The organism is Streptomyces cadmiisoli, from assembly GCF_003261055.1.
GTDB lineage: Bacteria > Actinomycetota > Actinomycetes > Streptomycetales > Streptomycetaceae > Streptomyces > Streptomyces cadmiisoli.
Genome location: NZ_CP030073.1, coordinates 2,412,130 through 2,642,815 on the forward strand (window position 1 = coordinate 2,412,130; position 230,686 = coordinate 2,642,815).

188 protein-coding genes and 8 pseudogenes (2 of these 196 running past the window's edge) are annotated in these 230,686 nt (G+C 72.4%); 97 read left to right on the forward strand and 99 right to left on the reverse strand.

Annotated elements, in window-relative coordinates; translation table 11 throughout:
• The 3 genes from uraD to DN051_RS10085 form a co-directional block, all read right to left on the reverse strand.
• Positions 1-404, reverse strand: the 5' portion of a protein-coding gene (gene uraD, locus DN051_RS10075) for a 2-oxo-4-hydroxy-4-carboxy-5-ureidoimidazoline decarboxylase (protein ID WP_053759263.1). It extends 106 nt beyond the left edge of the window; 404 of the gene's 510 nt are visible here — the first part of the coding sequence; it begins with the start codon at positions 402-404; its stop codon lies off the left edge, out of view.
• Positions 405-593: 189 nt separating this feature from the next.
• Positions 594-905: a helix-turn-helix domain-containing protein gene (locus DN051_RS10080; RefSeq protein WP_053759306.1), complete on the reverse strand. Its 312-nt coding sequence runs from the start codon at positions 903-905 to the stop codon at positions 594-596.
• A 47-nt stretch (positions 906-952) separates the two neighbouring features.
• Positions 953-1,204, reverse strand: coding sequence for a YkoF family thiamine-binding protein (locus DN051_RS10085; protein ID WP_053759262.1), 252 nt, complete (start codon positions 1,202-1,204; stop codon positions 953-955).
• Positions 1,205-1,341: 137 nt separating this feature from the next.
• Between DN051_RS10085 and DN051_RS10090 the strand changes: the two genes are divergently transcribed.
• From DN051_RS10090 to DN051_RS10100, 3 genes are all read left to right on the forward strand, one after another.
• Positions 1,342-2,199, forward strand: coding sequence for a TIM barrel protein (locus DN051_RS10090; RefSeq protein WP_053759261.1), 858 nt, complete (start codon positions 1,342-1,344; stop codon positions 2,197-2,199).
• A gap of 34 nt (positions 2,200-2,233) precedes the next feature.
• Entirely contained in the window at positions 2,234-3,145 is a 912-nt protein-coding gene (locus tag DN051_RS10095; RefSeq protein WP_053759260.1) for a 2-hydroxy-3-oxopropionate reductase, read from the forward strand.
• 618 nt (positions 3,146-3,763) lie between these two features.
• Positions 3,764-3,997, forward strand: coding sequence for a hypothetical protein (locus tag DN051_RS10100; RefSeq protein WP_053759259.1), 234 nt, complete (start codon positions 3,764-3,766; stop codon positions 3,995-3,997).
• Between the two features lie 294 nt (positions 3,998-4,291).
• Here DN051_RS10100 and gcl read toward each other — a convergent pair whose 3' ends face one another.
• Positions 4,292-6,076, reverse strand: coding sequence for a glyoxylate carboligase (gene gcl / locus DN051_RS10105; RefSeq protein WP_112438547.1), 1,785 nt, complete (start codon positions 6,074-6,076; stop codon positions 4,292-4,294).
• Positions 6,077-6,275: 199 nt separating this feature from the next.
• Here gcl and DN051_RS10110 point away from each other — a divergent pair, with 199 nt between their 5' ends.
• Complete coding sequence (locus tag DN051_RS10110) at positions 6,276-6,917, forward strand: hypothetical protein (RefSeq protein ID WP_112442194.1); 642 nt, start codon at positions 6,276-6,278, stop codon at positions 6,915-6,917.
• A gap of 224 nt (positions 6,918-7,141) precedes the next feature.
• Here the strand turns inward: DN051_RS10110 and DN051_RS10115 are convergent, their stop codons facing one another.
• Positions 7,142-8,683, reverse strand: a complete 1,542-nt coding sequence (locus DN051_RS10115) for an AMP-binding protein (protein WP_112438548.1) — start codon at positions 8,681-8,683, stop codon at positions 7,142-7,144.
• A gap of 397 nt (positions 8,684-9,080) precedes the next feature.
• Here DN051_RS10115 and DN051_RS10120 point away from each other — a divergent pair, with 397 nt between their 5' ends.
• Together DN051_RS10120 and DN051_RS10125 are read left to right on the forward strand one after the other, a co-directional pair.
• Positions 9,081-11,900 carry an ATP-binding protein gene (locus tag DN051_RS10120; RefSeq protein WP_053759256.1) on the forward strand — a complete coding sequence of 940 codons (2,820 nt, stop codon included), beginning with the start codon at positions 9,081-9,083 and terminating at the stop codon, positions 11,898-11,900.
• A gap of 314 nt (positions 11,901-12,214) precedes the next feature.
• Positions 12,215-12,436, forward strand: a pseudogene (locus DN051_RS10125) (trypsin-like serine protease); the annotation flags it as partial.
• 140 nt (positions 12,437-12,576) lie between these two features.
• Here the strand turns inward: DN051_RS10125 and DN051_RS10130 are convergent.
• The gene (locus tag DN051_RS10130) at positions 12,577-13,686 is read right to left on the reverse strand and encodes a winged helix DNA-binding domain-containing protein (protein WP_112438549.1); all 1,110 of its coding nucleotides are present in this window, start codon (positions 13,684-13,686) and stop codon (positions 12,577-12,579) included.
• Between the two features lie 144 nt (positions 13,687-13,830).
• Here DN051_RS10130 and DN051_RS10135 point away from each other — a divergent pair, with 144 nt between their 5' ends.
• Positions 13,831-14,985 (forward strand): magnesium and cobalt transport protein CorA, encoded by a 1,155-nt coding sequence (locus DN051_RS10135; protein WP_053759254.1) that lies wholly within the window; start codon positions 13,831-13,833, stop codon positions 14,983-14,985.
• Positions 14,986-15,147: 162 nt separating this feature from the next.
• Entirely contained in the window at positions 15,148-18,951 is a 3,804-nt protein-coding gene (locus DN051_RS10140; RefSeq protein ID WP_162624901.1) for a S8 family serine peptidase, read from the forward strand.
• A gap of 133 nt (positions 18,952-19,084) precedes the next feature.
• Here DN051_RS10140 and DN051_RS10145 read toward each other — a convergent pair whose 3' ends face one another.
• The 3 genes from DN051_RS10145 to DN051_RS10155 all read right to left on the reverse strand — a co-directional run bounded on the left by DN051_RS10145 (position 19,085) and on the right by DN051_RS10155 (position 21,991).
• Complete coding sequence (locus tag DN051_RS10145; RefSeq protein ID WP_053759252.1) at positions 19,085-19,750, reverse strand: SDR family NAD(P)-dependent oxidoreductase; 666 nt, start codon at positions 19,748-19,750, stop codon at positions 19,085-19,087.
• Positions 19,751-19,817: 67 nt separating this feature from the next.
• Entirely contained in the window at positions 19,818-20,852 is a 1,035-nt protein-coding gene (locus tag DN051_RS10150) for a zinc-dependent alcohol dehydrogenase family protein (protein ID WP_112438551.1), read from the reverse strand.
• 137 nt (positions 20,853-20,989) lie between these two features.
• Positions 20,990-21,991, reverse strand: a complete 1,002-nt coding sequence (locus tag DN051_RS10155; protein ID WP_112442198.1) for a glycosyltransferase family 2 protein — start codon at positions 21,989-21,991, stop codon at positions 20,990-20,992.
• A 124-nt stretch (positions 21,992-22,115) separates the two neighbouring features.
• Here DN051_RS10155 and DN051_RS10160 point away from each other — a divergent pair, with 124 nt between their 5' ends.
• Positions 22,116-22,685, forward strand: coding sequence for a TetR/AcrR family transcriptional regulator (locus DN051_RS10160; RefSeq protein WP_112442200.1), 570 nt, complete (start codon positions 22,116-22,118; stop codon positions 22,683-22,685).
• Between the two features lie 474 nt (positions 22,686-23,159).
• Positions 23,160-23,600 carry an SRPBCC family protein gene (locus DN051_RS10170; protein ID WP_053759249.1) on the forward strand — a complete coding sequence of 147 codons (441 nt, stop codon included), beginning with the start codon at positions 23,160-23,162 and terminating at the stop codon, positions 23,598-23,600.
• Positions 23,601-23,675: 75 nt separating this feature from the next.
• On the opposite strand, the gene DN051_RS10175 is transcribed toward DN051_RS10170, so the two are convergent.
• The 5 genes from DN051_RS10175 to DN051_RS10195 form a co-directional block, all read right to left on the reverse strand.
• Positions 23,676-24,827, reverse strand: coding sequence for an XdhC family protein (locus DN051_RS10175; RefSeq protein WP_053759248.1), 1,152 nt, complete (start codon positions 24,825-24,827; stop codon positions 23,676-23,678).
• 47 nt (positions 24,828-24,874) lie between these two features.
• Positions 24,875-26,332: an NCS2 family permease gene (locus DN051_RS10180; RefSeq protein ID WP_053759247.1), complete on the reverse strand. Its 1,458-nt coding sequence runs from the start codon at positions 26,330-26,332 to the stop codon at positions 24,875-24,877.
• 223 nt (positions 26,333-26,555) lie between these two features.
• On the reverse strand, positions 26,556-28,976 hold the full coding sequence (locus DN051_RS10185) for a xanthine dehydrogenase family protein molybdopterin-binding subunit (RefSeq protein WP_112438553.1): 2,421 nt from the start codon (positions 28,974-28,976) through the stop codon (positions 26,556-26,558).
• A gap of 2 nt (positions 28,977-28,978) precedes the next feature.
• A complete protein-coding gene (locus tag DN051_RS10190) occupies positions 28,979-29,560 on the reverse strand; it encodes a (2Fe-2S)-binding protein (RefSeq protein ID WP_053759245.1) in 582 nt (193 codons plus the stop codon).
• Positions 29,560-30,450, reverse strand: coding sequence for an FAD binding domain-containing protein (locus DN051_RS10195; RefSeq protein ID WP_053759244.1), 891 nt, complete (start codon positions 30,448-30,450; stop codon positions 29,560-29,562). The genes DN051_RS10190 and DN051_RS10195 overlap by 1 nt, the downstream gene beginning before the upstream one ends.
• Before the next feature lie 363 nt (positions 30,451-30,813).
• Between DN051_RS10195 and DN051_RS10200 the strand changes: the two genes are divergently transcribed.
• Both DN051_RS10200 and DN051_RS10205 read left to right on the forward strand, forming a co-directional pair.
• Positions 30,814-32,487, forward strand: coding sequence for a PucR family transcriptional regulator (locus tag DN051_RS10200; protein WP_053759243.1), 1,674 nt, complete (start codon positions 30,814-30,816; stop codon positions 32,485-32,487).
• A 128-nt stretch (positions 32,488-32,615) separates the two neighbouring features.
• Complete coding sequence (locus DN051_RS10205; RefSeq protein ID WP_112442202.1) at positions 32,616-33,389, forward strand: hypothetical protein; 774 nt, start codon at positions 32,616-32,618, stop codon at positions 33,387-33,389.
• A 49-nt stretch (positions 33,390-33,438) separates the two neighbouring features.
• Here the strand turns inward: DN051_RS10205 and DN051_RS10210 are convergent, their stop codons facing one another.
• Positions 33,439-34,269, reverse strand: a complete 831-nt coding sequence (locus DN051_RS10210; protein ID WP_112438554.1) for a GntR family transcriptional regulator — start codon at positions 34,267-34,269, stop codon at positions 33,439-33,441.
• A gap of 155 nt (positions 34,270-34,424) precedes the next feature.
• Between DN051_RS10210 and DN051_RS10215 the strand changes: the two genes are divergently transcribed.
• Positions 34,425-35,273 carry a (2Fe-2S)-binding protein gene (locus DN051_RS10215; protein WP_053759241.1) on the forward strand — a complete coding sequence of 283 codons (849 nt, stop codon included), beginning with the start codon at positions 34,425-34,427 and terminating at the stop codon, positions 35,271-35,273.
• Positions 35,274-35,553: 280 nt separating this feature from the next.
• Positions 35,554-36,603, forward strand: coding sequence for a DUF2637 domain-containing protein (locus tag DN051_RS10220; RefSeq protein WP_112438555.1), 1,050 nt, complete (start codon positions 35,554-35,556; stop codon positions 36,601-36,603).
• Between the two features lie 76 nt (positions 36,604-36,679).
• On the opposite strand, the gene DN051_RS10225 is transcribed toward DN051_RS10220, so the two are convergent.
• Positions 36,680-37,159, reverse strand: coding sequence for an ATP-binding protein (locus DN051_RS10225; RefSeq protein WP_112438556.1), 480 nt, complete (start codon positions 37,157-37,159; stop codon positions 36,680-36,682).
• Between the two features lie 261 nt (positions 37,160-37,420).
• A complete protein-coding gene (locus tag DN051_RS10230; protein ID WP_112438557.1) occupies positions 37,421-38,041 on the reverse strand; it encodes a hypothetical protein in 621 nt (206 codons plus the stop codon).
• 242 nt (positions 38,042-38,283) lie between these two features.
• On the opposite strand from DN051_RS10230, the gene DN051_RS10235 reads away from it, so the two are divergent.
• Complete coding sequence (locus DN051_RS10235) at positions 38,284-39,729, forward strand: transcriptional regulator (protein ID WP_112438558.1); 1,446 nt, start codon at positions 38,284-38,286, stop codon at positions 39,727-39,729.
• A 21-nt stretch (positions 39,730-39,750) separates the two neighbouring features.
• On the opposite strand, the gene DN051_RS10240 is transcribed toward DN051_RS10235, so the two are convergent.
• Both DN051_RS10240 and DN051_RS10245 read right to left on the reverse strand, forming a co-directional pair.
• On the reverse strand, positions 39,751-41,493 hold the full coding sequence (locus DN051_RS10240; RefSeq protein WP_053759236.1) for a pyruvate dehydrogenase: 1,743 nt from the start codon (positions 41,491-41,493) through the stop codon (positions 39,751-39,753).
• A gap of 54 nt (positions 41,494-41,547) precedes the next feature.
• Positions 41,548-43,065, reverse strand: a complete 1,518-nt coding sequence (locus tag DN051_RS10245) for a protein phosphatase 2C domain-containing protein (RefSeq protein WP_053759235.1) — start codon at positions 43,063-43,065, stop codon at positions 41,548-41,550.
• A 396-nt stretch (positions 43,066-43,461) separates the two neighbouring features.
• Between DN051_RS10245 and DN051_RS10250 the strand changes: the two genes are divergently transcribed.
• Positions 43,462-43,944: a DUF456 domain-containing protein gene (locus DN051_RS10250; protein WP_053759234.1), complete on the forward strand. Its 483-nt coding sequence runs from the start codon at positions 43,462-43,464 to the stop codon at positions 43,942-43,944.
• A 58-nt stretch (positions 43,945-44,002) separates the two neighbouring features.
• Here the strand turns inward: DN051_RS10250 and DN051_RS10255 are convergent, their stop codons facing one another.
• From DN051_RS10255 to DN051_RS10275, 5 genes are all read right to left on the reverse strand, one after another.
• The gene (locus DN051_RS10255; RefSeq protein WP_053759233.1) at positions 44,003-44,512 is read right to left on the reverse strand and encodes a methylated-DNA--[protein]-cysteine S-methyltransferase; all 510 of its coding nucleotides are present in this window, start codon (positions 44,510-44,512) and stop codon (positions 44,003-44,005) included.
• Positions 44,509-45,903: a DNA-3-methyladenine glycosylase 2 family protein gene (locus tag DN051_RS10260; protein ID WP_107093933.1), complete on the reverse strand. Its 1,395-nt coding sequence runs from the start codon at positions 45,901-45,903 to the stop codon at positions 44,509-44,511. Before DN051_RS10260 ends, DN051_RS10255 begins: the two co-directional genes overlap by 4 nt.
• 62 nt (positions 45,904-45,965) lie before the next feature.
• Complete coding sequence (rsgA, locus tag DN051_RS10265; RefSeq protein WP_112438559.1) at positions 45,966-47,054, reverse strand: ribosome small subunit-dependent GTPase A; 1,089 nt, start codon at positions 47,052-47,054, stop codon at positions 45,966-45,968.
• Positions 47,055-47,304: 250 nt separating this feature from the next.
• Positions 47,305-47,553 carry a cellulose binding domain-containing protein gene (locus DN051_RS10270; protein ID WP_053759230.1) on the reverse strand — a complete coding sequence of 83 codons (249 nt, stop codon included), beginning with the start codon at positions 47,551-47,553 and terminating at the stop codon, positions 47,305-47,307.
• Positions 47,554-47,765: 212 nt separating this feature from the next.
• A complete protein-coding gene (locus tag DN051_RS10275; RefSeq protein WP_053759229.1) occupies positions 47,766-49,085 on the reverse strand; it encodes a radical SAM protein in 1,320 nt (439 codons plus the stop codon).
• Positions 49,086-49,296: 211 nt separating this feature from the next.
• Between DN051_RS10275 and DN051_RS10280 the strand changes: the two genes are divergently transcribed.
• From DN051_RS10280 to DN051_RS10290, 3 genes are all read left to right on the forward strand, one after another.
• Positions 49,297-50,541: a D-arabinono-1,4-lactone oxidase gene (locus tag DN051_RS10280; protein WP_053759228.1), complete on the forward strand. Its 1,245-nt coding sequence runs from the start codon at positions 49,297-49,299 to the stop codon at positions 50,539-50,541.
• 234 nt (positions 50,542-50,775) lie between these two features.
• Positions 50,776-52,026 carry an ROK family transcriptional regulator gene (locus DN051_RS10285; protein ID WP_112438560.1) on the forward strand — a complete coding sequence of 417 codons (1,251 nt, stop codon included), beginning with the start codon at positions 50,776-50,778 and terminating at the stop codon, positions 52,024-52,026.
• Between the two features lie 484 nt (positions 52,027-52,510).
• Complete coding sequence (locus tag DN051_RS10290) at positions 52,511-55,375, forward strand: glycoside hydrolase family 2 TIM barrel-domain containing protein (RefSeq protein ID WP_112438561.1); 2,865 nt, start codon at positions 52,511-52,513, stop codon at positions 55,373-55,375.
• 70 nt (positions 55,376-55,445) lie between these two features.
• Here DN051_RS10290 and DN051_RS10295 read toward each other — a convergent pair whose 3' ends face one another.
• Together DN051_RS10295 and DN051_RS10300 are read right to left on the reverse strand one after the other, a co-directional pair.
• A complete protein-coding gene (locus tag DN051_RS10295; RefSeq protein WP_053759225.1) occupies positions 55,446-55,958 on the reverse strand; it encodes a hypothetical protein in 513 nt (170 codons plus the stop codon).
• Positions 55,955-57,649: a PHP domain-containing protein gene (locus DN051_RS10300; protein ID WP_112438562.1), complete on the reverse strand. Its 1,695-nt coding sequence runs from the start codon at positions 57,647-57,649 to the stop codon at positions 55,955-55,957. Before DN051_RS10300 ends, DN051_RS10295 begins: the two co-directional genes overlap by 4 nt.
• Before the next feature lie 408 nt (positions 57,650-58,057).
• On the opposite strand from DN051_RS10300, the gene DN051_RS10305 reads away from it, so the two are divergent.
• Entirely contained in the window at positions 58,058-59,452 is a 1,395-nt protein-coding gene (locus DN051_RS10305) for a prenyltransferase/squalene oxidase repeat-containing protein (protein ID WP_112438563.1), read from the forward strand.
• Positions 59,453-59,470: 18 nt separating this feature from the next.
• Complete coding sequence (locus tag DN051_RS10310) at positions 59,471-60,199, forward strand: hypothetical protein (RefSeq protein ID WP_053759222.1); 729 nt, start codon at positions 59,471-59,473, stop codon at positions 60,197-60,199.
• On the opposite strand, the gene DN051_RS10315 is transcribed toward DN051_RS10310, so the two are convergent.
• Together DN051_RS10315 and DN051_RS10320 are read right to left on the reverse strand one after the other, a co-directional pair.
• Positions 60,186-60,611, reverse strand: coding sequence for an NUDIX hydrolase (locus DN051_RS10315; RefSeq protein ID WP_053759221.1), 426 nt, complete (start codon positions 60,609-60,611; stop codon positions 60,186-60,188). The two genes, DN051_RS10310 and DN051_RS10315, sit on opposite strands and share 14 nt — an antisense overlap.
• A 284-nt stretch (positions 60,612-60,895) precedes the next feature.
• Positions 60,896-62,629, reverse strand: a complete 1,734-nt coding sequence (locus tag DN051_RS10320) for a DUF2264 domain-containing protein (RefSeq protein WP_112438564.1) — start codon at positions 62,627-62,629, stop codon at positions 60,896-60,898.
• A 152-nt stretch (positions 62,630-62,781) separates the two neighbouring features.
• Between DN051_RS10320 and mmuM the strand changes: the two genes are divergently transcribed.
• Positions 62,782-63,723: a homocysteine S-methyltransferase gene (gene mmuM, locus DN051_RS10325; protein ID WP_112438565.1), complete on the forward strand. Its 942-nt coding sequence runs from the start codon at positions 62,782-62,784 to the stop codon at positions 63,721-63,723.
• A 168-nt stretch (positions 63,724-63,891) separates the two neighbouring features.
• On the opposite strand, the gene DN051_RS10330 is transcribed toward mmuM, so the two are convergent.
• From DN051_RS10330 to DN051_RS45010, 4 genes are all read right to left on the reverse strand, one after another.
• A complete protein-coding gene (locus tag DN051_RS10330) occupies positions 63,892-65,484 on the reverse strand; it encodes a carboxylesterase/lipase family protein (RefSeq protein WP_199314914.1) in 1,593 nt (530 codons plus the stop codon).
• Positions 65,485-65,715: 231 nt separating this feature from the next.
• The gene (locus DN051_RS10335; protein WP_112438566.1) at positions 65,716-67,353 is read right to left on the reverse strand and encodes a serine/threonine-protein kinase; all 1,638 of its coding nucleotides are present in this window, start codon (positions 67,351-67,353) and stop codon (positions 65,716-65,718) included.
• Between the two features lie 177 nt (positions 67,354-67,530).
• Positions 67,531-68,196 carry a ThuA domain-containing protein gene (locus DN051_RS10340; protein ID WP_112438567.1) on the reverse strand — a complete coding sequence of 222 codons (666 nt, stop codon included), beginning with the start codon at positions 68,194-68,196 and terminating at the stop codon, positions 67,531-67,533.
• Positions 68,197-68,216: 20 nt separating this feature from the next.
• Positions 68,217-68,381, reverse strand: coding sequence for a hypothetical protein (locus tag DN051_RS45010; protein ID WP_162624902.1), 165 nt, complete (start codon positions 68,379-68,381; stop codon positions 68,217-68,219).
• Between DN051_RS45010 and DN051_RS10345 the strand changes: the two genes are divergently transcribed.
• A complete protein-coding gene (locus tag DN051_RS10345; RefSeq protein WP_053759216.1) occupies positions 68,374-69,006 on the forward strand; it encodes a VOC family protein in 633 nt (210 codons plus the stop codon). The genes DN051_RS45010 and DN051_RS10345 overlap by 8 nt on opposite strands.
• Positions 69,007-69,102: 96 nt before the next feature.
• Positions 69,103-69,507: a VOC family protein gene (locus DN051_RS10350; RefSeq protein ID WP_053759215.1), complete on the forward strand. Its 405-nt coding sequence runs from the start codon at positions 69,103-69,105 to the stop codon at positions 69,505-69,507.
• Here DN051_RS10350 and DN051_RS10355 read toward each other — a convergent pair.
• Positions 69,493-70,173: a helix-turn-helix transcriptional regulator gene (locus tag DN051_RS10355; RefSeq protein ID WP_112438568.1), complete on the reverse strand. Its 681-nt coding sequence runs from the start codon at positions 70,171-70,173 to the stop codon at positions 69,493-69,495. The genes DN051_RS10350 and DN051_RS10355 overlap by 15 nt on opposite strands.
• Positions 70,174-70,236: 63 nt before the next feature.
• Entirely contained in the window at positions 70,237-71,241 is a 1,005-nt protein-coding gene (locus DN051_RS10360; RefSeq protein ID WP_053759213.1) for an AraC family transcriptional regulator, read from the reverse strand.
• A gap of 81 nt (positions 71,242-71,322) precedes the next feature.
• On the opposite strand from DN051_RS10360, the gene DN051_RS10365 reads away from it, so the two are divergent.
• A complete protein-coding gene (locus DN051_RS10365; protein WP_053759212.1) occupies positions 71,323-72,153 on the forward strand; it encodes an NAD(P)H-binding protein in 831 nt (276 codons plus the stop codon).
• A gap of 150 nt (positions 72,154-72,303) precedes the next feature.
• Here DN051_RS10365 and DN051_RS10370 read toward each other — a convergent pair whose 3' ends face one another.
• Complete coding sequence (locus DN051_RS10370) at positions 72,304-73,449, reverse strand: YihY/virulence factor BrkB family protein (protein ID WP_053759211.1); 1,146 nt, start codon at positions 73,447-73,449, stop codon at positions 72,304-72,306.
• Between the two features lie 109 nt (positions 73,450-73,558).
• On the opposite strand from DN051_RS10370, the gene DN051_RS10375 reads away from it, so the two are divergent.
• The 15 genes from DN051_RS10375 (at position 73,559) to DN051_RS10440 (ending at position 88,188) form a co-directional block, all read left to right on the forward strand.
• Positions 73,559-75,208: an acyl-CoA dehydrogenase family protein gene (locus DN051_RS10375; RefSeq protein WP_053759210.1), complete on the forward strand. Its 1,650-nt coding sequence runs from the start codon at positions 73,559-73,561 to the stop codon at positions 75,206-75,208.
• Between the two features lie 327 nt (positions 75,209-75,535).
• The gene (locus DN051_RS10380) at positions 75,536-76,819 is read left to right on the forward strand and encodes a GAF domain-containing protein (RefSeq protein WP_199314915.1); all 1,284 of its coding nucleotides are present in this window, start codon (positions 75,536-75,538) and stop codon (positions 76,817-76,819) included.
• Between the two features lie 165 nt (positions 76,820-76,984).
• Positions 76,985-78,208, forward strand: a complete 1,224-nt coding sequence (locus DN051_RS10385; RefSeq protein WP_112438569.1) for a hypothetical protein — start codon at positions 76,985-76,987, stop codon at positions 78,206-78,208.
• A gap of 17 nt (positions 78,209-78,225) precedes the next feature.
• Positions 78,226-78,798, forward strand: coding sequence for a GNAT family N-acetyltransferase (locus DN051_RS10390; RefSeq protein WP_053759207.1), 573 nt, complete (start codon positions 78,226-78,228; stop codon positions 78,796-78,798).
• 127 nt (positions 78,799-78,925) lie between these two features.
• A complete protein-coding gene (locus tag DN051_RS47545) occupies positions 78,926-79,009 on the forward strand; it encodes a putative leader peptide (RefSeq protein WP_309486338.1) in 84 nt (27 codons plus the stop codon).
• A 127-nt stretch (positions 79,010-79,136) separates the two neighbouring features.
• Entirely contained in the window at positions 79,137-80,834 is a 1,698-nt protein-coding gene (locus DN051_RS10395; RefSeq protein ID WP_053759206.1) for a nitrite/sulfite reductase, read from the forward strand.
• On the forward strand, positions 80,831-81,010 hold the full coding sequence (locus DN051_RS10400) for a hypothetical protein (RefSeq protein ID WP_053759205.1): 180 nt from the start codon (positions 80,831-80,833) through the stop codon (positions 81,008-81,010). Before DN051_RS10395 ends, DN051_RS10400 begins: the two co-directional genes overlap by 4 nt.
• Complete coding sequence (locus DN051_RS10405; protein WP_053759204.1) at positions 81,007-81,714, forward strand: phosphoadenylyl-sulfate reductase; 708 nt, start codon at positions 81,007-81,009, stop codon at positions 81,712-81,714. Before DN051_RS10400 ends, DN051_RS10405 begins: the two co-directional genes overlap by 4 nt.
• A 3-nt stretch (positions 81,715-81,717) precedes the next feature.
• On the forward strand, positions 81,718-82,296 hold the full coding sequence (gene cysC, locus DN051_RS10410) for an adenylyl-sulfate kinase (protein WP_053759203.1): 579 nt from the start codon (positions 81,718-81,720) through the stop codon (positions 82,294-82,296).
• Complete coding sequence (gene cysD / locus DN051_RS10415) at positions 82,293-83,231, forward strand: sulfate adenylyltransferase subunit CysD (RefSeq protein ID WP_112438570.1); 939 nt, start codon at positions 82,293-82,295, stop codon at positions 83,229-83,231. The genes cysC and cysD overlap by 4 nt, the downstream gene beginning before the upstream one ends.
• A gap of 2 nt (positions 83,232-83,233) precedes the next feature.
• Positions 83,234-84,568 carry a sulfate adenylyltransferase subunit 1 gene (locus DN051_RS10420; RefSeq protein ID WP_112438571.1) on the forward strand — a complete coding sequence of 445 codons (1,335 nt, stop codon included), beginning with the start codon at positions 83,234-83,236 and terminating at the stop codon, positions 84,566-84,568.
• Positions 84,569-84,622: 54 nt separating this feature from the next.
• Positions 84,623-85,753, forward strand: coding sequence for an aliphatic sulfonate ABC transporter substrate-binding protein (locus tag DN051_RS10425; RefSeq protein ID WP_112438572.1), 1,131 nt, complete (start codon positions 84,623-84,625; stop codon positions 85,751-85,753).
• A gap of 19 nt (positions 85,754-85,772) precedes the next feature.
• Entirely contained in the window at positions 85,773-86,561 is a 789-nt protein-coding gene (locus DN051_RS10430; RefSeq protein ID WP_112438573.1) for an ABC transporter ATP-binding protein, read from the forward strand.
• Positions 86,548-87,441 carry an ABC transporter permease gene (locus tag DN051_RS10435; RefSeq protein WP_112438574.1) on the forward strand — a complete coding sequence of 298 codons (894 nt, stop codon included), beginning with the start codon at positions 86,548-86,550 and terminating at the stop codon, positions 87,439-87,441. The genes DN051_RS10430 and DN051_RS10435 overlap by 14 nt, the downstream gene beginning before the upstream one ends.
• 9 nt (positions 87,442-87,450) lie before the next feature.
• Positions 87,451-88,188: a sirohydrochlorin chelatase gene (locus tag DN051_RS10440; RefSeq protein ID WP_112442205.1), complete on the forward strand. Its 738-nt coding sequence runs from the start codon at positions 87,451-87,453 to the stop codon at positions 88,186-88,188.
• A 79-nt stretch (positions 88,189-88,267) separates the two neighbouring features.
• On the opposite strand, the gene DN051_RS10445 is transcribed toward DN051_RS10440, so the two are convergent.
• Positions 88,268-88,762, reverse strand: a complete 495-nt coding sequence (locus tag DN051_RS10445; protein ID WP_246041087.1) for a DUF1697 domain-containing protein — start codon at positions 88,760-88,762, stop codon at positions 88,268-88,270.
• A 434-nt stretch (positions 88,763-89,196) separates the two neighbouring features.
• On the opposite strand from DN051_RS10445, the gene DN051_RS10455 reads away from it, so the two are divergent.
• Complete coding sequence (locus DN051_RS10455; protein ID WP_053758336.1) at positions 89,197-91,446, forward strand: MMPL family transporter; 2,250 nt, start codon at positions 89,197-89,199, stop codon at positions 91,444-91,446.
• 61 nt (positions 91,447-91,507) lie between these two features.
• On the opposite strand, the pseudogene mgt reads toward DN051_RS10455, so the two are convergent.
• From mgt to DN051_RS10475, 4 genes and pseudogenes are all read right to left on the reverse strand, one after another.
• Positions 91,508-92,738, reverse strand: a pseudogene (mgt, locus tag DN051_RS10460) (macrolide-inactivating glycosyltransferase).
• Positions 92,739-92,792: 54 nt separating this feature from the next.
• Positions 92,793-94,076, reverse strand: coding sequence for an ABC transporter substrate-binding protein (locus tag DN051_RS10465; protein WP_053758337.1), 1,284 nt, complete (start codon positions 94,074-94,076; stop codon positions 92,793-92,795).
• Entirely contained in the window at positions 94,076-94,909 is an 834-nt protein-coding gene (locus DN051_RS10470) for a carbohydrate ABC transporter permease (protein WP_112438575.1), read from the reverse strand. Before DN051_RS10470 ends, DN051_RS10465 begins: the two co-directional genes overlap by 1 nt.
• On the reverse strand, positions 94,906-95,823 hold the full coding sequence (locus tag DN051_RS10475; protein WP_053758502.1) for a carbohydrate ABC transporter permease: 918 nt from the start codon (positions 95,821-95,823) through the stop codon (positions 94,906-94,908). Before DN051_RS10475 ends, DN051_RS10470 begins: the two co-directional genes overlap by 4 nt.
• Before the next feature lie 217 nt (positions 95,824-96,040).
• Here DN051_RS10475 and DN051_RS10480 point away from each other — a divergent pair, with 217 nt between their 5' ends.
• A complete protein-coding gene (locus DN051_RS10480; protein WP_053758339.1) occupies positions 96,041-96,904 on the forward strand; it encodes a phosphotransferase enzyme family protein in 864 nt (287 codons plus the stop codon).
• Positions 96,905-96,963: 59 nt separating this feature from the next.
• Here the strand turns inward: DN051_RS10480 and DN051_RS10485 are convergent, their stop codons facing one another.
• The 4 genes from DN051_RS10485 to DN051_RS10500 form a co-directional block, all read right to left on the reverse strand.
• Positions 96,964-97,686, reverse strand: coding sequence for a 3'-5' exonuclease (locus DN051_RS10485; protein WP_053758340.1), 723 nt, complete (start codon positions 97,684-97,686; stop codon positions 96,964-96,966).
• A gap of 147 nt (positions 97,687-97,833) precedes the next feature.
• The gene (locus tag DN051_RS10490; RefSeq protein WP_199314985.1) at positions 97,834-99,102 is read right to left on the reverse strand and encodes an SAV2148 family HEPN domain-containing protein; all 1,269 of its coding nucleotides are present in this window, start codon (positions 99,100-99,102) and stop codon (positions 97,834-97,836) included.
• Positions 99,103-99,183: 81 nt separating this feature from the next.
• Complete coding sequence (locus DN051_RS10495) at positions 99,184-100,494, reverse strand: copper amine oxidase (protein ID WP_053758342.1); 1,311 nt, start codon at positions 100,492-100,494, stop codon at positions 99,184-99,186.
• An 82-nt stretch (positions 100,495-100,576) separates the two neighbouring features.
• A complete protein-coding gene (locus DN051_RS10500) occupies positions 100,577-101,398 on the reverse strand; it encodes a Tat pathway signal sequence domain protein (protein WP_112438576.1) in 822 nt (273 codons plus the stop codon).
• 184 nt (positions 101,399-101,582) lie between these two features.
• On the opposite strand from DN051_RS10500, the gene glgX reads away from it, so the two are divergent.
• The 3 genes from glgX (at position 101,583) to DN051_RS10515 (ending at position 107,821) form a co-directional block, all read left to right on the forward strand.
• Entirely contained in the window at positions 101,583-103,700 is a 2,118-nt protein-coding gene (gene glgX / locus DN051_RS10505; RefSeq protein WP_112442211.1) for a glycogen debranching protein GlgX, read from the forward strand.
• A gap of 349 nt (positions 103,701-104,049) precedes the next feature.
• Positions 104,050-106,401, forward strand: coding sequence for a malto-oligosyltrehalose synthase (gene treY / locus DN051_RS10510; protein ID WP_112438577.1), 2,352 nt, complete (start codon positions 104,050-104,052; stop codon positions 106,399-106,401).
• Positions 106,402-106,570: 169 nt separating this feature from the next.
• Positions 106,571-107,821 carry a M14 family zinc carboxypeptidase gene (locus tag DN051_RS10515; RefSeq protein ID WP_053758345.1) on the forward strand — a complete coding sequence of 417 codons (1,251 nt, stop codon included), beginning with the start codon at positions 106,571-106,573 and terminating at the stop codon, positions 107,819-107,821.
• A gap of 101 nt (positions 107,822-107,922) precedes the next feature.
• Here the strand turns inward: DN051_RS10515 and DN051_RS10520 are convergent, their stop codons facing one another.
• Complete coding sequence (locus tag DN051_RS10520; RefSeq protein ID WP_112438578.1) at positions 107,923-109,323, reverse strand: M14 family zinc carboxypeptidase; 1,401 nt, start codon at positions 109,321-109,323, stop codon at positions 107,923-107,925.
• An 80-nt stretch (positions 109,324-109,403) separates the two neighbouring features.
• Positions 109,404-109,955, reverse strand: a complete 552-nt coding sequence (locus DN051_RS10525) for an FHA domain-containing protein (protein ID WP_053758347.1) — start codon at positions 109,953-109,955, stop codon at positions 109,404-109,406.
• 174 nt (positions 109,956-110,129) lie between these two features.
• Here DN051_RS10525 and treZ point away from each other — a divergent pair, with 174 nt between their 5' ends.
• A complete protein-coding gene (treZ, locus tag DN051_RS10530; RefSeq protein WP_112438579.1) occupies positions 110,130-111,875 on the forward strand; it encodes a malto-oligosyltrehalose trehalohydrolase in 1,746 nt (581 codons plus the stop codon).
• A gap of 27 nt (positions 111,876-111,902) precedes the next feature.
• Here the strand turns inward: treZ and DN051_RS10535 are convergent, their stop codons facing one another.
• From DN051_RS10535 to DN051_RS10545, 3 genes are all read right to left on the reverse strand, one after another.
• Complete coding sequence (locus tag DN051_RS10535) at positions 111,903-112,874, reverse strand: aminoglycoside phosphotransferase family protein (protein WP_053758349.1); 972 nt, start codon at positions 112,872-112,874, stop codon at positions 111,903-111,905.
• Positions 112,875-112,922: 48 nt separating this feature from the next.
• Positions 112,923-114,050, reverse strand: a complete 1,128-nt coding sequence (locus DN051_RS10540) for an aminopeptidase P family protein (protein WP_112438580.1) — start codon at positions 114,048-114,050, stop codon at positions 112,923-112,925.
• Positions 114,051-114,327: 277 nt separating this feature from the next.
• Positions 114,328-114,948, reverse strand: coding sequence for a PDZ domain-containing protein (locus DN051_RS10545; protein WP_112438581.1), 621 nt, complete (start codon positions 114,946-114,948; stop codon positions 114,328-114,330).
• Between the two features lie 271 nt (positions 114,949-115,219).
• Here DN051_RS10545 and DN051_RS10550 point away from each other — a divergent pair, with 271 nt between their 5' ends.
• Positions 115,220-116,749: a hypothetical protein gene (locus tag DN051_RS10550; protein ID WP_112438582.1), complete on the forward strand. Its 1,530-nt coding sequence runs from the start codon at positions 115,220-115,222 to the stop codon at positions 116,747-116,749.
• Here DN051_RS10550 and cyc2 read toward each other — a convergent pair.
• The 4 genes from cyc2 to DN051_RS10570 form a co-directional block, all read right to left on the reverse strand.
• A complete protein-coding gene (cyc2, locus tag DN051_RS10555) occupies positions 116,742-118,907 on the reverse strand; it encodes a germacradienol/geosmin synthase Cyc2 (RefSeq protein WP_112438583.1) in 2,166 nt (721 codons plus the stop codon). The genes DN051_RS10550 and cyc2 overlap by 8 nt on opposite strands.
• 189 nt (positions 118,908-119,096) lie before the next feature.
• Complete coding sequence (locus tag DN051_RS10560; protein ID WP_112438584.1) at positions 119,097-120,269, reverse strand: damage-control phosphatase ARMT1 family protein; 1,173 nt, start codon at positions 120,267-120,269, stop codon at positions 119,097-119,099.
• 22 nt (positions 120,270-120,291) lie between these two features.
• Positions 120,292-120,939 carry a ScbR family autoregulator-binding transcription factor gene (locus DN051_RS10565; protein ID WP_112438585.1) on the reverse strand — a complete coding sequence of 216 codons (648 nt, stop codon included), beginning with the start codon at positions 120,937-120,939 and terminating at the stop codon, positions 120,292-120,294.
• A gap of 63 nt (positions 120,940-121,002) precedes the next feature.
• Positions 121,003-121,905, reverse strand: a complete 903-nt coding sequence (locus tag DN051_RS10570; protein ID WP_053758356.1) for a ScbA/BarX family gamma-butyrolactone biosynthesis protein — start codon at positions 121,903-121,905, stop codon at positions 121,003-121,005.
• Positions 121,906-122,093: 188 nt separating this feature from the next.
• On the opposite strand from DN051_RS10570, the gene DN051_RS10575 reads away from it, so the two are divergent.
• Together DN051_RS10575 and DN051_RS10580 are read left to right on the forward strand one after the other, a co-directional pair.
• Positions 122,094-122,768, forward strand: a complete 675-nt coding sequence (locus DN051_RS10575; protein WP_053758357.1) for a ScbR family autoregulator-binding transcription factor — start codon at positions 122,094-122,096, stop codon at positions 122,766-122,768.
• The gene (locus DN051_RS10580; RefSeq protein WP_112438586.1) at positions 122,765-123,619 is read left to right on the forward strand and encodes an NAD(P)H-binding protein; all 855 of its coding nucleotides are present in this window, start codon (positions 122,765-122,767) and stop codon (positions 123,617-123,619) included. Before DN051_RS10575 ends, DN051_RS10580 begins: the two co-directional genes overlap by 4 nt.
• Before the next feature lie 64 nt (positions 123,620-123,683).
• Here the strand turns inward: DN051_RS10580 and DN051_RS10585 are convergent, their stop codons facing one another.
• Together DN051_RS10585 and DN051_RS10590 are read right to left on the reverse strand one after the other, a co-directional pair.
• Entirely contained in the window at positions 123,684-125,480 is a 1,797-nt protein-coding gene (locus tag DN051_RS10585) for a S8 family peptidase (protein WP_112438587.1), read from the reverse strand.
• A gap of 366 nt (positions 125,481-125,846) precedes the next feature.
• Complete coding sequence (locus DN051_RS10590; protein WP_112438588.1) at positions 125,847-126,809, reverse strand: ABC transporter substrate-binding protein; 963 nt, start codon at positions 126,807-126,809, stop codon at positions 125,847-125,849.
• A 418-nt stretch (positions 126,810-127,227) separates the two neighbouring features.
• Between DN051_RS10590 and DN051_RS10595 the strand changes: the two genes are divergently transcribed.
• Genes DN051_RS10595 through DN051_RS10610 form a run of 4 tightly spaced genes read left to right on the forward strand, consistent with a single transcriptional unit; the run spans position 127,228 to position 131,389 of the window.
• Complete coding sequence (locus DN051_RS10595; RefSeq protein WP_246040990.1) at positions 127,228-129,855, forward strand: ATP-binding protein; 2,628 nt, start codon at positions 127,228-127,230, stop codon at positions 129,853-129,855.
• A complete protein-coding gene (locus DN051_RS10600) occupies positions 129,852-130,328 on the forward strand; it encodes a roadblock/LC7 domain-containing protein (protein ID WP_053758361.1) in 477 nt (158 codons plus the stop codon). The genes DN051_RS10595 and DN051_RS10600 overlap by 4 nt, the downstream gene beginning before the upstream one ends.
• Positions 130,329-130,362: 34 nt before the next feature.
• Positions 130,363-130,803, forward strand: coding sequence for a DUF742 domain-containing protein (locus tag DN051_RS10605; RefSeq protein WP_053758362.1), 441 nt, complete (start codon positions 130,363-130,365; stop codon positions 130,801-130,803).
• A complete protein-coding gene (locus DN051_RS10610) occupies positions 130,790-131,389 on the forward strand; it encodes a GTP-binding protein (protein ID WP_112438590.1) in 600 nt (199 codons plus the stop codon). Before DN051_RS10605 ends, DN051_RS10610 begins: the two co-directional genes overlap by 14 nt.
• 51 nt (positions 131,390-131,440) lie before the next feature.
• On the opposite strand, the gene DN051_RS10615 is transcribed toward DN051_RS10610, so the two are convergent.
• The 6 genes from DN051_RS10615 to DN051_RS10640 form a co-directional block, all read right to left on the reverse strand.
• Complete coding sequence (locus tag DN051_RS10615; protein WP_053758364.1) at positions 131,441-132,109, reverse strand: ABC transporter permease; 669 nt, start codon at positions 132,107-132,109, stop codon at positions 131,441-131,443.
• The gene (locus DN051_RS10620; RefSeq protein ID WP_053758365.1) at positions 132,106-132,828 is read right to left on the reverse strand and encodes an ABC transporter permease; all 723 of its coding nucleotides are present in this window, start codon (positions 132,826-132,828) and stop codon (positions 132,106-132,108) included. The genes DN051_RS10615 and DN051_RS10620 overlap by 4 nt, the downstream gene beginning before the upstream one ends.
• Complete coding sequence (locus DN051_RS10625; RefSeq protein ID WP_112442213.1) at positions 132,825-133,964, reverse strand: ABC transporter ATP-binding protein; 1,140 nt, start codon at positions 133,962-133,964, stop codon at positions 132,825-132,827. Before DN051_RS10625 ends, DN051_RS10620 begins: the two co-directional genes overlap by 4 nt.
• Positions 133,965-134,315: 351 nt before the next feature.
• Complete coding sequence (locus tag DN051_RS10630; RefSeq protein ID WP_112438591.1) at positions 134,316-135,038, reverse strand: FAD:protein FMN transferase; 723 nt, start codon at positions 135,036-135,038, stop codon at positions 134,316-134,318.
• A 1-nt stretch (position 135,039) separates the two neighbouring features.
• Positions 135,040-135,465 carry an FMN-binding protein gene (locus tag DN051_RS10635; RefSeq protein ID WP_112438592.1) on the reverse strand — a complete coding sequence of 142 codons (426 nt, stop codon included), beginning with the start codon at positions 135,463-135,465 and terminating at the stop codon, positions 135,040-135,042.
• Between the two features lie 19 nt (positions 135,466-135,484).
• On the reverse strand, positions 135,485-136,822 hold the full coding sequence (locus tag DN051_RS10640; protein ID WP_053758369.1) for a ferredoxin reductase family protein: 1,338 nt from the start codon (positions 136,820-136,822) through the stop codon (positions 135,485-135,487).
• 153 nt (positions 136,823-136,975) lie between these two features.
• Between DN051_RS10640 and DN051_RS10645 the strand changes: the two genes are divergently transcribed.
• Together DN051_RS10645 and DN051_RS10650 are read left to right on the forward strand one after the other, a co-directional pair.
• The gene (locus tag DN051_RS10645; protein WP_199314916.1) at positions 136,976-137,665 is read left to right on the forward strand and encodes a response regulator transcription factor; all 690 of its coding nucleotides are present in this window, start codon (positions 136,976-136,978) and stop codon (positions 137,663-137,665) included.
• Complete coding sequence (locus DN051_RS10650) at positions 137,662-139,122, forward strand: sensor histidine kinase (RefSeq protein ID WP_112438593.1); 1,461 nt, start codon at positions 137,662-137,664, stop codon at positions 139,120-139,122. The genes DN051_RS10645 and DN051_RS10650 overlap by 4 nt, the downstream gene beginning before the upstream one ends.
• A gap of 100 nt (positions 139,123-139,222) precedes the next feature.
• On the opposite strand, the pseudogene DN051_RS10655 reads toward DN051_RS10650, so the two are convergent.
• A pseudogene (locus DN051_RS10655) lies at positions 139,223-139,870 on the reverse strand (PP2C family protein-serine/threonine phosphatase); the annotation flags it as partial.
• A gap of 298 nt (positions 139,871-140,168) precedes the next feature.
• Between DN051_RS10655 and DN051_RS10660 the strand changes: the two are divergent.
• Positions 140,169-141,035 carry an undecaprenyl-diphosphate phosphatase gene (locus DN051_RS10660; protein WP_053758373.1) on the forward strand — a complete coding sequence of 289 codons (867 nt, stop codon included), beginning with the start codon at positions 140,169-140,171 and terminating at the stop codon, positions 141,033-141,035.
• Positions 141,036-141,076: 41 nt separating this feature from the next.
• Here the strand turns inward: DN051_RS10660 and msrB are convergent, their stop codons facing one another.
• The 4 genes from msrB to DN051_RS10685 form a co-directional block, all read right to left on the reverse strand.
• Complete coding sequence (gene msrB, locus DN051_RS10665) at positions 141,077-141,484, reverse strand: peptide-methionine (R)-S-oxide reductase MsrB (RefSeq protein ID WP_053758504.1); 408 nt, start codon at positions 141,482-141,484, stop codon at positions 141,077-141,079.
• A 13-nt stretch (positions 141,485-141,497) separates the two neighbouring features.
• Positions 141,498-142,886, reverse strand: coding sequence for a UDP-N-acetylmuramate--L-alanine ligase (gene murC / locus DN051_RS10670; protein ID WP_112438594.1), 1,389 nt, complete (start codon positions 142,884-142,886; stop codon positions 141,498-141,500).
• A gap of 383 nt (positions 142,887-143,269) precedes the next feature.
• Positions 143,270-143,725 (reverse strand): indole-3-glycerol-phosphate synthase, encoded by a 456-nt coding sequence (locus DN051_RS10680; RefSeq protein ID WP_053758375.1) that lies wholly within the window; start codon positions 143,723-143,725, stop codon positions 143,270-143,272.
• 172 nt (positions 143,726-143,897) lie between these two features.
• Complete coding sequence (locus DN051_RS10685) at positions 143,898-144,665, reverse strand: pyrimidine reductase family protein (RefSeq protein WP_112438596.1); 768 nt, start codon at positions 144,663-144,665, stop codon at positions 143,898-143,900.
• Positions 144,666-144,986: 321 nt separating this feature from the next.
• Here DN051_RS10685 and zapE point away from each other — a divergent pair, with 321 nt between their 5' ends.
• From zapE to DN051_RS10740, 11 genes are all read left to right on the forward strand, one after another.
• Positions 144,987-146,090 carry a cell division protein ZapE gene (gene zapE / locus DN051_RS10690; protein ID WP_053758377.1) on the forward strand — a complete coding sequence of 368 codons (1,104 nt, stop codon included), beginning with the start codon at positions 144,987-144,989 and terminating at the stop codon, positions 146,088-146,090.
• 656 nt (positions 146,091-146,746) lie between these two features.
• Entirely contained in the window at positions 146,747-147,328 is a 582-nt protein-coding gene (locus DN051_RS10695) for a carbonic anhydrase (RefSeq protein WP_053758378.1), read from the forward strand.
• A gap of 8 nt (positions 147,329-147,336) precedes the next feature.
• Positions 147,337-148,791, forward strand: coding sequence for a SulP family inorganic anion transporter (locus DN051_RS10700; RefSeq protein WP_420709154.1), 1,455 nt, complete (start codon positions 147,337-147,339; stop codon positions 148,789-148,791).
• A gap of 114 nt (positions 148,792-148,905) precedes the next feature.
• Positions 148,906-149,727, forward strand: a complete 822-nt coding sequence (locus DN051_RS10705) for a slipin family protein (protein ID WP_053758380.1) — start codon at positions 148,906-148,908, stop codon at positions 149,725-149,727.
• A 48-nt stretch (positions 149,728-149,775) separates the two neighbouring features.
• A complete protein-coding gene (locus tag DN051_RS10710) occupies positions 149,776-151,152 on the forward strand; it encodes an alkaline phosphatase PhoX (protein ID WP_112438597.1) in 1,377 nt (458 codons plus the stop codon).
• 200 nt (positions 151,153-151,352) lie between these two features.
• Positions 151,353-152,192 carry a polysaccharide deacetylase family protein gene (locus DN051_RS10715; RefSeq protein ID WP_112438598.1) on the forward strand — a complete coding sequence of 280 codons (840 nt, stop codon included), beginning with the start codon at positions 151,353-151,355 and terminating at the stop codon, positions 152,190-152,192.
• Positions 152,193-152,210: 18 nt separating this feature from the next.
• Positions 152,211-152,423, forward strand: coding sequence for a hypothetical protein (locus DN051_RS10720; protein WP_053758383.1), 213 nt, complete (start codon positions 152,211-152,213; stop codon positions 152,421-152,423).
• A 52-nt stretch (positions 152,424-152,475) separates the two neighbouring features.
• Positions 152,476-153,192: an aminoacyl-tRNA hydrolase gene (locus tag DN051_RS10725; protein WP_053758505.1), complete on the forward strand. Its 717-nt coding sequence runs from the start codon at positions 152,476-152,478 to the stop codon at positions 153,190-153,192.
• Positions 153,193-153,435: 243 nt separating this feature from the next.
• Positions 153,436-154,734, forward strand: coding sequence for an MbnB/TglH/ChrH family RiPP precursor modification enzyme (locus DN051_RS10730; RefSeq protein WP_112438599.1), 1,299 nt, complete (start codon positions 153,436-153,438; stop codon positions 154,732-154,734).
• A 96-nt stretch (positions 154,735-154,830) separates the two neighbouring features.
• Positions 154,831-155,607: a TIGR04222 domain-containing membrane protein gene (locus DN051_RS10735; protein ID WP_053758384.1), complete on the forward strand. Its 777-nt coding sequence runs from the start codon at positions 154,831-154,833 to the stop codon at positions 155,605-155,607.
• A 132-nt stretch (positions 155,608-155,739) separates the two neighbouring features.
• The gene (locus DN051_RS10740) at positions 155,740-157,377 is read left to right on the forward strand and encodes an alpha/beta hydrolase (protein ID WP_053758385.1); all 1,638 of its coding nucleotides are present in this window, start codon (positions 155,740-155,742) and stop codon (positions 157,375-157,377) included.
• Positions 157,378-157,476: 99 nt separating this feature from the next.
• Here the strand turns inward: DN051_RS10740 and hemQ are convergent, their stop codons facing one another.
• Both hemQ and hemG read right to left on the reverse strand, forming a co-directional pair.
• A complete protein-coding gene (gene hemQ / locus DN051_RS10745) occupies positions 157,477-158,208 on the reverse strand; it encodes a hydrogen peroxide-dependent heme synthase (protein WP_053758386.1) in 732 nt (243 codons plus the stop codon).
• 4 nt (positions 158,209-158,212) lie between these two features.
• The gene (hemG, locus tag DN051_RS10750; protein WP_112438600.1) at positions 158,213-159,667 is read right to left on the reverse strand and encodes a protoporphyrinogen oxidase; all 1,455 of its coding nucleotides are present in this window, start codon (positions 159,665-159,667) and stop codon (positions 158,213-158,215) included.
• Between the two features lie 160 nt (positions 159,668-159,827).
• Between hemG and DN051_RS10755 the strand changes: the two genes are divergently transcribed.
• Positions 159,828-160,823, forward strand: a complete 996-nt coding sequence (locus DN051_RS10755) for a DUF4349 domain-containing protein (RefSeq protein ID WP_053758388.1) — start codon at positions 159,828-159,830, stop codon at positions 160,821-160,823.
• Between the two features lie 28 nt (positions 160,824-160,851).
• Positions 160,852-162,255, forward strand: a complete 1,404-nt coding sequence (locus tag DN051_RS10760; protein ID WP_162624903.1) for an FAD-dependent oxidoreductase — start codon at positions 160,852-160,854, stop codon at positions 162,253-162,255.
• 83 nt (positions 162,256-162,338) lie between these two features.
• Here the strand turns inward: DN051_RS10760 and DN051_RS10765 are convergent, their stop codons facing one another.
• Positions 162,339-162,671 (reverse strand): hypothetical protein, encoded by a 333-nt coding sequence (locus DN051_RS10765; protein ID WP_053758389.1) that lies wholly within the window; start codon positions 162,669-162,671, stop codon positions 162,339-162,341.
• 123 nt (positions 162,672-162,794) lie between these two features.
• Here DN051_RS10765 and DN051_RS10770 point away from each other — a divergent pair, with 123 nt between their 5' ends.
• The gene (locus DN051_RS10770) at positions 162,795-163,619 is read left to right on the forward strand and encodes a rhomboid family intramembrane serine protease (RefSeq protein WP_053758390.1); all 825 of its coding nucleotides are present in this window, start codon (positions 162,795-162,797) and stop codon (positions 163,617-163,619) included.
• A gap of 1 nt (position 163,620) precedes the next feature.
• Here DN051_RS10770 and hemE read toward each other — a convergent pair whose 3' ends face one another.
• A complete protein-coding gene (gene hemE, locus DN051_RS10775) occupies positions 163,621-164,688 on the reverse strand; it encodes a uroporphyrinogen decarboxylase (RefSeq protein ID WP_053758391.1) in 1,068 nt (355 codons plus the stop codon).
• 184 nt (positions 164,689-164,872) lie between these two features.
• On the opposite strand from hemE, the gene DN051_RS10780 reads away from it, so the two are divergent.
• The 5 genes from DN051_RS10780 (at position 164,873) to DN051_RS10800 (ending at position 172,057) form a co-directional block, all read left to right on the forward strand.
• The gene (locus DN051_RS10780) at positions 164,873-165,541 is read left to right on the forward strand and encodes a DUF3000 domain-containing protein (RefSeq protein WP_079000744.1); all 669 of its coding nucleotides are present in this window, start codon (positions 164,873-164,875) and stop codon (positions 165,539-165,541) included.
• Between the two features lie 510 nt (positions 165,542-166,051).
• Positions 166,052-166,714: a helix-turn-helix transcriptional regulator gene (locus DN051_RS10785; RefSeq protein WP_053758393.1), complete on the forward strand. Its 663-nt coding sequence runs from the start codon at positions 166,052-166,054 to the stop codon at positions 166,712-166,714.
• A 211-nt stretch (positions 166,715-166,925) separates the two neighbouring features.
• Positions 166,926-168,239, forward strand: a complete 1,314-nt coding sequence (locus DN051_RS10790) for a ribonuclease D (RefSeq protein WP_079000746.1) — start codon at positions 166,926-166,928, stop codon at positions 168,237-168,239.
• 474 nt (positions 168,240-168,713) lie between these two features.
• Positions 168,714-169,931 (forward strand): thiolase family protein, encoded by a 1,218-nt coding sequence (locus DN051_RS10795; RefSeq protein ID WP_112438601.1) that lies wholly within the window; start codon positions 168,714-168,716, stop codon positions 169,929-169,931.
• Positions 169,928-172,057, forward strand: coding sequence for a 3-hydroxyacyl-CoA dehydrogenase NAD-binding domain-containing protein (locus DN051_RS10800; RefSeq protein WP_053758396.1), 2,130 nt, complete (start codon positions 169,928-169,930; stop codon positions 172,055-172,057). The genes DN051_RS10795 and DN051_RS10800 overlap by 4 nt, the downstream gene beginning before the upstream one ends.
• A 120-nt stretch (positions 172,058-172,177) precedes the next feature.
• On the opposite strand, the gene DN051_RS10805 is transcribed toward DN051_RS10800, so the two are convergent.
• Positions 172,178-173,194, reverse strand: a complete 1,017-nt coding sequence (locus tag DN051_RS10805) for a DUF8189 domain-containing protein (RefSeq protein WP_053758397.1) — start codon at positions 173,192-173,194, stop codon at positions 172,178-172,180.
• Positions 173,195-173,453: 259 nt separating this feature from the next.
• On the opposite strand from DN051_RS10805, the gene DN051_RS10810 reads away from it, so the two are divergent.
• Both DN051_RS10810 and DN051_RS10815 read left to right on the forward strand, forming a co-directional pair.
• Positions 173,454-174,833 carry a cellulose binding domain-containing protein gene (locus tag DN051_RS10810; protein WP_246040993.1) on the forward strand — a complete coding sequence of 460 codons (1,380 nt, stop codon included), beginning with the start codon at positions 173,454-173,456 and terminating at the stop codon, positions 174,831-174,833.
• Entirely contained in the window at positions 174,830-176,308 is a 1,479-nt protein-coding gene (locus DN051_RS10815) for a polysaccharide deacetylase family protein (protein ID WP_234388746.1), read from the forward strand. The genes DN051_RS10810 and DN051_RS10815 overlap by 4 nt, the downstream gene beginning before the upstream one ends.
• 69 nt (positions 176,309-176,377) lie before the next feature.
• Here the strand turns inward: DN051_RS10815 and DN051_RS10820 are convergent, their stop codons facing one another.
• Positions 176,378-178,138 (reverse strand): glycosyltransferase, encoded by a 1,761-nt coding sequence (locus DN051_RS10820; RefSeq protein ID WP_112438602.1) that lies wholly within the window; start codon positions 178,136-178,138, stop codon positions 176,378-176,380.
• Positions 178,135-179,406 carry a nucleotide sugar dehydrogenase gene (locus tag DN051_RS10825; RefSeq protein ID WP_053758400.1) on the reverse strand — a complete coding sequence of 424 codons (1,272 nt, stop codon included), beginning with the start codon at positions 179,404-179,406 and terminating at the stop codon, positions 178,135-178,137. The genes DN051_RS10820 and DN051_RS10825 overlap by 4 nt, the downstream gene beginning before the upstream one ends.
• 239 nt (positions 179,407-179,645) lie before the next feature.
• On the opposite strand from DN051_RS10825, the gene DN051_RS10830 reads away from it, so the two are divergent.
• Both DN051_RS10830 and DN051_RS10835 read left to right on the forward strand, forming a co-directional pair.
• A complete protein-coding gene (locus tag DN051_RS10830; RefSeq protein ID WP_112438603.1) occupies positions 179,646-180,758 on the forward strand; it encodes an LCP family protein in 1,113 nt (370 codons plus the stop codon).
• A 30-nt stretch (positions 180,759-180,788) separates the two neighbouring features.
• Positions 180,789-181,148 (forward strand): NYN domain-containing protein, encoded by a 360-nt coding sequence (locus DN051_RS10835; protein ID WP_053758402.1) that lies wholly within the window; start codon positions 180,789-180,791, stop codon positions 181,146-181,148.
• A 285-nt stretch (positions 181,149-181,433) separates the two neighbouring features.
• Here the strand turns inward: DN051_RS10835 and DN051_RS10840 are convergent, their stop codons facing one another.
• The 9 genes from DN051_RS10840 to ngcE form a co-directional block, all read right to left on the reverse strand.
• Positions 181,434-182,957: an amino acid permease gene (locus DN051_RS10840; RefSeq protein WP_053758403.1), complete on the reverse strand. Its 1,524-nt coding sequence runs from the start codon at positions 182,955-182,957 to the stop codon at positions 181,434-181,436.
• Between the two features lie 287 nt (positions 182,958-183,244).
• Positions 183,245-185,164: a 1-deoxy-D-xylulose-5-phosphate synthase gene (gene dxs, locus DN051_RS10845; RefSeq protein ID WP_112438604.1), complete on the reverse strand. Its 1,920-nt coding sequence runs from the start codon at positions 185,162-185,164 to the stop codon at positions 183,245-183,247.
• Between the two features lie 190 nt (positions 185,165-185,354).
• Positions 185,355-186,647, reverse strand: coding sequence for a sugar ABC transporter permease (locus DN051_RS10850; RefSeq protein WP_053758405.1), 1,293 nt, complete (start codon positions 186,645-186,647; stop codon positions 185,355-185,357).
• Entirely contained in the window at positions 186,644-187,435 is a 792-nt protein-coding gene (locus DN051_RS10855) for an ATP-binding cassette domain-containing protein (protein ID WP_053758406.1), read from the reverse strand. Before DN051_RS10855 ends, DN051_RS10850 begins: the two co-directional genes overlap by 4 nt.
• Positions 187,436-187,640: 205 nt before the next feature.
• Positions 187,641-188,744: a sugar ABC transporter substrate-binding protein gene (locus tag DN051_RS10860; protein WP_053758407.1), complete on the reverse strand. Its 1,104-nt coding sequence runs from the start codon at positions 188,742-188,744 to the stop codon at positions 187,641-187,643.
• Between the two features lie 132 nt (positions 188,745-188,876).
• On the reverse strand, positions 188,877-190,088 hold the full coding sequence (locus DN051_RS10865; RefSeq protein WP_053758408.1) for an ROK family transcriptional regulator: 1,212 nt from the start codon (positions 190,086-190,088) through the stop codon (positions 188,877-188,879).
• A 183-nt stretch (positions 190,089-190,271) separates the two neighbouring features.
• Entirely contained in the window at positions 190,272-191,195 is a 924-nt protein-coding gene (locus DN051_RS10870) for a carbohydrate ABC transporter permease (protein WP_053758409.1), read from the reverse strand.
• A gap of 15 nt (positions 191,196-191,210) precedes the next feature.
• The gene (locus DN051_RS10875; RefSeq protein ID WP_053758410.1) at positions 191,211-192,140 is read right to left on the reverse strand and encodes a carbohydrate ABC transporter permease; all 930 of its coding nucleotides are present in this window, start codon (positions 192,138-192,140) and stop codon (positions 191,211-191,213) included.
• Positions 192,141-192,270: 130 nt separating this feature from the next.
• The gene (gene ngcE, locus DN051_RS10880) at positions 192,271-193,725 is read right to left on the reverse strand and encodes an N-acetylglucosamine/diacetylchitobiose ABC transporter substrate-binding protein (protein ID WP_053758411.1); all 1,455 of its coding nucleotides are present in this window, start codon (positions 193,723-193,725) and stop codon (positions 192,271-192,273) included.
• A gap of 350 nt (positions 193,726-194,075) precedes the next feature.
• Between ngcE and DN051_RS10885 the strand changes: the two genes are divergently transcribed.
• A complete protein-coding gene (locus tag DN051_RS10885) occupies positions 194,076-197,879 on the forward strand; it encodes a GH92 family glycosyl hydrolase (RefSeq protein ID WP_112438605.1) in 3,804 nt (1,267 codons plus the stop codon).
• Positions 197,880-197,951: 72 nt separating this feature from the next.
• Here DN051_RS10885 and acnA read toward each other — a convergent pair whose 3' ends face one another.
• Positions 197,952-200,669 carry an aconitate hydratase AcnA gene (acnA, locus tag DN051_RS10890; protein WP_053758509.1) on the reverse strand — a complete coding sequence of 906 codons (2,718 nt, stop codon included), beginning with the start codon at positions 200,667-200,669 and terminating at the stop codon, positions 197,952-197,954.
• 359 nt (positions 200,670-201,028) lie between these two features.
• On the opposite strand from acnA, the gene DN051_RS10900 reads away from it, so the two are divergent.
• Together DN051_RS10900 and DN051_RS10905 are read left to right on the forward strand one after the other, a co-directional pair.
• The gene (locus DN051_RS10900) at positions 201,029-201,226 is read left to right on the forward strand and encodes a DUF4236 domain-containing protein (protein WP_079000751.1); all 198 of its coding nucleotides are present in this window, start codon (positions 201,029-201,031) and stop codon (positions 201,224-201,226) included.
• Positions 201,227-201,290: 64 nt separating this feature from the next.
• Complete coding sequence (locus tag DN051_RS10905; protein ID WP_053758414.1) at positions 201,291-202,820, forward strand: helix-turn-helix domain-containing protein; 1,530 nt, start codon at positions 201,291-201,293, stop codon at positions 202,818-202,820.
• A gap of 33 nt (positions 202,821-202,853) precedes the next feature.
• Here DN051_RS10905 and DN051_RS46465 read toward each other — a convergent pair.
• The 7 genes and pseudogenes from DN051_RS46465 to DN051_RS10935 all read right to left on the reverse strand — a co-directional run.
• Positions 202,854-203,696, reverse strand: a pseudogene (locus DN051_RS46465) (LLM class flavin-dependent oxidoreductase); the annotation flags it as partial.
• 29 nt (positions 203,697-203,725) lie between these two features.
• Positions 203,726-204,712 carry a glutathione S-transferase C-terminal domain-containing protein gene (locus tag DN051_RS10915; RefSeq protein ID WP_079000760.1) on the reverse strand — a complete coding sequence of 329 codons (987 nt, stop codon included), beginning with the start codon at positions 204,710-204,712 and terminating at the stop codon, positions 203,726-203,728.
• Between the two features lie 167 nt (positions 204,713-204,879).
• Positions 204,880-205,005, reverse strand: a complete 126-nt coding sequence (locus DN051_RS47260) for a putative leader peptide (protein ID WP_267890869.1) — start codon at positions 205,003-205,005, stop codon at positions 204,880-204,882.
• A gap of 80 nt (positions 205,006-205,085) precedes the next feature.
• Positions 205,086-206,240: an LLM class flavin-dependent oxidoreductase gene (locus tag DN051_RS10920; protein WP_053758494.1), complete on the reverse strand. Its 1,155-nt coding sequence runs from the start codon at positions 206,238-206,240 to the stop codon at positions 205,086-205,088.
• Positions 206,241-206,287: 47 nt separating this feature from the next.
• On the reverse strand, positions 206,288-206,845 hold the full coding sequence (gene ssuE / locus DN051_RS10925; RefSeq protein WP_053758495.1) for an NADPH-dependent FMN reductase: 558 nt from the start codon (positions 206,843-206,845) through the stop codon (positions 206,288-206,290).
• Between the two features lie 86 nt (positions 206,846-206,931).
• A pseudogene (locus tag DN051_RS10930) lies at positions 206,932-207,237 on the reverse strand (ABC transporter substrate-binding protein); the annotation flags it as partial.
• Positions 207,238-207,329: 92 nt separating this feature from the next.
• Positions 207,330-207,776: pseudogene (locus DN051_RS10935) on the reverse strand (LLM class flavin-dependent oxidoreductase); the annotation flags it as partial.
• A gap of 839 nt (positions 207,777-208,615) precedes the next feature.
• On the opposite strand from DN051_RS10935, the gene DN051_RS10940 reads away from it, so the two are divergent.
• From DN051_RS10940 to DN051_RS10980, 10 genes are all read left to right on the forward strand, one after another.
• Entirely contained in the window at positions 208,616-209,182 is a 567-nt protein-coding gene (locus DN051_RS10940) for a winged helix-turn-helix domain-containing protein (RefSeq protein WP_053758497.1), read from the forward strand.
• 12 nt (positions 209,183-209,194) lie between these two features.
• On the forward strand, positions 209,195-210,433 hold the full coding sequence (locus DN051_RS10945; RefSeq protein ID WP_112438606.1) for an acyl-CoA dehydrogenase family protein: 1,239 nt from the start codon (positions 209,195-209,197) through the stop codon (positions 210,431-210,433).
• Between the two features lie 55 nt (positions 210,434-210,488).
• Positions 210,489-210,947: an RrF2 family transcriptional regulator gene (locus DN051_RS10950; RefSeq protein ID WP_053758499.1), complete on the forward strand. Its 459-nt coding sequence runs from the start codon at positions 210,489-210,491 to the stop codon at positions 210,945-210,947.
• A 136-nt stretch (positions 210,948-211,083) separates the two neighbouring features.
• Entirely contained in the window at positions 211,084-211,185 is a 102-nt protein-coding gene (locus DN051_RS47790; RefSeq protein ID WP_420709158.1) for a putative leader peptide, read from the forward strand.
• A gap of 225 nt (positions 211,186-211,410) precedes the next feature.
• Positions 211,411-212,517: an aliphatic sulfonate ABC transporter substrate-binding protein gene (locus DN051_RS10955; protein WP_246040994.1), complete on the forward strand. Its 1,107-nt coding sequence runs from the start codon at positions 211,411-211,413 to the stop codon at positions 212,515-212,517.
• A gap of 39 nt (positions 212,518-212,556) precedes the next feature.
• A complete protein-coding gene (locus DN051_RS10960) occupies positions 212,557-213,354 on the forward strand; it encodes an ABC transporter ATP-binding protein (RefSeq protein ID WP_112438607.1) in 798 nt (265 codons plus the stop codon).
• The gene (locus DN051_RS10965; RefSeq protein WP_112438608.1) at positions 213,341-214,267 is read left to right on the forward strand and encodes an ABC transporter permease; all 927 of its coding nucleotides are present in this window, start codon (positions 213,341-213,343) and stop codon (positions 214,265-214,267) included. The genes DN051_RS10960 and DN051_RS10965 overlap by 14 nt, the downstream gene beginning before the upstream one ends.
• 50 nt (positions 214,268-214,317) lie before the next feature.
• On the forward strand, positions 214,318-214,851 hold the full coding sequence (locus DN051_RS10970; protein WP_112438609.1) for a hypothetical protein: 534 nt from the start codon (positions 214,318-214,320) through the stop codon (positions 214,849-214,851).
• Positions 214,852-214,987: 136 nt separating this feature from the next.
• A complete protein-coding gene (locus tag DN051_RS10975) occupies positions 214,988-215,635 on the forward strand; it encodes a thioredoxin-like domain-containing protein (RefSeq protein WP_053760822.1) in 648 nt (215 codons plus the stop codon).
• Between the two features lie 221 nt (positions 215,636-215,856).
• Positions 215,857-217,317: an aldehyde dehydrogenase family protein gene (locus DN051_RS10980; protein ID WP_053760821.1), complete on the forward strand. Its 1,461-nt coding sequence runs from the start codon at positions 215,857-215,859 to the stop codon at positions 217,315-217,317.
• Positions 217,318-217,328: 11 nt separating this feature from the next.
• Here DN051_RS10980 and DN051_RS10985 read toward each other — a convergent pair whose 3' ends face one another.
• Positions 217,329-217,757, reverse strand: coding sequence for a DUF6299 family protein (locus DN051_RS10985; protein WP_053760820.1), 429 nt, complete (start codon positions 217,755-217,757; stop codon positions 217,329-217,331).
• A 221-nt stretch (positions 217,758-217,978) separates the two neighbouring features.
• Here DN051_RS10985 and DN051_RS10990 point away from each other — a divergent pair.
• Positions 217,979-218,140: pseudogene (locus DN051_RS10990) on the forward strand (DUF5999 family protein); the annotation flags it as partial.
• On the opposite strand, the gene DN051_RS10995 reads toward DN051_RS10990, so the two are convergent.
• A complete protein-coding gene (locus tag DN051_RS10995) occupies positions 218,140-218,538 on the reverse strand; it encodes a RidA family protein (protein ID WP_053760819.1) in 399 nt (132 codons plus the stop codon). The pseudogene DN051_RS10990 and the gene DN051_RS10995 overlap by 1 nt on opposite strands.
• Positions 218,535-219,743: an acyl-CoA dehydrogenase family protein gene (locus tag DN051_RS11000; RefSeq protein WP_112438610.1), complete on the reverse strand. Its 1,209-nt coding sequence runs from the start codon at positions 219,741-219,743 to the stop codon at positions 218,535-218,537. The genes DN051_RS10995 and DN051_RS11000 overlap by 4 nt, the downstream gene beginning before the upstream one ends.
• Positions 219,744-219,867: 124 nt before the next feature.
• Between DN051_RS11000 and DN051_RS11005 the strand changes: the two genes are divergently transcribed.
• Together DN051_RS11005 and DN051_RS11010 are read left to right on the forward strand one after the other, a co-directional pair.
• On the forward strand, positions 219,868-221,469 hold the full coding sequence (locus DN051_RS11005) for an AMP-binding protein (RefSeq protein ID WP_281289059.1): 1,602 nt from the start codon (positions 219,868-219,870) through the stop codon (positions 221,467-221,469).
• Positions 221,470-221,484: 15 nt separating this feature from the next.
• Complete coding sequence (locus tag DN051_RS11010; protein WP_053760817.1) at positions 221,485-222,297, forward strand: PaaX family transcriptional regulator; 813 nt, start codon at positions 221,485-221,487, stop codon at positions 222,295-222,297.
• Between the two features lie 72 nt (positions 222,298-222,369).
• Here DN051_RS11010 and DN051_RS11015 read toward each other — a convergent pair whose 3' ends face one another.
• Positions 222,370-224,685 (reverse strand): bifunctional salicylyl-CoA 5-hydroxylase/oxidoreductase, encoded by a 2,316-nt coding sequence (locus tag DN051_RS11015; RefSeq protein WP_112442218.1) that lies wholly within the window; start codon positions 224,683-224,685, stop codon positions 222,370-222,372.
• 2 nt (positions 224,686-224,687) lie between these two features.
• Positions 224,688-225,515 (reverse strand): enoyl-CoA hydratase family protein, encoded by an 828-nt coding sequence (locus DN051_RS11020; RefSeq protein WP_053760816.1) that lies wholly within the window; start codon positions 225,513-225,515, stop codon positions 224,688-224,690.
• A gap of 330 nt (positions 225,516-225,845) precedes the next feature.
• On the opposite strand from DN051_RS11020, the gene DN051_RS11025 reads away from it, so the two are divergent.
• Positions 225,846-226,298 carry an ATP-binding protein gene (locus DN051_RS11025; RefSeq protein ID WP_053760815.1) on the forward strand — a complete coding sequence of 151 codons (453 nt, stop codon included), beginning with the start codon at positions 225,846-225,848 and terminating at the stop codon, positions 226,296-226,298.
• On the opposite strand, the pseudogene DN051_RS11030 reads toward DN051_RS11025, so the two are convergent.
• The 3 genes and pseudogenes from DN051_RS11030 to DN051_RS11040 form a co-directional block, all read right to left on the reverse strand.
• Positions 226,252-226,767: pseudogene (locus DN051_RS11030) on the reverse strand (APC family permease); the annotation flags it as partial. The gene DN051_RS11025 and the pseudogene DN051_RS11030 sit on opposite strands and share 47 nt — an antisense overlap.
• Positions 226,768-226,919: 152 nt before the next feature.
• Positions 226,920-227,927 (reverse strand): ornithine carbamoyltransferase, encoded by a 1,008-nt coding sequence (gene argF, locus DN051_RS11035; RefSeq protein WP_053760814.1) that lies wholly within the window; start codon positions 227,925-227,927, stop codon positions 226,920-226,922.
• 80 nt (positions 227,928-228,007) lie between these two features.
• On the reverse strand, positions 228,008-229,231 hold the full coding sequence (locus DN051_RS11040) for an arginine deiminase (protein WP_053760813.1): 1,224 nt from the start codon (positions 229,229-229,231) through the stop codon (positions 228,008-228,010).
• A gap of 224 nt (positions 229,232-229,455) precedes the next feature.
• On the opposite strand from DN051_RS11040, the gene DN051_RS11045 reads away from it, so the two are divergent.
• A complete protein-coding gene (locus DN051_RS11045) occupies positions 229,456-230,322 on the forward strand; it encodes a cation:proton antiporter (RefSeq protein ID WP_112438612.1) in 867 nt (288 codons plus the stop codon).
• Between the two features lie 17 nt (positions 230,323-230,339).
• Here the strand turns inward: DN051_RS11045 and DN051_RS11050 are convergent, their stop codons facing one another.
• Positions 230,340-230,686, reverse strand: partial view of a polynucleotide kinase-phosphatase gene (locus DN051_RS11050; RefSeq protein ID WP_053760812.1) — the 3' end only. The gene runs 2,197 nt beyond the window's last position; only the last 347 of its 2,544 coding nucleotides appear in the window; the start codon falls outside the window, past its right edge; it ends in the stop codon at positions 230,340-230,342.

Below are 230,686 nucleotides of genomic sequence, written 5' to 3' on the forward strand. Positions count from 1 at the left end.
ACCGCGTCGCGCATCTGCTCCGCGGTCCTGCCGGTCGCGCAGATCAGGAAGACATGGCCGAACCTCTCCTGGTAGGCCAGGTTCAGTTCGAGCATCTGCGCCCTGAGTTCCCCGGAGGCGCCGGCCATGCCGCGCTGTTCGCGGGCCGAGGTCGGGTCGCCCGGCGCGGGCCGGCCGATCGGCGGGTGTCCGGCCATCGCCTCCTCCAGGTCCGCGGCGGTCAGGGCCGCCATGGCGGCGTCGCTGGCCGCGCCGAGGTCCTCGGGGGTGGCGTAGGGGCGGGCGGCGAGCAGTCGCTCGGCCCACGCGGTGGAGGCGCACGCCTCCAGCAGCGCGGCGAGGGCCGCGTGCTCGTCCAGTTCGTTGAACCGGGCCAGACCCGGCGGCGTGGAAGTGGGCGTCACGGGAGCCTCCGTGGCCTTGTCGGCCTTCGTGCTGTACGGGCTGCGGACAGCTAACGCCCTTCGGCGACAGCGCGTCAACACTTTGTTGAAAATTCCGGGTGCCAAAAACCGCCGCTCCCCCGTGGGGCGGCGGCGGTCGGCGGGCGGGGGCGGCGACCGCTCCCGGCCCCCGTGTCGCGCGGGAGGCGGTCAGACCCCCTTCTCGCGGTTCAGGTAGTTGTAGACGGTGAACCGGCTGACACCCAGTGCGCCCGCCACGGTCTCCACACCGTGCCGCACGGAGAAGGCGCCGCGCGCTTCCAGTATGCGCACGACCTCCTGTTTGGCCTTGCGGTCCAGCTCGGCCAGCGGCTTGCCGCGTTTGCGCTCCATGGCGGCGAGGATGTGATCGAGGGAGTCGGCCAGTTGCGGCAGGCGCACGGCCACGACGTCGGCGCCCTCCCAGGCGAGCACCACGTCGTCGGGGCCGGCCTCGTCCGGCGCGACCAGCTGCCCGCCCATGGCGTCGACCAGTGGCTTCACGGCCGCGATGAAGGGCTGCTCCTCGCTCACCGCTCACCGTCCGCGATCACATTGACCTGGAGCGAGACCCGGGTGGCACCGGCCTGAAGGGTCCTGCGCAGCAGGGCGTCCACCGCGCTCAGCACCGCGTCGGCGCCGCCTTCCGCGGTGTTGCCGAACGGCCCGACGTCCACCGCGTCCAACTCGGCGCCCTCGACGACCTCGCGGGCCACCACCGCGTGCGCGGGTGCCTCGTCCAGGTCGAAGGGCTCGGTCGTGAACTCCACTCTCAATCGCACGCGCTCAACCTAACGCGCGGTGCCGTTTTCCGCCGACCCCTCTTGACAAGCCCGGACACCCGACGGCAATCTTCCAATAAGCAGAAACTAACTTCCACAATACGGAATCCCGACCGCGGAAGGGAGCGCCGTCACCCATGCCAGGTTCTGAATGGGGCACAGCCGCAGAGCAGCGCTTCAACGTCAACCTGTCGATCCTCTTCACGGAACTCCCGTTGCTGGAGCGCCCCGCGGCCGCCGCCGCGGCGGGCTTCACCGCGGTCGAGCTGTGGTGGCCCTGGATCGACTCGCCCACCCCCGAGCACTCCGAGCTCGACGCCCTGCGGAAGGCGGTCCAGGACGCGGGCGTCCGGCTCACCGGCCTGAACTTCTACGCGGGCCACCTGCCCGGACCGGACCGCGGCGCCCTGTCGGTCCCCGGCGAGGAGTCGGAGCGGTTCCGCGCCAACATCGACGTGGCGGCCGACTTCGCCCGGTCGCTGGACTGCACGGCGCTCAACGCCCTCTACGGCAACCGGATCGACGGCGTCGACCCCGCGCGCCAGGACGCCCTCGCGCTGGAGAACCTGGTCCTCGCGGCCCGGGCCGCCGACCGGATCGGCGCGATCCTGCTGATCGAGGCGCTGAACCAGCCGGAGTCGCCGCACTACCCGCTGGTGTCGGCGCCCGCCGCGGTCCGTGTCGTCGACCAGGTCAACGAGGCGTCCGGGCTCGGCAACGCCCGCTTCCTGATGGACCTCTACCACCTGTCCATGAACGGCGAGGACCTGCCGCAGGTGATCGCCGAGTACGCCGACCGGACCGGTCATGTGCAGATCGCCGACAACCCGGGCCGCGGCGCGCCCGGCACGGGCTCGCTCCCGCTCGAGGACCTGCTCGGCCGGCTCCGCAAGCACGGCTACGACGGCTGGGTCGGCCTGGAGTACAAGCCCGGCGACCGCCCGAGCGCCGAGGCGTTCGACTGGCTGCCGGCCGAGGCCCGCGCCGCGCGCTGACGACCCCCGAGCACCGTTTCAGAGAGGTACCCCCATGAGTCTCACGGATTCGCCCCGCCCGCACCGTCCGGCGATCGCCTGGATCGGCCTCGGCATCATGGGCTCCCCCATGTCCGAGAACCTGATCAAGGCGGGTTACGACGTCACCGGCTTCACCCTGGAGCGGGAGAAGCTGGACCGGCTGACCGCCGCCGGCGGCACCGCCGCCGCCGGTGTCGCCGACGCGGTGCGGGACGCCGACGTGATCATCACGATGGTCCCGGCGTCACCGCAGGTCGAGGCCGTCGCCTACGGCCCGGACGGCATCCTGGAGAACGCCCGCTCCGGCGCGCTGCTGATCGACATGTCCTCGATCACCCCGCAGACCTCGGTCGACCTGGCCGCGGCGGCGCGGGACAAGGGCATCCGGGTGCTCGACGCCCCCGTGTCCGGCGGTGAGGCCGGTGCCGTCGAGGCGGTGCTGTCGATCATGGTCGGTGGTGAGCGGGCCGACTTCGACACCGCGAAGCCGATCTTCGAGGCACTGGGCCGCACCATCGTGCTGTGCGGACCGCACGGCTCCGGCCAGACCGTGAAGGCCGCCAACCAGCTGATCGTCGCCGTGAACATCCAGGCCTGCGCCGAGGCCGTGGTCTTCCTGGAGAAGTCCGGCGTGGACCTGGCGGCGGCACTGGAGGTCCTGAACGGCGGCCTGGCCGGCTCGACCGTGCTGACCCGCAAGAAGGACAACTTCCTCAACCGCGACTTCAGGCCCGGCTTCCGGATCGATCTGCACCACAAGGACATGGGGATCGTGACGGACGCGGCCCGCAACGTCGGCGCCGCCCTGCCGGTCGGCGCGACCGTGGCCCAACTGGTGGCGGCCCTGCGCGCCCAGGGCGACGGCGGCCTGGACCACTCGGCCCTGCTGCGCGCCGTGGAACGGCTGTCCGGCGCCGAGGTCTGACCGGCCGAAGACCGCCGACGCCCCTCGGACGACCGCCGAAGCCCCCTCCGAAGACTGCTGAAGACCCCTCCGAAGACCTCCGGGCGGCGTCGCCGCCGACACCTGTCCTGTCGCGCCCAGGCGCCGGCGCCGCCCGGAACCCACCCCGCCCGCTCCTCTCCCAGGACCAGCACCTGCCGGAGAAGCCGGCGCGCTTCGACCGCGAGCGCGTCCCGGAGCGGGCGGACTGAACCACACAGCTGCGTCCGGCATCTGACGGAAGGTCGGAAGCTGGACGCGCGGCCCGCCCGGACCGGGCGACCCGGATGAGGGGTGGCCGCCGGGTCCGGCGGGCGGGGCGAGGACCGCGGCGGCGTGCGAGCCAGTGCGGTGGTGAAGGCCCCGAGGCCTCCTTCTCGACCTGAGGGAAGGAGCGCCCCGGCGCCGTCGCACCGCCGCGGTCCCAGCCGTACCGACCCCGTCCGGCGGCGCGAACGTCCTGTCGCGCCCAGCCTCGCGCCGCCGGACGGCCACACCTCCCCGCCGGTCCAGGAGCGCCGGGTACGGACGGTCCCGTACCCGGCGCTCCTCCGCGTGCTCCGGCGTGCGCCCGCACCGCCGCCGCAGGACCCTGAAGGCATGGCACCAACACAGCAGCCGCATGTCGTCGTGCACCCCCCGGCCCTGGACGGCTCACGGCGGGTCACCGCCGGTGACGAGGCCCTCGGGATCGCCTCCCACCTGGACGACGTCGTGGAGATCCTGCGTCTGGCCGACCTGGACCAGATCGAAGTGGAGGAGAGCGATCTCATCGACTGGCAGGGCGGCGGTCCGGACGACTGGCCCGGCCTGTCGGAGCACCACACGGAATGACCACAAACCGCACGGAACGACCGCGTGGAACGACCACACGGAACGACCGCGCGAGTGGACTCGCGTACGGCACCGGTCGTACGCCGGGTACGGAACCCTCAAATGAACCTCTGAACACACCCCGGGAGGCTTCGGCCCGCCCGTGAGGCGGGCAGATACCCGACACGCGGGACCCGCCGGCACGGGGGCGGCGGGCCCCGCGACGGAAGCGGGAACCGGGAGCGGCAAGAGACCACGAAGAAGCGGGGCGGCCCACCTTCCGGATGGGCCGCCCCGCCGTGCCGTGCCGCGGGATCAGACCTTCAGCGTCCTGATCGAGGTCGGCGCGTGGCCGGGCTCGGTCGCGATCTCCTCGAACTCCACCACGTTGCCGATGTCGTTGGTGGGGGACATGGAGATGTTGGTGACGCGCTCCAGGATCGCCTCGACGACGACCGGCACCCGGTACTCGGCGGCGAGTTTCCTGGCCTCCTCGAAGGCCGCGCCCAGCTCGTTCGGGTCGGTCACCCGGATCGCCTTGCAGCCGAGCCCCTCGGCGACCTTCACATGGTCGACGCCGTAGGCGCCCAGCTCGGGCGAGTTGACGTTCTCGAACTCCAGATTCACCTGGAAGTCGATGTCGAACGCGCGCTGCGCCTGGCGGATCAGACCGAGGTAGGCGTTGTTGACCAGGACGTGGACGTACGGGATCTTGTGCTGCGCGCCGACCGCCAGCTCCTCGATCATGAACTGGAAGTCGTAGTCGCCGGAGAGGGCGACGACGGGCGCCTCCGGGTCGGCCTTGGCGACGCCGAGCGCGGCCGGGACGGTCCAGCCGAGCGGTCCCGCCTGGCCGCAGTTGATCCAGTGGCGCGGCCGGTGGACGTGCAGCATCTGTGCGCCCGCGATCTGGGACAGTCCGATGGTGGAGACGTAGCGGGTCTCGGGCCCGAAGGCCTTGTTCATCTCCTCGTAGACCCGCTGCGGCTTGATCGGGATGTCGTCGAAGTGCGTACGGCGCTGGAGGGTCGCCCTCTTCTCCTGCGCGGCGGCGGCCCAGTCGGAGCGGTCGGGCAGCCGGCCGGCCTCCTTCAGCTCCCGTGCCACCTCGACGAACAGGCGCAGGGCGGCATTCGCGTCGGAGGCGATGCCGTAGTCCGGGGCGAAGATCCTGCCGATCTGGGTCGGTTCGACGTCCACGTGCACGAACGTCCGCCCGGCCGTGTAGACGTCGAGCCTGCCGGTGTGGCGGTTGGCCCAGCGGTTGCCGATGCCCAGGACGAAGTCGGATTCCAGGAAGGTCGCGTTGCCGTAGCGGTGCGAGGTCTGGAGGCCGACCATGCCGGCGTTCAGGTCGTGGTCGTCGGGCAGCACGCCCCAGCCCATCAGCGTCGGTACGACCGGCGTGCCGGTCAGCTCGGCGAACTCGACCAGCAGTCCGGCGGCGTCGGCGTTGATGATTCCGCCGCCGGCCACGATCAGCGGCCGCTCGGCGGCGTTCAGCATGCCGAGCGCCTTCTCGATCTGGGCGCGGGTCGCGGCGGGCTTGTGGACGGGCAGCGGCTCGTACGTCTCCGGGTCGAACTCGATCTCGGTGAGCTGGACGTCGATCGGCAGGTCGATCAGGACCGGTCCGGGGCGGCCGGAGCGCATCAGGTGGAAGGCCTGCTGGAAGACGCCGGGGACCTGCGCCGCCTCCAGGACGGTGACCGCCATCTTGGTGACCGGCCTGGCGATGGAGGCGATGTCGACGGCCTGGAAGTCCTCCTTGTGGATCACCGCGGTCGGGGCCTGGCCGGTGATGCACAGGATCGGGATCGAGTCACCGGTCGCCGAGTACAGGCCCGTGATCATGTCGGTGCCGGCCGGTCCGGAGGTGCCGATGCACACACCGATGTTGCCGGCGTGGGTGCGCGTGTAGCCCTCGGCCATGTGCGAGGCGCCCTCGACATGGCGGGCGAGGGTGTGGGCGATGCCGCCGGAGGCCTTGAGCGCCGCGTAGAACGGGTTGATCGCCGCGCCCGGCACACCGAACGCGTCGGTGACTCCCTCGCACTTGAGGATCTCGACTGCCGCGCGGGCAGCGGTCATACGAGCCATTGAGTACTCCTGCTTCGGCTGTCGGATTCGCACTCCCGTCGCGCCCCGCGGTGAGCAGTCTTCCGTATAGCGGAAGGTAACTTCTACCATCTGGAAGCAATGTAGGGGGAGCCATGAATGCCGTCAAGAGACGGACAGACCGGGGCCGGCAGGAGGACGATGGGGTGCGCTGCCCTGCTGCGACGCCTTGGAGTGGGCCATGCCCGAGAGCGTGCCGGTGCGCTGCCCGGCCTGTCGGCGTGAGCACGTCTACGCCGCGCCGTCCTACCCGTGCGCCTGCGGCGCCCCCGTCAGCCCGGCGCTGGACCGCCTCACCGCGCCGACCGTGATCACGCACCGCGTCTGGGACGAGGAGTGGATCGTCGTCCGGTGCGCGGCCTGCGGCCGGGGCAACCAGTGGCCCCGGCCCGAACTGGGCTGCCCCTGCGGGACGGCGCTGCGGATCCCGGTGGCCGCGCCCGGCGCGCAGCGACGCCCCGTCGCCCTGCGCACCGCCCTCGACGCCGTCACCGCCGCCGCGCTCCATCTGCACCGGCTCGGCCACCGCGACATCCGCCGCGCGGACCAGCGCCCGCCGTCCGGGATCGGGCTGGCGGCGCGCGGGCTGGTCGCCCAGGTCGACCCGTCGGTGCGCCCGGCCACACTCCGGGACGTGGAGTGCCTGTGGCTGACCGCCATGACGGAGTCCGCGGACTGCGTGTACTTCTCACTCGCCGGCTATGCCGAGGACGCCCGCGCACGCGCCGACGCCCTCGGCATAGCACTGTTCGTACTGGGCCCGTCGGGACCTCCGTCCCCGGCCAACGGCGCGGCGGACGCGCTCGACACGGGGGTGTCCTGACCGCATCCCGGCGCGGCGGGGCCCCGCCGCGCCGGGATGCGGGACGCGTGGGGCAGTGAGGAGTCGCGTGGAGTCGCCGGGGCCCTGAGGGTCCTGATGGTCCCGGGGATCCTGCGGGTCCCCGGGTTCCGGACGGTCCTGAGGTCCGGTGGGTCATGGAGCCCCGCGGGTCACGGGAACCCGGGGGTCATGAGGCCCGGGGTCACGGGGCCCGGGGGCCGGTGTCAGTTCACGCCCCGCTCCACGCCGGTCCAGTACGGCTCACGGAGCCGGAACTTCTGGATCTTGCCCGTGGCGGTGCGGGGAATCGTGTCCCGGAACTCCACACTCGTGGGTGCCTTGAACCGGGCCATCCGCTCCTTGCAATGGGCGATGATCTCGGCCTCGTCGGCGGTGGCGCCCTCGGCGAGCACCACCAGCGCCTTGATCGTCTCGCCCCACTTCTCGTCCGGCACCCCGATGACGGCGACCTCGGCGACCGCCGGGTGACTGAAGATCGTGTCCTCCACCTCGATCGACGACACGTTCTCCCCGCCGGTGATGATCACGTCCTTCTTGCGGTCGGAGATCGTCAGATGGCCGTCGGCCGGATCGATCGTGCCGCCGTCGCCCGTGCGGAACCAGTCGCCGTCCAGGGCGGCCGTCGTCTCCTCGGGCTTGTCCCAGTACCCGTGGAGCACGGTGTTCGAGCGCGCCAGCACCTCGCCCGAGCCGGACACCCGCAGTTTCACACCGAGCGCCGGGGCCCCCGCGCGGGACAGCCGGCGGGCCCGCTCCTCGGCGGGCAGTTCGTCGTCCTCGGGCCGCAGGCGGTTGAAGGTGAGCAGCGGCGAGGTCTCGGTCAGACCGTAGATCTGGGTGAACTCCCAGCCCAGTTCGTCACCCATGCGCTGGATCGTCCTGCTCGGCGGCGGGGCACCCGCGCACACCACGCGCACCCGGTCCCGGCCGGGGATCTCGCCCTGCCAGTCGGCCGCCGCGTCGAGCACCGCGTTCCACACGGCGGGCGCGCCGCACATCAGCGTGACCCCGTGCCGGTCCACCCGGCGCAGGATCTCCGCGCCGTCCACCTTGCGCAGCACCACCTGCCGCACACCGAGGCCGGCCATGACGTAGGGCATGCCCCAGCCGTTGCAGTGGAACATCGGCAGGGTGTGCAGATAGACGTCGCGCTCCCAGACCCTGGTGTGCAGTCCGAAGGTCAGGCCGTTCACCCAGAGGTTGCGGTGCGTCAGCTGCACACCCTTGGGCCGGGCCGTGGTGCCCGAGGTGTAGTTGATCGTCGCGGTGGCGTCCTCGTCCGGGTCCGCCCACGGGCGCGGCTCGACGCCGAACCGCATCAGTCCGGTCTCGGTGTGCTCGCCCAGCACGAAGCGGTGGGACGTCTTCACCCCGGCGAGCGCCTCGTCCAGCTCCGGGTCGACCAGCAGGACCGACGCTCCGCTCTGCCGTACGACATAGTCGACCTCGTCCGGTTTCAGCCGGAAGTTGACGGGCACGCAGATCCGTCCGCTCATCGGCACCGCGAACAGCAGCTCCAGCATGCGGGCGGAGTTGTGGCTGACCACCGCCACCCGCTCCCCCGGACCGACGCCGAGGGCGTCGAGGCCGGCCTGCCAGGCCCGGACCCGGTCGGCGAAACCGCCGTAGGTCGACGTCGGCACCGGCGGCGCGGGCTGGTCGGGCTCGTCGACCACGCCTGTGACGTCGCGGAAGCTGAGTTCCGCCCGGTCGAGGAAGTCCGTGACGACCATCGGCACACGCATCTGCTCTCTCCTCACCTCGGAGCGCACCGCTGACAGGACGGCCGCGGCCGGGCTGCGAACCGTTCCCGGCCCGGCGTCCCCGGCCCCGCGCGCATCGTGAAATCCGTGTCGCAGGTCTCACTACCCCCGAACCGGGCACACGCCGCACATCAGGCCACCGGCACACCGGCACACCACCCGCCCGGCAGCCCAACCCCACCAGGACTGGCGCAAACCCGACCCCCGTGCCACCGTACGGAGCCCGCGGCGGCGATCGTCGGGCCCGGAGTGATTCATTTCAGGCACGCCTGAATTTGCCCATGCACACGTGCTGTTATTTCCCTCACCATCTCGTCACTCCGAATTTCAATGAGTTGTTGCCTAGAATTTGACCCGGACACGACTCGCGGAGGGAGCGGTGACCGTGCAACGGGACTTCAAGGAGCCTGCCCGATGCCGCCCCGACCTGGTCATCGGACGGGAAGAACTGTTCTCGACGGCACGTGACCAGCTCGGCCGCGGGGGCAGTGTGCTGCTCCACGGACCCGCCGGAATAGGGAAGTCGACGGTCCTGCGGGCATTGGCCGCGGATTACGCCGCGGCGGCGCGCACCGTGTTGCGCTGCTCCGCCACCGAGTCGGAATCGCATCTGCCCTTCCTCGCCCTGGCCGACCTCCTCGGCCTGGTGCTGGACGACGTGTCCGACAGACTGCCCCCCGCCCAGCGCACCGCACTGGAGTCGGCGCTCACCGGCCGCGGCGAGTCCACCCTCCAGCGGGACGGGCTCGCGCTGCGTCTGGCGGTGCTGTCCGCGCTGCGCGCGCTGGCCGCCGACGGCCCCGTCCTGCTGGTCGCCGACGACGTGCAGTGGCTGGATCCGGCCAGTGCGGAACTGCTCGGCTTCGCCGCCCGCCGACTCGGCGACACCCCGGTCCGGATGCTCTGCGCGGTCCGGACCGAGGGCCAGGAGTACGACCGCCATCTGCGCGCGGCCCCGCCGGACACCCTCGCCCTCCACCTCGGCCCGCTCTCCCGCGCCCAGGTCTCCGCACTGCTCGATCACCGCGGCTACACCGGTCTGCCGCGCTCCACGGTCCGCGACATCCACCGCACCAGCGGCGGCAACCCGCTGTTCGCGCTGGAACTGGGCCGCGCGCTCGCCGAGAACCCCACCCCGCCCCGGCCCGGCGAGCCGCTGCCCGTGCCCACCTCGCTGCGGGCGCTCGTCCTGAGCCGGCTGGAGATGCTCTCCGACGACGCCCGGCGCACCCTGCTCGTGGCCAGCGCGGGCGCCCGTCCCAACCTGGCCCTGCTGCTGGCGGCCGGCCGGGAGAACGCCGAGGCCGACACCGCCCGCGCGGCCGAACTCGGGCTGCTGGCCACGGAGACGGAGGGGCCCGCCGTACGGTTCGCGCATCCGCTGATCTCGGCCGCGCTGTACGCCGAGGCGCCCGCGCACGAGCGGCGCGCCGCGCACGCCGCGCTGTCCACGGCCGCCTCCGACCCGATCGAGCGGGCGCGTCATCTGGCGCTGGCGACCACCGGCACCGACCCGGGCGTGGCGGCCCGGCTGGCCGGGGCCGCGGCGCTGGCCCGGGACCGCGGGGCCCCTTCGGTCGCGGCCTCCCTCGGTCTGCTCGCGGCCCGGCGCACCCCGGCCGACAGCGTTCCCGGCCCCGACGAGCGCCGGCTCCAGGCCGCGGAGGACTCGATCACCGCCGGCGAGGTGGACCTCGCCCGGGACATCGCGCGCGAGGTGCTGACCCGCACCACCGTGCCCGCGAACCGGGTGCGCGCCTGGATGGTGGTGATCGAGTCGGCGGGCCAGGCCCTCGGGGAGGTCGACGCCGTCTTCCCGCAGGCGCTGGCCGACGCGGGCGACGACGCGGGGCTGCTCGCCCTGGTGCACTACCAGTTGGCGTGGCGGGCGCTGGTCGTCGAGGGCGACTTCGCCGAGGGCCGCGAGGAGGCCGCGCACGCGGCGGACCTGGCCGCCCGGTCGGGCGCCCGGCGCACCGAACTCCTCGCGCTCGCCTTCCAGGCCCAGGCCGAGACCCTGATGGGTCACCCGGAGGCCCCCGCCACCATCAAACGCGCGCTGAAGGAGCCGCAGGACCCGCAGGTGGCGTGCCATCACAACGGCGCGGGTTCGACCCGGTTCCGCTGGCTGCTGATGAGCGACGAACTGCCCGAGGCCCGCCGTACCGTCACCTCGCTGCTGCGCGAGGTGCGGCGGCGCGGCATGGTCGAGAGCGAGGTGCACTTCCTGCGGATGCTCGCCGAGACCGAACTGCGGTCGGGGCACTGCGGCCGGGCCCTCGACCTGGCCCGCGAGAGCCTGCGGCTGGCCCGGGACTCCGGGATCGGCGAGGTGGCCTCCGCGGTGTTCGCCTCGCTCGCGGAGGCGTCGGGCGGCAGCGTGGACCACGCACTGGCACTGGCCCGCGAAGCGGTGGAGCACGCGGAGGAGGACGGCGACCAGATCTACGTCTCCCGCGCCCTGGCCACCCTCGGGTACGTCCAGTGGGTGGCCGGCGACGCCCACGGGGCGGTGCGGTCGCTGCGCCGGGTGCGGGACCTGGAGCAGGCGCTCGGCGTGACCGATCCGGCGCGCGGCCGCTGGCACGGCGACCTGGCCGAGGCACTGGTGCGCATCGGCGAGCCGGCCGAGGCGCAGGACGTGATCGACGAGACACGCGAGCAGGCGCTGCGGCTGGGCCGGGAGAGCGTGCTGGCCGTGCTCGACCGGGCCGAGGCGCTGGTGCGGGCGGCACGCGGTGAACACGAGGCGGCGCTGGTGCAGTTGACGTCCGTTCAGGACCGGCTCGCCAAGCTGGGCTGCGGGCTGGAGGAGGCGCGGGCCGCCTTCGAGGCGGCCCGGCTGCGCACCCGGCTGCCGGGGCCGACGTCGTTCGACGAGGCGGCGCGGCTGTTCCGGCGGTGCCGTGCGCTGCCCTGGCTGCGGCAGGTGGAGGCGGCGGCCGCCGCCGGCGCGCCCGAGCGGCCGGCCGTCGCGGCGGCCGCGCCCGCCCCGCTCGACGCGCTGGAGGGGCTGGCCGCGATGGAGCGCCAGGTCGCCGCGCTCGTCATGGAGGGCGCGACCAACCGGGAGATAGCCGGGCGTCTGTTCATCAGCGTCAAGACGGTCGAGGCCACGCTCACCAGGGTCTACCGCAAGCTGGGGATCCGATCCCGGGTCGACATCGTCAGACTGGCAGCGGGCCGCCACGCCCAGTGAGGACAGCGGTCGGCGACGGGGGGTCAGTGCCGCGTGCAGCGGCCGGGGGTCAGGGGGCGGCCCGACGTCGGAGCGGCGCACCGAGGGTTTTCCCTGCCCCAACTCCCTTAGGGGGTTCCCTCATTGGGAGGCGTGCGTTCCGGGTTCTACGTTGAGTGCGTGCCGCTCGCCGGGCACACGGGGTCTGGGCCAGACCTTCGTGCTCGACCCCCCACACCCGCGCGACCCCCCACCGGCCACAGTCCGAGGAGACCTGTGTTCGCCCTCACCCGTCCCAGACAGCCCGCCGTCGTCACGGCGCCGGCTCCCGTGGTTCCCACGGCTCCGCGTTCGTCGCGAGCGGCATCGTGTGCGCCGGACACACCTCCGGCGGCGTGGACACCTGCCAGGACGACAGCGACCGCCCGCCGCTCACAGGGGGCGTCCTGGCAGGGATCACTTCCTGGAGCCGGAGCCGCGCGGCGCCCGGCCACCCGGGCTTCCACACGCGGCTGACCACCGTCTCCGGTCCGGTCACCGCGCACGTCGGATCCTGACCGGGCGAAGGATTCCTGAGTAACCCTCAGGTGAATGACCGGGGGGCGTTGCGGGCCTCCACGAGCGGCCCGCAGCGCCCCCTATCCATGTTCGCCGTCCATGTCCGCCGTCCGTGCCCGCGCGACGACGGCCGGTCCGTTCAGGCGATGACGGTCCCGAAGCGGATGTCGTACGACGACTCCCCGTACAGCACCCGGAGCATTCGCGCGCCCTCCTCCGCCACCTCCCCGCCCTGAGCCGCGGTGAGCTTGCCGAAGGGTTCGATGACGAGGGCGTCGCCGATCAGCCGCCACACCCCGGCCAGGAAGCCGTCGACGAGGAGCGGGCAGTAGAACGTGTTCGCCTGCCAGGTGCGGCCCTTGTTCGCGGGCGGCACCACCCGGGTGCGGTCGGCGTGGGAGAGCAGCAGATTGTCGAACTCGGGCAGGAAGCGCGGCGGGGCCGGGGTGTCGGGATCGGGGCGGGGCGCCTCGGGCAGGTCGAAGAGTTCGGTTCCCCGCTCGTCGCGGAAGGTGACCAGACGGGGGCGGAGCCGCTCGAAGACGGGGCGCATCCGGGTCAGTCCGCACCAGGTCTGCATGTCCTTCACCGAGGCCGGGCCGAAGGCGGCGAGGTAGCGCAGCACGGCGCAGTCCGGGGCGGCGGCGGGTTCGGCCGCGCGGCCGAGCCAGTGCTCGGCGGTGGTGAGGGCGACCCGGGCGCCACGGCCCCACAGTCCGCGGGGGGTGACCTGGACGAGGGGAAGGGTGCAGCGGGCGGCGACGGCCAGGGCCTGGGGGTCGGCCTCCGGCCACTCGGCACTCAGGGCCTCGCGCAGGTGCCGCATCGTGCGCGGCTCGGTCTCGACCAGTTCGCGGGCGAGCGCGGCGAGGCGTTCCGGGTCGACCCCGACGAGCCCGTGGCGGAAGAGGTTCAGTTCCCGGGTGCGGGCGGGCTGCACCAGCGGCCGCAGGGTGAGGGCGTCGTCCGCGGTGTGCAGGTGGATGGTCGAGCGCAGGGTGACGATGCGAACGGTCTCGCGGCGCTCCAGCAGCCCGGACAGCGCTTCGGGGGTGAAGCCGTCGAGGCGGGCGGCGAGGGCGTGGTACGGGGGTTTGACCTCCTGGCCCTGGAGACCGACGAGGTGCTCCACCGCCGCCGCGGGCGGCATCGGGGAGCGGCGCAGCAGCAACTGCCGTTCGAGGGTCGCGCGGTTGAGGGCGCGGGTGCCGAGCACGGGCGCCGTCGCGGCGGGCTTCGTCCTGGTCATGGGCGCACGCTAACGCCGACTGCGGACAGCGGCTGTCCGCGTCTGCCATGGATTTCCCGGCGTCCGCCCCCTGTCGATGCCGTTTGCCCCGTATATCCTGCTGGCCGATCACCCAGCGCAGGCCCGACCCGGGAGGCAGCCTCGATGTCCGAGCGACGCGCCCGAACCGCCGCGAAGAACGCCGGGAGGTCCGGCTGGCGCCGTGCCCTCCCCCCGTCCCAGCCGCGGCGGGGCCAGGACCCCGTGCCGGACGAGCCTCCCCCGCCGCCCGCGGAGATCGACAGCGTCGTGCAGGCCGCCCTGTACCGCGACGGGGTCCGCGTCTCCTCCCCCGCCACGCTCGCCGACACCTACCGCGAGCTGCGCGAGCAGCCGTCGGGCATGGCGTGGATCGGCCTGGCCCGCCCGACCGAGGCCGAACTGCTCTCCCTGGCCGGGGAGTTCGGCCTGCATCCGCTGGCCGTCGAGGACGCGATGGAGGCCCATCAGCGACCGAAGCTGGAACGGTACGGCGACACCCTGTTCGTGGTGCTGCGGGCGGCCCGCTATCTCGACGCGCAGGAGGAGGTCGAGTTCGGCGAGCTGCACGTCTTCGTGGGCCCCGACTTCCTGATCACCGTCCGGCACGGCGCGGCCCCGGACCTGTCGGCGGTGCGCCGCCGTATGGAGGGGACGCCCGAGCTGCTGAAGCTGGGTCCGGAGGCGGTGTTGTACGCCGTCCTGGACGCGGTGGTCGACGATTACGTGCCGGTGGTCACCGGCGTCCAGAACGACATCGACGAGATCGAGACCGAGGTCTTCCGCGGCGACCCCGCGGTCTCCCGCCGTATCTACGAACTCTCCCGCGAGGTGGTCGAGTTCCAGCGCGCGACCCGTCCACTGGTCGGCATGCTGCACGGCCTGATGGCGGGCTTCGCCAAGTACGGCACGGACGAGGAGCTCCAGCGCTATCTGCGCGACGTCGCCGACCACGTCACGCACACCAGTGAACGCGTCGACGGCTTCCGCCAGGCCCTGACCGACATCCTGACCGTGAACGCGACCCTCGTCACGCAGCAGCAGAACGCGGAGATGCGGGCGCTGGCCGAGGCCGGGTTCGAGCAGAACGAGGAGATCAAGAAGATCTCGTCGTGGGCGGCGATCCTGTTCGCCCCGACACTCGTCGGGACGATCTACGGGATGAACTTCGATCACATGCCGGAGCTACACTGGGTGTTGGGCTATCCCTTCGCCATCGTCCTGATGGCAGTGGTGTGCACCGGTCTGTACCTCGTCTTCAAGCGACGGGACTGGCTGTAGCGCCGGCCGGAGCCCGCTCGGCGGCGTCGCCGCCGGAGCCCTCTCCCGCGGAACTCACAGGGCAAAACACCACGTCGGAGGCCTGACGTAAAGGCGACTTGGCGCGGGCTGGCCACGTGAGACTGCTGACGAACGCGCCCGTAGCGACCACTCTGTTCGCTCATGAGATCAACGAACAACCGGTGGCGGCGGGGAATCCGTGCCCCGCACCGCCGCACGGTGGCCATCGCCGCCCTCACCGCGGTACTCGCGGGCATGGCCGCACCCGGTAACGCCCAGGAGCCCGCGAAGGACGGTGGGACGGAGGCGGTGCGCGCGTCCGTCCGGACCGTCACTCTGATCACCGGAGACCGTGTCACGGTCACCCGCTACCCGGATGGCCGCCAGGTGGCCGAGGTGCGTCCGGCACATGGACAGGCGGACGGCGGGTTCAGCACCCGCGAGGTCGACGGCCGGGTGCACGTCACCCCGCTCAGGGCCGTCCCCTTCATCGCCTCCGGGCAGTTGGACCGTGCGCTGTTCGACGTCACGGGCCTGATCGAGCAGGGCTACGACGACGCGCGAGCCGAGCAGCTGCCGCTGCTGCTGCGTTACGGCAGCGACGACGCGGCGGGCGGCGCGGCCCGCAAGGCGGCGCCGGCCGGTGTCGAGCACCGCCGGGTCCTCGACAGCGTCGACAGCGTGGCGCTCGACGCTGCCAAGGACCGGCTCGACGACTTCTGGGCCCAGCTGAGCGGTGAGGCGGGCGGCAAGGCCGCCGCGCGGACCGCGAAGTCCGCGCCGCGGCTCGCGGGCGGCGTGGAGAAGATCTGGCTCGACCAGAAGGTGAAGGCCTCGCTCGACCGCAGCGTGGCCCAGATCGGCGCCCCCGAGGTCTGGAAGACGGGCGTGACCGGCAAGGGCGTCAAGGTCGCGGTGCTGGACACCGGCGTGGACGCCGCTCACCCCGATCTCGCGGACCGCCTCGGCGAGATACGCAACTTCAGCTCCAGCGACGACGCCGGCGACCGCGTCGGCCACGGCACGCACGTGGCGGCGACGATCGCCGGGTCGGGCGCCGCGGCGAACGGCACCCGCAAGGGCGTCGCGCCCGACGCCGAGCTGATGATCGGCAAGGTGCTCGGCGACAACGGCTCCGGTTCGTACTCCGAGGTCCTGGCCGGCATGGAGTGGGCGGCCCGCTCGGGCGCCCAGGTCGTCAACATGAGCCTCGGCGGGCCCGCGTCCGAGGACGACCCGCTGGTCACGGCGGTCGAGGAGCTGACGGACGAGACCGGCGCCCTGTTCGTCGTCGCGGCCGGCAACGAGGGGCCGTTCCCGAACTCGGTCGGCTCGCCGGGCACGGCCCCGAGCGCGCTGACGGTGGGCGCCGTCGACCGGGACGACGCGCTCGCCCCGTTCTCCAGCCGAGGCCCCGTCGGTCTGGACGAGACGCTCAAGCCGGATCTGACGGCGCCCGGCGTCGGCATCGTCGCCGCCCGGGCGGCCGGCACCCACATGGGCACCCCCGAGAACGAGTACTACACCGCCGCGTCGGGCACGTCGATGGCGACGCCGCACGTCGCGGGCGCGGCGGCGCTGCTCAAGCAGCGGCACCCGGACTGGACTCCCGAGACCGTCAAGAACGCGCTGGTCGGCTCGGCCGAGACGATCGCGGGTCAGGGCCCGGACGAACAGGGCGGCGGCCGGCTGGACGTGGCCGGCGCCGTCGACCGCAGTGTCGTCGCCACCGCCACGCTGAACTTCGGTGCCCAGGAGCCCGACAGCACCGACACGACGCGGAAGGTGACGTACACGAACACCTCCTCGCGGCCGGTCCGGCTGGCGCTGTCGCTCGAGATGAGGAACGCCCAGGGCGCCCCCGCTCCGGCCGACGCGGTCACGCCCGGCTCGTCGTCGGTGACCGTCGCCGCCGGTGAGACGGTGGAGGTGCCCCTGCGGGCGCGTCCGGCCGATCTGGCGCCGGGCCGGTACTCCGGCCATCTGACGGCGACTCCGGACGACGGCACGGCCGCCGTGCACACGACCGTCGGCCTGACGGCCCGCGGCACGCTGCACACGATGACGCTGCGTTTCGTCGACCGTGAGGGCGGCCCCGCGGCGGCCCAGGTGTTCGAGGTGTACGGCTCCGACCGGCGCTACGACGTGTTCGGCGAGCTTCCCCCCGGGATCGGCGAGCTGGAGCTGACGCTCCCCGAGGACACCTACTTCGTCAAGGCGCTCGTGCCGGGCTCGGACGACAAGGGCGTGCACGCCACGCAGGTGCTGCGGCCCGAGCTCGAGCTCGGGGCCGACACCGTGGTCGTCCTCGACGCCCGCAAGGGCGCGCCCGTCGAGGTCCGCACGCCCAAGCCGTCCGAGCAGCACGGCCAGCTCGACTTCGGCGCCTACCGGGCCGTCGGCGACCGGCAGATCTCCAGCACGACGCTCGAGTACAACTCGGTGCGCACTCTCTACGCCACCCCGACCGCCCCGGTCGCGAAGGGCGACTTCGAGTTCTACTCGCGGTGGAGCATGGGCGCCCCGCGGCTGCGCGCCCGGGTCGCGGCGGCGAAGGCTCCGGCGCTGAACCCCGTGCTGATGACGGGCTCCCGGCTCGTGGACGGCACGCGCGAACTGCCGCTGGCCTTCGTCGAGCCGGAGTCGCTGGACGGGAAGGATCTGCGCGGCAAGGCGGTGCTGATGCGCGAATCCGGGAACGTCTACGAGATGGTGACGGCCGTGGCGAAGACCGGGGCCGCGGCGCTGATGATCGTCGACGCCTCCGGGCGCCCGGTGTGGAGCCCGTGGGACCCGACCGGCGAGCGTGACCCGCTGATCACCATGAACGTGCGGCAGAGCGAGGGCGAGGCACTGATCGCCTGGCTGAAGAAGCACCGCGGGACCGAGCTGGAACTGTCGGGCACCTCGCACAGCCCCTACCTGTACGACCTGATGTTCACCGAGAAGAAGTCCGTGCCGAACCGGCTGTCCTACACGGTGAAGGCGTCCGAGACCGCGACGGTCGAGGCCCGCTACCACCGTCCCGGGACCACGGACTGGACCACGACGCAGCGGTTCTCCTGGCGGCCGTGGCAGGAGACGTCGTTCTCCTCGGACTACCCGTCGTACGTGAAGCTGCCGTCGACCCGGGTGGAGACGGTCACCGCGGACGACACGCTGTGGGAGGAGCGGATGAGCCACATGCCGCCCGCCTTCGGCCCCGTCCAGGCCGCGCCGTCCGACCACCGGGGCATGCGGAGCGGCCTCCACCGCTACTCCCCCGGCCAGCGGGTGCAGGACAACTGGTACGGGTCGGTGGTCCGCCCGACGGCGCCGGCCGGGGACCCCGCGTTCCGCTCGGTGCGCACGGGTGACACCTTCGCGCTGCGGCTGGCGGAGATCAGCGACAGCGAGCACCACGGCTACTCCGGTGACGACCCGACCGACCAGGTGCGCACCCGGCTGTACCGGGACGGAACGGAGATCGCGGACCGCCGTGACCCGTCGGGCAGCTTCCCCGTGGAGCCGGGCGGCGGCTTCTACCGGCTGCTGCTGGAGACGTCCCGCAACTCGCCGGAGTGGACCTGGTCGACGAGCACCGAGTCGTCCTGGTCGTTCCGGTCCGCGGCTCCGGCGGCGGGCAAGGAGGAACTGCTGCCGCTGATGCTGCTCGACTACGACGTGCCGGTGGACCTCCGCAACGAGGTGGACGGCTCGTCGTCGGTGAAGCTGCGGGTGACGGCCCGTCACCAGGACGGCTGGACGGGCGCGCGCGTCGAGGGCATGCGCGTCAAGGTGTCGACGGACGACGGCGGGCGCTGGACGTCGGTGCCCGTCTCGGCCCGCGGCAAGGGCGCGTTCGACGTACGGCTGGACCGTTCCCTGATGCGTCACGCGGACGCCGTGTCGCTGCGCGTCGAGGCCTGGGACGGCTCGGGCAACAAGGTCGAGCAGAAGGTGCTGCGCGCGTTCGGCGTGCGGTAGCCGCCGGGACCCCGGGCGGGGTGGTGAGGTGATCGCCCCCGCCCGGGGGACGGAACGGCGTCGCGCATGAGGGTGCGGCCGGCGGGATTCCGCCGGCCGCACCGTCGTGTGCGCCGTCCGCCCGCGCGGCGGTTCAGGCGTCGAGGTCGTCCGCGTAGTGCCGGAAGCCGTGCCGGTCCCGGTGCATGGTCCACAGAGTGTCCGCCAGGACGGCCGGGTCCTTGCGGTGGTGGCCGGCGACGATCGCGCCGGGGACGACGAGTTGGGCGACGTGGATGCCGTCGTCGGCGAGCCGGTCGTGCAGCAGCCGGGCGTAGGCGCCCTGGGCGGCGAAGGCGACCGACGTGCCCGCGCGGTCGCGGTGCGGCACCACGGCGGTGCCGCCGTTGACGAACAGGATGGTGCCGCGGCCCAGCTCGCGCATGTCGGGCAGCACCTGCTGCACGGCGACGACCGGTCCGTACACCGAGAACTCGACGGGGCCGGTGAGGTCGGCGGCGCGGGTCTCCAGCACCGGCCGCATGTAGTCCGGGTGCGGGACCGGGCTGTACTGGAGGATCTCGATCGGGCCGAGGGCGTCGCGCGCGGCGTTCAGGGCGGCCCTCAGCGCGTCCGGGTCGCGTACGTCGGCGATGAAGGCGCGTGCCGTGATCCCTTCGCCCGCGAGGTCCGCGGCCAGGGCGTCCAGGCGGGCCCGGTCGCGGGCGACGAGCGCGACGTCGTGGCCCTCGCGGCCGAAGCGGCGGGCGACCGCGGCACCGAGGCCCGGTCCTGCTCCGATGACGGCGATCGTGGTCATGGGGTGGTCCCGGGGTTCGAGGTGTCGGTCACGGAACGGCCGCGCGGCCGGCGGCCGGTGGGCGCGGTCACGGCGCGATGAGGACCTTCAGCGACTCGCGGTCGGCCATGGCGCGGTATCCGTCCGGCACCTCGTCCACGCCCATGGTGCGGTCGAAGACGCGGCCCGGGTCGATCCGGCCCTCCAGTACGTCGGGCAGCAGTTCCTCGATGTAGGCGCGGGCCGGGGCGACGCCGCCGGTGAGGGTGATGTTCCGCATGAACTCGTCGAAGCCCATGGGTGCGTCGTCGTACTGGGGCGCGCCGACGCGGCTCACCGAGCCGCCCGCGCGGATCACGCCCAGGGCCGTCCGCAGGGCGGGCAGGGTGCCGACGCACTCCAGGACGGCGTGGGTGCCGTCGCCGCCGGTCAGTTCGCGGACGCGGGCGACGCCCTCCTCACCGCGCTCGGGGACGACGTCGGTGGCGCCGAAGTCCCGTCCGAGGTCGGTGCGTTCGCGGTGCCGTCCCATGAGAATGATCCGCTCGGCGCCCTGCCGCCTCGCGGCGAGCACCGCCGACAGGCCGACCGCGCCGTCGCCCACCACCGTGACGGTCGTCCGGGGGCCGACCCCGGCGGTGACCGCGGCGTGGTGACCCGTGCAGAACACGTCGGACAGGGTCAGCAGCGACGGCAGCAGCGCCGAGTCCTCGGCCACCGGCAGCTTGACCAGCGTGCCCTGCGCCTGCGGGACGCGCACCGCCTCGCCCTGGCCGCCGTCGACGCCGTCGCGCCCCCACGGGCCACCGTGCCGGCAGGAGGTCTGCAGGCCCGCGCGGCAGAAGTCGCAGGTGTTGTCCGACCAGACGAACGGCGCGAGGACCAGGTCCCCGCGCGCGAGGCCGGACACGTCGGGGCCGGTGTCCTCGACGACCCCGAGGAACTCGTGCCCCATCCGCACGCCGTGCTCCGCGGCCGGCATGGAACCGTAGGGCCACAGGTCGCTGCCGCAGATGCAGGAGCGCACCACCCGCACGACGGCGTCGGTGGGCTGCTGGATCCCCGGGTCGGGGACGTCCTCGACCCGGACGTCCCCGGCCGCGTACATGAGTGCTGCGCGCATCGAACATCTCCCGGTCGGTGATCAGTGCTCTCGGCACACGGGGCCGACCTACTCACCGTGCGCCGACACCTGGGGCGGCGCCACCTGGGCCGGACGGTCCGGCCGGGCCTCACCGGCGCCGGCGGCCCCGAGCGGGGTCAGGGCGCCACGTCCTGCCAGGCGGGCGCCCCGCGGTGGCGCCACAGTCCGGCGAGCCAGTACCAGGTGGCGGTGGGCGGGATGAGCGCGCTGCTCACGGTCAGGGTGAGCACCTCGTCCCGGGTGCGCGGTCCCGGTGCGATGCGCGCCCAGGCGAACTCGGCGGTGCCCGCGGCCCAGCCGAGCGCGGCGAGGGCGGCGGCCCGGCGGCGGCCGGCCGCGGCCAGGACGCACGCGGCGGCGCCGGTCGCCGACACGGCCAGGTGCGCGCGGATCCGGCCCCGGCGCGCCACCGCCTTGTGCCACCAGCCGGCACCGTGCAGCCGCAGCATGAGGGCGTCGTCGGCGTGGCCGCACTGGGCGCGCACGGACGCCCAGCGGTCGGCGGGACGCACCGTCAGCCGCGAGGTACGCCGGCCCTGCCGGATGCGCCAGCCGGCGCCGAGGAGGCGCAGCGCCAGGTCGGTGTCCTCCCGCTGGGCGTGCCGCAGCCGTTCGTCGAAGCCGCGGAGCTGCTTGAGGGCGTCCGTGCGATAGGCCATGTCCGCGGTGATCCAGCGGGCGCGGGCACGGGCCACCGCGTCCCGCTCGGCGTCGGTGGGGCGGCGCCTTCCGGGCAGGGGTACGGCGATCACGCCCTGGACGCCCGCCGTGTCCGGCGCGGCCGCCTCCAGGTCCCGCGTGAGCTGCTCGCACCAGTACGGGCCGGCCTGCACGTCGTCGGCGAGGAAGACCACCCAGGCGGAGGCCACCGCGCGCAGGCCCAGGTTCCGGGCGGCGGCGGGGCCGCGGCCTCCGCCGTACAGCACGGTGGTGCGGGAGCGCAGGTCGCCGAGGACGTCGAGCGGATGCGCCGACGCATCGGGATCGGGGGCGGGACGGTCGTCGACGAGGACGATCTCCCGGGGCTTGGTGCCCCTCGCCGCGGCGAGCGCCGCGAGGGCGTCGGCGAGGGTGTCACCGGCGAGGGTCGGGATCACCACGGCGTAAGCGGTGGTCATGCGTCGCCGGGTGCCCGGCGGCACCGGCACCGAAACACCCCGCCACCCGAGTCCTCGAAGTCATTTGCCTAAACTGATTAGGAGGCAAAGCGCATCATCGACCCAGCCGAGCGAAGGGATGGCCATGGCACGCGCGGGACTGACCCCGGAGAAACTGACCCTGGCCGGTGCGGAACTGGCCGACGAGGTCGGCTTCGACCAGGTCACCGTCACGGCGCTCGCCAGGCGCTTCGACGTCAAGGTCGCGAGCCTGTACTCGCATCTGAAGAACTCCCAGGAGCTGAAGACCAGGATCGCCCTGCTCGCCCTGGAGGAGCTCGCCGACCGGGCGGCCGAGGCGCTGGCCGGACGGTCCGGCAAGGAGGCCCTGACCGCCTTCGCCGACGTCTACCGGGACTACGCCCACCGCCACCCCGGCCGCTACGCCGCCGCCCGGCTCCGCCTCGACCCGCAGACCGCGGCGGCCGGCGCCGGGGTGCGGCACGCGCAGATGACCCGGGCGATCCTGCGCGGCTACGACCTCGCGGAACCGGAGCAGACCCACGCGGTCCGGCTGCTCGGCAGCGTCTTCCACGGCTACGTCAGCCTGGAGCTGTCGGGAGGGTTCAGCCACAGCGCCCCGGACTCGCAGGAGTCGTGGGTGCGCGCGCTGGACGCGCTGGACGCGCTGCTGCGCAACTGGCCCGCGCCCTGAGCGGGCGAGCGACGACGCGAACCGGCGCACCGTCGACGGACCGGCGCCACGCACGCCGACGACACCTGGCTCGGCACGCCCGTCGGACCGGACCTCCCGCGCGGTGCGCTCGGCCCGGAGCGCGGCGAGCACGGGGTGCCGTCGCAGCGGCTGTCCGCCCGTGCCCGGCCCCGGCGCGCGGATCCGCGGCTCGCCGTGGTGGAGGGCCCGGCCCGCCGGTGTGCGGACCGTCCGTGGCGTGCGGCCGGTTCCCTGGTCGCCCGTCAGGTGGACCGGTGGGGGAAGGGCGTTGACGGTCCCTCGCGCGGGATGCCGTCCGCGTCTCCCGGGCCGCGCCGCTTCGGCGACGGGACGACCGGCTCGCCCCGGTCACGGGGGATGACGTGCCGGAGCGGCGGAAGCACCGGGCTCCGGGCGGGCGTGGTGCCCGGCTCGCCGGAGATCTTCACGGGCCGGGCTGCCTAGGATCCTCCCGTGGCCACCTTCCTGCTCGAACGCACCGTGCCCCTGCCCCTGCCCGAGGCATGGCGGCGGCTCACCGACTGGCCCCGCCACGGCGAGGTGGTCCCGCTCACCCGCGTCACCGTCACCACTCCCCCGCCGACCCGCGAGGGCACGAGGTTCGTGGCCCGCTCCGGGGTGGGCCCGCTCGCCTTCGACGACCCGATGGAGGTCACCGTCTGGCAGCCGCCGACCGAGGACACCCCGGGCCGGTGCCGGCTGGACAAGCGCGGCCGGATCGTGCGGGGCTGGGCGGAGATCGAGGTGCGCCCGGGCCCCGGGGGCCGCACCCGGGTGCTGTGGCGCGAGGAACTACGCGTCGGCCTCCTGCCCGGCCCGTTCGACCGGGCCCTGGAGCGCGGGTCCGTCGTGGTCTTCGGCCGCGCCGCCAACCGCCTGCTCCGGCGCCCCTGAGCCGCGGCGACGGCCCGGCGGCCCGGAGCAGAGCCGGGCAGGGAACAGCGGCGACCGGGCGCCGTGCCGGCGAGGTCAGGCCACCGACCCGATCCGCCCCGACGGCGCCGCGCTCACATCGTGGTGGATCGGCGTGTGCGCCCCGGTCAGCGGCAGACCGCCGCCCCCGCGCCGCTGGGCGACGATCTCCGAGGCGATCGACAGCGCCGTCTCCTCCGGAGTCCGGGCGCCCAGGTCGAGCCCGATGGGTGACCGCAGCCGCGCCAGTTCCGGTTCGCTGACGCCGGCCTCCCGCAGCCGCTGGTTGCGGTCGAGGTGGGTGCGCCGGGAGCCCATGGCGCCGACGTACGCCACCGGCAGCCGCAGCGCGAGTGCGAGCAGGGGTACGTCGAACTTGGCGTCGTGGGTGAGGACGCACAGCACCGTGCGCGCGTCGACCTCGGTGCGCGCCAGGTACTCGTGGGGCCACTCGACGACGATGTCGTCGGCCTCGGGGAACCGGGCCCGCGTCGCGAAGACGGGGCGGGCGTCGCACACGGTGACACGGTGGCCGAGGAACTTGCCGACCCGCACCAGCGCCGAGGCGAAGTCGATCGCACCGAAGACGATCATGCGGGGGGCCGGGACGGACGACTCGACCAGGACGGTCAGCGGCGCTCCGCAGCAAGAGCCCTGCTCCCCGATCTCCAGGGTGCCGGTGCGGCCGGCGTCCAGGAAGGCGCTCGCCTCGGCCGCGACCGTGCGGTCCAGTCCGGGGTGGGCGCCGAAGCCGCCCTCGCACGAGCCGTCGGGGCGGACCAGCAGCGCACGGCCCGTCGGTCCGGCCGGGCCGGAGACGATCCGCGCCACCGCCGCCGCCCCTCCTCGGGCGGCGACGGCCAGCGCGGACGCGAGCACGGGCCGGACCGGATCGCCGGCCCGTACCGGCGTGACCAGGATGTCGATGACGCCGCCGCAGGTCAGTCCCACGGCGAAGGCGTCCTCGTCGCTGTAGCCGAAGCGCTCCAGGACCGGTTCGCCGTCCAGCAGGGCCTGCCGGCACAGTTCGTAGACGGCGCCCTCCACACAGCCCCCGGAGACCGACCCGATCGCCGTTCCGTGGGTGTCCACCGCGAGTGCGGCGCCGGGCCGGCGCGGGGCGCTGCCGCCGACGGCGACCACGGTGGCCACGGCGAAGTCGCGTCCCTGCTCGACCCACCGGTGCAGTTCGTCGGCGATGTCCAGCATCTGTCGTCTCCTTGACGGGATGGTGCGGAGGGCTCCGAGAGGCGCGGCTAGCGCACGCCCAGCCAGCTTTCGATCGGGTTGAGGGCGAAGTACACAACGAAGATCACCGTCAGCGCCCACATGAAGGCGCCGATCTCCCGCACCTTGCCCCGGGCGGTCTTGATGGCGACGTAGGCGATGACGCCGGCGGCGACGCCCGCCGTGATGGAGTACGTGAACGGCATGATGACGACCGTGAGGAACACCGGGATCGCGGTGGCCCGGTCGGACCAGTCCACGTGCCGGGCGTTCATCATCATCATGGCGCCGATCACCACCAGCGCGGCGGCGGCGACCTCGCCCGGCACGATCGCCGTGAGCGGGGTGAAGAACAGACAGGCCGCGAAGAACAGTCCGGTGACGACCGAGGACAGGCCGGTCCGGGCGCCCTCGCCCACGCCGGTGGCCGACTCCACGAACACCGTCTGGCCCGAGGCGCCCGAGACCCCGCCGATCGCGCCGCCCGCGCCGTCGATGAACAGCGCCTTCGACAGACCGGGCATCCGGCCCCGCGCGTCCGCCAGCTCGGCCTCGGTGCCGACCCCGATGATCGTGGCCATGGCGTCGAAGAACCCCGCCAGCACCAGCGTGAACACGATCATGCCGACGGTCATCGCGCCGACGTCGCCCCAGCCGCCGAACTCGACCTGGCCGAAGACCGAGAAGTCCGGCATCGACACGGCGCCGCCGTGCAGTTCGGGGGCGCCGCTCGCCCACTGACCGGGGTCGATGACGTCCAGCGCGTTCAGGAGGACGGCCGGCAGGGTGCCGCCGACGATGCCGAGGAGGATCGCGCCGGGGATGCCGCGCGCCTGGAGCATGAAGATCGCCAGGAGGGTCGCGGCGAACAGCAGCACGGGCCAGCCGGCGAGTTCACCGGCCGGGCCGAGGGTGACCGGGGTGGACTTCCCCTGGTGCACGAAACCGGCCTTGTGGAAGCCGATCAGGGCGACGAACAGGCCGATGCCCATCGTGATCGCGTGCTTCAGCGGCAACGGGATCGCGTTCATGATCATCTCGCGTAGGCCGGTGACGACCAGCAGCATGATGATCACGCCGTACATCACGCACATGCCCATCGCCTGCGCCCAGGTCATCTCGGGCGCGACCTGGGAGGCGAGCACTCCGGAGACGGAGAGGCCGGCGGCGAGGGCGAGCGGCACCTTGCCGACGAAACCCATCAGCAGCGTGCTGAGGGCGGCCGCGAACGCGGTCGCGGTGATCAGTGCCTTCTGGCCGAGGGTGTTCCCCGCCGCGTCCTCACCGGACAGGATCAGGGGGTTGAGGAGGAGGATGTACGCCATCGCCATGAAGGTGGTGACGCCGCCGCGCACCTCGCGCGCGACCGTGGATCCCCGGCCGGATATGTGAAAGTACCGGTCGAGCCAGGACCGTCCGGCCGGGACGCGGGATTTGTCACCCGCGTCGTCCGCGACGGTCCTCGGCTCCAGAGACTGCTGGGTCATGTGGGCCTACTCCCAAGGTTCACAGGGGCACCCGCGTCGACCGCTACGGCGGTCACGGGATTTGGGAAGGTGCTTCGGCCGCACGACCCGGGGGACGGCCCGAGACGAACGAACAGGGTCTACCGCTGGTTCTTGCTGGTCCCAAGTTCCGCGAGCGGTACGGACCTCGAGTACTCCGGGCGGCGCGGCGGAGTGTGTGACGTTCCCTGCGCCGCCCGGAGGGCTACCGGGTGCCGGTCAGGTGCTCGGGGCGTACCGGCGTCCTGTCCAGCTCCAGACCCGTGGCGTCGCGGATCGCCGCGAGGACCGCCGGGGTCGAGGACAGGGTGGGGGCCTCACCGATGCCGCGCAGTCCGTACGGCGCGTGGTCGTCGGCGAGTTCGAGGACGTCGACCGGGATGGTCGGCGTGTCGAGGATGGTCGGGATCAGGTAGTCGGTGAAAGAGGGGTTCTTCACCTTCGCGGTCCTCGGGTCGACGACGATCTCCTCCATCACCGCGACACCGAGGCCCTGGACGGTGCCGCCCTGGATCTGCCCGACGACGGACAGCGGGTTCAGCGCCTTGCCGACGTCCTGAGCGCAGGCCAGCTCGACGACCTTGACCAGGCCGAGCTCGGTGTCCACCTCGACGACGGCACGGTGCGCGGCGAAGGAGTACTGGACGTGGCCGTTGCCCTGGCCGGTGCGCAGGTCGAAGGCCTCGGTCGGCCGGTGCCGCCACTCCGCCTCGACCTCCACGGCCTCCTCGCCAAGGACGTCCACCAGGCCGGCGAGCACCTCGCCGCCGTCGGTGACCACCTTGCCGCCCTCCAGCAGCAGCTCCGCGGTGGCCCACGCCGGGTGGTACGAGCCGAACCTGCGGCGCCCGAGCTCCAGCACCTTCTCGCGGACGAGTTCGCAGGCGTTCTTCACGGCGCCGCCGGTGACGTACGTCTGCCGCGAGGCGGACGTGGAACCGGCGCTGCCCACCTGGGTGTCCGCCGGACGGATCGTCACCTGCGCGACGCCCAGCTCGGTGCGGGCGATCTGGGCGTGCACGGTGACACCGCCCTGGCCGACCTCCGCCATGGCGGTGTGCACGACGGCGACGGGCTCCCCGCCCACGACTTCCATACGGACCTTGGCGGTGGAGTAGTCGTCGAAGCCCTCGGAGAAGCCGACGTTCTTGATGCCGACGGCGTAGCCGACCCCGCGCACGACGCCCTCGCCGTGCGTGGTGTTGGACAGGCCGCCCGGCAGCTGCCGTACGTCGGCGCCCTCGCTGCTCTCCCACTGGCGCTCCGGCGGCATCGGCATCGCCTTGACGCGGCGCAGGAGTTCGGCGACCGGCGCCGGGGAGTCCACCGTCTGCCCGGTGGGCATGACGGTGCCCTGCTCCATCGCGTTGCGCTGCCGGAACTCCACCGGGTCCAGGCCGAGCCGCTCGGCCAGCTTGTCCATCTGCGCCTCGTAGGCGAAGCACGCCTGGACCGCGCCGAAGCCGCGCATCGCGCCGCAGGGCGGGTTGTTGGTGTAGAGGGCCACGGCCTCGATGTCCACGTCGTCGACCACGTACGGTCCGACGGACAGGGAGGAGGCGTTGCCGACGACCGCCGGGGAGGCCGAGGCGTAGGCGCCGCCGTCCAGGACGATCCGGCACTTCACATGGGTGAGCTTGCCGTCCTTCGTGGCGCCGTGCTCGTACCGGAGCTTCGCCGGGTGGCGGTGGACGTGCCCGAAGAAGGACTCGAAGCGGTTGTAGACGATCTTCACGGGCTTGCCGGTGCGCAGCGCCAGCAGACAGGCGTGGATCTGCATCGACAGGTCCTCGCGCCCGCCGAACGCGCCGCCGACGCCGGCCAGCGTCATCCGCACCTTGTCCTCGGGCAGGCCGAGCACGGGCGCGATCTGGCGGAGGTCGGAGTGCAGCCACTGGGTGGCGATGTAGAGGTGGACGCCGCCGTCCTCGTCGGGGACCGCGAGACCGGACTCGGGGCCGAGGAAGGCCTGGTCCTGCATGCCGAAGGTGTACTCGCCCCCGACGATGACGTCCGCGCGCCGGCGGGCCGCCTCGACGTCGCCGCGGACGATCGGCTGGCGGTGGACGATGTTCGGGTGCGGCACGTGGCCGATGTGGTGGTCCTCGCGGTTGTCGTGGACGAGGATCGCGTCGGGCGCGGTCGCGGACGCCTCGTCGGTGACGACCGGCAGTTCGCGGTAGTCCACCTTGATCTTGGCGGCGGCGCGGCGGGCCGTCTCCGGGTGGTCGGCGGCGACGATCGCGACCGGCTCGCCGTGGTGGCGCACCTTGCCGTGCGCCAGGACCGGGGTGTCCTGGATCTCCAGGCCGTAGTTCTTCACCTCGGTCGGCAGGTCGTCGTAGGTCATCACGGCGTACACGCCGGGCGTGGCGAGTGCCTCGCTCGTGTCGATCGACACGATCTCGGCGTGCGCGACGGTGGAGCGCAGGATCTGGCCCCAGAGCATGTCTTCGTGCCACATGTCCGACGAGTAGGCGAACTCGCCGGTGACCTTGAGCGTGCCGTCCGGCCGGAGCGTGGACTCGCCGATGCCGCCCCTGGTCGGGGAGCCCTGGACGATCTTCGTGGGGGCGCCGACGGGGACGCCCGCCGCGCGGGCGGAGCCGTACGTGGGAGAGGGCATCGTCAGACCGCCTCCTGCTGCCGGGCGGCCGCCAGCCGGACCGCGTCCATGATCTTCTCGTAGCCGGTGCAGCGGCACAGGTTGCCCGACAGGGCCTCGCGGATGTCCGCGTCGGAGGGGTTCGGGTTGCGCTCCAGCATCTCGTCGGCGGCGACCAGCAGACCCGGGGTGCAGAAGCCGCACTGGACGGCCCCGGCGTCGATGAACGCCTCCTGGATCGGGGAGAGCGGGGTGCCCGCACCGGTCTGCGAGTCCGCGGGCCGGGCCGCCCAGTGCCTGGCCTCGTCCAGGGAGGTGCCGCAGGCGCCGGCCTCGCAGCCGCCGGCCTCGCGCCGCTCGGCGAACTCCGCCAGTCCCTCCACGGTGACGACCTCGCGGCCCTCGGCCTGACCCGCGGCGACCAGGCACGAGCAGACCGGCACACCGTCCAGCCGGACCGTGCACGAGCCGCACTCGCCCTGCTCACAGGCGTTCTTGGATCCCGGCAGACCGAGCCGTTCGCGCAGTACGTAGAGCAGGGACTCGCCCTCCCACACGTCGTCGGCCTCCTGCGGACGTCCGTTGACCGTGAAATTGACGCGCATCACGCGACTCCCTCCGTGCGGGCGGCGGTGCCGCGGTACGACTCCCAGGTCCAGGTGAGCGTCCGGCGGGCCATGACGCCGACCGCGTGGCGGCGGTAGCTCGCGGTGCCCCGGACGTCGTCGATCGGGTTGCAGGCGGCGGAGCACAGATCCGCGAACTGCCGGGCGACCGACGGAGTGATGATCTTTCCGTTGTCCCAGAAGCCGCCCTCCTCGAGCGCGGCGTTCAGGAACTCCTCGGCGGTTTTCGCCCGGACGGGGGTGGGGGCGGCCGAACCGATGCCGGTGCGCACGGTCCGGGTCTGCGGGTGCAGTGCGAGCCCGAAGGCGCACACGGCGATCACCATCGCGTTGCGGGTGCCCACCTTGGAGTACTGCTGGGGCCCGTCGGCCTTCTTCACACGGACGGCGCGGATCAGCTCGTCGGGCGCGAGCGCGTTGCGCTTCACCCCGGTGTAGAACTCGTCGATCGGGATCAGGCGGGAGCCGCGGACCGACTCCGCCTCGACCTCGGCACCCGCGGCGAGGAGCGCGGGGTGGGCGTCGCCGGCCGGGGAGGCGGTGCCGAGGTTGCCGCCGACGCCGCCGCGGTTGCGGATCTGCGGGGAGGCGACCGTGTGCGAGGCGAGGGCGAGGCCCGGCAGTTCGGAACGCAGGTTCTCCATGATCGCCGAGTACGGGACGGAGGCACCCAGCCGGACGGAGTCCGCGCCGACCTCCCACTCGGTCAGCTCGCCGATGCGGTTGAGATCCATGAGGTACTCGGGCCGGCGGTGGTCGAAGTTGATCTCGACCATCACATCGGTGCCACCCGCAATCGGCACAGCGGCGGGGTGCTCGGCCTTCGCGGCGAGCGCCTCCTCCCAGCTGGCGGGGCGAAGGAAGTCCATGACCGGCTCTCTTCTTCGTCTCGTGAGGTGCAGATTGAGCCAATCCGTGTGCGGCGGGCCCGGCTCGTTCATGTGCTGTTAACGCGGAGTGAGGCCAGTACACAGGGCTGTACTCCGGTGGGGTCAGTCACCGAAACCATGAAGGAGTTGGCTGGCCAGGGCGGTCATCTTGTAGATTCGTATGAACGGAGGTCATCAGTAACCTCCTGGTTTTCCTCTGGAAACGTGAAGCACAGCCGCGTGACCTGGGACACAGCGCGGGAGACGGCGAGCACCCCTCATCCGCCCGACGAGCGGACCCTTCATCATGGGCCCGTCAAGATCCATCGTATTTTTCGAGACAAAGAAACGGCGGCGACGAGAATGCGGCTGCGCGCACTGCTGGACACCGACGCGCTGGGCCTCAGGTTGCTCGGCGGCGAGGACGAGCTGGACCGCGCGGTGCGGGGCGTGATGACCACCGACCTGCGCGACCCCAGCCGGTACCTCTCCGGTGGTGAGCTGGTGCTGACCGGCCTGGCCTGGCGCCGGGACGCCGCCGACGCCGAGCCCTTCGTACGGATCCTCGTGCAGGCCGGTGTGGCCGCCCTCGCGGCCGGCGAGGCCGAACTCGGGGACGTCCCGGACGACCTGGTGCTGGCCTGCGCCCGGCACCGGCTCCCGCTGTTCGCCGTACACGAGTCGGTGGCCTTCGCCACCATCACCGAGCATGTGGTGCGCCAGGTCTCCGGCGAGCGCGCCGGGGACCTCGCGGCCGTGGTGGACCGCCACCGCCGGATGATGACCTCGGGCCCGGCGGGCGGCGGCCCGGAGGTGGTCCTGGACCTGCTCGGCTCGGACCTCGACCTGCGCGCCTGGGTGCTGTCGCCGACCGGGCGGCTGATCGCCGGCCCGAAGGTCGCCGGGACCGCGCTGCCGGCGGAGAGCTGCGCTCAGCTCGCGGCCGAGCACCTGGCGGCCTCGCGCGGCGGCCGCCGCGGCCCCCACCGGGTGATCCTCGGCAGCACGACGTACTCGCTGTTCCCCGTCCGCAGCAGCGGCCGCTCCCCGCAGGCGGCGCGGGACGTGCGCGAGACGGTGCTGTCGGACTGGCTGCTGGCCGTGGAGGCGGACGCCGGCGACTGGGCGGAGGAGCGGCTCGACCTGCTGCACGGTGTGACCCAGCTGATCTCGGTCGAACGGGACCGCCGGGACGCGGCCCGCACGGTGCGGCGCCGGCTCGCCCAGGAGGTCCTGGAGCTGGTGCAGACGGGCGCCGCGCCCGCCGAGATCGCGGCCCGCCTGCGGGTGGCCGCCCCGGTGCTGCTGCCCGGCCTCGGCGCGGCCCCGCACTGGCAGGTCGTCGTCGCCCGGGTCGACTGGCAGGGCGACGAGATCGAGTCCGGACCGGTGGCCCAGTCGCTCCTGGAGGAGATCCTCGTCGACCCGCTGTCGACCGGACCGGAGCCGTCGGACCGCATCGCCGTGGCCCACACCGGCGACGAGGCGATCGCGCTGGTCCCCCTCCCGGCCGTGTCCGCGGAGCACGACGGTTCCGAGACCGGGGTCCTCGCCGACGCGCTGCTGGCGTCGGTCCGCGAGCCGCTGTCGGCGGGCCTGGACGACGACGGCCGGGTCACGCTCGGCGTCAGCGCGGCCGTCCACTCGGCCGAGGGCCTGCGCGGAGCGCTGGAGGAGGCCCGGCACGCCCGCCGGGTCGCGGCCGCCCGCACCGGCCGGGTCTGCGCGGCGGGTCACCAGGAGCTGGCCTCGCACGTCCTGCTGCTGCCGTTCGTGCCCGACGACGTGCGCCGCGCCTTCACCGCCCGCCTCCTGGACCCCCTGCGCGAGTACGACCGCCGCCACCGCGCCGAACTCATCCCGACGCTGGAGGCGTTCCTGGAGTGCGACGGCTCCTGGACCCGCTGCGCGTCCCGGTTGCACCTGCACGTCAACACACTGCGCTACCGGGTCGGGCGGATCGAGCAGTTGACGAGCCGGGACCTGTCGCGCCTCGAGGACAAGCTGGATTTCTTCCTGGCACTGCGCATGAGCTGAAACCCGAAGGACCCAGGAGTCCCACGACTTTGTGAAATCCTTCACCCACCCCCTTGGCCGGGCGGCTGAGTAGGTGCTGGAATGCGGCCACCACTCAACAGCTCAATGGCGTGCTCGGGGAGGGCAACGTGGCGCATACCGCCATGTCTGGTACCGGAACGACTTCCGACGACGATCCTCTCCAGACCGCGGTATGGCGGCTGCGGTCGCGGGCCTGCTGGGCCGACGCGGCGGCGCTGCTGCCGGCGGCCGGCGCGGCCGCCGCGCTGCAACGGGCGTCGCTGCTGGTCGAACGGTGCCTCTACACCGAGCAGGGGTGGGAGGAGGCCGAGGACGCCCTGCGCACCGCGGAGGCGCAGACCCGGACCGACGAGGACCGCGGCGCGGCCGCTTGTGAACGCGGGCAACTTGCCTACGCGGCCACGCTGCACGGGGTGCGGGACCGGGCCGACGAGGCGCGGGCCGCGCTGGGGCGGGCGGCGGCGCTGATCCCGCCGGGCGCCGCGGGCCGGGCCGTACTGGACTTCCGGCGCGGGCTGCTGGCGGAGAACCTGGCGCACTCGCCGCAGGCCGCCCGGGCGGCGTACCGGCGTGCGCACGCGGGGGCGGCGGCGCACTCCGACGCGCTGCTGCTGTCCTTCACCTGGCGCCATCTCGCCGGACTGGCCCTGCGCGACGGGGACTTGGCCGAGGCACGGCACGGGTTCGCCGAGTCCCTGCGGATCCGCGAGGAGTTGGGCTACCTCGTCGGCACGGCGCCGGCGCTGGTGTCCCTGGCCGACGCGGAGACCGAGCCGGAGGCGTCCCGGCTGCGGGAGGAGGCCCGCCGGCTGTTCCGGCTGCTCGGGGGCGTACCGACGTGGCTGGAGCCCCGGTTGGCCCCGCCGGCGGCCACGGCGTAGCCCGGACGCGCCACGGGGCGGGGTGGGCGCGGCGGCTCCGCCGCCGCGGTCATCCCGTCCCCGCGAAGTGCTCCCCCACCAGCGTCCGCACCTCGTCGACGTCCCGGGCGATCAGCGCGTCCAGCAGCGCCGCGTGCTGTGCCGCGTCGGCGACCAGCTCCGAGCGGCCGAGCCCGGTCGCGCCGCCCCTCATCGGCCACTGGGTGCGGCGGTAGAGGTCGTCGGCGATACGGACCAACTGCTCGTTCCCGGCCGGCACGAGCAGGGCGCGGTGGAAGGCCCGGTCGGACTCCGCGTACGTCACCCGGCAGCCGGACGAGGCCGCGCGCACCGTCGCCTCGGCCAGCGGACGCAGCTGCGCCCAGCGGTCCGCGGGCACGGTGCGGACCAGCCGCAGGATGACGGGGATCTCGATCAGCGCCCGGACCTCGGCCAGTTCGGCCAGTTCCCGGGCGCCGCGCTCGACCACCCTGAAGCCCCGGTTGGGCACGACCTCGACGGCGCCCTCCAGGGCGAGCTGCTGCATCGCCTCCCGGACGGGTGTCGCGGAGACCCCGAACCGCTCGCCGAGCGCCGGTGCCGAGTACACCTCGCCGGGCCGCAGGTCCCCCGCGACCAGCGCCTTGCGCAGCGCGTCGAGGATCTGCCCGCGCACGGAGGCCCGCTGGACCACCGGCCTGGCCGGCTCGACACGCGGTCGCGGTACGGGCGGCTCGCTGTGAGTGTGCTCACCGCGCACCGCCCCGGGCACGTGGGCCCGCTCCCGGTCCGTCTCCACGGGCGGGGCCGGCCTGCGCGCGGGCCGCGGCGCGGGACCGGCCGCGCCGACCGGACCGTTCGGGAGCCCTGTACCGGCGGAGCCCTGCGCGCCCTGCTTCACGGGTCCTCCTCCGGACGTGTCAGTACTTAGGGGTCATTACGACGGCTTGTTACTCCTGCGTCAAGCACCTTAGGCGCAGAAGCCCCCACTTCAAATCCCGCGACGATTGAGTAAGGTAAGGCTTACCTCTAACACTTGCGGATCGGTGGTCCCGTATGCCTGTGCCCCGTTCGGCCGTCGCGGACGCGTACGCACGCCTGGCCGAGGTCCTCCCGGATCTCGGCGTCATGGAGCTGAACGCCGGGGAACCCGGCCCGAGCGGCGGCGGCTGGGTGTCCGCGGCCGCGCTCGCGGCCGCCGGCCCCGGCCTCGACGCCTTCCTGGCCTGGGACGACGAGCAGGTGCGCCGCGACTACGGAATGCCGGCCCGCCCGGACGTCGTCGCGAGCTTCGGCCTGCACCGGTACGCCTGGCCCGCCTGCCTGCTGATCACCGTGCCGTGGTTCCTGCACCGCCGTGTCCCCCGCCTCCCCGTGACGGACGTCTCGTACGACCGCACGGCCCCCGGCTTCGCCATGGGCCGCCTCGCCGTGCGTCCGGGCGCCTTCGCCTGCCTGCCCGGCGACCCGGCCGCCGAGCTGCCCGGCGCCGTCGTGGTCCCCGACGAGGAGGCGCTGCGGGAGCAGGTGCGGGCCGCCGTCGCCGAGCACCTCGAACCGGTCCTGACCGGTTTCGGCCCGCGCATGCGGCGCCGCGGTCGCGCCCTGTGGGGCACCGCGACCGACGAGATCGTGGAGAGCCTGTGGTACGTCGCCCACCTCCTCGACGAGCAGGACCGGGCGATGCGGGAGCTGGAGCTGCTGCTGCCCGGCGCCACCCGGCCGTACGTCGGTTCGGCCGCCTTCCGCGAGCTGACCGGACCGAACGGCGAGTCACTGCCCACCCGGGACCGGGCGAGCTGCTGCATGTTCTACACCCTGCGCCCCGAGGACACCTGCGTGACCTGCCCGCGCACCTGCGACGCGGAACGGATCGTCAAACTCACGGCGGTGGCGGCCGGTTGAGTCGGCGTCCAGTAAGATCGTCGGCGTACGAGTCACCCGCGCGGGCACAGGTGTTTCACAACTTCCTCACGCTTCGCGGGAACTTTCCGAGGAACCACCCGTACGGGTAGTGTTACTCGAACTCAACTCCCGCCCCTCACGCGGCAGTTCGAGCAGATCGCTGCCCCGGGCATTCCCTTGCACCTCCTTGGCGGCCTCTTGCACCGAAACCCCCTGAGGGCCGACGGGTTTGGGCCACCATGGCGGGCGTTACGCCCTATCCCAATGCAAGGGACCCCAGATGAGATTGACCGACATATCGCTGAACTGGCTGCTACCCGGCGCCGTACTGCTCCTGGGCATGCTGGTCGCGGTGGCGGTGCTCCGGCGCGGCAAGGGTGTCGCGGCGAAGGACACGAGCGCGGACGACTCGTGGGAGCGTGCCGAGGAGCGCCGCAGGCGCAAGGAGGCCGTCTACGGCACGGCCTCCTACGTCCTGCTGTTCTGCTGTGCCGCCGTCGCGGCGGCCCTGTCCTTCCACGGTCTCGTCGGCTTCGGCCGGCAGAACCTCGGACTGTCCGGCGGCTGGGAGTATCTGGTTCCGTTCGGCCTCGACGGCGCGGCGATGTTCTGTTCGGTGCTCGCGGTGCGCGAGGCCAGTCACGGTGACGCGGCGCTCGGCTCGCGGATACTCGTGTGGACGTTCGCGGGTGCCGCGGCCTGGTTCAACTGGGTGCACGCGCCTCGGGGCCTCGATCACGCGGGGGCGCCGCACTTCTTCGCCGGTATGTCGCTGTCGGCCGCGGTCCTGTTCGACCGGGCGCTGAAGCAGACCCGCCGGGCCGCCCTGCGGGAGCAGGGTCTGGTCCCGCGTCCGCTGCCGCAGATCCGGGTGGTCCGCTGGCTGCGGGCGCCCCGTGAGACCTACAAGGCCTGGTCGCTGATGCTGCTGGAGAACGTGCGGACCCTCGACGAAGCGGTCGAGGAGGTGCGCGAGGACAAGCGCCAGAAGGACGAGTCCCGGATGCGTCAGCGGGAGAAGCAGCGGCTGGAGCGGGCGCAGCTCAAGGCGATCAGCCGCGGTCACGGCCGGGGGTTCCCCGGACGCGGCGGCGGACGCCGCGCGGAACTGCCCACCGTGGAGCAGGGCTCCGAGCGGATCACCGCGGAGCCTGCCATATCGGCGCCGGAACCACTGCCCGTCCGCCAGCGCCCCTCGCTCGAACCGGTGCGCAGCAGCAGCGCTGAGCCGTTCACCGTCGACCTCACGGCCGAGGACGACACCATGGCGCTGCCCCGCCTCGACTCCCTGGAGCGCAAGCTCAAGGACCTGGAGCAGCAGTTCGGTTAGGACCGGTCCGGTCGTCTCGGGACGGGGGCGCGGCGCGCGACAGCGGCCGCGCCCCCGTCCCGTTCGTCGTGCCGCGTCAGGCGGCGTCCGCGTCCAGTTCGAACCAGACCGACTTGCCGACCGCGTGCGGCCGCACCCCCCAGGCGTCGGCGAGGGACTCGACCAGCACCAGCCCCCTGCCGTGCGTCCCGTCGTCGGCCTTCGGCGCGCGCACCCGGGGCCTGCGGGCCACGAAGTCCCGCACCTCCACCCGCAGTCCGCGCGGTCCCACGGCCGCCGTGAGCACCGCCTCGTCGTCCGTGTGCACGATCGCGTTGGTCACCAGTTCGCTGGTGAGCAGTTCCGCGATCTCCGACCGGCCCGGCTCCCCCCAGTGCCGCAGCAGTTCGCGCAGTTCCTTGCGGGCCTGCGGGACCGCCCGCAGGTCCGCCCGGCCCAGTGTGCGTCTGAGCTGCGGCACCGGCGCGGCCCGCGCGCCGTCGGCCCCTTCCTCCACCGTCCCCGCCGGGGAAGCCCCCGCCGTCGTGGAAGCGCCCCCGCTCGCCTGCCTGTTCATGTCCCCCGCCCGCGTGCCGATGTCGGTTCCCCTCCTGGTCGAACACGTTCACGGGGATCCATGCCCCATCGGCACCGGGCCAGTCATGTGGAATTGTCAACGACCGTGTGTTCGGCCACGGACGCGGCCCGCGCGGGCTCGTCACCAGCCACGGCCCGCCCTGCCCGCCTCGGGCAGACTGGCTGAAACCTGACCTGGCGGCGGTCGCCCTCCCGACCCCCGTGGCGAGAGGGCGACCGCCGGATGCCCACCGGCCCGCGGTCAGTACAGCTTGTTGACCGCGGTGGTGGTGGTCTTCTTGAAGGCCCGCACCGGTGCGTCGCCGAAGTCCCCCATCTGCGACCAGTCGACGACGGTCACGGTCCGGCCGTCGCGGCCCACCGACATCAGCCGCACGTCCTGGGCGCCCCACGCGGTCTCGGTGTGCAGCCCGTGGACGCGGGCGCCCTCCTCGACCGGGATCGTGCCGTAGCCGCGGTAGTACGCCTCGACCTCGGGGTTGCCCTGCTCGGCGCGGGCCGCGCAGGACCGGATCTCCTTGTTCATCCGTCCGGCCAGCGCCTTGGCCTTGCCTGCGCTGCCCGTCACGATGGTGAGCTGACGGGCGGTGGTGTCGAGGTCGGTGTAGAAGTCGCGGTAGCGCGAGTCGTAGCCCGGGAACACGTCGTCCAGACAGAACCGGAGCTCGATCGGGACGCCGTCGGTGACCTTGCCGGCGGTCCAGGACGACGAGGGGTGCGGCGGAAGTTGGGAGGCCGAGAGGAACGCGGGCCCGCGGTGCTTGGGCGCGGCGCTGCCGGCCGGTGCCGCGAGTACGGTGGCGGTGGTGAGCGCGGCGGCCGCGAGTGCGGTGAGCGCGCCGGCTCGGATGCGGTTGGGCATGGGTTCCCCCGTGACTGAGTGCGTGCGAGTGTCGGTGCCGTACGACGCCGGGTGGCCGGCCCGGAACCGGTCGATGCGGTACCAAGAGCATCAGCGGTCACGGTGGCCGAACGCAACGACCGGCGCCCGATCCGCGACGGTGGAACCATCCCAGGCCCTGTGACGTGCAGGTACATGGGGTGCCTGGGATGCCTTCCCGGGACGGAACGAGCGCTTCGAGGGCGGAAGTTCGGGGGTAGGGCGTGGCACAGGACGACGTGGCGGAGTTCGCGGCACTGCTGCGGCGGTTGAAGGCGCGCACGGACCGCAGTTACGGCTCGCTGGCCCGTCGGCTCGCCATGAACACCTCCACGCTGCACCGGTACTGCGCCGGTGACGCCGTACCGCAGGACTTCGCCCCCGTCGAGCGGTTCGCCGCGCTCTGCGAGGCCACCCCGCAGGAGCGTCTGGAGCTGCACCGCCGCTGGATCCTGGCGGTGGCGGCCCGGCAGCGGCCGAGGACGGCGCCCGCCGCGACGACGGAGCCGGAGTCCGCGCCCGCCGGACCCGCGGACCGCGCCGCGGAACCCGAACCGGCACCACGGCCCGCATCCGGCCCCGGCCCCCATGTCACCTCGGCCGCGGCGCCCGAGCCCGCACCCGTCCCGGCACCGGATCCCGCACGCGAGCCCCTTCTCGATTCCATGACGCCCCCGGCATCGGCCCAGGCATCCGAACCCGCCCCGGAGTACGCCGACTTCCCCGGCGCCCGGCCCTGGTACCGCCGTCGGCGCGCCACCGTCACCGCCGCCGTCGCCTGTGTCCTGCTCGCCACGCTGGGCGGGCTGAGCGCCCTGCCGACCGACCGCCGGCCCGTCACGGGCGGCCCGGCCTCCGCCCCCGGTTCGCACCCCGCGACGGCACCCGCGTCACCCGGCGCGTCCGCGTCGGCCACGTCGTCCGCCTCCTCCGGCGCGTCCCCCTCCCCCGGCCCGTCGCGCACCGACGGTCCGGCCGCCACGGGCGCCGAGGGCAGCCCGACCGCGCACGGCCCCGGCGGCACCGCGGGCCCGAAGCCGGCCGCGCCGTCGGGCGTCCCCCTCACCTGGACCGCCGACTCCCAGGTCTGGGCGCAGGGCTGCGGTCACGACTACGTCATCGACAAGTCCCCGGGCCAGGTCCCGCCGCCCCCGGCCCCGCAGGACGCCGGGACGTGGGCGGCGACGCAGGGCGCCGTGCACGGGCGGGAGACGAGCATCCGCATCTCGGTGCAGGGCCGGACGTCGACCGCCGTCGTCCTGGAGGCGCTGCGGGTCCGCGTCGTCGGCCGCGCCGAACCGGTCCCCGGCACGGCCTACGCCATGGACCAGGGCTGCGGCGGATCGCTCTCCCCCCGCCACTTCGCCGTGGACCTGGACGTCGACCGGCCGATCGCCCGCTCCGTCGCGGGCAACGACGCGGGCACGCCGATCCCGGCGGTGCGGATGCCCTACCGGGTGTCGGCCGAGGACCCGGAGGTCCTGCTGGTGACCGCGCGCACCGAGACCTGCGGCTGCGCCTGGTACCTCGAACTGGACTGGTCGTCGCAGGGCCGCACCGGGACCGTGCGCATCGACGACCGCGGCCGGCCGTTCCGCACGAGCGCCATCGAGGACCTGCCGCGGTACATGTACGACACCCTGAACCGTCGGTGGACGCCCTACCGCTGAGCAGTACCGGTCGGCCCGGCGCTACGGCCGCGGCACGTTGCGCAGGTTGGAGCGGGCCATCTGGAGCATCCGGCCGACTCCGCCGTCCAGCACGATCTTCGAGGCGGACAGGGCGAAGCCGGTGACCATCTCGGCGCTGATCTTCGGCGGGATGGACAGGGCGTTGGGGTCGGTGACGATGTCGACGAGGGCGGGGCCCTTGTGCTTGAAGGCGTCCCGCAGGGCCCCGGCGAGGTGCCGGGGCTTCTCGACGCGCACGCCGAAGGCGCCGCAGGCGCGGGCCACCTCGGCGAAGTCCGGGTTGCTGTTGGTGGTGCCGTACGAGGGCAGACCGGCGACCAGCATCTCCAGTTCGACCATGCTGAGGGCGGAGTTGTCGAACAGGACGACCTTCACGGGCAGGTCGTGCTGCACGAGGGTGAGGAAGTCGCCCATCAGCATGGTGAATCCGCCGTCGCCGGACATCGACACCACCTGCCGGCCGCGGTCGGTGAACTGCGCGCCGATCGCCATCGGCAGCGCGTTCGCCATCGAGCCGTGCGAGAAGGAGCCGATGACGCGGCGGCGGCCGTTGGGCGAGATGTAGCGGGCCGCCCAGACGTTGCACATGCCGGTGTCGACCGTGAAGACCGCGTCCTCGTCGGCGACCTCGTCCAGCACGGAGGCCACGTACTCGGGGTGGATCGGGACGTGTTTGTCGACCTTCCTCGTGTACGCCTTGACGACGCCCTCCAGCGCGTCCGCGTGCTTCTTGAGCATCTTGTCGAGGAAGCGCCGGTCGTCCTTGGTCCGCACCCTCGGGGTGAGACAGCGCAGCGTCTCGCGCACGTCGCCCCACACCGCGAGGTCCAGCTTGGAGCGGCGGCCGAGGTTCTCCGGGCGGACGTCGACCTGGGCGATCATCACGTCGTCGGGCAGGAAGGCGGTGTAGGGGAAGTCGGTGCCGAGCAGGATCAGCAGGTCGCACTCGTGGGTGGCCTCGTAGGCGGCGCCGTAGCCGAGCAGACCGCTCATGCCGACGTCGTAGGGGTTGTCGTACTGGATCCACTCCTTGCCGCGCAGGGCGTGCCCGACCGGTGACTTGATCTTCCCGGCGAACTCCATGACCTCGGCGTGGGCGCCCGCGGTGCCGCTGCCGCAGAACAGCGTCACCCTGTCCGCCCGGTCGATCATCTCGACCAGCCGGTCGATCTCGGCGTCCCCGGGACGGACCGTGGGGCGTGAGGTGACCAGGGCGGTCTCCACCGCCTTCTCCGGGGCGGGCCGGTCGGCGACGTCACCGGGCAGCGCGACCACGCTGACGCCGCTCCGGCCGACGGCGTGCTGGATGGCGGTCTGGAGCAGCCGCGGCATCTGCTTCGGACTGGAGATCAGCTCGCTGTAGTGGCTGCACTCCTGGAACAGCCGGTCGGGGTGGGTCTCCTGGAAGTAGCCGAGGCCGATCTCGCCGGACGGGATGTGTGAGGCCAGGGCCAGTACGGGCGCCATGGAACGGTGGGCGTCGTACAGACCGTTGATGAGGTGGAGGTTGCCGGGGCCGCAGGAACCGGCGCAGGCCGCCAGCTTCCCGGTGATCTGCGCCTCCGCGCCGGCCGCGAAGGCGGCGGTCTCCTCGTGGCGGACCTGGATCCAGTCGATGGCCGAGTTGCGGCGGATCGCGTCGACGACCGGGTTGAGGCTGTCACCGACGACGCCGTACAGGCGTTTGACTCCGGCGCGGGCGAGGATGTCGACGAACTGTTCGGCGACGTTCTGCTTGGCCATGGATCCATGCACCCCTTAGGTCTCCTTGGGTTCATCAATCCACAGGTACCGCGCTCACGCCTCCCAAACAGCGGCCGCCGTACGGTCGTCGGCGTAGCCCTTCACCCGGACCTGGGTGTCGGCGAGGAAGGCCGCGAGGCCCGGCGGTTGCCCGGGGGACCATCGCTGCGCGAGGTGGGCGGGCAGGTCCGGTTCGCCACGCAGCGGGTCGGCCAGTCCGCCGGTGCACATCAGGAGCGTGTCGCCCGGTCGGGCTACGGAGGCACGGAAACGGAAGGGGTCCCTCGGCGGTTCGGGGGGCGGGTCGTAGGGGGTCGGCGGTGTCGTGATGCCGAGGTCCATGGTGAGCCGGTCGCCCTCGGGGGTCTCGGCCGGCGGGGACCCGAAGCCGACGACGGGCTCGCCGGCCGCGTCGGTGACCCGGGGTTCGATGTCGTACCAGAGGCCGTCGCGCAGCCGGAACAGCCCGCCCGCGCCGACGCCGAAGAACACGCGCGTGCGGCATTCGGGGTCGGCGGGCAGCAGCAGGCAGCGCAGGGTGGCGGAGTACTCGTCGGGCCGGAGGCCCTGTTCTGCGGCGCTGGCGCGGAGTCTGCCGAGGCTGCGGTCGGTCAGCCGGTGCAGGCCGGACTTCAGGTCGCCGCGCCGGGCGGCCCGCAGGTCCTGGGTGAGCCGCACATGGCTGCCGCCGACCGCCCGGCCGATCCACCCGCACACCTCGGCGGCCGCGCGGTGGGCCCCGGCGGTGGCGCGGGCGCCGGTCGCCATGGCCACCAGCACGAGCGCGTCGTCGCCGCTGCCGAAGCGGGCGGTGAGCAGCGCGTCGCGCCGTGGTTCGCCCCGGTAGCGGGCGGAGTCCCCGCGCACCGAGGCCGCGCGCAGGGTGCACGCGCCGTAGCGCGCGCCGTCCAGCACGGTGTCGGCGACCAGGGCGCCGAGGTCGTCGGGGTCGGCGGGCGGGAGCGCGGTGGGCTCCGCTTCGTAGGTGGGCGGTCCGGAGCCGATGTGACGTGGTGTCGTGGGGGCGAACTCGGCGGGCGGTCGCGGGAGCGCGTCCTGCGGGGCCGGTTCGGCCGGTGCCCCGGTGTCCGCGAAGGGGGGCTGCGCCGGGGCCGCGTGCCCGGTCGTCGAGGCGGTGGCGCCGTGCGGCGGGGGCGGGGGCGGGAAGGTGTCGGGCGCCCGAGGTGTGGCGGGCGGCGGTTCCCAGGGCGCACGCCGGGGAGCGGACGCCGGGTCGTGCGGGCCGGCGGCGGCGCGCGGGGGATCCTTCGGCGGGGCCGGAGCGACGGACGGCTGTGCCGGTTCGCCGCGCGGTGCGGGCACGGGCGTCCGGCCTGCCGGCGTCCCGTGCCCGGTGGGCACCGCCGGGGCGTCGTCGCCGGGTACGGAGGCGCCGGGGCCCGGCCCGCGGGTCCGGTCGTCCGTGCTGTCGCCCACCGCTCCGTTGGCGGAGGCGAAGCGGTCGTCCACCGAGTCCGGCGTGCGCGTGGGGCCGGTGTCCTCGGTGGAGCCGTCGTACAACTGCCCCCACCAGTCGTCGGGACCGGTGGGCCTTCCCCCCTGCTGGCTCATGCCCCCAATTGTCCACCGCACGGCGCGGTTGGAAACGGGGCATCGGGAAAATGGCGTCCCGACGCCCTGCCGCGTACGGCGTGTCGGGTCGCGGCGTCGAACTGACACGCGAAAAGGCCGCCGAGCGACTCCACCCCCCACGGGAGAGCCGCCCGGCGACGCAAGAACCCGGCCCCCGTCGAGGCCGGACGCCCCAGCTTGGCAGAGTTACGGGCGGTACGACGATGATGTGCCGCGGCGCTTTTGCGCCGTGGCCGGTTTCCGCCACGGCGCGCCGGGCCGTCCGGGTTGCGGTGCGGCCGGGCCGCGTGCGTGCGGGGCCGGACGACGCGGGTCCGGCGGCGGACGGCTCATCCGTGACCTGCGAGTTCCGGCGTGCTCCGGCACCCTGGGCAGATGGGAGTCTGGGAGCTCCTGCTGGCCGGACTGGTCCTCCTGCTCGGCCTGTGCGGAGTGCTGGTACCCGGCGTGCCGGGGTCGTGGCTCGTGTGGGCCGCCGTTCTGTGGTGGGCGTTGCAGGATCCGCGTCCGGCCACGTGGTACCTGTGCGTGGGTGCCACCGTCGCGCTGTTCCTGTCGCAGGTGGTGCGCTGGGCGCTGCCGCCCCGCCGGCTGCGGCAGAGCGGGGCCACCCCCCGGATGGCGGTGTACGCCGGAACCGGCGCGGTCCTCGGCTTCGTCCTGGTCCCGGTGATCGGCGCGATCCCGGGGTTCATGGGCGGCATCTACCTGTCCGAACGGCTGCGCCTCGGCCGTTCGGGCGAGGCCCGGGCCGCGCTGCGCACGGCGATGCGCTCGGGCGGCTCCAGTGTGCTGGCGGAGCTGTTCACCTGCCTGCTGATCACGGGGGCCTGGCTGGTGGTGGTCGTCCGTGGCTGACCCGTCCGGGCCGACGCGGGCCGGCCACGACGGACGGGCCGGCCCACGACCGCGCGGACTATCGGGCGGCGGGCGCGGGGAGCGGCACGCCCTCCAGCGTGAGCAGCCGCACCTTGCGGTCCAGGCCGCCCGCGTAGCCGGTCAGTGAGCCGTCGGCGCCGATCACCCGGTGGCAGGGGCGGACGATGAGCAGGGGGTTGGCGCCGATCGCGCCGCCGACGGCGCGCACGGCGGCTCGCGGAGCGCCGATCCGGGCCGCGATCTCGCCGTAGGTGGTGGTCGCGCCGTACGGCAGCGCGTCGACGGCGCTCCACACCCGCCGGCGGAACGGGGTGCCGTCGGTGCGCGTCGGCAGGGAGAACGTCTCCAGGTCGCCGGCGAAGTACGCGGCGAGTTGGCCGGCGGCCTCCCGGAACAGGCCGGGGTCGTGCCGCCAGTCGTCCCGGACGCTGCGGCCGCCCTTCTGGCCCGGCACGGACAGGGAGGTCAGCGTGCCGTCCGGGTCGGCGGTCAGCAGCAGTTCGCCGAGCGGGCCGTCGACGGCGGTCCAGTGCGTGGGGGTACTCATCGGTTCTCCAACTCCCCTGCGGCGCGCAGGTGTTGTACGGCGTACGAGCGCCAGGGGCGCCAGCTGTCGGGGACGTCGACGCCGGGCGGCGCCACGTCGGGGTCGCCGAGGGCGCGGGTGCGCACGGCGGCGACGATGGCGGCGTCGAGGCCGGGCAGTGCGAGCAGGGCCGCCTCCGCGTCGTCCCGGTCGGCGCCGGGGTCCAGCCGCACGTCGCCGTCGGCGAGGGCGGCGGCGAGCGCGCCCAGGGTGCCGTCGGGCTCGGCCTGCGCGAGGACGGCCGGTTCGGGGAACAGGTGGGTGAGGCCGCCGCACGGGGCGTCCAGGGCCTTGCCGTACCGGCGGACGAGGTCCTGGGCCGACGCCCGTCCGACCAGTTCGCGCACCGCCAGCTCCTCCGGATCGGCGGCGCCCGGCGAGCGCAGTCCGGGGCGCGCGGCGACCAGGGGGGCGAGGTCCGGGTCGGCGCCGAGCCGCTCGTCCACGGCGTACGGATCGGCGTCGAGGTCGAACAGCCGCCGCAGCCGCTGCACGGCGGTGGTGAGGTCGCGCGGGTCGGTCAGATGCAGCCGCGCGTCGAGCCAGCCGCCCGCGCGCGCCGCGCGCCCCGGGCCGCCCGGCCGCTCGTCGACGGCGGCGATGCCGGTACCGAAGGGGAGGCGGAGGGTACGGCGATAGGTGCGGTCGCCGGGTGGGCCGCTCATCTCCTCGATGCCGGGCACCGCCTGGTGCGCCAGCAGGTCGAAGACGGCGCCCGCGTCATACGGGCCGCGGTGCGCGAGCCGCAGCGGAACGCCGGCGCTCGGCGTGTCCGCCCGCCGCGCCGCTCGGTCGGCGGGGGCCGCCGCGCGCAGTTCGGTCGGCGTCGAGGCGTACACGGCGCGGACGGTGTCGTTGAACTGCCGCACGCTGGCGAACCCGGACGCGAACGCGATCTGTGTGATCGGCAGCCCCGTGGTCTGCAGCAGGATCCGCGCGGTGTGCGCCCGCTGCGCCCGGGCCAGCGCGACCGGTCCGGCGCCGAGCTCGGTGGTGAGCTGGCGCTGCACCTGCCGGGCGCTGTAGCCGAGCCGCGTGGCGAGCCCGGCCACGCCTTCCCGGTCGACCACGCCGTCACCGATCAGCCGCATGGCCCGCCCCACGACGTCGGCCCTCACGTTCCACTCGGCCGACCCCGGCACGGCGTCCGGCCGGCACCGCCGGCAGGCCCGGAAACCCGAGCCCTGCGCGGCGGCGGCCGTGGCGAAGAACCGTACGTTGTGCCGTCTGGGCGTCACGGCGGGGCAGCTCGGCCGGCAGTAGATGCCGGTCGTCTCGACGGCGAAGAAGAACTCACCGTCGAACCGGCCGTCCCTGCTGCGCACGGCCTCGTATCTGCTGTCCTCGTCCATCACGGTGTCCAGTCTCCGCCGTGGCAGGGGGGTGGGCCAGCGGAAATCGGACGTGACGTCGGCTACCTCGTGCGCCCCCTCTTCGCCTCCATCGCCGCCCTGCCCTCGGCGTTCTTGCGCTTCCAGTCCCTGCGGATCTCGGCACGCAGCCGCGCGTCCGTCTTGGCCACGATCCGCTGGTTCTCCCGCAGCAGCTTGCGGTAGCTCTCCAGCCGGCGCACGGGCAGCTCCCCGCTGTCGACGGCGGCGAGCACCGCGCAGCCGGGCTCGGCCTCGTGGGCGCAGTCGTGGAAGCGGCAGCGCCCGGCCAGTTCCTCGATCTCGGAGAACACCTGGCCGACCCCGGTCCCGGCGTCCCACAGGCCCACGCCCCTGAGTCCCGGTGTGTCGATCAGCACACCGCCGGTCGGCAGCAGGAGCAGGTTGCGGGTGGTGGTGGTGTGCCGGCCCTTGCCGTCGACGTCGCGGGCGGCCTGCACGTCCATCACGTCCTCGCCGAGCAGCGCGTTGGCCAGTGTGGACTTGCCTGTGCCGGACTGTCCGAGCAGCACGGACGTGCCGCCGAGGAGCGCCGGCAGGACGTCGAGCCCGTCCCCGTCGAGGGCGCTGACCGACAGCACCGGTACTCCGGGAGCCGCGGTCTCGACGTCCTGGACGAGGTGCGCGAGCGTCGCCGCGTCGGGCACGAGGTCCGCCTTGGTCAGCACGACCACCGGCTGGGCACCGGACTCCCAGGCGAGGGCGAGGAACCGTTCGACCCGGGCGAGGTCGAGTTCCACGGCGAGCGACACGGCGATGATCGCGTGGTCGACGTTGGCCGCGAGGATCTGCCCCTCGGACCGCTTGGAGGAGGTGGAGCGCACGAAGGCGGTACGGCGCGGCAGATACGTCCGTACGTAGCGCGGGTTGCCCCGCGGTTCGACGGCGACCCAGTCGCCGGTGCAGACGACCCGCAGGGGGTCGTTCGGGGTGACGAAGGCGGTGTCGGCCCGCAGCACGCCTTCGGGGGTGACCACGTCGCACTGGCCGCGGTCCACCCGGAGCACGCGTCCGGGCAGCAGCCCCTCCGCATCGTGGGGTGCGAACAGGTCCGCCCAGTCGTCGTCCCAGCCGTAGGGGGAGAGCGACGCGGAAGCGGTGATGGAAGTCAAGGGTGACCCTTCACAAGGGTGGCCCCGGCGGGCGCGCCGGTACGGGCGCGCGAAAGCTGTCGGGTGTCAGCCGGTGGCCACGGAGGTGGATGAGATGGACTTCTGGATGCGGGCAGCGCCCATCGCAGTGACAGCCATCGTTCAACACCTCCTCGACACACGGATCGACAGCACGGCCGGGGTCCGATACCGCGGCCTGTTGCGGGGTAACTCTAACCGGCCCCCGAGGCGGCCCGTCAATCGGTTTTCCTCAGGCTCCGGTGCAGTCCCGGCCGTTCAGTGTGAAGCCGTGGGGCGGTGAGTTCTTGCCGCGCCAGGACGACAGGAAGCCGAAGGAGAGGCTGCCGTCGGCCGGCACCGTCCGGTTGTGGTCGGCCGCGGTGGCGACGACGCGGGCGCCGTGCCGGCTGAGGCGGGCGTCCCACATCCGGCCGATCCGCCGGCCGTCCCGGCAGGACCAGCCGACGCGCCAGTCGTCGAGGGCGTGCTCGGTGGTCACCGTGACGGTGCCCTGGAAACCGTCGGGCCACCGGCCGAGGAGGTCGTAGCGGACTCGGCAGGCGGCCGGTGCGGCATCGGCGCGGCCGGCGCCCGCGTGTCCGTGCGCGGGTCGGCAGGGCCCAGAACGCCGCGCGGCCCCCGACCGCCGGCGCTCCGGTCGCCTTGGGCGAACGGGCGCCGGCCGTCGAGGGCCGCGCCATGTGGTGCGGACTACACCTGCGCCGGCTCCGCGGCGGGGAGGCTGTCCATGAAGGAGCTGACCGAGAAGACGGCGCGGCCGGGGCCGGGCGGGCCGTAGCCGGGGGGCGAGGAGAGGCCGAACTCGTCCATGGTGGCGCGGTAGGCCTCCAGCAGACGGATGTGGTACTCCAGCGGCGCACCCTGCGGGTTGGCCTTGCCGAGCGGGGTGGTCGGCTCGGGACACCAGGTGGTGAAGCGCGGCGTGATGCCCTGCGACATGAAGAAGCGCAGGCCCTCGGTGGTGGACGCGATCGCCTCGTCGACGGTGGTGAAGCCGAACGGCTCGGCCATCTCGACACCCGCGACGAAGTTGGGGATCACGTTGCGCGCGCCGAACACGTCGGCCGAGTCGAGGATGCGCCGGTGCCATTCGTCACGGCCGACGTAGCGCTCCTTGCCCGGGCAGTACAGCTCGAAGAGGCGGCGGTCCCACACCTCGTAGTTGGGGTGGTAGATCTGCACGCCGTAGTCCTTGAACCGCTGCACGTCGTCCTTGGGCAGCGCCTGGGCGACGACCTTGCCGATCCAGCGGCCGGGGAAGCGCTCCTCGATGGCCTTGGCGTAGTGCCCGTAGAAGTCGGCCTCGTCGCGGCCGGCGACCGTCTTGGTGATCGCGCCGCCGGTCAGCGTGTACGCCGTGGACGCCTTCGCGGTGTCGTACCGGTCGATGATCTCCAGGGCTTCCAGGACCTCCTCGACGTCCTTCACCCCGGTGTACGGCCGCCCCGCCGCCTTGTGCTGGCGCCAGTTGTGGTTGATGTCACAGTACTGGCACTCCTCCTTGGCGCCGAAGTACTGGCAGACCCGGAAGACGGTCAGATAGATCAGGTAGCCCCACTGGATGGTCGGGGCGACCTCCATGACGGACTTCCCGTTGGACAGCTTGTGCTTGTAGTACTCCGGCATCGGCGGCACGCCCACGTCGGCGATGCGCGCGCCGTCGAGGTACAGGCCGAGCAGCCCCTCCTCGTCGGCGGCCACGCGGTACGGCGAGGACGGGTTCACCCGCACCGAGACGACGGTGCGGCGCAGGTCGTAGGGGCCGCCGGTGAGGATGATCTCCTCCGGCGGACGGCGCAGCGCGGCCTCGCCCAGCTCCGGCAGGGTGCCGTGGTCGAAGGAGAAGATGAAGTAGGACTTCGGCTTCACCTCCCCGCTCTCGTTGTCGCTGAGGGCGGACGGGTCGAAGGCCACACCTCCGCGGAGCAGGTCCTCCTTGAACACGGCCTCCCGCGGCACGTGCGGGAAGCGCTCCATCAGATCCTCGACGAGCGCGGTGCGGCTGCCCATCCCATGTCTCCTCCCTGGCGCGACGTTCGACTCCTCACGGTATGCCCCCCGCCTCCCGGCGTGTGCAGCCGGGTCCGGTCGGGCGCGGTGTTTCTCCCCCGCGGGCCGCTCCACGCCGGACCCGCGGCGCGCCGACCCCCTGGCGGCGGAGCGGGTCGCGCAGTGATTTGCTGTCCCCGACGCACTCGACGAACAGGGGAGGGGCAGCCGCATGACCGGGACCGTGAAGAACTGGGCGGGCAACATCACGTACTCCGCGAAGGAGGTGCACCGCCCCCGCTCGCTCGACGAGCTGGCCTCGATCGTCGCGGGCAGCGCGCGGGTGCGGGTGCTCGGCAGCGGGCACTCCTTCAACGAGATCGCCGACCCGGGCCCCGGCGGGACACTGGTGTCCCTGGCGGACCTCCCGCCCGCCGTCGAGGTGGACGCGGCGGCCCGCACGGTCCGGGTCTTTGGCGGCGTCCGGTACGCCGAACTGGCCCGCCGGGTGCACGAGCGCGGACTCGCCCTGCCGAACATGGCGTCGCTGCCGCACATCTCGGTGGCCGGCTCGGTGGCCACCGGCACCCACGGCTCGGGGGTCGGCAACGGCCCGCTCGCCGCGGCCGTGCGCGAGGTGGAACTGCTCACCGCGGACGGTACGGCGGTCGTGATCGGCCGGGACGAGGAGCGGTTCGGCGGTGCCGTCACCTCGCTCGGCGCCCTCGGGGTCGTGACCGCCCTCACCCTGGACCTGGAGCCGGCGTTCGACGTCGAGCAGTACGTGTTCACCGAACTCCCCCTGGCCGGGCTGGACTTCGAGGCGGTGATGGGGGCGGCGTACAGCGTCAGCCTCTTCACCGACTGGCGGGAACCGGGCTTCCGGCAGGTGTGGGTCAAGCGGCGCACCGACCGGGCGCTGCCCGGCTTCCCGTGGGCCGAGCCCGCGACACGGGCGCTGCATCCGGTGCCGGGGATGCCCGCGGGCAACTGCACCGAGCAGTTCGGTGTGCCGGGGCCCTGGCACGAGCGGCTGCCGCACTTCCGGGCGGAGTTCACACCGAGCAGCGGCGCGGAGTTGCAGTCCGAGTACCTCATGCCGCGCTCGTCCGCGCCGGCCGCCCTGGCGGCGCTGGACGCGATCCGCGCCGACGTGGCGCCGGTGCTCCAGACGTGCGAGGTGCGGACGGTGGCCGCCGATGCGCAGTGGCTGAGCCCGTCCTACGGGCGGGACACCGTGGCCGTGCACTTCACCTGGGTCGAGGACACGGCGGCGGTGCTGCCGGTGGTGCGGCGGGTGGAGGAGGCGCTGGACGGGTTCGGGGCGCGGCCGCACTGGGGCAAGGTGTTCACGGTGCCCGCGTCCGTGCTGCGCGAGCGCTACCCGCGCCTCGCGGACTTCCGGGCGCTGGCCGGGGAACTGGATCCGGCGGGCAAGTTCCGCAACGCCTTCGTGGACGGCGTCCTCGACGCCTGACCGGCCTGGCCCCTCCCACGGGAGGGACTTCCTTCACCCCCTTTCTTAACTCCTTGTCGGAAGGGCGCGCAGACCATAGCCTTGCGCAGCCGCAGCCGCAGCCGTGAGCGCGGGCGCGGGCGTGAGCGCGGGCGCGGGCGTGAGCGCGGGCGCGGGCGGCGCCGAGGTCGTCCCGGCGGACCGGACCGGCCGGCCGGCCGTTACCGACCGATCGAGAGGGATGAGGCGACACGGGTGAAGCGCACGTCACGTGACATCCGCACGGCGAACCGCTACGAGGTGCTGCGCCAGATCATCGCCGCGTCCCCCACCTCCCGGCAGGAGCTGGCCGCCGCCACCGGGCTGAGCCTCGCGACCGTCGCCACCCTCGTCGGTGAACTGCTCGGCCTCGGGATGATCACCGAGGTCGGGTTCGAGGACTCCGCGGGGGGCCGGCCGCGCGGGCTCGTGGCCGTCAACCCTTCGGGCGGCGCGCTGATCGGTGTCGATATCGCGGAGACGTACGTCCACGTCGAGCTGTTCGACCTCGCGCTGAACGCCGTCGCGCGCGCCGAGGAGGACATGCGTCCCGGGGAGAGCCGCCCGGAGCAGGTGGTCGGGCATGTCGCCGCCGCCGTCGGCGCGGTGATCGCGCAGGCCGGGATCGAGGAGGCCCGGGTCCTCGGCGTCGGTGTGAGCGTGCCGGGGCAGGTGGACCGCGACAACGGTGTCGCGGAGTACGCGCCCAACTTCGACTGGCGCGACGTACCGCTGCTCGACCTGCTCGCCGAGCACCTCGCCCACCCCCTCTACCTGGACAATCCACTGCGCGCGTGCGCGGTGGCCGAGCTGTGGTTCGGGGCGGCCCGGGGACGCGGCGACGCCGTCGTGGTCAACCTGGGGACGGGTGTGGGCGCCGGGCTGGTGCTCGGCGGCGGACTGCACCGCGGTGTCAGCAACAGCGCCGGCGAGTGGGGGCACACCACCCTCGTACTGGACGGCCGGCTGTGCCACTGCGGCAACCGCGGCTGTGTGGAGACGTACGTCGGCGCGCCCGGCATCATGCGGCGTCTGCGGGAGCTGAGCCCCGGCAGCGCCCTGCTGCACCCCGGCGACCAGACCGCGACCGTCGGCGCCCTGGCCCGCGCGGTCGCCGCGCACGACCCGGTCGCCGTCGAGGTGGTCCGGGACACCGCCCGCTATCTCGCGGCCGGCATCGCCGACCTGATCAATCTGCTCAACCCCGAGGTGATCGTGCTCAGCAGCTGGGTCGCGGCCACCCTCGGCGAGCCGCTGCTGGCCGAGGTGCGCGAGGCCGTGGCCCGGCACGCGCTGCGCCGGCCGCTGGCCGCCACCGAGATCGTCCTCTCCCCGATCGCCGGGGACCCGGTCTCCCTCGGCGCGGCGACGTTCGCGCTGGAGGGCGCGCTCGGGTCGCCGCGGCGCGGGGCGGGGTCCGCTCGACGCCCGGTCCCCGCCGGAAGCCGTGGCGCCGCGCCGTCCTGACGGCCCCCACGTTCAGGTTCTCGAACATCGCGCAACGACCCGAGCCGACTTTGTAAGACCCCTTGCCGAAGTCTTGGCCGAAGGCCTAGCGTCCCGTCCGACCCCGTGAGCCCGGCCGAGCCGCGCGCCGCGCCGTCCCGCGACGTGTCACCCGGCGCGGAGGCGTCCGCGTCACCGCCGCACCAGAGACAGGGACTTCGACATGTCGGCTTCGAGGGACGGCACCGGGGGCCGCCGCTCCGTGGCGGGCCGCCGTGCGCCGTGCCGCCGGCGGGCGCACGGCCCGCGGCGGTCACCCTCGTGCCCGGCTTCGCGCCCGTGAGGTCACTCGGACGGGTGGCCGCCTTGCGCGGACCGGTCACTGCGGAGCCGGTCGGCGGTTTCACCCGCTCCCCGTTCCGGCAGTACTTCTTCGCGCATCGTCGTGCCCGGCCCGCCGGCCGCGCTCTCCTCGTACACGACCAAGGGCCCAGCTAGGAGACCGATGTCCTTCCGCACCACCACCGCCGTCGACTACGTCGAGGACGTGGCGCCCGGCCGCGGGGCCCTGCCCCCGCGGGCCTGGTACGCGTCCTCCGACGCGATCTCCCACTCCCTCAACGGCACCTGGCGCTTCCGTCTCTCCCCGACCGCCGACGCCGAGGACGACTCCTTCGCCGAGCCCGGCCACGAGGCCGCGGGCTGGGCCGAGGTCACCGTTCCCGGCCACTGGGTCCTCCAGGGCCACGGCTCACCCGCCTACACCAACCACCTCTACCCCTTCCCGGTGGACCCGCCGCATGTCCCCACCGGCAATCCCACCGGCGACCACCTGCGGCACTTCGACCTCCCGGCCGGCTGGCCGGCCGGCGGCGAGGCCGTCGTGCGGTTCGACGGCGTCGAGTCCTGCGCCCGGGTCTGGCTGAACGGCACCGAGCTGGGCGAGTTCAAGGGTTCCCGCCTGCCGCACGAGTTCGCCGTCGGGCACCTGCTGAAACCGGCCGGCAACGTGCTCGCGGTCCGGGTCCACCAGTGGTCGTCGGGCTCCTACCTGGAGGACCAGGACCAGTGGTGGCTGCCGGGCATCTTCCGCGATGTCACCCTGCTGCACCGCCCGGCGGACAGCGTGCGCGACTTCTTCGTGCACGCGTCCTACGACCACGTCTCGGGCGAGGGCACCCTGCGCGTCGACTCCGACGTCGCCGGCCGGGTGACCGTGCCCGAGCTGGACATCGACGTCGCCACCGGTGAGCCGGTGACGGTCGCCGTGGAGCCGTGGACGGCGGAGACGCCGCGGCTGTACGACGGGGTCCTGGCCACCGGCGGCGAGCGGGTGCCGCTGCGCGTCGGGTTCCGGACCGTCGCCCTGGAGGACGGTCTGATCAAGGTCAACGGGACGCCGGTCCTGTTCCGGGGCGTCAACCGGCACGAGTGGCACCCGGAGCGGGGCCGCGCACTCGACCCGGAGACGATGCGCGAGGACGTGCTGCTGATGAAGCGGCACAACCTCAACGCCGTCCGCACCTCGCACTACCCGCCGCACCCCGCCTTCCTCGACCTGTGCGACGAGTACGGCCTGTGGGTCGTCGACGAGTGCGACCTGGAGACCCACGGCTTCGTGGAGCAGGGCTGGCGCGACAACCCCGTCGACGACGACCGCTGGACCCCGGCCCTGCTCGACCGTGCCGCCCGCATGGTCGAACGCGACAAGAACCACCCCAGCGTGATCATCTGGTCCCTCGGGAACGAGGCCGGCACCGGACGCGGTCTGACCGCCATGGCCGAGTGGATCCACGGCCGCGACGGCGCACGGCTCGTGCACTACGAGGGCGACATCGGCTGCCGCGACACCGACGTGTACTCGCGCATGTACGCCTTCCACGACGAGGTGGAGCGGATCGGCCGCGGTCTCGACGGGGGCACGCGCAAGCGCCGTGAACTGCCGTTCATCCTGTGCGAGTACGGCCACGCCATGGGCAACGGCCCCGGCGGTCTCGCCGACTACCAGCGACTCTTCGAGGCCCACGACCGCCTCCAGGGCGGCTTCGTCTGGGAGTGGATCGACCACGGCATCAAGCACCCGCGGCTGGGCTTCGCCTACGGCGGCGACTTCGGTGAGGAACTGCACGACGGCAACTTCGTCTGCGACGGGCTCGTCTTCCCGGACCGCAGGCCGTCGCCGGGCCTGATCGAGTACAAGAAGGTCGTCGAACCGGTCCGGATCGAGGGCGACGGCCCGGCCGGCACCGTACGCGTCACGAACGCCCACGACTTCGCCGACCTGTCCACGCTCGCCTTCGAGTGGTCGTACCAGGTGGACGGGGAGACCGTCGGCACGGGCCCGCTGTCGGTACCGCCGCTCATGCCCGGGGAGTCGGCCGACGTGAAGCTGCCCGAGCCGCCCGAGGACCGGCGGGGCCGCGGGGAAACCCGGTGGACGGTGCGGGCGGTGCTCGCGCGGGACACCGGGTGGGCCGAACGCGGTCACGAGGTGGCGTGGGCACAACTGCCCGTCACCGAACGGGTGCTGCCGACGCCGGGCGCCGCGCTGCGTCCGACGGTGGACGCGGGACTCGTCCGGCTCGGCCCCGCCGCGTTCGACGCGCGCACCGGGGCCCTGCGGTCCATCGGCGGCATCGACGTCACCGCCCCGCGGCTGGACGTCTGGCGCGCGCCCACCGACAACGACAACGGCGCGCCGTGGCAGTCCGACGTGCGCTACGGCCTGCTCTGGCGCAAGCTCGGCCTGCACCGGACGCAGCACCGGCTGGACGGCGTGGAGGCGGGCGACGAGGCGCTGACGGTACGGACCCGGGTGGCGCCGGCCGCCTCGGACCTGGCGCTGCGGACGGTGTACCGCTGGACGGCCGACGGAACCCGGGTGCGGCTGACCGTCTCGGTGACCCCGGAGGGCGACTGGAAGGTCCCGCTGCCCAGGCTGGGGATCAGGTTCGGGCTGCCGTCCGCCGACCGGGTGACGTGGTTCGGCGGCGGTCCCGGGGAGGCCTACCCCGACACCGGGTCGGCCTCGCGAGTGGGGCGCTGGCACTCCCGTGTCGACGACCTCCAGACACCGTACGTCCGCCCGCAGGAGAACGGTGCCCGCGCCGACGTCCGCTGGGCGGAACTCGGCGGTCTGCGCGTCGAGGGCGACCCGGAGTTCTGGTTCACCGCCCGGCGCTGGACGTCCGAGCAGCTGGACGCCGCGGACCACCTCACCGACCTGATTCCGGGCGGGACGGTGTGGGTCAACCTGGACCACGGGCAGATGGGCATCGGGTCCCAGTCCTGCGGCCCCGGTGTGCTCCCCCGGTACCGACTGCGCGCACGGCCCGCCACGTTCTCCTTCGTCTTCTCGGAGACCGGCTGAGCCACGGTGCCGGGTCGGGGGCGGGCACGCCCCGGACCCGGCACGCTCCAGGCCTGATCGGCCGTCGTGGTCAGTGGTCGGCGCAGCAGGGGGTGGGGTCCGGGACCTCGAACGGGCACAGGGTGCCGCCCACCGCGGGCATGACGGCGAGGACCAGCTCGCCGTCCTGCCACTGCGGCCGTACGTGGTCCCGGGTCAGCACCGCCGTGCCCGGGGCGGGCGGCTCCCCGGCGCCGAGCACCGTCACCCGGTCGATGGCGCTGCGGGACAGCAGTTCCGCGACCGTCAGGGTGCCGGTGAGCGCGTCGGAACCGGGGTAGAGCACCGCCCGGCCGGCGTCGTCCGGGACGCCGGCCGCCACCTCGTACCCCTGGGCCGCAAGCCACGCGCGCGCCGCGCCGTGCACCGCCGGCGAGTCGACCGCGACGGACAGCACCACCCGCGGCCGGTCGTCCCGCACCAGGTGGGTGCAGCCGAACGCGCCCTCGGGCAGCGCGAGTTCGGCTGCCAGCCTCAGCAGCAGGTGGTCGGCCGCGCGCAGGTCCCGCAGACCGGGGTCGACGGTGAGGGTGTGCGGGGTCACGAGGGCAGGACCCACACCGGGTTGGAGTAGAACCACAGGTCGCGCCACGGGTCGGCGTCGCCGACGACGTCCAGGACCGGGCCCGCCGGGTCCACGGCCGCGCCCATCGGGCCGACGCCGTTGCGGTTGCCGTCGGTGCCGCGCAGCCGGACGTAGACCGGGCGGTCGACCCGGCCGAGGTCGTAGGTCAGCCGGACCGTGCCCGTCGACTTGCCGACCTCGTACGACTTGACGACCCTGGCGGTCGGCGCGGTGAAGGTGTCCTTGTCGGCGACCGCGCCGGTCACGTCGCCCTGGATGACGTCGACCCGGGCCACGGTGGGGGTGAAACCGGCCCAGTTGGGGCCGCCCGCCAGAGCCACCTCCGCCGTCAGCGTGACCCGGGTGCCCTTGCGCACGTGCAGGGCGCCGCCCAGGGTCGCCCAGCGGTTGCCGCCGGAGACCCGGACGTCGAGGCCGCTGAGCAGCTGGCCGTGGTCGACCCAGATGCGGCCGGCGCGGATGCCGTCCATGACGGCGGCGTAGGAGAAGCCGTCGGAGCCGACGTGGGTGCGGCTGTAGTAGCCGGGCCAGTAGTCGCCCTGCGTGATGTCGATCGAGCCGCCGTAGACCGGGTCGTCGTAGCGGCCGTTGGCGTCGAAGTCGCCGCCGCCGCGCGCGGCGGTGTCGGCGTAGACCTGGTGGGAGTCGGAGTTGGCGGTGATCCACCAGGGCTTGCCCTCGGCGATGAGGCTGTCCCACAGGCCGCCGACGGTGGCGGTCATCCAGTCGAAGCCGCCCCAGGTGCGGTAGCTCTCCAGCGGGTAGCCGGCGAAGGAGTCGGCGCTCGGGTTGTTGTCGTAGATGCCGCGGGCCCGGCCGGGGCCGAGCGGGGCGGGCAGACCGGCGGCCTGGTGGCCCGGCGCGCCCTCGAAGCCGACGGCGATCTGGTGGCTCACGGGCGTCGCGTCGCGCCAGGCGCGGATCTCGTGCGGGGAGTCGACTCCGCGCCGCGCCGGGTGGTTGGCCAGCATCAGCGCGTCCTTGACCTTGCGCCGCTCGACCTGGTCGGAGAGGAAGGCGAGGCCGGCGACGGCGAGGGCCTCGTTGGCGGGCGAGTTGCCGCCGGCGCCCTTCACGCTGCCGTCGTAGTCGGTCTCGAACTGCTTGAGGACGGAGACCTCGTTCTGACCGGGGTGCACGAAGACCGTGCCGTGCTCGGCGGCCGGGATGTTCCACTCCAGGCCCTGGAAGACGAGGGTGTCCTCGTGGGCGGCGCGGGCCCGCTGGATGTCGGGGTTGACCTTCTCCACCCCGATCCGGGCGTGCGTGGCGCTGCCGTGGTCGGTGATGACCAGCCAGTCCATGCCGTACCGGGCGCCCTGGCGGACCTGGTCGACCACGCGGTACTTGCCGTCGCTGCTGTACTGGGTGTGGATGTGGTGGTCGCCCGCGAGCCACAGGAAGCCCTTCGAGCGGCTCCTGCCGGCGGAGGCGTGGGCCGGGACCTGCGGGGCGAGGACGCTCGCCGCGGCGAGGCCGGCGCCGAGCAGACCGGCGCGGCGCAGCAGGGAGCGGCGCGACTGCTGCTCCGGGGTCAGCGCCTCGTCGGGCACCGACGTGTCGAAGGCGGCGGGCAGCGCCCCGTGGTCGTGCCCGTGATCGTGGTCGTGTCCGTGGTGGTGATGCCCGTGTCCGTGACTGTGCCCCATGATGCGCCTCCTCGATACCGCCGCTGCCTTCCGTGGCGGTTGTTCGCCGCGGCGCCCGTGCGCCGCCTGAGGAGAATCGACGCAAAACATGAACGTTGAACGACCCATCGGTGAGCGCCGGGCGACCCGCACACGGCCGCTCGCCCCAGCGCTCCCCGACCCTCACCGGCACTCAACCGGCCTGTTGCGACAGGGGAGTTGAAGCGCACTCCAGACAATTTCGTACGTGCCGCACGGGCCCGTCACCGGGCCGGACGCGCCGGACGAGGCCGCCGGGAGACGGCCGCGGGTCGCCGGCGAGCACCGCTCCCCGTCCGCGCCCCAGGTGTCCCGCTGACCACTTAGACTGGAAGCTTCGCGGAGGTCACGGGCCGTCCACGGGCCGTTCCGGGGGGAGGAGAGCGCGCCATGTCCCAACAGCAGCTCGGGCGCCGCTCCTTGAACCCCGCCGGAGGGGACCCGGTGCCGTCCGGCGCGGGGTCGCCGCCCGCCCGGTTCGTCGGCCGGCTCGGCAGCGTCGGCTGTCTGGCCGCCGGTTACGCCGTGTTCCAGTTCCTGTTCCAGACGCTGCCGGACTCCCTCGGGGGCGAGACCGCCAAGTACCTGGTCTCCGGGGTGAGCGGGCTCGGCACCGGCGTGGCCGCCTGGCTGGCGGCGGCACTGCTGCGGGCCCGTGGCGCGGCCGCCGCCGGCTCAGCAGCCCCCGCCGCCGAGCCGGCGCCCGCGCCCGGACCGCTCCCCCAGGTCCTCACCGCCGCGTACGACACACTCGCCGGCCAGGTCTCGGTGGTCGACGACCCGGCGCGCGGTCGTCTCACCGGCTGGGCGCACTCGCTGGGCGAGAGCGCGCCCTCCCTGCCGACGCCGGTCGGCACGGCGTACGGACTGCACTGCGTGCTCGAACTCGGCGCGCCCGACGGGCGGCTGAGCACCGGCGAGCTGGTGGACACGCTGTGGCGGCTGCGGCTGCCGGGCGGCGGCTGGTCCGCCCGGTCGCAGGGCTCGGAGGCCCGCCCCGAGGTCACCGCGCTCGTACTGGGCGCGCTGGCCCGCGCGGGCGTGTCCGGCGACCGGCTGGCGCAGGAGGTCGCGCGGTGCACCGGCGCCTTCACGCGCGGCGCGGACCCCGCGGGGCGCGCCTCGACGCATGTCGTCACGACGGTGCTGCGCGGCCTGCTGCGCGCGGCACCGCACGCCGACGTGCTGCCCGAGCTCCGCGAGGCACTGGTCGACGGCGCCCTCAGCGACGATCAGCGGGAGCACCTGCGCTGCTGGGGCTACCGCCTCGACCCGCCGCACGGACCGGCGTCCTCGCTGCACACCGCGCAGGCCGTCGTCGCGCTGGACCGGGCCGCCCGAGTGCTGGGCGAGACCGCCGGGGCCCGCGCCGCCCGGGAGGACGGCGTGCGCTGGCTGCTGGCCTGCGCCGAACGCCACCACCACGCCTGCCGGGACCTGGAGAACCTGCGCGAGGAGGTGCGCCGTCCCCGCACCGACGACCCGGCACGCCACGAGGTCCTGAACGTCCGGCACTTCACGGCCGCCTGGGTGGTGCGCGCCCTGCTGTCGCCGGGTGCGCGGGAGGTCGCCCGCCGGGACGGGCTGGACGCCGTCCGGCGGGAGAGGCTGGACGGCGCGGTCGCCGCGGTGTGGGCCGCGCAGTCGGAGGGCATCTGGCTGTGGGGCCGCAGCGACAGCACCGACCTGCGGCAACCGATGTGGATGACCTATCAGGGCCTGTCCGCGCTGCGGGCCCATGCCGTATGGATGTATCAGCCGGATCGACCGGCCCCGCTGCAGTGACGGGGAGTGGGAGGGCGCATGGGCGGTCGACAGGTCCTGGCGGCACGGCGGCTGCTCGCCGAGACGCTGGACGGCGCACCGCCCGAGGACGAACTGGTCGCCTCGGCCCGGGACGTCGTCGCCGAACTCGGGCGTACCGACCGGCTGTTGGAGCTGATCGCCGAACTCGCCTCCGGCGAGGGCGATCCGGAGGGCTGCGCACGGCTGTCGTACCGGCACGTCCTCGGCTTCGACAAGCTGCTGCTGATCGACGGCGGCCCGCGGCACATGCTGCGCGCCCACCTGTGGCACCCGGGTGCGGGCGCCGTCGGTGAGGAGGACATCCACAACCACCGCTGCGCGCTGGCCTCCCACGTCGTACGCGGCCGGCTCGCGATGGAGCTGTACGAGACCTGCCGCCCCGAGGACGGCATCCGGGCCGAACGCTACGAGGAGTCACTGGCGGCCGGCACCGCCGACTGGCGGCTGCGCCGCGTCGGACCGGCGCGGCTGCGGCTGACCCATGTCGGACGGTACGCCGAGGGCAGCGGGTACGCCCTGCCCGCGCACACCCTGCACCGGGCGTGGTGCGACACGAACGTCCCGACGGTGACGCTGTTCCTGGAGACCGGCCGTGAACGGCGCGGCCACACCGATGTGTTCACGGCAGCGGGACCGCATCCGGGCGCGGTGGCCAAGGTGCCGCTGGACACCCGGGACTACCTGGGTGCGCTGAACGGCCTGGCGGAGCTGCTCAGAAGCTCGTGAGTGCCTGTCGTACGACGTCGAGGTTGTAGTCGTCGATGGCGACGCCGGTCAGCTCGTCGGGCCGCAGCCACGCGTGCGCCTGATCCGGCCGGGGCAGGACGACGTCCACGGAGAGCGGCCTGACGAGGAAGTTCTCCTGCCAGTTCTTGATCTCGTGGCCCCGGTAGTCGCTGACGAAGGAGGACTCGCCGACCTTGCGGACGATCTCGCCGCGCAGCCCGGTCTCCTCCTTCAGCTCCCGCAGCGCACCGTCCGCGGCGCTCTCGTGCGGCTCGAGCTTTCCGCACGGCACGCCCCACACCCGGGGCAGGAACCGCTCGGTCTCGCTGCGGCGCACCAGCAGCACCCGGCCCTCGTCGTCCATGACGACAGCGGCCGCCAGTCGCTTGTCGCCGGGGATGTCCATGGTCATGGTCGCCTCGGTCCCTCGGTCCTGTCGTCCGCGCCGGAGATGAGTCCATTGGGTCTGATACCCGCGAAAGCCTCAACGCTACCAGCCCGCCCGTCACAACGCCGTGCCTACGGTCTCGTCCCGCGCACGTCCATGAGCGCTTCCGGAGGGCGCTCACACACGACGGCGGCGTTCCCCGGGCGGGGGCGCTCGCCACCGCGGCCGCGTCGATCCGGCCCGCGGCGAAAAGCCCCCGCGGCGGCCCCGCACCACACCTCGTCAGGTCACCGGTCTCCGATCTCCGGTCACGGGTTTCCGGTCACCTGGGGCGGCACGGTCCGGACGGACGGCTCCGACAGGGCTGACGGCTCGTCCGGCACCGTGAACCGGAAACGCCGTTCCGTGCCCGTTGCCCAGCGCACCACCAGCTCGCAGGTGTCCTCCACCGTCACGGACACCAGCTCCCTCAGCGGCGGCGGGTCCGGGCGGGCGGTGAGCCGGGCCAGTGCGACGAACAGGCCCGACGGTCCGGTCACGGTACCGGTGAGGGCGTCGTCGAGCCCGAAGACCGGCAGCAGTTCGGACCGCGCGCCGTCGCGCGCCGCCCACCCGGTGATCCGCACCGGCGTCCCGGCCGCGGCGCCGGTCACCAGGTGCGCCCGCACCTCCACCGCGCCCTCGGCGACGACCAGGTTCGTGACCCGGATCGCGTCCGCGACGGTGTGCCGGGAGGCGGCCCAGCCCTCCCCCGTCCCCAGCGGCTCGATCCCGGTCCGGCCGGCCCGGCCGCCGACGGTCACGCTGTTGTCGCAGGAGTCGGAGGGCCGGGTCACGGTCGAGTAGGCGAGGCGTGTGTAGTACGGGTCGTAGCGGACGTCCTCGCTGCCGTGATTGTGGAGGCGGACCAGTCCGTCCGAACGCGTCGACTGGATCAGCCAGTTGGGCGGGCCGACCGCAGTCACCGCGTCGGCGGCCTCCGTCGGGCCCGGGGCCTCGGTCGCGGTCCACACCTCGTGGCCGGGGGGCAGCAGGAGGCCGAGGAAGCCCTTGCTCGCCCAGTACGGCGACGCCGGGCCGGAGTAGTCCTGGAGCAGCGTCTCGTCGGGGCCGTGCCAGCCGGGGGTCAGCAGGCCCCGCTCGTCCACCGCGCCCCGCTCCAGGAAGTACCGCAGCGTGCCCGACGCCAGCCGCCGGGTCGTTCCGGCCGGCAGCGGGGTGCGGCCGGTGAGGGCCCCGAGCCACAGCGGGGCGGCCGTCGCGAACCGGTAGGTCAGGGAGCGGCCCTGGAGCACGGGGGCGCCGTCGGCGCCGAACAGCCGCGCGTGGTCGGCGAGATGGCGGCTCAGCCGGTCGCCGTACCGGTCCAGCAGGCCCTCGTCCTGCTCCAGCCAGGCGTGCAGCACCGGGTAGAGGTGCATCGCCCAGCCGTTGTAGTAGTCGAACTTGCGGCCGTCTCCGTCGGTGTACCAGCCGTCCCCGAGGTACCACTGCTCGATGCGCTCCAGACCGCGCTCGACCGCCGTACGGCAGGCCCGCGTCTCGTGGCCGATCTCGCGGAGGAAACCGCCGACCGTGACCGGGAACAGCTCCCAGTTGCACGGCCAGGCCCGCGCCGTGAGCGCGTCGGACAGCCAGGCCGCGGCGCGGCCGCGCACCGCGTCGTCCAGGCGGTCCCACAGCAGTTCCCTGGTCAGTCGCAGGGCGAGGGCGATCGACGCCGCCTCGACCAGCGGCTGGGACCGGTCCTCGATGCGGGGCCAGACGCCCGAGACGCCGGCGGCCAGGCCCGCCGCGTACCGCTCCAGGACGTTCTCGTCCCGGCGGAAGGCGGCCAGCAGCAGGGTGCGGGCGTAGCCCTCCAGACCGTCGGAGAGGCGGCCGGACCGGCTGGTGTGCTCGCCGGGCAGGTCGTAGAGGGCGAGATCGTCGCCGGCGTACGGCTCCACCGCGGCCAGCAGGGCGTCGGCCGCCGCCTCCCAGTGCGCGCGGGTGTAGCCGGTGTACGGGCTCAGGACGCGGTCGTCCCGGGGCAGATCCATGGCTGGCGGTTCCCTTCCGGCCGGGCCTGGGCCGCCCCGGTTCCGGTCGGGGCGGCCCAGGTGTCCATCCCACCCCTGTCCCGCCCCCGGGCACCAGATGCCGGGCGCAGGTTCCGGACGCGGCTGCGGCGGGTGTCGACTAGCGTCGTCGCATGACCGGCAACGCCCCTGCCGTCGACGGCTCCCCCTCCCTCGCCGACGCCCTCGCCGAAGGGACCGTCGTGCTCGACGGCGGCATGTCCAACCAGCTGGAGTCGGCCGGGTACGACCTGGCGGACGCGCTGTGGTCGGCGCGGCTGCTCGCCGAGCGGCCCGAGGCGGTCGTCGAGGCGCACCTCGCCTACTGCCTCGCGGGCGCGGACGTCGCGACCACCGCCAGCTACCAGGCGACCTTCGAAGGCTTCGCCGGGCGCGGCATCGGGCCCGACCGGGCGGCCGGGCTCCTGCGGCTGAGCGTGGCGGCGGCCCGCGAAGCGACGTCGCGCGCACGGGAGCGGGGCGTGCGGCGTCCGCTGTGGGTGGCCGCCTCGGTCGGGCCGTACGGGGCGATGCTCGCGGACGGTTCGGAGTACCGGGGCCGCTACGGGCTCTCCGTGGCCGAGCTGGAACGCTTCCACCGGCCCCGCGTGGCGGCGCTGGTGGCCGCCGCGCCCGACGTCCTCGCCCTGGAGACGGTCCCGGACACCGACGAGGCGGAGGCGCTGGTGCGGACGGTGCGCGGACTCGGGGTGCCGGCCTGGCTGTCGTACACCGTGGCCGGCGGCCGCACTTGCGCCGGGCAGCCGTTGGAGGAGGCCTTCGCCGTGGCCGCCGACGCGGACGAGGTGATCGCCGTGGGGGTCAACTGCTGCGCCCCCGAGGACGTGGAGCACGCCGTCGCCGTCGCGGCGCGGGTCACCGGAAAGCCGGTGGTGGCCTACCCGAACAGCGGGGAGGCCTGGGACGCCCGGGCGCGGGCCTGGAGCGGTGGCCGCACCTTCGCACCCGCGCAGGTCGAGGGCTGGCGGGCGGCCGGGGCCCGGCTGATCGGCGGCTGCTGCCGGGTGGGACCGGAGACGATCGCCGCCGTCGCGGCGACACTGGCGGCTGGGTGAGCGGCTCGTCCTGCGGACGGCGGGGTGAGCGGGCTCGTCCCGCAGGCGGCGGGGTGAGCGGGCTCATCCCACAAGCCGCAACGTGAACGGGCTCGTACCACAAGCCGCAACGTGAACGGGCTCGTACCACAAGCCGCAACGTGAACGGGCTCGTACCACGGGCGGCGGTCAGTGTCCGCGGACTGCGCCGCGGCGCAGCAGTCGTACGACCGAACGCAGTTCCGCGCCACGGCCGGCGGCACCGTCCTCCGGGACCGGCACGGGCGGTGCGGACGCGCGGGCGGCGGCGTCGGCCGCCCACAGGTCGAACTCCCCGTCGCGCGGGCCGTGCACCGTGCGCGGCTCGCCGTCCCCGAGGATCCGCACCGGGTGCGAGGTGTCCCACGCCTGCCAGCCCGGATCGCCGTCCACGGCGAAGCGCACCCACGCCGAGTGCATCTCCTCGGCCAGTTCCCGCGGCGCGCCCCAGCCGGAGAGTTTGGCCGACTCGGGCACCTCGCCGGTGTCGAAGACGAAGCCGAGTTCCAGCGCGTGGCAGGCGCCGAGGCCGGGCCGCAGCGAGGGCCAGGCGAACTCGTAGACGTACGACGATCCGGGGCGGGCCTCGGCGAGCCGGTGCAGCGGGATGCGCAGCAGGTGGTCGGTGACGAGCTGGCCGACGATCTCGGCGGTGCCGGCCTCGGGGTGCAGGGCGCGGTAGCCGCGCGGCACCTCGTGCCCGCAGCGGCAGCGGGCCATCGCGCCGGCCAGGGCGACCGCGCCGAGCCGGTCGACCCGCTCCAGCAGCCCGCCGGGCACCAGCCACAGCCGGTACTCGTCACGGGTCCAGCCCATGAGCAGTTCGGCGCCCACGGCGGCGTCGCCCTCGACCAGCGCCTGAAGCGGATCGCGCGGGACGAGGTCCCCGTCGACGACGATGCCGAAGGCGGGTCCGCCCAGGATCGGGCTGCTGAGGCGGCCGGCCTCCGCCTGGGCGCGCAGCAGCACCTCGCGGTCGACGGCGGCGAACGCCTCGGCGGTGGCCGGCACCTTCAGCCGGGCCGCCATCCGGCGCACCATCCGCCGCACCTTGTCCCGGTCGGCGGCCTCGGGCGGCCCGCTCTGCAGGACCGCCCGGTGGAACAGGCCCTGTGCCTGCGGGGCGGCGATGAGGGCACCGACGCTGATCGCCCCGGCGGACTGGCCGGCCAGGGTCACCCGGCCCGGGTCGCCGCCGAAGGCCCCGATCGACTCGTGCACCCAGCGCAGCGCGGCGAGCTGGTCGCGCAGGCCGGGGTTGGCGGGCGCGTCCGGGAACAGCCCGTAGCCCTCGACGCCCAGCCGGTAGTTGACGGAGACGAGGACGACGCCGTCGCGGGCGAAGGTGCGTCCGTCGTACACCGGCACACCGGAGGATCCCCTGGTCAGGGCGCCGCCGTGCAGCCAGACGAGGACCGGGAGCCGGGCGGCGGGGCCCGGCTGCGGGGTCCACACGTTCAGGTTGAGGCATCCGTCGCCGGGGACGACCGGGTCGGCGAGGTACTCGGCGAACGCCTCGGAGTACGGCGGTTGCGGCGCCGTCGGCCCGAACGCGCCGGCGTCCCGCGCACCGTCCCACGGGTCGGGCGGAACGGGCGGCCGGAACCGGTGCGGGCCGAACGGGGGCGCGGCGTAGGGGATGCCCCGGAAGACGGCGACCCCGTCTTCGCGCCGGCCGCGGACCGCTCCGTACGGCGTCCGCACCACGGGGCCCGCCGGGTCTTCCGTGCCTGCCGCCGTCATCCGCCCACCAGCCCTTCGCCGCGCTCGTGCACCGTTCAGATCAGAGCACCACATCGCTCGCCCGAATTCCGGTGCCCGAGCCGCTTCGGCGCCTGTTTGGCGTACTCCGGGTGCCGCGGCGGCCGGGTCGAAGTGGTCGTGGCGCCGGACGAGTTCACCGCGCCCGCGGGCCGCCGTCCGAAGAGTCTCCCCGGCCGGGCCGACCCGCGGGCGGGCGCATCCCGCTCTGCCTCACCGCTTCTTGTCGGCCCGCCAGACCGTCATGTCCGCGGTCAGGAAACTGACGCCGCTGTCGGGCAGCGCGGTCGACTTCACCTGGACGACGAGCAGCGCGATCGTTCCGGAGGGGTGCTTCACGCAGATCTCGCTGCCGGCCGCGACGGCGGCCAGCTGAAGCTCGTGCGCCTCGGCTCCGGCGAGCAGCGAACGGCACGATGCGTAGGTGGCCCCCGGCCGCTCGGAGTAGAGCAAGCTGATCACACTGGTGTCGCTCTCCAGCGCGCAGCCGTCGTCGTCGCAGCGGAAGCGGATGTCCCCCTTGCGGTCGTCGCGTTGGCCCGCGTCCTCGATGCCCAGTGAGTTCTCCTCGTCCAGCCACTGGCCCGCGTGCGGCTCGGGCTGCGGGGTCCCGCGTGCCGCCGAGGGGGGCGAGGCGCCCGCCGCCCTGCCCCGGGCGGCGGAGTCGGCGTCGGACGACGACCCGGCTGCCGATCCCGACGACGAGGACGTCGACGACCGGGTGTCCTCGGCGGCGTCGGTGGTCCGGGAGGTGGCCGCGTTCCGTTCGGAGGACCGGCCGGTCAGGTCCGTCACCGTCCAGGCCAGGCCCGTCAGCACCAGCGCGCCCGCCGCCGCGGCGGCCGTGACCATCGCGATCCGCCGTCGGCGGGGGCGCCGCCCGGCCGGTACCGGCCGCTGCGGCCGGGTGGTGAACGCCAGCGTGTGCGCGGAGGCTGGGGCGGCCACCGCCGGGGGCGGCACCGGCACCGGCACCGGCGGCCCCGTGACCTCGGACCAGACTGCCGGGCCCGCGCCGACGTCCTCCCCGAGCCGCTGCCGGCACCACTGGAGGATCTCGGCGAGGGTGGCCCGCTCACCGGGTTCGGCGGCCAGGCACCGGCCGATCAGCGGACGGAGCGGCTCCGGCAGCAGGGACAGGTCGGGCTCCGAGTGCACGATCCGGTAGAGCACGCTGACCGAGGGTCCGTCCCCGTACAGGGGCTCGCCCAGGGCCGCGAACGCCGCCGTCTGGCCGAGCGCGAAGACATCGGTCGCCGCGGTGACCTCGCCGCCGGACGCCTGCTCGGGGGCCATGAACTGGGGGGTGCCGACGGCGGTACCCGTGGCCGTGTGCGCGGTGAGGTCGGCCGCCACCGAGATACCGAAGTCGATCACTCGCGGCCCGTCGGCGGCCAGCAGCACGTTCGACGGCTTGAGATCGCGGTGCACGATGCCCACGTCGTGGATGGCCTGGAGCGCCTCGGCCACCCCCGCCACCAGCGACAGCACCGCCGGCACCGGCAGCGGTCCGCGCCGGGCGACGGCCTCGGCCAGGGACGGTCCGGGCACGTACAGCGTGGCCAGCCAGGGCGGTACGCCGTCCGGGTCGGCGTCGATCAGTTCGGCGGTGTACGCGCCGCGGACCCGCCGGGCCGCCTTGATCTCCCGTCCGAACCGCCGCCGGAAGGCGGGGTCGTCGGCGAGCTCCGGCCGGACCACTTTGATCGCCACGGGACGGCCGCCCTGCGTGTGCGACAGATAGACCCGGCCCATGCCGCCCGCGCCCAGCCGCGCGGCGAGGCGGTAACCGGCCACCACCGGCGGATCGTCCGCCTGCAAGGGCCGGAACACCTCGGTCGCGTCGTGCATCGGTCCTCAGCCCCCAGATCCCCTGAACCCCAGGTCCCCGATCCTCCGATCCGATCCGGGTCGAGCCGGTTCGGACCAGAACCGATCCGGTCCGAAGCGATCCAATCAGTCGATGATCAGACGGCAGCCTAATCGGTGTGCCGGGACCTTTGGCCGGGAGGAGTTCCGCCGCACCGGCTACGCCGAGTCCTCCCGGGCCCACCGTCCGGCGGCCCAGGCGATCCCGCCCCGCAGATGGGCGAGGAAGCCGGGGTCGCGGTACGCCTCACGGGCATGGCCCAGCGCGGTGTAGAACACACGGCCCGCGCCCCGCTCGTGGCACCAGGCCAGCGGATGGTCCGCGCCCATCCCGCCGCCCTCGTAGGAGGACTCGTCGGCCGAGAGCAGGACGCGGACCGAGCCGCGCGGGCTGGTCAGGAAGTCGTACCACTCGTCGGTGAAGTCCCAGACGGCCGGCAGGTGCCGAGTCGCGGGGTGGTCGCGGTCCTCGACGAGCGCCCTGCCCGGCTGGTACGCGGGATGCCGGGCGAACCGGGCGCCGAGCAGTTCGCCGTAGTACGGCCAGCCGTACTCGGTGCAGGCCGCCGCGTGCACGCCGACGAAGCCGCCGCCCGCCTCCACGTAGGCGGCGAGCCGCGCGCGGCCGGGCGGTGTCAGCACCTCGCCGCTGGTGGAGAGGAAGACGACGGCGGCGTATCCGTCGAGCGGGACCTCCAGGGCCGCGGGGTCCTCGGTGTGGTCGACCTCGAACCCGGCGAGGCCGCGTACGGCGGCCACCGCGTCCGGTATGGAGTCGTGCCGGTAGTCGGTGGTGCGGGTGTGGACGAGCAGCCGGGATGCCATGGTGGACGAGCCTAGGCAAATCAGCGGTCGGCACGGAGCCGGATCAGGGCGCCGGCCCGCACCGAGGGGTGCACCACGGGGAATCCGTCCGCGCCGCGCACGCCGACGGACTGCCGGGCCCCCTCCCGGCGCTGTGCCGTTCCACGGGCGGGACGAGCTTGCGTAGCCTCGGTGACGATGAACACGATTCCGGCACACCTCGACCACCTCGTCCTCGCGACGCCCGATCTGGCCGCGACCGTCGCCGACTTCACCCGGCGCACGGGGGTGGAACCGGTACCCGGCGGCACGCACGTGGGTCTCGGCAGCCGCAACCACCTGATCGGTCTGGGCGGCACCGGTTATCTGGAGATCATCGGTCCGGACCCCGACCGGACCGCGCCCGCCGGACCGCGCCCCTTCGGGATCGACACGTTGCCGCGGGCGCGCACGCTGACCTGGGCGATCAGCCCTCCCGACCTGGACGCGGCCGTCGCGGCGGCCCGCGCGCGGGGATACGACCCCGGCCCGCCGCTCCCGATGAGCCGCCGCACGCCCGACGGCACCCTCCTGACCTGGCGCCTGACGGACGGGGCGGCCGCCCACCCCTCCGGTCTCGTCCCCTTCCTCATCGACTGGGGCGACTCGCCGCATCCCACGGCGTCGGACCTGCCCACCACGCCCCTGCTGTCCTTCTCGGCCACGGCTCCCGACCCCGACCGGATCCGCCCCCTGCTGCACGCCCTGGACACCGAACTGCCGCTGTCGCGGGGCCCGGTGGGGCTGGCCTTCACGGTGGACACCCCACGCGGGCCGGTGCGGTTCGGCTGAGTCGACCGTCCACCCCGGCGCGCCCCGCCGGGGCCGCGGCGCCAGGTGTCCGATTCGTTCAAGACTCCGGGCTGCCGGCCGGTCTACGGTCGCCGCATGAGTCCACGATTCGATGCCATCGGCCTGGTCGTCTCCGACATGGCCGCCTCCGTCGCCTTCTACCGCCGTCTCGGCTTCGCGTTCCCGGACGGGTCCGAGGAGCAGCCGCACGCGGAGGCCGAACTCCCCGGCGGGCAGCGACTGCTGTTCGACACCGAGGAGAGCGTGCGGTCCTTCCACCCCGGGTGGCGCCCGCCCACCGGCGGTGGCCGCGCCTCGATCGCGCTGCTCTGCGACGGTCCGGGTGAGGTCGACGCGGTGTACGAGGAGCTGGTGGCCGCCGGCCACCACGGGGAGCTCAAGCCGTGGGACGCCTTCTGGGGCCAGCGGTACGCCGTCCTGCACGACCCGGACGGCAACGGCGTCGACCTGTTCGCGCCCCTGCCGTCAGCGGGTCAGTAGGTCGCCCGGCGTCGTACCCGCCAAGTCCCGTACGTCCCTGGCCAGATGGGCCTGGTCCGCGAACCCGGCGCGGATCGCCGTGTCCGCGAGGGGCACGCCGCTCCGGGCCAGGGCCAGGGCCCGTTGCAGCCGCAGCACACGGGCCAGCGTCTTCGGGCCGTAGCCGAAGGCGGCGAGCGAGCGGCGGTGCAACCGGCGCACGCCGAGGCCGAGTTCGTCGGCGGTGGCGGCGACCGGGCGGCCCCCGTCCAGGGCCGCGACCACATGCCGCAGCACGGGGTCGGGCGGATCGGCCCCGGCTTCGAGACGCAGCGCCGCGTCCTCCAGGCCGCCCGCGGGATCGGCGGCCGCGTTCACCAGCGCGGTGAACCGCCGTACCCGTGCGGCCGGCCACAGGTCGGCGAGTTCGACCCGCCGGTCGCGGACCTCGTGGGCGGGCACGCCGAGCAGTGCGGGCGCGGTCCCCGGGTAGAAGCGGATGCCCGCCCAGGGGCCGTCCGTGCCGGAGGTGACGTGCGCGCGGGTGTCCGGGCCGGCGACGAGCAGTCGTCCCTCGTGCCAGAGCAGGTCCATGCAGCCGTCCGGCAGCACCCGCCCGGCACCGGACCCGGCCGGCGTGCTCCACACCACCGCGCCGTCCACCCGGGCCGCCCGCTCCGTGTACACGTACGCCAGGCTACGCCGGGAGCCCGAGTCCCCGGCCCGCCCGGCGACGGTCCGAGGGCCGAACTAGACCCCGGCCGCCCCGACGGTCGGCGTCGTCCGCCCGGTGCGCGTCCGGTGGTCCTGGGGGCTCACCCCGTACACCCGCTTGAAGGCGTTGGACAGGGCGAAGGCGCTGCCGTAGCCGACCTGGCGGGCGATGGCCTCCAGGGTGTCGTCGGTGTCCCGCAGCCGGTCGGCCGTCAGGGCGAGGCGCCAGCCGGTGAGGTAGGCCATCGGGGGTTCGCCGACCAGTTCGGTGAAGCGGCGGCCCAGCGCGGCCCGGGACACCCCGGCCCGCGCCGCCAGCGAGGCCACGGTCCAGGGGTGGGCGGGGTCGTCCTGGACGAGACGCAGCGCCCGGCCCACGACCGGGTCGGCCAGGGCCCGGTACCAGGCCGGTGCCTCCGCCTCGGGCCGGGCGAACCAGGCGCGCAGCGCTGCGATGACCAGCAGGTCCAGCAGCCGGTCCAGGACGACCTCCTGGCCCGGCTCGTCACGCGCGATCTCCTCCATGAGCAGCGGTGTGAGCGGGCAGCGCCACACCTGTGCGGACAGGGTCAGCAGCGGGGGCAGCGCGTCCAGCAGCCGACCGCTGATCTCGCCCTGCCACAGGTAGGTGCCGATCAGCATCACCGCCGAGCCGTCGGGCCGGTGGCCCCAGGTGCGCACACCGAGGTCCATGGAACCGTTCAGCGCGGTGCCGTCGGGGTAGCGGCATTCCGCGCCCGGCAGGATCAGGGCCTGCGGCGCCGTACCGGGGTCGTCGGCGCAGGTGTAGGGGTCGGGGCCGCGCGCGATCGCGAGGTCGCCGGGCCGCAGCCGCACCGGCTCCCCGCTGTCGGGGACGATCCAGGCGTCGCCGCGCACCGTCAGCATCACCGTCAGCGGCGCCCGGTCCTCCACCCGTACGGCCCACGGCGGGTCGAAGCACGCCCTGATCATGAAGGCGCCCCGCGCGCGGGGACCGTCCAGCAGGCCCGCGAGGGGGTCCCCCGGGGCGCGCGTGTTCGGGCGTGGGCGCGCGTCCATGGCGTCAGAGTAGACGCGCGCGCAGGGGAATGAGCCGTTCAGCGATGGGCTCCCGGCGGCCCGCGGCAGTTCACTTGAGACATGACGCGGAAAACGGACATGACAGTGGTGGTGACCGGCGCGTCCGGTCGTACGGGGAGCCGGGTCGCCTCGGCCGCGCGGGCCGCCGGGCTGACGGTGCGGCCCGCCTCGCGCGCCCAGGGCTTCGACTGGACGGACCGGTCGACATGGGCGCAGACGCTGCGGGACGCGGACGCCGCCTACCTGGTCCACCCCGGGGACGTGGGCTCCCCGGCCGCCACGCTGGCGGTCGGGCTGCTCGCGCACGAGGCGGTCTCCCTCGGCGTACGGCGGCTGGTGCTGCTGTCGGCGCGCGGCGAGGAACACGCCCGGCCGACCGAGGAGGCGCTGCGGGAGTCGGGCGCGGACTGGACGGTGGTGCGGGCCGCGTGGTTCATGCAGAACTTCAGCGAGGGGCCGCTGGTGGACGGGCTGCGCGGCGGTGAGCTGGTGTTTCCCGGTGGTGAGGTGCGTGAGCCGTTCGTCGACGTGCGGGACGTCGCGGACGTGGTGGTGGGCACCTTGCCGGCGGGCGACCGGTACGCGGGGCAGTCCGTCACCGTCTCGGGGCCGCGCCTGCTGTCCTTCGGGGAGGCGGTGGCGGAGATCGCGAAGGCGGCGGGCCGCGAGCTGGCCTACCGGCCGGTTTCGGCGCGGGAGTACGGCGCCCGGCTGGCCGGATTCGGGGTGCCGCCCGAGGAGGTCGAGCTGCTGGTGGACGTCTTCGACACGCTGCTCGACGGACGGAACGCGTATCTCTCGGACGGTGTGCGGCAGGTACTGGGGCGTGAGCCGCGGGACTTCGCGGAGTTCGCCGCCGAGGCCGCGGCGGCGGGCACGTGGCGGGGGTGAACCCGAGCTGCGGAGACGCGCGGCGAGCGTGAACCACCGCGGCGGCGGACGCCCGGCGGGGCGTGAACCACCGCGGCGGCGGGTGCGGGCCCGCCGGTCGTCCGGTGCGGGAGGGGCCCCGGCCCGCGCCCGGCGACGGGCGGGCCGCCCTCACCGGTTCGTGGGCGAGTCCTCCCCGCCGCCCCGCTGCGAGTTCTTCACCTGCGCGCGCAGCCGCGCGGTGAGGTCGTCGGGCGGCAGGAAGCGGGACCAGCGCTCCGGGAACTCGGAGGGCATGTCGGGGTCGTCCGGGTCGGCGGCCTCGCGGGCGGCGGCGGCACGGGCGACGTACTCGGCGACCTGCGCCTGGCGCAGCCGCTCGTTGGCCTCACGGGCGGCGGCCGTGGCGGCGGCCGGCCAGACCCGGTCGATCGCGGCGTTGACGGCGGCCCCGACCAGGACGGCGAACGCGGACACACCGATCCACAGCAGCACCGCGACGGCGGCGGCGAGCGAACCGTAGATCGTCGCCCCCTCCACGGTGTTGGTCAGGTAGATCCGCAGCAGGAAGCTGCCGAGCACCCACATGGCGAGCGCCACCAGGGCGCCCGGGACGTCCTCCACCCAGGGCGAGCGCACCGGTACCGACACGTGGTACAGCGTCGTCAGGAAGGCGATGGACAGGACCATCACCACGGGCCAGTACAGGACCTGCACGACCGTCGTCGACCACGGCAGGATCCGCACGACCGCGTCCGGTCCGGCCACCATCAGCGGCAGCGCGACCGAGCCGATCAGCAGCGCCACCAGGAACAGCAGGAACGCCATCAGCCGGGTCTTGACGATGCCGCGCACGCCGTCCAGGCCGTACATGACGGTGATGGTGTCGATGAAGACGTTCACGGCGCGGGAGCCCGACCACAGGGCGAACAGGAAGCCGATGGAGATGACGTCCGGGCGGCCGCCGTTCATCACGTCGTCCAGGATGGGCTGCGCGATCTGCTTCACGCCCTTGTCGGACAGGACCGTGCGCGACGCCTCCAGGAGGTTGGACTCCAGGCTGGAGATCGTGTCGGTGCCGGTCCAGTCGTCGACGTAGCCGAGCAGGCCGATCAGGCTGAGCAGCAGCGGCGGTACGGACAGCAGGGTGAAGAACGCGGCCTCGGCGGCCAGGCCGAGGATGCGGTACTCGATGCAGGAATTGACGGTGTCCTTGAGCAGCAGCCAGGCGGTCCTGCGTTTGGAGACGTTCCGGTACAGGGCGCGGGCCCGGTGGAGACGGCCGGACGGCTCGAGGGGTTCACTTGCTGACTGCACGACCCAAAGGTATCGGCCGGACGGGGGCGGGTTCATCCTGGTGGGACGGTGACCGGGGCACGGTGGCCGTGAGGTGCTCCCACCCCTACCGCGGGGTAGGTTCGCACTCATGGCGCGCAGCACCCACACCGTGACCAACCAGCCCCCACCGCTCGTCGGATACGACGTCTTCGGCGCCGACCGCGCCCTGGTGGCCGCCGTCGAACGGCATCTCGATCCCGCCGTGCGCGACGAGGCGCTGGGCGAGTTGTCGGCGCTCGGGCGGTCCGCCGGCTCGGCGCAGGTGCAGGAGTGGGCGGTGCAGGCCGACCGGAACCCGCCGACGCTGCGCACCCACGACCGCTACGGCCACCGGATCGACGAGGTCGAGTTCCATCCGGCCTGGCACCGGCTGCTGGGCAAGGGCGTCTCGGCGGGGCTGACCGCGGCCTGGGGCCGGCCCGGCGGGCAGGTGCGGCGGGCCGCCGGGTTCCTGGTGTGGACACAGGTCGACGCGGGCACCTGCTGTCCGCTGTCGATGACCCACGCGGCGGTGCCCGCGCTGCGCACGGATCCGGTGCTGGCCGCGGAGTGGGAGCCGCGGCTGACGTCCATGGTCTACGACCGTGATCTGCGGCCGGCCGAGCAGAAGGCCGGGGCGCTGTTCGGGATGGGCATGACGGAGAAGCAGGGCGGCAGCGACGTGCGGGCCGGCACGACGACGGCGCGGCCGCTGGCCGAGGACGGGACGTACGAGCTGACGGGGCACAAGTGGTTCTGCTCGGCGCCGATGTCGGACGGGTTCCTGGTGCTGGCCCAGGCGGCCGGCCCGTCCGGCGAGGGCGGCCCCACCTGTTTCCTCGTGCCGCGGGTGCTGCCGGACGGCGCGCGCAACGTCTTCCGGCTCCAGCGGCTGAAGGACAAGCTGGGCAACCGGTCCAACGCGTCGAGCGAGGTCGAGTTCGACGGGACCTGGGCCCGGCGGGTCGGTGCGGAAGGACGGGGCGTGCGGACCATCATCGAGATGGTCGCGGCGACCCGGCTCGACTGCGTCCTCGGCTCCGCGGGCCTGATGCGGCAGGCCGTCGCGCAGGCGGTCCACCACTGCGCCCACCGCGCGGCGTTCGGCGGAAAGCTGATCGACAAGCCGCTGATGCGCAATGTTCTGGCCGATCTCGCCCTGGAGTCGGAGGCGGCGACCACCCTCGGGCTGCGACTGGCCGCGGCCTGCGACGACGGGAGCGAGAGCGAGCGCGCGCTGCTGCGGCTGGCGGTGCCGGTGGCCAAGTACTGGGTGACCAAGCGCTGCGCCCCGGTGGCCGTGGAGGCCGCGGAGTGCCTGGGCGGCAACGGTTACGTGGAGGAGTCGGGCCTGCCCCGGCTGGTGCGCGAGTCACCGCTGAACTCGGTCTGGGAGGGTGCGGGCAACGTCCAGGCGCTGGACGTGCTGCGGGCGCTGCACCGCGAGCCGGAGGCGCTGAACGCGTATCTGACGGAGGTCGGCCTCGCGCGCGGCGCCGACCACCGTCTCGACGGGGCGATCAAGGGCATGCTGACCGAACTGGCCGATCTGGGGGGTGCCGAGGCCCGCGCGCGGCGGCTGGCCGAGCGGCTCGCGCTGGTGCTCCAGGGGTCGCTGCTGGTGCGGTTCGCGCCACCGGAGGTGGCCGACGCGTTCTGCGCCTCGCGGCTGGGCGGCGACGGCGGCGCCACCTTCGGGACGCTGCCGCCCACCCTGGACCTGGCGTCCGTGGTGGACCGGGCGCAACCGCTTGCCTGACGCTCCCGGCAGCACCGCTCCCGCGATCCGGTGCGGCGGGGATGTCAGCAGGGGTGGTGCTGCGCCGACACGGCACCACCCCTGCCCTCCTGGCCCGTCCAGGCCATGAACGCCGCACGGGCGACGTCGCTCAAGTTTCAAACACCGGGGGTCCGTTCACCAGGGTTGCAAGGGGTTGCAACTTTCTGGTCTCTGTGACCGGACTGTGCCCCTCCGTCATCGCCGGGCGGCAGTATGGGTCGGGCCATCAGGGTGCGACCGGAAACCGACCCCCGCGGGGGTTGACAGCCGGTCGTACACCAGGTCGAAACCGGGAGGACCTCAGTGATGCGGTCGTCGATCAACGTGACGCAGCTCGCCGCCGTCGACGCGACGCGGGCGGCCCGGGTGCTCAGCGAGGTGCGCGACGCCGCGCTCGCCGCGCAGCGCGCGGACCTCGCGCCCCGGCCGGTCATCGAGGAGTCCTGGGGACGCATGCTGCGCGGCGGGGTCGACCCGGACCACGACTTCAGATCCGGGCTGCTGCCCCCGGAGGAGATCCGCCGCCGTCGCGAGGAAACACCGCTGCGGCATGTGCTGCCGGTGCTCCGGGAGGGGCTCGTGTCGGTCGCGGACGCCGCCCACCACATCATGGTGGTGGCGGACGCCGAGGGCCGGGTGCTGTGGCGCGAGGGGAGTCCGGCGGTGCTGCGCAAGGCGGACGCGCTGGGGTTCCTGCTCGGCGCCGACTGGCGTGAGGAGGTCGTCGGCACCAACGGGGTGGGCACCCCGGCGGTGGCCCGGCGGCCCGTGCAGGTGTTCGCCGCCGAGCACTTCGTGCGCTCGCACGCCGCGTGGACGTGCGCCGGCGCGCCGATCACGGATCCGCGCGACGGCCGGCTGATCGGCGTGGTGGACGTCAGCGGCCCTCTGGAGACGATGCATCCGGCCACCCTCGCGTGGGTGGACTCGGTGGCCAAACTCGCCGAGGCACGGCTGCGGGAGCTGCACCTGAACACCCTGGAGCGGCTGCGCGCGGTGGCGGCACCCACGCTCGCCCGGCTGAACGGCCGGGCGCTGGTGGTGGACCGGGACGGCTGGACCGCCGCGGTGACGGGGATGCCGTACACCGGCCGGATCGCGCTGCCCAAGTCGCCGTCGACGGGCCGCAGGTGGCTGCCGGCGCTCGGGGTGTGCACGCTGGAGCCGCTGGCCGACGGGTGGCTGCTGCGGGCGGCCGACGAGCCGTCCTCCGGCGGCACCCGGATCGTGCTGGACCTGGGGCAGCCGCGCCGCCGGTCGGTGAAGGTCTCGGGCAGCGCGGGCTCCTGGACCCATGAACTGAGCCCCCGGCACGGCGAATTGCTGTTCCTGCTGGCCGAGCACCGGGCCGGGCGCAGCGCCGCCCAGCTGGCGCAGGACATGTTCGGCGATCCGGCCCGCAGGGTGACGGTGCGTGCCGAACTGTCGCGGGTCCGACGGTACCTCGGGGGTTTTCTGGAACACCGGCCGTATCGTTTCTGCGAACAGGCCGAGATCGATGTGGTCCTGCCGGCCGACCCCCGTGACCTGCTGCCGCACTCGACCGCGCCCGCGGTGCTCCGGGCCCGCGCGGCGGCGGCCATGCACTGACGGGGGGCCTTCACCGGGATTTCACCCGAGATGTCTTCCGGCGAGTTGCCGGGTCTTCGTCCGCGACACGGGGCACCTGCCGTAGCATCCCGTACGGGTCACCCCTCCTGCTCCTCGATCAACGTACGGATCATCAGGCGCAGTTGGCCCGCCTCGGGAGGACGGATGAAGCATCGCGGCAGACACCGCCGGCGCAAGCAGGGCCGCGCGCTGCGGGCGTTCCTGGCCGGGACGGCGCTCGCGCTCACCGGCGCGGCCACCCTGATCAGCGCGTCCCAGGCCACGGTGGGCACCGACCCGGGCGCCCTGAAGCCGCTCGCCTCCGCCCTCTCCCGCCAGGAACTGCGCCTGAGCGAGAACCTGTCGGCGGCCCCGGTCTCCCCGGCGAAGACCGTCGGCGTGGGTGAGGTCCTCGCGAACGCCGACCACAGCCTGCGGCCCGCGGGAGACTGCACCGGCGCCGAGCGCGCCGCGCTGCCCGTCTCGCCCGCCGCCACCAGCGCCCACTGCTGGCCCGAGGCCGACACCAGGGGATGGCGCGCCGGGGCGGTCACCACCTCCGGGGACGCCGACGACGACGGCCTGTGGGGCGCGAACCGGGTGGTCCTCTCCGGCTGGAGCGACCACCGGGGCGCCGCCCGGGTCGCCTTCGTCGACGCCAACGATCCCGGCCGGCTCTCCTACACGTGGGTGCTGCTCGCCGCCCCGCCCGGCGCCGGCCGCGACGCCGGGCCGCTGGTCTCACGGCTGTCCGGGATGGTCTGGTACCAGGACAAGCTGCTGGCCACCGCGGACGACGGGCGCGCCCTGTACATGTACGACCTGGACCGCATCGAGCGCACCGCCGCCCGGGGCGGCACGGCCGTGCCCGCGACCGGTGACCCGGCCGCGCACGCCGTCGGGTACGTACTGCCCGCCGTCGCCACCTACCGCCTGCCGGGCGGGACCCGGATGGGCGGCCTCTCCCTGGACCGCAGCACCACCCCCGACAGCCTGGTGGTCAGCGAGTCGGTGCCGGCGGACGACGACCGCCCGACCCGGCTGTGGCGCTACTCCCTGAACGACGACCCGTCGGGCGCCGGCCTCCTGGCCACGGTCCCCCGCGAGGCCTACGAGACGAAGGTGGCCGCCGTCCGGGGCGCGCTGTCCTACGACGACCGCTGGTACCTGGTCCGCGCGGCCGGCGGACCCGGCGGCCACGGCACACTGTGGCGGCAGGACACCGAGGGCGCGCACGCGGCCCGGTGCGGGACCGACGAGACGTATCTGTGCTGGAGCGGGCCCGCGCAGTCCCTGTCGCACTGGGAGGAGACCGGTGAGGTCTGGTCGCAGTCGGGGCGGGTGCTGTTCTCGCTGCCGCTGGCCTCGATCGACAGGGCGCTGAGGTAGATGATTTTCTGACGGGCATGACGAACATCCCCGTGACCACCTGGTCCCTGGAGCAGACCGCGCCCACCGACCTGCTCCCGGCCGCCGCCCCGGAGGGCGATCTGCGGATCGTCCGCGCCGAGGTGCCCTCGCCCGAGTTCAGCCGGTTCCTGTACGCGTCCGTGGGCGGCGACGTGCGGTGGACCGACCGGCTCGGGTGGACGTACGCGCGGTGGCTGGAGGACCTGGACCGGCCCGGGGTGGAGACCTGGGTGGCCTACGACCGGGGGACACCCGCCGGGTACGCCCAGTTGGAGGCGCAGGACGACGCCGTGGTGGAGATCGTCTACTTCGGCCTGCTCCCCGCCTTCCGCGGGCGCCGCATCGGCGGGCACCTGCTGTCGTACGGCGCCGCCCGCGCCTGGGACCTGGCCGACCGCTGGGCGGGGCTGGCGCCGACCAAGCGGGTCTGGCTGCACACCTGCAGCAAGGACGGCGAGCACGCGATGGACAACTACCTGCGCCGCGGGTTCAAGCTGTTCGACACCAAGGTCGAGGAGGAGGCGGAGGTGGCGTCGCCCGGCCCCTGGCCCGGCGCATACCCTGTCTGACCTGGCCCGACAAGACACCGTTCGCATCATGTGACCGATCACACCCTTGTCCCACACTTCGGGACAAGGGTGTCCGCATCTCGGACAATGCTGGACTGTGTCCAGAACGCCGTGACACGCTGCGGTCATGTCCGGAACTGGAATCGCCTTGGTGAGTCGGCGGCACGTCGATCTCGGCCGCATGTCCAGCGCCATCTGTCCGGCGAGCTGAGACCTCTCCAGCACCGCCGTTCTCGTATTCTTCGCTTCCCCTGCGCACTGCCGCGCCGCGTACCCGCGAGCCCTTGCATGCGCAGGTCAGAGCCGCCATTCCGCCTGTCCCGAAGGACGTAGAAACCATGGCCGCCAACCCGCAGAATCCTGCTGCCGCGACTCCCCGCCGCAAGGTGAGCCGTCACCGCGGTGAGGGTCAGTGGGCCGCGGGTCACTTCACCCCGCTCAACGGCAACGAGCAGTTCAAGAAGGACGACGACGGTCTCAATGTGCGGACACGCATTGAGACGATCTACTCCAAGCGCGGGTTCGACTCGATCGACCCCAACGACCTGCGCGGCCGGATGCGCTGGTGGGGTCTGTACACCCAGCGCAAGCCCGGGATCGACGGCGGCAAGACCGCGATCCTGGAGCCGGAGGAGCTGGACGACGAGTACTTCATGCTCCGCGTCCGCATCGACGGCGGCCGGCTCACCACCGCGCAACTGCGGGTGATCGGTGAGATCTCCCAGGAGTTCGCGCGCGGCACGGCCGACCTCACCGACCGGCAGAACGTCCAGTACCACTGGATCCGGATCGAGGACGTGCCGGAGATCTGGAACCGCCTCGAGGCGGTCGGCCTGTCCACCACCGAAGCCTGCGGCGACACGCCCCGCGTCATCCTCGGTTCACCGGTCGCCGGCATCGCCGCGGACGAGATCATCGACGGCACCCCCGCCATCGAGGAGATCCAGCGCCGGATCATCGGCAACCAGGCCTTCTCGAACCTGCCCCGCAAGTTCAAGTCCGCGATCTCCGGCTCACCGCTGCTTGACGTGGCGCACGAGATCAACGACATCGCCTTCGTGGGCGTCGTCCACCCCGAGCACGGCCCCGGATTCGACCTGTGGGTCGGCGGCGGCCTGTCCACCAACCCCAAGATCGGCGTCCGGCTCGGCGCCTGGGTGCCGCTGGACGAGGTCCCGGACGTCTACGAGGGCGTCGTCTCGATCTTCCGCGACTACGGCTACCGGCGTCTTCGCACCCGGGCCCGGCTGAAGTTCCTGGTCGCCGACTGGGGTGCGGAGAAGTTCCGCCAGGTGCTCCAGGACGAGTACCTGAAGCGCGAACTGATCGACGGACCGGCGCCCGCCCAGCCGGTCGAGCGCTGGCGCGACCACGTCGGTGTGCACCGGCAGAAGGACGGCCGCCACTACGTCGGTTTCGCCCCGCGCGTCGGCCGGGTCGACGGGGCCACCCTGACGAAGATCGCCGAACTCGCCGAGGCGCACGGCTCGGGCCGGGTGCGCACCACGGTCGAGCAGAAGATGGTCGTCCTCGATGTCGAGGAGTCCCGGATCGACTCCCTGGTCGAGGGCCTGGAGGCGCTGGACCTCACCGTCAGCCCCTCCCCGTTCCGCCGCGGCACGATGGCCTGCACTGGCATCGAGTACTGCAAGCTCGCCATCGTCGAGACCAAGGCGCGCGGCGCCTCGCTGATCGACGAACTGGAGCGCCGCATCCCGGACTTCGACGAGCCGATCACCATCAACCTCAACGGCTGCCCGAACGCCTGCGCCCGTATCCAGGTCGCGGACATCGGCCTCAAGGGGCAGCTGGTGATGAACGACCAGGGTGAGCAGGTCGAGGGCTTCCAGGTGCATCTGGGCGGCGCGCTGGGCCTGGAGGCCGGCTTCGGCCGCAAGGTGCGCGGCCTGAAGGTCACCTCGCAGGAGCTGCCCGACTACGTCGAACGGGTCCTGAAACGCTTCCAGGAGGAGCGCGAGGAGGGCGAGCGGTTCGCGGCCTGGGCCGCGCGCGCCTCCGAGGAGGCGCTGTCATGAGCGAACGAGCGGCCCCCTTCTACTGCCCCTACTGCGGCGACGAGGATCTGCGCCCCGGCGAGCAGGGCCACGGCGCCTGGGAGTGCGCGGCCTGCAACCGCGCCTTCCAGCTGAAGTTCCTCGGGCTGCTGGCCCGCGGGCTCCAGCCCGACACGAGCGGAGGGGACGGGATATGACGACGGCTCAGGAAGAGGACACGCGGCGGCTGCGGGACCTCGCCGAACGGGCCGGCCGTGAGCTGGAGGAGGCCTCCGCGCCGGAGATCCTCCAGTGGGCCGCGCGGACCTTCGGCAGGCGTTTCTGCGTGACCTCGTCGATGGAGGACGCGGTCGTCGCCCATCTCGCCTCCCGAGCGATGCCGGGAGTCGACGTCGTCTTCCTCGACACCGGATACCACTTCGAGGAGACCATCGGCACCCGGGACGCCGTCGAGGCCGTCATGGACGTCAACGTCCTGACCGTCACCCCGGCCCGGACGGTCGCCGAGCAGGACGCCGAGCACGGCCCCGCGCTGCACGACCGCGACCCGGACCTGTGCTGCTTCCTGCGCAAGGTCGAGCCGCTGGAGCGGGGCCTGCGCGACTTCGACGCCTGGGCCACCGGACTGCGCCGCGACGAGTCCCCGAGCCGGGCCGACACCCCGGTCGTCGCGTGGGACGACAAGCGCCGGAAGGTGAAGATCTCCCCGATCGCCCGCTGGACGCAGGACGACGTGGACGCCTACGTCACCGAGCACGGGGTCCTGACCAATCCGCTGCTGACGGACGGCTACGCCTCCATCGGCTGCGCCCCCTGCACCCGCCGGGTCCTCGAGGGCGAGGACGCGCGCGCCGGCCGCTGGGCGGGGCGCGGCAAGACCGAGTGCGGGCTGCACGGCTGACCCATGACCGAGTCCTCTGCGAACTCTGCGAATTTGGAGAACCACGTGACGAGCGGAGCCACCGTCTGGCTCACGGGTCTGCCGAGCGCCGGCAAGACCACCATCGCGTACGAACTGGCCGGCCGGCTGCGGGACGAGGGGCACCGGGTGGAGGTGCTCGACGGAGACGAGATCCGCGAGTTCATCTCGGCGGGCCTCGGCTTCAGCCGGGCGGACCGGCACACCAACGTGCAGCGCGTCGGCTTCCTCGCCGAACTGCTCGCCCGTAACGGCGTGAAGGCGCTCGTCCCGGTGATCGCGCCGTACGCCGACAGCCGCGAGGCGGTGCGGGGGCGCCACCGGAAGAGCGGGGCGCCGTATCTGGAGGTGCATGTGGCCACTCCGGTCGACGTGTGCTCCGTCCGCGATGTGAAGGGTCTGTACGCCAAGCAGGCCGCGGGCGAGCTCAAGGGGCTCACCGGGGTCGACGACCCGTACGAGGCGCCCGAGTCGCCCGATCTGCGGATCGAGTCGCAGCACCAGACCGTGCAGGAGTCCGCGGCGTCGGTGTACGCCCTGCTCACCGAAAGGGGACTGGCATGACGGCGACCGTCGCCACGCCGGCGGAGGGTACGGCCGGCCCGTACGCGCTCTCGCATCTGGACGCGCTGGAGTCCGAGGCGGTGCACATCTTCCGCGAGGTGGCGGGCGAGTTCGAGCGGCCGGTGATCCTCTTCTCCGGCGGCAAGGACTCGATCGTGATGCTGCACCTGGCGCTGAAGGCGTTCGCGCCCGCGCCGGTGCCCTTCACCCTGCTGCACGTCGACACGGGGCACAACTTCCCCGAGGTGCTCGACTACCGCGACCGCACGGTGGCGGAGCACGGCCTGCGGCTGCACGTCGCGTCGGTGCAGGACTACATCGACCGGGGCGTGCTCAAGGAGCGCCCGGACGGGACCCGCAACCCGCTGCAGACGCTGCCGCTGACGGAGAAGATCCAGAGTGAGCGGTTCGACGCGGTCTTCGGCGGCGGTCGGCGCGACGAGGAGAAGGCCCGCGCCAAGGAGCGCGTGTTCTCCCTGCGCGACGAGTTCTCGCAGTGGGACCCGCGCCGTCAGCGCCCCGAGCTGTGGAACCTGTACAACGGCCGCCACGCGCCCGGTGAGCACGTCCGGGTGTTCCCGCTGTCCAACTGGACCGAGCTGGACGTCTGGCAGTACATCGCCCGCGAGGGCATCGAGCTGCCGCAGATCTACTTCGCGCACGAGCGCGAGGTGTTCCGGCGGGCCGGCATGTGGCTGACCGCCGGCGAGTGGGGCGGGCCCAAGGACGGGGAGACGGTCGAGAAGCGGCAGGTCCGCTACCGCACCGTCGGCGACATGTCCTGCACGGGCGCCGTCGACTCGGTCGCGGTGACGCTGGATCAGGTCATCGCCGAGATCGCCGCGTCCCGGCTCACCGAACGCGGCGCCACCCGTGCCGACGACAAGCTCTCCGAGGCCGCGATGGAAGACCGCAAGCGCGAGGGGTACTTCTGAGCATGAGCACCACGACGACCGAGGAACTCTCGGCCACCACCCTGCTGCGGTTCGCCACCGCCGGTTCCGTCGACGACGGCAAGTCGACGCTGGTCGGGCGTCTGCTGCACGACTCCAAGTCCGTGCTCGCCGACCAGCTCGAAGCCGTCGAGCACGCCTCCCGCAGCCGTGGCCAGGACACGCCCGACCTCGCCCTGCTCACGGACGGGCTGCGCGCCGAGCGGGAGCAGGGCATCACGATCGACGTGGCGTACCGCTACTTCGCCACGCCCCGGCGCCGCTTCATCCTCGCCGACACCCCCGGCCATGTGCAGTACACCCGGAACATGGTCACGGGCGCTTCCACGGCCGAGCTGACCGTGATCCTGGTCGACGCCCGCAACGGTGTCGTCGAACAGACCCGCCGGCACGCCGCGATCGCGGCCCTGCTGCGTGTGCCGCACGCCGTCCTCGCGGTCAACAAGATGGACCTGGTCGAGTACCGGGAGTCCGTCTTCGCCGCGATCGCCGAGGAGTTCACGGCGTACGCGACCGACCTGGGCGTCCCGGAGGTCACCGCGATCCCGATCTCGGCGCTCGCCGGTGACAACGTCGTTGAGGCGTCGGCGAACATGGACTGGTACGGCGGCCCCACCGTCCTGGAACACCTGGAGACGGTGCCGGTCAGCCACGACCTGAGCCACTGCCACGCCCGGCTGCCCGTGCAGTACGTGATCCGGCCGCAGACCGCCGACCACCCCGACTACCGCGGTTACGCCGGTCAGATCGCCGCCGGCTCCTTCCGCGTCGGCGAGTCGGTCACCGTGCTGCCGTCGGGCCGTACGTCGAAGATCTCCGGTATCGACGTGCTCGGCCGGCCGGTGGCGGTCGCCTGGACCGCCCAGTCGGTGACCGTCCTGCTGGAGGACGACATCGACATCTCGCGCGGCGATCTGATCGTGCCGGCCAAGGACGCGCCGGCGACCACGCAGGACATCGAGGCGACGGTCTGCCACGTCGCCGACCAGCCGCTGACCGTGGGCCACCGGGTGCTGCTCAAGCACGGCACGCGCACGGTCAAGGCGATCGTGAAGGACATCCCGTCCCGGCTCACCCTCGACGACCTGTCGCTGCACCCGCATCCGGGGCAACTCGTCGCCAACGACATCGGCCGGGTGAAGATCCGTACCGCCGAGCGGCTGCCGGTCGACTCCTACGCCGACTCCCGGCGCACCGGATCGTTCATCCTGATCGACCCGGCGGACGGCACCACGCTCACCGCCGGGATGGTCGGCGAGTCCTTCGCCTCGCCGGAGCCGGTCCGGGACGAGACCGAGGACGACGGGTGGGACTTCTGACCGTGCGCTCCACCGACCCCTATTAGCTCCGACCCCTACTGGAGGAACAGCTCCGTGCCCGAACCCCGCCGCTCAGCCTTCCGCCGCGGTGCCACCGCTCTGGCCGCGCTGTCGCTGCTCGCGATCGGCGCGACCGCCTGCGGCTACGGCTCACAGGCGACGGACGACTCCCGGCAGGACGTCGTCGCCGGGGCGAAGAAGATCGACGGCCTGGACTCCGTGCGCATCGGCTACTTCGGCAATCTGACCCACGCCACGGCGCTGGTGGGCCGCCACGAGGGGCTGTTCCAGAAGGAGCTGGGCGGCACGAAGGCGCAGTACGCGACCTTCAACGCCGGTCCCTCCGAGATCGAGGCGCTCAACTCGGGCTCCGTCGACATCGGCTGGATCGGCCCCTCCCCCGCCATCAACGGCTACACCAAGGCCGCCGGCAAGAACCTGCGCATCATCAGCGGCTCCGCCTCCGGCGGCGTCAAGCTCGTCGTCGACCCCGACCGGATCAAGTCGCTCGACGACATCAAGGGCAAGAAGATCGCCACCCCGCAGCTCGGCAACACCCAGGACGTCGCCTTCCTCAACTGGATCAAGGAAAAGGGCTGGAAGGTCGACGCCCAGAGCGGCCAGGGCGACGTGTCCGTCGTCCGCACCGACAACAAGATCACACCCGACGCCTACAAGTCCGGCTCCATCGACGGCGCATGGGTACCCGAACCGACCGCCTCCAAGCTCGTCGCCGACGGCGCCAAGGTCCTCCTCGACGAAGCCGACCTGTGGCCCGACAAGAAGTTCGTGATCACCAACATCATCGTGTCGCAGACCTTCCTCAAGGAACACCCCGACGTCGTCGAAGCGGTCCTGCGCGGATCCGTGAAGACCAACGCCTGGATCAACGCCAACCCGGACGACGCCAAGGCGTCCGCCAACGCGCAGCTTGCGGCGGACACCGGCAAGGCGCTGCCGGCCGAGGTGCTCGACCCGGCGTGGCGGTCCATCGAGGTCACCGACGATCCGCTGGCCGCGACCCTCGGCACCGAGGCGGAGCACGCGGTGCAGGCCGGACTGCTGAAGAAGCCCGACCTGAAGGGCATCTACGACCTGCGTCCGCTGAACAAGGTGCTGGCCGCCGAGGGCAGGCCGACCGTCGAGGACGCCGGGCTCGGCGTCCGGCAAACCCAGTCCCGTTGAGTTCCAGGAGGTGACGACGATGGCCACCACGCTCGCCAAGGCCGCCGACGCCGGTACGTCGGCCGAGTTCGCCGCGCGGATCGCGCACGTCTCCAAGTCCTTCGCCGGCCCCGGTGGGCGCCAGCTCGTGCTGGACGACATCACCCTCGATGTCGCCCCCGGCGAGTTCGTCACCCTCCTGGGCGCCTCCGGATGCGGCAAATCCACCCTGCTCAACCTCGTCGCCGGCCTCGACCGCCCCACCACCGGCCACATCACCACCGACGGCCGACCCGCCCTGATGTTCCAGGAACACGCCCTCTTCCCCTGGCTCACCGCCGGCAAAAACATAGAACTCGCCCTCAAACTCCGCGGCACCCCCAAACCCGAACGCCGCGACCGCGCCGACCAACTCCTCGAACTCGTCCGCCTCCAGGACGCCCACGGCAAACGCGTCCACGAACTCTCCGGCGGCATGCGCCAACGCGTCGCACTCGCCCGCGCACTCGCCCAGGACAGCCGGCTCCTCCTCATGGACGAACCCTTCGCCGCCCTCGACGCCATCACCCGCGACGTCCTCCACGACGAACTCACCCGCATCTGGCACGACACCGAGCTCTCCGTCCTCTTCGTCACCCACAACGTCCGCGAAGCCGTACGCCTCGCCCAACGCGTCGTCCTCCTCTCCTCCCGCCCCGGCCGCATCAACCGCCAATGGCAGGTCGACATCCCCCAGCCACGCCGCATCGAAGACACCACCGTGGCCGAACTGTCCGTCGAGATCACCGAAGAACTCCGTGGGGAGATCCGCCGCCATGGCCAGCACTGACACCGGCACCGTCAAGGACGGCAGCGATCTCGCCGGGCTGGGGGCGGGCCTGGACGCCCTGGAGACGGTCCGGTCCGGCCGCACACCCCTGCGTACGACGCTGACCCGGAAGGTGCTGCCGCCGGTCACCGCCGTCGTACTGGTCCTGGTGGTGTGGCAGGCCCTGGTGTCGTTCAAGATCGTGGACGATCCCGGCAAGCTGCCCTCTCCCGGAGCCGTGTGGGGCGAGGTCGAGACCGCCTGGCTCCAGGGCAGGCTGCTCGACTACATCTGGACCAGCGTCTCGCGCGGCCTGCTCGGCTTCCTGATGGCCCTCGCCATCGGCACCCCGCTCGGACTCCTCGTCGCCCGCGTCAAGTTCGTCCGCGCCGCCATCGGACCGATCCTCTCCGGCCTCCAGTCACTGCCGTCCGTCGCCTGGGTCCCCCCGGCCGTGATCTGGCTCGGCCTGAACAACTCGATGATGTACGCCGTGATCCTGCTCGGCGCCGTCCCCTCCATCGCCAACGGCCTCGTATCCGGCGTCGACCAGGTACCCCCGCTGTTCCTGCGCGCCGGCCGCACCCTCGGCGCATCCGGACTCAAAGGCACCTGGCACATCGTGATGCCGGCCGCACTCCCCGGCTATCTCGCGGGCCTCAAGCAGGGCTGGGCCTTCTCCTGGCGGTCCCTCATGGCCGCCGAGATCATCGCCTCCTCACCCGATCTCGGCGTCGGCCTCGGCCAACTGCTGGAGAACGGCCGCAACACCAGCTCCATGTCGATGGTGTTCCTGGCCATCCTGCTCATCCTGGTCGTCGGTATCGCCATCGACCTGCTGATCTTCAGCCCGCTGGAGCGCAGGGTGCTGCGCGGCCGCGGTCTGCTCGTGAAGGGCTGAGTGTTCACGATGCCTGCTCCCGTCCTCGTCGTCATCGCCCACGGCAGCCGTGACCCGCGGCATGCCGCGACCGTGCACGCCCTGGTGCGGCGGGTACGGTCGCTGCGTCCGGAACTGCGGGTGGAGACCGGTTTCCTGGACTTCAACATCCCCTCCGTGCCGGGCGTGCTGGAGTCCCTGGCGTTGGAGGGCGTACGCCACGTGGTGGCGCTGCCGCTGCTGCTGACCCGGGCGTTCCATGCGAAGGCGGACATCCCGGCGGTCCTGCGGGACGCGCCGCGACGGCTCCGCATCCGTCAGGCCGAAGTGCTGGGCCCCTCGCCGCTGCTGATGTCGGCGCTCGAACGCCGGCTGTCCGAGGCGGGGCTCACGCCCGCCGACAAGCCCTCCACCGGGGTCGTACTGGCCTCGGCGGGGTCCACCGACCCGGAGGCGATCGCGGTGATCGCAAAAATCGCGCGGGAGTGGCGGCAGACCGGTTGGTGTGCCGTGCGACCCGCGTTCGCCTCCGCCGGCTTCCCCCGCACCGAGGACGCGGTCCGCGAACTGCGCGCCCTCGGCTGCAAGCGGGTCGCCGTCGCCCCGTACGTGCTGGCGCCCGGTTTCCTGCCGGACCGCATCGCGCGGGGCGCCGCGGAAGCCGACGTCCTGGCCGATGTGCTCGGTCCCGCGCCGGAGGTGGCGCGGGTCCTGCTGGAGCGCTACGACGCGGCACGGACACCGGCGCTGGCGGCGCTCGGCGCCTGAGCACGGCGGCCCGCGCGAAGGCCGCTGCCCGCGCGGTGCGCGTGGCTCGGGCGGCGCGGTGGGCACGGCCCGCGGAAGGTCACCCCTCGGCCGACCCGGTCAGCTCGACCAGTTTGACGACCGTGTTCCAGTTGCGGGTCGTGGCGATCAGACCCTTGGTCAGTCGCGGTCTGGCCAGCGCCTCGGCGAGCTTGGACCGGCCCAGACCGTCGGGCGCGTACAGGTACACCGCGCGGTCGCCGAACCGGAAGTCCTCGGGGAGATGGGCCGCCCGGTCGATCTCCGCGAACCGGCCCGCGTCGACGGGCTCGGACAGATAGGTGACGTGGAGCTGCTTGGCCTCCAGGTCGGCGGCCGGGAAGGGACAGGCGCCGGCGACCGCCTTCAGATAGGCGTGGTCGCGCACGATCACATCGACCGGGAAGCCGAACCGCTGCTCGATCGCCCGCCCGAGCCCCGCGGCGAGCGACTCCTCGTCGCCGTGGTCGCTGCCGAACACGGCCTGACCGCTCTGCAGATAGGTGCGCACCCGGGTGTGGCCGAGGCTCTCCAGCAGGGTGCGCAGGTCCGCCATCGGGACCTTCCTGCTCCCGCCCACGTTGATTCCGCGCAGCAGCGCCGCATACGTCGTCACCCGCACACCATAGGCGGCCGTCGTGCTCCGTGGGGGCGAGCACGACGACCGCCGGCCCGGGGTGCGGGCTGCGCGAAACTCTGACTGATCCAGGTGCCCCGGATCAACAGCTACACGCAGCTGTGACTTGTTCAACAAGGTTTCGTAATAACAAAGGTCGCGAAGGGGGATCCCTGATCACAGGCCCCGACATCTGCCAATAGATGTAGGGGGCCGGTGTCCTCCCCAGTGGTGAGAGGGGGTTGGCCGTCGGGAGGACGGGGGCCGCGGACGCTTCACCGGGCAGCACGACGAGACGGGCTTATACGGCCCATACCTTCGAAGCGAAAGGTGGCGGCAGGGGGCCGCCGCCGCTCACGAGGGGGCAGCCCGTCATGGGGAACGCTGACGTACGCGTGCGGGGACTCGCCGCCCGGGCCGGCGGCTGGAGTGCCCGGCACCGATGGGCGGCCGTCGGGATCTGGGTGCTGTTCGTCGTCCTGGCGATGGGGCTCGGCTCCGCCGCGGGCCGGGTCGAGGTCCGGGACAGCGACCAGCTCAAGGGCGAGACGCACACCGCCGCCCGGATCGTCGAGGAAGCCGGCATCGAGGAACCCGCCGGTGAGACGGTGCTGGTGCAGTCGAGGAACGGCGATCTGAAGGCCACCGACCCCGCGTTCCGGGCCGCCGTCACCGACGTCGTGGCGGCCGTCGACGCGACCGGCGAGGTCACGGACATCACCACGCCGTACGAGACGGGGACGATCTCGCGGGACGGCCGCAGCGCGCTGGTGCAGTTCGACATGCGAGGGGCGTCGGACACCGCCGGTGAACGTGTCGAGCCGGTGCTGAAGGCGGTCGAGGACGTCCGGCAGGAGCACGAGTCGCTGCGGATCGAGGAGATCGGCGGCGCCAGCATGATGAAGACGTTCGACGACGCCTTCGGCGACGACTTCCAGAAGGCCGAGTACTCGGCCGTGCCGGTCGCCCTGGGCATCCTGCTGATCGCGTTCGGGGCGCTGGTGGCGGCACTGCTGCCGGTGGCCCTGGCGATCACCGCGATCATGGCGACGACGGGTCTGATGGCGCTGGTCAGCCACGTCCAGCCGATGAGCGAGACCGCCGACTCCGTGATGCTGCTGGTCGGGCTGGCCGTCGGTGTCGACTACTGCCTGTTCTACCTGCGCCGCGAGCGTGAGGAGCGCGAGGCCGGACGGGACGCCGGAACGGCCCTGCGGATCGCCGCCGCCACCAGTGGCCGCGCGATCATCGTCTCCGGTGTCACGGTGTGCGTGGCGATGGCCGGCATGCTGTTCACCGGGCTCGCCGAGTTCGAGGCGATGGGCCTGGCGTCGCTGATGGTCGTGGCGGTCGCCATGGTCGGTTCGGTGACCGTGCTGCCGGCGCTGCTGTCCCTGCTCGGCGGACGGGTCGAGAAGGGCCGGCTGCCGTTCCTGCGCCGGCGCAAGCACAACGGAAACGGGGAGAGCCGGTTCTGGACCGCCGTACTGAAGGGCGTCCTCGCCAGGCCCGTCGTCGCCGTCGTCGTGGCGACCGGCGCGCTGCTGGCCGTCGCGGCCCCGGCGGTCGGCATGAAGACCCAGAACCTCACCCTGGACCAGGAGTTCGGCGACTCGCTGCCGATCGTGCAGACCTACAACCGGGTCAACGAGGCCTTCCCCGGCGGCTCCGACCCGGCCGAGGTGGTCGTCAAGGCCGACGACATCAACGCGCCGCGGGTGCGGGACGCGATCGCCGACTTCCGTGAGCGGGCGATCGGTTCGGGTGCCTCGCGCGGTCCGATTCAGGTCGAGGTGGACGACGCGCGCGACGTCGCCTTCGTATACGTCCCGCTGGTGGGCGGCTCGGACCTCGACAAGGCGGGCGCCAGTCTGGACAAGCTGCGCGACGAGGTGCGGCCGGCGACGCTCGGCAAGGTCGACGGTGTGCAGGCTCCGATCACCGGTCAGGTCGCCGGTTCCGAGGACTTCAACGACCAGCTCGTCGGCTCGGTGGTCCCGGTCTTCGCCTTCGTCGTCGTCTTCGCCTTCCTGCTGATGCTGCTGTCGTTCCGCTCGCTGACGGTCGCGATCACCTCGATCGTGCTGAACCTGCTGTCGGTGGGTGCCGCGTACGGCATCCTCGTCGCCGTCTTCCAGCACGGCTGGGGCGCCTCGCTGGTGGGCGCGGAGGGTGTCGGTGCCATCGTCAGCTGGCTGCCGCTGTTCCTCTTCGTGATCCTGTTCGGCCTGTCCATGGACTACCACGTGTTCGTGGTCTCACGGATCCGCGAGGCGCGGCTGCGCGGCCGTACGACGAAGGACGCGATCACGCACGGCGTGGTCACCACCGCCGGTGTCGTCACCAGCGCCGCCGTCATCATGGTCGCGGTGTTCTCGATCTTCGGGACGCTGTCGATGCAGTCCATGAAGCAGATGGGCGTGGGCCTGGCGGCCGCGGTGCTCATCGACGCGACGATCATCCGCGGGGTGCTGCTGCCGGCGGTGATGGCGCTGCTCGGTGAGCGGAACTGGTATCTGCCGAAGTGGCTGAACCGCCTGCCGGACCTCACGCACGACGAAGCCCCCGAAGCGGTGGCGCGCCCGCGTCCGCCGGTGGTGGAAGGCGAGCGGGTCGGCGTCTGACGGTCCGTGTCCGCCCGCGGCGAGGGCCCGTCGGTTCCGGGGGAACCGACGGGCCCTTCGCTCATGCCCGCGCCGCGGCCAGTTCGGCCTCGATGAGGTCGGCCGCCCGCCGGGTGCCGCCCTCCCGCGCCATCTCGGCCCGGAGCTCCGACAGCCGGGCGGCCACCGCCGGGTCGTCGACGAGGGCGAGCGCCGCCCCGCGCAGGGCCGCGGCGGTGGCCTCCTCCGCCGGGAGGTGGCGGGCCACGCCGAGCGCCTGCAGCATGTCGGCGTTGCCGAACTGGTCGACGGCCTGCGGTACGGCGATCATCGGGGTGGCCGTGGCCATGCCCTCCTGGCTGCCGCCCGCACCGGCGTGTGTGACGAACAGGTCGGCCTGCTTGAGGATCGCCAACTGCGGTACCCAGGAGTGCACTTCGACGTTCGCCGGCACGTCACCCAGTTCGGCCGGGTCCACGTGCTTGCCGATCTGGAGCACCGTGTGCCAGCCCGGCAGCCCGCCGAACGCCTCGACGCACTCCCGGTAGAAGTCGGTCCGTTTGGTGAAGGCGGACCCGAGCGAGACGAGCGCGACCTTCTCGGCGCCGGCGGGACGGTGCCACTCGCCCTCGGCCGCGCGGTCGCCCTGGCAGGCGCCGACGAAGGAGTGCACGGATTCGTCGACCCGGTCGGCGTTCGGCTGGAGGGCCTTGGGGATCAGCACGATCGACCGGCCGGGGCGGCCCACGAAGGGATCGGGGTGCTCGGTGATCCCGTTCTCCCCGAGCCAGTTCTGGAACCGGGCGTAGTACGCCCGGCCGCGCTCGGACTTCTTCGGCTCCTCCCACATCGGCTCGGCGACCTCCTTCTCGTAGCCGTCCCAGGCCACCAGGTTGGGTGAGAGGGAGATCGCCGGCACGCCCCAGCGGTGGGCGAGGACGCGGGCCGGGTAGGAGGTGATGTCGTGCAGCACGAGGTCCGGCTCGTCGCCCGCGTACGCCTCGATCAGCTGCGGCAGCGCCTGAACGGCGTCGTCGAGGAAGGGCTCGACGTTGTCCAGCAGTGTGCTGCCCCATGCCGACGGGTCGTCTTCGGGCGAGGGCAGTGTGGAGTTCCACGGCTTCACCTCGGCACCGGTCCCGGCGACCTTCTCCGCGAACACGGGCGGGATCGCGTACGTCACCCGGTGACCGCGCGCGACGAGCTCGCGGATCACCTCGAGGCTCGGGTTCACGTGGCCGTGGGCGGCGATGGAGAACATGGCGATGTGGGTCATGGCGACGACCATAGACGAGACGAACCGTCTCGTGCAACTTCGATTCCCTGACCCCGGTGCTCCCTGAACGCTCCGTGCCTCCCTTCGCCGCTCAGCGCTGATAGCGCGCCAGCACGAGATTGCCGTCCCTCTCCAGGCGGCGGCGCAGCTCGTCCAGGCCGATCGCGCCGCTGTAGTACTCCTGGAACGCCGGGGTCGCCACCTTGTCCTTCCATTCCGGGTAGCCGCGGACGGACTGCGCGGGCGCCGAGCGGAGGTGGCCGGCCAGGGCGGTGCCGATGGCCCAGTCGTGCTCGGTGGTGCGCAGGGCGGGATCCTCGAGTGCCCGGGTGCCGGTCGGCAGCATCCAGTCGCCCAGGGCGAGCCGCACCATGTTCTCCGGCCGGAGCAGGAAGTCGATGAACTTTGCCGCCTCCTCCTTGTGCGGGCTGTCCTGCGCGACGGACAGCGTCTGCGGGCTGACGCCCTGGCTGAGCCCGTCCGCTCCGGCCGGGGCCGGCAGCACCTGCCAGTCGAAGCCCTCCGGTGCCTGCTGGACGATCTGCTGGCGGTAGGAGAACCCCAGCGGGACCATCGCGTACCGGCCGCCGAAGAAGCCGGGCAGGGTGTCCGAACCACCGCTGCCCAGGGTGGAGTCGGACGCGCTGCCGTCGGTGTTGACCTGGTCGTGGATCGTGCGCGGCACCGTCTCGTCGGCCGCCTCGAACCGTACGGTGACCTTGCCGTCGGCGCCGCGGTGGAACAACTGCCCGCCCGTGGACAGCGACAGGTTGAGCGTCGCCGAGACGGGCTCCTTCAGCGGCCAGGCCACGCCGTACTTCCCGTCGCCGCCCAGCTCCGCCGTGACCTGCCGGAACTCCGCCCAGGTCCAGGGGTCCCCGGGAGTCGGGATCCGGACGCCGGACTCCCTCAGCCAGGTGGCGTTGGCGATGATCACCCGGGGTTCCTGGAGGAACGGCACGCCGTAGATCCCGTCGCCGAAGGTCGTCGTCCGCCAGCTCCGCCGCGGGATGTCCGATCTCAGCCGGTCGGACACCAGGTCCGTCAGATCGGCGAGATGGCCGCCGTAGGCGAAGTCGGCGAGGTCGTCGGAGGCGTCGTGGATGATGTCCGGCGCCTCGCCGCCCTCGAAGGCGGTCAGGAGCTGGTCGTGGACGCTGTCCCAGGAGCCCTGGACGTACTCGACGCGCACGTCGGGATGGGCGGCGTTCCACTCCGCCACCAACTCCTTGTTGGCCTCGACGGACTCCTGCTGCCAGGCGAGCGACTGGAAGCGGAGGGTGACACGGCCGTCGTCGGTGCCGTCGCCGCCCGCACAGCCGGCCAGCAGCAGTGTCAGGACCAGGACGAGGACAACGGGGTTCGCGCGGCGCATCAGTTCTTCACCGCCCCGGCGAGCATGCCGCCGGTGATCCGCCGCTGGAGGACGGCGAAGACGACCAGCGAGGGGAGCGTGGCGAGGAAGGCGGCGGCGGCCAGGGGGCCCAGGTCCGCGACTCCCTCCGCGCCGATGAAATGGGTGAGGATCACGGGCAGCGTCTGTTTCTCCGGTGTCTTGAGCAGGACCAGGGCGAAGAAGAACTCGTTCCACGCGGTGACGAAGGCGAACAGGGCGGTGGCCGCCAGCCCCGGCGCCATCAGCGGCGCGGTCACCGACACCAGCGTCCGCAGCCGCCCGGCCCCGTCGACCGCCGCCGCCTCCTCCAGTTCGGCCGGCACGGCCCGGACGTATCCGACCAGCATCCACAGCGCGAACGGCAGCGCCCACACCACGTACACCATCACCAGTCCCGGCACGGAGTTGATCAGCCGCAGGTTCTTCAGCACCAGGAACAGCGGGATGATCACCAGCACGAACGGGAACGCCTGGCTCACCACCACCCATCCGCCGGCCGCCCGCGCGAGCAGGGTGCGGTGCCGGGCCATGACGTACGCCATCGGTGCCGCGATCAGCACGGCGATCACCGCCGCCCCGGCCGCGGCGATCAGGGAGTTCGACGCGGCCCGCAGCAGCGGCTGTTCGTCGAAGGCCTGCCGGAAGTTGTCCAGGGTGGGGTCCCGCGGGATCCAGGTGGGATGCAGACTGCCCAGTTCCCGCGGCGGCTTGAGCGCGGTGGAGATCAGCCAGAGGAACGGGAAGGCCAGAAAGACCAGATACCCGAACAGCGCCGTGTACTGGCCGACGCGGGCGGCGGTGCCGGTCCTCATGCGTCGTCACCTCCCTTGAGCCGCCCCACCAGGAACACGGCGAGGAGTATCGAGATCAACGCGACCATGACGCAGCCCATCGCCGCCGCGTAGCCGAACTGGCCGTAGCGGAAGGCCTCTTCGTAGGCGAACAGCATGGGCAGACGGGTGCGTCCGCCCGGACCGCCGCTGGTCAGCACGTAGACCAGGGCGAACGCGTTGAAGTTCCAGATGAAGTTGAGGGCCGTGATGGCCAGTGCGATCGGCCGCAGGGCGGGCCAGGTGACCGTCCTGAAGCGGCGCCAGGCGCCCGCGCCGTCCAGCGCCGCGGCCTCGTGCAGCTCACGCGGGGTGTTCTGGAGACCGGCGAGCAGCGCGACCGTCGTCTGCGGCATGCCGGCCCACACGCCGACCACGATCACCGCGGGCAGTGCGGTGGCCAGACCGCTGAGCCAGTCCCGGCCGTCCCCGAGGCCGACGTCGCGCAGGGTCTCGTTGAGGATGCCGGCGTCCGGGCTGTAGACCAGTCGCCACATGATGCCGACGACGACCTCGGGCATGGCCCACGGGACGATCGCCAGGGCGCGGGCCAGCCGGCGCAGCCGGAGCCGCTCGTTCAGCAGCAGCGCGAGGCCGAGCGCGAGCAGGAACTGCGGCACGGTCACGCCGACCGCCCACACCAGCCCGATCCGGAACGACTCCCAGAACAGCGTGTCCTGGAGCAGGTCCCGGAAGTTCAGCGCGCCGATCCACCGGGTGGGCTCGGTCCGGCCCGACTGGGCGTCGGTGAAGGCCAGCAGGATCCCGTAGAGCAGCGGTCCGACGCTGAGGACGAGGATCGGGATCAGTGCGGGCAGCACCAGGAACCAGGCGCCGTGGCCGGGTCCGGGCCGCTCACGGCCCCGTTTCGGCGGGTCCTCGGCCGCCTGCCGCACCTCGCTCACCCATGTCACGTAATCGGCTCCTTTGCGCGTCTCGTGACGGTTCGGACCCGGCGGGCCTTGGTCATGGTCGTGAAGGCGGTGGATCTCGTCAAGACGCTGTGCACACCGTCCGACCTGTGCGAATGGGACACTGGCCGAAGCACGGCCGGAACCGGGACACGTGGGTGGGGCCCACGGGCCGGGGCGACGACGGACACGGAGGCGGACGATGGACGAGGCACGGGCGCGGGGCGTACTGGCCGCGGCGGGGGTGCTGCCCGGTGCGGCGCGGGACGCCCGGCTGCTCGCCCTCGGTGAGAACGCGGTGTTCGCCGCCGGTGACCTGGTCGTCAAGGTGGGCCGCGACGCCGAACTCCTCGACCGGGCGCGCCGCGAGCTGGACATCGCGATGTGGCTCGCCGAGGCGGGGGTCCCCGCGGTGCGGGCGGCCGAGCCGAAGGCGCTGCTCGTCGAGGGACATCCGGTGAGCGTGTGGCACCGGCTGCCCGACGCCGTGCGGCCCGCCGAGCCCCGCGATCTGGCCGAACTGCTACGCGTCGTGCACGCGATTCCCTCTCCTTCCTTCGCACTGCCGCCGCGCGATCTGCTGGGCGGTGTGGAGCGCTGGCTGCGGCTGGCCGGCGAGGCGATCGACCCGGCGGACGCGGCGTATCTGCGGGAGCGGCGCGACGGGTTCGCCGCGGCGGCCGCCGCGCTCACCCCTCATCTGACGCCGGGCCCCATCCACGGCGACGCGCTGCCGCGCAATGTGCACATCGGCCCGGACGGGCCGGTCCTGGTCGATCTGGAGACCTTCTCCGCCGATCTGCGCGAGCACGACCTGGTGGTCATGGCGCTCTCCCGCGACCGCTACGGGCTTGCGGCCGAGGCCTATGACTCCTTCACCGAGGCGTACGGCTGGGACGTGCGCGCCTGGCAGGGGTGCGCGGTGCTGCGCGGCGCGCGCGAGACGGCCAGCTGCGCCTGGGTGGCCCAGCACGCGCCGAGCAACCCCAAGGCGCTGGCGGAGTTCGAGCGCCGGGTGGCGTCGCTGCGGGACGGGGACGAGACGGTGCGCTGGTATCCGTTCTGAGCCGGGCCGGCCGCGCGCGGGCGGGCACGCTCCGGCCGGCGCCGCGTCCGGCGGCGGGGTCAGATCCGCTCGTCGGCCAACTCCCGCAGCGGCCACGTCCCGTCCACCACCGCGGTCGCGTCGCCCTTGCGGCGCAGGAAGTCCTGGAAGTCCGCCGCCCACTCGGCGTACCACTCGATCTGGCGGCGGTGCAGCTCCGCCGGGCCGAGTCCCGCGACCTTGGGGTGGCGGTCCGCTATCGCGCAGGCCAGCCGGGCCGCGGCGAGGGCGTCGGCCGAGGCGTCGTGGGCGGAGTCGAGCGCTATGCCGTACTCCGTGCACACCGCTTCGAGGTTGCGCTTGCCGCGTCGGTACCGGTCGGCCCAGCGGTCGATGGTGTACGGGTCGACGACCGGCGCGGGGTCCGGTCCGCCGAGCCGTTCGCGCAGGGACGGCAGGCCGTGGCGGTGGAGTTCGGCGGAGAGCAGGGTGAGGTCGAAGGCCGCGTTGTAGGCGACGACCGGGACGCCTGTGCTCCAGTACCCCACGAGCACGTCGGCGATCGCGTCCGCCACCTGGTCCGCCGGGCGGCCCTCGGCCGTCGCGCGCTCGTTGCTGATCCCGTGGACCGCCACGGCGTCGGCCGGGATCTCCACTCCCGGGTCCGCCAGCCACTCCCGGCGGCCGAGCGGCTGCCCGGCCCTGACCTCGATCACGGCCGCCGTGACGATACGTGCCTCACGCGGGTCCGTCCCCGTCGTCTCCAGGTCGAAGCCGATCAGCAGCTCCCGGTGCCAGCCCATGGGCGGCCCCCCTTCTTGGTGGTGCTTTCCCCCATCGGTCTCCACCTTCGCATGCGCCACTGACAACCAGGAGACCGCGTTCCGGTTGGCCGCACACCGGCGAGGTCCGCACGACGTCCCGACGGCGACGGGAAACTGACGGTCAGATCAGGACACGGGGCGCGAATCCGCCCAGGCGACCTCGAACTCCTCCCGGTACGCACCGAAGAGTCCACCCTCGTCCACCTCGTCCGACTTGACCACTCGGCCGCCGTTGCGCAGGACCAGCACCGGCGCCTCCATGCCGCGCGACCGGCGCAGATACGACTGCACCACCGCGACGCCGTCGGAGCCGTCGCCGTCGACGAGATAGGCCGTGAAGCGCGGTGTCTCGTCGTAGACCTGGATCTCGAACGCCCCCGGGTCCCGCAGCCGGGCCCGCACCCGGCGCATGTGCAGGATGTTCATCTCCACGGCCCGGCTCAGTTCGCCCCGTTTGATCCCGAGTTCGCGCTCGCGCCGTTTCACCGCGCTGGAAGCCGGGTTGAGGAACAGCAGCCGCACCCGGGAACCCGCCTCCGCGAGGCGCACGAGCCGCCGCCCGGAGAAGTTCTGCACCAGGAGGTTGAGGCCGATGCCGATGGCGTCGAGCCGGCGGGCGGCGCCGAAGATGTCCTCCGCGGGGAACTGGCGCATCAGCCGCACCCGGTCGGAGTGCACGGCGACCACGTCGGCGTACCGGTCGCCGACCAGGTCCTCTACGGCGTCGACCGGCAGCCGGCGCGCCGACGGCACGTCGCCGCCCGCGCCGAGGACGTCCAGGAGGCGCGCCGAGGCCCGCTCGGCCTGGTTCAGCACCGCCTCGGACAGAGCGCGGTTGCGCGAGACGACGTTGCGGGTGACCTCCAGCTCGTCCATCGCCAGCTCGACGTCGCGGCGCTCGTCGATGTACGGCTCGAAGCACGGCCAGTGCTGCACCATCAGCTCGCGCAGCTGCGGCAGGGTGAGGAAACTGAGGACGTTGTCGTCGGCCGGGTCGAGCAGATAGCCCTTGCGGCGGCTGACCTCGCGCACGGCGACCGCGCGCTGCACCCACTCCTGCCCGGCCGGGCCGGCCGCGGCGACCACCCAGTCGTCGCCGTGGACGGGTTCGTAGATGGGCCGCAGCACGGCGGCCACCACCGCGCGCAGCCGCTGCTCGACGAGGTTCAGCCAGATGTAGGCACGGCCGGCTCGCTGGGCGCGCGTACGCACCTCGCGCCAGGCCTCGGCGTCCCAGTCCAGCTCGGGGCCGATGGAGTGGGTCGCCATCGGCCGTGCCAGGGACACCGTGCCGGGCGGGACGTCTGTGGAGTTCCCCTCGTGACCGTCGTCACCAGGGGGCAGCTCCAGGCCTCCCGAGCCCACCCGCGCACCGCCTTCCGCTCCCCCGAGCATCCCCGTCCCAACGATCAAGGAAGGGTACTCCGGGAGCGGTCGGCGGTGCAGCCGGATGGACAGGCTCGTTTCCCAACTTCCTTATTCCCGGTGCCCGTTCTGATCGGCCAGCTCGGCGGGCGTGAGCGGATTCATAGCCGTCACGTCGCGCGGGGCGATGGACAGGCCCTGCCAGTGCACCGGCATGGGCTGCTGATCCTCGTCGCGGGCGATGTGGTGGAAGCCGATGTTCACCCAGACGACCGGGTGCTCGAGCACCTGTCCGTCGACCCACTTGTCCACCGACTTCCCGTGCCCCGCGCCGCAGTCGGGCAGGTTGTCGCTGGCGAACTGCTCGCACTTGTCGTACTCGGTGAAGTACACGTCGTGCTTGGTGTAGCCGCGTCCGGGGTACTTGGCGCTGGGTCCCGGGACGATCTCGTAGGAGCGGGCGTGTCCGTCCTTGTTCTTGCCGGTCGCGCTGACCACGCGCCACCACCGCATGTTCCGGGCGTCACCGGCGAGTTCGCGGACGACCTCGGTGCGGGTGGTTCTGTTGGTCGGCGCGGGACGGCCGCCGGCCGGGGAGCTGACCTTGGAGTCGTACTGCTCGACCTTCCCCTTGGAGGAGCCGTCGAGACCGAAGTTGAGCCGCCAGAAGACGTTGTGGCTGTGGCTGGTGGCGTAGTCCTTCGCGCCCTTGCCGATGGGCCAGCCGCGGCCGTCCCCGGCGTCGTAGTCCTCGGGGGCGAGGGTGCCGGTGGCGCCGACGTTCATGGTGATCGTGCCGTCGTCCTGGAAGCGCCACTCGGTGATGTACTCGTACCAGCCGACCTGGTTGACGGTGTAGACGAGCAGGTCCTTGCCCTGCTTCTGGAACACCTTGTTCGCAGTGTCGCCCTGCATGCGGTACGCGTGTCCGCGGGAACGGGTGGTCGTGCACAGGCCCTTGACGTTCTCACGGGACGGATCCCACGCGTCGGGCACCCGGACGGTCTTGATCGTGCCGCCCGGGCACTCGCCCGGGGCCAGATCCATCAGCCCCTGCCCGAACCCGGCCTGGGTGAGGTCGCTGTACTCGTTCCTGCCGTCGTCGTAGGGCACGTGGATCTGGCCGAGCCTGGCCGTCGCCAGCACCTTGACGGGCCGGGCCTCGGCGGGCGGCTGGTACGAGATGTGCTCCAGGACGAGGCCGGCCTCCTTGTGGTACCGCCAGCACATGCGCCAGGTGGTGCCGGTGGTGAGCTTCTGCTCGATGCGGTACGCGGCGCTGCACTCGGCGGCCGGCGCCGGGGCGGCCTTCGGCTGTGCGGCGGCGGGCCCGGCGCCGGTCGTGGCGCCGGCGGCCAGCCCGGCCACGGCGAGGGCCAGGGCCGTCCGCCTGCGGGCACTGCTGTGTCTGATCACGGGCATGTCGAAGTGACTCCCCTGCGGAGGACTTGCCGGAATGAGCAAGTGGGAAAGGTGAACGGACCGGTCGTGCGGGGGCTGCCGCTCAGCGGGCGAGCCGGGCCACGGTGCGGGTGCTCAGATCGACCACCAGGGAACGGGTGTCGATCCACGGCCCGTTCTTGACCTTCGGGAACAGGCGTACGCAGCGGTGCTCCCCGCAGCGGTCGAGCGCGGCGGGCTGGGCGCCCGGGGAGGCCCGGTAGACCATGCTGTTCAGGAGCAACTGGCCGGGCGAGGTGAGTTCCTTGCCGGTGGCGTCCTCGTGGTCCGCCCGCAGTCCCGCGCCCAGCGGGTCGGCGATCAGCAGCCGGGCGGCCTCGGTGGTCTCGGCACGGCCGAGCGGCGGCTGCACGCCGCGCTGGGTGGCGGTCCGCTCGACCTTCCCCGTGCCGAGGTCGACGGTCCGGGTGACGAGCGTGTCGTCGCGGTAGTCGTAGAACCTGACGTCCGCCCGCCGGGGCGCGCGCGGATCGTCCAGTTCGCCGGTCTCCGGGTCCGCGAGTTCCGCCCCGAGGCGCTGTGCGCCGCGGCCCCCGTCGACAGCCTCGCCGGAGCTGCGCAGCCGCCGGTCGAGGGCGATCCGCTCGACCCGCTCGATCTCGTCGTCGGTGAGCGGGTCCCGTCCGGTGCCCTTCTCGCCCTGGGCCGGGGCCGCCTCGACGACCGCGGGCGGCACCGCCGCCTGCCCCTGCGGGCCGGTCCCGCGGACCGGCCGCCCGCCGCGGCCGTCCGCCGTTCCCCCGGCGGTGTCGTCCGCGCCCGCCGTGCCCGGCAGGGTGATCCCGGCCATCACGGCGGTCCCCGCCACCGCGACGGCCGTCCCGGCCACCACCTTGCCCAGGTGGCGGCGCACTAATTCGCGCACATCTTCCCCCTACTCCCCCTGTCGGTCCGGGAGTACGTGTTTTTGCCCCAATGGTTCGGCATACCTCGGTATGCACTGGTCGACCGCTAAGAGGGGAGCAAATGACAAGGGGTTCCATCACTTTTGTGGAGACCCGGGGCCAAGGCGGTCCCATGGCGGCGGTACACCTGGAAGAGTCGTGTCCATGCAGGTCTGGCCTGGAGAGGCATATCCCCTCGGCGCCACCTACGACGGCGCCGGCACCAACTTCGCGGTCTTCACGGAGGCCGCGGACCGAGTAGAGCTGTGTCTGCTGCACGACGACGGCTCGGAGACCGCGGTGGAACTGCGGGAGAGCGACGCGTTCGTGCGGCACGCGTACCTGCCGGGCGTCATGCCCGGGCAGCGGTACGGCTTCCGCGTCCACGGCCCCTACGCCCCGGAGCGGGGTCTGCGCTGCAACTCCGCGAAGCTGCTGCTCGACCCGTACGCGCGCGCGATCAGCGGTTCGGTCGGCTGGGGCGAGGAGGTGTACGGCTATCCCTTCGGCGCCCCCGACAAGCGCAACGACCTGGACTCCGCCCCGCACGCCATGTCGTCGGTCGTGGTGAACCCGTACTTCGACTGGGGCGACGACCGGCGGCCCCGCACCGAGTACCACCACACGGTGATCTACGAGGCCCATGTGAAGGGCCTGACCATGCGGCACCCGGGGCTGCCGGAGGAACTGCGCGGCACCTACGCCGCCCTCGCCCATCCGGCGGTCATAGAGCACCTCACCGACCTGGGCGTCACCGCCCTGGAGCTCATGCCCGTACACCAGTTCGTCAACGACCACCGGCTGGTCGACATGGGCCTGAACAACTACTGGGGCTACAACACGATCGGCTTCTTCGCCCCCCACAACGCCTACGCCTCCTGGGGCGACCGCGGGCAGCAGGTGCTGGAGTTCAAGTCGGCGGTCCGGGCGCTGCACGAGGCGGGCATCGAAGTCATCCTGGACGTGGTCTACAACCACACCGCCGAGGGCAACCACCTCGGTCCGACGCTGTCCTTCCGCGGCCTGGACAACCAGTCGTACTACCGCCTCGCCGACGACCCGCGGTACTACATGGACACGACCGGCACCGGCAACTCCCTGCTGATGCGGTCCCCGCACGTGCTGCAACTGATCATGGACTCGCTGCGCTACTGGGTCACCGAGATGCATGTCGACGGGTTCCGCTTCGACCTCGCGGCGACGCTGGCCCGCCAGTTCCACGAGGTGGACCGGCTGTCGTCGTTCTTCGACCTGGTGCAGCAGGACCCGGTGGTGTCCCAGGTGAAGCTGATCGCCGAGCCGTGGGACGTGGGCGAGGGCGGCTACCAGGTGGGCAACTTCCCGCCGCTGTGGACGGAGTGGAACGGCAAGTACCGCGACACCGTGCGCGACCTGTGGCGGGGCGAGCAGCGCACGCTCGCGGAGTTCGCCTCCCGGCTCACCGGTTCGTCCGACCTGTACCAGGACGACGGGCGCCGGCCGCTGGCCTCCATCAACTTCGTCACCTGCCACGACGGCTTCACCCTGAACGACCTGGTGTCGTACAACGACAAGCACAACGAGGCCAACGGCGAGGACAACCGCGACGGCGAGAGCCACAACCGGTCCTGGAACTGCGGCGCGGAGGGCGAGAGCGACGACCCGGCCGTGCAGGAACTGCGGGCCCGGCAGATGCGGAACTTCATCGCGACGCTGATGCTGTCCCAGGGTGTTCCGATGATCAGCCACGGGGACGAGTTCGCCCGCACCCAGCGCGGCAACAACAACGCCTACTGCCAGGACAGCGAGCTGTCCTGGGTGGCCTGGCCGGACGACGAGTCGGCCGGCCGCGACTTGTTCGACTTCACGCGCGCGATGGTGTGGCTGCGCAAGGACCATCCGGTCTTCCGCAGGCGGCGCTTCTTCCACGGGCGGCCCGTCGAGGGCACCCACGACGACCTGTCCGACATCGCGTGGTTCACCCCGCGGGGCCACGAGATGACCCAACGGGACTGGGATTCGTCCCGGGCGTCCGCGCTGACCGTGTTCCTCAACGGCAACGCGATCTCCGAGCCCGGCGCGCGCGGGGAGCGCATCGCCGACGACTCGTTCCTGCTGATGTTCAACGCCTCCCCCCGGACGCTGGACTTCGTGGTTCCGGTCAACCACGGCCGGCAGTGGCAGGTCGTGGTCGACACGGCCCGTCCCGACGGGGTGCCGCCGGGCACCGGCACGAAGGTGGCGGCGGGTGACGGACTGACACTCCCCGACCGGAGCCTGACGGTGTTGCAGCGGCCGGCCTAGGGCCTGTCGTCACATTGCTGTCGGTGCCCGAAGGGCGGCCCCGCGGCGTCCGGTGCGCGCTCTGGGGGTCCCCCCGGCCGAAGACTGGGGGAGTGCCGGGCGGAACTCTTCGTACCGGACGTACCCGGGCTTTCGCCCGGTGCGGCGAGTGGGGGCACCTCCCACGCCTTTCAGGCAGTGGGGGAGCGTGCCGGGCGTCGCGGGGCAGGCGGGAATTCGACGACAGGCCCCAGGGCCGTTCGGGTGCGCCTCCTCGGGGCGCACCCGGTGAACGCGGCCGGGACACGCGTGCGGGCCCGTTGGAGGGGGTGATGTCACGAAACCCGGCCCGGCGGGTACGTAGCCTTCCATGACACCTGAGCGTCCTGATCCCGCGGTGCCGACGGCCACCTACCGGTTGCAGCTGCAGCCCGAGTTCCCGTTCGGGGCCGCGGCGGCGGCCGTGCCGTACCTGGCCTCGCTCGGCGTCTCGCATCTGCACCTGTCCCCCGTTCTGGAGGCCGTACCGGGCTCGCCGCACGGGTACGACGTCGTGGACCACGCGCGCGTGCGCGCCGAGCTCGGCGGTGAGGACGGGCTGCGCGCGCTCGCGGCAACGGCGCGCGAGCACGGCCTGGGGCTGGTGCTGGACATCGTGCCGAACCACATGGCCATGGCCCCCCGGCACAACCACGCCCTGTGGGAGGTGCTGCGGGAGGGACCCGAGTCGCCGTACGCGCGGTGGTTCGACATCGACTGGGCGGCGCAGGACGGCAAGGTGCTGGTGCCCGTGCTCGGGCGGCCGCTCGGCGCGGAGGCCGACCACCTGGTGGTCGACGGCGACGTGCTGCGCTACCACGACCACGCCTTCCCACTGCGCGAGGGCACCCGGGAGCTGCCGCTGCCGCAGCTGCTGGACGCCCAGTGGTACCGCCCGGTGTGGTGGCGGCTGGCCCGCACCGAGCTGAACTACCGCCGCTTCTTCAGCATCTCCGAGCTGATCGGGGTGCGGGTGGAGGACCCTGAGGTGTTCGAGGCCACCCACGCGAAAATCCTTCAGCTGCTCGACGAGGGCGTGGTGGACGGGCTGCGCGTCGACCACCCGGACGGACTGGCCGACCCCGGCGCCTACCTCCGGCGACTGCACGAGGCGACGGGCGGCCGCTGGACGGTCGTCGAGAAGATCCTCGCGGACGGGGAGCACCTGCCCGCCTCCTGGCCCGTCGCCGGGACCACGGGCTACGACGCGCTGCGGCATGTCGACGCCCTGTTCACGGACCCCGCGGGCGCCGGGGAGCTGCTCGGCCAGTACCGGCGGTTCGCCGCGCCGCAGACCGACCGGGGCGGGCACTGGGAGGCGACGGTGCGGCGGGCCGCGTACCGGGTGCTGGAGCACGAGCTGTCGGCCGAGGTGGACCGGCTGACACGTGCGGCCGGCCGGCTGTGCGCGGCGTCGCCGGACCTCGCGCTGCGCGATCGTGCGCCGTGGGCGCTGCACACCGCGCTGCGGGAGCTGCTGGTCCGGATGGAGGTGTACCGGCCGTACACGCCCGGGGACGCCGCGGACGTCGTCACCGAGGAGGCCGCCGCCGAGGCGCGGGCGGCGTTCGCCGTCCCGGAGGAGGCCGGTGCCGTCGACGTGGTGCGCGGCCTGCTGCTCGGCCGCCACGGCGACGGCCCCGGCCATGTGGAGCTGCGGACCCGGTTCGCGCAGACGTCCTCGGCGCTGCGCGCGAAGTCGGTGGAGGACACCGCGTTCTACCGGTACGTGCCGCTGCTGTCGGCGACCGAGGTGGGCGGCGATCCCGCGCTCCCGGCGCTGCCGCCGGAGGACTTCCACGCCTACTGCACGCGCGTGCAGCGGGACTGGCCCGGCACCGGCACCGCGGTGTCGACGCACGACACCAAGCGCAGCGCGGACGTACGGGCGGCGCTGGCCGTGCTGACGCAGTGCCCGCGGCGCTGGGCGGACACGCTGGCCGAGGTGACCCGTACCGGCGAGGGCGTGCCGGACGCCCAGCTGGCGTGGGCGGCCTGGCAGACCGTGTTCGGACTGGGCCCGGCGGATCCGGAGCGTGTCCGCGGGGCGCTGCTCAAGCATGTGCGCGAGGCCGGGCTCTACACGAGCTGGACGGAGCAGGAGCCGCCGTACGAGGAGGCGGTCGAGGCGTTCGTCGACGCCGGGCCGTGCGGGGCCCCCGGGGAGCGGGTGCACGCCCTGCGCGCCGCTCTGGACCCGCACATCGGGGCGAACGTGCTCGGCACGGCGCTGGTCCATCTGACGATGCCGGGGGTGCCGGACCTGTATCAGGGCACGGAGGACGAGTACCGCACGCTGGTCGACCCCGACAACCGCCGCCCGGTCGCGTTCCCGCCCCCGGATCCCGGCGCGGCGAAGCGGGCGGTGACGAGGGCCGCCCTCGCGCTGCGCGGGCGGCGGCCCGCGGCGTTCGGCGACGCGGCCACGTACGTGCCGCTGGCCGCCGAGGGGCCCGCGGCCGCCCACTGCGTGGCCTACGCGCGCTCCGGGGAGGTCGTCGCCGCCGTCACCCGCCTCTCGCTGCGGCTGGCGGAGGCGGGCGGCTGGCGTGACACCCGGCTGACGCTGCCGGAGGGCCGGTGGGCCGACGTGCTGGCACCGGCACGGGAGTTCACCGGGCGGACCCGTGTGGAGGAGCTTTTCACGCCACTGCCCGTCGCCCTGCTGGAGCGGGTCGGCTGAAAAGGGCGGGCCCGGGGCGGGGGGGCGAGGGTCGCCTCCGACCGCACTCGCGCTCCTCGTGCCACAGACCTCCGTCCAAAGGCCCTCCGGCACCTCCCCTGCGGTGTTCTTGACACCGCAGGACGGCCGTGCGGTACTTCGGGTGCGAAGCAGGGGCGACATGACGGGGGTGAGTCTCCTGCCGGAGCTGCGCTACCCCACTGTGACCGAAATGGTGTCGTCCGCCGCGACATTGGCCGCTCAGCATTCCGGCGTGTGCGCCCTCAGACAGATCGGTGTCTCCCGCGCGGGACGCCCCCTGCACCTGTTGTCCGTGGGCCGGGCCCGGCGTGCCGTCCTGGTGGTGGCGGGCGCCCACGCCAACGAACCGACCGGGGGCTCCACGCTCCTCGCGCTGGCCGAACGCGTGGTGCACGAGCGGCCGTTGCGCACCGGGATGTCCTGGCACTTCCTGCTGTGCGCGGACCCGGACGGGGCGAGTCTGCACGTCACCCCCGCACCGCGCAGCCTGCACGACTACCACCTCGGCTTCTTCCGGCCCGCCGGACCCGAACAGCCCGAGTGGTCCCCGGCCGTCCTGCCGCCGGACCGGCTGCCGCCCGAGACGCGTGCCCTGACCGGTGTCATCGACGAGCTGCGCCCCTACCTCCAGGTGACGCTGCACGGCACCGACCTGGGCGGCAGCTGGGTGCAGCTGACCAAGGACATCCCGGGCCTGGCGGAGCCGTTCGCCAAGTCGGCCGCGGAGCTGCACATCCCCGTGGAGACGGGCGCCTCGGACGCGGCCGGCTGGCCCGCGTCGGGGCCGGGCGTCCATGTGATGCCGTCGCCCGGCACGGGGGCGGCCTATCCGAGCATGCCGGACGACGCACGGCACAGCACCTGGTACCACGCGCACCGATACGGCGGTCTGACCGCGGTGGTGGAGGTGCCGATGTGGGCGAGCGACCTGGTGGACGACCCGGCCCCGCATCCGGCGCCGGCCGCGGCGATGCGCCGCCTCGCGAGCCGTCTGCTGCGCGACACCCGGAAGGTCGAGCGGGTGCTGACCGACGCGCAGCCGCGGCTGGAGGGAGTCGACGATCCTCTGCTGCGGGCCGCGAGATGGGGGCTGGAGCTGGTTCCGGGGCTGGCCGGGGACTGGACGTGCACCCCGCCCGCCGACCACAGCATGGCGTACGTCGGCAGCGTCGACGCCTTCGGGCGCCGGCTGCCGCTGCGGGCCGCCGCGATGCTGCTGCGGGTCCTTCAGCGGAACGGCGACCGCGCCGCGCCTCGTCTGGAACGGCTCGTCGCCACCTGGAGCGACGCCTTCGCCGGGCGGTTCCGGGCGCGCTGGGTACCGCTGGAGAACCAGGTCGAGCACCAGTCCCGGACGGTCGTCGCGGCGGCGCTGCACGCGCGCGAACAGTCGGGCTGAACCCGACGGCAGCGGACCGCCCGCCACCGCCGACCCACTCGCCGCCGCGGACCGCCTGCGACCCGGACCGCCTGCCGGAGCGGGCGTCCCGTGTCGCTCCATCAGTCCCGATGCAGCGGCACGACCGGTGCGGAACCCCAGCCCGGCTCGCCCGAACGGGAGCTCTCCGGCGCGTGGCGCAGTGCCAGCTCGAACGCGGCCAGCACCACCTCCGACTGGTACTCGACCTGGCGCGGCACCGGGATCCAGTGCGCCCCGCACTCGTCGCGGTAGTCGGCACACCATTCGTCGACGAGCCGGTCCAGCTCCGGGAGGACGCCGGCCGGGACGCCGCCGGCACCGGTGGCGAGCTGGTGCAGCAGGCCCGCCGTACGCAGCGCCAGCCGCCGCCCGGCGATGCGCAGGGCGGTCAGATGGGCGCTGCTGAGCTGCGGCAGCGGACGTGCCCGGTCGTCGCCGTCGGGGTCCCAGGCGTCGGCGAGACCGGGACAGACGAACAGGTAGTCGTCGACCGGTGCGAGCAGCCGGGCGGCGTCCGGGAGAGCCGTGACGTGCGGGCGCACGCGCGCGAGGATCCGGCGCAGCAGCAGCGTGTCGTGGCGCAGCGTCCCGCTGACGGTGCGCAGCTCCGCGTCCGGGTCGACGGGCACGGAGTCGTCCTCCACGGCGGCCACGCCCCACATGGGGGCCTCCACGACGGCCGTCACGGTGCCGTGCCGGTGCGGGTGGTACCAGGTGGACTCGACCGCGGCCTCGGTGATGGCGGCGGCCAGGTCGCCGGGGCGCGGGGAGGGGATCCGGTAGACGGCGGGCCCCAGGCCCGGCCAGTACAGGGTGTCGTACGCGCCGAGTTCGCGCGGGATGGCGAAGCGGGCCGCCGCGTGGGCCACGCGCTGGGGCAGTCCGGGCAGTTCACGGGTCAGCTCGACGAAGCCGCCGCCGATGTCGACACCGTGCAGGGAGCACTGGAAGAAAGGTTTCAGTTCGTCCTGGAGCGCGAGCAGGGCGCGTGTCTCCGGCAGGGCGGCCCCGGCCGCGCCCTCCGGCAGCCACTCGGGCTGTTCCAGGAAGCCGGGGCGGAAGAAACGCCGGAAGTACCTCTCCAGGCGGTACGGACCCGACAGCCAGCCCTCGTTGTGCCGCAGGCCGTCGGGGTCGAGGCACAGCAGCAGGTTCCAGGTCGCGTCCGCGCCCTCGGTGAGCGCGCGGTCGGCCAGGGCGCGCTCGGCCAGCCGCAGCACGGTGGCGCCACCGACGGGCTCGTTGGCGTGCGGCCCGGCGACGACGAGGGCCTGGCGGCTGCCGTGCCCGAGGGACAGCAGCCACAGCGGCGTCCCCGCGCGCGAGACACCGACACGGCGCAGCCGGGCCGTACGGGGGTGGCGGGCGACCAGAGCGGCCGCTCGCGAGCGCAGCTCGTCGACGGTCGGATAGCGGAGGAGTGGCGGCAGGGCACACCTCCGTGGTGCCGTCGGTTCACCTGATGTATCTGGTGTACGCACAGTCAGTCACGAGTTCAGGTGTACGTCAACACCGCCCCGTGCGTCACGACTTGCGGGTCCGGCGGGCGGGCCGGCCGGGTTCAGCTCGCCGCGAGCCGGTAGGCCAGCTGCCCGAATCCGACCAGGTCGCCCTCCCGGACGACGGCGGCGCCGATGACCCGCCGGCCGTTCACGGTGGTGCCGTTGGTCGATCCGAGGTCGCGCAGCACCCACATGCCGCCCTGGCGGCTGAGTTCGGCGTGCACGCGCGAGACCGTCTCGTGGTTCAGCCTCAGGCCGCTGCCGGGGTCCCGGCCGATGCGCAGCGGGCGCCCGGCGGCCGGGTGGGGCAGCAGCAGCTTGGGCAGCCGTTCGGCCTGCCAGGCCCGGCGCAGCCGCTCGGTGAAGCCGGACACCGCCTCGACGGTGCCGAACACCATGCGCGACACACGTCCCTCGGTGGCCAGGTCGGCGGTGAGGACGGCCAGCTCGTCGGGGCGCCGGGCGGCGAGCGCCAGTTCCATGCGCCGGACGAACGTGTCGTGCGAGAGCCTGCCCATGGCGACGCCGTCGTGCAGCAGCTTCAGCGCCCTGTCGCGGTCGGCGTCGGAGAGCCGCGCGGGAAAGGCGGGGAACTCGAAGGAGGACGTCACGCTCGTGATTGTCGGACAGTGAACCCCGGGTGTCCAGAAACCGGGGAACGGGCGGCCACGCGCGCGTACGTGACGACACCGCGCCGCAAATGGGGGTATTCACAAGCGGATTGATCGCTCTTGAAGCACGATGGTCGGGCTACATCACGGTGAGCAGACGAAGGGGAACCGTCCGTGCAGTTCGAGGTGTGGGCACCACAGGCCGGTCGAGTGACGCTCCATTGCGAGGGCGCCACGCGCGCGATGGGTCGGGATCCGGCCCGAGCGGGATGGTGGACCGGGGAAGCGGAGGCCGGCGACGGCGCGCGCTACGGGTACGCGGTGGACGACGGCCCGGTGCGGCCCGACCCGCGCTCCCGCCGGCAGCCGGACGGTCCGGACGGGCTGAGCGCGGTCGTCGACCACGGGCGCCGTCCCTGGCGCACCGAGTGGTCCGGCCGCCCGTTGCAGGGTGCGGTCCTGTACGAGCTGCATGTGGGCACCTTCACGCCCGGGGGCACGCTGGACGCCGCCGCCGAACGGCTCGGCCACCTCGTCGAACTGGGCGTCACGCACCTCGAGTTGATGCCGCTGTGCCCGTTTCCCGGGCGGCACGGGTGGGGGTACGAGGGGGTCTCGCTGTGGGCGGTGCACGAGCCCTACGGCGGGCCCGCGGCGCTGAGAAGGTTCGTCGACCGGGCCCACGAACTCGGCCTGGGCGTGGTCCTGGACGTCGTGCACAACCACCTCGGTCCGTCCGGCAACCACCTCCCCGAGTTCGGTCCGTACTTCACCGACACGCACCACACCCCTTGGGGAGCGGCCGTCAATCTGGACGCGCCCGGATCGGACGAGGTACGGGCCTTCCTGCTGGGCAGCGCCCTGGCGTGGCTGCGCGACTACCGGATCGACGGGCTGCGGCTGGACGCCGTGCACGCGCTGGCCGACACACGCGCGTGCCACTTCCTGGAGGAACTGTCGACCGCCGTGGACGCCCTGGCCGCGGAGACGGGACGTCCGCTGTTCCTCGTCGCCGAGTCCGATCTGAACGACCCGCGGATCATCACGGCCCGCGCGGACGGCGGGCTGGGGGTCACGGCGCAGTGGAACGACGACTTCCACCACGCGCTGCACACCGCGCTGACCGGCGAGGCCCAGGGCTACTACGCGGACTTCGCGCGGGCTCCGCTCGAGGCCCTCGCCAAGACGCTGACCGGCGGATACTTCCACGACGGCACCTACTCCAGCTTCCGGGACCGGCACCACGGGCGTCCGCTGGACCGCGCCCGGGTAGCCGCGCACCGGCTGCTCGGCTACAGCCAGACCCACGACCAGGTGGGCAACCGCGCCCAGGGCGACCGCCTCTCCGCCACCCTCTCCCCCGGGCTGCTGGCCTGTGCGGCGACGGTCACGCTGACCGGGCCGTTCACGCCGATGCTGTTCATGGGCGAGGAGTGGGCGGCGGGTACGCCCTGGCAGTTCTTCACCGACCACACCGATCCCGAACTGGCGGAGGCCGTGCGACGCGGCAGGCGGCGGGAGTTCGCCGCGCACGGCTGGGCGGAGGAGGACGTTCCGGACCCGCAGGACCCGGCGACCCGGGACCGCTCCTGCCTCGACTGGTCCGAACCCGGGCAAGAGCCCCACGCGCGCGTGCTGGACTGGTACCGCCGGCTCGTCGCGCTCCGGCACGAACAACCCGACCTCACCGACCCGGATCTCGCCGACATGAAGGTGGCCCACGACGAGGAGGCCCGCTGGCTCGCCTTCCGGCGCGGGGACGTCTGCGTCGCGGTGAACCTGGGCAAGGAGGTCGCCGGGATCCCCCTGGGCACGCGTCCCGCGCGCGTGCTGGCGGCCTTCGAGCCGGTCGACACACCGGACGAGGAAGGGGTGCTGCGGCTGCCCGGCGAGTCGTGCGTGGTGCTGGAACAGCCGTGAACGGCTCCCGGCGTCAGCGGATCGCGCTCACAGCATGTCGTCGTCGGTGCCGTCCGTACCGTCCGCGCCCTCCTCGCGCAGTTCCGTGACGCGTTCCAGCAGGATCGCCTCCCAGGCGTGACGCAGGTGCGTCCGCAGCAGGGGGAGCGGTTCGTCGCTCCGCCCGGCGAGGTGTTCGCCGAGGCGTACGACGCTGTCGCAGCGGGCCAGCCACAGTCCGCGCAGACAGGGGCGGGCGCCGTAACCGGCGAGGGTGGCGGCGCGTACGGCGGCCGGGGAGCCGACCGCGAGGGCGAGCCCGGCGATGTCCTCGGCGGGGTCGCCGACGACCGTGTCGGCCCAGCCGAGGACCCCGCGCACCCGGCCGTCGGCACCGACCACGAGGTGGTCGCCGGTGAGTCCGTGGTGGACGAGGACCGCGGTGCCCCGCTGCGCGGCGAGCTGGACGGCGGCCGGCTGGGCGAGCTGCTGCATCAGCCCGGCGTCGAACTCGTCGGCGGCGGCCAGGCGTTGGGCGGCGCGGGCGGCGGCCCTGCGCAGCGACTCCAGGGAGCGGGCCGCGGAGCGCGGCACGCCCAGCGTCTCCGCCTGCCGCACGGGCACCTCGCGCAGCCCGGAGAGCAGTCCTGCCAGATCGGCCTCGCCGACGGCGGAGACGTCGTGCTCCCGCGCCGAGCCGCCGGGCATCCTGGTGTCCAGCGTGAAGGTGAGCCCGGGGGCCCACTCGCCGTGCGCCACGCTGCTCGGCACGGCGACGGACAGGTGCGGGCGGACGAGGTCGCGCAGGCGCAGTTCCCGGCGCTGGCGTACGGCGGCCTCGCGATCGGGGGCCAGCCGCAGCACGTGACGGGTGCCGACCCACCACGTGGCGGCCCCGCCGGAGTCGGTGACCGGCCGGACGTCGGGCCCGGCGCCGGTCGCGCCTGCCGCGCCCTCCTTGAGCAGGGAACGGACGAGTCGGCGGACGGTGTCCGCGGTGGGTGTCGGTGCCTGGGTCATGGTGGGGCCGTCGTCACTCGGGTGCGTGGCAGGGGCGCTGGGGTGCGGTCAGTCCACTATGACCAGCTCGCGCGTGGTGTCGTTGAGGCGGCGGCCGCCGTCCTCGGTCACCGTCACGATGTCCTCGATGCGCACTCCGAAGCGGCCCGGCAGGTAGATGCCCGGCTCCACGGAGAAGCACATCCCGGGTACCAGGGGCTGCTCCTCGCCCTCGATCATGTACGGGGGTTCGTGGGTCGTGACGCCGATGCCGTGCCCGGTGCGGTGGATGAAGTACTCGCCGTACCCGGCGTCGGCGATCACCGCACGCGCGGCCCGGTCGACCTCCTGGCAGGCGACACCGGGCCGCACCGCCCGGAAGCCCGCCTCCTGGGCCTCGCGCACGAGGTCGTGGACCCGGCGCTCCTCCTCGGTCGGTTCGCCGACATGGACGGTGCGGGAGGTGTCGGATCCGTAGCCGTCCTTGAGGCCGCCGAAGTCGAGGACGACCATGTCGCCGGGTTCGATGACGCGGTCGCCGACCTCATGGTGCGGGTCGGCGCCGTTCGGGCCGGAGGCGACGATGGTGAAGTCGACCTGCTCGTGCCCGGACCGGCGCAGCAGTCCGGCGAGGTCGCGGGCGAGGTCGGACTCGCGGCGGCCGGCGAAGCGGACGGTCCGGATCTCCTCGAAGGCCTGGTCGGCGGCGGCACCAGCGGCCGCGAGCAGTTCCAGCTCGGCGGCGTCCTTGACGGCGCGCAGCATCGGCAGGGCCTCGGTGAAGGAGGCGTAGGAGCTGCCGGGCAGGGCGTTCTGCAGGCCCAGCAGGTGCATGGCCCAGGTGTTGTCGCTGACCCCGAGGCGTCCCGCGGCGTCGAGGAGGGCGGCGGCGGTGGCGTAGGGGCCCTTGCCGTCGGTCCAGTCGCGCAGGGTCAGTGCGGGGGCGCCCGGGGCCTTCGCGGCGTCGGGGGCCTCCAGGGTGGGGACGACCAGGACGGGGTCCTGCCCGGCGGCGAGGATCAGCACCGTGAGCCGCTCGGTGATCGCGGTGGGCGCGTAGCCGGTGAGCCACACCAGGTCCGGGCCGGGCGCCACCAGCAGCCCGGCGAGCCCGGCGTCCTCGGCCGCCCGCGCCGCGCGCTCCAGACGGGCCCTGTAGTCGTCGGCGGTGAAGCGCGCAACCGCGGTGCCGGTCATCCGGGGCCTCCTCGAACCGATACGGGTACCACGGGCAGCATCCTGCCCGTCCCGGGAGGGCCGCGCGAGCGGATGAGCCGGAGTTTCGGGCTCGGGACGGCCCGGGACCGGCGGGAGCACCCGGCGGCACCCCGTGCCGCCTAATGGTTCACCATTGCGCAACCATTTCAGCTGACGTCTGCAAGTCGGCTCACCATCAATCACCTTCCCGGGCGAACACACCGCTGGTCCGGTGGGGACATCGACGCGCGACGTCCGACCGGCGCCTTCCGGGTGGTCATGTGACGACCCCCGGGCGCACCGTCAACTGCTGGTACCCGCCGCTCTCGTGGAGCACCGTCACGACGACCTCCTCGCCCGGCCGCGCCGCACGCACCGCACGGGCCAGATCCGCGGCGGACTCGACGGGGCGGCCGCCGAAGGTGAGCAGCACGTCCCCGCGCACCAGGCCCGCCGCGTGACCGGGGCCCGGGAGGTGCACGCCCACGACCAGGGCGCCCGACTTCTCCGCGTCCACGACCTCGACGGCCAGCGTGGCGCCGACGGCGGCCGGTGACGGCGGTGCCTTCGGTACGGGTCCCACGGACGCCCCTGGCCCCGGCGGGGCGGAGGGACCGGTGCGGGCGCCCGGCGCCGGCGGCCCGGCCTGCCCCGCCTCGCCCGCCTGGCGCTGGAGTTCCGCGAGCCTGCTCATGCCGATCACCGTGGCACCCACCGTGCCCAGCCCGATGCCGGACAGCACCAGTACCGTCCCGAGCAGCAGGCCGAGCGACAGGGTCGTGAGCCGCCGCCCGCGCCGGCGCGCGGCGTGCGGCCGACGGGCGGGGCCCGCACTCGCATCGCCGTCGCCCGGTTCGCGACCCGGCATCGGCTTGGGACGCAACGCAGTCTGTTCCATGGTTCGCCTCCGGGTGGTGCACTACCCGGCGTACCGGTGCGCGACGAGTCACGAACGAGTGAGACTGACGGCCCGTCAAGGATGGAACTGCCGCTCCGAGTGGCGCGCGACGGCACGTCGCGGGCGGCTCCGCGACACCCGGACCCGGTACGGCCTCCACCCCGACAGCCCTACCTCGCACACCGGTCCACACTCCACGGATCACCGCTCCGGCCCCCGCCGTGATCCGCGCCCGGACCCGTTGTCACTGCCGCCTGTTACTTTCTGTGACATGACGGATCACGCCCTGCGCCTGCTCCGCGGCGATGGCCGCCTGGCGTCCCTCGCCGCCTTCCCCTTCGGTTTCGACCTGGCCCGTGCCGCGCACGGCCATGTCGAGCCGGTCCGCCTCGCCTCGGGCGGCCCGCTCGAAGTGGTGGCGGGAGACGACACGGGTGGCACGTACTTCCTGTGCGCGGACGGCTCGGTGCTGTACGCCGATTCCGAGGGCTCGGCCGGCGTCATCGGCTCGACCGTGGACGAGGCGCTGGAGATGGTCGTCGGCCTGCCCGGCTGGTCCGACTACCGGAACCTGTCGCCCGACGACGGCGAGGCGGCGATCCTGGCGCGGGTAGCCGAGACCGAGGACGAGCTCCGGGACTGCTACGGAATCGACGAGGAGCGCGCCGAACTCCGCGCCGCCCTGGGGTTCGCGGACCGTTCCCCGGTCGAACTCGTGGGTCTGCTGCACTCCGCGCTGCTGCGCACCGAACCGGACTTCCTGCTGCTCAACGAGGAGGAGCTGTGCGCGTACGAGCGGCTCGACCGGCATGCGAGGCCGCCGCTGTGGGAGCCCGTCCTCGCCACGGGCCGCGCCGACCTCGCGCTGCTGCGCTCCGGCGACCACACAATCCGTGACGCGCTCGCCGACGACGCGATACGGCGGCGGGTCGCCCTCCGGGCGGCGCAGTTCGACCGCGCCGAAGGGGACCTGGATCTGCTGCGGCATCTGCTGAAGCACGAGGCCGCCTCGTCGATGACGGACGAACTGCGGCTGGCCGCCGTGCTCGTGGGACTGCACGGTCACCCCGAAGACCTGCCGCTGCTCCACGAGGTGCGCGACACCGACTTCGACACCGGGTGCGGCTTGAGCGACGTGCCCGGGACCGACGCGGACGCGGAGGAGCTGCGCGGCTGGGCACGCGGCCTGGACGAGGCCCTGTTCGGCACCGACCCCGCCGACGAGCCCGCGTCCACCTGGACCGAACTGGCGCTGGACCAGGGGATGACGGAGCTCGCCAGAGTCGAGCTGATCCGCGCGCTGGACGAGATCGTCATGGACCAGAGCAAGCTCCGCTCCCCCCGCGGTCAGCAGCGTCTCGACACCTCCCCTCTGCACTGGCTCGCCGTCGAGTTCGAGCGACTCGGCGACCTCCCGCAGGCGCTGCGCGCCCAGCGGCTGTACGCCGCCCTTCAGGAATCCGCCTGGGACCGTGTGTCGGCGCGGCTGACGCAGGCCCGGCTGGAGCGGACGTCCGGCCGGCCCGGAGATGCCGCACGCACGTTGACCCTGCTGAGGGACATCCTGGCCGGCCCGGGTGACGAGACACTGCGGAACTGGCAGGGGGTGAACCTCGGCCGGTTCGTCGCCGAGGAGCACTGCGCGCTGGCCCGGACGTTGGCCGAGGCGGGCCAGGGGGCGCAGGCCCGCACGGTCCTCACGGTCGCGGAGGCCGTGATCGGCGAGCTCTCGGAGGCCGCCGCCAAGGGTGTCCGAGAGCTCGCCGGGGAGACGGCCCGGCAGGTGCGCGGGCTCAGCTGAGGAGAGCGGGCACGGCGGCCGAGGCGCGGTCCGGGAGGAAACCGTGCGTGCGTCGCGCCAGGTGGTGCGACTTGTAGCGGTCGACGCCGCGGTGCCAGTTCACGATGCCTGCCATCCAGTTCTGCAACGCGGTCACATAACCGTCCAGGCTCGTGCGGGCCTCCCCGGTCAGCCTGAAGTCCGCGCAGACGACGGGCAGTTCGGTGGCCGCCACGTGCTCGAACTGCTCCATGCGCTGGTTCAGCAGGTCACCGACGATTCCGAGCGCCGTCGGATAGTCCGTGCCGAAGAAGTGCTGCACCACCAGGACGGCGTTGTGGATCTCCCCCTCGTACTCGATCTCCTTCTGGTAGGAGAACACGTCGTTGACGAGGCACGCGAAGTCCATGGCGGCGTTCTCCAGCGAGCGGACCGGGCCGCTGCGGTAGACCTCCGCGGGGATGCCCGGGCCGTGTCCCATCCGGCACAGACTGAGGGTGAGGTCGGAGCCGAACGTGGCGCGGCGCATCTCCAGATAGTCGACGGGGTCGGGGACACGGTTCTGGATCTGGTTGCCCAGTTCCCACAGCCAGCTCTCCGTCATCACGTCGACCGAGGCCTTCAGCCGGCGTCGGGCCTCCTGGTCCATCGTGACGGTGGTGCGCCGCCACAGGTCGGTCAGACCGCGCTCCATGGCGTTCGCCGGGACGGGCGGCTCGCCCCCGTCGACGGGCATGCAGGCCGACAGGCGCTCCGTGCACAGCCGCGCGGCGGCTAGGTCACGGCGGTGCCCGAAGACGAGCGGGTAGTAGTCGTCGCCGTAGGTGCCCCAGGCCAGCCAGCCGGCGCTGAGGTCGAGGGCCTCCTCGGTGCCGTCCGGGTCGAGTCCGGCCGAGCACAGCGGCAGGTCGTTGGCGTGGAGTTTGTCCTCGTCCCAGACGCCCTCCTGGAGGATGCCCATCCGGTGCGACCAGTCCAGCAGGCGCTGCCGCGCCCCGTCGAGGCCGGGGTGCAGCCGGACCTGGTACGGCATCCGGATGTCGGGGATCAGGGACGGCCCGACCTTCTGGAACGGCACGTGCGTGTAGGCACGCAGCCGTTCCCCGCCGGCGGCGGCGAGCAGCGACCGCACGTCGACACCCGATGTGCCGAGCCCCGTGATCCCGCTCCAGGGCGAGGCGGACACGGCGTTGTCGTTCATGTAGCGACTGGAGCGCATGTGCCATTCGTGGCCGCCGGACTGCCAGTCCTGGAGCCCCTTCGTGTAGGCCGCGATCGCGGCGACGTCGGCGGGGGTCAGGCCCTTCTCCAGCGCCAGCGCGGGCACTTCGGTGAGCGCGGTGTGCTCGAACTGGTGGAGCCGGGAGGTCAGGACGTCGTTGACGGCCTCGGCGGCCTCCTGCGTCGTGCAGCCGAAGAAGGTCTCCAGCACGAGGACGCCGTTGCTGAGCTCGCCCTCGTCCTCCACCTCCCGCTGGTAGGAGAACAGGTCGTTGCGCAGGTGGACGGCGTCGGAGAAGGTCTCCATCAGGACCCTGAGCGGCCTGGCGCCGGCGACGGAGGCGGGCACCTCGGCGGTCGCGTACTCCACCAGGCCCGCGGACCAGGGCGCACCGCCGACCTTGCGGCGCATCTCGATGTACTCGACGGGGTTGGCGATCCGACCCTCGTTGATGTTGGACAGCTCCCACAGGGACTCGTTGAGCAGGTGCTCCGTGGCGATGGCGAACCGGCGCCGCCAGTCGGCGGACATCGAGGGCACGGTGCGCGCCCAGAGGTCGGCGAGACCCGCCTCCACCGGGTTCTCCGGCTCCGGTACGTCGGCCGACAGGTCGAGCGGCATGAACAGCGGCAGCCGGTCCAGGTAGGCCTTGCCGCCGGCGCGGTCCTGGCTGCGCTTGAAGATCTCCAGGAAGTGGTCGTCGAAGAAGAAGACCCACACGTACCAGTCGGTGATGAGCGAGAGGGCTTCGGCGTCGCAGTCGGGATGGGTGTAGGCGCAGAGCAGGCCGTAGTCGTGCGCGTCGAGATCGGCCTGCTCCCAGATCCCGGAACCCTCCAGCATGCCCATGTCGCGTGCCCACTGGGTCGAATGGGCCCGGGCCCGGTCGAGGTGCGGGTTCAGCCGCGCGGGATACGGCATGTAGAAGTGCGGGAGTTCGAAGGGCTGCTGCGTCATGGCCGTGGCCCTACCCGTGGCCCATCGGGGACATCCGAGCGCCGGGACATGATCACACCATCGCGTGAATCGGCGGTGAATCCGGCAGTTGTCGCCGGGCCTTGTGGCGTACCTCCCCGCCCGGCCGGACCGCGGATCGCCTGGACCGGGACGGCCGGTGCCGCCCGCGGCGGGCGGGCGGACCTGCTCTCAGGCCCTGACCTGGATCAGGGCGTGCGTGCCGCCGGTCCGCCAGCGAGGGCCTTCGGCGGCGTCCAGCGCGGTCACGGTGCGGGTGTCGAGTCCGCAGATCACGTCGGACTTCAGGGTGCGCAGGGCGGCGACCGGGCCGGGGAAGTGTCCGGTGAGGTCCGCGAACGGTGTCGTCGGGGCCCACAGCCGGTCGCCGACGAGCCGGCGGTAGTTGAGGTCGCCCTTCACGATCGTCACCGTGGCCGAGGCGAACTCGGCCCGCAGGTCGTCCGGCATCTCGGCGTACGGCAGCGGACCGCAGGAGAAGGGGTGGGCGCGCACGGTGAGACGGCCGTCGGTCAGCGCCTGCCACAGCCTGCGGCCGTGCGTGGCGGCCGCGCCCGGTGCCGCCGTCAGCCGGCGCAGTGCGTCGAGGACGTCGGCCGGGGTGGCGTCGGAGACGTAGTACGGGTGCGGCTTGACGTGCAGGACGGCCCGTTCGACACGGCTTCCGGCGAGCAGACGGGAGACGAGGAGCAGGTCCGGGACGAGTTCGCGGCCGGCGTTGTCCGCGATGAGGTACAGGGTGCCCGCGCCGGACGGCGGAAGCAGGGACCACAGGGTGTCGCTGTCGTCGGCGACCAGGGCGGGGACGGCGGCCGGGGTGTCGGAGGTTTCGGCGGACAGCCGGAATCCGAGGTCGGCGCGGTTGCCCCAGAGCGAGCCGTGCAGCAGCGCACGGTCCTGTTCGTCGGCCGTGAGGTCCGCCAGGCCGTCGAGCGCGGCGAGTTCCTCGTCCGTCCGGGCCGAGTCGAGTTCGGCGAGCTTGTCGGGGCGGAAGGGGTCGATGCCCTGCCAGGGTCCGGGGGCGAAGTGGCCGACGGCTTCGAGGAGGCAGCGGTAGAAGTAGCTCTCGGACCACAGCCACGGCACGTCGAACCAGGAACGCCCGGCGTAGGTGTCGAGCCCCCAGGCGCCCCAGCGGTCCCGGTCGTGCGCGTCGGCCGGCAGCGGTTCGATCGCACCCTCGGTGCAGCTCACGAGCAGCGCGTCCAGCGCGCGCCGCCGGTCGGGACCGTAGGGGAAGGCCCCGCGCACCTGCCGGATGATCGCGGGATGCCGTTCGGCGAGCACGCTGTGCGGGAAGGAACCGGGTTCGTCGCCGAGGAGCAGGGGCGCGGTGGCGGGCATGCGGCTCACCGTATCGCGCGGTTCAGCCGATTCTGATCTCCCGCTCCAGGTGCGTGGCGAGGGCGAGATAGCGCGGTCGCCTGGTCACCGGTACGAGGCCGCGGATCAGGACGTACCACATCTCGGTCACCCGGCGGGGCAGCCGGAGCTGCGACTCCAGGGTGCGGCCCGTGACGCGTATACCGACGAAGAAGCTGACCAGGGAGTGGGTGACGACGTCGATGTCGACGTCGGGGTGGATGTCGGACTCCTTGACGGCGCCGAGCAGTCTGCGCGAGACGATCTCCCGCCACTCGGTGAACGGGTGCGGCAGTGGGGGCCGCACTCCCACACCCCCGGTGGCCAGGCGCAGTCCGGCCCGGGCGACGGGGCCCTCGACGGTCAGCCGGGTCAGGCCGAAGGTGATGCGCATCAGGGCCTCCAGCGACGAGCAGTCCCAGCCGTCCACCTCGCGGGCGAGCCGGCGCAGGGCCTGCGACTGGAGTTCCATGATGGCGTGCGCCAGGTCCTCCTTGGCCGCGAAGTGGAAGTACAGCGCGCCTTTGGTGACCTCGGCGTGCTCGACGATGTCGCTGAGGCTGGTCGACTCGTAACCATGACGGTCGAACAGGTCGGCAGCGGCCGTGATGATCGTCGCGCGGGTCTGTTCGGCTCGTAACTGCCTCGCCATCGGCTGGACTCCCTGAAATAAAAACGGGTTACGCCGTTTGTTTATTGCACCGCCAACGATAGCTCACTCGTCGATGACGCCCACCTGGCACTCGAAGACCTTCGCCCCCTCTTGTGTGGCCAACACGTTCACCCCGCCCCCCTGTTGCTCCTCGGCCTCGATCCAGACGGGTTCGTCCAGTTCGGCGTAGCGATGGAAGACCGCGTGGAAGGAGGCGGGTGGGCCGGTCTTCGCCGCTCCGGCCCAGGCGGCCTGGCGGGCGGCCTCCAGCAGGAGCATGCCGGGCGCGTGGTCGAGAGGGTGGTCGAAAAAAACAGCATGTCCCGTATCAATTCGCAGTTGCCAGCGGTCGTCGCGCTCCGTCGGAGCCAGTACGACGTCCGCGGGCAGGGCGCGGCCCACGGTGTCCGCGGGCAGTCCGGGCGGCACGGACCGGGCGGACACGGTGTCGGGGGTGCGGCCGCCGCGCAGACGGCGGTAGACGGAGTCGCCGACGCAGGTGAAGGCCACTCTCGCGGACGCCACGTGCGCGCCCTCCACGTGGACTTCGGCGGTGTAGCGGGCGCCGGCCGTCCTGCCGCCGCGGTGACGCACTTCGGCGAAGTCGAGTTCGACGACGGGTTCGGCCGGTACGGGACCGAGCGTCAAATGCTCAGGAAATGTGTCCACTTCGAACTGCTGGAGCACGAAATGGAACCCCAGTGGTACGTCGTACTCGGTGTGCGCGATCAGTGTCCCGGCCTGGCGCACCGTCTCCACGACGAGCAGCGGCTCGTAGGCGGAGCGGTCGGAGGACACGTGTAACCCGTGTGCGCGCGGCCACTGGGCGGAGACCGAGAATCGGTCCTCACCGTTCCGTTTCCAGTCGGTCAGGAAGGTCTCGGCGACGGCGGCCCGGTGGACGAACTGCCGGGGGACGGTCGCCATCAGGGACGGGGTTTCGGCAAGCTGCCGCGGTTGAGGCATGTCTCTCCTACGGTCCCCCGAGAGCCAGGCGAACGGTGAGGTGTCCGCCGCGGGTGGCTGCCAGAATACGAGGCGACCGGTTTGTTTTCAATGAGATCACTCCGTAGCACTCTATGATCGGGGCAGTTCTGGCACGATGTGGCGCCCATGGCAGTAACCGGCCAACTGGGCGCCGGGGAGGGTCTCTCATGGCGAAACAGGAGCGCGCCATCAGGACACGCAGGGCGATCCTGGAAGCGGCGGGCGCGGTCTTCGACGAGCACGGCTACACCACGACCACCATCGCCATGGTTCTGGAGCGTGCCGAAGTCACCAAAGGCGCGCTGTACTTCCATTTTCCCTCCAAGGAATCGCTCGCTCAGGCGGTCCTCGACGAGCAGGTGCCGTTCGGCGCGATTCCCTCGCAGCCCTGCAAGTTGCAGGAGGTCATCGACATCACGTTCGTCGTCGGCCAGCGGCTGCTGAGCAACGCGCTGCTGCGCGGCAGCGTGCGGCTGGCGGTGGATCAGTGCGCGCCGCCCGGGGTCGACCACACCGGACCGTTCCGGCAGTGGGCCGACCATCTGACACCGCTGATGGAACAGGCCCGCAGACAGGGGGAGTTGCTGCCGACGGTGGACCCCCGGGACACGGTGGAGCTGCTGGTGGGCTCGTTCACCGGCATCCAGTTGATGGCACGCGCCCTGACCGGTCGCGCCGATCTGGGCCGGCGGCTGTCCGTGCTGTGGTCCCACATGCTGCCGAGCATCGCGGTGCCGGGTCTGCTGCTGGGCCTCGACAGCCGGGCGGACCGGGGCGCGCGGGTCCTCGGTTCGCTCGACTCCCTCGAACCGCTCGACCCGCTCGCCAGGGCGGTCTCGTGATCCTGCTGACCGGGGCGACCGGCACCGTCGGCTCGCTGGTCGCCCGGCGCCTGGCCGGCTCCGTACCGCTGCGGCTGCTGACCCGCGACCCGAGCCGCGCGACCGGCCCGGCCGGGCCGCGGGTCGAGGTCGTGGCGGGCGACCTCGGCGACCTCGACGGTCTGCGGCGGGCCCTGACCGGGGTGCGGGCCGCGCTGCTCGTCACCGTCGACCCCCTGACGCACGCCCACGACGAGAACTTCCTGGCGGCCGCGCGCGCGGCGGGAGTCCGCCATGTGGTGAAGGTGACCACCCAGTCGGTGACCGAGCCCGACGCGACCGATCTGGTGACCCGCTGGCAGCGGGAGAACGAGCGGCTGCTCCGTGACTGCGGTCTGTCGTGGACCCTGCTGCGACCGCGTGCCTTCATGTCCAACACGCTGGGCTGGGCCCGCTCGGTCCGGGAGGAGGGCGTGGTGCGCGCGCTGAACGGCACGACCGAGGTCGCCGCGGTCGATCCGGGCGACCTCGCGGAGGTCGCGGCACGGGCGCTGACCGACCCGCGGGCGCACGCGGGACGGGCGTACGCGCTCACCGGACCCGAACCGGTCAGTCCGCGGCGGCAGACGCGGATCCTCGCCGAGCTGCTGGGACGACCGCTCGACTTCGTCGAGTCGACCGGCGAGCAGGCACTGGCGGGGCTGCTGCGCCGCCATCCGGAACCGGTGGCGCGTGCCCTGCTGGCGAGCGGGGTGCGCGGCCGGGACGGCGGGAAGGCCCGCCCCGACCCGACGCTCCCCGCCCTGCTCGGCCGCCCGGCCCGGAGCTACCGGGAGTGGGCGACCGAGCATCTGCCGGCGTTCCGCGGCTGAGGAGCGGGCGGTCCGGCCGGCGCCCATCCGCACCGGCCGGACCGTCCGTTCGCGGCCCGCGGCCTCAGAAGGTCAGGCTCCAGGCGTTGATCCGGCCCGTGTCCTGGGCGGCGACGTCCTGGACCCGTAGCTTCCAGGTGCCGTCGGCCGTCTCGGCCGAGGCGTTCACCGAGTAGGTGGTCCTGACGTCGTCCGCGGAGTCCGAGGAACTGGAGGACTTCAGGCGGTACGCCGAGCCGTCCGGCGCGACCAGGTCGACGACCAGGTCACCGCGGTAGGTGTGAGTGATGTCGACCTGGACCTGAAGCGCGGCGGGCGCGTTGCCGCTGCGGCCGCTGACGGTGATCGGCGACTCCACCGCCGCCCCCGCGTCCGGTACGGCGACGGAGGAGGTGCTGGAGAAGGTGGGGCCGGTGGGCGTACCCCCGGCCACCGCCTGGACCGTTCTGGCCGCGTCGGCGAGACCCGCGCCGCAGCCGCCGGAGCACGAACCGGGCAGCGTCCGCGCGTTGGTCTTGATGGCCGACTCGATCTGCGCCGGGGTCAGTGCGGGCTCGGCCGACTTCATCAGGGCGGCGAGGCCCGCGATGTGCGGGGCGGCCATGCTGGTGCCCTGGTAGTAGGCGTACGACTCCGTGGACGGCGTCCGCGTGCCGGAGTTCAGCGTGGAGTAGATGCCGTTGGCGGTGCCGGTGCCGGTCTGACCGCCGGGGGCGGCGATGTCCACCAGGGAGCCGTAGTTGGAGTAGGACGCCTTGGCGCCGCTGCGGTTGGTCGCGGCGACCGAGATGACGTTGTTGCAGTTGCCCGGCGAGTGGCCGGCCACGTTGTCGTTGTCGTTGCCGGCCGCCACGACGACGGTGGTGCCCCGGTTCACGGCCGCGTCGACGGCGCTCTGCGTGGCCGAGGTGCAGGCGCCGTCGCCCCCGAGGCTCATGTTGATGACCTTGGCGACGTGTGCGTTGGCGGGTACACCGGAGACGGTGCCGCCCGACGCCCAGGTGATGGCGTCGATGATGTCGGAGTCGTAGCCGCCGCACTTGCCGAGCACGCGGACCGGGGAGACCTTCGCGCCGTGGGCGACGCCCGCCATGCCCTTGTTGTTGCCGGTGACCGCGGCGACGGTGCCGGCCACGTGCGTGCCGTGCCACGAGGAGTTGCCGGCCGGGACCCCCGGGCCGCACTCGCCGGCGTTGTACCAGTCCCCCGGGTCGGCCGGGTTGCCGTCGCGGCCGTCGCCGTCGACGGACACGGCGGTGTCGGCGATGAAGTCGTAACCGCCGACGATGTTCGCGGCGAGATCGGAGTGCGCCGCGTAGCCGGTGTCGATCACCGCGACGGTCACGCCGCTGCCGGTGGAGGTCGGCCACGCGCCGGGGACGTTCATGCCGGCGGTGGCCTCGAACAGGTCCCACTGCTTGGCGTAGTCGGTGTCGTTCGGGTCGGCCTGCGGGGTGTTGAGGCGGTCCGGTACGACGTACGCGACCTGCGGGTCGGCCCGGTACTCGGCGACGACGTCGGCGACGTCCGTCCGCGTGAGGTCCTCGCCCAGGCCGACCAGGGCGGCGCCGGTGCCCAGCCGGCGCCGGAAGTCCAGGTTCTCCTCGGCCCCCGCGCCCTTCGCCTCGGCGTCGGCCGCTGCGGCCCTGTCCGATTTCGCCTCGGCGGCGCCGGACTTGTAGCCGACGATGAGGCGGTCGGCGGGGGTGCCGGGGGCCGCTTCGGTCTGTGCCGCCGGGACGGCGGCCCGCGGGGCGGGTTCCGGGGCCGCGGCGGCCGACGCGGTGGCGGCCGTGAGCAGTGCCGCCGAGACGGTGGCGACGGATATCAGCTTGCGTCCGAGGGCAGGGGAGGTTCGCAAGGGAATGCCTTTCGTGGCCGTGCTCCGGACAGCGCGGAGCGGCGGTCGATGCGCTTCGTCGTCGAAGCGGAGGGGGGTTGGTCGAAAAGCGATGTGCGGGACCGGCCTGGCGCGAAGCCGACCCTGCGGGGTTACCGGCCGGTCAGCTGTGCAGGAACGATAGGCAAAGGGGAGGTCACGGGGATACAGGGGAAACCCTTGATCCGACCGGAAATCCACCCTCGCCGTCCGCCTGTTGACCGCGCTTGCCCCGTTTCCGCTCCCCCGTGCCGCGTGGCCCGGGCGGACACGACGACGGGACGCGGGCACGGCCGGAGGTCGGCCGTGCCCGCGTCCCGTCGTCGGTGCGCGTTCCCGTCGCGTGGGTCAGTTCAGACCGACCGTCTCCAGCCAGTCCTTGGCGACGTCCAGCGGATCCTTGTTCTCCAGCTGCACCTGCGAGTCCAGGTCGAGCAGCGTCTTGGTGTCCAGCTTGGCGGAGACCGCGTTCAGCGCGTCGATGCCCTCCTGCGAGAGCCCGCTCTTGTAGACGAGCGGGGTCACGTTGGCGAACCCGAAGAGGTTCTTCGGGTCCTGGAGGACGACGAACTTCTCCTTGGTGATGGTCGGGTCGGTGGTGAAGATGTCCGCGGCCTGCACGGTGTTCTTCGTCAACGCGGCCTGGGTGAGCGGTCCGCCGGCGTCGAGGGCCTTGAAGGACTTGAATTTCAGGCCGTATTCCTTCTCCAGACCGATGAGGCCCTGGTGCCGGGTCTGGAACTCGGGCGAGCCGCCGATCACCAGCTCGGGCGCGATGTCCTCGAGGTCCGCGAGCGTGGACTGCGCGGTCAGACCGTGCTTCTCGGCGGTCTCGGCGTTGATGGACACCGAGTCCTTGTCCTCGGCCGGCGCCGACTCCAGCAGCGTCAGCTTCTCGTCGAGCTGGGTCTTGACCGCGGCGTTCACGGCCTCGATGGACTTCTGCTCCGCGTCGGGGTCGAGATAGGCCAGCAGGGAGCCGTTGTACTCGGGCAGAACGGTGATGGAGCCGTTCTTGAGCAGGCCGTAGGTCGTCTCGCGGCTGCCGATGTTGGGCTTGTACTCGACCTTGATGCCCTTGGCCTTGAGCGCCTCGCCGTAGATGTCGGCGAGCAGGATGCTCTCGGCGAAGTTGTTGGAGCCGACGACGACGGTGCCGCCGTCCGCCTTGCCCTCCGAGAGCGGGTTGTCGGACTCGTCGTCGGTGGACGAGCCGCAGCCCGCGACCAGCGCCGCCGTGACGGCGAGGGCGGCGGCGGCCGTGCCGCGGTGTCTCGTTGTGAACCAGCTGCTCTTCACGGTTGAAGTCACAATTCCCGTTCCGGGCCGAGGATGTGTGGGGCGCCTGACGTTGGCGGCCGTGCGGGTGTTCGCGCATGCGGGGTGCGGACACACCGCATCCACTGATCCAATCCAGCGGGTTCTCGGTCAGTCAAGAGCGGCCAGGTCACCAATTGGCGTCGGTGTGCGATCGGTTACGAACGATCCGGTAGCGGACGTCGAGCGCCGCGGAGCGGGTTGTAACGGATTCTTGACGTGGAGTGGCGTCAAGACACGTCGCAAGAGGCGATAGTCTCCCCGCAGTTGCTCTCCGGTCACAGCGGTGACACAAGCCGCACCGGTGTCGTCGTGCACCCGTTCACGCACCAACCGGAGCCGATCGAAAACGACACTCGACCGGACACGCGCGTTCATGGCGCGCCGTGCGACACCCGATGAAGGAGGCCCGGTGTCCACGAACGAGCGGGGCGAAGCCGCAGCGAGGGGCGGCGTCCGGGGCTTCACCGACCGCTGGCCTTTCCGCCGCAAGCTCAACGTCCTGGTCGGTGTGCCGCTCGCCGGACTCGGACTGCTGCTCTCCTATCTCATCTCCGACCAGGTGATGCAGGCGCGCAGCGCCGCCGAGGCGGCCACCCTCGTCCGGGACAGCACCCAGGTCGCGGAGCTCGTCGACCGGGTGGAGACCGAGCATCAGCAGGCCATCCTGCTGTCGGTGCGCTACGAGGCCCGGGAGACCGGCGCGCAGCCCTCGCCGGCCGCCTACCGCCAGGCGCAGAAGGCCGTCGACGCCCAGGTCCGAAAGGTCCGCGCCACCTTCGGCGACCGACTGCCGGACACCGAGGCGCAGGCGCTCAGAGAAATCAGCGGCCTCGGCAGCCTGCGCCGGACCATCGAAGAGGGCTATCTGCCCGCCGACAACATCGACCCGGCCTACACCAACGCCGCCAAGGGCCTGATCGACGGCCTCGGCCTGGACCGCAACGCGGCCCTCGCGGCCACCTTCACCGGCAATCTGCTGGACTCCCTGCTGCGCGCCGACGCCGCGCACAGCTCCTTCGAGACCAGCGTGTTCTCCGCGACCACCGGCGACTCCAACGCGCTGATCGAGTTCATCGGCGCGGTCGGCGCCTACGAGCTGTACACCCACCAGGCCGAGCGGTTCAGCCGGTTCGCCACCGAGGAGCAGGCGGCGGCCCTGCGCGGTATCGAGCACAGCGGCGCGCAGGCGACCATCCTGCGGCAGTACGCCGAGCTCCAGATCGACCCGAGCACGCTGCAGGCCGGGTCCCCCGCCGAGATCCGCGAGAGGTTCACCGAGGCCCTGGCCTCCTATCCCGCGTACCGGGAGCAGTCCGAGAGCCGGCTGCGGATCACCGCCTCGCTCATCGACCGGATCGCCGACCGCGCCGACGACGCCTCCAACGAAGCCTGGTGGAACGCCGCCTGGCTGCTCGCCGTGGCACTCGTCGGATTCCTGGTCTGGGGCGCGTTCTCGGTGGTGGTGCGCCGGTCGGTGGTCCGGCCGGTGCAGGCCCTCACCGGAGCCGCCCGGCAGGTGGCCGATGTCGCCGGCCGGGAACTCGACCGGGTGGCGGACGACGACGCCGAGGACGACGCGCCGCCCCGGCTGCGCGAGATCCCGGTCGGCGCGAAGGACGAGATCGGCGAACTCGCCGAGGCCTTCAACCATGTGCAGACCACCGCCGCCGCCCTGCTGGAGCGCCAGGTGCTCAGCCGGCGCAACGTGGCCGAGATGTTCGGCAACGTGGGCCGCCGGGTCAGCAACCTCACCACCCGGCAGCTCGCCCTCATCGACGCCGTCGAGCGCGGCGAGACCGACCCGGCCCTGCTCGAACGCCTCTACAGCATCGACCACATCGCGGTCCGGCTGCGCCGCAACGCCGACAGTCTGATGCTGCTGGCCGGGATCCGCGAGACGGTCCTCGACTCCGGGCCGACCGCGCTCACCAACGTCGTACGGGCCGCGCTCGGCCAGATCGAGGGCTATCAGCGGGTCGAACTGCACGCCGGTACCGAGATCATGGTGGAGCCGGACATCGTCGGCGACCTGACGCTGATGGTGGCGGAACTCCTGGAGAACGCGGTGTCGTTCTCCCCCGCGGGCAGCTCCGTCGAGGTGACCGTGCACACCGGGGACGCCGGAGCGGCGATCACCGTCGCCGACCACGGCCTGGGCATGAGCGCCGAGCGGCTGGCGGAGGAGAACGCCCGGCTGGTGCGCCGCGAACGCCTCGACCTGGTGCCGACGAAGGTGCTCGGTCTGTTCGTGGTCGGCAACCTGGCCCGCCGCTGGGAGATCGGCGTGACGCTGTCCCGGACGCCGGGGGGCGGAGTGACCGCCGAGGTGTCGATCCCGTCGTCGCTGCTGCTGACGATGAGCGCGCTGGAGCCGGGCCTGCCGCAGCCGCCCGCGATCCCCGCCGCGTCCGGCACGGACTCCGGCCCGCTCCCGGCGACCACGACCGGCGGCGACCGCACCCGCCCGAACCGCACGGTCCCCGCGCCGACGGACCGGACCGCGGCGGACGCCGCCGCGGCGGCCACCAGCTCGGCGGGCGTCCCGTCGGCCGACACCACGTCGCAGGACGCGGCCTCGGCGGGCGCACCGCGGCCCGGACACGACCGGCGCGAGGACGACGCCGCCTCCCTCCCCCGCCGCGTACCCCGCCGTGAGACGGCCGGGGGCGACCGGGCCCCGCTCATTCCGAAGGCCCGCAGCGAGGAGGCACCGGGCGCGACGGGGCCGGACGGGACGGCGCCGGGCGGCTCGCGCCCGCTGCGCCGCCGGGTGCGCGGTGCCACCCTGCGCACCCCCGCCGAGGCCGACCGGCAGGCCGCCCGGCCGACGGCCGCCCCCGCGGACGCCGAGGCGGTGCGCAGCGCGCTGGAGGAGTTCGAGGCGGCCGTGGCACGCGCGCATCACGACAGCGACAGAGACACCAGCAGAGACAGCGACAGAGACAGCACCCGTGCCGGCGGCTCCCCGGCCCTCGGCACGGCCCCCGAACCCAGCGACTCGCACGACCAGGACCTCCCGGAAGGAGCGGAGCAGTGAGCACGTCGACAGGTGGTACTCCCACGGGAGATTCCACGCCGGACGAACTGCGGGCCGCCGCGGCCGACTTCACGTGGCTGCTGAACCGTTTCGCGACGGAGACCGCGGGCGTCGTCGACGCCATCGCCGTGTCCTCCGACGGCCTGCTCATCGCCGTGGCGCAGCTGCGGGAGCGGGCACACTCCGAGCGGCTGGCGGCGATCGTCTCCGGCCTCACCAGTCTCGCCGCCGGCGCGTCCGGCAACTACGGCCTGGGGGCCCTCAACAAGGTCATCATCGACCTGGAGGGCGGCCATGTGCTGGTCTCCGCGATCGGCAGCGGTGCCGTGCTCGGCGTGGTCGCCGACAAGGAGGCCAAGCTGGGCAACATCGCGTACGAGATGACGCTGTTCGCCAACCGCGCCGGTGCCGCGCTCAGCCCGCAGCTCGTGCTCGAACTGAAGAACACCGTCGGCGTCCCGTCGACGGGCTGACCGGTCCCCGCCCGGTCGAGGAGGAAGACACCCCATGGCGGACGGCCGCGCTGTGAGCAGTGCCGGCGAGGACGGCTCCACGCCCCCGGGCCCCGTCCCCGCCGTGCGGCCCTTCCTCGTCACCTCCGGGCGGGTGGCCGGCGCGGGCGAGACCGCGTCCGGCCGGACGATCCCGGTCGAGACGCAGGTGGTCGCCACCGCCGAAGGGCTCGACCTCCTCGACCGGCTGTCCTTCGAGCGGCACGACATCGTGGCCGCCTGCCGGCAGCCGCAGTCGATCGCGGAGATCGCCGCCCGGCTGCGGCTGCATCTCAACGTCGTCCGGGTCCTCGCCGAGGACCTGCGCAGCGCCGGTCATCTGGCGGTGTACGTGCCGAACACCGCCGTCACCCACGACGCGTCCGTCCTGCGAAGGGTTATCGATGGCCTCCGCGCCATCCCCGACTCCCGGGGGGTACTCCGTGACACCGACTGAACCGCTCACCATCGGCGCGGCCGCGCGACGAGCCGTACGGCCGCCGCTGCCGGTGAAGATGGTCATCGCGGGCGGCTTCGGCGTGGGCAAGACCACCGCCGTGGGGGCGATCTCCGAGATCGAGCCGCTCACCACCGAGGCGGCGATCACCGAGGTCGCGGCGGGCGTGGACGATCTGACCCACACCCCGCGCAAGACGACCACCACGGTCGCGATGGACTTCGGCTGCATCACCATCGACCCCACGCTGAAGCTGTACCTGTTCGGGACTCCGGGCCAGGACCGGTTCGGCTTCATGTGGGACGACATCGTCGAGGGCGCGGTCGGCGCGCTGGTCATCGTCGACACCCGCCGGCTCGACGACTGCTACGCCGCGGTGGACTACTTCGAGCACCGGCAGGTCCCGTTCGCCGTGGCGATCAACGCCTTCGACGGGAACGTCGAGCACGCCCTGGAGGAGGTCCGCTGGGCCCTGGACGTCGCCGACCATGTCCCGCTGGTCGTGTTCGACGCCCGCGAGCGCGGCTCGGTGCGGGACGCGCTGCTCGTCGTACTGGAACTGGCGCTGGCCCGCACCGAGGGGTGAGCCGTCCGGCCGCCGTCCGGCCGCCGCCCGCCGGGGCGGGCGGCCCGGGGCTCAGCCGCTGCGGCGCACTCCCCTCGACACCGTGAGGCGTCCGACCGCCCAGAACACCGCGAGGGTGGTCAGCGCCATCACGGCGACCAGCGTGGCGCCGCCCACCACCTTCTCGTAGTCGCGCTGGTAGAGGCCGTCGACGATGTAGCGCCCGAGACCGCCGAAGCTGACGTAGGCGGCGATGGTGGCCGTGGAGACGATCTGGATGGCCGCGGAGCGCAGGCCGCTGAGGATCAGCGGCAGCGCCACCGGCAGTTCGACCCGGAACAGCACCTCGGCCTCGGCCATGCCCATCCCGCGTGCGGCGTCCACCGGCGCGGGGTCGACGGAGCGCATCGCCTCGTAGGTGGTGACCAGGATGGGCGGCACGGCGAGGACGACCAAGGGGATCATCACCGGCGCCATGCCGAGTCCGAGCAGCACGAACAGCAGCACCATCAGGCCGAAGCTGGGCAGGGCGCGGCCGGCGGTGGCGATGAGCGCGAGGGTGTTGCCGCCGCGTCCGGTGTGCCCGGTCAGCAGTCCGACGGGGAGCCCCACGGCGGCGGCGATACCGAGTGCCATCAGGGTGTACTGGATGTGCTCCAGGACGCGGGTCGGGATGCCGTCGTAGCCCTGCCAGTGGGCGCTGTCGCTGAAGAAGGCGTCGACGAAGTTCAGTACGTTCACCGGGCGGCGTCCTTCAGGGCGAGCGCGGCGGGTCCGGGCCGGGCGTCGGCGCCGGTCCTGGCGCGCCCGGTCTTCCCGGTGCCGCGGGGCATCCAGGGGGTCAGCAGCACACGCAGGCCGATCAGTACGGCGTCCACGAGGACGGCGAGCACGGCGGTGCCCACGACCGAGAGCCACACCAGGCGCGGCTGGTTGTAGATCATGCCGCTGTTGAGCAGGTTGCCGAGGGCGCCCTGGTTCCCGATCAGCATGCCGACGCTGACGAGGGAGATGCTGGACACCGACGCCACCCGCAACCCGGCGAAGATCGCGGGAGCGGCGATCGGCAACTGGACCAGCACATAGCGTCGTACGGGCCCGAAGCCCATGGCGGTGGCGGCGTCGAGGGTCTCCCGCGGCACCGAGCGGACGCCGTCCACGATCGCCGGGACGAACACCACCAGGCTGTAGACGGCCAGCGGGATCATCACCGTGATCTCGCTCATGCCGGTGTAGTCGATGAGGACGACGAAGAAGGCCAGCGACGGGATGGCGTACAGCACCGTCGTCACCCACAGCACGGGCGGGTACAGCCAGCGCAGCCGCACGCACAGCTGGGCGACGGGCAGGGCGACGAGCAGCCCGGCCAGGACCGGCAGCAGCGCTTCGCGCAGGTGGAGCCCGACCAGGCCGAGGTAGCTGTTCTGGAGGTCGCTGGGCATGTCGAAGAATTCGGTCATCGCGCGACCTTCTCCGCCCCGCCGTCCGCACGCCGTTCGGCGTGGGCGCCGCGGATCGCCTCGCCGATGGCCTGCTGGGAGACGACTCCGGCCGCGCGGCCCTCGCCGTCCACGGCGACGGCCCAGCCGGTGGGCGAGAGCACGGCGCAGTCGAGGGCGGCGCGCAGCGAGTCGGTGCCGGCGACGAACGGCCGTCCGTGCGGCAGCAGCCGCTCCGGCACGATGCTCCCGGCGGTCAGCTCCCGCGGGGCGCTCCAGCCGAGCGGCCGGCCGTCGAGGTCGGTGACGAGCAGGTAGCGCACGTCGCCGACGGAGCGCGCGGCGATCTGTTCGGCGCTCGCGTCGACGGCGACGATCGGCGCGGTCAGCAGTTCCAGGCCCGCGGAGGGGAAGAAGGACAGCCGCCGGATGCCCCGGTCGGCGCCGAGGAAGTCCTCCACGAACGCGTCGGCGGGGCTGGTCAGCAGCTCCGCGGGCGGCGCGAACTGGGCGAGCCGGCCACCGGTGCGCATCACGGCGACCATGGTGCCGAGCTTGACGGCCTCGTCGATGTCGTGGGTGACGAAGACGATCGTCTTGCCCAGTTCGCCCTGGATGCGCAGGAGTTCGTCCTGAAGGCCCTTGCGGACGACCGGGTCGACGGCGGAGAACGGCTCGTCCATCAGCAGCACGGGCGGATCGGCCGCCAACGCGCGGGCCACGCCGACGCGTTGCTGCTGGCCGCCGGAGAGCTGGTAGGGGTAGCGCTTGGCCAGGGAGGCGTCGAGGCCGACGCGTTCCATCAGCTCCCGGGCGCGGGAGCGCGCCTTCTCCTTGCCCCAGCCGAGCATGCGGGGCACGGTGGCGATGTTGTCCACGATCGTGCGGTGCTGGAAGAGTCCGGCGTTCTGGATGACGTAACCCATGGACCGGCGCAGGGTGTTGACCGGCTGCTGGAGGATGTCGACGCCGTCGAGGAGGATCCGGCCCTCACTCGGCTCCACCATCCGGTTGATCATGCGCAGGGTCGTCGTCTTGCCGCACCCCGAAGGACCGACGAGGACCGTGATCGACCGGTCCGGTATCTCGAGTGACAGACGGTCGACCGCCACCGTGCCGTCCGGGTACCGCTTGGTGACTGAATCTATCCGTATCAAAACGCCGAACACCCTTCGGGCTTGGCTGTCGTTGCTCGCCCGTGCCGTGGCGGCGGGCCGTTGCGGGGAGAGTCTAGACCGGTCGCGTGACCGAACTCTGGCGGGATCCGGCGCTCCTTCACCGTTCCATGACAGGGTCCGACCGCCCCGGACGTCCACGAGAGGCGCCCCGTGCGTCCCGCGGCGCGGTGCAACGGCGGTGGAACGCCGGCGGATCGGCCGTACGGCGCGTCGGTCCGGCCCGGGGCCCGTCGTCAAATTCCCGCCTGCCCCGCCCTTCGGGCAGCGACAGCAATGTGACGACAGGCCCTCGGACCGACCCCGCACCGCCGCACCGCTCCTGTCACCCCGTCACGCCGCGAGCGGCAGCCCGGCGGTTCGCCGCACCCGGCGCCGTGTGTCCACGGCGTACACCTCGCAGCCCTCGCGCCGGGCCGCCCAGGCGACTCCCTCGGGACCCAGCGCGAACGCCGCGGTGGCCGCGGCGTCCGCCTCCGTCAGGGTCGGGGCAACCACGGTGACGCTGAGCAGGCCGGTCGCCGGACGTCCGGTGCGCCCGTCGACGATGTGCCCGCCCCGCTCGTAGAGCGCGGAGGTTGCCACCGCACCGTCGGTCAGTTCCAGGACGGCGCACACCCGGCCCGCGTCGTCGGGGTGCCGCACACCCACGCGCCACGGCCCGCCGGCGACGACCACGTCTCCCCCGGCGTTGAGGCAGAACCGCCGTACCCCGGCGGCCGTCAGCAGCTCCGCCGCCCGCTGCACCGACCAGCCCTTGACCACCGCGCACGGGTCGAGGCCGCGCCCGGGCAGACGGGCGTCGAAGGCGCCGCCGGTCGCCACGCGGTACCGCTCGCACAGGTCGAGCACCTCGGTGAGGTCGGCGCCGACCTCGCCGGGGGCGATCTCGCCGCGGTCGAGCCGGGACACCTCGCTGCCCTCCTTGAACGGGCTGAACCGCTCGTCGGCCTCGCGCAGCCACGCGAACACGGCGTCGGCGAGCCCCTCGGGGACCTCCTCGTCGTCGATCCTCAAGGAGACGGGGAAGCCCATCACGTGCTCGACCCGGCGCACGTCAGGCGCCCCGCGCGTCGATGGCGGCCTGGAGGGAGTCCTGGTACGCCTCGCTGGTGATCGTCGCGCCGGACACGGTGTCGATGTCCGCGCTCTGCGCCCGGAGCGTCTCCTCGATCAGCGTCGGCACCGCGGCCGTGGTCTGCGGGTGGTTCGGCTGCTTCAGCATCCGCACGACACTGATCGCCTCGCCCTCGAAGGTCACCTCGACCTGGACGTCGCCCTTCTCGGTGGCGACGGTCGGGCCCGCGACGACGAGGGAGGCGGCGCCCGAGGCTCCCGCCGACGGGGTGCCGGAGGCGGTCGCGGCGGGGGGCGGCGCGGGCCGGTCGGGCCCGGCGGTGGCCGTGCCGTCCGCGGGTGCGTACCGCCAGACGGGGACGATCCCCGCGACGGTCAGGACCAGGACGGGAAGTGCTCGCTTCACGGTGTGTTCCCCGTTTCCGTCAGCCGGCCAGGCTGAAGCGCTCGAAGTGGATCTGCCGCCTGGGCACGCCCAGCTCGCGCAGGCTGCGCAGCACGGCGGCCGTCATACCGGGCGGCCCGCACAGGTAGACGTCGCGGTCGGTGACGTCGGGGACCAGCCGGGCCAGTTCGTGCGGCGCCAGCCGGTCCGGGGCGACGGGGCCGGTGACCAGGTGCAGTTCGGCGCCCTTGGCCTCGGCGAGTTCGCGCAGCTCGTCGTGGAGCACGGCGTCCCGTTCGGTGGCCACGCGGTGGATCACCACGGCATGGCCGTGCAGTTCCTCCAGCAGGGCCCGGATCGGGGTGACGCCGACGCCGCCCGCGATGAGCAGCGCGTCGGGCCGGGTGCGGTGCAGGGTGGTGAAGGCGCCGTAGGGGCCCTCGGCGAACACCCGGGTGCCGGGCCTGAGCCGGCGCAGCGCGGCGCTGCCGTCGCCCGCGGCCTTCACGGTCAGCCGCAGGGTGCGGCCGTCGGGGGCCGCCGAGAGGGAGAACGGGTTGGCCTGCCACCAGCGGTCGGGGGTGAGGAACCGCCACAGGAAGAACTGGCCGGCCCGCGCCGGCAGCCGGTCGAGGTCGCGGCCGGTGACATGGACGGAGACGACGTCGTCGTTCTCCGGGACGACGGCCGAGACCCGCAGCCGGTGACGGTGGTTGCGCCACAGCGGCAGCACCAGGCGGCCCAGGGCGACGGAGCCGAGCGCGACGCTCCACAGGGTCCACCAGTACGCGGTGGCCGCGGGCGAGGAGACGAAGGTCGACCCGGCGGCCACCTGGTGCGAGAAGGCGAGCACGACGGCGACATAGGTGTACAGGTGGATGAAGTGCCATGTCTCGTAGGCCAGCCGGCGCCGGGCGGAGCGCGCCGAGACCGCGCCGACGGCCATGATCAACGCCAGTGCGACGACCGCGCGCAGCACGCCCTCGACCGTCTCGGCGAGGTCGACCAGCTGGTTCACCGGGTCCAGGCCCGAGGAGTCGGCGTAGCCGAGGACGATGAACACCACGTGCGCCACCAGGGTCCACAGCAGACCGAAGCCCACCCAGCGGTGCCACAGGGTCAGCCGGTCCATGCCGATCCGGCGGTCGAGCCAGGGCAGCCGGGCGACGAGCAGCAGTTGGAAGGCCATGAGCAGGGCGCCGTACAGCCCGGCCGCCCGGCCCAGGACGATCAGCGCGTTGGAGGCGAATCCGGCCTGCGCGAAGAAGACGGTGACCACGGCCGCGTTGGCGGCGAGCACGGCGTACAGGCCGGCGCGGGCCATCACCTTCGGGCGTATCGCCGCGGTGGGCGCGGGCGGTGACTGGACGGTCGTCACGGACGGCAACTCCTCGATCGGGGCCTCAGGACACCGAGCTTCGCCGCCGGGAGCTGTCGAATCGCTGTCGTACGACTTTCAAGTGGATATCGATGTGGGCCCGGGGTCGCCACCGGGCCCGGTGCCGGTGAACGCCTGCCGCACTATGAACGGGTGGAAAAAGTACGACTCCTGGTCGTGGACGACGACCCGCCGATCGCCGATCTCGTCGCCACGGTCGCCCGCTACGAGGGCTGGGAGGCGGTCACCGCGAACTCGGGCGAGCAGGCGCTGAGCCGCGCCGCCGAGTTCCGCCCGGACATCGTCGTGCTCGATCTGATGCTGCCCGACATCGACGGCTTCGGCGTCCTGGACCGGCTGCGCGGGTCCGGGGCGATGGTGCCGGTGGTGTTCCTCACCGCGCGGGACGGGGTGGCCGACCGGGTGGCGGGGCTGACCCGCGGCGGGGACGACTACCTGGTCAAGCCGTTCGCCGTGGAGGAGCTGATGGCCCGGCTGCGGACGGTGCTGCGGCGCGCCGCGGGGCCCGGGTTCCAGCGGTCCGTGCTGCGGGTGGCCGATCTGACGATGGACGAGGACACCCGTGAGGTGCGGCGGGGCGGGAGACTGCTGACGCTGACCCCGACGGAGTACGAGGTGCTGCGCTATCTGATGCGCAGGTCGCCGACCGTGCTCACCAAGGCGCAGATCCTCGACCACGTGTGGGAGTACGGCTTCGGCGGCCGCTCCAACGTCGTCGAACTGGTCGTCAGCCGGCTGCGCCGCAAGCTGGACGAGACCGGCGCGCCGCTGATCCACACCGTGCGCGGCTTCGGATACGTGGTCCGGCGGGCCGCCGAGTGATCCGCCGGCTGCGGCGGACGTACCGGCGGCTGCGCCTGGGCACCCGGCTGGCGCTCGGGCTGGGCGCGCTGTCGCTGGTGGTGTTCGCGGTGGTGGGCACCGCCCTGACGACGTACATGCGCGACTACCTGTCCGCCCAGCTCAACGAGCAGCTGACACTGGGTCAGCTCGCCCAGTCCAAGAGCATCGCCGACCACGGCACGCTCCAGGGGAAGAAGTACTACCGCTGGTACTACGCCGTGTACGACGTGTCGGCGGGCACGCCGCTGCTGCGCAGGCCCGAGGATCCCGCCGATGTGCCGGAGGACCTCGCCGAGTTCACCGCGCTGGCCCGGGCCCAGACCTCCTCGGACACGGAGCTGCTGAGCACCGGGCACCTCACCGGCAAGGGCACCTACCGGCTGCGTGCCTGCGAGGTGGAACCCGGGGTGGTCCTGGTGAGCGCCGCGCCGATGGACGCCATCGAGGACACCGTGAGCCAGCTGATCACGATCCAGGTCGTGACGTTCGCGCTCGCGCTGGCCGCGCTCGTCGTCTTCGGACGGAAGATGCTGCGGCGCGGGCTGAAGCCGCTGAGCGACATGGCGCACACCGCGCACGGCATCGCCTCGCACGATCTGACCGAGCCGGCGGCGCGGCTGCCGCTGCGGGCCGACGGGCCGGGCGGCGGGCCGGAGGTCGAGGAACTGCGCACCGCGTTCAACACGATGCTGGAACACATCGACGACTCCCTCGCCGAGCGGGCCCGTGCCGAACAGCGGCTGCGCCGGTTCGTCGCGGACGCCTCGCACGAGCTGCGGACCCCTTTGATGTCCGTACGGGGGTACGCGGACCTGTTCCAGTACGCGGCCGCCAACGCGCCCGGGGAACGCGACGGGCATCTGGCACGGCTGCGGGCCGAGGCCGCCCGGATGGGCTTCCTGCTGGACGACCTGCTGCTGCTCGCACGGCTCGACGCGGCCGAGGTGGAGGCCCCGCTGCGGCTCGCCGAGGCCGACCTGGTGGAACTGGTCGCGCAGGCGGCCGACGCCTTCCGCGCCGCCCACCGGGACCATCCGCTGAAGGTGTCGACGCCGGACCGCCCCGTGCGGCTGCGGATGGACGCGCAGCGGATCCGTCAGGTGCTGGACAACCTGCTCACCAACGCCGCCGTGCACACCCCGGCCGGGACGGAGGTGTGCGTGGGGGCCGCCGTGACCGACGGCACGGCGCTGGTGCGGGTCACCGATCGCGGACCGGGCATACCGGCCGCCGACCGGGAGCGGGTCTTCGACCGCTTCTACCGCGTCGACAAGGCCCGCAGCCGTGACCGCGGCGGCAGCGGGCTCGGACTGTCGGTGGCGGGTTCACTGGTCCGGGCCCACGGCGGCACGGTCGAACTGACCGGCGAACCGAGCGGGACGGTGTTCACCGTACGACTCCCGATGCGGGCGGCCGAGGCGCCGGAGGCGCAGTGACGGCGGGGGGTGCGGTGCGGGAGCGGTGGTGCCGTCACCCCGGCGGCACCCCCTGGCGTCGGCGTACCCCGGCGACGGCGCGCGGTGCGCGTACGGCGGCTCACGGAGCGGGGCCGGAAGCCTCGTCGGCCTGTGGCGGGCGGTCTCGCAGGCGTGCCGCCAGGACCGCCACGTCGTCCTCCGCGTTCCGGGCGTCGAGACGGGCGAGGACGCTGTCCAGGATGCCCTCGACACCGTCCGCCGCGTCGAAGCGGAGCCTGGCGAGGCGGTCCAGGGACTCGTCGATGTCCTCGCCGCGGTGCTCGACGAGCCCGTCCGTGAACAGCATCAGGGTCTGACTCGCGTCCAGCCGGTACGTGGCCGGTTCGTAGCCGCCGAAGCCGGTGCCCAGCGGCGGGCCGACCGGCACCGGGAGCAGGGAGGTCTCCCCGTGCGCGTCGATCACGGCCGGCGGCAGGTGGCCGGCGCCCGCCACCGTGACCTGTCCGCGGTTCGGGTCGACGCGGGCGATCAGGCAGGTGGCGGGCCGCCGGTCGGGTTCGTGGGCGGCGATGTCGTCGAGCTGGCGCAGCACCCGGTGCGGCGGCAGGTCGGCGGAGGCGATGTAGCGCAGGGCCGAACGGTAGGCGGTCATGTCGACGGCCGCCTCCAGGCTGTGCCCCATCACGTCCCCGACGACGAGCAGCGTCCGCCCGAAGTGCAGCCGGACGGTCTCGCACCAGTCACCGCCGACCAGGGCGCGCTGCCCGTCCCGGAACCCGCCGGACCGGGCCGAACGCCGTCCGGGGCGGGACGCGTCCATTCTCTTGCCCAATTCCCACCTCCGGCCGGACTTCCTGGATTCGGTGAGATCCGGTGAGAATTTCACCGGTCCACGACCGGCGGTCCGATGAATCCTCGGCAATTCCCGAGTCGAACTCGGGCCCGGGGAAAAGCAGCTGGTTATGCTGTCGCTTCCTTCACGGACATCGGATCCTTACCGACAGCGGATCCTCAGGAACAGCGAATCCTTCACGGACATCGAAATACAGGGTGGCCAGAACCCCATGAGCTGGTTCGAATCCATCGTCCTCGGTCTGGTCCAGGGCCTGACCGAGTTCCTGCCCATCTCCTCCAGCGCCCATCTGCGGCTCGTGGCGGCCTTCTCGGGCTGGCCGGATCCGGGCGCGGCCTTCACGGCGATCACGCAGATCGGCACGGAGACGGCCGTGCTCATCTACTTCCGGGCGGACATCGGCCGCATTCTCGCCGCCTGGTCCCGTTCCCTGGTGGACCGGGAGTCACGCCGGGACCAGGACGCCCGGATGGGCTGGATGCTGGTGATCGGCTCCATTCCCATCGGTGTGCTCGGCCTGGCGTTCGACGACCAGATCGAGGGCCCCTTCCGGGATCTGCGCCTGACGGCCGCGATGCTCATCGGCATGGGCCTCGTCCTCGGGGTCGCCGACCGCCTCGCCGCCCGGACGGAGGCCGGTGCCACGTCCGTCCCGGGCAAGTCGCTGCGCGACCTCACCGTCAAGGACGGCCTGGTCTACGGCCTGTGCCAGGCGATGGCGCTCATCCCCGGCGTCTCCCGTTCGGGCGCCACCACCAGCGGCGGCCTCTTCATGGGCTACACGCGCGCGGCCGCCGCCCGGTACTGCTTCCTGCTCGCCGTCCCGGCCGTGCTCGCCTCCGGGCTGTTCGAGCTGCGGCACGCCGGCCAGGGCGGCCGAACCTCGTGGGGTCCCACGCTGCTGGCCACCCTCATCGCGTTCGCCGTCGGCTACGCGGTGATCTCCTGGTTCATGAAGTTCATCGAGACCAGGAGTTTCATGCCGTTCGTGCACTACCGCGTCGCCCTCGGCCTGGTGATCATCACCCTGGTGACCTCCGGCGTGATCAGCCCGCACGCGGCCGGGTCAGCCGGCTGACACCGGCCCGGGGACACCCCGGACCGGTGCGACCGGCGCCGTCACTCCCCTTCGGGCTGAAGCCTCAGGGAGATCGAGTTGATGCAGTACCGCTGGTCGGTGGGGGTGGGATACCCCTCACCGTCGAAGACGTGCCCGAGGTGCGACCCGCACCGCGCGCAGAGCACCTCCGTGCGGACCATCCCGTGCGAGCGGTCCGAGACCAGTTCCACCGCGTCGGTGTCCTTCGGGTCGAAGAAGGACGGCCAGCCGCAGTGCGAGTCGAACTTGGTCTCCGAGGTGAACAGATCGGCCCCGCAGGCCCGGCAGGAATAGACACCCTCGGTCTTGGTGTCGGTGTACTCACCGGTGAACGCGGGCTCGGTGGCGGCCTGGCGCAGCACGGCGTATTCGGCCGGGCTGAGCTCCGCGCGCCACTGCTCGTCCGGCTTTTCGACGTCGTACGACATGTGCGACAGCACCTCACTTCATCAGGCGGTCCAAAATGAGCGGGCCGAGGTCGGTGACATCGCCCGCGCCCATGGTGAGAACCAGATCGCCACCCCTGGCCATTCCCGCGACCACCTCGGGGACCTCCGCCTTGTCGTGGACCGGCGTCACGTCGGCACCGGCGGCGCGCGCCGCGTCGATGATCAGCTCGCTGGTCACGCCGGGGATCGGGTCCTCACGGGCCGGGTAGATGTCCAGGACCACGGAGGCGTCCGCCAGGGCCAGCGCCTCACCCATCTCCTTGCCGAGCTCCTGCGTGCGGGAGAACAGGTGCGGCTGGAAGACGACGAGGATGCGCGCGTCGTCCGCCGCCGCCCGCATCGCCTCCAGGTCGGCCGTCATCTCGGTCGGGTGGTGGGCGTAGGAGTCGATCACCTGGACCCCGGCCGCCTCGCCCTTGAGCTGCAGCCGCCGCTTCACTCCCGTGTACGCCGCCAGCGCCGGGGCCAGCTCCGCGGCCGGTACGCCGAGCGCGGCGCCCGCGGCGAGCGCCGCGACCGCGTTGTGGGCGTAGTGACGGCCCGGCACGGAGACGGTGAAGGTGATCCGCTCGCCGTCCAGCAGGACGGTGACCTCGCTCCTGAGCCCCTGCGGCACGACCGACAGGACGCGCACGTCGGCGTCGTCCGCCTCGCCGTACGTCACCGTCCGCACCTTCGTGCCCAGCCGCCGCGTCAGCTCCCGCGCGCCCTCGTGGTCCGCCGAGATCACCAGCGTCCCGCCGGGCACGATCCGGTCGGCGAAGGTCTCGAAGGACTCGTGGATCTCCTCCATCGACGCGTAGTTGGCGTGGTGGTCGAGCTCGACGTTGAGGACGATCGCCACCTCGGGCGCGTACTTGTGGAAGCTGCGGTCGCTCTCGTCCGCCTCTGCCACGAAGATCTCGCCGTCGCCGTGCAGCGCGTTGGAACCGGGGGCGTCGAGGTCGCCGCCGATCGCGTACGACGGGTACAGACCCAGTTCGGACAGGGAGACCGCCAGCATGGAGGTGGTCGTCGTCTTGCCGTGCGTGCCGGCCACCGCGATCGGGCGCAGGCCGTCCATCAGGGCCGCGAGCGCGTCGGAGCGGTGGACCACCGGGATGCCCAGTTCCGCGGCCCGGGTCAGCTCCGGGTTGTCGGCGCGGATCGCCGAGGACACCACGACACAACTGGCGTCGTCCGCGAGGTGCTCCGCCGCGTGCCCGATGTGCACGGTCGCGCCCAGCGCGCGCAGCGCCTCGGCGGTGGCGGACTCCTTCGCGTCGCTGCCGGCGACCTCGGCACCGCGCTGCGCGAGGATCTTCGCGATCCCCGACATCCCGGCGCCGCCGATGCCGATGAAGTGCGGTCGGTCCATGGCGTCAGGAAGGCCGGGTGCCATGCGTCTATCTCCCCAAGATCCGGTACGACGGTGAGCGCGCTCCTCGGGCGGACCGCGTCCCCACCTTATTGCGTGCGCGGGCCGTCACCTCGCAAGGGACGCCGGCAGCCGGGAGGCACGCGGACGCGCGTGTACCCGTGCGGACCAGGCCGCACAGGGGCGGTACCGGTCCGTGCCGGGCCTTGCTGGTGCCGCGTCGGGCAACGTTTGCCGGTCGAGGAGCGGCGTCCGGTGCGTGCTCTCGGCGTGCCGGCCGTGAGTCCTCGTACTGGATGTACTCGGGCTCTCGGCCGGTGCGGCGAGTGGGGGCACCTCCCACGCCTTTCAGGCAGTGGGGGAGCGTGCCGGGCGTCGCGACGGGGCGAACGTTGCCTGACGCGGCACTAGGCCTTGCTGTGCGAGAACAGCTTCAGGACCGGCACCCCCACCTTGTGCCGGGCCCGCGAGGCCCAGTCGCGGTGGAAGAACTCCTCCACGTAGTGCGGGTCGGTCAGCACGATCACCTCGTCGGCGCCGGTCTCCTCGACCATGCCCTTGAGCGCGTCGAGCGGGTGGTCCTCGATCAGCCGCCCGTCCGCCGTGCTGCCCGAGGCCCGCAGGCCCTGGAGGGACACGTCGAGCGCCCGCTGCCCCTCGCTCCGGGCCTCCTCCCCCTCCGGGGTCCGCCCCTCGCGCGCCGCCTCGTCGAGTTCGCCGAGGGCGAGGTCGTCGATGGCGCGCAGCAACCGGTCCGCCTGATCGCCGCGGGGCTGGAGCAGCACATGGAAGTCGACCGGCTCGTCACCGTGCAAGGTGGTGACGAACTCCACGTCGGCGGACGTCAGGGCTTTCTCGATCATCAAAACGCTAGTGAACACCAGGCGCCCCAATCTCCTCCGGGGCCCGCGAGACCCCTGTCCTCCGTGGCCCGTGCCAGGCCCTGCGGAAACCATCCTGCCCCGTGATCGCACGGGTACTGCGAGTCTTAGTGTGCCCGGCGAAAGCTAAACGGAACGGCATATTCCACCGATCTCAGGACCGACCGTGGCGAGCGAACAGAAAACCGTCCTCCTCCAGCAGGGACACCAGAGCCAAACGCTGCGGGACCGCTACCGACGGCCCACCGGTGATGCGCTGCGCGTCGCCCGCGGCAAGCATCGGGGAGATCGTCAGACACAGCTCGTCCAGCACCCCGGCCGCCACGAACTGGCCCAGCAGTCGCGGACCTCCCTCGGTCAGCAGCCGCGTGTGGCCCAGCTCGGCCAGGGCCCGTACGGCACGGGCGGGCTCCACGCCCACCCCGTCACCGGCGATCAGCACCCGGGCGCCCGCCTTCTCGGCCGCCGCGATCCGGTCCGCAGGCGCCGCGGCGCCGGTGAGGATCAGGGTCGGGGTCAGCGGCGAGGTGAACAGCGGCAGTGCGAAGTCCAGGTCCAGACGGGCGCTGACGACCGCGATCGCGGGCGCGGGCGGCTGTCCGGCGGCCGCGCGCAGGTCCTCGAACCCGGCACGCGCGCGTGCCGGGCGGTAACCCTCCTGGCGGACCGTTTCAGCACCGACCACGACGACATCCGCCAGCGCCCGCAGCGTGCCGAAGATCCGCATGTCGGTGGCGTTGGAGATGGGCTGCGAGCGGCCCTCGTGCTGGGCGGCGCCGTCGAGCGTGGTCACCATGTTGCCCCGCAGCCAGGCCCCCGACTCCCCGGGGCGGGGTTCGGGATGGGCGTAGGCCGCGGCCAGCTCGGCAAGGCTCCACTCGCGGTCGTCCGTCTCGGCGGTCACAGGGAACAGGCGTCGCATGCGGTGAGTGTTCCACGCGTGGCCGAAACCATCCGCCCCGGATACGGCCGACCGGGCTCCTCCCCCGCCGCTCGGCCGCTCGCGCGGTCTGCGTGACCCGTGACGATCCGGCGGCACCGAAAACGGCCGCCCGGCGCGGCACTGGTGCCGTGCCGGGCAACGTTTGCCCGTCAAGGAGCGGCGTCCGGTGCGTGCTCTCGGTGTGCCGGCCGGAAGTCCTCGTACCGGACGTACTCGGGCTCTCGGCCGGTGCGGCGAGAGGGCGTGCCGGGCGTCGCGACGGGGCGAACGTTGCCTGGCGCGGCACTAGCATGGGTAAGCGTGTCCTCCTCCACCGCCGCCGGGCGGAGCCCGATAACCGAAGCCGGCCCGCTGTCCCTCTGCGCGCGTGAGCCGCGCGTCCCCGCGGACCGGCTGGTCGCCGAGATGGTGCCGCCACCCCGCTTCGACTCCGTGCGCTTCGACACGTACATCCCGGACGCCGCCCAGCCCAGCCAGACGGACGCCGTGCGGATCCTGGCGGACTTCGCGGCCGGCCTCGGCGGCGCGCACGCGTCGGGCGCCGGCCGGCGCGGCTTCCTCGGTTTCGGCCGGGCCAGGGCGCCGAAGGCCCCGACGGGCCCCCGCGGCGTCTATCTCGACGGCGGCTACGGAGTCGGCAAGACCCACCTGCTCGCCTCCCTGTGGCACGCCACCCCGGCCGAGCCCGCCCTGAAGGCGTTCGGCACGTTCGTGGAACTGACCAACCTGGTCGGCGCCCTCGGCTTCCAGGAGACCGTCCGCACGCTGTCCGGTCACCGTCTGCTGTGCATCGACGAGTTCGAGCTCGACGACCCCGGTGACACCGTGCTGGTCTCCACGCTGCTCGGGAAGCTGGTCGACGCGGGCGTCGCCCTGGCCGCCACCTCGAACACGCTGCCGGGCAAACTCGGCGAGGGCCGCTTCGCGGCGGCCGACTTCCTGCGGGAGATCCAGGGCCTGTCCGCCCGCTTCCGGACCCTGCGCATCGACGGCGAGGACTACCGCCACCGCGGCCTCCCGCAGGCCCCGGCGCCCTGGTCGGACGAGGAGGTGACCAAGGCGGCGTACGCCACCGAGGGCGCCTCGCTCGACGACTTCCCGCATCTGCTGGACCATCTGGCGCGGGTCCATCCCAGCCGCTACGGCGCACTGAGCGACGGTCTCACGGCCGTGTGCCTGACGGATGTGCGGCCGGTCCCGGACCAGTCGACGGCGCTGCGCCTGGTGGTGCTCGCGGACCGGCTCTACGACCGCGAGGTCCCGGTGCTCGCCTCGGGGCTGCCGTTCGACCAGCTGTTCAGCGAGGAGATGCTGAACGGCGGCTACCGCAAGAAGTACTTCCGGGCGATCTCCCGTCTGACCGCGCTGGCGCGCGACGCGAAGCACCTGGCCGAGCCCCGGTAGCGGACACGCGCCTCGCGGACAAGAGCCGAATCACGCCAGGCCACCCGCGCTTTTGAGGCTCTGTGCGGCGCGAAACGCCGAGTTAACCCTGCAAACAACTTTGCAGGGTTAATGTCTTTCTTGACCAGCTGTTGACCAACCGTTGGTCCGCACTAGAGGCGTGGCGAAAGCGGAAGGGGGCTCATGTTCCGAGGTGGGAGGACTCCGACCCGGCTCTCGGCCGACACCGCCGTCCCGCCCGCCCGCCCGCTCCGCACGCCCGCGGCACCCTTCGCAGCTGCGCACACGTTCCGTCATGCAGAGGCCAAGGCCCTGCCCGGAAGCGAACCCTCCGGCAGGCCGCCGCGCATCGAGGACACCGGGTGCCGTCGCGTCACGCACCCCGGGGACCCCACCGGGCCCCGGCGAATACGCGACCGCCGCCGTGTGATCGCCCCCGCGCCCTTCGCGCCCGAGCGCCCCTTGCCGGCGCGGGGTCCGGGGGCCGAAACCGACACCGGCGCGTGCGACGCCGCACGCGCCGACACGTCGAGACGGGCGACCGCCCACGCTCCGGCCGCACTTGAGCCCTTCCGCGGCTGAGAACAGGGCAGTCCCCCACCACCGTCCTGCCCGCCCGACGCGCCCCCACGCGCGCCAGGAGGAAACACCACGTCATGCAGCCCCTCATCGACAACGCCCGTACGTTCGGACAGCGCCCTGAGGAGTTCGCCCGGTTGGCACAGGGCCAGTCCCCCGAGGTTCTCTTCATCACCTGCTCCGACTCACGGGTCGTACCGGCCCTGATCACGGGCGCCCGCCCCGGCCAGCTGTTCGAACTGCGCACCGCGGGCAACATCGTTCCCCCCTACACCTCCGACCTCCCCACCGGTGAGGCCGCCACGATCGAGTACGCCGTCGAGGTGCTCAGAGTGCGCGACGTCGTGGTCTGCGGCCATTCGCACTGCGGCGCCGTCGGCGCGCTGGTGCGCGGCGACGACCTCGACGCCGTGCCCGCCGTGCGCGACTGGCTCGCGCACGCCGCCGGTGAACCACCGGCGGCCGACCCGGGCGACCCGACCGTCGCCGAGGCGGTGCAGAGCCACGTACTGGCGCAGCTGCTGCGGCTGCGGTCGTACCCGTGCGTGGAGCGGCGCCTCGCGGACGGCCGGCTGCGGCTGCGCGGCTGGTACTACGAGGTGCACACCGGTGCCGTGCGCGAACACCGCGCGGACACCGACGCGTTCGAGGCCCTGTGAGTCCGGACGTGACCAAGTATCCGTATCTCAAGCAGGATCTGGCCGCCTCCCTCGTCGTCTTCCTGGTCGCGCTGCCGCTGTGCGTCGGTGTGGCCGTCGCCTCCGGCGTCCCGGCCGAACTGGGCCTGGTCACCGGCATCGTGGGCGGTCTCGTCACCGGTCTGCTGCCCGGCAGCAGCCTCCAGGTGTCGGGACCGGCCGCGGGGCTCACCGTGCTGGTCTTCGAGGCGGTCCGCGAGTTCGGGCTGCCGACGCTCGGCGCGATCGTGCTGGCCGCCGGAGTGCTCCAGCTCGCCATGGGCGCCCTGAGACTGGGCCGCTACTTCCGGGCCATCTCCGTCTCGGTCGTCGAGGGCATGCTGGCCGGTATCGGACTCGTGATCATCGCGGGCCAGGTGTACGCGGCGGCCGGCCTCCGGGCCCCGGCCTCCGGGGTCGACAAGATCGTGGGCGTGCCCGGTGCCCTGGCCGGGGCCGTGACCAGCCCCACGACCCTGACCTCGGTCTCGGTGGGCGTCGGCACCATAGCCGTGCTCGTCCTGTGGCGGCGGCTGCCCGAGCGGGTTCGGGTGGTGCCCGGCGCGCTCGCGGCGGTGGCCCTGGCCACGCTCGTCACCTGGGCGTTCCATCTGCCGGTGGCCACCGTGCATGTGCAGGGACTGCTCGACGCCGTCCACGTGCCCGGGGCCGACGCGTTCGGCGCGCTGGTGAGCCCGGCCGCGCTCGGCACGGTGGTCGCCTTCGCCCTGATCGCCTCCGCCGAGTCGCTGTTCAGCGCGGCGGCGGTCGACCGGCTGCACGACGGTGAGCGCACCCGGTACGACAAGGAACTGATGGCGCAGGGCGCGGGCAACACGGTGTCCGGCGCGCTGGGCGCCCTGCCGATGACCGCGGTCATCGTGCGCAGCTCGGCCAACGTCCAGGCGGGCGCGCGGACCAAGGCGTCCCGGGTCCTGCACGGCGTGTGGCTGCTGCTGTTCGCCGCGCTGCTGCCGGCCGCCCTGGAGCTCATCCCGCTGCCCGCGCTGGCCGGCGTCCTCGTCCACGCGGGCTGGAAGCTGATCCCGTTCCGGCAGGTCGTGTCCCTGTGGCGGGACCAGCGCGGCGAGGCACTGGTGCTCGTCGTCACCGCGGTGGCCATCGTCGTGGTGAACATGTTCGAGGGCGTTCTGCTCGGTCTGGCCCTGTCGGTGGTCAAGACCGCCTGGGAGGCCTCGCACATCAAACTCGAGGTCATGGACAAAGGCGCGGGACCGATCCGGGCCTACCTCTCCGGCAACGCGACCTTCCTGCGGCTGCCGAAAATACTGGACAGCCTGGAGGCGCTGCCCAAGGACCGGCCCATCGAGCTGGACCTGTCCGGTCTCCACCATCTCGACCACGCCTGCCGCACGGCGCTGGAGACCTGGGTCGAACGGCACAGCGCGACCGGTGTCGATCCGGTGAGGATCACCGCACCCTGACCGCCGCCCGGCGTCGGGTCCGGGGGCCGGCAATGGCCCGGGACCCGGCGCCGGGCATATCGTTGGACGTGTAGGTTTTCAGGATTTTGGTCTCCTCGGGGCGAGGGGGTCGTCATGGTCGAAGATCTCCTGGTGGCGGTCGCGACGGTCGGTGCCGCGGGCGTGGTGTACCTGGCCGCGGCGGCGCGAGTGGTCAAGCAGTACGAACGCGGCGTGGTCCTGCGCCTCGGGCGGCTCAGAGGAGAGGTGCGCCAGCCCGGCTTCACGCTGGTGATCCCGTTCGCGGACCGGCTGCACAAGGTCAACATGCAGATCGTGACGATGCCGGTGCCCGCCCAGGAGGGCATCACCCGCGACAACGTCACCGTGCGTGTCGACGCGGTGGTGTACTTCCGGGTGGTCGACGCGGCGAGCGCCCTCATCACCGTCGAGGACTACAAGTTCGCGGTGTCGCAGATGGCGCAGACCTCGCTGCGGTCGATCATCGGCAAGAGCGATCTGGACGATCTGCTGTCCAACCGCGAAAAGCTCAACCAGGGCCTGGAGCTGATGATCGACAGCCCGGCCGTCGGCTGGGGCGTCCAGGTCGACCGGGTCGAGATCAAGGACGTGTCGCTGCCGGAGACGATGAAGCGCTCCATGGCGCGGCAGGCCGAGGCGGACCGTGAGCGCCGGGCCCGGGTCATCAACGCGGACGCCGAGCTCCAGGCGTCCCGCAAGCTTGCCGAGGCGGCGAAGGAGATGTCCGACACGCCCGCCGCGCTGCAACTGCGGCTGCTCCAGACGGTCGTGGCGGTCGCCGCCGAGAAGAACTCGACGCTCGTGCTGCCCTTCCCGGTGGAGTTGCTGCGTTTCCTGGAGGGCCGCACCCCGGACACACCCGTGGAACGTGGGACACCTGCTCCGCGCGTGGTTCCCGGGACGGACGACACCTGATAGACACGGCCGGGTCACAGTCCTGTCCGCCAGCAGGAAGGTTTCCCCATGTCCGTGACCCGTCGTCACGCACTCGTCCGCGGCGGTGCCCTGGGAGTGGGCATCGCATTCTCCGGCGCCCTGTCCGAACTCTTCGCGGGGACGGCCGCCGCCCAGCAGCTCGGCCACTCCGGCTACGGCCCCCTCCGACCCGACCCGAACGGCCTGCTCGACCTGCCGGAGGGCTTCCGCTACCGGGTGCTCTCCCGCGAGGGCGACCCGCTGCGCTCCGGTGAGGGCCCCGTCCCGTCCAACCACGACGGGATGGCCGCGCTGGCCGGCCGTCGCGGCAAGGCACGCGTCGTCCATCTCGTCCGCAACCACGAGAACCGCGCCAACGGCAGAATCGGCGTCCCGACGGTGGAGGGCCTCACCTACGACCCGGCCGGCAAGGGCGGCTGTACGGCCCTGACGCTGGACTCGCGGGGCGCCGTGCTGTCCGAGCGGGTCGGCATCGCCGGTACCGCCGTCAACTGCGCGGGCGGCCCCACGCCCTGGCACACCTGGCTGACCTGCGAGGAGACCGAGGACAAGGCCGGGACCAGCGGCTACACCAAGGACCACGGCTTCATCTTCGAGGTGGATCCGGCCGATCCGCACCGTACCGGCGCGGTCCCGCTGACCGCGATGGGCCGCTTCCAGCACGAGGCGGTCGCGGTCGACCCGCGCACCGGCATCGTGTACGAGACGGAGGACGCCTTCGTACAGCCCTTCGGCCTCTTCTACCGCTTCCTGCCGAGGAAGCCGCTCGGCGGCACCGGCTCCCTGCGGGCCGGCGGCCGCCTCCAGGCGATGCGCGTGCCCGGCCTGCCCGACCTGTCCTCGGTCCAGGAGCCGGGGGCGTGCTTCGACGGCGTGGAGTGGGTGGACGTGCCGGACCCGCTCGCCGCCGAAACACCGGTCCGCCTCCAGGACTTCGGCCGCAAGGGCGTCACCCGCGCGCAGAAGCTGGAGGGCTGCTACTGGGGCGACCGGTGCGTGTACTTCGTGTCGTCGTTCGCCCGCAGCGCGGAGGGTTCGGCGGGCGACCACTTCGGGCAGATCTGGCGCTACGACCCGCGCGACCGGAGCCTGACACTGGTCGTCGTCTTCGGCCCCGACACCGATGTGCAGCTCCCCGGCGAGTCGCCGGACAACATCTGCCTGGCCCCCAGCGGCGGACTGATGGTCTGCGAGGACGGCAACGGCGCCCAGCACGTCTACGGCGTCACCCGCGGGGGCGAGGTGTACACGCTGGCCCGCAACCGCCAGAACATCGGCACGCCCGAGGAACCGGAGTGGGGGGAGTTCGCCGGTGTCGCCTTCTCCCCGGACGGCGCGACGATGTACGTCAACTGCTACGCGCCGGGGACGACGTTCGCGGTGACCGGGCCGTGGCGTAGGTAGCCCGCCGAGTCCGGGGCCCCGGCTTCGGGGCCCCGGACGCACCGGGCGGCGGGCGGGGGCGCACCGCTGCTCCGGTGGGTCGCAGGACGTCCGGGTGCCGGGGCTCCGGAAGGCACGGGTGGGTCCGGGCGGGTGAGACAGGGCGGGCACCGCCGGGCGAAATACCCTGTTTATACTTTTTTCTGTTTTACGTTCGTCCGGTGATCCTTCCCGTACGACGCCTCACCGCCGGGTGCCTGCTCGGGGTCGCCCTCGCCGCCTGCGGCACCGCCGAAGCCCCGCAGCCCCGTCCGCGCCCGCCGGCCCCGGCGCCGCCCGCGGTGCCGGTGCCCACCCTCGCCGCGGGCCCCGAAGGTCTCACCCCCGTCTTCACCAACGGCCCGCGCACCCTGGGCAGGGCGGTCGCGCTCACCTTCGACGCCGACATGACCGCCGACCAGGGCCCCCGGGCGGCGGCGGGCGAACACTTCGACAACCCCGCACTGATCGCGACACTGCGCGAACTGAAGGTCCCGGCCACCGTGTTCATGACGGGGCGCTGGGCGGAGGAGTACCCGGCGCAGGCCCGCGGCATCGGCCGGGACCCGCTGTTCGAGGTCGCCAACCACTCCTACAGCCACTACGCCTTCACACCCGACTGCTACGGACTGCCCACCCTCGGCGAGGACCGGATGCGGGAGGACGTGGAGCGGGCGTTCACCGCCCTGCGCCGGGCCGGCGTACCGAACGCGAAGCCGTACTTCCGCTTCCCCGGCGGCTGCTACGACCGGAAGGCGCTGCGCACCCTCGGCGCCACGGGTGTGACCGCGGTGCAGTGGGACGTGGTGGGCGGGGACGCGTTCGCGACGGACGCCGACGCGGTGGCGCGGGACGTGCTGGACGGCGTACGGCCGGGATCGGTCGTCGTGCTGCACTGCACACGCAGCGCGGCCCCGGCGACCGAGAGCGCCGTCCGCACGGTCGTCCCCGAGCTGCGCCGCCAGGGCTACCGCTTCGTGAAGGTCTCCGAGCTGATCGGGGCCGCGGCCGGACGGACGTGACCCGCATACGCTGGAGGTATGAGCGAGAACCACGACTACTGCGCGAGCGACGCGACCGGGCTGCCCGGTGTGTCGTCCGACACCCTCCGGGCGGCGGCGGACGACGGCACACCCCGTGCCGAGTGCGTGCTGTGCCGGAAGCCCACGGAGTACCCGGAGTCCGCCAAGGGGATCACCCTCTGCCCGGTCTGCGAGTGGCAGGAGGCCCAGCGCACGACCTGCTCGGGGTGAGCGGGCGCGCGGGACACGGCCGCCCGATCGCCCGCGCCGCGGGCTTGGCAGACTGGACGGCGTGAGTGAGGAAACGACTGACAGTCCCTTCCGGTCCGAGGCGGGGGCACGCGACACGGCTCCCCAGTACGTGCTGCCGCTCGTCGTACGGATCGAGCGGAGCGCGCCTCCGGGGCGGACCGACGCGCTGGAGACGGCCGCCCGCGCCGTGCTGGTGCTGCTGAGCGATCCGCGGGCGCTGGGTGAGGGCGAGTGGGCGCGGGCCGTGCGGGACTGGCAGGACGCGCGGATCCGCAAGGTGGTGCGGCGGGCGCGGGGCGCCGAGTGGCGGCGGGCCGAGGCGCTGCCCGGGATCACGGTGACGGGCAAGGCGGCGGAGGTGCGGGTGTTCCCGCCCGTTCCGCTGGACGGCTGGCCCAAGGACCTGGCCCGCCTCCAGGTCTCCGGCACCGACCTGGACGACCCGGAGCCGCCGGTCGAGGCGGCCGGGGGCACGCCGGTGCTCTGGCTGAACCCGGAGTTGGAGATGTCGGCCGGCAAGGCGATGGCCCAGGCCGGTCACGCGGCGCAGCTCGCCTGGTGGGAGCTGTCCGACGAGGACCGTGCCGCCTGGCGCGACGCGGGCTTCCCGCTGTCGGTGCGGGTCGCGGACCCGGCTTCCTGGCGTGACCTCACGTCGATCGGGCTGCCGCTGGTCCGGGACGCGGGCTTCACGGAGATCGCGCCCGGCTCGTGCACGGTGGTCGCCGACCATCCGGCGCTGCGCTGAGCAATTTCCGGCCGACGTTCCTGGCCGGATCTGAACTCCTCGGGCCCGCCGTCCGTACCTCCTGACGGCGGCCGCGCCAACCTCAAATGTTGCTCTGAAGGTGCGCGCCCGGGGGTTGGGGCGCCCGGGCCGGGGCGATACCCCCCTCACGCCGGAGCGGCGGACCGTCGAAGGAGACGAGACAGCGGATCCAGGTGCAGCCGGGCGGGGACCGTGCGCGAGCGGGACATGGCGGAGGGGACGATGGAGCGACTGGGTACCGGAATCGGGTGGCGGCCGGAGATCGCGGACGCCGTGGAGGCCATGCCGGGCATCGACTGGGTCGAGGCCGTCGCCGAGAACGTCTGCCCCGGCCACCTCCCCGACTCGCTGGCGCGGCTGCGCGAACGCGGGGTGAGCGTCGTCCCGCACGGTGTCTCCCTCGGCCTCGGCGGCGCCGAACGGCCCGACGCCGGGCGTCTTGCGGCGCTCGCGGAGCGGGCCGTGGCGCTGGACGCGCCGCTGGTGACCGAGCACATCGCGTTCGTGCGGGCGGGCGGCGCCCTGACCGCGTCGCCGCCGCTGGAGGCGGGGCACCTGCTGCCCGTGCCGCGCACCCGGGACGCCCTCGACGTGCTGTGCGAGAACGTGCGCATCGCGCAGGACGCGCTGCCCGTACCGCTCGCCGTGGAGAACATCGCGGCGCTGATCTCCTGGCCCGGCGAGGAGATGACCGAGGGGCAGTTCCTGTACGAGCTGGCCGACCGCACCGGCGTACGTCTGCTGATCGACGTGGCGAACCTGCACACCAACCACGTCAACCGCGGCGAGGATCCCGCCGAGGCGCTCGCCGAGATCCCGCTCGAGGCGCTCGCCTACGTCCATGTGGCGGGCGGCTTCGAGCGCGACGGCGTCTGGCACGACAGCCACGCCCACCCGGTGCCGCGGCCGGTCCTCGACATCCTGACCGACCTGGCGTCCCGGACGTCACCCGCCGGTGTCCTGCTGGAGCGCGACGAGAACTTCCCCGACCCGGCGGAGCTGGAGCGGGAGTTGTCCGCGATCCGGAGCGCCGTCGAGGCGGGACGGGCCAGGGCCGGGAAGCCGGCCCGCGCGGATGTCCCGCGGACGGGCCCCGCCGCCGCGCCCGAGCCCCGTGACGCCGCCCGCCAGCGGCTCGGTCTCGCGCAAGCGGCGCTGCTGTCCGCGCTCGTCGCCGGTACGCCCGTTCCGGAGGGGTTCGACCGGGCGCGGCTGGGCGTGCAGGCGCGGGCGCTGGCCGGGAAGCGGGCGGACGTGGTGGCCAAGGTCGCACCCGAACTGCCGGAGATACTCGGCGCCGGCTACCGGCCCGCCTTCGTCGCGTACGCCCAGCGGCACCCGATGACCGGCGGCTACCGCCGCGACGCGCTGCACTTCGCCGAGCAGTCCCTGAGCGCCGGACACCCCGAGGACGCCCGTACGCGCCGGGAGTTGCGGGAATGGTGGCTGGACCGCGCGGGCACGGCCCCACGTCCCCGCTCCCGCATGGCCCGGGCCCGCCGGGCCCTGCTCCGCCGCTGACCCGGGGCCCGAGCGGAACGTCACAGAGCCGCAACTCTCCGTCCGGATGATGAACGGGGCATGGTGTTTCCCAGGCCGGTGGCATAGAAACGCGGCATGTTCTGGGTCCTCTTCCTGCTGTCCGCCTGGGTCGTCGCCGGTACGGCGTGCACCCGGCTGTGCCTGGCCGCCTACCGTTCGGCGGACGTCGACGCCACCGCGCGGCGGACACACGATCTGACGCTCTACGAGGCCGCGTTCCTGTCCGGCGGTCCCGCGCGGGTCGCCGAGCTGACCCTCGTCTCGATGGCGCGCCAGCGCCGGCTGCTCCTCGCGCACACCGGTTGGGCGACGGTCGTGGACCCGCAGGGACGCGACGACATGGAGCGGTCCGTGATAGGGGCCATCGGGCCGGAGGGCCAGTCCCGGATAGCCCCCGTGCGCGCGGCGGCGGCCGGCGCCGAAGCGGTGCGCGGGCTCGCCGACCGCCTCGTCGACGCGGGCCTCGCCGTCCCGGCCGGCGCCCGTACGACGGTCGCCTCCGGGGTGCGCCAGGTACGGGCAGCGGCCGTGGCCGTCCTCCTTCTCGGCGTGACCGCGTTGCTGATGCCCGCTCAGGACGACGCGCCCCGGCATCTGATCGCCCTCTGGTTCGCGCTGCCGCTCCTGCTCAGCCTGAGCTGCCTGGCCCTCGCCCGGATCGAGGCCCACCCGTACTCGGCCTGGGCCTCCCCCGCGGGACAGCGCCTGCTGGGCACCCTGACCCGGCACGTGGAGGAAGTCGGGGACGACCGCGCCTACCTCGCCTCGGTGGCCGTGCGCGGCGTCCACGCGATCGGTGAGCCCGAACTGCGCGCAGCGTTCGCGCACCGGGGCCAGTACCGGCGCGACTGACCCGCGCACCGCCGGATCCCGAGGGGGGCGTACGGGCGCATTGGCGCCGACACCGGCCGCTCGGTGCTTGCCTTCCCCGACAACCGACCGAAACATCCCTTTTGTCGCTGCCGCGCTTCGAAGGGATACGCGATGAGAGCTGCCGTCCTCCACACGGCCGCCGGTTGTCTGCTGCTCACCACCCTCGCCGCCGCCCCGGCCCGGGGCGCGTCCGCCCCGGAGTCGGCGCAGACCCGCGGCACCGCCCTGGCCGCCGCCCGCGCCGGGGCCGAGGGCATCTCCTTCGGCCGGTGCGCCGACGCCCACGACGCCGCGGGCGGCCTGGAGTGCGGCACGCTCACCGTCCCGCTCGACTACGCCCGGCCCGACGGCCGGCAGATCGAACTCACCGTCAGCAGGGCGCGGGCCACCCAGCGGGACCCGCTCGACAGCAAGCGCACGGTGCCGCGCCAGGGCGCCCTGGTCTACAACCCGGGCGGTCCGGGCGAGTCCGGCCTGCACTTCCCGCTGGTCGGCCGGCTGCCGGAGTGGAAGCGCCTCGCGGGCGCGTACGACCTGGTCGGTTACGCCCCCCGCGGTGTGGGCCGCTCCGCCCCTCTGTCGTGCCAGGACCCCGGGCAGCACTTCACGGGTCCCACGCAGTCCCCGGAGCACCCCTCGGAGTCGTACAAGCGGGAGCGCATCGCACGGGCGAAGGCCTACGCCCGCGGCTGCGCCGACCGGGCCGGCGCCGCCCTGAAGCACTATCACTCCCTCAACAACGCCCGCGACCTGGACGTCCTGCGCGCGGCGCTCGGCGAGAAGAAGCTGACGTTCATGGGGGCGTCGTACGGCACCTACTTCGGCGCGCTGTACGCGACGCTGTTCCCCTCCCACGTACGCCGGATGGTGTTCGACTCCGCGGTGAACCCGGACCCGGCGCAGATCTGGTACCGCAACAACCTCGCCCAGTCGGCCGCGTTCGAGGGCCGCTGGTCGGACCTGAAGGAGTGGATCGCCAAGCACCACTCCGTGTACGGGCTCGGCACCACCGCGGAGCGGGTGCAGCGCGGTTACGACACGGCGCGGGACCGGCTCGCCGCCGCACCGGCGGGCGGCCGGGTCGGACCGGGCCAGTTGCAGGACGTGTTCCTGGAGGCCGGGTACCACGACGACTTCTGGCCGCAGCGCGCCGAGGCGCTGTCGGCGTATCTGAAGGGCGACCCCGAACCGCTGATCGCGCTGGCCTCGCCGCGCCCGGAGACGGCGGTGGCGGCGGAGAACACCAGGGCGGTGTACACGGCCGTCGAGTGCAACGACGCACCCTGGCCGACGGACTGGAAGGTCTGGGACCGCGACAACACCCGGCTCGCGCGCGTGGCGCCGTTCGAGACCTGGGACAACGCGTGGATGAACCTGCCGTGCGCGTACTGGCCGGCGCGGCGCCAACGGCCCCTGGACGTGCGGACCGGACCCGGGGAGCTGCCGCCGACGCTGATCCTCGCCGCCGAACGGGACGCGGCGGCCCCCTACGACGGCGCCCTCGAACTCCACCGCCGGCTGTCCGGGTCGGTCCTGGTGACCGAGCGCGACGCGGGGACGCACGGCATCGCCGGCGGCCACAACACCTGCGTCAACCGGCACATGGAGGCGTACCTGCTGGAGGGCAGTCTGTCCGGCCGCCGCGCGACCTGCGCGCCGCACGCCGAGCCGGAGCCGGCGCGGCCGGAGCCCGCCGGCCGGGCGGGCGGCGGGACCCCCGGGGCGCAAGCGGTACCGGGAGTGCGCTGACGGTGCGCGCCAGGGTCCGGCCCGGTGGACCGGGCCGGACCCTGCCGCGTTCGCGTGGAGCGGGGCGGTCCCCCGCCTCGTCCCGGTGGGCCGGCCCCGTCAGGCCAGGCCCGCCACCAGTTCGGCGACGTCCTTGCGGCGGCCGGTGTAGAACGGGACCTCCTCGCGGACGTGCATCCGGGCCTCCGAGCCGCGCAGATGACGCATGAGGTCGACGATGCGGTACAGCTCGTCGGCCTCGAAGGCGAGGATCCACTCGTAGTCGCCGAGGGAGAAGGACGCGACCGTGTTGGCGCGCACGTCCGGGTAGCCGCGGGCCATCTTGCCGTGGTCGGCGAGCATGCGGCGGCGGTCCTCGTCGGACAGCAGGTACCAGTCGTAGGAGCGCACGAAGGGGTAGACGCTGACGTAGTCGCGCGGCGTCTCGTCGGCGAGGAACGCCGGGATGTGCGAGCGGTTGAACTCGGCGGGGCGGTGCAGCGCCATGTTCGACCACACCGGCTCCAGGGCGCGACCCAGCCGGGTGCGGCGGAAGAGGTTGTACGCCTCCTGCAGCTGGTCGCTGGTCTCGGCGTGCCACCAGATCATCAGGTCGGCGTCCGCCCGCAGCCCGGAGACGTCGTAGGTGCCGCGGACGGTGACGTCCTTGGCGGCGAGCTGGTCGAACAGCTCCTGGACCTCCTCGGCGTAGCCCGCGCGGTCCTCGGGCAGCGCGTCCTTGAGCCGGAACACGGACCACAGGGTGTAGCGGATGACCTCGTTGAGGTCCTTGGCCAGCTTGCCCTTGTTCGGGATCCGAGCAGGGCCGGTGGTGGGGGCGTCGTCACTCATGCCCTTATTCTCCCGCTCCGCCGTGCAGACTCTGCACCGGGTTGGCGGTGAGCTCCCGCACGGCATCGAGGTCGCCGCCGACCTGGTCGACGGCGGCGTACGCACTGGCGACGCACGCCGGGATGCCGACGCCGTCGTACACCGCGCCGCACACCGCAAGACCCGGGAGCTTGCCGACGTGCTCGCGGATGCGGGCCACGCGCGCGTGATGCCCGACGGGGTACTGGGGCAGGCCGTCGGTCCACCGGGTGACGCGGGTCTCGACGGGGGCCGCGTCCAGCCCGGTCGCCTCGCGCAGATCGGCGCGCGAGACCTCCACCAGCCCGGCGTCGTCGCGCCGGAGGATCTCCGTCTCGCCGTGCCGCCCCACGGAGGTGCGCAGCACCACCAGGTCCGGGTCCTCCTCGGCGATCCAGCCCCATTTCTGCGAGGCGAAGGTGGACGCCTTGACGGTGCGGCCGTCGACCGGCGGCACCAGGAACCCGCTGCCCTCGGGAAGCCGCGCCTCGGTCCGGCGCAGGGCGAGGGTGATCAGCGCCATCGACGCGTACTCCACGGCGGCGAGCTCCGCGGCGGCCGCGGGGGCCTCGGCACGCAGCAGCCGGGCCGCGGCGGGCGCGGGCACGGCCACGATCACGGCGTCGGCGTGCCGGACCCGGTCGGCGGCGGTGACCCGCCACCCGCCGCCCGGCTCGCGGCGCAGCTCGGTGACCGGCGCCCCGGTGACGATCTCGCCGCCGCGGGCCCGCACCGATGCCGCGACGGCGACGGGCAGACCGCCGACACCGCCCCGAAGGCCCATGAACACCGGCCCGGTCTGCGCGGCCGCGGCCGCCTCGGCCTGGATCTCGCGCACGCCCTCGGTGAGCGAGTCGTGGGTGCGGGCAGCCCGGAACAGCTGGGGGACGGCGGAACGCATCGAGATGCGGTACGCGTCGCCTGCGTACACCCCGCCGAGCAGCGGCTCCACCAGCCGGTCGACGACCTCTCGGCCGAGCCGCCGGGCCACGAACTCCCCCACGGCCACGTCGTCGCCGACCTCGGTGCGGGGCAGCTCGGCGTCGCGCTCGATACGGCGCAGCCCCTCCTCGGACAGCACCCCGGCCAGGGCGGACGCGGTGCCCGGCACACCCATGACGTGGCCCTTGGGCATGGGACGCAGGGCGCCGCGGGTCCAGATCGAAGCGGTCGAGGTGGCCGGCGGCTCCAGCCGGTCGGCCAGCCCGACCTCGCGGGCCAGGTCCACCGCCTCCGGACGGCGCGCCAGCATCGACTCGGCGCCCAGGTCGACCCGGACGCCCGCGATGTCGCCGGGCAGCAGCTTGCCGCCGACCCGCTCCGACGCCTCCAGCACGGTCACCCGCGCCCCGCGGGCCAGCAGACGGTGCGCCGCGGCCAGCCCGGCGATTCCGGCTCCGATGACGACGACCTGCCCGAAGTCCCTGGGTGCTGCGCTCATGGCTCCACCTTCTCAGACCGCGCGGACCGGCCCACCGCGCCCCCGTGGCCCCGCCGAGTCCCGACCGTGACCGCATCGGGATCCACCCGGTCCAACGTCTTGCCCCCCACCCGCGTCGAAGAACTGTCAGTCGCCACCACCCCCGGGGGGATGCACCCATATGCGCGCACCACGTTCCGCACGACGTCCGGCCCAGGCACTGGCCGGGATCCTGCTCGGCGCCGCCCTCGCCGTCACGGGCTGCTCCGCCGCCTCCGACGACGGAGGCAGCACCAGCAAGGCCGCCGACGAGGCGGCGGCCCACCGCGACGCCAAGGGCGTGCAGGAGGGCGCGCCCGGCGGCGGCCGCGCGGACGCCGCCCGGGCCACCGCGCCGCCTCGGCTCGGCACCAGCCACATCATCCACACGGTGTCCCTGTCCGTGCAGGTCAAGGATGTGCCGAAGGCCCTGGACGAGGCCCGCGCCACCACCGAGAACGCCGGCGGCTACGTGGGCAGTGAGGCCACCACACGGGGCGAGGAGGACAACGAGCACACCCGTGTGGTGCTGCGCGTGCCCGCCGACAAGTACAAGGACGTCCTCGCCGAACTGGAGGGCGCGGGCCGGCTCCTCGACCGCACCGCGAAGGCCCGGGACGTCACCGACCAGGTCGTCGACGTGGAGAGCCGCATCAGCACACAGCGCGCCAGTGTCGCCCGGATCCGCGAGCTGATGGACCGGGCCACGAAGCTGAGCGACGTGGTCCAGCTGGAGGGCGAGCTGAGCCGCCGCCAGGCCGACCTGGAGGCGCTGCTCGCCCAGCAGGCGTCCCTCAAGGACCGCACCAGCCTGGCGACGATCACGCTGTCCCTGTCCGAGCCTCCGGCGAAGAACACGGCCGGGAGTGACGACGACCCGGGCGTCATGGACGCGCTGACCGGCGGCTGGGACGCGTTCGTGGCGACGCTGCGCTGGATCGTCGTGGCCGTCGCCGCGGTGCTGCCGTTCGCCGCGCTCGCGGCACTGCTCGTCCTGCTCTGGCTGCGACTCGTACGGCCCCGGCTGTCCCGGCCGGCCGGTGTGACGGCCGCGCCCGCGCCCGCGCCGGGTCCGCTGCCGGCCGCCCGGCCCGCGCCGGAGGCGGCCGGCTCCCCGGAGCGGGGCGGGCAGGACTGAGTTCCCGCCTCGCCGTAGCGTGTTCGGCATGAGCATGAGCCGTACGAACCGTGGCGCCGGGGCGGAACGACTGGTCGTGATCGGCGGTGACGCCGCGGGAATGTCCGCGGCGTCCCGCGCCCGCCGGCTGAGAGGCCCCGACGAGCTGGAGATCGTGGTCTTCGAACGCGGCCACTTCACCTCCTACTCGGCCTGCGGCATCCCCTACTGGGTGGGCGGCGACGTCTCCGACCGGGACGAGCTGATCGCGCGCACTCCCGAGGAACACCGCTCGCGCGACATCGACCTGCGGCTTCGTTCGGAGGTCGTGGAGATCGACGTGGCGGGCCGGGGCGTACGCGTGCGTGAGGTGGATCGCGGCGCCGAGTCCTGGACGGCGTACGACCACCTCGTGATCGCCACCGGTGCCCGGCCGATCCGCCCCGCGCTGCCCGGCATCGACGCGCCCGGCGTGCACGGCGTGCAGACCCTGGACGACGGCCAGGAGCTGCTGGACACCCTCACCCGCACACAGGGCCGGCGCGCGGTGGTCGTCGGTGCGGGCTACATCGGCGTGGAGATGGCCGAGGCGCTGATCAACCGCGGCTTCCGGGTGACGGTCGTCAACCGCGGCGAGGAACCGATGTCCACCCTCGACCCGGACATGGGCCGACTGGTCCACCGGGCCATGGAGGGCATGGGCATCACCATGGTCAACGACGCCGAGGTCACCGGGCTCAGCACCGGGGTGGACGGCCGGGTGCGGGCGGTGGGCACCGCGTCCGCCGAGTACCCGGCGGACGTCGTGGTGCTCGGCATCGGGGTGCGTCCGGAGACCGGGCTGGCGAGGGCGGCGGGGCTGCCGCTCGGGCGGCACGGCGGGCTGCTCACCGATCTGTCGATGCGGGTGCGCGGACACGAGAACGTCTGGGCCGGCGGAGACTGCGTGGAGGTCCTCGACCTCGTCTCCGGCCGCGAGCGGCACATCGCGCTCGGCACCCACGCCAACAAGCACGGCCAGATCATCGGCGCGAACATCGGCGGCGGTTACGCCACCTTCCCCGGTGTCGTCGGCACGGCGGTGAGCAAGGTGTGCGACCTGGAGATCGCCCGCACGGGCCTGCGCGAGAAGGACGCCCGCCGGGCGGGCCTCCAGTTCGAGACGGTCACCATCGAGTCCACCAGCCGCGCCGGCTACTACCCCAACGCCTCCCCCATGACCGTGAAGATGCTCGCCGAGCGCAGCACCGGGCGGCTCCTCGGGGTGCAGATCGTCGGCCGCGAGGGGGCGGGCAAGCGGGTGGACGTCGCGGCGGTGGCGCTCACGGCGGGCATGACGGTGGAGCAGATGACGGCCCTGGACCTCGGGTACGCGCCGCCGTTCTCACCGGTGTGGGACCCGGTGCTGGTCGCCGCGCGGAAGGCCGCGTCGGTCGTGCACCGGACGCCGTAGCGGAGTCGCACGCCAAGGCCGTGTCGCAGGCCGGGTACGCCCGTGGTGGTGCCGTACCCCGCCGCCCTGCCCGGCCCCGGCGGCTACGCCGTGCCGTTGATCCGGTCGATCGCCTGACGCGCCTGCTCCGCCGGCGGCCGCGCCGGCAGGGACGACACCGACGACACGGACGACGAGGAGGCCTGCACGGCCGCCGGCTGAGTGCCGGCCGGCTTCGCGTGGGCGCCCGGGGAGACCGACCGCAGCCGGTGGCTCACCGCCTCGTCCAGGGTCACCGGCCGCTGCAACTGCGCCGCCAGCCGTCCGGCCTCCTGGCCGAGCCGGGCGACGTCGTCCCAGGGGAGGTGGACCACCAGCGCCAACTGCGCCTCACCGTCGGGCGTGGCCTGCATCGCGGGAGTGACTCGGTCGTTCATCGCCTGTTCCTCACCTCGTCCCGCGACGCGCCTCACCGTGCCGCGGCCGGTCGAGAAGACATACGCGGGCCCCGGCGGCGGCGTTCACCGATTCGGCGGGCGCTTCGGGGGCAGTCTTTCCTTGTGGTCATCCCCGTCCATGACGTGAACCCCGTGCGCCGTACGCCCTGGGTGACGTACGCGCTGATCGCCGCGAACGTCGTCGTGTTCCTGTCGATACCCGGCATGGCGGGTTCGGTGGCGGGCGACAGCGGCCTGGCTCAGCTGTGCCATCTCCAGGCCTTCCTGGACCAGTACGCGGTGGTGCCGCGTGAGCTGATCCACCATCAGATGCCCCGTCTGGTGCCCAACGGCGAGATCGCGGTGGGTCCGCAGGGACCGGGCTGCCTGGTCGGCCCGCCGGGCTACGACAAGTCGCCGGAACTGAGCGTCCTGACCGCGATGTTCCTGCACGGCGGCTGGCTGCACCTGCTGGGCAACATGCTCTTCCTGCTGATCTTCGGCAACAACGTCGAGGACCGCATGGGCCACGTCCGGTTCGCACTCTTCTACGGCGTCTGCGGCTACGCGGCCTCGTACGGCTTCGCGCTCCTCAACAACGAGTCGGGCGAGCCGCTGATCGGCGCCTCCGGGGCCGTCGCCGGCGTGCTCGGCGCCTACCTCGCGCTGTACCCGAAGGCGCGCGTCTGGGTGCTCGTGCCCTTCCTGATCTTCCTGCCGCTGCGCCTTCCGGCCTGGCTGGTGCTGGGCTTCTGGTTCGTGCTCCAGGCGGTGTACTCCTCCGGGGAGGGCGTCTCCGCCGCGGGCACCGTGGCGTACGCGGCACACATCGTCGGCTTCATCGCCGGCCTGCTGCTCGCCTGGCCGCTGCGGCCGGGCACACCGCCGCCCCCGGAGCCGCGCGGCCTGTTGTTCGGACGGCGGGCGCGGCCCCGGAACACCTGGTGAGTCAGCGGGCCGATCGTGTGTGGACGTAGTCCACGAGGCGGGTCAGCGCGTCCGGGTCGGTGGACGGCATCACACCGTGACCGAGGTTGAAGACATGGCCGTCCAGGTGCGCCGCCGAGTCGAGGACCTCACGGGCCTTGGTCTCGACGGCCTCCTTCGAGGCGAACAGGACCGTCGGGTCGATATTGCCCTGGAGCGCCTTGCCGGGGCCGACGCGGCGAGCGGCCTCGTCGAGGCTCACACGCCAGTCGACACCGACGACGTCTGCGCCGGCCTCGCCCATCAGGCCGAGCAGTTCGCCCGTGCCGACCCCGAAGTGGATACGCGGCACACCGTACGACTCGACCGCCCGGAAGACCTTCGACGAGGCGGGCAGCACGGAGCGCCGGTAGTCGGCCGGGGCCAGGGCGCCGGCCCAGGAGTCGAAGAGCTGGACGGCGCTCGCGCCCGCCTCGATCTGCACCTTCAGGAACGCGGCCGTGATGTCCGCGAGGCGGTCGAGCAGGTCGGCCCACAGCTCGGGGTCGCCGTACATCATCGCCTTGGCGTTCTCGTACGTGCGGGACGGGCCGCCCTCGACGAGATAGCTCGCCAGGGTGAACGGGGCGCCCGCGAAACCGATGAGCGGAGTACTGCCCAGCTCGCGGGTGAGCAGGCCGATCGCCTCGGTGACGTAGGAGACGTCCTCGGGGGTCAGATCGCGCAGTGCGGCGAGATCCTCGCGGGTGCGGATCGGGCGCTCGACCACCGGGCCGACGCCGGGCTTGATGTCGAGATCGATGCCGATGGCCTTGAGCGGGACGACGATGTCGCTGAAGAAGATCGCCGCGTCCACGCCGTGCCGGCGCACCGGCTGGAGCGTGATCTCGGTGACCAGCTCGGGCCGCATGCAGGATTCCAGCATCGGGATGCCCTCACGGACCTTGCGGTACTCGGGCAGGGAGCGCCCGGCCTGCCGCATGAACCACACGGGGGTGTGCGGCACGGGTTCACGCCTGCACGCCCGGAGGAAGGCGGAGTCGTACGTCGCTGTCGGCTGCTGGCCCGCAGGGCTTCCGTTGGCACTCACGGGGCCAATTTTCGCACGGCGCCGGGGCGGGGCCGGCAGCGGCGTTCGCGGCCCTCGGTCCTGTCCGGAAGGGCGGGCCGAACCGGCCTCGGCGGGCATCGGAGCGGCTCCGGCGGGCAGGCGCGAGCGCACAGGCGGGGTGTCTAGCCTGCGCTCGGCTCCCGTTCCGCTTAATCTTCCCCGCATGGCTGCGGCTCAGGGACGACTGTCGGACGACGCTGGCGGAATGGAAGACCCGAAGGGGGAGGACCTGCATACGGGCGAGACGGTGCCGCCGGCCTTCCGGGCCGCTGTCGACACGCTGCGGTCCGCGCGGCCGCGCCCGCAGATCGAGATCGAGCCGACCCGCGCGCCGAAGCGGCTGGCGCCTCACGCGTACGCGCTGGAGGCCACCGTCGTCGAGGGCGACGACGACCTGGCCGACGGCCGGCTGGTACTGCTGCACGACCCGGCCGGGCACGACGCCTGGCGGGGCACCTTCCGGCTGGTGACGCTGGTGCGCGCGGAGCTGGAGGCGGAGATGGCCGCCGACCCGCTGCTGCCCGAGGTGTGCTGGAGCTGGCTGACGGGAGCGTTGCAGGCACGCGGTCTGACGTACGGGGAGCCCAGCGGCACCGTCACGCGCGCGAGCTCGCACTACTTCGGCGGGCTGTCCGCGCGCCCGGCCGCCTCGCAGATCGAGATCCGCGCCTCCTGGACCCCGCGCGAGGGCCGGGACGGGGTGCCGGACACGGCGGCGCACCTGGCGTCCTGGTGCGATCTGCTCGCGCAGGTGGCGGGTCTGCCGCCGGCCGGTGCGGGCGACACGTCCGTGGTGACGCTGCCCCAGCGGCGCGACCCGCAGTCGCGCTGAGCCCTGCGGGACGGACACCGGACACCGCGGGAGGGATCCCGAGCCCCACCGGACAGGTGACGGCACGGGACTCAGGACCGCCGACGGCGCGAAGGTCCGGGACCGCAGGAACCCCGGAACTCCGGAACTCCGGAACTCCGGAACTCCGGAACTCCGGAACTCCGGAACTCCGGAACTCCGGCAGAACGATCTTGCGGGGGCGTCGGGGCGAGGGAGGGACCTCCGTCCGGGCTGTTCCTCCCTCTCCGTCGAACCCCCGCGTGGCCGATTTCCATCGAGGCTCTTTGTCGACACGGCCACTTTCGAGCGCACAGCGATGCGGATCGAAACCGTTCGATCTTCGAATGATCGATCGCGTGTCCGAATTGCCCGGATTGTTACTCACTAGATCGTGATCATTCTCTAAAGGCGGACCGGTTTGTTGCCGAAGACGACTGTGACCTTGAAAGCACGGTTCGTCCCGGCTTCACCCCCCACGAGCCGGCCCCGTCCCGCACCCCAGGAGGCCTGGTGTCCGTTCTCCTCGAGCAGCCCACAAGCCTGGTCGCCTACCGCCCGAACAAGCCGACCGCCATGGTGGTCGTGGCCGACCCCCGCGTGCGATCCACCGTCACCCGCCATCTGTGGGCGCTCGGTGTACGCGATGTCATCGAGGCCTCGTCCATCGCAGAGGCTCGTCCCCGCGTCGGCAACCCTCGTGACATCTGCGTCGCCGACGTCCACCTGCCCGACGGCTCCGGGCTCACGCTCCTGTCGGAGACCCGCGCCGCGGGCTGGCCGAACGGCCTGGCCCTGTCCGCCGCCGACGACATCGGGGCGGTCCGCAACGCCCTCGCCGGCGGAGTGAAGGGCTACGTCGTGACCGGCACCCGTACCAACGTCGGGCTCCCCACCCGGCCGGGTGCCGCTCCCATCGGCGCTGCCGCCGCACGTCTGCACCGCCGCCCCCCGGGTGCCCCGAGTCACCCGGGTGGCTACCGCGAGCTGTCCGGCCGCGAGGTCGAGGTGCTGCGGCTGGTCGCCGAGGGTCAGTCGAACAAGGCGATCGGCGTCTCGATGGGCCTGTCGGCCCTGACCGTCAAGAGCCACCTCGCCCGCATCGCCCGCAAGCTCGGCACGGGTGACCGCGCCGGCATGGTGGCCGTGGCACTGCGCACCGGCATCATCCACTGATCTCCGCCCCTTCGAGCCCCCTCCCCGCGACCCGCCGCCCCTTCACGGACGTGAACCCGACCGCCCGCCGGTTCCGGCCCCCGTCCCCTTCCCGTCGTGTTCCCGTCGCACGTCCGGTCCACCACCGGGCTGACTGATTCACGACCCTCCGGCGCCCGCCGACGGAACGTTCCGTCGGCGGGCGCCGTGCATACACGGATACCCTTGACAGGTGACCGACGCCCAAGACACCGCAGCAGACACTTCACTGCGAACCCCCGGGGGCGCCCCTCCGGACGACGGCGGAACTTCTGCAGCAGGGGCGCCCGACCCGTCACCGAGCCCGACGCCGATCCCTTTGCTGGAGCCGCGCGAGGGCATTCCGCCCGTGATCGCCGACGAGACCGCCCTCGCCGAGGTGATCGCCGCCTTCGCCGCCGGCTCCGGCCCGGTCGCCGTGGACGCCGAGCGGGCCTCCGGCTACCGCTACGGCCAGCGGGCCTACCTGGTGCAGCTGCGCCGGGAGGGCGCGGGCACCGCGCTGATCGACCCGGTGGCCTGTCCCGATCTGTCGGGGCTCGGCGAGGCGCTGTCCGGCGTCGAGTGGGTGCTGCACGCCGCCACCCAGGACCTGCCGTGCCTGCGGGAGATAGGCATGCTCCCCACGGCGCTGTTCGACACCGAGCTGGCCGGACGGCTCTGCGGGTTCCCGCGGGTCGGTCTGGGCGCCATGGTCGAGGGCGTGCTGGGCTTCGTGCTGGAGAAGGGGCACTCGGCGGTCGACTGGTCCACCCGTCCCCTCCCCGAGCCCTGGCTGCGCTACGCGGCCCTGGACGTCGAACTGCTCGTCGACCTGCGGGACGCCCTGGAGAAGGAGCTGGACCGGCAGGGCAAGCTGGAGTGGGCCCGGCAGGAGTTCGCGGCGATCGTGGCCGCACCGCCGCCGGAGCCCCGCAAGGACCCCTGGCGCCGTACGTCCGGGATGCACAAGGTGCGCCGGCGGCGGCAGCTCGCCGTGGTGCGGGAACTGTGGCAGGCCCGGGACCGGATCGCGCAGCGCCGGGACGTCTCGCCCGGCAAGGTGCTCTCGGACGCGGCCATCGTGGAGGCCGCGCTGTCCATGCCGTCCCAGGTGCACGCCCTGTCCGCGCTGAACGGGTTCGGGCACCGGGTGGGGCGGCGGCAGCTGGAGCAGTGGCAGGCCGCGGTGGACCGGGCCAGGGCGCTGCCCGAGTCGCACCTCCCGCAGCCGGGGCAGCCGGTGACCGGTCCGCCGCCGCCCAGGGCGTGGGCGGACAAGGATCCGGCAGCGGCGGCGCGGCTGTCCGCGGCGCGGGCCGGCGTCTCCGCGCTCGCCGAGCAGCTCAACCTGCCGCAGGAGAATCTGATCGCGCCGGACTCGGTCCGCCGGGTGTGCTGGGAGCCGCCGGCCGGCTCGGACGCGGACGGCGTCGCCGCGGCGCTGGCCGGATACGGCGCCAGGCCGTGGCAGGTCGAGCTGGTCACCCCGGTTCTGGTGACCGCCCTGGCCGCGAAGGTGCCGTAAAGATCGTCGTCGCCCGGCGCCCCGCGCCATGAAGGCGCGGTGGAGGAAGCGCACCGAACGCGCCACCGAAGCGGAACGGCGACGTCGACTTCACGCCAGGATCCTTCGAGGCCTGCGCCCGGACGCTTGGGCGATCCGGGGCGGGCCCCGGGGGCGGCGGTGCGGTGCGCGACCGGCGAGGGCGACGGCGGCCGTCTGCCCGGCGGCCCGCACCCGCGGCACGGCGCACACCGCGGAGACCGCCGCGACCGCCGCGACCGCCGCGACCGCCGCGACTACGACAACGAGCGCCGGCGTTTGCCGCCGCCCACGGTCCGGGACCCGGGCGGACGACGCCTCTTTCGGGATGTGACGTTCGCCGCTCCCCCCGGAGGGACTGGGCAGCTACGTTACCCACAAGTAGCATGGGTCTGAGCGCCCGCTCAGCGAAGCGCATCGCAGCAGTGCCATCCCGCACCCTGGAGGAGAGCCATCGTGCCTCGTACCGTCAGGGACGTCGTCTTCGTCGACGGCGTCCGCACCCCGTTCGGCAAGGCGGGCCCGAAGGGCATCTACCACGAGACCAGGGCCGACGACCTCGTCGTGAAGGCGATCCGGGAGCTGCTGCGCCGCAACCCGGGCCTCGACCCGAAGCAGATCGACGAGGTCGCCATCGCCGCGACCACGCAGATCGGCGACCAGGGTCTGACGCTCGGCCGTACCGCGGGCATCCTCGCGGGCCTGCCGCAGTCCGTGCCCGGCTACTCCATCGACCGCATGTGCGCGGGCGCGCTGACGGCGGTCACCACGACCGCCGGCTCCATCGCCTTCGGCGCCTACGACGCCGTCATCGCGGGCGGTGTCGAGCACATGGGCCGCCACCCGATGGGCGAGGGCGTGGACCCGAACCCGCGCTTCGTCAGCGAGAAGCTGGTCGACGAGTCCGCCCTGTTCATGGGGATGACCGCGGAGAACCTGCACGACCGCTACCCGCACATCACCAAGCTGCGCGCCGACGAGTACGCGGTGCGTTCGCAGGAGAAGGCCGCCAAGGCGTACGCCGACGGCAAGATCCAGGCCGACCTGGTGCCGATCTCGGTGCGCCGTACCGACCCGCAGGTCGGTGAGACCGGCTGGGGCCTGGTCACCGCCGACGAGCCGATGCGTCCGGGCACCACGCTGGAGAACCTGGCCGGTCTGAAGACCCCGTTCCGCGTGCACGGCCGGGTCACCGCCGGCAACGCGGCCGGTCTGAACGACGGCGCCACCGCCTCGATCATCGCGTCCGAGGACTTCGCGCGCGAGCACGGCCTGCCGGTCAAGATGCGCCTGGTCTCCTACGCCTTCGCGGGCGTCGAGCCGGAGGTCATGGGCTACGGCCCGATCCCGGCCACGGAGAAGGCCCTCGCCAAGGCCGGCCTCGGCATCGGCGACATCGGCCTGTTCGAGGTCAACGAGGCCTTCGCCGTCCAGGTCCTGGCGTTCCTGGACCACTACGGCATCGCGGACGACGACGAGCGCGTCAACCAGTACGGCGGCGCCATCGCCTTCGGCCACCCGCTGGCCTCCTCCGGCGTCCGTCTGATGACGCAGCTGGCCCGCCAGTTCGAGGAGCAGCCGGACGTCCGCTACGGCCTGACCACCATGTGCGTCGGCTTCGGCATGGGCGCGACCGTCATCTGGGAGAACCCGCACTTCGAGGGGGACAAGTGAGCACCACCGCAGAGCTGTTGAAGGGGGCGGCCCAGCTGTTCCCCGACGAGGTCGTCACGAGCGCGCACGTGCGCCACTTCGACCTGCCGTTCCAGGCCGGGCGGTTCGCCCTGATCACCCTGGACAACGGCCACGACCACACCAAGCCGACCACCTTCGGGCCGCAGTCGCTGGCGAACCTCGACGCCGCCGTCGACCAGGTCGAGAAGGAGGCCGCGGACGGCGAGATCGTCGGTGTCGGCATCACCGGCAAGCCGTTCATCTTCGCCGTCGGCGCCGATCTCAAGGGCGTCGAGCTGCTGAAGCGGCACGAGGACGCGCTCGCCATCGGCAAGGGCGGCCACGAGGTCTTCAAGCGCCTCGCGGGCCTCGCGGTGCCGACCTTCGCGTACTACAACGGCGCCGCCATGGGCGGCGGTGTCGAGGTCGGTCTGCACTGCACCTACCGGACCGTCTCCAAGTCGCTGCCGGCCTTCTCGCTGCCCGAGGTGTTCCTGGGTCTGGTCCCGGGCTGGGGCGGCTGCACGCTGCTGCCGAACCTCATCGGTGCCGACAAGGCCGTCTCGGTCGTCATCGAGAACTCGCTCAACCAGAACAAGCAGCTCAAGGGCAGCCAGGTCTTCGACCTCGGTATCGCCGACGCCCTGTTCGAGGGCGCGGACTTCCTGGAGCAGTCGCTGCTGTGGACGGCCTCCGTCCTCAAGGGCGACATCGAGGTGGAGCGTCCGGTGATCGACCGCGGCGAGGCCTGGGACCAGGCCGTCGCCAAGGGCCGCTTCATCGCCGACGGCAAGGTGCACGGCGCCGCCCCGGCCGCCTACCGTGCGCTGGACATCATCGCCGCCGCCAAGAACGGCGACCTCCAGCAGGGCTACGACGCCGAGGACAAGGCGCTCGCCGACCTGATCATGGGTGGCGAACTGCGGTCCGGCATCTACGCCTTCAACCTGGTGCAGAAGCGCGGCAAGCGCCCCGCGGGCGCCCCGGACAAGAACCTGGCGCGTCCGGTCACCAAGGTCGGCGTCGTCGGTGCCGGTCTGATGGCCTCCCAGCTCGCGCTGCTGTTCCTGCGCCGGCTGGAGGTGCCGGTCGTCCTGACCGACATCGACCAGGAGCGCGTCGACAAGGGTGTGGGCTACGTCCACGCCGAGATCGACAAGCTGCTCGGCAAGGGCCGCGTCAACCAGGACAAGGCCAACCGTCTCAAGGCGCTGGTGACCGGTGTCCTGGACAAGGCCGAGGGCTTCGCCGACGCGGACTTCATCATCGAGGCCGTGTTCGAGGAGATGGGCGTCAAGCAGCAGGTGTTCGCGGAGGTCGAGGCGGTCGCCCCGGCGCACGCGATCCTCGCCACCAACACCTCCTCGCTGTCGGTCTCGGAGATGGCCTCGAAGCTGAAGCACCCGGAGCGGGTCGTCGGCTTCCACTTCTTCAACCCGGTCGCGATCCTGCCGCTGCTGGAGATCGTCCGCGGCGAGCTGACCGACGACGCCTCGCTGGCCACCGCGTTCGGTGTGGCCAAGAAGCTGAAGAAGACGGCGGTCCTGGTGAAGGACGCCCCGGCGTTCGTCGTGAACCGCATCCTCACCCGCTTCATGGGCGAGATCCAGAACGTCATCGACGAGGGCACCCCGGTCGACGTCGCCGAGAAGGCCGTCGAGCCGCTCGGCCTGCCGATGTCCCCGCTGGTGCTCCTGGAGCTGGTCGGCCCGGCGATCGGTCTGCACGTCTCCGAGACGCTGCACCGGGCCTTCCCCGACCGCTTCACGGTCTCCCCGAACCTGAAGGCGGTCGTGGAGGCGGGCAAGCGCGGCTTCTACCTCTACGACAGCGGCAGGCCCGAACTGGACCCGGAGGTCGCCGCGCTGCTCAAGCAGGGCGACACCGTCCTGACCGAGGAGCAGGTCCGGGCGCGGGTGCTGGAAGCGGTGGCGCGGGAGATCGGGCTCATGCTCGACGAGGGCGTGGTCGCCGAGGCCCAGGACATCGACCTGTGCCTGATCACCGGCGCCGGCTGGCCCTTCCACCTGGGCGGCATCACGCCGTACCTGGACCGCGAGGGTGTCTCGGAGCGGGTGAACGGCGAGCGCTTCCTGACGCCCGGCGTGGCGAGCGTCCCGGCCTAGTCCCGGCGGAACCCCCGGTGTTCCGCGTGACGTCGGTCGCGCGGGACACCGGGGGTTCCGCGTGACGTCGGTCGCGCGGGACACCGGCTTTCGCGGGCCGCCTGAAGACCCGGAAGGGGCTCACACCTCTGCCCAGGCCGACAGGGCCAGGCCCGGCTCGTCCTTCTGGCGGGCCAGGCGGAGCACGCCGTCCGGTGTGACGCTGGCGGCCACCACACGGCCCTCAGCGTCCTCCGCCAGGCCCACCCGGCTGCCCGCCGGCAGCGGGGGGCCGGATTCCGACCACCACAGGCCCGCCGACTCCCGCTCGGTCGGATAGGCGGCGAAGGCGACGCGGCCGGAGGCCGAACGCTGGGCAAGGACCGTGCAGTCGTGGCCCTGAAGGATGCAGCGCAGGGCGGCCACCGGCCCGGGGCCCGCCACGGAGAGCAGGGCGACGGGGTCGCCGCCGGGCCGCCGGGCGAAGAGGGTGCCCTCGGGATCGCTGAAGAACAGCGTCGTGTGCTCCTTCGAGGTGGGCAGCGCGGTCAGCGAGCCCGCCACCGCCCGCACCGGCAGCGGATCGTCCTTGACCGGACGGGCTCCCGGCTCCTCCTGGTACCAGCGCAGGACGCCCTCGGGGCTGGTGGCGTACACCTCGACGCGTCCCGACTCCCCGGTGACGGCGACGAGTTCCTCGTCCACCTTGGAGCCCCTCAGGTCGTGCCAGCCGTTCCAGCCACCGCGTTCCTTCTGGTTGACGGTGTGGACGCCCTTGCCGCGGTTGCGTACGAAGACGTAGGCGCGTCCCTCGGCGTCGACGGTGACGGCGGGGTGCCCGGTCCGGTCGCCCTTCTTGTTGGGGTGCCCGATCGGGAGCCAGTCGAGCGGGGCGAGATGGGGGCGGAAGTGGGTGGAATGCACCAGCCCGGACTCGCCCTGGGCCGTGGGACGCCAGGAGACGAGGTGTGCGTATCCGTCGGCGCCCTGGCCGACCGCGAGCCCGGAATGCAGCTTCTGGTCGCCGCCCACCCTGCGGGGGGCGTCGTCCCAGGCTCCGCCGGGTACGCGCTCTGCGCGGCACAGGACGGCGTCGTTCGAGGGCCAGTAGACACCGAGTCGGCCGTCACGGCCGCGGATGAGCCAGTCGCCGTTCACCGGTTCACTCTAAGCGGGGCGGCCAGGTCCGGTCGGTGCCGGGCCCCGACTTCACTCCTGGGGTCACACGCATCGCGAGCCGTTATGGGACCGGTACCGCCTCACCCGTTACAGCGCTCCGATAGGATCCCCACAATATCTGACCATATGTTTACGACTGCCTGACGTCCTCGACCAAGGCCCAGTGTTCTGCGGAGGAGCTTCCGTGGCGTCCACCCGTCGCCCGTCATCCCGTCGCCGGGTTTGGCCAAAGATCAAGTTGCTGCTCCTGGTGTGCGCGATCGCCGCCGGCGCCACGGCGCTGTATCCGGTGTGGCGCGCCGCGAACCCGGAACCGCCGGACTTCGTCGTCCGTTACCGGACCGACACCCCGGCGTCCGCGGAGGCGGCCAAGCCCTCCCTGGAACTCTTCAACGACACGAAGAAGCCGGTGTCCCTGAGCGACATGACGCTCCGGTACTACTTCACCGCCGACGACGACACCGCGTACGCCGTCAACTGCGTCCAGGCCGCGGTCGGCTGCTCGAACATATCCGGCACGGTGGGCACGCTCGACAAGCCCACCGACACGGCGGACCACTATCTGGAGATCGGCTTCACCGCGGACGCGGGCAGCCTGAAGGCTGGCGCGAACAGCAAGGGCATCGACCTGCAACTCTTCCGGGTCGACCACAAGAAGCTGAAGCAGTCCAACGACCACTCCTTCGACGCGGAGAAGTCCAGCTACAAGGAGTCGAAGGCGGTGACCGCCTACCGGCGCGGAGCGCTGGTCTGGGGCGAGGAGCCGGGCGGCGGCGGCGCCACCCCCTCGCCGGACGCCTCCGCGGCGGCGGCCCCGAAGATCGAGGTGCCGTCCGGCGTCCTGTTCGACAACTTCGACTACCTCGACGCCAAGGACCCCGCGCTGTTCAAGCACGGCTGGCTGGTGCGCACCAGCAAGGGCGGCCCCGGTATCGAGGACACCTGGTCGGCCGACGGCGTCACGTTCCCCGCCGACAAGGACGCGATGGGCGGCGGTCAGGTGCTGCAACTGCGCGCCAGCACGGACGGCACCGAGGCCGGCACCAAGCAGGCGAGCCTCGGCACCGCGCAGAGCAAGTTCCGCGAGGGGACCTACGCGGCCCGTATCCGCTTCAGCGACGGCCCGACCTCCGGTGACGAGGGCGACCACGTCAACCAGACCTTCTACACCATCGGCGGCAAGGGCTCGAAGTACAGCGAGCTGGACAACGAGTACATGCCGAACGGCGGCTGGGGCCGGCCCGGACCCAAGCTCGACACGGTCACCTGGTACGACCACAAGACGAACGACCGCGTCTACCAGACCACGAACGAGAGCCTCGACGGCTGGCACACGGTCATGATCCGGGTGAAGGACGGCGTCGTCGCCTACTGGCTCGACGGCAAGAAGCTCTTCCTCAGCAACGGGAAGTACGCCCCGCGCGCCGACATGTCGGTGAACTTCAACCACTGGTTCATCGACCTGCCCTTCGAGGGCGAGCGCGCCTGGGACATGAAGGTCGACTGGCTTTACTACAACGCGAACGAAACCCTGTCGGAGAAGGAAGTCCAAGCCCAGGTCGAGGGCTTCGCCGACACCGGGATGAACTACTTCGACACGGTTCGGGGGTCACAGTGAGGAAGAGGCGCTCCGGCGCACACAGCCACGCCGCGGACGACAAGCCGGTGGTGAGCCGGCGCTCGGCGCTGTTCATGGGTGGGGCGGGCGGCGTCGCCATGGCGGGCGCGGGCGCCTGGCTGGGCAATGTCGCCGCCCAGCCGGCCGGCGCTCCCGTCGCCCAGGGGGCCATCGGCGGACTGACCACGGCGCCGCCCTACGCCCCGTCGGGCCGCCGGCCGAAGAACCGCCGGGCCACCTGGTCCCAGCAGTTCCAGGCCTCCCACGGCTGGACCCCCGGGGGTACGGGCACCGCATCCGCCGAGGCGAACGACAAGACGCAGTTCGTCCGGGGCACGCAGGCGGTGCGGGTGACGACCAACGGCACCGGCAAGCAGTCGTACATCCGTAAGTCCGGTATGACCGCGATGAACCTCACCGGCAAGATGATCAGGCTCCTCTTCCGTGTCGAGGACGTGACCGACCTGGCGAAGATGGTCTTCTACGTCGGCAGCGGCGGACTCCAGAACTTCTTCTCCTGGACGTTCCACACCCACTCCAAGACGTCGGCCAACTACGTCCAGTCCGGGGAGTGGGTGACGGTCCACCTCCAGTGGGCCGACGTCACCAGCGCGACCGGCAGCTACACGATCTCGGCGTCGGGCAAGCCGTCCACCACGACCGGCTTCACCGACATGTCGTTCGCCGTGTACGACAGTGCGGGCGGGCCGGTGACCTACCGGCTCCAGGCCGTCGAGGTGGTCCCGGACACCTCCGGCGTCTTCCCCAAGGGCGCCGTCTCCATCACTTTCGACGACTCCCACAAGTCGATCCACGACCTGGCCCGTCCGGTGATGGACTCCTTCGGCTTCCCCGGCACGGTGTACAACATCGCCGACGCGATCGGCACGGGCAGCTTCCTGACCGTCGATCAGATGCGCTCCATGCAGAACTACTCCGGCTGGGAGATGGCCGGGCACTCGTACGCCAACGCGGTGCACACCGCGAGCTACCCCAAGCTGACCGCGGAGCAGGCCGACGACGACTTCCGCAAGCTGCGGGAGTGGCTGGTGTCCAACGGCTTCACCAGCGAGCACTTCGCCTATCCGCACGGCGCGTTCCAGAAGACCACGGACGGCGTCCCGGTGGACCTCATAGCGAGCCGCCACTTCACCACCGCCCGGTCGATCATCTCCGAGACGATCGAGAGCATCGCCCCGGCGAACCCGTACCGCCTGAAGTCGCTGACCGGTATCACCGACGGCACGGGCATCGGCGGTACGGCGCTGTCGAAGCTCACCGCCGCGGGCGGCAAGCTGGACCGGTGCGTCAACAACGGGGACTGGCTGATCCTGTGCCTGCACAAGATCGTGACGGGAGCGCCGGCCACCAGCACGGAGATCGGCACGGCGGGGCTCACCACGCTGATGAAGGCGATCGACGAGCGGGACATTCCCGTGGTGACCGTGGCGGAGGCCATGGAGTACTACACGTAGGCGGACAGGACGAAGGAGGGGGCGGACCGTGCGGTCCGCCCCCTCCTTCATGTGCCGCTCGTCGCCGCCCTACCAGCGCGGCCCGTTGCCCTGCTGCCAGGACGGGTCCTGGGGGCCGCCCTGCGGGTGCTGGGGCTGCTGCGGGTGCCGGCCGCCCTGCTGCCACTGCTGGTGCGGCGGCTGGGGCTGCTGGGGCTGCTGGGCGCCGCCCGGGTTCCACCGGCCGTCCGGCGGGCCCGGCTGCGCGGGCACGCCCCAGGAGACCGGCTGCTGGGGGTTCACGGCGTACTGCTCGTCGTAGCCGGGCAGCGCCTGCGGCGGGGTGATGGTGGCCGCCTGGCGGGGCCTGGTGCGCAGCGCCACGCCTTCCAGACGCATCAGCTGGAGCGTCTCGGTGACCTTCTTGTCGGAGTAGGGGTCCTCCTCCTCGAAGATCTCCGTCACATCGGCCTCGTGGTCACCGGCCACGGACACCTCGACACCGCCCTGGCGGGTGCCCCAACTGCCCTTGTGCAGGGTGAGCAGGGCGTAGAAGCGCAGCGGGGTCAGCAGGGTCAGCTGGATCACGCCGTAGATCGGCGCGAGCAGGAACATGCCGAACCGCTTGATGAAGCCCATCCCGCGGCGGGGGAAGTCGAGGTAGCGCACATTGCGCAGGTAGCCCATGAGGACCATGAAGACCAGGTAGTCACCGATGTGGTTGACGAACCGCGCCGGGTGCACGATCGGCAGGATGACCATGGAGTAGAACATCGCCGAGCCGAAGACCAGCCACAGCGCGAGTTCCATGCAGGTCAGCCAGAAGGCGGGCCGGGTCTTCTTCTGGTTCCGGAAGGCCCACAGGGACTCCCGGAAGAAGGACTTGTTCCAGCGGACCTGCTGACGCAGGAAGTGCGGCACCTTCTCCGGTACGGCCGTGTAGCCGACGGCGGTCTCCTGGAAGACGACCTGGCCCTCGATGAGGCAGTAGTTGGTCATGCGGCGGTCGTCGCCGAAGACGGCCGGCTTGCCCAGGAACTGCTGGTTGAGGAAGTCCGGCAGGTACTTGCGCACCAGCGAGCCCCGGTAGGCGGACAGCGCGCCGCAGCAGCACAGGACCGACTTCAGACGGGAGTAGGCGGCCCGCTCGAAGAGGAAGGAGTTGCCGTACCGCAGGTCCTGCAGGCGCGTGAAGATGTTGCTGTCGTGGTTGAGCGCCAGCACCATGCCGGTGGAGGCCATGATGCGCTCGTCGGCCAGCGGCAGCAGCAGTTCGCGGACGGTGTCCCGGGACAGCACGGTGTCGGAGTCGACGCACAGGAAGATGTCCGAGTACGGGGCCGCCTCGAAGCCGAGCGCCAGGGCCTCGCGCTTGCCCTTGTTCTCGGGCTGGACGCTGACGGTGTACTTGACGCCCCTGGCCTCGAACTCGCGGCGCATCTTCTTCGCCGTCCGGATGCCGGAGTCGTCGGCGCTCGCGTCGTCGATGATGTGGATCTCGTTCGGCAGCCGGCTCTGCGCGAGAAGGCTGCGCATGCCCTGCTCGAACATCACCGGGTCCTCGTTGTAGATCGGGATGACCGCGGTGACCCAGGCGTTCTCGATGTACTCCAGTTCCTCCCGGCCGGCCTTGGCCGGACGGTAGAAGAGGGCACCGATCATCTTCAGCGCCAGCAGGCCCATCGCACCCATCGAGTACAGGTGCAGCGAGCCCGCGTCCAGCTTGGTGACGATCAGCGCGCCGAGGCCGAGAAAGACGAAGTACGAGACCTTCAGATGCCTTCGCCTGCGGTGCCGCTGGCGGCCGCCGGCGTCGACGGCTCCCGGTACGTAGGTGTCGTCGGTGGTCACAGCTTGACCACCCGGGGGTGATCGGCGGACTTGCCGCGGGTGTCGAACAGCACCTGGGCGCGGTCGGCGAGCAGGGGCAGGTCGATCTCCCGGTGCGGCTGGAGCAGCACCGTGATGTCGGCGGACTCGGCCGTGGCGAGGTAGTCGTCGGTCCGCTCGACGGGCACGCCGCCGACCGACCAGTCCTCGACCCGGGGGTCGAAGTAGACGAGCTCGGCGCCCCGTGCGCGCAGGCTCTCCGCGACCGCGAGGGCGGGGCTCTCGCGCTGGTCGGAGATGTCGGGCTTGTAGGTCACGCCCAGCAGCAGGATCCGGGAGCCGCGCACGGCCTTGCCGTGGTCGTTGAGCAGGTCGGCGGTGCGGTTGACCACGTGCACGGGCATGCGCTGGTTGATCTCCTGGGCCAGCTCCACGAACCGGAACGGGATGCCCAGCGAGCGCACCTTGTACGACAGGTAGTTCGGGTCGATCGGGATGCAGTGGCCGCCGACACCGGGCCCCGGGTAGAAGGGCGAGAAGCCGAACGGCTTGGTGGAGGCGCAGCGGATCGCGTCCCACAGGTCGACGCCGATCTCACGGCAGAACATCGCCATCTCGTTGACCAGGGCGATGTTCACGTGCCGGTAGGTGTTCTCCAGCAGCTTGGCCATCTCGGCCTCACGGGTGCCCTTGGCCTCCACCACGCGGGCCACGAAGCGCTCGTAGAGGGCGCGGGCGGCCTTGGTGCAGTCCGGGGTGACACCGCCGACGACCTTGGGGGTGTTCTCCAGGCCGTAGGTGGGGTTGCCCGGGTCGATGCGCTCCGGGGAGAAGGCCAGGTGGAAGTCCTCGCCGACACGCAGGCCGCCGGCCTCCAGCCGCGGGCGCACGACCTCGTCGGTGGTGCCCGGGTAGGTGGTCGACTCCAGCACCACGAGGGTGCCCGGGGTCAGATGGGCGGCGATGTCGTCGACGGCGGCGTCCACCGCGCCGAGGTCCGGGGCGCCGTGCTCGGTGAGGGGGGTCGGGACGCAGATGACGACCGCGGCGGCGTCGGCGATGACATCGGCCCGGTCGACCGCGCGGAAGCCCTGGTCGAGCATCGTGGCGACTTCAGCGTCGGTGATGTCGTCGACATGCGAACGACCGGCGTTCAGCCCTTCGACGACCCGGCTGCTGCGGTCCAGTCCGACGACCTTCAGTCCGGCCCCCGCGGCGGAACGGGCCAGTGGCAGACCCACGTAGCCGAGTCCAACAACGACGAGATCCACTGTGGCGGTTCTGCTCACGACACCAATCCCCAACCCCGTTGCGTCGGCCCGAGCCGCGTGAAGGGCGCTTATAAGTTCCTGATTCGAACAAGAGTGAGGATGCTAACAAGAACTTCACAGTTCACACACTGATCATGCAGTGCCTCTTATCACTCGACAGGTCATACAACCTTCCCTTCATCTCGCGTGTCTCAGTGATCCCGTTTTCCTCCGCACCGTCGGAGGTTCGCCCGCGCATACATCCAGCCCGGAGAGACATGAGCCAGACCCACCGCGCCACGGCCGACGACCGGCCTCGCAGCCGCCGCCGCGCGCCCAGCCCGAAGCGCGGCCGGCGGCTGCGGCGCGGCCTCCTGCTCGGGCTCCTGGTGGTGCTCCTCACCGGCGGCGGAACGGCCTGGTGGCTGTACCACGGCCTCGACTCCAACCTCAAGGACGGGGCGGTCGATCTGGACCGGGCGCTCGGCGACGAGAAGAACCGGCCGGCCCGTCAGGCGTCGGCCGGGGACGCGGTGAACCTGCTCGTGCTGGGGTCGGACTCGCGCGCGGGCGACAACGCGGCGCTCGCCGGAGGCTCGACCGACGGGGCACGGGCCGACACCACATTGCTGGTGCACATAGCCGCGGGGCGGACCGAGGCGGTCGCCGTGAGCATCCCCCGCGACACGCTGGTCACCCGCCCGGCGTGCACGGGGCGGGACGGCACCGCGTTGCCGTCCGCGGATCGCGTGATGTTCAACTCCGTGTACGCGCAGGCGGGTCCGGCCTGCACGGCGAAGACGGTGGAGAAGATGAGCCGGGTCCGCGTGGACCATCTCGTCGAAGTGGACTTCGCCGGTTTCAAGGAGATCGTCGACGCGATCGGCGGTGTGCCGCTCACGGTCCGCGAGGACCTCCACGACCGCTCCGCCGGGCTCGATCTGGCGGCCGGCACGCACCGGCTGGACGGCACCGAGGCCCTGGCCTTCGTCCGGTCCCGCAAGGGCGTCGGGGACGGCAGCGACCTGGGCCGGATCGGCCGTCAGCAGCAGTTCATGACCGCGCTGCTCACCGAGATCAGACGCCAGGACCTGCTGGGCCACCCCACCCGGACGTACCGGATCGCCGACTCCCTCACCGGTTCCCTGACCACCGACTCCGAACTCGCCTCGCTCAGCGCGCTCGTCGACTTCGGCCGCAGCCTGGACGGCATCGACCCCGCGGCGATGGAGACGATCATGCTGCCGGTGGAGTACGACCGGGTCGACCCGAACCGGGTGGTCGCCGTGGAGCCGCAGGCGTCGGCGCTGTGGCGGGCCGTCCGCGCCGACGAGGAGATCCCGGCCTCGGCGAGGCGGTCTCCGGCGAACGGTGGGACGCCGGCCTCGTGAGCCGGTCCGCACCGGCGTAGCGTCGGACCCGTGACGGAACTGCTGATCATCGACGCCGCCAATGTCATCGGCTCGGTGCCCGACGGCTGGTGGCGCGACCGGCGCGGAGCGGTGGAACGGCTCCGGGACCGGCTGGCGCTCGACGGGGTGCCCGGCCACGAGGACGGCGCGGAGATCGTCCTGGTGGTGGAGGGCGCCGCCAAAGGTGTGGAGTCCGTGCCCGGAGTGCGGGTCGAGGCGGCGCCCGGCAGCGGGGACGACCGCATCGTCGAGCTGGTCTCCGAGGCGGGCGAGCGCCCCTGTCTGGTGGCCACGGCCGACCGCGAACTGCGCCGCAGGGTCACGGCCCTGGGCGCGGACGTGCTGGGACCACGCTCCGTACGCCGCTGAGCGACCGCTGAACGACCGGGGGACGCCGGGTCGGTGGCCGGGCCCCGAGGGGGTGTCCCGGCCTGCGGGGGCGCTGCTGCGCGCCGGGACGGCGAGGTGCCGGCACCCGCCCGGGTACCGGCACCTGGCCTTGCTGAGCTGTCACGCCGTCACCGACGGCTGGCGTATCCGCCCCCGGATCCGCCACGCGGGGCCTCCACGGGGGCGGGCTCCTCACAGCGGCCGGGCTCGGGCGACGTCACGGCCGTGGCCCGCGGCGGTAAATGCCGCGTGGCCGGCGGGGCGTCAGCCTCCCTGGCCCCGGGGCTGTCCCTTCACCTCGTCGGTCGTGGTCTCCTCGTGGCGGCCCAGACGGCTGTGGGAGCGGCCGTAGAGGAAGTACACGACGACGCCGATCGCCATCCAGATGGCGAACCGGACCCAGGTCTCGGCGGGCAGGTTCAGCATCAGCCACAGCGAGGCCAGCACCGACACGATGGGCAGCACCGGGACCCAGGGAGTGCGGAAGGCGCGGGGCAGGTCCGGGCGGGTGCGGCGCAGGATGATCACGCTGATGGCGACCAGGACGAACGCGAACAGGGTGCCGATGTTGACCAGCGCGGCGAGTTCCTCCAGCGGGGTGAAGCCCGCGACGATCGCGATGATCACGCCCAGCAGGATGGTCGGCCGGTGCGGGGTCCGGAACCGCGGGTGGACCCGGGAGAAGAAGCGGGGCAGCAGTCCGTCGCGGCTCATCGCGAAGAACACCCGGGTCTGGCCGAGCAGCAGGATCATGCAGACCGTGGTCAGGCCGACGGCGGCGCCGAAGCTGATGAAGCCGGCGAACCAGGGGTGCCCGACGGCCTTGAACGCGTCGGCGAGCGGGGCGTCGACGGACAGTTCGCTGTAGTGCTGCATTCCGGTGACGACGATCGAGACCGCCACGTACAGGGTGGTGCAGATGATCAGCGAGCCGAGGATGCCGCGGGGCATGTCGCGCTGGGGGTTCTTGGTCTCCTCGGCGGCGGTGGCCACCACGTCGAAGCCGATGTAGGCGAAGAAGACCACCGACGCGGCGGTGAAGATGCCCATCACGCCGAAGTCGGCCGGCGCCCAGCCGAACATCAGCTGGATGAGCGGGGAGTCCAGGCTCCGCCCCGCCTCCTGCGGCTTCGACTCGGGGATGAACGGGCTGTAGTTGTCGGAGTTGATGAAGAAGATGCCCGCGATGATCACGACGAGCACGACGGTCACCTTGATGGCGACGACGACCGAGGTGACCCGCGCGGAGAGCTTCATGCCGACCACCAGGATCGCGGTGAGCACCAGCACCAGCGCCGCGGCGAAGATGTCGAAGCCGAAGCCGTCGGCGCCACCCCTGGTCCCGATCGCCTCGGGTACCTGCCAGCCCGCGTTCTCCAGCAGTGAGGCGATGTAGCCCGACCAGCCGACGGCCACCACCGCCGTGCCCAGCGCGAACTCCAGGACCAGGTCCCAGCCGATGATCCAGGCGGGCAGCTCGCCGAGCGAGGCGTAGGAGAAGGTGTAGGCGGACCCGGCCACCGGGACGGTGGAGGCGAACTCCGCGTAGCACAGGGCGGCGAGGGCGCAGACGACGCCGGAGACGACGAAGGACAGGGCCACGGAGGGTCCGGCGTCGTTCTTCGCGACCGTGCCGGTGAGGACGAAGATGCCGGTGCCGATGATGACACCGACGCCGAAGACCGTCAGGTCCAGGGCGGACAGGGACTTCTTGAGCGCGTGCTCGGGCTCCTCGGTGTCGAGGATGGACTGCTCGACATTCTTCGTCCTGAATAGGGTGCTGCTCACGGCGTACCTCCCAGCTTGTCGTCCCCGACATGATCGAGAGGGGGCTCCATCCGTATGCCCCGACGCGGAGGCATTCACGCGGAAGGACTTGTTCCGCCACCCTTCGCGGTGGCGTCTGCGGCCCATCCGGACGCAGGGCGGCCGCCCGGATTCGCGTACGCCCGCGGTTGCGTGCCCGGGCGTTCGCGTCGCGGACGCAACGGTGCCCCCGGCCGTCGTCGGCCGGGGGCACCCGGTGTGCTGCGGTGGCGGGACGCCTGCGGCCCTGAGGCCTGTCGTCACATGCCCTAGTCGCGGGCGGCCTCGACCTCGGCCGTGGCCCGCTCGTAGCGTCCGTCGAGCTTGGCGACCAGACCGGTGACCTGGCGGGCGATGTCCGGGGCGGTGAGCCCGATCTCCGCCATGACCTCGGCGCGGGAGGCGTGGTCGAGGAAGCGCGGCGGGATGCCGAAGTCGCGCAGCGGCACGTCGACCCCGGCGTCGCGCAGCGCCTGCGCCACCGCGGAGCCGACACCGCCCACACGGGAGTTGTCCTCGACGGTGACCACCACGCGGTGCTGCTCGGCGAGCGGGGCCATGGCCTCGTCGACGGGCTTGACCCAGCGCGGGTCGACGACGGTGGTGGAGATGCCCTGCTTGTCGAGGAGCGAGGCGATCTCCAGGCACATCGGGGCGAGGGCGCCCACCGAGACCAGCAGTACGTCCGGGGTGGTGGTGCCGGGCTCCCGCAGGACGTCCATGCCGCCGATCCGGCGCACGGCCGGTACGGCGGGGCCCACGGCGCCCTTGGAGAAGCGGACCACCGTCGGGGCGTCGTCGACCGCGACGGCCTCACGCAGCTGGGCGCGGACCTGCTCGGCGTCGCGCGGCGCGGCCAGCCGCAGCCCGGGGACGACCTGGAGGATCGACATGTCCCACATGCCGTTGTGGGAGGCGCCGTCGGTACCGGTGATGCCGGCCCGGTCCAGCACGAAGGTCACACCGCACTTGTGCAGGGCCACGTCCATCAGCACCTGGTCGAAGGCGCGGTTGAGGAAGGTGGCGTACACCGCGAAGACGGGGTGCACCCCGCCGGTGGCCAGGCCCGCCGCGGAGACGGCCCCGTGCTGCTCGGCGATCCCGACGTCGTAGACGCGGTCGGGGAAGTACTTGGCGAACTTGTCCAGGCCGACGGGCTGGAGCATCGCGGCCGTGATGGCGACGATGTCCTCGCGCTCCTTGCCGAGTTCGACCATCTCGTCGCCGAAGACGGAGGTCCAGTCCGCGCCCGAGGAGGCGATGGGCAGACCCGTGTCGGGGTGGATCTTGCCCACCGCGTGGAAGCGGTCCGCCTCGTCCTGGAGGGCGGGCTGGTAGCCGCGGCCCTTCTCGGTGAGGCAGTGGACGATCACCGGGCCGCCGAACCGCTTCGCCCGCGCCAGCGCCGACTCCAGCGCCTCGATGTCGTGGCCGTCGATCGGGCCGACGTACTTCAGACCGAGGTCCTCGAACATGCCCTGGGGTGCGATGAAGTCCTTCAGGCCCTTCTTCGCGCCGTGCAGGGTGTCGTAGAGCGGCCTGCCGACGACGGGGGTGCGCTCCAGCACCTCCTTCGTGCGGGCGAGGAAGCGCTCGTAGCCGTCGGTGGTGCGCAGGGTGGCCAGGTGGTTGGCGAGGCCGCCGATGGTGGGCGCGTAGGAGCGCTCGTTGTCGTTGACCACGATGACGAGCGGGCGGTCCTTGGCGTCCGCGATGTTGTTGAGCGCCTCCCAGGCCATGCCGCCGGTGAGGGCGCCGTCGCCGATGACCGCCACCACGTGGTCGTCACGTTTGCGCAGCTGGCTGGCCTTGGCGAGGCCGTCGGCCCAGCCGAGGACCGTGGAGGCGTGGCTGTTCTCGATGACGTCGTGCTCGGACTCGGCCTGCGAGGGGTAGCCGGACAGGCCGCCCTTCATCTTCAGCTTGGAGAAGTCCTGTCGGCCGGTGAGCAGCTTGTGGACGTAGGCCTGGTGGCCGGTGTCCCACAGCACCTTGTCCTTGGGTGAGTCGAACACGCGGTGCAGGGCGATGGTCAGCTCGACCACACCGAGGTTGGGGCCGAGGTGGCCGCCGGTCTTGGAGACGGCGTCGACGAGGAAGGTCCGGATCTCCTGTGCCAGCTGGTCCAGCTCCTCCAGGCTGAGCCGATCCAGATCGCGCGGTCCCGTGATGCGGGTCAGCAGCGGCACCCGTGCCTCCTTGCTGTAGAGCTGTTCGAGCTGTTGCCGGGCTTGTCGAGTCTAATGTTCCGCTCGGGCGGCCGACGCCCGGGCGGCGGGTCACACGTCACGGGATCGGCTCTACCCAGCGCGAGCCGTTCCTACGACATGGCTGTGCCCGGTACCGCCATTGGTACCGGGCACAGGTCTCGCGGGGCGCCTAGGCGCGTCCGGCCGTCTTCTGGGTCTTGCGGGTGATGGAGTCGATGACCACGGTGGTCAGCAGGACGCCGGCGGTGATCATGTACTTCACCGGTTCGGCGATGGACTCCAGCTGGAGGCCGTACTGGATCGAGACGATCACCAGGACACCGAGCAGCGCGTTCCAGGTGCGGCCGCGGCCGCCGAAGAGGCTCGTGCCGCCGATCACGGCCGCCGCGATCGCGTTCATCAGCAGGTCGCCGGTACCGGCGCTCTGGTTGGCCGAGGCGATCTTGGAGGCCAGGAAGAGGCCGCCGATGGCCGCGAAGCCGCCGGAGATCGCGAAGACCGAGATCCGGACCGCGGTGACGTTGATACCGGCGCGGCGCGAGGCCTCGACGCTGCCGCCGAGCGCGAACACCTTGCGGCCGTAGGACGTGCGCCGCAGCACGAAGTCCGTGCCGACCAGGAACACCAGGAAGATCACCGTGGCCAGCGGCAGGCCCTTGTACTGGTTGTACATGAACGCCGCGGCGAAGGAGACCACCGCCAGCAGACCGGTGCGCAGCAGCGTGTCGCTCAGCGGCCGGGACGGGACGCCCGCCGCCTCACGGCGCCGGTTGCCGAGGAACGAGGTGACGAAGAAGACCGCGGTGACCACGGTCGCCAGGCCGTAGGCGGCGGCGACGTCCGTGAAGAAGTACGTCGTCAGCTTGCCGATGAAGCCGTCGCTGTCGAGGTTGATCGTGCCGTTCTCGCCCAGTGTCTGGAGCATGAAGCCCAGCCAGAACAGCAGACCGGCCAGGGTGACCGCGAACGCCGGAGCCCCGAGGACCGCGAAGAAGAAGCCGTGCATCACGCCGATGACGATGCCCGCGCCGATCGCGAAGAGCACGGCGACCCACTCGGGCCAGCCCTGGTTGACCGCGAGCACGGCGGCGATCGCGCTGGACGCGCCGCTGACCGAGCCGACGGACAGGTCGATCTCGCCGAGCAGCAGCACGAAGACGATGCCGACCGAGATCATGCCCGTGCCGACCATCGTGACGGTGATGTCACTGATGTTCTGCGCGGACAGGAACGCCGAGTTGAGGCTCTGGAAGACGACGCAGATGATGATCAGGCCGAGGACGACCGGGATGGAGCCCAGCTCACCCGCCTTCATCTTCCGCTTGAACTCGCCCCAGTAGCCGGCCAGGCCCTGCTCGCGGACGAGCAGGCGCGGGTCGACCGCGGTGACGGCGGCGGCGGCCGCCTCGGGGTTCTCGACGGACTGCTCGTCGGTCGACGTGGAGGTCTTGTCGATGCTCACTTGGAAACCTCCCCGGTCGTGCGCGCCGCACGGCGGGTCACGGCGTTGTCGGTGGCGCCGGTGATGGCGGAGATGATCTCCTCCTGCGAGGTCGTCTTGACCTCGAAGACGCCGTTGTTGCGGCCCAGGCGCAGCACCGCCACCTTGTCGGCGACGGCCTTGACATCGGCCATGTTGTGGCTGATCAGGATCACGGCGTGGCCGCGCTCCCGCAGACGCTCCACCAGGTCGAGCACCTGGGCGGTCTGCTCGACGCCGAGGGCGGCGGTCGGCTCGTCGAGGATGACGAGCTTGGGCTCACCGAGCATCGAGCGCGCGATGGCCACGGTCTGGCGCTGACCGCCGGAGAGCGAGGCGATCGGGATACGGACGCTGGGGATGCGGATCGACAGCGTCGTCAGCAGCTCGCGGGCCCGGCGCTCCATCTCGACCTCGTCGAGGACGCCCCACTTCCGCAGCTCGCGGCCGAGGAACAGGTTGCCGACGACATCGATGTTGTCGCACAGCGCGAGGTCCTGGTAGACCGTCGCGATGCCCAGCGCCTGGGCGTCGTGCGGCCTGTTGATCGTTACGGCCTTGCCGTCCCACTCGATGACACCTTCATCGATGGGGTGCACGCCGGCGATCGTCTTGACCAGCGTGGACTTTCCGGCGCCGTTGTCGCCGACGAGGGCGACCACCTCACCGGCGTGGACCTCAAGCTCTACGTCGGTGAGCGCCTGGACGGCACCGAACCGCTTGGAGACCCCGCGCAACGCCAGCACGGGCGTAGCGGACACGTGAACCATCTCCTTCGCCGCCTGACCCGGCGGGAGGTTGTGCAGAAAGACTGGGGGGATGTTCCGTCCGGCGCCCCGGGACTAGCTTGCGGGGCTGTCTGATGCGCGGGGCGCCGGATGGAGCCTGGTGCGCGGGTCCCCGACGGGCCCGAGGGCCCGTCCCGTACGGGGCTTCACGAATGAATCGCCGTACGGTGGGAGGGACTTGTCGCGCTTACTTGATGCCGAGCTTGTCGCAGGCGGTCTTGTAGTTGCCGGCGCAGATCTCGTCGACGGTGTAGATGCCGTCCTTGATCACGGTGTCGTTGATGTTCTCCTTGGTCAGGGAGACCACCGGGACCAGCACGGACGGGATGTCCTGCGCGCTGCCGCTGTTGACCTTGTCCTTGGCGATGGCACCGAGGTCCTCACCCTTGGCCAGGGCGACCGCCATCTCGGCGGCGACCTCGGCCTCCTGCGGGTAGGACTTGTAGACGCTCATGTACTGCGCGTCCGTGATGATGCGCTGGACGGCGGCGAGTTCGGCGTCCTGGCCGGTGACCGGGATGTCGTCGATGCCCGCGGCCTTCAGGGCGGTGATGATGCCACCCGCCATGCCGTCGTTGGCCGAGTAGACACCGGCGATCTTGCTCTTGCCGAGCGCCGAGATCGCCGTCTCCATGTTGGCGTTGGCGTTGTCCGGCGACCACTCCTTGGTGTCGAACTCGCGGCCGATCTTCACCTTGCCGTCGAGAACGGAGTGCGCGCCCTTCTTGAACATGGCGGCGTTCGGGTCGGTGACCGAACCGTTCATCATGACGATCTGGCTGCCCTTGGCCTTGTCGCCCAGGGCCTCCAGCAGGGCCTCGCCCTGGGTGCGGCCGACCTCTTCGTTGTCGAAGGAGGTGTAGGCGCTGATCGGGCCCTCGGCGAGGCGGTCGTAGGCGACGACCTTGATGCCGGCGTCCGCGGCCTTCTGGATCGAGTTCTTGATCGCCTTGGCGTCCACGGCGTCCAGGATCAGCACGTCCACCTTGTTGGTGATCATCGTGTCGACCTGCTGCGCCTGGAGGTTGGCGTCCTGGCGGGCGTTGTTGTACTGGATCTCCGCCTTGTTGTTCGTCAGCTCCTTGATCTTCTTCTCGATCAGCGGCCGGTCGAACTTCTCGTAGCGCGCGGTCTTGTTCTCCGGAAGGAGAAGGCCGACCTTGATGGCGTCGCCCTTGGCGGCGGCGGAGCCCTTGGATTCCTTGTCGCCTCCCGCTTCCTCAGCACTGCCACAGGCGGCGAGAGAGACTGCCATCGCACCCGCGGCGACAGCAATGGCGGCACGACGCATACGCGTGTTCACTTCATAACCTCCCTGACGAGGCCGCGTCGTTGCGGCCGAGGTGGCTGGAAGTCAACTCGGCCGCACGTGCGACGTCAAGAAGTAAATCCTTAACGGGTTGGCAACGGTGCCATCCGTTCTCTAAGTGAAGGCAGGTGCCACAGCCTGCAACACACCGGTCGCAGTTCCGTCCAAAAGGGTCGAATCGCCCATCTCGCTGAGGGCGAGAGCCAGCGCTCCGAGCACCTCCGCGCGGCCCCCCAGTGCCCCCGGAAGGATCGAGAGCTGGCGGGCCGCGCTCGGTATGGCGTAGCGGCCGACGGACTCCCTTATGGGCCCCAGCACCAGCTCACCGGCCTCGGCGAGGTCGCCGCCGAGCACCACGCGGCTCGGGTTCAGCAGGTTGCAGAGGTTGGCGACACCGCTGCCGACGTGGCGGCCGACATCGGCGATCACCCGGCGGCAGCCCGGGTCCCCGTCCCGTGCCAGCCGTACGACGCCCTCCATCGTCAAGTCCGTACCGTGGCTGGGCTGGAGGAGCGGGAGCACGTACCGCGCGGCCGTGAAGGTCTCCAGGCAGCCCCGGTTGCCGCAGCGGCAGACGGGACCCGATTCGTCGAGGGTGATGTGACCGATCTCACCGGCCGTGCCGCCGGGTCCGCGGTAGATCTTGCCGTCGATCACCAAACCGGCGCCGACACCGCTGGAGACCTTGATGTATGCCAGGTCACGCACGCCCTTGCCGCTGCCCCAGACCAGCTCGCCCAGGGCGCCCAGGTTGGCGTCGTTGTCCACGTGCACCGGCACGCCGATCCGCCCGCGCAGCTCCTCGGCGGGCCGGGCGCCGGTCCAGCCGGGCAGGATGGCGGTCGAGCCCAGCGTCCCGGACTCCACGTCGATCGGGCCGGGCACGCCGAGGCCCACTCCGGCGATCTTGCCGCGGTCCACCCCGGTCGCCTCGATCAGCCGGTTGACCAGCTCCTCCGCCCGGTCGAAGCCCTGGGCGGCGGAGGCGTCCACATCCAGCGGCTCGGACTCCTCGGCCAGCACCTGATGAGCGAGGTTCCCGACCGCGACGCGCAAATGGCTGTGCCCGAAATCCACTCCGATGACGATCCCGGCGTCACCGCTGAGCGAGACGCTGCGGGCCCGCCGGCCCCCGGCGGAGGTGGGCGTGACCTCGACCGTTCCGTTTTCCCTGAGCTCTCGGACGATGTTGGAGACGGTGGCCGCGGACAGTCCGGTCGTCCTCGCGATCTCGGCCTGTGTGAGGGATCCCGCCAGCCGCACGGCTCGTACCACCCGCTCCAGGTTGGCTCGGTGCAGCGACGACTGCGACCCCGGAGTCTCCACGACGACCTCCCGCGCGCGGGACCGCTTCGATGAGGCCCCGTCTATGTCCAACTAGTGAACTCTAAGCTGAGCCGTTCGGGTTGCCTCCCGTCAAGAGGTTGAACAGTATCCGGGTCCGTGCACACAGCAAACACACCGCTCCCCAGCAGCGGGAGCGGTGCGCGTGCAACCGGTTACGGAACGCTACTTCAAGGTGGCGGAGGTCAGGCCTGCCTGCACCTGACGCTGGAAGGACAGGTAGACGACGAGCATCGGGATCATCGCGATGGTCACGCCCGCGAACAGCACCGGCAGATCGGACGCGTATCCCTGTTGCTGCTGGAGCTGGATCAGGCCCTGGGTGAGCACGTACCGTTCCGGATCGTCACCGCTCTGCGGCTGCATCAGGACCGTCGGCAGGATGAACTGGTTCCACTGGCCGAGCGTGTTGAAGATCCCCACGCTGATCAGTCCGGGCTTGGCCATCGGCAGCATGACCTGGAAGAACGTCCGGGTGTGCGAGGCGCCGTCCAGGATCGCCGCCTCGAACACCGCCGTGGGCAGGGTCCGGAAGAAGGCGTGCATGAAGAACACCGTGAACGGCATCGAGTAGGCGACGTACACCAGGATCAGGCCCTGGTAGGTGTTCAGCATGTCCAGCCGCTTGACCATGAAGAACAGCGGGACGAGGGCCAGGAACACGGGGAACATGGCCCCCGCGACGAAGAAGTAGTAGAGCAGGCGGTTGCCCCAGAACTCGTAGCGGGCCAGCACGTAGGCGGCCATCGAGCCGAAGAGCATGGTCAGCGGCACCGAGAAGGCCAGCACCACGACCGTGTTGAGGAAGTAGTCCCCGATGCCCTTGTCCCAGGCCCGGGTGAACACGTCGAAGGTCCAGTTCTGCGGCCAGCCGAAGGCCGAGCCCGCGATCTGGGTGTCGGTCTTGAAGGAGCTGAACACCAGCCACAGCAGTGGCAGGACGATCATCAGGGCCCACAGGGCGAGGAAGCCGTGCGAGAAGGCGTTCAGGGCGATGCCCTCGCCGGGCCGCTGCCCCGACCGGGCCGAGGGCTTGTGCACGGACCGCTGGGCGGGGACGGCCGCGGTCTCCTTGATGGGTGCGCTCATCGTCGTCTCTCCCGCTCAGAACTCGACGCGCTCGCGGCGGGTGGCGCGCAGCATGACCACGGACACGATCAGGGTCAGGAGGAGCATGACGACGCCCATGGCGCAGGCGTAGCCGCTCTTCCCGTAGTAGAGGAAGTTGCGCATCATCACGGTGGACATGACCTCGCTGGCGTGGTCCGGTCCGCCGCCGTACTCGCCCGAGGTCATGGTGGACACCAGGATGAACATGTCCATCGCCGCGATGCCGAGGTAGACCCACGCCGTCTGCACGGAGTCCCACAGCAGCGGCAGGGTGATGCGGAAGAAGGACTGGGCGCGGCCGGCACCGTCGATCAGGGCGGCCTCGTAGATGTCCCTCGGGATGGACTGCATCGCGGCGGAGAACAGCACGAGGTAGAAGCCGACGCCGTGCCACACGACGACCAGGATCAGCGCCCACAGCACGAAGTCCGGCTCGTTCAGCCACTCGATCGGGTCGCCGGCGTCGACGAGGCCCAGCTTCACCAGGAGGCCGTTGAGCATGCCGCCGCTGTCACTGCGGTACACGGCGCCGAACAGCACCGCGAGGATCGCCATCGACAGCACCTGCGGGAAGAAGTAGACGACCTTGTAGAAACCGGACCCGGCCACCCCCGCGACCCCGCCGGCCCGTCCGCGACCGCCCGCGTTCAGCATGAAGGCGAAGAACAGGGCGAGCAGAATGGTGATCACCGGGATGAACACCAGAAACAGGATGTTGTGCCAGATGGCACCCATGAAGATGTCGTCCTGGACCAGCGCCGTGTAGTTGTCCAGTCCGACGAAGCTGAAGGTCTGCGACTGCCCCTTCCAGTCGGTCAGCGAATAGCCGAAGGTCTGGATGTACGGCCAGATCACGAAGATCAGATATAGCGCCACGGGGATGAACAGAAAACCCGCGACGAACCGGTGCTGCCCTTTGCGCATTGGCGATCCTGCCCTGTTGTCCCGACGGCCACTGCGGCGCCGCCGAGGGGGCGCGGGGAACCGGGCGGCCGGTCCACCACGGACCGGCACCCGACGCTCCACCGCACCCCCTGGCGGCGCTCTCCCCGCACTACTCCCGGCGGTTGTTCTTGGCCGCCGGGTCCTTGGCGGCCTTGTCGACGGCCGCCTGCGCCCGCTTGAGCCATTCCTTCGGCTGGATCCGCTGCGCCATCAGCTCGTTGGACGCGTTCTGGATCGCGGTGTCCATCTCGCTGTACCACTCGGTGTACAGGAACCGGAAGGTGTTGTCGCCGGCCGCCTTGGACGCCTCGACGGTCGACTGCGTGCCCGGCCGCAGCTGAACGCTCGGGTCGACACCGTCCTGAAGGATCGTCAGCGAGTTGGCCTCCTTGGCGAACAGCGTCGACCACTCCCGGGAGAGCATCAGCCGCATGAACTCCTTGGCGCCCGGCAGGTTCTTCGCCTTGGACGGGATGATGAAGGGCTCACCGGAGCCGGCCCGGATCGCCTCGAACGGCATCGCGCTGTCCGCCAGCAGCGGCATCGGCATGAACTTCATGTCGAAGTCCTCCGGCGTCTGCTTCAGCTGCTCGTTCTCCAGCCAGGAGCCGCTCGTGATGAAGACGGCCTTGGACTGGTTCCAGCGGGTCTGCGACTCGGTGTGGGTCAGGCCGTTGGTGCCGGGCATCAAGTAGCCCTTCTCCACGACCTCGTAGACCGCCTCGACGGCCGCCAGCGCCGCGTCGGAGCCGACGAACGCCTTCGGGTCGAGGTTGTCGATCGCCTTCATGGCGTCCAGACCGCCCTTCTTGGCGATCAGGTCCATGATGGCGACGTTGATGTAGTACGGGTACTTGCCCTGGTGGGCGAGACCGCCGATGCCCTCGGACTTGGCGTCCTTGCAGATGGCGAGGAAGTCCTCCCAGGTCTGCGGCACCTCCCAGCCCTTGTCCTGGAACAGCTTGCCGGAGTACCACAGGCCCCACACCGTGTAGATGTAGTTGAGGGCGACGACCTTGCCCTCCTGGAGGCCCGGGTCGAGGGTGCCGGGGATGACGGTGTCGCGGACCTTCTTCGACGGATCGTCCACGCTCGGCGCGTCCAGGACCTCGGCGAGGTCGAGGAGTTGGCCGTTCTTGTAGAGGACGTCGATCTTGATCTTCTGGGCGCCGGAGTTGTCGACGATGTCCGGCGGGTTGCCCGCGTTGAAGCGGGGCTGGAGCTTGCCGGTGATCTCCTGGGTGCCGGTGTGGGTGGAGGTGACGCCCCGCTTCTTCTGGAAGTCGGCCTCCCACGCCTTGGCGTAGTCGTCGCCGTAGCCGCCCTTGAAGATGACGACGTCGAGCTTGCTGCCCTTCTTCACTCCGAAGGGGTTGTCCTTGGACGTCTCACCCTTGGTGTCCTCGCCCGAGTCCTCGCCGCCGCCACCGCTGGCACAGGCGGACAGGAAGCTCATCGCGGGTACGGAGACCAGACCGAGCGCGGCGGACCGCTTCATGAGTGAGCGGCGGCCGACGCTTTCGGAACCGTTGTTCTCGGCATTCTCGGCGGAAGTGGATCCCATGCTCAAGTCCTCGCCTTCTCCAGGACTCAGGCGGTGAACCGGATCCTCCCCGGCACCGCGGTGGGGTCATGCTGAGTTGTGCGGAAGTGCGGATCCTGTGAATCGCCGACAGGTATAGTCCACTTCCCGCCAACGGGGCAAGATCGAATGCAAGGTTGGTCGTCGGCTTTTCCGAGTTGAGACCTCGCGGAAATATGAGCTGCCTGCGGTCGCTCTGCCGGAAAAATCCACGACATTGCACTCGAACGCCTCAGTCAACACCCTTGACAGCTCCGAACACTTGAGTCACTACTGGTCCTTGCGCATCATGATTGACAACGTTGTCCAGAGCGCAGGGAGGGTGCGAACTGATGCAGCGCAGAACGCGGCACAGATGGGGTACGGCGGTCGTCGTGACGACCGCTTTCGCCTTGGCGGGGGGCTCGCAGGGAGTCGCGGTGGCCCTGCCGCAGGCACCCGCCGCCGACCGGGAGTTCAGCTCCTCGTTCGAGGCCGGCGAACCGGCCCCGGACTGGCTGAACACCGTGGACACCGCCCCGGACGGCAGCAAGCGGGCCGCCGGCGTGGACGGCGGATACAGCAGCGGCATACCGGGCAATGTGACCGACCACGTCACCGATGTCCGGGCGAACGCGGAGAACTCCGGTGGGGGCGAGGTGAAGGAGAACCTCGTCGACACCGAACCCACCACCAAGTGGCTGACCTTCACGCCCACCGGTTGGGTGGAATTCAACCTTGACAAACCATCCAAGGTCGTTACATATGCGATTACTTCAGCAAATGACCACGATGAACGCGACCCGGTGGACTGGACCCTGAAGGGCTCCACCGACGGCCAGGACTGGAAGACGCTCGACACCCGCTCCGGCGAGTCGTTCGCGGAGCGTTTCCAGACCAAGACGTACGACATCCCGGCGGACGCGGCCGCCGAGTACCGCCACTTCCGGCTCGACGTGACCCGGAACAAGGGCGGCGGCATCCTGCAGATCGCCGACGTGCAGTTCTCGACCGGCGGCGGCGAGGGGCCGGTGCCGCAGGACATGCTCACGCTGGTCGACCGCGGCCCGAGCGGGTCGCCGACCGCGAAGGCGGGCGCCGGCTTCACCGGCAAGCGCGCGCTGCGCTACGCGGGCCGCCACACCGCCGAGGCGGGGGCGTACTCGTACAACAAGGTCTTCGACGTCGACGTGGCCGTCGGCCGCGACACCGAGCTGTCGTACCGGATCTTCCCGTCGATGGCGGACGGCGACCGCGACTACGACGCCACCAACGTCTCGGTCGACCTGGCCTTCACCGACGGCACGCATCTGAGCGACCTGCGCGCCACCGACCAGCACGGCTTCGCGCTGTCGCCCCGGGGCCAGGGCGCCGCGAAGGTGCTGTACGTCAACCAGTGGAACAACGTCGCCTCCCGGATCGGTTCGGTGGCGGCGGGCAAGACCGTCGACCGGATCCTGGTGGCGTACGACTCCCCCAAGGGCCCGGCGAAGTTCCGCGGCTGGGTCGACGACGTGTCCCTGCGGACCGCGCCTCCCCAGAAGCCGAAGGCGCACCTGTCGGACTACGCGGTCACCACCCGCGGCACCAACTCCAGCGGCGGCTTCTCCCGGGGCAACAACTTCCCGGCGACCGCCGTGCCGCACGGCTTCAACTTCTGGACGCCGGTCACCAACGCGGGCTCGCTGAGCTGGCTGTACGACTACGCGCGGGCGAACAACGCGGACAACCTGCCGACGATCCAGGCGTTCAGCGCCAGCCACGAGCCGAGCCCCTGGATGGGCGACCGGCAGACCTTCCAGGTGATGCCGTCGGCCGCTAGCGGGACCCCGGAGAACGGGCGTACGGCGCGCGCGCTGGCGTTCAGCCACGAGAACGAGGTCGCCCGGCCGCACTACTACGGTGTGCGGTTCGAGAACGGCGTCAAGGCGGAGATGACGCCGACGGACCACGCGGCGGTGCTCCGCTTCACCTACCCCGGTGACGACGCGAGCGTCCTGTTCGACAACGTGACCGACCAGGCGGGGCTGACCCTCGACAAGGACGCCGGTGTCGTCACCGGCTACTCCGACGTGAAGTCCGGGCTGTCCACGGGCGCCACCCGCCTGTTCGTCTACGGCGTCTTCGACAAGCCGGTCACGGACGGGTCCTCCAGCGGCGTCAAGGGCCATCTGCGCTTCGACGCGGGTGCCGACCGCACGGTGACGCTGCGGCTGGCGACCTCGCTGATCAGCCTCGACCAGGCCAAGGACAACCTGCGCCAGGAGGTCCCGGAGGGCACGTCCTTCGAGCAGGTCAAGGACCGCGCCCAGCGCCAGTGGGACCGGATCCTCGGCAAGGTCGAGGTCGAGGGCGCGACGCCGGACCAGCTGACGACGCTGTACTCCAGCCTGTACCGGCTGTACCTGTACCCGAACTCCGGCTTCGAGAAGGTCGGTTCGACGTACAAGTACGCCTCCCCGTTCTCGCCGATGACCGGCCCCGACACTCCGACGCACACCGGCGCCAAGATCGTGGACGGCAAGGTGTACGTCAACAACGGCTTCTGGGACACCTACCGGACGACCTGGCCGGCCTACTCGCTGCTGACCCCCTCGCAGGCCGGTGAGATGGTCGACGGGTTCGTGCAGCAGTACAAGGACGGCGGCTGGACCTCGCGCTGGTCCTCGCCGGGGTACGCGGACCTGATGACCGGCACGTCGTCGGACGTCGCCTTCGCGGACGCCTACGTCAAGGGCGTCGACTTCGACGCGGAGGCCGCCTACGACGCGGCGGTGAAGAACGCGACGGTCGTACCGCCGTCGTCGGGTGTGGGCCGCAAGGGCATGACGACGTCCCCGTTCCTGGGCTACACCAGCACGGACACGCACGAGGGCCTGTCGTGGGCGCTGGAGGGCTATCTCAACGACTACGGCATCGCGCAGATGGGCCAGGCCCTCCACAAGAAAACCGGTGAGAAGCGCTACAAGGAGGAGTCCGCGTACTTCCTCGACCGCGCCCAGGAGTACGTGAACCTCTTCGACTCCGAGGCCGGCTTCTTCCAGGGCCGCAAGGGCAACGGCGACTGGCGGGTGGAGTCGTCGGCGTACGACCCGCGCGTCTGGGGCTACGACTACACCGAGACCAACGGCTGGGGCTACGCCTTCACCGCCCCGCAGGACAGCCGCGGTCTGGCCAACCTGTACGGCGGCCGGTCCGGGCTCGGCGAGAAGCTGGACGAGTACTTCAGCACGCCCGAGACGGCGTCGCCGGAGTTCGTCGGCTCCTACGGCGGCGTCATCCACGAGATGACCGAGGCGCGGGACGTCCGCATGGGCATGTACGGGCACTCCAACCAGGTCGCCCACCACGCCATCTACATGTACGACGCGGCCGGACAGCCCTGGAAGACGCAGAAGAACGTCCGTGAGGTGCTGTCGCGCCTGTACACGGGCAGCGAGATCGGCCAGGGTTACCACGGCGACGAGGACAACGGTGAGCAGTCGGCCTGGTACCTCTTCTCGGCCCTCGGCTTCTACCCGTTGGTGATGGGCAGCGGCGAGTACGCGATCGGCTCCCCGTTGTTCACCAAGGCGACCGTCCACCTGGAGAACGGGCGGGACCTGGTGATCCGGGCCCCGAAGAACAGCGCGAAGAACGTCTACGTCCAGGGCCTGAAGGTCAACGGCCGCGGCTGGTCGTCGACCTCGCTCCCCCACTCGCTGATCGCGAAGGGCGGTGTGCTGGAGTTCGACATGGGCTCGAAGCCGTCGAAGTGGGGCACGGGCAAGGGCGCCGCGCCCGTCTCGATCACCCGGGACGACGAGGTGCCGACGCCGCGCACGGACCTGCTGAAGGGTGAGGGCGCGCTGGTCGACAACACCTCCGCGACGGAGGCGAGCGTGACGACGGTGGACCTGCCCGTGTCCGGGCGGGGCCGTGCCGTGCAGTACACGCTGACGTCGTCGGCCGACCGGGCGAAGGCCCCGACCGGCTGGACCCTTCAGGGCTCCTCCGACGGGACCAGCTGGCGGACCCTGGACAAGCGCTCCGGGGAGTCCTTCACCTGGGACCGGCAGACCCGCGCCTTCTCCGTGAAGTCACCGGGCACGTACGAGAAGTACCGCCTGGTCCTGGAGGGCGAGGCGACGCTGTCCGAGGTCGAACTGCTCGTCTGACCGACACCGGACGACAAGAGAACCGGGCCGCACCCCGTCACCGGGGTGCGGCCCAGCCGCTGTGCGGGAGCCTTACTTGCGGATCAGGCTGCGCAGCACGTACTGCATGATGCCGCCGTTGCGGTAGTAGTCGGCCTCACCGGGGGTGTCGATGCGGACGACCGCGTCGAACTCGACGCCCGTGTCGGTGGTGACCTTGACCGTGCGCGGCGTGGTGCCGTTGTTGAGCTCCTCGACGCCGGTGAAGGAGAAGGTCTCCTCGCCGGTCAGGCCGAGGGACTCGGCCGAGGCGCCCTCCGGGAACTGGAGCGGCAGGACGCCCATGCCGATGAGGTTCGAGCGGTGGATGCGCTCGTAGGACTCGGCGATGACGGCCTTGACGCCGAGCAGCGCGGTGCCCTTGGCGGCCCAGTCGCGGGACGAGCCGGAGCCGTACTCCTTGCCGGCCAGGATGGCCAGCGGGACGCCCTGCTCGATGTAGTTGCGCGAGGCGTCGTAGATGAACGACACCGGACCGTCGGCCTGGGTGAAGTCGCGGGTGTAGCCGCCCTCGGTGCCCGGCGCGATCTGGTTGCGCAGGCGGATGTTGGCGAACGTGCCGCGGATCATGACCTCGTGGTTGCCGCGGCGGGAGCCGTAGCTGTTGAAGTCGCGGCGCTGCACGCCGTGCTCCGTGAGGTACTGGCCGGCCGGGGTGTCGGCCTTGATGGCGCCGGCCGGGGAGATGTGGTCGGTGGTGACCGAGTCGCCCAGCTTGGCCAGCACACGGGCGCCGATGATGTCGGAGACCGGGGTGGTCTCCATCGTCATGCCCTCGAAGTACGGGGGCTTGCGGACGTAGGTCGACTCGGCGTCCCACTCGAAGGTGTTGCCGGTCGGGATCGGCAGCGCCTGCCACTGGGCGTCGCCGGCGAAGACGTCGCTGTAGGACTTGGAGAACATGTCCTCGCCGATGGCGTTGGCGACGACGTCGTTGACCTCGGCCTCGGTCGGCCAGATGTCGGCCAGGTGGACCGGCTTGCCCTCCTGGTCGGTGCCGAGGGCGTCCCGGGTGATGTCCACCTTCATGGAGCCCGCGAGCGCGTAGGCGACCACCAGCGGCGGGGACGCCAGGTAGTTCATCTTGACGTCGGGGTTGATACGGCCCTCGAAGTTGCGGTTGCCGGAGAGGACCGAGGTGACGGCGAGATCGTGGTCGTTGACCGCCTTGGAGACCTCGTCCGGCAGCGGGCCGGAGTTGCCGATGCAGGTGGTGCAGCCGTAGCCGACGAGGTTGAAGCCGACCTTGTCGAGGTACGGGGTCAGGCCCGCCTTGTCGAAGTAGTCGGTGACGACCTTGGAGCCCGGGGCGAGGGTGGTCTTGACCCACGGCTTGCGGGTCAGGCCCTTCTCGACCGCCTTCTTGGCGACCAGGGCGGCGGCGACCATGACGTACGGGTTGGAGGTGTTGGTGCAGGAGGTGATGGCGGCGACCGTCACGGCACCGTGGTCCAGCTCGTAGGTCGTGCCGTCGGGGGCGGTGACCTGCACCGGGTTGCTGGGCGCGCCGTTCGGGGCGACGGCCGGGGCGTCGGAGGCCGGGAAGGACTCGACGCCCGCCTCGTCGACGGTGTCCACGTAGTTGCGGACGTCCAGCTTGAACTGCTCGGCGGCGTTCGCGAGGACGATGCGGTCCTGCGGGCGCTTCGGGCCGGCGATCGACGGGACGACCGTCGACAGGTCGAGCTCCAGCTTCTCGGAGAAGTCGGGCTCGGCGGTCGGGTCCAGCCACAGGCCCTGGGTCTTGGCGTAGGACTCGACGAGCGCGACCTGCTGCTGGGAGCGGCCGGTCAGGCGCAGGTAGTTCAGGGTCTCGTCGTCGATCGGGAAGATGGCGGCGGTGGAGCCGAACTCCGGCGACATGTTGCCGATGGTGGCGCGGTTGGCGAGGCTGGTGGCGGCCACGCCCTCGCCGTAGAACTCGACGAACTTGCCGACCACGCCGTGCTTGCGCAGCATCTCGGTGATGGTCAGCACGAGGTCGGTGGCGGTGGTGCCGGGCCGGAGCTCACCGGTGAGCTTGAAGCCGACGACGCGCGGGATGAGCATCGAGACCGGCTGGCCGAGCATCGCGGCCTCGGCCTCGATACCGCCGACGCCCCAGCCGAGGACGCCGAGGCCGTTGACCATCGTGGTGTGCGAGTCGGTGCCGACCAGGGTGTCGGGGTAGGCCTTGCCGTCGCGGACCATGACGACGCGGGCCAGGTGCTCGATGTTGACCTGGTGGACGATGCCGGTGCCGGGCGGGACGACCTTGAACTCGTCGAACGCGGTCTGGCCCCAGCGCAGGAACTGGTAGCGCTCCTTGTTGCGGCCGTACTCCAGCTCCACGTTCTGCTGGAAGGCGTCGTTGCTGCCGAACTTGTCGGCGATGACGGAGTGGTCGATGACCAGCTCGGCCGGGGCCAGCGGGTTGATCTTCGCCGGGTCGCCGCCGAGCTCCTTGACGGCCTCGCGCATGGTGGCGAGGTCGACGACGCAGGGGACACCGGTGAAGTCCTGCATGATGACGCGGGCCGGCGTGAACTGGATCTCCTGCGAGGGCTGGGCCTGCGAGTCCCAGCTGCCGAGGGCGCGGATGTGGTCGGCGGTGATGTTCGCGCCGTCCTCGGTGCGGAGCAGGTTCTCCAGCAGGACCTTAAGGCTGTAGGGGAGCCGGGCCGAGCCCTCCACCTTGTCCAGGCGGAAGATCTCGTACGACTCGTCGCCCACCTGCAACGTGCTGCGGGCGTCGAAGCTGTTCGCCGACACGACAGTCTCCTTCATTCATGTGCGCGTTCCACCGCATCCTGCCGCCACATCGTCTTGGCCGATCCGCTAAGGTAAGGCTAAGTTAGGTGACCCTTACCGAGATGGCGACTGCGGTGCGCCTCGGCAGATATCTCGATGTCGAGATAACTCTAGTACATGAGGGCTGGATGGTCATGCCCGGCCCCGGCGCGGGCCCCGCCGCGCGCCCGCGCGCCCTGGTACGCCCGCCCGCGCGGCGGCGGACCGCCGCCGCTTTCGACGAGCCGAGGGATTTCGCTCATCAGTGCGCGATGTCGGGGTAAGCGAAGGTGAGCCGGCGAGCCGGCGAGCCACGCAAGGACGTACGGAAGGAGACCCGCATGCCCCTCACGTTCCGCAAGAGTTTCCGGATCCTGCCCGGGGTGCGCCTGAACATCAACCGGCGCTCCTGGTCGATCACCACCGGCGGCAGCCACGGGCCGCGCCACACCCACAGCAGCACCGGACGTCGTACGACATCGATGGATTTGCCCGGACCTTTCGGATGGCGTCGAACCCGTTCCGCACGGCGGCGCTGACGGTCTTTCACCCGATGGGACCCCCCAGGAGGCGCCATCTCATATCTGAGATAGCCTCAACCCCATGGCAGACGACTACCTCGTACGCATCGGCAAGCTCATCCGTGACGCCCGGCAGCACCGGGGCTGGACACAGTCGCAGCTTGCCGAGGCGCTCGGTACCAGCCAGAGCGCCGTCAATCGCATCGAGCGCGGCAACCAGAACATCAGCCTTGAGATGATCGCCCGAATCGGTGAGGCCCTGGAGAGCGAGATCGTCTCCCTGGGCTACGCCGGTCCGATGCATCTTCGTGTGGTCGGCGGCCGGCGCCTGTCCGGCGCCATCGATGTCAAGACGAGCAAGAACGCGTGCGTGGCACTGCTGTGCGCCTCACTGCTCAACAAGGGGCGCACGGTGCTGCGTCGGGTCGCCCGTATCGAAGAGGTGTACCGCCTGCTGGAGGTGCTGGGCTCCATCGGTGTCCGCACCCGCTGGATCAACGACGGCGTCGACCTGGAGATCGTGCCGCCGGCCGACCTCGACCTCGACTCCATCGACGCCGAGGCGGCCCGCCGCACCCGCTCGATCATCATGTTCCTCGGCCCGCTGCTGCATCGGATGGACCGCTTCAAACTGCCGTACGCCGGAGGATGCGACCTCGGCACCCGGACCATCGAGCCGCACATGATCGCGCTGCGCCGGTTCGGTCTCGACATCGCGGCGACCGAGGGCCAGTACCACGCGATGGTGGACCGCTCCGTCCGCCCGGACCGCCCCATCGTGCTGACGGAGCGCGGGGACACCGTCACCGAGAACGCGCTGCTGGCCGCCGCCCGGCACGACGGCGTCACCGTCATCCGCAACGCCTCCTCCAACTACATGGTCCAGGACCTGTGCTTCTTCCTGGAGGCACTGGGCGTCAGGGTCGAGGGCATCGGCAGCACCACGCTGACCGTGCACGGCATGCCGAACATCGACGTCGACGTCGACTACTCCCCCTCCGAGGACCCGGTCGAGGCGATGAGCCTGGTCGCCGCGGCGGTCGTCACGGAGTCGGAGCTGACGGTGCGCCGGGTGCCGATCGAGTTCCTGGAGATCGAGCTCGCGGTCCTGGTGGAGATGGGCCTCGACCACGACCGCACCCCGGAGTACGTCGCCGACAACGGCCGTACGCGTCTGGTCGACCTCACCGTCAAGCCCTCCAAGCTGGAGGCACCGATCGACAAGATCCACCCGATGCCGTTCCCCGGCCTGAACATCGACAACGTGCCCTTCTTCGCGGCCATCGCGGCCGCCGCGCAGGGCAAGACCCTGATCCACGACTGGGTCTACGACAACCGCGCGATCTATCTCACGGACCTCAACCGGCTCGGCGGCCGCCTCCAGTTGCTGGACCCGCACCGCGTCCTGGTCGAGGGCCCGACCCGCTGGCGCGCCGCCGAGATGATGTGCCCGCCGGCCCTGCGCCCCGCGGTCGTCGTCCTGCTCGCCATGATGGCCGCGGAGGGCACTTCCGTCCTGCGGAACGTGTACGTCATCAACCGCGGCTACGAGGACCTGGCCGAGCGCCTCAACTCCATCGGGGCGCAGATCGAGATCTTCCGGGACATCTGACCGGCATCCGCGTCGTCCGGGACCGGGTGCTCGGCGGCGCTGCCACTCCTTCGCGAGGAGTCGGTAGGAGCGCACCCGGTCGGCGTGGCCGTGGGTGATGGTGGTGACGATCAGCTCGTCGGCGCCGGTGGCCTCCTGGAGTTGCTCGAGCTGGTCGGCCACGCGCCCCGGCGTGCCGACGAACTGGGTGTCGGCCCGGTCCGCGACCAGTGCCCGGTCCGCCTCGGTCCAGGTGCGGGCGCGGGCCTGTTCCGGCGTCGGGTACGGGACGGCGCCCACGGCGGTACGGATGCTGCGCACCCAGGGGCCGTAGCCGGCGGCCGGTTCGCGGGCGGTCTCGTCGTCCTCGGCGACGACGACGTCGGCGGAGACGCTGACGTGCGGCTTGTCGAGCCGGTCGGACGGCAGGAACGCGGCGCGGTAGCCCTCGACCGCCTCCAGCACGGTGGCCGGGCTGACGTGGTGATCGGCCGCGAAGCGCAGTCCGTTGCGGCCCGCGACCTCGGCGCTCCGTCCGCCGCTGCTGCCGAGGATCCACACCTGGACGTCGGCGCCCTCGCCCGGGACGGCGTGCGCTTCGGTGCCGTCCGCCAGGCGGTAGTCGCCGCGCTGCAGCGCGAGGACGTCGTCGACCTGCTCGCCGTAGTCCTGGGCCGCCGCGCCGGGCAGGTGCAGCAGGTGCTGCTGGAGCCGGAACCGGGGCGAGCCGAGCAGGTGCTCGAAGGAGAACCGGGGCAGGATCCGCAGGCCGCCCGGGGTACGTCCGTCGACGACGGGTGTCACGGTCGGCCGGGGCGCGGCCGTCCCGCCCGTCGCCCGGCCGCCCGAGCGGCCGAGGCCCAGGTCGAGCCGCCCCGGATGCAGGGCGTCGATCAGAGATACGGGTGCGGGGGCCGGCTCGGGGTTCACGGCGCGACCCGCCGGGCCGTGGGCCCTGTGAGGTCGGACCGCGCGGCGTGCGCCGCCCGCGGCACGGGGGCGTCCTCGCACCGCGCGCCGTCCCCCTCGCCCCACGCGTCGGACCCGCCCCCGACGTGCGCCGTCCAGTCCAGGATCTGCACCGCCGCCCCCGCGGCCTCCTGTCCCCGGCACCGGGCGTGGTGCCGGCGGGCGATGCCGTCCAGGTCGAGATGCGAGCCGAAGGCCGGATGCCCGGTCAGGCGCCGCGCGTAGGCCCACAGGTGGGGATGGTCGGCGACACGGTGGACCGCGGCGGCGTCCAGGTGCAGCCGGTGCACGGTGTCGAGCTGCACCAGCGTCACCCACAACTGCACGTCGGCGGCGGTCGGTTCGTCGCCCAGGACGAAGTCCCCATCGGCGAGCCGCCACTCCAGTGAGCCGAGTACGCGCAGCAGGCGGGCGAGGGCGGCGCTGCGCTCCCGCTCGTCGACGCCGGCCCGCCCGGCCTGCTGCGCCGCTTCGTTGATGCCGTACTCGCAGAGATGGTCGACGGCCTCCGTCTCCGCGTCCGTGCCGGTCCGGTGGAGGGCGGGCCGGGCGGCGCCGTCGCAGCCGAAACGGGCCAGATCGCTCAGGATGTCGGGGGTGTGCGTGCTGACGATGCGTCCCGTCCAGGTGTCGCTGAGGACGGGTGCGGTGCCCGGTCCGGGATGCCGGTGCGCGCTGGCCTCGTACAGGGGGCGCAGGGCGGAGTGTCCTCCGTCGGCCAGGTCCGGCACGGCGGGCAGCGGCACCACCGGGAGGATCTGCTCCAGGCCGAGCAGGCTGTGGGTGACGGCGATCCGCAGACAGTGCGGGCAGGACAGCGAGAGGTGCAGGCGGTAGCGGCGCGGAACGGCGTAGTAGCCGCTGCCGGCGTCGTGGCCGATCCTGCCCCGGAACGACGGCGGGGACGAGAGGGACGGCACGCTGGTCGAGGGTGCGGCGGACATGAGTCTCCCTGGGTCCGGGTCCGGCTGGTGGCGCGCGGCACCGCGGCGGCGGGCGGCGCACGGGAATTGGGGGCGCGCGACGGCGTCGGCGCGTACCCGAGCAGGGCGGGGGACACGGTCGCGTACCCGAGCAGGGCGGGGACACGGTGCGGCTGGGCACCGCGGGTTCAGCGCGTACTGCTCGCCGCGCTGGAGACCCTCAGGAGATCGATGTGACGGCGGGAGGTCAGCAGCAGAGGCGGCCGGCCCGCGCGCTCGGCGCGGTCGGCGGGCGACTCCGGACGCTCCATCATTTCCTATCGATTCACTAGGGATTCCTCCTTCGGAGTGTCGGACGGCCCTCGCTCCTCGTCAAGAGGGCGTGGCGCGAAAGTCACCGCGGTACCGGGGAGCCGGCGAAGGGGACGTGCGGTGTCGCGGCGGGGGGCTCGGCCGGGTTCTTCCACAGGCCCCGTGCCGCCAGCAGCGGCAGGACGTTCTCGCCGAACCAGTAGGCCTCCTCCAGATGGGGGTAGCCGGACAGCACGAACTCGTCGATGCCGAGCCGGTGGTACTCGGCGATCCGGTCGGCCACCTCGCTGTGGCTGCCGACGAGTGCCGTACCGGCTCCCCCGCGCACCAGACCGATACCGGCCCACAGGTTGGGATGGATCTCCAGGCCGTCGCGCCCGCCGCCGTGCAGGGCGAGCATGCGCTTCTGCCCCTCGGACTCGCTGCGGGCCAGCCCGGCCTGCACGGCGGCGACGGTCTCGGGGTCGAAGCCGTCGAGGAGCCGCCGCGCCTCGGCCCAGGCCTGTTCGGCGGTGTCGCGGGTGATGACGTGGAGGCGGATCCCGAAGCGGACGGTCCGGCCCTCCTTCTCGGCCAGGGTCCGGATCCAGGCGGTCTTCTCGGCCACGGCGGCGGGCGGCTCGCCCCAGGTGAGGTACACGTCCGCGTGGCGGGCGGCCACCTCACCCGCGGCGGGCGAGGAACCGCCGAAGTAGATCTCCGGCACCGGATCGGGCACCCGGGCCAGCCGCGCGTCCTCGACCCGGACGTGCTCGCCCGCCAGATCCACCGTCCGCCCCTGCCACAGTGCCCGGACGACCTGGAGGAATTCGTCGGTACGGGCGTAGCGGGCGTCCTTGTCGAGGAAGTCGCCGTAGGCGCGCTGCTCCTGGCTCTCCCCGCCCGTGACGACGTTGAGCAGCAGCCGCCCGCCGCTCTGCCGCTGGAAGGTCGAGGCCATCTGCGCGGCGAGCGTCGGTGAGACGAAGCCGGGCCTGAAGGCGACCAGGAACTTCAGCCGCTCGGTGTGCCGGCTGACCATGGCCGTGGTGAGCCAGGCGTCCTCGCACCAGGCGCCGGTGGGGGTCAGCGCGCCGGTGAAGCCCAGGTCCTCGGCCGCGCGGGCGATCTGGGCGAGGTAGCCGACGCCGGGCGGCCGGTCACCGCCGGTCGCGGTGGCCGGGGTGCCGTGGCCGCCGCCCACGACGTGCCGGCTGTCGCCGTTGGTCGGCAGGAACCAGTGGAAGGTGAGGCTCATGGGGGCTCATGCCTTTCGCTCGTCGTCGGTCGCGGTCGCGATGCCGTTCATCCGGCGGCCGCCAGGTGCGCGGCCCGGCTGCCCAGGGCCTGGGAGAACTGGTCGACGACCTGGGCCAGCGCCTCGGCGGCTCCCGGCGCGACGGTCAGGGTGTCGTCGTCCGCGGCCGCGATGTCCTTGTCGAGCGTGAACCAGCCCTGGACGATGTGGCCGGCGCCCATGGAGCTGAGCACGGGGCGCAGCGCGTAGTCGATCGCGAGGACGTGCGCCGTGGTGCCGCCCGTCGCCAGCGGCAGGACCGTCTTGCCGACCAGCGCGTACTGCGGCAGCAGATCCAGCAGGGACTTCAACAGCCCGGAGTAGGCGGCCTTGTAGACGGGTGTGCCGATGACGACTCCGTCGGCGCGGTCGAACAGCGCGGTGGCCTCGACGACGGCCGGGTGCCGGAAGTCGGCGCCGAGCAGGGCCTCCGCGGGGATGGTGCGCACGTCCAGCGGAATCACGTCGTGCCCCTGGGCGGTGAGCCGCCGGTCCAGGTGGCGCAGCAGGCGAGCGGTGCGGGAGGTGGGTGAGGGGCTTCCGGAGACGGACAGGACGGTGGCCATGGTGGACCCTTCGGGAGCTGGGATTTCCTGGGACTGGGTGCGGGGCCGGGTGCCGCGCCTTGCCGCGGCACCCGTGTCCCCGACGGCTACTTGTCGGTCTCGGGCAGGCCCGGCGGGTTGATCTCCGAGTCCGTCACCGCCTCGTCGGACAGGCCCCAGCGCTCCAGCACCTTCGCGTACGTGCCGTTCTCGATGATCTCGTCGAGCGCGTCGGCGAGCGGCTCGACCAGTCCGCTGTCCTTCTTGGTGGTGGCCGCGATGAGGCCCTGGAGCGTGGCACCGGCGCCGGAACTGGTGCCGACCACCTCGGACTTCCCGGAGGTCGCCGCGTGGTAGGCGGCGGTGGGGTTGGGCCCGAGGTAGAGGTCGATGCGGCCGGACAGCGCGGTGTAACCGGCGGCCAGGTACAGGGCGCGGGCCTCCGGTTGGCGCGGTCCGGTGGTCAAATGGGCGCGGCGGTGGCCGAGATCGCCGGCGGCGCGCCGTGGTCGAAGGGCTCGTGGGTGGTCCAGATCTTCTTGACGATCCGGATGTACTCACGGATGCGCTCGTAGCGCTGGTCCTTGGTGAGGGTGTCGCCCTCGCGGCCCTGCTCGTGGTCGTTGCCGCCGGTGATGAAGTGGACGGTGAGCCGGCCCTCGCTGATCCGGTCGAGGGTGGCGAAGGTCTTGGCGGCGAAGGTGGGGTACGAGACGTTGGGCCGGTGGGCGAGCAGGATCTGGAGGCGCTCCAGCCTGCTCGCGATGAAGGCGGCGGCCGGCCCGGGGTCCGGCGACCCGGAACCGTAGGCGAACAGCACCCGGTCCCAGCCGTGGTCCTCGTGCGCGCGGGCCGGCCGGAGCGTGTACTCCTTGTCGAAGGCGGCGCCGGAGCGCGGGGTGGTTTCGGAGCCGTCATGGGTGGCGGCGATGCCAAGGAACTCCACTGGCATGGGAGATGACCTTTCCTCAAGTCCTGCGGCACGTGCCGTCGCGCCGTCGCGGGCACGGCGGAGCCGCCCTCGGCGCGGGCCGGGTGCGACGGCGCCTCAGGGGGCCGGGAACCAGGTGGTGGGCAGGTGTGATGACGCCGGGGCGGGGGCCCCGGGCGCGGCGGGACGACGGCGCGTGCCGGTTGTCGCGGGACGGTCCGGGCACGGGCACGGGCACGGGCGGGGGCGCGGACTCGGCGTGAGTCGGGCGCGTACGCACGGCGAGGCCGGGAGCGTGGGAGCGAGAGGCGGCGGGAGCACGGCCCGCCGAGGGGCTACCGAGAAGGAGGGAGGGCGGGCCGTGCGGCCCGCTGCCGCGTCAGGCGCAACACGCGGCGGACCACACCCGACCGAAGTCGATGTGGTCCCGGGTGACCAGGCGCTGCTCGGCATTCATGCGAACCAATTGAGCAGTACATCTCCTCTCTCGTCAACCGGCGACCGGATGCCGGACCGGCGTCGGACACGGCGTCAGGTGCTACCGCTCTCCCCGCCGTACCCCTCCCGTTGTTGCCTTCCCTACATTTCCTATCGATTTACTGGGAAAGTGTTGACGGTGCCCGGACGGGTGCGCAGGATGAAGTACATGTCCCATACGCAGCAACGACTCGTTCGTCGTCGGCATGTCGACTTTGGTCACGTCGTCAGCGCCGCCTGCTGTCGCGGGTAGGCACGCGGTTCCACCACTTCGCGCGTGCCGCTCCGCTCCTTCTGCTTCCTCCCCGGGTGAGCCGGGCGCACCGGGTGAACCCACCCGCGGTGCGCCGGCCGGCCCGCCGCACTACTGAAGGACGACCGCCATGACCACGGCACTTCCGACCCAGGCCACCCCACCGGTCCCACCCCTGCCCGACATGCGCCACCTGCGCCTCGTGGACGACACCACGTGGGGCGGCGACGCGGGACAGGACTCCGCACCACTCGTCGGCTACCTCGTGCTCGTTCCCGAGGGCACCGATCCCGCCCGGTTGTTCGCCGAGGGGGTGCCCCGGCCCGAGATCCGGCCGGTCGCCCGCACGGACGCGCCCTCCGCGCGGCGGGCGCCGGACGACCTCGTCCGTGTCGATGCCGAGCGGCACCTCGCCGAGGTCGACGGACGCGAACTCGACCTGACCTATCTGGAGTTCGAGCTGCTCTCGCATCTCGTGCGGCATCCCCACCAGGTGCACTCGCGCGAGCGGCTGATGGCCGGCATCTGGGGCTACGACCACATCGGCGACGGCCGCACCGTGGACGTCCACGTGGCACGGCTGCGCCGCAAGCTGGGGGCGCACCGGCACCGGATCGTCACCGTACGGCGCGTGGGCTACAAGTACGTGCCCGACGAGCGGGAGAGCACCGACGCCGCATCCTGCGGCCGACCTTGAGGAGACCCTCCCATGGGCCTTGCCCCCGCACCGTCCGGCCCCGCCTCCGCCCCCGAGACCGAGCGGACCGGGCCCTCTCACGCGCACTGGCTGCACGTGGCCCGCGAGGCGGCGGACGACCTGGCCACCGACGCCGCGGTCCGGGACCAGGCGGGCAAGGCCCCGTTCGACGAGGTGTCCCGGCTGCGTGAGGCGGGACTGCTGACCCTCCTCGTACCGGCCGGGCTCGGGGGCGGCGGCGGGGACTGGACCACCGCCTACGCCGTCATCCGGGAGATCGCCGCGGCCGACGGCGCGATCGGCCAACTGCTCGGCTGTCACTACTTCCTGTCGTGGAGCGCCGGGTTCCTCGCCGAACGGCCCGCGCTCGCCGACCGGATCGCCCTGCGGTCCGCGACCGAGCAGTGGTGCTGGGGCGGCGGCCTGGCCCGCCGGGAAGCGCCGCCGCGGCTGACCAGGACGGCCGACGGCCAGGTGCTCGACGGCCGGCAGAGCTATCCCACCGGGGTCCTGGTCGCCGACCGTCTCGCCGTACGGGCCGTGCGGTCCGACACCGGCGAGCCCGTCGCCGTCGTCGTCGACCCGGCCGGCCTCGGCGTGGTGGTGGACGGCGACGCCGACACCTTCGGCCAGCGGCTCGCGGCCGGCGGCAGCGCGGAGTTCGACGCCGTACCGGTGGCCGACGACGACGTCCTCGGCTCCCTGTCCGCGGACGAGGACGTCCTGACACCGCCGGCCGCGCTGGCGTCGCCGGTCGGGCGCCTCGTCTCCGTGCAGCTGCGCCTCGGCATGGCGGAGGGGGTGCTCGCCGAGGCCCGCGAGTACAGCAGGTCGGCGCGGGTGCCCTGGCACGAGGCCGGACCGGCGGGCACCCCGCGGGACCTGCACGCGCTGACCGCCTACGGTGAGCTCACCGTGCTCACCCGCGCCGCGTCCGCGCTCACCGACCAGGCGCTGCACGCCGTGCACACCGGGCTGGCCCGCGGCGAGGAACTCTCCTACGAGGAGTACGCGGAGATCTCCGTACTGGCGGCGATGGCCGACGCCGCCGCCTCCAGGGCCGCGCAGGAGTCCACCGCCCGCGCCCTCGAGATCGTCGGCGCCCGCTCCGCGTCCGCGCGGCTGGGCTTCGACCGGTTCTGGCGCAATGCCCGCACCCAGACCCTGTACGAGCCGGTGGCGGACCGGTTGCGCGACGTCGGCGACTACTTCCTCAACGGCGCGCACCCGGCCTTCGCGCTGCCCGTATGACCTGCGCCGCCCGCCCGGAGGGGAAGCGGGCGGAGCCCTACGCGATAATGGACGTATGCGGATCTCAGCCAGGGCGGACTACGCGGTACGCGCCGCGTTGCAGCTAGCCGCGTCCCGGGACGACGCGCCACTGAAGGCCGAGGCCATCGCCGACGCCCAGGACATTCCGCACAAGTTCCTGGAAAGCATCCTGAACGACATGCGCCGGGGCGGTCTCGTCCTCAGCCAGCGCGGCGGCAACGGCGGCTACCGGCTGGCCAGACCCGCCGCGGCCATCACCATCGCCGACGTCATCCGCGTCGTGGACGGTCCGCTGGTCTCCGTGCGCGGGGTCCGCCCCCCGGAGCTGTCCTACACCGGGCCCGCCGAGTCGCTGCTCCCCCTGTGGATCGCACTGCGATCCAATGTGCGCGAAATCCTCGAAGGTGTCTCGCTCGCCGACGTCGCGTCGGCCCAACTTCCCGCGGAGGTGTCCGCGTTGGCCGACGCGCCGGGCGCCTGGGTGAACCCCTGACACGCCGCGCTCTCCCCTTCGATCCCGAAAAGCAAGACGGCTGCGTCCATCATGTGAACAACCCCTTGGGGAGCGGGCGACCTTCTGCCACGATCCCTATCAGCCAGGTAGGAAAACTAGGGATCTGTGGGGGGTCATGGAAACGCACGACCGCACAGACCAGTTGCTGCCTCTTCTGACCTCGCGTCGGCACATCGACCTCGGCCGCACGTCCAGCGCCATCTGTCAGCCTCGCTGACGCCACAGCACCTGCTTCTGCGGATCCGGCGCAGCGGGCCCCGCGGCTCGCCGCCTCGAGCGGAACCGGCGCTCCCCGTCCGACCGTATCCAGCCACCCCTTCTCGTGGCCCGCCGCGGCATGCCCGCCGCCGGTGGCCGGGAAGTGCCGTGCCGGTGCGGGCCGGCGGGCGCTCGAACCGCTCCCACACTCCTAGATCGTCCACCTTCCCGAGAGGACACCTCCGTGTCTGCCGCACGACCGCACACCACCCTGCGCGCCCTCGCCGCCATAGCCGCGCTCCCGCTCCTGCTCACCGCCTGCGGCTACGGTTCCGAGTCCACCGACGACGGTGGGCAGGCCGAGGTCGCGGCGGACGCCGAGAAGCTCTCCGCCGACGAGGTGCGCATCGGCTACTTCCCCAACCTGACGCACGCCACCGCCCTGGTCGGCGTCCAGGAGGGCCTGCTCCAGAAGGAACTCGGCGGGACGAAGATCAAGGCGTCGACCTTCAACGCCGGTCCCTCCGAGATCGAGGCGCTCAACTCGGGCTCCGTCGACATCGGCTGGATCGGCCCCTCCCCCGCCATCAACGGCTACACCAAGGCCGCCGGCAAGAACCTGCGCATCATCAGCGGCTCCGCCTCCGGCGGCGTCAAGCTCGTCGTCGACCCCGACCGGATCAAGTCGCTCGACGACATCAAGGGCAAGAAGATCGCCACCCCGCAGCTCGGCAACACCCAGGACGTCGCCTTCCTCAACTGGATCAAGGAAAAGGGCTGGAAGGTCGACGCCCAGAGCGGCCAGGGCGACGTGTCCGTCGTCCGCACCGACAACAAGATCACACCCGACGCCTACAAGTCCGGCTCCATCGACGGCGCATGGGTACCCGAACCGACCGCCTCCAAGCTCGTCGCCGACGGCGCCAAGGTCCTCCTCGACGAAGCCGACCTGTGGCCCGACAAGAAGTTCGTGATCACCAACATCATCGTGTCGCAGACCTTCCTCAAGGAACACCCAGACGTCGTCGAAGCGGTCCTGCGCGGATCCGTGAAGACCAACGCCTGGATCAACGCCAACCCGGACGACGCCAAGGCGTCCGCCAACGCGGCCCTGGAGAAGCTGTCCGGCAAGGCGCTGCCCGCCGAGGTCATCGACCCCGCCTGGAAGTCCATCACCTTCCTCGACGACCCGCTGGCCGCGACCCTCGGCACCGAGGCGGAGCACGCGGTGAAGGCCGGACTGCTGGAGGAGCCGAACCTGAAGGGCATCTACGACCTCGCGCCGCTGAACAAGGTCCTCAAGGCCGACGGCAAGGACGAGGTCGACGACGCCGGTCTCGGCGCCGAGTAGCGGTTACCGGACCCGATGAGTCCCCAGGAGGTGACGACCATGGCCACCACGCTCACCAAGACCGCCGAGGACGCCACGCAGGTGCGGCACGCCGCCCGTGTCGAGCACGTCTCGAAGTCCTTCCCGGCACCGGGCTCGCCCGGTGGGCGGCAGCTCGTGCTGGACGACATCACCCTCGATGTCGCCCCCGGCGAGTTCGTCACCCTCCTGGGCGCCTCCGGATGCGGCAAATCCACCCTGCTCAACCTCGTCGCCGGCCTCGACCGCCCCACCACCGGCCACATCACCACCGACGGCCGACCCGCCCTGATGTTCCAGGAACACGCCCTCTTCCCCTGGCTCACCGCCGGCAAAAACATAGAACTCGCCCTCAAACTCCGCGGCACCCCCAAACCCGAACGCCGCGACCGCGCCGACCAACTCCTCGAACTCGTCCGCCTCCAGGACGCCCACGGCAAACGCGTCCACGAACTCTCCGGCGGCATGCGCCAACGCGTCGCACTCGCCCGCGCACTCGCCCAGGACAGCCGGCTCCTCCTCATGGACGAACCCTTCGCCGCACTCGACGCCATCACCCGCGACGTCCTCCACGACGAACTCACCCGCATCTGGCACGACACCGAGCTCTCCGTCCTCTTCGTCACCCACAACGTCCGCGAAGCCGTACGCCTCGCCCAACGCGTCGTCCTCCTCTCCTCCCGCCCCGGCCGCATCAACCGCCAATGGCAGGTCGACATCCCCCAGCCACGCCGCATCGAAGACACCACCGTGGCCGAACTGTCCGTCGAGATCACCGAAGAACTCCGTGGGGAGATCCGCCGCCATGGCCAGCACTGACACCGGCACCGACCAGGGCAAGGACCGCTCGCCGGCGGCCGGCGGGCACGCCGACCCGCACGATCTGGCGGGTCTGGAGGCCGGCCTCGACGCGCTGGACGCGGTACAGACGGGCCGTACGCCGCTGCGCGAGACCCTGGTGCGCAAGGTGCTGCCGCCCGTCACGGCCGTGGCGCTGGTGCTGGTGGTCTGGCAGGTGCTGGTGTGGGCCGGGGCCGCCCCCGCCTACAAACTGCCGTCGCCGTCCGCGGTGTGGGCCGAGGTCGAGAACGCCTGGCTCCAGGGCAGGCTGCTCGACTACATCTGGACCAGCGTCTCGCGCGGCCTGCTCGGCTTCCTGATGGCCCTCGCCATCGGCACCCCGCTCGGACTCCTCGTCGCCCGCGTCAAGTTCGTCCGCGCCGCCATCGGACCGATCCTCTCCGGCCTCCAGTCACTGCCGTCCGTCGCCTGGGTCCCCCCGGCCGTGCTGTGGCTCGGCCTGAACAACTCGATGATGTACGCCGTGATCCTGCTCGGCGCCGTCCCCTCCATCGCCAACGGCCTCGTATCCGGCGTCGACCAGGTACCCCCGCTGTTCCTGCGCGCCGGCCGCACCCTCGGCGCATCGGGACTCAAAGGCACCTGGCACATCGTGATGCCGGCCGCACTCCCCGGCTATCTCGCGGGCCTCAAGCAGGGCTGGGCCTTCTCCTGGCGGTCCCTCATGGCCGCCGAGATCATCGCCTCCTCACCCGACCTGGGCATCGGCCTCGGCCAGTTGCTGGAGAACGGCCGCAACAACGCCAGCATGTCCCAGGTCTTCCTGGCCATCTTCCTGATCCTGCTGGTCGGTATCGCCATCGACCTGCTGATCTTCAGCCCGCTGGAGCGCAGGGTGCTGCGCAACCGGGGCCTGCTGGTGGTCCGCTGACCCCACCGCGCGGTCCCTGATCCGGCGGGCTTTGGCTACCCTCTTCGGCGATGAGCAACCGGTACCTGGACCTCCGGGGCGCGACGGGACGCGCGGCCCCGCTGGTCGTGCTGCGCTGTGCCGCTCTGCTCGCCGTACTGATGTGGCTGCTCCCGGTGTGCGCGCACAGCGCGGAGGAGGCGGTCCGCACGACCCCCGCCGCCGCACCCGGCACCGCACCCGCCGCACCCGCACCGGCCGCCTCCGTTCCCGGCTCGGCGCCGGCCGACTCCGTACCCGGCACCTCCGTGCCGACGGCCTCCGGTCCCGGCGACCCGCCCGCCGCCGCGGCCGCCGCCCGCGCGTTCCGGGCGGGCGACGTCCACGACTGCCCCGACTTGGAGCACCGGCCCGGCGACACCCACTGCCGGCCCGCCGCGAAGGCCGTCGCGAGCACGGCGTCGTCCGGCGTGCCGGTGCCGCCGCCGCGGGCGACGGACGTCACCGGCGCGGGCCGCGACGGGCTGTCGCCGCCGTGCCGCGGCACACCGGACGTACTCGTCCGCACCCCCGGCATCCATCGGCTCGGCATTCAGCGGATCTAGAGCGGCCCGCACGGCCGCCGCGCGGCCGTGCCCGCCGACACCTCCTGCCCCGGCATCCCGTTCCGGGCGCGCAGGCCATCGACCGCTCGAATCGCATCGCCGCGCCCTGCGTGCGCGGTGAGGACAAGGACATGCCATGGGGTCTTCCCGAGCCAAGGAACAGCGCGCCGCCCGTCGCGCCAAGATGGAGGAGATACGCCGCGCCGAGGCGGCGCGCGAACGCCGCAACCGCGTCATCACCTGGACCGCGAGCGCGGTCATCGTGGTCGGTGTCGCGGGCACCGGCTGGTACTTCGTCGACCGGGCGGAGCGGGCCGACCGGGCGAGAGAGGCCGCGGCCGCCGAACCGGTCGCGGGTGAGAAGACCTTCGAGGACCTGGGCCGCGACCACGTCGCCACCCCGGTCGACTACCCGATGTCCCCGGCCGTCGGCGGCAACCACCACCAGGCCTGGATCAACTGCGACGGAGACGTCTACGACAAGGAGATCGGGGAGACGAACGCCGTGCACTCGCTGGAGCACGGCGCGGTGTGGGTGACGTACAACGACAAGGCCGCCGAGAAGGACGTCGCGGCACTGAAGGACCGGGTGTCCCGGACGCCGTACACCTTGATGAGTCCTTACGCCGACCAGTCCTCGCCGATCGTTCTGTCGGCCTGGGGCAAGCAGGTGAGCGTGGACGGCGCCGACGACCCGAGGGTCACGGCGTTCCTCGACAAGTACGTGCAGGGCGAGCAGACGCCCGAGCCGGGTGCCGCCTGCACGGGAGGCATCTCCGCGTGATCCGTCGCGGTCACCCGGATCCGGGGCCGGGTGACCGCCGACCGCGTCGTGCGGGCGACGCGCGCCCCGCCGCCGGGCGCGTGCCGACCGGCGGCGTCATCCTCATTGACATGGCTTCCGGACGCTTGGAGACTCCCCTTCTGCGGAACACGAAGTCTTCTTCACCTGGCGAACATCATCCTTCCCGCTCCCGGAAACGCTCGCGCAGAGGACAGGGACCCATGGCCATCACCCGCGACCTGCTGATCGGCGGCAAGGACGTGCCCGCCGCGTCCGGACGCACCACCGACGACACCGACCCGTACACCGGTGAGACCTACGCCCGGGTGGCCGCGGCGGGCGCGGAGGACGTCGCGCGGGCCGTGGACGCGGCGCACGGGGCCTTCGACGCGTGGGCCGCGCTCAGTCCGTTCGCGCGGCGCGCCGTCTTCCTCGACGCCGCCGGTCTGCTGGACGCGCGCGCCGAGCGGATCGCCGATCTGATGGCCCGTGAGGTGGGCGCCACCCGGCCCTGGGCGTACTTCAACGTGGCGCTGGCGGCGAACATCCTGCGGGAGGCCGCCGCCGCGATCACCGCGCCCCGCGGCGAGGTGCTCAGCGCGCAGGAGCACGGCGCCCTGGGCCTGGCCGTGCGGGAGCCGCTGGGCGTGGTCGCCGCCTTCGCGCCGTGGAACGCGCCCGTCATCCTGGGCACCCGGGCCGTGGCCGCGCCGCTCGCCGCGGGGAACACCGTCGTGCTCAAGCCGAGCGAGCAGGCCCCCCTCGCCTGCGGGTATCTCGTCGCGGACGTACTGCGGGAGGCCGGCCTGCCGGACGGCGTACTGAACGTGGTCACCAACGATCCCGCCGACGCGGCGGAGGTCGCCGAGGCCCTGATCGCCGACCCGCGCGTACGGGCGGTGAACTTCACCGGGTCCACCGCCGTGGGCCGGATCATCGGTGAGCAGGCGGCCCGGCACCTCAAGCCCGCCGTCCTGGAGCTGGGCGGCAAGAACTCCGTCATCGTCCTCGACGACGCCGACGTCGACTACGCGGTGGACGCGGCCGCGTTCGGGGTCTTCATGAACGCCGGGCAGATCTGCATGTCCGGCGACCGGATCCTGGTGCACGCGTCGCTCGCCGAGGAGTTCACCCGGAAGTTCACCGCCAAGGTCGCCGCGCTGCCGACGGGCGACCCGGCCGACCCGAGCACCGTCGTCGGCCCGCTGGTCAGCACGGGCGCGGCCCGGCGGGTGGCGGGCCTGGTGCGGGACGCGCTGGACAAGGGGGCCGCCCTGCTCACCGGGGGCGGCTCACCGGAGGGAGCGGTGCATCCGGCCACCGTGCTGTCCGGTGTCACCGAGGAGATGGAGCTGTACCGGGCCGAGGCGTTCGGGCCGGTGTGCGTCGTGGCATCGTTCGCCACGGACGACGAGGCCGTGGCCCTGGCCAACGACACCGAGAACGGCCTGACGTGCGGCATCATCACCGAGAACGGCACGCACGGTCTGCGGGTGGCGCGTCGTGTCCGGACCGGCATCGTGCATGTCAACGACCAGTCCGTCGCCGACGAACCGCAGGCCCCGTTCGGCGGTGTCAAGGCCTCCGGGTACGGGCGGTTCGGCGGGCGCTGGGGCATGGAGGCGTTCTCCGGCACGCGCTGGGTGACGATGGCCACCCAGCACGCGCACTACCCGTTCTGACCCCGGTCGGGTCAGCCCTGCTGCAGGGTGATGTCCCGCTGCCGTGTCGCGTGGAAGTAGGGCAGCGGCAGTCCGCCCTGCGGGCGCAGTTCGACGAGTGTGGCCTCGACCCGGGCCGTGCCGGCGCGCAGCGTTGCGGGGCCGGCCTGGCCGGTGTTCTCCCAGCGGTGCGTCAGACCGTCGCAGACGGCGCGGGTGCCGCCGATGCCCCGCGAGGCGCCGAGGGTGCCCTGCGCCACCGACGAGCTCACGAACACCGGACCCGTGCCGCCGGTGCAGCGGTAGGTGCCGGACAGGGTGATGGTGCCGTCGGCCGAGATCCGGCCGCTGGGGTCGACGGTGACGGTCTCGTCCGGGGCGGCGGACGCCGGTGCCGAGGGCGCCGCGGCCAGCACGGCGAGCGCGGCGGCGAGCACACCGAGCGCGGAACGTAGGGACATGTGGAACCTCCTGGTGTGTGTGGGGGGATTCCACTGGTACCCGGCGACGGCCCTCGCCCGCGTGACCGTCACCCCGTCGGTGGCGAGTTGGCACCGGCCGTCCGGGATCCGTCCGGGTGTCGTACCCGTCCTGTCACGCTTCCCGCGCGGCCGTTCCCGTGCGCGCACGGCGGGCGCATGGTCGTGGCATACGGATGGTTCCACGACCGTGGAGGTGCGCCATGTGTTCCCACCAGCCCTCGTGCCCCCGGGCCGACGCCCGCGCCCCGCACGTCGTCGCCGCCCACCCCGAGCAGGGCTGGAACCTGCTCTGCAACGGTGTGATCGTCTTCGACGACACCGGTGAACTGCTGCCCGACGGCCGCGTGGTCGCGCCGTGGCGCTACGGCAGCACCGCGAACCCGTCCAGCTCCACCATGGCCTCCTCGTCCCACAGCCGTACGACCTCGACGACCGCCATCGCGGGATAGTCCCGCCCCGCCAGCCGTCGCCAGACGCGCCCCAGTTCGGGGGCGTGCGCGCGGTAGGCGGCGACGTCCGTGGCGTAGACGGTGACCCGGGCGAGGTCGGACGGGGCGCCGCCGGCCGCGCGCAGTGCGGCCAGCAGGTTGGTGAGCGCCTGTTCGAACTGCTCGGCGAGGCCGGATCCGGTGATCTTGCCGTCGGCGTCCAGGGCGGTCTGGCCGGCCAGGAAGACCACCCGGGTGCCGGTGCCGACGACGGCGTGCGAGAAGCCGGTGGCCCGGGACAGGCCGGGCGGGTTGATCCGTTCGGCGGTCATCGCGGCGCCTCCTCGGCGGCGTACAACTCCTTGGCGATGATTTCGCGTTGGACCTCGCTGGCCCCCTCGTAGATGCGCGGTGCGCGCACCTCGCGGTAGAGGTGTTCGAGCAGATGGCCGCGGCGCAGGGCCCGGGCGCCGTGCAGTTGCACGGCTGTGTCGATGACGTACTGGGCGGTCTCGGTGGCCAGCAGTTTCGCCATGGCGGCACGCCGCGGAACACCGTCCGCGCCGTCGTCGTGGGCCGCCGCCGCCGCGTACACCATCAGGCGGGCCGCCTCCGTCCGCACGGCCATCTCGGCGACCTGGTGGGCGACGCTCTGCAGATCCTTCAGCCGGCCTCCGAAGGCCTCCCGCCACGCGGTGTGCACGAGGCTCGCGTCCAGCGCCGCCTGCGCCATCCCGACCGCGAAGGCGCCGACGCTGGGCCGGAACAGGTTGAGCGTGCCCATGGCGACGCGGAAACCCCGGTCCTTCTCGCCGAGCACGTCGTCGGCCGTGACCGGTACGCCCTCGAAGTCGAGGGAGCCGATGGGGTGGGGCGAGAGCATGTCGAGTGCGGTGCCGGTCAGGCCGGGGCGGTCGGCCGGCACGAGGAAGGCGGTCACTCCGCGTGCGCCCGCACCCGGACTGGTCCGCGCGAAGACGGTGTAGAAGTCGGCCTCTGGGGCGTTGGAGATCCACCACTTCTGCCCGGTGAGCCGCCAGCGCGAGGCGCCGTCGGGTGCGGCGGCCAGCGCGGTGCCGGCGTGCTCCGGGGCCGCTCGGGCACCTGACGCGCCGTCGGCGTCGTGGGGCTCCGCGTCCGCGCTCAGCGCCAGCGCCGCCGCGTCGGAGCCGGCGCCGGGCTCGCTCAGCGCGAACGCGGCGACCACGGTGCCCTCCATCACCCCGGGCAGCAGGCGGGCCCGCTGGGCCGGCGTGCCGTGGGCGTGCACCGGGTGGGCTCCCAGGCCCTGGAGGGCGAGCGCGGTCTCGGCCTCGGTGCAGGCGTAGGCGAGGGATTCGCGCATCAGGCACAGGTCGAGCGCGCCGGAGGTGAACAGCCGCTCCAGCAGTCCGAGGCGGCCGAGTTCGGCGAGGAGGGGACGGTTGACCCGGCCGGGTTCGCCCTTCTCGGCGAGCGGGCTCAGCCGTTCGGCGGCAAGCGCGCGCAGCTCGGCACACCAGGCGATTCGGTCCGGTTCGAGTGAGAATGCGGGCATCGCCAGTCCTCTCTCCGAAGCGGGACGACTCCACGGTATCGCGTGCCATTGACTGCCGTCATCAACACGATACGCTCCATGTGCGAGCTACCCAGCCGCCCACCAGGCAAGGGGGCGAACCGCCATGGCCGGTCTGACCCGCTCCGCCCACGTCGACACGTTCGCGCGCGACCACCTCCCGCCGCGCGAGCAGTGGCCCGAACTCCGCTTCGACCTGCCGGAGCTGCACTATCCCGAACGGCTCAACTGCGCCGCCGAACTTCTGCACGGCCCCCCGGACGACCGGGCGGCGCTGCGCACCCCGGACGGCGGGCTGTGGACCTACGGCGACCTGCGCGCCCAGGTCGACCGGATCGCGCACCTGCTCACCACGGACCTGCGCGTCGCGCCGGGCAACCGGGTGCTGCTGCGCGGCCCGACCACACCCTGGCTGGTCGCCTGCTGGCTGGCGGTGCTCAAGGCGGGCGCCGTCGCCGTCACCGTGCTGGCCCAGCAGCGCCCGCAGGAACTGGCCACCGTCTGCGAGATGGCGTGCGTACGGCACGCCCTGTGCGACGTGCGGGCCGTCGACGACCTCGCCAAGGCCGACGTGCCGGGGCTGCGGATCGCGACGTACGGCGGTGACACCCCGGACGACCTGCTGCGCCGCCCGGCCCCGGACGCCCCGTTCCCGGCCGTGGACACCGCCGCCGACGACGTGGCGCTGATCGCCTTCACCTCCGGCACCACGGGCCGCCCCAAGGGGTGCATGCACTTCCACCGGGACGTCCTGGCGATCGCCGACACCTTCTCGCGCCATGTGCTGCGGCCCCGCGCCGACGACGTGTTCGCCGGCAGTCCCCCGCTCGGCTTCACCTTCGGCCTCGGCGGCCTCGTCGTCTTCCCGCTGCGGGCCGGCGCCTGCGCCCTGCTGCTCGAACAGGCCGGCCCCAGGCAGTTGCTGCCCGCGATCGCCGAGCACCGGGTGTCGGTGCTGTTCACCGCGCCCACCGCGTACCGCGCCATGCTCGGCGAACTCGACCGGTACGACATGACGTCGCTGCGCCGCTGTGTCTCCGCGGGCGAGAACCTGCCCGCGGCCACCTGGCGGACCTGGCACGAACGCACCGGGCTGCGCGTCATCAACGGCATCGGCGCCACGGAACTGCTGCACATCTTCATCTCGGCGGCCGACGAGCACATCCGGCCGGGCACGACCGGACTGCCCGTCCCCGGCTGGCAGGCCCGCGTGGTGGACGGCGAGGGCCGCGAACTGCCCGACGGGGAACCCGGACTGCTGGCCGTGCGCGGGCCGGTGGGCTGCCGGTACCTGGCCGATCCGCGCCAGCGGGAGTACGTGCGCGGCGGCTGGAACATCACCGGGGACACCTACGTCCGGGACGGCGACGGCTACTTCCGGTACGTCGCCCGCGCGGACGACATGATCATCTCGGCCGGGTACAACATCGCCGGACCGGAGGTGGAGGACGCGCTGCTGCGGCATCCGGACGTGGTGGAGGCGGCGGTCGTCGGACGGCCCGACGAGGCGCGGGGCATGGCCGTGGTGGCTTTCGTCGTAATGAAGGAGGGCGCCGAGCGGAGCACCGAGGCGCTGCGCGAACACGTCACGTCCGAGCTGGCGCCCTACAAGTGCCCCCGCGAGTTCGTGTACTTGGACGCCCTGCCGCGCACGGCGACCGGGAAGCTCCAGAGGTTCCGCCTGCGGACCGGTGGTGACCGGCAGTGACACACACGACTTAAGATGATCAACGTGTCCGACCTGCCGGCTCCCCGGTCTCTCATCGTCACGCTGTACGGCGCGTACGGCCGTTTCATGCCCGGCCCCGTGCCCGTCGCCGAGTTGATCAGGCTGCTGGCCGTGGTCGGGGTGGACGCGCCGTCGGTGCGCTCCTCGGTGTCCCGGCTCAAGCGGCGCGGTCTGCTCGTGCCGGCCCGCACCGAGCAGGGCGCGGCCGGCTACGAACTCTCGCCGGACGCCCGCCAGTTGCTGGAGGACGGCGACCGGCGCATCTACGCGACCGCGCCGCCGGGGGACGAGGGCTGGGTGCTCGCGGTGTTCTCCGTGCCCGAGTCCGAGCGGCAGAAGCGGCACGTGCTGCGCTCGCGGCTGGCCGGACTCGGCTTCGGCACGGCGGCGCCCGGCGTGTGGATCGCGCCGGCCCGGCTGTACGAGGAGACCCGGCACACCCTCCAGCGGCTGCGTCTCGACCCGTACGTCGACCTGTTCCGCGGCGACCACCTCGGTTTCGCGCCGACCGTCGAGTCGGTCGCCCGGTGGTGGGACCTGGCCGAGATCGCCGAGCGGCACGAGGCGTTCCTCGACCGGCACGAGCGGGTGCTGCACGCGTGGGAGCGGCGCACGCGGACCCCGCCGGAGGAGGCCTACCGCGACTATCTGCTCGCGCTGGACTCCTGGCGCCATCTGCCCTACACCGACCCGGGGCTGCCCGCGGGCCTGCTGCCCGCGAACTGGCCGGGCGCGCGGTCGGCCGCGGTGTTCCGGGGCCTGCACGACCGGCTCAGGGACACCGGCGCGGGCTTCGTCGGCCTGTGACACCCGCCGCGCCGCGGGTCCCCGACAAAACCCTCGCCGGCGCGGCGACGCCGAGCGCGGGATCGGCCGGCCTCAGCTGCCGAGCGTCAGCCGCGGCTTGGGGGCGTCGGTGCGTCCGGTCCGCGGAGGCCTGCTGCCCGCCCGGTACGGGGCCGGCCACGCCACCCCCGGACCCTCGTAGCCCTGCTCGGCGGCGGCGTGCAGCGTCCAGTGCGGGTCGTACAGGTGCGGCCGGCCCAGCGCGCACAGGTCCGTGCGCCCGGCCAGGATCAGCGAGTTGACGTCGTCCCAGGAGGAGATCGCGCCGACCGCGATCACCGGGACACCCGCCTCGTGCCGGATCCGGTCCGCGTACGGGGTCTGGTACGAGCGCCCGAACTCCGGCTGCTCCTCGGCGACCACCTGCCCCGTCGACACGTCGATCGCGTCGGCGCCGTGCGCGGCGAAGGCACGGGCGATCTCCACGGCCTCCTCCGGCGTGGTCCCGCCGTCGGCCCAGTCCGTGGCGGAGATGCGGACGGTCATGGGCCGCTCGGGCGGCCACACGGCGCGTACGGCGTCGAAGACCTCCAGCGGGAAGCGGAGCCGCCGGGTGAAGGAGCCGCCGTAGGCGTCGGTGCGCCGGTTGGTCAGCGGTGAGAGGAAGCCGGAGAGCAGGTAGCCGTGGGCGCAGTGCAGCTCCAGCAGGTCGAAGTCGGCGCGAGCGGCCCGCAGCGCGGCGTCGGTGAACTGCTCGCGGAGATCGGTCAGCTGGGCGCGGGACAGCTCCCGCGGGCTCTGGCCGCCCGCTCGGTACGGCAGGGGTGAGGCGGCGACCAGCGGCCAGTTGCCCTCGGGCAGCGGCTCGTCCATGCCCTCCCACATGAGCCGGGTCGAGCCCTTGCGCCCCGAGTGGCCCAGTTGCACACCGATCGCGGTGCCGGGGGCCTGGGCGTGCACGAACTCCGTGATCCGCTTCCACGCCTCGGCCTGCTTGCCGGTGTAGAGGCCGGCGCAGCCGGGGGTGATCCGCCCCTCGGGGCTGATGCACACCATCTCGGTCATCACCAGACCGGCACCGCCGAGGGCGCGGGCACCGAGGTGGACGAGGTGGAAGTCGCCGGGCACGCCGTCACGGGCGGAGTACATGTCCATCGGCGAGACGACGACCCGGTTGCGCAGGGTCAGGCCGCGCAGCCGGAACGGGGTGAACATCGGGGGCGTCGCGGGCGGGCAGCCGAACTCGCGCTCCACCGCCTCGGTGAAGTGCGTATCGCGCAGCCGCAGGTTGTCGTGGGTGACGCGGCGGCTGCGGGTGAGCAGGTTGAAGGCGAACTGGCGGGACGGCTGGTCCAGATACAGACCGAGGTTCTCGAACCACTCCAGGCTGGCGCGGGCCGCGCGCTGGGTGGAGGCGACGACGGGGCGGCGCTCCGCCTCGTAGGCGGCGAGCGCCTCGGGCAGGGCCGGCTGTTCGTCCAGGCACGCGGCGAGGGCCAGCGCGTCCTCGACGGCGAGCTTGGTGCCGGAGCCGATGGAGAAGTGGGCGGTGTGCGCGGCGTCGCCGAGCAGCACGACGTTGCCGTGCGACCAGCGCTCGTTGACGACGGTGCGGAACGTGGTCCAGGCGCTGTTGCCGGACTTCAGCGGCCGGCCGCCGAGCGCGTCCGCGAAGATCTTGGCGCAGCGCTCGATCGGCTCCCGTTCGCCGAGGTCCGCGAACCCGGCCGCCCGCCACACCTCCTCGCGCATCTCCACGATCACCGTGGAGGCGCCGGGTTGCCGCTCCCCGGCGGGCGCCGCGGGGTCCTGGTCGTGGGACGGGCCGGCGTACGGGTAGCCGTGCAGTTGCATCACGCCGTGTTCGGTCTCGGCGATCTCGAAGCGGAAGGAGTCGAGGGCGAAGTCGGCGGCGAGCCAGATGTAGCGGCAGCGGTGGTCGGTGATCCGGGGCCGGAAGACGTCCGCGTAGGTCTCGCGGGTGCCGCTGTGCACTCCGTCGGCCGCGACCACCAGGTCGTGGTCCGCCGCGAGCCGGTCGGGGTGGGGCGCCTCGGTGCCGAAGCGCAGGTCGACGCCGAGGGAGCGGCAGCGCTCGTGCAGGATCGCCAGCAGCCGGTGCCGGCCGAGCGCGGCGAAGCCGTGGCCGCCGGAGGTGTGGCGTACGCCCCGGTGCACGACGTCGATGTCGTCCCAGCGCACGAAGTCCTTGCGCAGGGCCTCGTACACCACCGGGTCGGCGTGTTCGATGCCGCCGAGCGTCTCGTCGGAGAGCACGACCCCGAAGCCGAAGGTGACGTCCGGGGGGTTGCGCTCCCAGACGGTGACCTCGCGGCCGGGGTCCAGGCGTTTGAGCAGGGCGGCGGTGTAGAGGCCGCCGGGGCCCCCGCCGACGACGGCCACGCGCATGGTCACCGCCCCCGCCACTTCGGTGCCCGCTTCTGGGTGAAGGCGGCGTGGAACTCGGCGTAGTCCTCGCCGTTCATCAGCAGGGCCTGTGTCGAGGCGTCCAGTTCGACGGCGGCGGCCAGCGGCATGTCCAGCTCGGCGGTGAGCAGCGCCTTGGTCTGCGCGTGCGCGAGGGCGGGGCCCTCAGCCAGACGGCGGGCCAGCGCCTGGGCGGCGGCGTCGGCGCCGCCCTCCTCGGTGAGCTCGCTGATCAGGCCGATCCGCTCGGCCTCGGCGGCCCGGACCGGTTCGCCGAGCATCAGCAGCCGGGTGGCGTGGCCGAGGCCGACGACGCGGGGCAGCAGATAGGCGGCGCCCATGTCGCCGCCGGACAGGCCCACCCGGGTGAACAGGAAGGCGAAGCGGGCGGTCGGGTCCGCGACCCGGAAGTCGGCGGCCAGCGCGAGCACCGCTCCGGCGCCGGCCGCCACCCCGTGCACCGCGGCGATCACCGGGAACGGGCACTCCCGTACCGCCCGCACCACCTGGCCGGTCATCCGGTTGAAGTCCAGCAGCTCGGCGGTGTCCATGGACAGGGTCGCGCCGATGATCTCGTCGACGTCCCCGCCGGAGCAGAAGCCGCGGCCCTCGCCGGCCAGCACCAGGGCGCGCACGGACCGCTCCCGGGACAGCTCGGCGAGCAGGTCGCGCAGGTCGGCGTAGGCGCCGAAGGTGAGGGCGTTGAGCTTGTCGGGGCGGGCGAGCGTGACGGTGGCCACGCCGTCGGTGCGATCGAGGCGCAGATGGCGCCAGCGTGAGGTGGGGGCGGCGGAGCCGGTGAAGGGACTCATGGGGTGCGGCCTCCTCGGACGGTCATGGCCTCACGGAGCTGTGGTCAAGAAGTTATCACCGATCCGTAACTGTCGTCATGACTACGCAATAGGCCAGCTCGGTGGCCTGTTCCCAGGAGTGCGGTCCTGTCACATACGTCACCGGGCGTCAATAACGCGGTAACAGCGGGAGCAGCCGTGCACGGCCGTCCGTTCGTCCGGGTAAGCCGGTGGTGCGGGACCGCCGGTCCCGGCCGGCACCCCTCGCAGGACCGTGAGCGGGGGCGCCGTACCATGCCTGAAGTTGATTGCAGGACCGCCTGGCTGCCGGGCGCCCCGGGTACCTGCTCCATGAACGGACTCGCCTTGCACGAACGCCCCTCCGCCTCCTGGCGCATCGCGCTGCCGCACTCCGCCGCGGCGGTGCCCGTGGCGCGCGCCCTGGTCCGTACGGCGCTGACGGAGCTGGAGCACGCCGCGGACAGCGACACCGCCGAGCTGCTCACCGCGGAGCTGGTCGCGAACGCCGTCGAGCACACCGCCGGGGACAGCCCGATAGAGCTGGTGGTGGAGTTGCTGCCGACCGGCTGCAAGGTGGAGGTGCACGACCGGGACCCGGCGCCGCCCGGCAACCTCACCCGTCCCTCGGTCGGCGAGCCCGACCCCTGGCAGGAGCACGGGCGCGGTCTGCTGCTGATCCGCGCCCTCAGCGCCTCCTGCGGTCACCGCCCCACCGAGTCCGGCAAGGCGGTGTGGTTCAGACTGCCGACGGTGCCCGCTCAGCGGCGTCGGCGGCCGGCGTGAGCGCCGCGAGCCGGGACCTGCGGCGCCCGTAGCCGAGGTAGACCAGGACTCCGAGGGCCAGGAACACCGCGAACTGGATCCAGGTCGTCCAGCCCGTCTCGTACATCAGGTACAGGCAGAAGCCCACGCCGAGCAGGGGCAGCACCGGGTTCAGCGGCACGCGGAAGGTGCGCGGCAGCTCCGGCCGGCGGCGGCGCAGCGCGATCACGGCGATGTTGACCGCGGCCATGACGGCGAGCGTGCCGACGGTGCACAGATCGACCACGGAGTCCAGCGACGCGAACGCGGCCGGGACGGCGAAGACCACGGCGATGATCAGCGTGCCGGCGACGGGCGTGGCGGTCCTCGGGGAGACCCGCTCGAAGACACGCGGGACGAGCCCGTCGCGGGACATCGACATCAGGATGCGGCTCTGGCCGTACATCACCGCGAGCACCACCGACGCGATGGCGACGACCGATGACCAGGACGGCGGGCAGGTTGACGGCGCCGCCGTCGCCGGGGCTCGCGGGGCGGGCATGCGGGTGGTGCTCGTTTCTGGTGGTGCGGTGAGCGACGGTGGTCGCGACGGGCGGCCGCGGAGAGGGGTGGGTCCGGGCCGCCGAACAGGGCAGGCGCCGGTCAGGCGAGAGTGGCGACGAGGACGGCCTTGATGGTGTGCAGCCGGTTCTCCGCCTGGTCGAAGACCACCGAGTGGGCGGACTCGAACACCTCGTCGGTGACCTCCAGCGAGGTCAGTCCGTGCCGCTCGTGGATCTCGCGGCCGACCTTCGTGCCGAGGTCGTGGAAGGCGGGCAGGCAGTGCAGGAACTTCACGTCCGGGTTGCCGGTGGCGCGCAGCACGTCCATGGTCACGGCGTAGGGGCCGAGGGCGGCGATCCGCTCGTCCCAGACCTCCTTGGGCTCGCCCATGGAGACCCAGACGTCGGTGGCGACGAAGTCGGCCCCGCGGACGCCCTCCGCCAGGTTCTCGGTGAGGGTGATGCGGGCGCCGCCGGCCGCGGCGAGTTCCCTCGCCCGGCCGACGACCTCCTCGGCGGGCCAGTAGGCCCGGGGCGCGACGATGCGCACGTCCATGCCGAGCAGGGCGCCGGTGACCAGGTAGGAGTTGCCCATGTTGAAGCGGGCGTCGCCGAGGTAGGCGAAGGCGGTCTCGGTCAGCGGCTTGGTGGTGTGCTCGGTCATGGTCAGCACGTCGGCGAGCATCTGGGTGGGGTGCCAGTCGTCGGTCAGGCCGTTGTAGACCGGCACGCCCGCGTAGGCCGCGAGGTCCTCCACGTTGTCCTGGCTGTCGCCCCGGTACTGGATGGCATCGAACATCCGTCCGAGGACGCGCGCGGTGTCCTTCACCGACTCCTTGTGCCCGATCTGCGAACCGGAGGGGTCGAGATACGTCGTCGAGGCGCCCTGGTCGGCGGCCGCGACCTCGAACGCGCAGCGGGTGCGCGTCGAGGTCTTCTCGAAGATCAGCGCGATGTTCCTGCCCCGCAGACGGCGGGTCTCGACCCCGGACCGTTTGGCGGCCTTCAGCTCCGCCGCCAGCTCGACCAGACCGCGGAACTCCTCCTCGGTGAAGTCCAGCTCCTTGAGGAAGTGGCGGCCGGCGAGGGCGGTCGGGACTGTCGCCATGGGGCGCTCCAGGGTCACGGGTCAACGGGCATGTGGAAGTCTATACGATTGTTGACATTTCTATGCAGGACCCGTCGCGGCTACACGGCATCCCGTTCGACGGGGCAGCTCATGCACCGCGGCCCGCCCCGGCCCCGGCCCAGTTCGCTGCCCGGGATCTCGATCACCTCGATGCCCTGCTTGCGCAGATGCGTGTTGGTGGTGGCGTTCCGCTCGTAGGCGACGACGACCCCCGGCTCGACGGCGAGCACGTTGCAACCGTCGTCCCACTGCTCGCGCTCGGCGGCGTGCACGTCCTGCGTCGCGGTCAGCACCCGGATCTCGCTCAGGCCGAGTGCCGCGGCGATCGCCCGGTGCATGTGCTCCGGCGGGTGGTCGGTGACCTTCAGTTCCTTGTCGCCCACGCCGGGTTCGATCGTGTACGAGCGGAGCATGCCGAGCCCCGCGTACTGGGTGAAGACATCGGCGTCGACCATCGTCATCACGGTGTCGAGATGCATCAGCGCGCGCCGCTTGGGCAGGTCGAGCGCCACGATGGTCTGCGCGGAGCCCGCGGCGAACAGCTTGTGCGCGAGCATCTCCACCGCCTGCGGCGTGGTCCGCTCGCTCATGCCGATCAGGACGGCGCCGTTGCCGATCACCAGCACGTCCCCGCCCTCGATGGTGGACGGGTAGTCGGCCTGCCCCTCGGACCACAGGTGGAACCCGGTGTCGCGGAACAGCGGATGGTGCCGGTAGATCGCCTCGAAGTGCACCGTCTCGCGCTGCCGGGCGGGCCAGCGCATCGCGTTGATGGAGACGCCGTCGTAGATCCAGGCCGAGGTGTCGCGGGTGAAGAGGTGGTTGGGCAGCGGGCCGAGCAGGAAGTCGTCCAGGTCCATCACATGGAAGCGCACGGAGGTCGGCTCGGCGTGCGCCGCCAGGAACTCCCGCTTGGTCATGCCGCCGACCAGCGCGTCGGCGAGTTCCGGGGCGGGCAGTGCCTCGAACGCGGCCCGCAGGTGATCGGTGGCCAGCGGCCCGTACTCCTTCTCGTCGAAGACCCGGTCGAGGACCAGTCCGCGGGCCGCCGGGATCTCCAGCGTCTCCTCGAGCAGGTCGCCGAACAGGTGGACGGTCACCCCGCGGTCGCGCAGTACGTCCGCGAACCCGTCGTGCTCGGCGCGCGCCCGGCGCACCCACAGCACGTCGTCGAAGAGCAGGGCGTCCTTGTTGCTGGGGGTGAGCCTTTTGAGCTCCAGATCCGGCCGGTGCAGGATGACGCGGCGCAGCCGCCCGGCCTCGGAGTCGACATGGAATGCCATGCCTCCATCCTGACCAATCGCGCACACGTTCACCCCACTTTTCGCCGGTGCCGCGCCCCTCGGGCGCACGGAGGCGGGCGGTCCGGCACGCCCCTCGCCGGACGAGAACGGCGGCCGCCCCGTGCCCCCCGTGCCTCCGGCCGGAGGCGGCGTACGACTGCCGGTACGACGGCGTCCCGCCCGTACCGTTCCGTGGTCGGCGGCCGGACACCCGGAAGAACACCGTGAGCCGTGACCTGTTGATCACGCACTTCGTGGGGGCCTCGGCGGTGGTGCTGGTGGCAGCGCACGCGGGGGGACGCCTCGCCCGGTGGCTGGGACAGCCCGGCATCGTCGGGCAGTTGACGGCGGGCATCGCCCTCGGCCCGTCACTGCTCGGCAGTGCGGCACCGGGGGCGTACCAGGCGGTGTTCCCCGAGGCGATCGCCCCCGCGCTGACCGGACTGGCGCAGTTCTCGCTGGTGGTGTTCCTGTCCGCGGTGGGCTACGAGCTGGATCCGGGCGTCCTCGGCGAGCGGGCCCGTACCGCCGTGGCCGTGGCGCCGGCGGCCTTCGCGGTGCCGATGGCGGTGTGCTGCGCGTGCGCGCTGCTGTTCGGCCCCTGGCCGCTCGGGCTGGGCATGCCCGAGCGGCCCTCGCCGGCCATGGTGGTGTTCGCCGGGATCGCGCTGTCGATCACCGCGGTGCCGGTGCTGACCGCCCTCGTGCGGGAGAACGGCCTGGCGTCGACCGTGCCCGGGGTGGTGGCGGTGTCGGCCGCCGGGCTGCTCGATGTGATCGGCTGGATCACACTGTCGGCCGTCACCGTTCCGGCGGTCGTCACCAAGGTCGGCAGCGGCACCATGGCGGCCCGGCTCGGCGACTTGGACCGGCACGAGGCGCGCACGGTCGGTGTGCTGCTGAGCGCCCGCGGCCTGACCGAGCTGATCGCCCTGGACGCGGGTCTGCGCTCGGGCCTGCTGAGCCCCTGTACTCGGCTCACCCAGCCGCTGCTGCACCTGGTCCGCCGGGCCGGCGCCCGGGAACGGCCCGTGCCGCGGCCCGGCCCCGCGGCGGCCGGCCGGCCCGCGTCACGCACGCGGGCCGACTGACCGTCCGGCGCCGGGGTTCACAGCCGCGGGTCCACCGGCTCCGACTCCAGGGCGAGCACCCCGAACACGGCCTCGTGCACCCGCCACAGCGGCTCGCCCTCGGCCAGCCGGTCCAGCGCCTCCAGACCGAGCGCGTACTCGCGGATCGCCAGCGACCGCTTGTGGTTCAGGAACCGCTGCCGCAGCCGGGCCAGGTTGTCCGGGCGGGTGTACTCGGGACCGTAGATGATCCGCAGGTACTCCCGGCCGCGGCACTTGACGCCGGGCTGCACCAGCCGCCCCTCGCCGGTGCGGACCACACCGCCGAGCGGCTTGACGACCATGCCCTCGCCGCCGCGTCCGGTCATCTCCAGCCACCAGTCGA

Coding starts and splice junctions, on each gene's coding strand:
- DN051_RS10080 (WP_053759306.1), bottom strand. CDS start 905: ATGGGCGGGCAGCTGGTCGCGCCGGACGAGGCCGGCCCCGACGACGTG.
- DN051_RS10090 (WP_053759261.1), top strand. CDS start 1,342: ATGCCAGGTTCTGAATGGGGCACAGCCGCAGAGCAGCGCTTCAACGTC.
- DN051_RS10095 (WP_053759260.1), top strand. CDS start 2,234: ATGAGTCTCACGGATTCGCCCCGCCCGCACCGTCCGGCGATCGCCTGG.
- DN051_RS10100 (WP_053759259.1), top strand. CDS start 3,764: ATGGCACCAACACAGCAGCCGCATGTCGTCGTGCACCCCCCGGCCCTG.
- gcl (WP_112438547.1), bottom strand. CDS start 6,076: ATGGCTCGTATGACCGCTGCCCGCGCGGCAGTCGAGATCCTCAAGTGC.
- DN051_RS10110 (WP_112442194.1), top strand. CDS start 6,276: ATGCCCGAGAGCGTGCCGGTGCGCTGCCCGGCCTGTCGGCGTGAGCAC.
- DN051_RS10115 (WP_112438548.1), bottom strand. CDS start 8,683: ATGCGTGTGCCGATGGTCGTCACGGACTTCCTCGACCGGGCGGAACTC.
- DN051_RS10130 (WP_112438549.1), bottom strand. CDS start 13,686: ATGACCAGGACGAAGCCCGCCGCGACGGCGCCCGTGCTCGGCACCCGC.
- DN051_RS10135 (WP_053759254.1), top strand. CDS start 13,831: ATGTCCGAGCGACGCGCCCGAACCGCCGCGAAGAACGCCGGGAGGTCC.
- DN051_RS10140 (WP_162624901.1), top strand. CDS start 15,148: ATGAGATCAACGAACAACCGGTGGCGGCGGGGAATCCGTGCCCCGCAC.
- DN051_RS10145 (WP_053759252.1), bottom strand. CDS start 19,750: ATGACCACGATCGCCGTCATCGGAGCAGGACCGGGCCTCGGTGCCGCG.
- DN051_RS10150 (WP_112438551.1), bottom strand. CDS start 20,852: ATGCGCGCAGCACTCATGTACGCGGCCGGGGACGTCCGGGTCGAGGAC.
- DN051_RS10155 (WP_112442198.1), bottom strand. CDS start 21,991: ATGACCACCGCTTACGCCGTGGTGATCCCGACCCTCGCCGGTGACACC.
- DN051_RS10160 (WP_112442200.1), top strand. CDS start 22,116: ATGGCACGCGCGGGACTGACCCCGGAGAAACTGACCCTGGCCGGTGCG.
- DN051_RS10175 (WP_053759248.1), bottom strand. CDS start 24,827: ATGCTGGACATCGCCGACGAACTGCACCGGTGGGTCGAGCAGGGACGC.
- DN051_RS10180 (WP_053759247.1), bottom strand. CDS start 26,332: ATGACCCAGCAGTCTCTGGAGCCGAGGACCGTCGCGGACGACGCGGGT.
- DN051_RS10185 (WP_112438553.1), bottom strand. CDS start 28,976: ATGCCCTCTCCCACGTACGGCTCCGCCCGCGCGGCGGGCGTCCCCGTC.
- DN051_RS10190 (WP_053759245.1), bottom strand. CDS start 29,560: ATGCGCGTCAATTTCACGGTCAACGGACGTCCGCAGGAGGCCGACGAC.
- DN051_RS10195 (WP_053759244.1), bottom strand. CDS start 30,450: ATGGACTTCCTTCGCCCCGCCAGCTGGGAGGAGGCGCTCGCCGCGAAG.
- DN051_RS10200 (WP_053759243.1), top strand. CDS start 30,814: ATGCGGCTGCGCGCACTGCTGGACACCGACGCGCTGGGCCTCAGGTTG.
- DN051_RS10215 (WP_053759241.1), top strand. CDS start 34,425: ATGCCTGTGCCCCGTTCGGCCGTCGCGGACGCGTACGCACGCCTGGCC.
- DN051_RS10220 (WP_112438555.1), top strand. CDS start 35,554: ATGAGATTGACCGACATATCGCTGAACTGGCTGCTACCCGGCGCCGTA.
- DN051_RS10225 (WP_112438556.1), bottom strand. CDS start 37,159: ATGAACAGGCAGGCGAGCGGGGGCGCTTCCACGACGGCGGGGGCTTCC.
- DN051_RS10230 (WP_112438557.1), bottom strand. CDS start 38,041: ATGCCCAACCGCATCCGAGCCGGCGCGCTCACCGCACTCGCGGCCGCC.
- DN051_RS10240 (WP_053759236.1), bottom strand. CDS start 41,493: ATGGCCAAGCAGAACGTCGCCGAACAGTTCGTCGACATCCTCGCCCGC.
- DN051_RS10245 (WP_053759235.1), bottom strand. CDS start 43,065: ATGAGCCAGCAGGGGGGAAGGCCCACCGGTCCCGACGACTGGTGGGGG.
- DN051_RS10250 (WP_053759234.1), top strand. CDS start 43,462: ATGGGAGTCTGGGAGCTCCTGCTGGCCGGACTGGTCCTCCTGCTCGGC.
- DN051_RS10255 (WP_053759233.1), bottom strand. CDS start 44,512: ATGAGTACCCCCACGCACTGGACCGCCGTCGACGGCCCGCTCGGCGAA.
- DN051_RS10260 (WP_107093933.1), bottom strand. CDS start 45,903: ATGGACGAGGACAGCAGATACGAGGCCGTGCGCAGCAGGGACGGCCGG.
- DN051_RS10275 (WP_053759229.1), bottom strand. CDS start 49,085: ATGGGCAGCCGCACCGCGCTCGTCGAGGATCTGATGGAGCGCTTCCCG.
- DN051_RS10280 (WP_053759228.1), top strand. CDS start 49,297: ATGACCGGGACCGTGAAGAACTGGGCGGGCAACATCACGTACTCCGCG.
- DN051_RS10290 (WP_112438561.1), top strand. CDS start 52,511: ATGTCCTTCCGCACCACCACCGCCGTCGACTACGTCGAGGACGTGGCG.
- DN051_RS10300 (WP_112438562.1), bottom strand. CDS start 57,649: ATGGGGCACAGTCACGGACACGGGCATCACCACCACGGACACGACCAC.
- DN051_RS10305 (WP_112438563.1), top strand. CDS start 58,058: ATGTCCCAACAGCAGCTCGGGCGCCGCTCCTTGAACCCCGCCGGAGGG.
- DN051_RS10310 (WP_053759222.1), top strand. CDS start 59,471: ATGGGCGGTCGACAGGTCCTGGCGGCACGGCGGCTGCTCGCCGAGACG.
- DN051_RS10315 (WP_053759221.1), bottom strand. CDS start 60,611: ATGACCATGGACATCCCCGGCGACAAGCGACTGGCGGCCGCTGTCGTC.
- DN051_RS10320 (WP_112438564.1), bottom strand. CDS start 62,629: ATGGATCTGCCCCGGGACGACCGCGTCCTGAGCCCGTACACCGGCTAC.
- mmuM (WP_112438565.1), top strand. CDS start 62,782: ATGACCGGCAACGCCCCTGCCGTCGACGGCTCCCCCTCCCTCGCCGAC.
- DN051_RS10330 (WP_199314914.1), bottom strand. CDS start 65,484: ATGACGGCGGCAGGCACGGAAGACCCGGCGGGCCCCGTGGTGCGGACG.
- DN051_RS10335 (WP_112438566.1), bottom strand. CDS start 67,353: ATGCACGACGCGACCGAGGTGTTCCGGCCCTTGCAGGCGGACGATCCG.
- DN051_RS10340 (WP_112438567.1), bottom strand. CDS start 68,196: ATGGCATCCCGGCTGCTCGTCCACACCCGCACCACCGACTACCGGCAC.
- DN051_RS10345 (WP_053759216.1), top strand. CDS start 68,374: ATGAACACGATTCCGGCACACCTCGACCACCTCGTCCTCGCGACGCCC.
- DN051_RS10350 (WP_053759215.1), top strand. CDS start 69,103: ATGAGTCCACGATTCGATGCCATCGGCCTGGTCGTCTCCGACATGGCC.
- DN051_RS10360 (WP_053759213.1), bottom strand. CDS start 71,241: ATGGACGCGCGCCCACGCCCGAACACGCGCGCCCCGGGGGACCCCCTC.
- DN051_RS10365 (WP_053759212.1), top strand. CDS start 71,323: ATGACGCGGAAAACGGACATGACAGTGGTGGTGACCGGCGCGTCCGGT.
- DN051_RS10375 (WP_053759210.1), top strand. CDS start 73,559: ATGGCGCGCAGCACCCACACCGTGACCAACCAGCCCCCACCGCTCGTC.
- DN051_RS10380 (WP_199314915.1), top strand. CDS start 75,536: ATGCGGTCGTCGATCAACGTGACGCAGCTCGCCGCCGTCGACGCGACG.
- DN051_RS10385 (WP_112438569.1), top strand. CDS start 76,985: ATGAAGCATCGCGGCAGACACCGCCGGCGCAAGCAGGGCCGCGCGCTG.
- DN051_RS10390 (WP_053759207.1), top strand. CDS start 78,226: ATGACGAACATCCCCGTGACCACCTGGTCCCTGGAGCAGACCGCGCCC.
- DN051_RS47545 (WP_309486338.1), top strand. CDS start 78,926: ATGTCCGGAACTGGAATCGCCTTGGTGAGTCGGCGGCACGTCGATCTC.
- DN051_RS10395 (WP_053759206.1), top strand. CDS start 79,137: ATGGCCGCCAACCCGCAGAATCCTGCTGCCGCGACTCCCCGCCGCAAG.
- DN051_RS10400 (WP_053759205.1), top strand. CDS start 80,831: ATGAGCGAACGAGCGGCCCCCTTCTACTGCCCCTACTGCGGCGACGAG.
- DN051_RS10405 (WP_053759204.1), top strand. CDS start 81,007: ATGACGACGGCTCAGGAAGAGGACACGCGGCGGCTGCGGGACCTCGCC.
- cysC (WP_053759203.1), top strand. CDS start 81,718: ATGACCGAGTCCTCTGCGAACTCTGCGAATTTGGAGAACCACGTGACG.
- cysD (WP_112438570.1), top strand. CDS start 82,293: ATGACGGCGACCGTCGCCACGCCGGCGGAGGGTACGGCCGGCCCGTAC.
- DN051_RS10420 (WP_112438571.1), top strand. CDS start 83,234: ATGAGCACCACGACGACCGAGGAACTCTCGGCCACCACCCTGCTGCGG.
- DN051_RS10430 (WP_112438573.1), top strand. CDS start 85,773: ATGGCCACCACGCTCGCCAAGGCCGCCGACGCCGGTACGTCGGCCGAG.
- DN051_RS10435 (WP_112438574.1), top strand. CDS start 86,548: ATGGCCAGCACTGACACCGGCACCGTCAAGGACGGCAGCGATCTCGCC.
- DN051_RS10440 (WP_112442205.1), top strand. CDS start 87,451: ATGCCTGCTCCCGTCCTCGTCGTCATCGCCCACGGCAGCCGTGACCCG.
- DN051_RS10445 (WP_246041087.1), bottom strand. CDS start 88,762: ATGGCGGACCTGCGCACCCTGCTGGAGAGCCTCGGCCACACCCGGGTG.
- DN051_RS10455 (WP_053758336.1), top strand. CDS start 89,197: ATGGGGAACGCTGACGTACGCGTGCGGGGACTCGCCGCCCGGGCCGGC.
- DN051_RS10465 (WP_053758337.1), bottom strand. CDS start 94,076: ATGCGCCGCGCGAACCCCGTTGTCCTCGTCCTGGTCCTGACACTGCTG.
- DN051_RS10470 (WP_112438575.1), bottom strand. CDS start 94,909: ATGAGGACCGGCACCGCCGCCCGCGTCGGCCAGTACACGGCGCTGTTC.
- DN051_RS10480 (WP_053758339.1), top strand. CDS start 96,041: ATGGACGAGGCACGGGCGCGGGGCGTACTGGCCGCGGCGGGGGTGCTG.
- DN051_RS10485 (WP_053758340.1), bottom strand. CDS start 97,686: ATGGGCTGGCACCGGGAGCTGCTGATCGGCTTCGACCTGGAGACGACG.
- DN051_RS10490 (WP_199314985.1), bottom strand. CDS start 99,102: ATGCTCGGGGGAGCGGAAGGCGGTGCGCGGGTGGGCTCGGGAGGCCTG.
- DN051_RS10495 (WP_053758342.1), bottom strand. CDS start 100,494: ATGCCCGTGATCAGACACAGCAGTGCCCGCAGGCGGACGGCCCTGGCC.
- glgX (WP_112442211.1), top strand. CDS start 101,583: ATGCAGGTCTGGCCTGGAGAGGCATATCCCCTCGGCGCCACCTACGAC.
- treY (WP_112438577.1), top strand. CDS start 104,050: ATGACACCTGAGCGTCCTGATCCCGCGGTGCCGACGGCCACCTACCGG.
- DN051_RS10535 (WP_053758349.1), bottom strand. CDS start 112,874: ATGACCCAGGCACCGACACCCACCGCGGACACCGTCCGCCGACTCGTC.
- DN051_RS10540 (WP_112438580.1), bottom strand. CDS start 114,050: ATGACCGGCACCGCGGTTGCGCGCTTCACCGCCGACGACTACAGGGCC.
- DN051_RS10545 (WP_112438581.1), bottom strand. CDS start 114,948: ATGGAACAGACTGCGTTGCGTCCCAAGCCGATGCCGGGTCGCGAACCG.
- DN051_RS10550 (WP_112438582.1), top strand. CDS start 115,220: ATGACGGATCACGCCCTGCGCCTGCTCCGCGGCGATGGCCGCCTGGCG.
- cyc2 (WP_112438583.1), bottom strand. CDS start 118,907: ATGACGCAGCAGCCCTTCGAACTCCCGCACTTCTACATGCCGTATCCC.
- DN051_RS10560 (WP_112438584.1), bottom strand. CDS start 120,269: ATGCCCGCCACCGCGCCCCTGCTCCTCGGCGACGAACCCGGTTCCTTC.
- DN051_RS10565 (WP_112438585.1), bottom strand. CDS start 120,939: ATGGCGAGGCAGTTACGAGCCGAACAGACCCGCGCGACGATCATCACG.
- DN051_RS10570 (WP_053758356.1), bottom strand. CDS start 121,905: ATGCCTCAACCGCGGCAGCTTGCCGAAACCCCGTCCCTGATGGCGACC.
- DN051_RS10575 (WP_053758357.1), top strand. CDS start 122,094: ATGGCGAAACAGGAGCGCGCCATCAGGACACGCAGGGCGATCCTGGAA.
- DN051_RS10605 (WP_053758362.1), top strand. CDS start 130,363: ATGGCGGACGGCCGCGCTGTGAGCAGTGCCGGCGAGGACGGCTCCACG.
- DN051_RS10620 (WP_053758365.1), bottom strand. CDS start 132,828: ATGACCGAATTCTTCGACATGCCCAGCGACCTCCAGAACAGCTACCTC.
- DN051_RS10660 (WP_053758373.1), top strand. CDS start 140,169: ATGAGCTGGTTCGAATCCATCGTCCTCGGTCTGGTCCAGGGCCTGACC.
- msrB (WP_053758504.1), bottom strand. CDS start 141,484: ATGTCGTACGACGTCGAAAAGCCGGACGAGCAGTGGCGCGCGGAGCTC.
- murC (WP_112438594.1), bottom strand. CDS start 142,886: ATGGCACCCGGCCTTCCTGACGCCATGGACCGACCGCACTTCATCGGC.
- DN051_RS10680 (WP_053758375.1), bottom strand. CDS start 143,725: ATGATCGAGAAAGCCCTGACGTCCGCCGACGTGGAGTTCGTCACCACC.
- DN051_RS10685 (WP_112438596.1), bottom strand. CDS start 144,665: ATGCGACGCCTGTTCCCTGTGACCGCCGAGACGGACGACCGCGAGTGG.
- DN051_RS10695 (WP_053758378.1), top strand. CDS start 146,747: ATGCAGCCCCTCATCGACAACGCCCGTACGTTCGGACAGCGCCCTGAG.
- DN051_RS10705 (WP_053758380.1), top strand. CDS start 148,906: ATGGTCGAAGATCTCCTGGTGGCGGTCGCGACGGTCGGTGCCGCGGGC.
- DN051_RS10710 (WP_112438597.1), top strand. CDS start 149,776: ATGTCCGTGACCCGTCGTCACGCACTCGTCCGCGGCGGTGCCCTGGGA.
- DN051_RS10720 (WP_053758383.1), top strand. CDS start 152,211: ATGAGCGAGAACCACGACTACTGCGCGAGCGACGCGACCGGGCTGCCC.
- DN051_RS10730 (WP_112438599.1), top strand. CDS start 153,436: ATGGAGCGACTGGGTACCGGAATCGGGTGGCGGCCGGAGATCGCGGAC.
- DN051_RS10735 (WP_053758384.1), top strand. CDS start 154,831: ATGTTCTGGGTCCTCTTCCTGCTGTCCGCCTGGGTCGTCGCCGGTACG.
- DN051_RS10740 (WP_053758385.1), top strand. CDS start 155,740: ATGAGAGCTGCCGTCCTCCACACGGCCGCCGGTTGTCTGCTGCTCACC.
- hemQ (WP_053758386.1), bottom strand. CDS start 158,208: ATGAGTGACGACGCCCCCACCACCGGCCCTGCTCGGATCCCGAACAAG.
- hemG (WP_112438600.1), bottom strand. CDS start 159,667: ATGAGCGCAGCACCCAGGGACTTCGGGCAGGTCGTCGTCATCGGAGCC.
- DN051_RS10755 (WP_053758388.1), top strand. CDS start 159,828: ATGCGCGCACCACGTTCCGCACGACGTCCGGCCCAGGCACTGGCCGGG.
- DN051_RS10760 (WP_162624903.1), top strand. CDS start 160,852: ATGAGCATGAGCCGTACGAACCGTGGCGCCGGGGCGGAACGACTGGTC.
- DN051_RS10765 (WP_053758389.1), bottom strand. CDS start 162,671: ATGAACGACCGAGTCACTCCCGCGATGCAGGCCACGCCCGACGGTGAG.
- DN051_RS10780 (WP_079000744.1), top strand. CDS start 164,873: ATGGCTGCGGCTCAGGGACGACTGTCGGACGACGCTGGCGGAATGGAA.
- DN051_RS10830 (WP_112438603.1), top strand. CDS start 179,646: ATGAGCCAGACCCACCGCGCCACGGCCGACGACCGGCCTCGCAGCCGC.
- DN051_RS10855 (WP_053758406.1), bottom strand. CDS start 187,435: ATGGTTCACGTGTCCGCTACGCCCGTGCTGGCGTTGCGCGGGGTCTCC.
- DN051_RS10860 (WP_053758407.1), bottom strand. CDS start 188,744: ATGCGTCGTGCCGCCATTGCTGTCGCCGCGGGTGCGATGGCAGTCTCT.
- DN051_RS10870 (WP_053758409.1), bottom strand. CDS start 191,195: ATGAGCGCACCCATCAAGGAGACCGCGGCCGTCCCCGCCCAGCGGTCC.
- DN051_RS10875 (WP_053758410.1), bottom strand. CDS start 192,140: ATGCGCAAAGGGCAGCACCGGTTCGTCGCGGGTTTTCTGTTCATCCCC.
- ngcE (WP_053758411.1), bottom strand. CDS start 193,725: ATGGGATCCACTTCCGCCGAGAATGCCGAGAACAACGGTTCCGAAAGC.
- DN051_RS10885 (WP_112438605.1), top strand. CDS start 194,076: ATGCAGCGCAGAACGCGGCACAGATGGGGTACGGCGGTCGTCGTGACG.
- DN051_RS10900 (WP_079000751.1), top strand. CDS start 201,029: ATGCCCCTCACGTTCCGCAAGAGTTTCCGGATCCTGCCCGGGGTGCGC.
- DN051_RS10905 (WP_053758414.1), top strand. CDS start 201,291: ATGGCAGACGACTACCTCGTACGCATCGGCAAGCTCATCCGTGACGCC.
- DN051_RS10915 (WP_079000760.1), bottom strand. CDS start 204,712: ATGTCCGCCGCACCCTCGACCAGCGTGCCGTCCCTCTCGTCCCCGCCG.
- DN051_RS47260 (WP_267890869.1), bottom strand. CDS start 205,005: ATGATGGAGCGTCCGGAGTCGCCCGCCGACCGCGCCGAGCGCGCGGGC.
- DN051_RS10920 (WP_053758494.1), bottom strand. CDS start 206,240: ATGAGCCTCACCTTCCACTGGTTCCTGCCGACCAACGGCGACAGCCGG.
- ssuE (WP_053758495.1), bottom strand. CDS start 206,845: ATGGCCACCGTCCTGTCCGTCTCCGGAAGCCCCTCACCCACCTCCCGC.
- DN051_RS10940 (WP_053758497.1), top strand. CDS start 208,616: ATGACCACGGCACTTCCGACCCAGGCCACCCCACCGGTCCCACCCCTG.
- DN051_RS10945 (WP_112438606.1), top strand. CDS start 209,195: ATGGGCCTTGCCCCCGCACCGTCCGGCCCCGCCTCCGCCCCCGAGACC.
- DN051_RS10950 (WP_053758499.1), top strand. CDS start 210,489: ATGCGGATCTCAGCCAGGGCGGACTACGCGGTACGCGCCGCGTTGCAG.
- DN051_RS47790 (WP_420709158.1), top strand. CDS start 211,084: ATGGAAACGCACGACCGCACAGACCAGTTGCTGCCTCTTCTGACCTCG.
- DN051_RS10960 (WP_112438607.1), top strand. CDS start 212,557: ATGGCCACCACGCTCACCAAGACCGCCGAGGACGCCACGCAGGTGCGG.
- DN051_RS10965 (WP_112438608.1), top strand. CDS start 213,341: ATGGCCAGCACTGACACCGGCACCGACCAGGGCAAGGACCGCTCGCCG.
- DN051_RS10970 (WP_112438609.1), top strand. CDS start 214,318: ATGAGCAACCGGTACCTGGACCTCCGGGGCGCGACGGGACGCGCGGCC.
- DN051_RS10975 (WP_053760822.1), top strand. CDS start 214,988: ATGGGGTCTTCCCGAGCCAAGGAACAGCGCGCCGCCCGTCGCGCCAAG.
- DN051_RS10980 (WP_053760821.1), top strand. CDS start 215,857: ATGGCCATCACCCGCGACCTGCTGATCGGCGGCAAGGACGTGCCCGCC.
- DN051_RS10985 (WP_053760820.1), bottom strand. CDS start 217,757: ATGTCCCTACGTTCCGCGCTCGGTGTGCTCGCCGCCGCGCTCGCCGTG.
- DN051_RS10995 (WP_053760819.1), bottom strand. CDS start 218,538: ATGACCGCCGAACGGATCAACCCGCCCGGCCTGTCCCGGGCCACCGGC.
- DN051_RS11000 (WP_112438610.1), bottom strand. CDS start 219,743: ATGCCCGCATTCTCACTCGAACCGGACCGAATCGCCTGGTGTGCCGAG.
- DN051_RS11005 (WP_281289059.1), top strand. CDS start 219,868: ATGGCCGGTCTGACCCGCTCCGCCCACGTCGACACGTTCGCGCGCGAC.
- DN051_RS11010 (WP_053760817.1), top strand. CDS start 221,485: ATGATCAACGTGTCCGACCTGCCGGCTCCCCGGTCTCTCATCGTCACG.
- DN051_RS11015 (WP_112442218.1), bottom strand. CDS start 224,685: ATGCGCGTGGCCGTCGTCGGCGGGGGCCCCGGCGGCCTCTACACCGCC.
- DN051_RS11020 (WP_053760816.1), bottom strand. CDS start 225,515: ATGAGTCCCTTCACCGGCTCCGCCGCCCCCACCTCACGCTGGCGCCAT.
- DN051_RS11025 (WP_053760815.1), top strand. CDS start 225,846: ATGAACGGACTCGCCTTGCACGAACGCCCCTCCGCCTCCTGGCGCATC.
- argF (WP_053760814.1), bottom strand. CDS start 227,927: ATGGCGACAGTCCCGACCGCCCTCGCCGGCCGCCACTTCCTCAAGGAG.
- DN051_RS11040 (WP_053760813.1), bottom strand. CDS start 229,231: ATGGCATTCCATGTCGACTCCGAGGCCGGGCGGCTGCGCCGCGTCATC.